Source organism: Nocardia australiensis (assembly GCF_020733705.1).
In the GTDB taxonomy this organism is placed as follows: domain Bacteria; phylum Actinomycetota; class Actinomycetes; order Mycobacteriales; family Mycobacteriaceae; genus Nocardia; species Nocardia australiensis.
Genome location: NZ_JAJFZM010000017.1, coordinates 1 through 230686, shown reverse-complemented (window position 1 = coordinate 230686; position 230686 = coordinate 1). Strand labels below are relative to the sequence as shown.

The 230686-nt window shown below is 65.7% G+C and carries 215 protein-coding genes, 5 tRNA genes and 4 pseudogenes (1 of these 224 cut by a window edge); 146 read left to right on the top strand and 78 right to left on the bottom strand.

All coding sequences use genetic code 11. The features are described 5' to 3' along the window. The 5 genes from mutM to LKE06_RS30310 form a co-directional block, all read left to right on the top strand. Window positions 1-67 carry the end of a bifunctional DNA-formamidopyrimidine glycosylase/DNA-(apurinic or apyrimidinic site) lyase gene (mutM, locus tag LKE06_RS30330; protein WP_228002874.1) on the top strand. Its footprint begins 800 nt before the window's first position, so only the last 67 of its 867 coding nucleotides appear in the window; its start codon lies off the left edge, out of view; the stop codon is at window positions 65-67. Between the two features lie 60 nt (window positions 68-127). Continuing rightward, on the top strand, window positions 128-709 hold the full coding sequence (locus LKE06_RS30325) for a dihydrofolate reductase family protein (RefSeq protein ID WP_228002873.1): 582 nt from the start codon (window positions 128-130) through the stop codon (window positions 707-709). 6 nt (window positions 710-715) lie between these two features. Further along, complete coding sequence (locus LKE06_RS30320) at window positions 716-1786, top strand: PHP domain-containing protein (protein WP_228002872.1); 1071 nt, start codon at window positions 716-718, stop codon at window positions 1784-1786. Window positions 1787-2059: 273 nt separating this feature from the next. Then, window positions 2060-3253: a glycosyltransferase family 4 protein gene (locus LKE06_RS30315; RefSeq protein WP_372477459.1), complete on the top strand. Its 1194-nt coding sequence runs from the start codon at window positions 2060-2062 to the stop codon at window positions 3251-3253. Then, window positions 3250-5406 carry an amylo-alpha-1,6-glucosidase gene (locus LKE06_RS30310; RefSeq protein ID WP_228002871.1) on the top strand — a complete coding sequence of 719 codons (2157 nt, stop codon included), beginning with the start codon at window positions 3250-3252 and terminating at the stop codon, window positions 5404-5406. Before LKE06_RS30315 ends, LKE06_RS30310 begins: the two co-directional genes overlap by 4 nt. A 119-nt stretch (window positions 5407-5525) precedes the next feature. Here LKE06_RS30310 and LKE06_RS30305 read toward each other — a convergent pair whose 3' ends face one another. The 3 genes from LKE06_RS30305 to kdpA are packed head-to-tail and all read right to left on the bottom strand — an operon-like array spanning window position 5526 to window position 10261. Then, window positions 5526-6413: a potassium-transporting ATPase subunit C gene (locus LKE06_RS30305; protein WP_228002870.1), complete on the bottom strand. Its 888-nt coding sequence runs from the start codon at window positions 6411-6413 to the stop codon at window positions 5526-5528. Window positions 6414-6429: 16 nt separating this feature from the next. After that, window positions 6430-8589, bottom strand: a complete 2160-nt coding sequence (gene kdpB, locus LKE06_RS30300) for a potassium-transporting ATPase subunit KdpB (protein WP_372477452.1) — start codon at window positions 8587-8589, stop codon at window positions 6430-6432. Window position 8590: 1 nt separating this feature from the next. Then, a complete protein-coding gene (kdpA, locus tag LKE06_RS30295; protein ID WP_228002869.1) occupies window positions 8591-10261 on the bottom strand; it encodes a potassium-transporting ATPase subunit KdpA in 1671 nt (556 codons plus the stop codon). 485 nt (window positions 10262-10746) lie between these two features. Between kdpA and LKE06_RS30290 the strand changes: the two genes are divergently transcribed. The 9 genes from LKE06_RS30290 to LKE06_RS30250 all read left to right on the top strand — a co-directional run bounded on the left by LKE06_RS30290 (window position 10747) and on the right by LKE06_RS30250 (window position 18090). Continuing rightward, window positions 10747-10920 (top strand): hypothetical protein, encoded by a 174-nt coding sequence (locus LKE06_RS30290; RefSeq protein WP_228002868.1) that lies wholly within the window; start codon window positions 10747-10749, stop codon window positions 10918-10920. After that, entirely contained in the window at window positions 10917-13418 is a 2502-nt protein-coding gene (locus tag LKE06_RS30285) for a sensor histidine kinase (RefSeq protein ID WP_228002867.1), read from the top strand. The genes LKE06_RS30290 and LKE06_RS30285 overlap by 4 nt, the downstream gene beginning before the upstream one ends. Window positions 13419-13482: 64 nt before the next feature. Next, window positions 13483-14163 carry a response regulator gene (locus LKE06_RS30280; RefSeq protein ID WP_228003272.1) on the top strand — a complete coding sequence of 227 codons (681 nt, stop codon included), beginning with the start codon at window positions 13483-13485 and terminating at the stop codon, window positions 14161-14163. A gap of 93 nt (window positions 14164-14256) precedes the next feature. Further along, window positions 14257-14724: an OsmC family protein gene (locus LKE06_RS30275; protein ID WP_228002866.1), complete on the top strand. Its 468-nt coding sequence runs from the start codon at window positions 14257-14259 to the stop codon at window positions 14722-14724. 11 nt (window positions 14725-14735) lie between these two features. Then, the gene (locus LKE06_RS30270) at window positions 14736-15023 is read left to right on the top strand and encodes an acylphosphatase (protein ID WP_228002865.1); all 288 of its coding nucleotides are present in this window, start codon (window positions 14736-14738) and stop codon (window positions 15021-15023) included. A 31-nt stretch (window positions 15024-15054) separates the two neighbouring features. Further along, window positions 15055-15867 carry a hypothetical protein gene (locus LKE06_RS30265; protein WP_228002864.1) on the top strand — a complete coding sequence of 271 codons (813 nt, stop codon included), beginning with the start codon at window positions 15055-15057 and terminating at the stop codon, window positions 15865-15867. Further along, window positions 15867-17030 carry a glutathionylspermidine synthase family protein gene (locus tag LKE06_RS30260; protein WP_228002863.1) on the top strand — a complete coding sequence of 388 codons (1164 nt, stop codon included), beginning with the start codon at window positions 15867-15869 and terminating at the stop codon, window positions 17028-17030. The genes LKE06_RS30265 and LKE06_RS30260 overlap by 1 nt, the downstream gene beginning before the upstream one ends. A 51-nt stretch (window positions 17031-17081) precedes the next feature. Further along, entirely contained in the window at window positions 17082-17531 is a 450-nt protein-coding gene (locus LKE06_RS30255; protein WP_228002862.1) for a DUF350 domain-containing protein, read from the top strand. A 133-nt stretch (window positions 17532-17664) separates the two neighbouring features. Next, window positions 17665-18090 carry a DUF1707 SHOCT-like domain-containing protein gene (locus LKE06_RS30250; RefSeq protein ID WP_228002861.1) on the top strand — a complete coding sequence of 142 codons (426 nt, stop codon included), beginning with the start codon at window positions 17665-17667 and terminating at the stop codon, window positions 18088-18090. An 8-nt stretch (window positions 18091-18098) separates the two neighbouring features. Here LKE06_RS30250 and LKE06_RS30245 read toward each other — a convergent pair whose 3' ends face one another. After that, window positions 18099-18899, bottom strand: coding sequence for a hypothetical protein (locus tag LKE06_RS30245; protein ID WP_228002860.1), 801 nt, complete (start codon window positions 18897-18899; stop codon window positions 18099-18101). Between the two features lie 160 nt (window positions 18900-19059). Here LKE06_RS30245 and smc point away from each other — a divergent pair, with 160 nt between their 5' ends. Next, entirely contained in the window at window positions 19060-22680 is a 3621-nt protein-coding gene (smc, locus tag LKE06_RS30240) for a chromosome segregation protein SMC (RefSeq protein ID WP_228002859.1), read from the top strand. 117 nt (window positions 22681-22797) lie between these two features. Here the strand turns inward: smc and LKE06_RS30235 are convergent, their stop codons facing one another. Continuing rightward, the gene (locus LKE06_RS30235) at window positions 22798-23187 is read right to left on the bottom strand and encodes a DUF2237 family protein (protein WP_228002858.1); all 390 of its coding nucleotides are present in this window, start codon (window positions 23185-23187) and stop codon (window positions 22798-22800) included. A gap of 111 nt (window positions 23188-23298) precedes the next feature. Here LKE06_RS30235 and ftsY point away from each other — a divergent pair, with 111 nt between their 5' ends. The 11 genes from ftsY to trmD all read left to right on the top strand — a co-directional run bounded on the left by ftsY (window position 23299) and on the right by trmD (window position 35535). Next, a complete protein-coding gene (ftsY, locus tag LKE06_RS30230) occupies window positions 23299-24903 on the top strand; it encodes a signal recognition particle-docking protein FtsY (RefSeq protein ID WP_228002857.1) in 1605 nt (534 codons plus the stop codon). Window positions 24904-25150: 247 nt separating this feature from the next. Beyond that, on the top strand, window positions 25151-26530 hold the full coding sequence (locus LKE06_RS30225; RefSeq protein ID WP_228002856.1) for an ammonium transporter: 1380 nt from the start codon (window positions 25151-25153) through the stop codon (window positions 26528-26530). Between the two features lie 5 nt (window positions 26531-26535). Next, a complete protein-coding gene (locus LKE06_RS30220; RefSeq protein ID WP_228003271.1) occupies window positions 26536-26874 on the top strand; it encodes a P-II family nitrogen regulator in 339 nt (112 codons plus the stop codon). A gap of 165 nt (window positions 26875-27039) precedes the next feature. Continuing rightward, complete coding sequence (locus tag LKE06_RS30215; protein ID WP_228003270.1) at window positions 27040-29520, top strand: [protein-PII] uridylyltransferase; 2481 nt, start codon at window positions 27040-27042, stop codon at window positions 29518-29520. 147 nt (window positions 29521-29667) lie between these two features. Further along, the gene (locus LKE06_RS30210; protein WP_228002855.1) at window positions 29668-29952 is read left to right on the top strand and encodes a hypothetical protein; all 285 of its coding nucleotides are present in this window, start codon (window positions 29668-29670) and stop codon (window positions 29950-29952) included. A 109-nt stretch (window positions 29953-30061) separates the two neighbouring features. Beyond that, window positions 30062-31636: a signal recognition particle protein gene (gene ffh / locus LKE06_RS30205; protein WP_228002854.1), complete on the top strand. Its 1575-nt coding sequence runs from the start codon at window positions 30062-30064 to the stop codon at window positions 31634-31636. A gap of 595 nt (window positions 31637-32231) precedes the next feature. Then, entirely contained in the window at window positions 32232-33326 is a 1095-nt protein-coding gene (locus LKE06_RS30200; protein WP_228002853.1) for an amidohydrolase family protein, read from the top strand. A gap of 247 nt (window positions 33327-33573) precedes the next feature. After that, window positions 33574-34014 (top strand): 30S ribosomal protein S16, encoded by a 441-nt coding sequence (gene rpsP / locus LKE06_RS30195; protein ID WP_228002852.1) that lies wholly within the window; start codon window positions 33574-33576, stop codon window positions 34012-34014. 43 nt (window positions 34015-34057) lie between these two features. Beyond that, window positions 34058-34300, top strand: a complete 243-nt coding sequence (locus LKE06_RS30190) for an RNA-binding protein (protein WP_163822793.1) — start codon at window positions 34058-34060, stop codon at window positions 34298-34300. Continuing rightward, complete coding sequence (gene rimM, locus LKE06_RS30185; protein WP_228002851.1) at window positions 34301-34825, top strand: ribosome maturation factor RimM; 525 nt, start codon at window positions 34301-34303, stop codon at window positions 34823-34825. Window positions 34826-34848: 23 nt separating this feature from the next. Further along, complete coding sequence (gene trmD / locus LKE06_RS30180; RefSeq protein WP_228002850.1) at window positions 34849-35535, top strand: tRNA (guanosine(37)-N1)-methyltransferase TrmD; 687 nt, start codon at window positions 34849-34851, stop codon at window positions 35533-35535. 117 nt (window positions 35536-35652) lie between these two features. On the opposite strand, the gene LKE06_RS30175 is transcribed toward trmD, so the two are convergent. Then, on the bottom strand, window positions 35653-36510 hold the full coding sequence (locus tag LKE06_RS30175; protein ID WP_228002849.1) for a helix-turn-helix transcriptional regulator: 858 nt from the start codon (window positions 36508-36510) through the stop codon (window positions 35653-35655). A 93-nt stretch (window positions 36511-36603) separates the two neighbouring features. Here LKE06_RS30175 and LKE06_RS30170 point away from each other — a divergent pair, with 93 nt between their 5' ends. The 10 genes from LKE06_RS30170 to LKE06_RS30125 all read left to right on the top strand — a co-directional run bounded on the left by LKE06_RS30170 (window position 36604) and on the right by LKE06_RS30125 (window position 48008). Next, window positions 36604-38262: an AMP-binding protein gene (locus LKE06_RS30170; RefSeq protein WP_228002848.1), complete on the top strand. Its 1659-nt coding sequence runs from the start codon at window positions 36604-36606 to the stop codon at window positions 38260-38262. Further along, entirely contained in the window at window positions 38262-39893 is a 1632-nt protein-coding gene (locus tag LKE06_RS30165; RefSeq protein ID WP_228002847.1) for an AMP-binding protein, read from the top strand. Before LKE06_RS30170 ends, LKE06_RS30165 begins: the two co-directional genes overlap by 1 nt. A 130-nt stretch (window positions 39894-40023) precedes the next feature. After that, window positions 40024-42411, top strand: a complete 2388-nt coding sequence (locus LKE06_RS30160) for a Tex family protein (RefSeq protein WP_228003269.1) — start codon at window positions 40024-40026, stop codon at window positions 42409-42411. Between the two features lie 31 nt (window positions 42412-42442). After that, the gene (locus LKE06_RS30155) at window positions 42443-43309 is read left to right on the top strand and encodes a hypothetical protein (RefSeq protein WP_228002846.1); all 867 of its coding nucleotides are present in this window, start codon (window positions 42443-42445) and stop codon (window positions 43307-43309) included. 261 nt (window positions 43310-43570) lie between these two features. Beyond that, window positions 43571-43912 carry a 50S ribosomal protein L19 gene (rplS, locus tag LKE06_RS30150; RefSeq protein ID WP_029893064.1) on the top strand — a complete coding sequence of 114 codons (342 nt, stop codon included), beginning with the start codon at window positions 43571-43573 and terminating at the stop codon, window positions 43910-43912. A gap of 109 nt (window positions 43913-44021) precedes the next feature. Beyond that, window positions 44022-44786, top strand: a complete 765-nt coding sequence (gene lepB, locus LKE06_RS30145) for a signal peptidase I (RefSeq protein WP_228002845.1) — start codon at window positions 44022-44024, stop codon at window positions 44784-44786. Between the two features lie 96 nt (window positions 44787-44882). After that, complete coding sequence (locus tag LKE06_RS30140; protein ID WP_372477458.1) at window positions 44883-45638, top strand: ribonuclease HII; 756 nt, start codon at window positions 44883-44885, stop codon at window positions 45636-45638. 43 nt (window positions 45639-45681) lie between these two features. Further along, window positions 45682-45987, top strand: a complete 306-nt coding sequence (locus LKE06_RS30135; protein ID WP_011210678.1) for a DUF2469 domain-containing protein — start codon at window positions 45682-45684, stop codon at window positions 45985-45987. Window positions 45988-46143: 156 nt separating this feature from the next. Beyond that, entirely contained in the window at window positions 46144-46500 is a 357-nt protein-coding gene (locus LKE06_RS30130) for a YraN family protein (protein WP_228002843.1), read from the top strand. Beyond that, window positions 46500-48008, top strand: a complete 1509-nt coding sequence (locus LKE06_RS30125) for a YifB family Mg chelatase-like AAA ATPase (protein WP_228002842.1) — start codon at window positions 46500-46502, stop codon at window positions 48006-48008. Before LKE06_RS30130 ends, LKE06_RS30125 begins: the two co-directional genes overlap by 1 nt. Before the next feature lie 20 nt (window positions 48009-48028). On the opposite strand, the gene LKE06_RS30120 is transcribed toward LKE06_RS30125, so the two are convergent. Further along, entirely contained in the window at window positions 48029-48304 is a 276-nt protein-coding gene (locus LKE06_RS30120; protein WP_228002841.1) for a hypothetical protein, read from the bottom strand. Window positions 48305-48412: 108 nt separating this feature from the next. Between LKE06_RS30120 and dprA the strand changes: the two genes are divergently transcribed. The 6 genes from dprA to LKE06_RS30090 all read left to right on the top strand — a co-directional run bounded on the left by dprA (window position 48413) and on the right by LKE06_RS30090 (window position 52712). Then, window positions 48413-49531: a DNA-processing protein DprA gene (gene dprA / locus LKE06_RS30115; protein ID WP_228003268.1), complete on the top strand. Its 1119-nt coding sequence runs from the start codon at window positions 48413-48415 to the stop codon at window positions 49529-49531. A gap of 305 nt (window positions 49532-49836) precedes the next feature. Further along, window positions 49837-50757: a tyrosine recombinase XerC gene (locus LKE06_RS30110; protein WP_228002840.1), complete on the top strand. Its 921-nt coding sequence runs from the start codon at window positions 49837-49839 to the stop codon at window positions 50755-50757. 48 nt (window positions 50758-50805) lie between these two features. Further along, the gene (locus LKE06_RS30105; RefSeq protein WP_228002839.1) at window positions 50806-51042 is read left to right on the top strand and encodes a hypothetical protein; all 237 of its coding nucleotides are present in this window, start codon (window positions 50806-50808) and stop codon (window positions 51040-51042) included. Between the two features lie 213 nt (window positions 51043-51255). Next, on the top strand, window positions 51256-51621 hold the full coding sequence (locus tag LKE06_RS30100; RefSeq protein WP_228002838.1) for a YidH family protein: 366 nt from the start codon (window positions 51256-51258) through the stop codon (window positions 51619-51621). Further along, window positions 51618-51920 carry a DUF202 domain-containing protein gene (locus LKE06_RS30095; RefSeq protein ID WP_228002837.1) on the top strand — a complete coding sequence of 101 codons (303 nt, stop codon included), beginning with the start codon at window positions 51618-51620 and terminating at the stop codon, window positions 51918-51920. Before LKE06_RS30100 ends, LKE06_RS30095 begins: the two co-directional genes overlap by 4 nt. 426 nt (window positions 51921-52346) lie before the next feature. After that, complete coding sequence (locus LKE06_RS30090) at window positions 52347-52712, top strand: hypothetical protein (RefSeq protein ID WP_228002836.1); 366 nt, start codon at window positions 52347-52349, stop codon at window positions 52710-52712. 115 nt (window positions 52713-52827) lie between these two features. Here the strand turns inward: LKE06_RS30090 and LKE06_RS30085 are convergent, their stop codons facing one another. The 3 genes from LKE06_RS30085 to LKE06_RS30075 all read right to left on the bottom strand — a co-directional run bounded on the left by LKE06_RS30085 (window position 52828) and on the right by LKE06_RS30075 (window position 54379). Continuing rightward, window positions 52828-53346 (bottom strand): DUF1990 domain-containing protein, encoded by a 519-nt coding sequence (locus tag LKE06_RS30085; RefSeq protein WP_228002835.1) that lies wholly within the window; start codon window positions 53344-53346, stop codon window positions 52828-52830. Between the two features lie 88 nt (window positions 53347-53434). Next, on the bottom strand, window positions 53435-53908 hold the full coding sequence (locus LKE06_RS30080; protein WP_228003267.1) for a M23 family metallopeptidase: 474 nt from the start codon (window positions 53906-53908) through the stop codon (window positions 53435-53437). Between the two features lie 87 nt (window positions 53909-53995). Beyond that, window positions 53996-54379 carry a hypothetical protein gene (locus tag LKE06_RS30075; protein ID WP_228002834.1) on the bottom strand — a complete coding sequence of 128 codons (384 nt, stop codon included), beginning with the start codon at window positions 54377-54379 and terminating at the stop codon, window positions 53996-53998. A gap of 395 nt (window positions 54380-54774) precedes the next feature. On the opposite strand from LKE06_RS30075, the gene rpsB reads away from it, so the two are divergent. From rpsB to LKE06_RS30050, 5 genes are all read left to right on the top strand, one after another. Continuing rightward, window positions 54775-55635 carry a 30S ribosomal protein S2 gene (rpsB, locus tag LKE06_RS30070; RefSeq protein ID WP_228002833.1) on the top strand — a complete coding sequence of 287 codons (861 nt, stop codon included), beginning with the start codon at window positions 54775-54777 and terminating at the stop codon, window positions 55633-55635. A gap of 177 nt (window positions 55636-55812) precedes the next feature. Continuing rightward, window positions 55813-56637 (top strand): translation elongation factor Ts, encoded by an 825-nt coding sequence (gene tsf, locus LKE06_RS30065; protein ID WP_228002832.1) that lies wholly within the window; start codon window positions 55813-55815, stop codon window positions 56635-56637. Window positions 56638-56831: 194 nt separating this feature from the next. Continuing rightward, complete coding sequence (gene pyrH, locus LKE06_RS30060; protein WP_228002831.1) at window positions 56832-57560, top strand: UMP kinase; 729 nt, start codon at window positions 56832-56834, stop codon at window positions 57558-57560. 87 nt (window positions 57561-57647) lie between these two features. Beyond that, window positions 57648-58205, top strand: a complete 558-nt coding sequence (gene frr, locus LKE06_RS30055) for a ribosome recycling factor (protein WP_228002830.1) — start codon at window positions 57648-57650, stop codon at window positions 58203-58205. Between the two features lie 89 nt (window positions 58206-58294). Next, window positions 58295-59395: a phosphatidate cytidylyltransferase gene (locus LKE06_RS30050; protein ID WP_372477450.1), complete on the top strand. Its 1101-nt coding sequence runs from the start codon at window positions 58295-58297 to the stop codon at window positions 59393-59395. An 83-nt stretch (window positions 59396-59478) separates the two neighbouring features. Here the strand turns inward: LKE06_RS30050 and LKE06_RS33010 are convergent, their stop codons facing one another. Continuing rightward, complete coding sequence (locus LKE06_RS33010; RefSeq protein WP_228002829.1) at window positions 59479-59718, bottom strand: LapA family protein; 240 nt, start codon at window positions 59716-59718, stop codon at window positions 59479-59481. 287 nt (window positions 59719-60005) lie between these two features. Between LKE06_RS33010 and rlmN the strand changes: the two genes are divergently transcribed. Beyond that, complete coding sequence (gene rlmN / locus LKE06_RS30040) at window positions 60006-61115, top strand: dual-specificity RNA methyltransferase RlmN (RefSeq protein WP_228002828.1); 1110 nt, start codon at window positions 60006-60008, stop codon at window positions 61113-61115. A gap of 133 nt (window positions 61116-61248) precedes the next feature. On the opposite strand, the gene LKE06_RS30035 is transcribed toward rlmN, so the two are convergent. From LKE06_RS30035 to LKE06_RS30000, 8 genes are read right to left on the bottom strand one after another with little or no spacing between them, the layout of a single operon-like run. After that, window positions 61249-62451, bottom strand: a complete 1203-nt coding sequence (locus LKE06_RS30035; RefSeq protein ID WP_228002827.1) for a cytochrome P450 — start codon at window positions 62449-62451, stop codon at window positions 61249-61251. 17 nt (window positions 62452-62468) lie between these two features. Then, the gene (locus LKE06_RS30030; protein ID WP_372477449.1) at window positions 62469-63461 is read right to left on the bottom strand and encodes a PDR/VanB family oxidoreductase; all 993 of its coding nucleotides are present in this window, start codon (window positions 63459-63461) and stop codon (window positions 62469-62471) included. Beyond that, window positions 63458-65452 (bottom strand): flavin-containing monooxygenase, encoded by a 1995-nt coding sequence (locus tag LKE06_RS30025; protein WP_228002826.1) that lies wholly within the window; start codon window positions 65450-65452, stop codon window positions 63458-63460. The genes LKE06_RS30030 and LKE06_RS30025 overlap by 4 nt, the downstream gene beginning before the upstream one ends. Beyond that, window positions 65449-66279: an alpha/beta fold hydrolase gene (locus tag LKE06_RS30020; RefSeq protein WP_228002825.1), complete on the bottom strand. Its 831-nt coding sequence runs from the start codon at window positions 66277-66279 to the stop codon at window positions 65449-65451. Before LKE06_RS30020 ends, LKE06_RS30025 begins: the two co-directional genes overlap by 4 nt. 43 nt (window positions 66280-66322) lie before the next feature. Further along, window positions 66323-67012, bottom strand: coding sequence for an SDR family NAD(P)-dependent oxidoreductase (locus tag LKE06_RS30015; protein WP_228002824.1), 690 nt, complete (start codon window positions 67010-67012; stop codon window positions 66323-66325). An 11-nt stretch (window positions 67013-67023) separates the two neighbouring features. Then, window positions 67024-67797 carry an alpha/beta fold hydrolase gene (locus tag LKE06_RS30010; protein ID WP_228002823.1) on the bottom strand — a complete coding sequence of 258 codons (774 nt, stop codon included), beginning with the start codon at window positions 67795-67797 and terminating at the stop codon, window positions 67024-67026. A gap of 33 nt (window positions 67798-67830) precedes the next feature. After that, window positions 67831-68028, bottom strand: coding sequence for a tautomerase family protein (locus LKE06_RS30005; protein WP_228002822.1), 198 nt, complete (start codon window positions 68026-68028; stop codon window positions 67831-67833). Between the two features lie 50 nt (window positions 68029-68078). Continuing rightward, window positions 68079-69362 carry an MFS transporter gene (locus LKE06_RS30000; protein ID WP_228002821.1) on the bottom strand — a complete coding sequence of 428 codons (1284 nt, stop codon included), beginning with the start codon at window positions 69360-69362 and terminating at the stop codon, window positions 68079-68081. A 208-nt stretch (window positions 69363-69570) separates the two neighbouring features. On the opposite strand from LKE06_RS30000, the gene LKE06_RS29995 reads away from it, so the two are divergent. Both LKE06_RS29995 and LKE06_RS29990 read left to right on the top strand, forming a co-directional pair. Further along, the gene (locus LKE06_RS29995) at window positions 69571-70344 is read left to right on the top strand and encodes an IclR family transcriptional regulator (RefSeq protein WP_228002820.1); all 774 of its coding nucleotides are present in this window, start codon (window positions 69571-69573) and stop codon (window positions 70342-70344) included. A 96-nt stretch (window positions 70345-70440) separates the two neighbouring features. Next, on the top strand, window positions 70441-71313 hold the full coding sequence (locus tag LKE06_RS29990) for an SDR family NAD(P)-dependent oxidoreductase (protein ID WP_228002819.1): 873 nt from the start codon (window positions 70441-70443) through the stop codon (window positions 71311-71313). Between the two features lie 25 nt (window positions 71314-71338). Here the strand turns inward: LKE06_RS29990 and LKE06_RS33410 are convergent. Then, window positions 71339-71470, bottom strand: a pseudogene (locus LKE06_RS33410) (hypothetical protein); the annotation flags it as partial. A 355-nt stretch (window positions 71471-71825) separates the two neighbouring features. Here LKE06_RS33410 and LKE06_RS29980 point away from each other — a divergent pair. Continuing rightward, window positions 71826-73328 (top strand): ATP-binding protein, encoded by a 1503-nt coding sequence (locus LKE06_RS29980; RefSeq protein WP_228002817.1) that lies wholly within the window; start codon window positions 71826-71828, stop codon window positions 73326-73328. Between the two features lie 125 nt (window positions 73329-73453). Here LKE06_RS29980 and LKE06_RS29975 read toward each other — a convergent pair whose 3' ends face one another. After that, window positions 73454-74704 (bottom strand): helix-turn-helix domain-containing protein, encoded by a 1251-nt coding sequence (locus LKE06_RS29975; protein ID WP_228002816.1) that lies wholly within the window; start codon window positions 74702-74704, stop codon window positions 73454-73456. Further along, on the bottom strand, window positions 74688-76046 hold the full coding sequence (locus tag LKE06_RS29970) for an L-serine ammonia-lyase (protein WP_308188458.1): 1359 nt from the start codon (window positions 76044-76046) through the stop codon (window positions 74688-74690). The genes LKE06_RS29975 and LKE06_RS29970 overlap by 17 nt, the downstream gene beginning before the upstream one ends. Before the next feature lie 91 nt (window positions 76047-76137). Here LKE06_RS29970 and LKE06_RS29965 point away from each other — a divergent pair, with 91 nt between their 5' ends. From LKE06_RS29965 to LKE06_RS29950, 4 genes are read left to right on the top strand one after another with little or no spacing between them, the layout of a single operon-like run. After that, window positions 76138-77160 carry an NAD-dependent epimerase/dehydratase family protein gene (locus tag LKE06_RS29965; RefSeq protein WP_228002814.1) on the top strand — a complete coding sequence of 341 codons (1023 nt, stop codon included), beginning with the start codon at window positions 76138-76140 and terminating at the stop codon, window positions 77158-77160. Further along, on the top strand, window positions 77160-78227 hold the full coding sequence (locus tag LKE06_RS29960) for a dihydrodipicolinate synthase family protein (protein WP_228002812.1): 1068 nt from the start codon (window positions 77160-77162) through the stop codon (window positions 78225-78227). The genes LKE06_RS29965 and LKE06_RS29960 overlap by 1 nt, the downstream gene beginning before the upstream one ends. Then, entirely contained in the window at window positions 78224-79552 is a 1329-nt protein-coding gene (locus tag LKE06_RS29955; protein WP_228002810.1) for an MFS transporter, read from the top strand. The genes LKE06_RS29960 and LKE06_RS29955 overlap by 4 nt, the downstream gene beginning before the upstream one ends. A gap of 26 nt (window positions 79553-79578) precedes the next feature. After that, window positions 79579-80490 carry a Gfo/Idh/MocA family oxidoreductase gene (locus LKE06_RS29950; RefSeq protein ID WP_228002809.1) on the top strand — a complete coding sequence of 304 codons (912 nt, stop codon included), beginning with the start codon at window positions 79579-79581 and terminating at the stop codon, window positions 80488-80490. On the opposite strand, the gene LKE06_RS29945 is transcribed toward LKE06_RS29950, so the two are convergent. After that, on the bottom strand, window positions 80466-81377 hold the full coding sequence (locus tag LKE06_RS29945) for a dihydrodipicolinate synthase family protein (protein ID WP_228002808.1): 912 nt from the start codon (window positions 81375-81377) through the stop codon (window positions 80466-80468). The two genes, LKE06_RS29950 and LKE06_RS29945, sit on opposite strands and share 25 nt — an antisense overlap. Before the next feature lie 62 nt (window positions 81378-81439). Here LKE06_RS29945 and LKE06_RS29940 point away from each other — a divergent pair, with 62 nt between their 5' ends. Then, window positions 81440-82648: a M20 metallopeptidase family protein gene (locus LKE06_RS29940; protein WP_228002806.1), complete on the top strand. Its 1209-nt coding sequence runs from the start codon at window positions 81440-81442 to the stop codon at window positions 82646-82648. 145 nt (window positions 82649-82793) lie between these two features. Here the strand turns inward: LKE06_RS29940 and LKE06_RS29935 are convergent, their stop codons facing one another. Continuing rightward, entirely contained in the window at window positions 82794-84227 is a 1434-nt protein-coding gene (locus LKE06_RS29935) for a 3'-5' exonuclease (protein ID WP_228002804.1), read from the bottom strand. Window positions 84228-84584: 357 nt separating this feature from the next. Beyond that, a complete protein-coding gene (locus LKE06_RS29930; RefSeq protein WP_228002803.1) occupies window positions 84585-84998 on the bottom strand; it encodes a DUF5997 family protein in 414 nt (137 codons plus the stop codon). A 98-nt stretch (window positions 84999-85096) separates the two neighbouring features. Here LKE06_RS29930 and LKE06_RS29925 point away from each other — a divergent pair, with 98 nt between their 5' ends. Beyond that, on the top strand, window positions 85097-86020 hold the full coding sequence (locus LKE06_RS29925) for a LysR family transcriptional regulator (protein WP_228002801.1): 924 nt from the start codon (window positions 85097-85099) through the stop codon (window positions 86018-86020). 23 nt (window positions 86021-86043) lie between these two features. Here LKE06_RS29925 and LKE06_RS29920 read toward each other — a convergent pair whose 3' ends face one another. After that, complete coding sequence (locus tag LKE06_RS29920; protein WP_228002800.1) at window positions 86044-86316, bottom strand: DUF2631 domain-containing protein; 273 nt, start codon at window positions 86314-86316, stop codon at window positions 86044-86046. 105 nt (window positions 86317-86421) lie between these two features. Between LKE06_RS29920 and dxr the strand changes: the two genes are divergently transcribed. The 5 genes from dxr (at window position 86422) to LKE06_RS29895 (ending at window position 93147) form a co-directional block, all read left to right on the top strand. Then, entirely contained in the window at window positions 86422-87600 is a 1179-nt protein-coding gene (gene dxr / locus LKE06_RS29915; RefSeq protein WP_372477448.1) for a 1-deoxy-D-xylulose-5-phosphate reductoisomerase, read from the top strand. A 218-nt stretch (window positions 87601-87818) separates the two neighbouring features. After that, window positions 87819-89021, top strand: a complete 1203-nt coding sequence (locus tag LKE06_RS29910; protein ID WP_228002797.1) for a M50 family metallopeptidase — start codon at window positions 87819-87821, stop codon at window positions 89019-89021. Window positions 89022-89183: 162 nt separating this feature from the next. Beyond that, window positions 89184-90335 (top strand): flavodoxin-dependent (E)-4-hydroxy-3-methylbut-2-enyl-diphosphate synthase, encoded by a 1152-nt coding sequence (gene ispG, locus LKE06_RS29905; RefSeq protein ID WP_228002796.1) that lies wholly within the window; start codon window positions 89184-89186, stop codon window positions 90333-90335. Window positions 90336-90419: 84 nt separating this feature from the next. Continuing rightward, window positions 90420-91283: a GNAT family N-acetyltransferase gene (locus LKE06_RS29900; RefSeq protein WP_228002793.1), complete on the top strand. Its 864-nt coding sequence runs from the start codon at window positions 90420-90422 to the stop codon at window positions 91281-91283. Window positions 91284-91359: 76 nt separating this feature from the next. Next, window positions 91360-93147: a penicillin-binding transpeptidase domain-containing protein gene (locus LKE06_RS29895; protein WP_228002791.1), complete on the top strand. Its 1788-nt coding sequence runs from the start codon at window positions 91360-91362 to the stop codon at window positions 93145-93147. Between the two features lie 375 nt (window positions 93148-93522). Here LKE06_RS29895 and LKE06_RS29890 read toward each other — a convergent pair whose 3' ends face one another. Continuing rightward, on the bottom strand, window positions 93523-94020 hold the full coding sequence (locus LKE06_RS29890; RefSeq protein WP_228002790.1) for a peroxynitrite isomerase: 498 nt from the start codon (window positions 94018-94020) through the stop codon (window positions 93523-93525). Window positions 94021-94206: 186 nt separating this feature from the next. Here LKE06_RS29890 and LKE06_RS29885 point away from each other — a divergent pair, with 186 nt between their 5' ends. After that, on the top strand, window positions 94207-95505 hold the full coding sequence (locus tag LKE06_RS29885) for a TIGR03118 family protein (RefSeq protein ID WP_228002788.1): 1299 nt from the start codon (window positions 94207-94209) through the stop codon (window positions 95503-95505). Window positions 95506-95587: 82 nt separating this feature from the next. Here the strand turns inward: LKE06_RS29885 and LKE06_RS29880 are convergent, their stop codons facing one another. After that, entirely contained in the window at window positions 95588-95944 is a 357-nt protein-coding gene (locus LKE06_RS29880; RefSeq protein ID WP_228002786.1) for a winged helix-turn-helix transcriptional regulator, read from the bottom strand. A 61-nt stretch (window positions 95945-96005) separates the two neighbouring features. On the opposite strand from LKE06_RS29880, the gene LKE06_RS29875 reads away from it, so the two are divergent. Beyond that, window positions 96006-96767 (top strand): SDR family oxidoreductase, encoded by a 762-nt coding sequence (locus LKE06_RS29875; RefSeq protein WP_228002784.1) that lies wholly within the window; start codon window positions 96006-96008, stop codon window positions 96765-96767. Between the two features lie 57 nt (window positions 96768-96824). Here LKE06_RS29875 and LKE06_RS29870 read toward each other — a convergent pair whose 3' ends face one another. Then, window positions 96825-97325 carry a hypothetical protein gene (locus LKE06_RS29870; protein ID WP_228002783.1) on the bottom strand — a complete coding sequence of 167 codons (501 nt, stop codon included), beginning with the start codon at window positions 97323-97325 and terminating at the stop codon, window positions 96825-96827. A gap of 112 nt (window positions 97326-97437) precedes the next feature. Between LKE06_RS29870 and LKE06_RS29865 the strand changes: the two genes are divergently transcribed. Further along, window positions 97438-97581, top strand: coding sequence for a hypothetical protein (locus LKE06_RS29865; protein ID WP_372477447.1), 144 nt, complete (start codon window positions 97438-97440; stop codon window positions 97579-97581). 3 nt (window positions 97582-97584) lie between these two features. On the opposite strand, the gene LKE06_RS29860 is transcribed toward LKE06_RS29865, so the two are convergent. Continuing rightward, complete coding sequence (locus LKE06_RS29860) at window positions 97585-98445, bottom strand: helix-turn-helix domain-containing protein (RefSeq protein ID WP_228002782.1); 861 nt, start codon at window positions 98443-98445, stop codon at window positions 97585-97587. 153 nt (window positions 98446-98598) lie between these two features. Between LKE06_RS29860 and LKE06_RS29855 the strand changes: the two are divergent. Together LKE06_RS29855 and LKE06_RS29850 are read left to right on the top strand one after the other, a co-directional pair. Next, a pseudogene (locus LKE06_RS29855) lies at window positions 98599-98876 on the top strand (zinc-binding dehydrogenase); the annotation flags it as partial. Window positions 98877-99239: 363 nt separating this feature from the next. Beyond that, window positions 99240-99599: a DUF4254 domain-containing protein gene (locus tag LKE06_RS29850; RefSeq protein ID WP_228003264.1), complete on the top strand. Its 360-nt coding sequence runs from the start codon at window positions 99240-99242 to the stop codon at window positions 99597-99599. Between the two features lie 23 nt (window positions 99600-99622). Here the strand turns inward: LKE06_RS29850 and LKE06_RS29845 are convergent. Then, window positions 99623-99891, bottom strand: a pseudogene (locus LKE06_RS29845) (ABC transporter permease); the annotation flags it as partial. Between the two features lie 123 nt (window positions 99892-100014). After that, on the bottom strand, window positions 100015-103341 hold the full coding sequence (locus LKE06_RS29840; protein ID WP_228002780.1) for a serine/threonine-protein kinase: 3327 nt from the start codon (window positions 103339-103341) through the stop codon (window positions 100015-100017). Window positions 103342-103883: 542 nt separating this feature from the next. Between LKE06_RS29840 and LKE06_RS29835 the strand changes: the two genes are divergently transcribed. From LKE06_RS29835 to LKE06_RS29815, 5 genes are all read left to right on the top strand, one after another. Beyond that, window positions 103884-104597, top strand: a complete 714-nt coding sequence (locus tag LKE06_RS29835) for a GntR family transcriptional regulator (RefSeq protein WP_228002778.1) — start codon at window positions 103884-103886, stop codon at window positions 104595-104597. A 180-nt stretch (window positions 104598-104777) separates the two neighbouring features. Then, window positions 104778-105641, top strand: a complete 864-nt coding sequence (map, locus tag LKE06_RS29830; RefSeq protein ID WP_228002776.1) for a type I methionyl aminopeptidase — start codon at window positions 104778-104780, stop codon at window positions 105639-105641. 106 nt (window positions 105642-105747) lie between these two features. Further along, entirely contained in the window at window positions 105748-107295 is a 1548-nt protein-coding gene (locus LKE06_RS29825; RefSeq protein ID WP_228002775.1) for a cobyric acid synthase, read from the top strand. A gap of 90 nt (window positions 107296-107385) precedes the next feature. Continuing rightward, on the top strand, window positions 107386-107667 hold the full coding sequence (locus LKE06_RS29820) for a hypothetical protein (protein ID WP_228002772.1): 282 nt from the start codon (window positions 107386-107388) through the stop codon (window positions 107665-107667). A gap of 83 nt (window positions 107668-107750) precedes the next feature. Continuing rightward, window positions 107751-108314, top strand: a complete 564-nt coding sequence (locus LKE06_RS29815; RefSeq protein WP_228002770.1) for an alpha/beta hydrolase — start codon at window positions 107751-107753, stop codon at window positions 108312-108314. Here the strand turns inward: LKE06_RS29815 and LKE06_RS29810 are convergent. After that, window positions 108294-109352, bottom strand: a complete 1059-nt coding sequence (locus tag LKE06_RS29810) for an alpha/beta hydrolase (protein ID WP_228002769.1) — start codon at window positions 109350-109352, stop codon at window positions 108294-108296. The genes LKE06_RS29815 and LKE06_RS29810 overlap by 21 nt on opposite strands. A gap of 260 nt (window positions 109353-109612) precedes the next feature. On the opposite strand from LKE06_RS29810, the gene mqo reads away from it, so the two are divergent. From mqo to LKE06_RS29780, 6 genes are all read left to right on the top strand, one after another. After that, window positions 109613-111136 (top strand): malate dehydrogenase (quinone), encoded by a 1524-nt coding sequence (gene mqo, locus LKE06_RS29805; RefSeq protein WP_228002766.1) that lies wholly within the window; start codon window positions 109613-109615, stop codon window positions 111134-111136. 9 nt (window positions 111137-111145) lie between these two features. Further along, window positions 111146-111595, top strand: a complete 450-nt coding sequence (locus LKE06_RS29800; protein WP_228002764.1) for a GNAT family N-acetyltransferase — start codon at window positions 111146-111148, stop codon at window positions 111593-111595. A gap of 109 nt (window positions 111596-111704) precedes the next feature. Continuing rightward, window positions 111705-113789: a VWA domain-containing protein gene (locus LKE06_RS29795; protein WP_372477446.1), complete on the top strand. Its 2085-nt coding sequence runs from the start codon at window positions 111705-111707 to the stop codon at window positions 113787-113789. Window positions 113790-113961: 172 nt separating this feature from the next. Continuing rightward, window positions 113962-114576 (top strand): cob(I)yrinic acid a,c-diamide adenosyltransferase, encoded by a 615-nt coding sequence (gene cobO / locus LKE06_RS29790; protein ID WP_228002763.1) that lies wholly within the window; start codon window positions 113962-113964, stop codon window positions 114574-114576. A 94-nt stretch (window positions 114577-114670) separates the two neighbouring features. Further along, window positions 114671-116065, top strand: a complete 1395-nt coding sequence (locus LKE06_RS29785; RefSeq protein WP_228002761.1) for a cobyrinic acid a,c-diamide synthase CobB — start codon at window positions 114671-114673, stop codon at window positions 116063-116065. Next, window positions 116052-116423 carry a cobalamin biosynthesis protein gene (locus tag LKE06_RS29780; RefSeq protein WP_228002759.1) on the top strand — a complete coding sequence of 124 codons (372 nt, stop codon included), beginning with the start codon at window positions 116052-116054 and terminating at the stop codon, window positions 116421-116423. Before LKE06_RS29785 ends, LKE06_RS29780 begins: the two co-directional genes overlap by 14 nt. Before the next feature lie 37 nt (window positions 116424-116460). Here LKE06_RS29780 and LKE06_RS29775 read toward each other — a convergent pair whose 3' ends face one another. Continuing rightward, the gene (locus LKE06_RS29775) at window positions 116461-117558 is read right to left on the bottom strand and encodes an Rv3169 family protein (RefSeq protein ID WP_228002757.1); all 1098 of its coding nucleotides are present in this window, start codon (window positions 117556-117558) and stop codon (window positions 116461-116463) included. 8 nt (window positions 117559-117566) lie between these two features. Beyond that, the gene (locus LKE06_RS29770) at window positions 117567-118697 is read right to left on the bottom strand and encodes a phosphotransferase family protein (RefSeq protein ID WP_228002755.1); all 1131 of its coding nucleotides are present in this window, start codon (window positions 118695-118697) and stop codon (window positions 117567-117569) included. Between the two features lie 456 nt (window positions 118698-119153). Between LKE06_RS29770 and LKE06_RS29765 the strand changes: the two genes are divergently transcribed. After that, window positions 119154-120521, top strand: a complete 1368-nt coding sequence (locus LKE06_RS29765) for a DoxX family protein (RefSeq protein WP_228002753.1) — start codon at window positions 119154-119156, stop codon at window positions 120519-120521. A 97-nt stretch (window positions 120522-120618) separates the two neighbouring features. On the opposite strand, the gene LKE06_RS29760 is transcribed toward LKE06_RS29765, so the two are convergent. Then, entirely contained in the window at window positions 120619-121596 is a 978-nt protein-coding gene (locus LKE06_RS29760) for a poly(ethylene terephthalate) hydrolase family protein (protein ID WP_228002751.1), read from the bottom strand. Window positions 121597-121723: 127 nt separating this feature from the next. Between LKE06_RS29760 and cobA the strand changes: the two genes are divergently transcribed. Further along, window positions 121724-122980, top strand: coding sequence for a uroporphyrinogen-III C-methyltransferase (gene cobA, locus LKE06_RS29755; protein ID WP_228002749.1), 1257 nt, complete (start codon window positions 121724-121726; stop codon window positions 122978-122980). A 159-nt stretch (window positions 122981-123139) separates the two neighbouring features. Continuing rightward, entirely contained in the window at window positions 123140-124600 is a 1461-nt protein-coding gene (locus LKE06_RS29750; RefSeq protein ID WP_228003262.1) for an MFS transporter, read from the top strand. 30 nt (window positions 124601-124630) lie between these two features. Here LKE06_RS29750 and LKE06_RS29745 read toward each other — a convergent pair whose 3' ends face one another. Continuing rightward, on the bottom strand, window positions 124631-125998 hold the full coding sequence (locus LKE06_RS29745) for an aspartate aminotransferase family protein (protein WP_228002748.1): 1368 nt from the start codon (window positions 125996-125998) through the stop codon (window positions 124631-124633). Window positions 125999-126027: 29 nt separating this feature from the next. Further along, on the bottom strand, window positions 126028-127518 hold the full coding sequence (locus tag LKE06_RS29740; RefSeq protein WP_228002747.1) for a CoA-acylating methylmalonate-semialdehyde dehydrogenase: 1491 nt from the start codon (window positions 127516-127518) through the stop codon (window positions 126028-126030). 324 nt (window positions 127519-127842) lie between these two features. Between LKE06_RS29740 and LKE06_RS29735 the strand changes: the two genes are divergently transcribed. The 6 genes from LKE06_RS29735 (at window position 127843) to LKE06_RS29710 (ending at window position 133441) form a co-directional block, all read left to right on the top strand. Beyond that, complete coding sequence (locus tag LKE06_RS29735) at window positions 127843-128427, top strand: biotin transporter BioY (protein WP_228002745.1); 585 nt, start codon at window positions 127843-127845, stop codon at window positions 128425-128427. Further along, window positions 128420-129544 carry a class I adenylate-forming enzyme family protein gene (locus LKE06_RS29730; protein ID WP_228002743.1) on the top strand — a complete coding sequence of 375 codons (1125 nt, stop codon included), beginning with the start codon at window positions 128420-128422 and terminating at the stop codon, window positions 129542-129544. Before LKE06_RS29735 ends, LKE06_RS29730 begins: the two co-directional genes overlap by 8 nt. Further along, window positions 129541-130668: a thiolase family protein gene (locus LKE06_RS29725; RefSeq protein WP_228002742.1), complete on the top strand. Its 1128-nt coding sequence runs from the start codon at window positions 129541-129543 to the stop codon at window positions 130666-130668. The genes LKE06_RS29730 and LKE06_RS29725 overlap by 4 nt, the downstream gene beginning before the upstream one ends. Window positions 130669-130744: 76 nt before the next feature. After that, a complete protein-coding gene (locus tag LKE06_RS29720) occupies window positions 130745-131425 on the top strand; it encodes an energy-coupling factor ABC transporter ATP-binding protein (protein WP_228002741.1) in 681 nt (226 codons plus the stop codon). Then, window positions 131422-132024, top strand: a complete 603-nt coding sequence (locus LKE06_RS29715) for an energy-coupling factor transporter transmembrane component T family protein (protein ID WP_228002739.1) — start codon at window positions 131422-131424, stop codon at window positions 132022-132024. The genes LKE06_RS29720 and LKE06_RS29715 overlap by 4 nt, the downstream gene beginning before the upstream one ends. Further along, entirely contained in the window at window positions 132017-133441 is a 1425-nt protein-coding gene (locus LKE06_RS29710) for an AMP-binding protein (protein ID WP_228002737.1), read from the top strand. The genes LKE06_RS29715 and LKE06_RS29710 overlap by 8 nt, the downstream gene beginning before the upstream one ends. Window positions 133442-133838: 397 nt before the next feature. Here the strand turns inward: LKE06_RS29710 and LKE06_RS29705 are convergent, their stop codons facing one another. The 3 genes from LKE06_RS29705 to yaaA form a co-directional block, all read right to left on the bottom strand. After that, window positions 133839-134645 (bottom strand): MerR family transcriptional regulator, encoded by an 807-nt coding sequence (locus tag LKE06_RS29705; protein WP_228002735.1) that lies wholly within the window; start codon window positions 134643-134645, stop codon window positions 133839-133841. Window positions 134646-134674: 29 nt separating this feature from the next. After that, entirely contained in the window at window positions 134675-135502 is an 828-nt protein-coding gene (locus LKE06_RS29700) for an alpha/beta fold hydrolase (protein WP_228002733.1), read from the bottom strand. Window positions 135503-135644: 142 nt separating this feature from the next. Then, window positions 135645-136388 (bottom strand): peroxide stress protein YaaA, encoded by a 744-nt coding sequence (gene yaaA, locus LKE06_RS29695; protein ID WP_228002731.1) that lies wholly within the window; start codon window positions 136386-136388, stop codon window positions 135645-135647. 211 nt (window positions 136389-136599) lie between these two features. Between yaaA and LKE06_RS29690 the strand changes: the two genes are divergently transcribed. Both LKE06_RS29690 and LKE06_RS29685 read left to right on the top strand, forming a co-directional pair. After that, window positions 136600-138363, top strand: a complete 1764-nt coding sequence (locus LKE06_RS29690) for a proline--tRNA ligase (protein WP_228002730.1) — start codon at window positions 136600-136602, stop codon at window positions 138361-138363. Window positions 138364-138544: 181 nt separating this feature from the next. Beyond that, window positions 138545-140296: an acyl-CoA dehydrogenase family protein gene (locus tag LKE06_RS29685; RefSeq protein ID WP_228002727.1), complete on the top strand. Its 1752-nt coding sequence runs from the start codon at window positions 138545-138547 to the stop codon at window positions 140294-140296. 217 nt (window positions 140297-140513) lie between these two features. On the opposite strand, the gene LKE06_RS29680 is transcribed toward LKE06_RS29685, so the two are convergent. After that, a complete protein-coding gene (locus LKE06_RS29680) occupies window positions 140514-140948 on the bottom strand; it encodes a ferritin-like domain-containing protein (RefSeq protein ID WP_228002723.1) in 435 nt (144 codons plus the stop codon). Next, a complete protein-coding gene (locus tag LKE06_RS29675) occupies window positions 140945-141547 on the bottom strand; it encodes a hypothetical protein (protein ID WP_228002721.1) in 603 nt (200 codons plus the stop codon). The genes LKE06_RS29680 and LKE06_RS29675 overlap by 4 nt, the downstream gene beginning before the upstream one ends. A 197-nt stretch (window positions 141548-141744) precedes the next feature. Between LKE06_RS29675 and rimP the strand changes: the two genes are divergently transcribed. The 9 genes from rimP to LKE06_RS29630 all read left to right on the top strand — a co-directional run bounded on the left by rimP (window position 141745) and on the right by LKE06_RS29630 (window position 151284). Further along, a complete protein-coding gene (gene rimP / locus LKE06_RS29670; protein WP_228002719.1) occupies window positions 141745-142479 on the top strand; it encodes a ribosome maturation factor RimP in 735 nt (244 codons plus the stop codon). After that, complete coding sequence (gene nusA, locus LKE06_RS29665) at window positions 142476-143504, top strand: transcription termination factor NusA (RefSeq protein WP_228002718.1); 1029 nt, start codon at window positions 142476-142478, stop codon at window positions 143502-143504. Before rimP ends, nusA begins: the two co-directional genes overlap by 4 nt. A 146-nt stretch (window positions 143505-143650) precedes the next feature. After that, window positions 143651-143983, top strand: a complete 333-nt coding sequence (locus LKE06_RS29660) for a YlxR family protein (RefSeq protein ID WP_228002716.1) — start codon at window positions 143651-143653, stop codon at window positions 143981-143983. 108 nt (window positions 143984-144091) lie between these two features. Further along, window positions 144092-147088, top strand: a complete 2997-nt coding sequence (infB, locus tag LKE06_RS29655; RefSeq protein WP_228002714.1) for a translation initiation factor IF-2 — start codon at window positions 144092-144094, stop codon at window positions 147086-147088. Between the two features lie 108 nt (window positions 147089-147196). Beyond that, window positions 147197-147487: a DUF503 domain-containing protein gene (locus LKE06_RS29650; RefSeq protein ID WP_228002713.1), complete on the top strand. Its 291-nt coding sequence runs from the start codon at window positions 147197-147199 to the stop codon at window positions 147485-147487. A gap of 36 nt (window positions 147488-147523) precedes the next feature. Further along, window positions 147524-147967, top strand: a complete 444-nt coding sequence (rbfA, locus tag LKE06_RS29645; RefSeq protein WP_228002711.1) for a 30S ribosome-binding factor RbfA — start codon at window positions 147524-147526, stop codon at window positions 147965-147967. Window positions 147968-147980: 13 nt separating this feature from the next. Further along, the gene (locus LKE06_RS29640; protein ID WP_228002709.1) at window positions 147981-148997 is read left to right on the top strand and encodes a DHH family phosphoesterase; all 1017 of its coding nucleotides are present in this window, start codon (window positions 147981-147983) and stop codon (window positions 148995-148997) included. 287 nt (window positions 148998-149284) lie between these two features. After that, window positions 149285-151060: an alpha-(1->6)-mannopyranosyltransferase A gene (locus LKE06_RS29635; RefSeq protein ID WP_372477457.1), complete on the top strand. Its 1776-nt coding sequence runs from the start codon at window positions 149285-149287 to the stop codon at window positions 151058-151060. Further along, complete coding sequence (locus LKE06_RS29630; protein ID WP_372477462.1) at window positions 150997-151284, top strand: hypothetical protein; 288 nt, start codon at window positions 150997-150999, stop codon at window positions 151282-151284. The genes LKE06_RS29635 and LKE06_RS29630 overlap by 64 nt, the downstream gene beginning before the upstream one ends. Here the strand turns inward: LKE06_RS29630 and LKE06_RS29625 are convergent. Beyond that, a complete protein-coding gene (locus tag LKE06_RS29625) occupies window positions 151278-151418 on the bottom strand; it encodes a hypothetical protein (RefSeq protein ID WP_228002708.1) in 141 nt (46 codons plus the stop codon). The genes LKE06_RS29630 and LKE06_RS29625 overlap by 7 nt on opposite strands. A 154-nt stretch (window positions 151419-151572) precedes the next feature. Between LKE06_RS29625 and LKE06_RS29620 the strand changes: the two genes are divergently transcribed. From LKE06_RS29620 to truB, 4 genes are all read left to right on the top strand, one after another. Next, window positions 151573-152883 (top strand): MATE family efflux transporter, encoded by a 1311-nt coding sequence (locus LKE06_RS29620; RefSeq protein WP_228003260.1) that lies wholly within the window; start codon window positions 151573-151575, stop codon window positions 152881-152883. Between the two features lie 204 nt (window positions 152884-153087). Continuing rightward, a complete protein-coding gene (locus LKE06_RS29615) occupies window positions 153088-154044 on the top strand; it encodes a metallophosphoesterase family protein (RefSeq protein WP_228002707.1) in 957 nt (318 codons plus the stop codon). A gap of 113 nt (window positions 154045-154157) precedes the next feature. Next, window positions 154158-154841, top strand: coding sequence for a 4'-phosphopantetheinyl transferase Npt (gene npt / locus LKE06_RS29610; RefSeq protein ID WP_228002706.1), 684 nt, complete (start codon window positions 154158-154160; stop codon window positions 154839-154841). Continuing rightward, window positions 154841-155755 carry a tRNA pseudouridine(55) synthase TruB gene (gene truB, locus LKE06_RS29605; RefSeq protein WP_228002704.1) on the top strand — a complete coding sequence of 305 codons (915 nt, stop codon included), beginning with the start codon at window positions 154841-154843 and terminating at the stop codon, window positions 155753-155755. The genes npt and truB overlap by 1 nt, the downstream gene beginning before the upstream one ends. Window positions 155756-156505: 750 nt before the next feature. On the opposite strand, the gene LKE06_RS29600 is transcribed toward truB, so the two are convergent. Further along, window positions 156506-157108, bottom strand: a complete 603-nt coding sequence (locus tag LKE06_RS29600) for a TetR/AcrR family transcriptional regulator (protein ID WP_228002703.1) — start codon at window positions 157106-157108, stop codon at window positions 156506-156508. Between the two features lie 143 nt (window positions 157109-157251). On the opposite strand from LKE06_RS29600, the gene LKE06_RS29595 reads away from it, so the two are divergent. Beyond that, a complete protein-coding gene (locus LKE06_RS29595; RefSeq protein WP_228002698.1) occupies window positions 157252-157671 on the top strand; it encodes a DUF4345 domain-containing protein in 420 nt (139 codons plus the stop codon). 58 nt (window positions 157672-157729) lie between these two features. Here LKE06_RS29595 and LKE06_RS29590 read toward each other — a convergent pair whose 3' ends face one another. From LKE06_RS29590 to LKE06_RS29580, 3 genes are read right to left on the bottom strand one after another with little or no spacing between them, the layout of a single operon-like run. Then, window positions 157730-158398: a GntR family transcriptional regulator gene (locus LKE06_RS29590; protein WP_228002697.1), complete on the bottom strand. Its 669-nt coding sequence runs from the start codon at window positions 158396-158398 to the stop codon at window positions 157730-157732. Next, window positions 158385-159116: a maleate cis-trans isomerase family protein gene (locus tag LKE06_RS29585; RefSeq protein ID WP_228002696.1), complete on the bottom strand. Its 732-nt coding sequence runs from the start codon at window positions 159114-159116 to the stop codon at window positions 158385-158387. Before LKE06_RS29585 ends, LKE06_RS29590 begins: the two co-directional genes overlap by 14 nt. 16 nt (window positions 159117-159132) lie before the next feature. Then, entirely contained in the window at window positions 159133-159873 is a 741-nt protein-coding gene (locus tag LKE06_RS29580) for a maleate cis-trans isomerase family protein (RefSeq protein ID WP_228002695.1), read from the bottom strand. Between the two features lie 86 nt (window positions 159874-159959). Between LKE06_RS29580 and LKE06_RS29575 the strand changes: the two genes are divergently transcribed. Further along, complete coding sequence (locus LKE06_RS29575) at window positions 159960-160925, top strand: D-2-hydroxyacid dehydrogenase (protein WP_228002694.1); 966 nt, start codon at window positions 159960-159962, stop codon at window positions 160923-160925. 30 nt (window positions 160926-160955) lie between these two features. Continuing rightward, a complete protein-coding gene (locus tag LKE06_RS29570) occupies window positions 160956-162338 on the top strand; it encodes an amidase (protein WP_228003259.1) in 1383 nt (460 codons plus the stop codon). Window positions 162339-162361: 23 nt separating this feature from the next. On the opposite strand, the gene LKE06_RS29565 is transcribed toward LKE06_RS29570, so the two are convergent. Then, window positions 162362-162856, bottom strand: coding sequence for a DUF3830 family protein (locus LKE06_RS29565; RefSeq protein ID WP_228002693.1), 495 nt, complete (start codon window positions 162854-162856; stop codon window positions 162362-162364). A gap of 65 nt (window positions 162857-162921) precedes the next feature. Then, window positions 162922-164163 (bottom strand): aspartate aminotransferase family protein, encoded by a 1242-nt coding sequence (locus tag LKE06_RS29560; RefSeq protein WP_228002692.1) that lies wholly within the window; start codon window positions 164161-164163, stop codon window positions 162922-162924. 195 nt (window positions 164164-164358) lie between these two features. Here LKE06_RS29560 and LKE06_RS29555 point away from each other — a divergent pair, with 195 nt between their 5' ends. Together LKE06_RS29555 and LKE06_RS29550 are read left to right on the top strand one after the other, a co-directional pair. Then, the gene (locus LKE06_RS29555) at window positions 164359-165780 is read left to right on the top strand and encodes an NAD-dependent succinate-semialdehyde dehydrogenase (protein WP_372477456.1); all 1422 of its coding nucleotides are present in this window, start codon (window positions 164359-164361) and stop codon (window positions 165778-165780) included. A 9-nt stretch (window positions 165781-165789) separates the two neighbouring features. Then, a complete protein-coding gene (locus LKE06_RS29550; RefSeq protein WP_228002691.1) occupies window positions 165790-166854 on the top strand; it encodes a tartrate dehydrogenase in 1065 nt (354 codons plus the stop codon). Window positions 166855-167144: 290 nt separating this feature from the next. Here LKE06_RS29550 and LKE06_RS29545 read toward each other — a convergent pair whose 3' ends face one another. Continuing rightward, window positions 167145-167825, bottom strand: coding sequence for a metal-dependent transcriptional regulator (locus LKE06_RS29545; RefSeq protein ID WP_228003257.1), 681 nt, complete (start codon window positions 167823-167825; stop codon window positions 167145-167147). A gap of 465 nt (window positions 167826-168290) precedes the next feature. Between LKE06_RS29545 and LKE06_RS29540 the strand changes: the two genes are divergently transcribed. The 5 genes from LKE06_RS29540 to LKE06_RS29520 all read left to right on the top strand — a co-directional run bounded on the left by LKE06_RS29540 (window position 168291) and on the right by LKE06_RS29520 (window position 175286). Further along, entirely contained in the window at window positions 168291-169250 is a 960-nt protein-coding gene (locus LKE06_RS29540) for a bifunctional riboflavin kinase/FAD synthetase (RefSeq protein ID WP_228002689.1), read from the top strand. A gap of 148 nt (window positions 169251-169398) precedes the next feature. Continuing rightward, window positions 169399-169668 carry a 30S ribosomal protein S15 gene (gene rpsO, locus LKE06_RS29535; RefSeq protein WP_014986888.1) on the top strand — a complete coding sequence of 90 codons (270 nt, stop codon included), beginning with the start codon at window positions 169399-169401 and terminating at the stop codon, window positions 169666-169668. 393 nt (window positions 169669-170061) lie between these two features. After that, complete coding sequence (locus LKE06_RS29530; RefSeq protein ID WP_228002688.1) at window positions 170062-172341, top strand: polyribonucleotide nucleotidyltransferase; 2280 nt, start codon at window positions 170062-170064, stop codon at window positions 172339-172341. 95 nt (window positions 172342-172436) lie between these two features. Then, window positions 172437-173732 carry a M16 family metallopeptidase gene (locus LKE06_RS29525; protein WP_228002687.1) on the top strand — a complete coding sequence of 432 codons (1296 nt, stop codon included), beginning with the start codon at window positions 172437-172439 and terminating at the stop codon, window positions 173730-173732. A gap of 51 nt (window positions 173733-173783) precedes the next feature. Beyond that, window positions 173784-175286 carry a tetratricopeptide repeat protein gene (locus LKE06_RS29520; RefSeq protein ID WP_228002686.1) on the top strand — a complete coding sequence of 501 codons (1503 nt, stop codon included), beginning with the start codon at window positions 173784-173786 and terminating at the stop codon, window positions 175284-175286. A gap of 129 nt (window positions 175287-175415) precedes the next feature. Here LKE06_RS29520 and LKE06_RS29515 read toward each other — a convergent pair whose 3' ends face one another. After that, window positions 175416-175739: an ArsR/SmtB family transcription factor gene (locus LKE06_RS29515; RefSeq protein ID WP_228002685.1), complete on the bottom strand. Its 324-nt coding sequence runs from the start codon at window positions 175737-175739 to the stop codon at window positions 175416-175418. 93 nt (window positions 175740-175832) lie between these two features. On the opposite strand from LKE06_RS29515, the gene LKE06_RS29510 reads away from it, so the two are divergent. Beyond that, window positions 175833-177047 carry an MFS transporter gene (locus LKE06_RS29510; protein WP_372477455.1) on the top strand — a complete coding sequence of 405 codons (1215 nt, stop codon included), beginning with the start codon at window positions 175833-175835 and terminating at the stop codon, window positions 177045-177047. Between the two features lie 114 nt (window positions 177048-177161). Then, a tRNA-Gly gene (locus LKE06_RS29505) sits at window positions 177162-177237 on the top strand. Between the two features lie 254 nt (window positions 177238-177491). Here LKE06_RS29505 and LKE06_RS29500 read toward each other — a convergent pair. The 3 genes from LKE06_RS29500 to LKE06_RS29490 all read right to left on the bottom strand — a co-directional run bounded on the left by LKE06_RS29500 (window position 177492) and on the right by LKE06_RS29490 (window position 179523). Then, the gene (locus LKE06_RS29500) at window positions 177492-178223 is read right to left on the bottom strand and encodes an NUDIX hydrolase (RefSeq protein WP_228002684.1); all 732 of its coding nucleotides are present in this window, start codon (window positions 178221-178223) and stop codon (window positions 177492-177494) included. 153 nt (window positions 178224-178376) lie between these two features. After that, window positions 178377-178817 carry a YybH family protein gene (locus LKE06_RS29495; RefSeq protein ID WP_228002683.1) on the bottom strand — a complete coding sequence of 147 codons (441 nt, stop codon included), beginning with the start codon at window positions 178815-178817 and terminating at the stop codon, window positions 178377-178379. 88 nt (window positions 178818-178905) lie between these two features. Further along, a complete protein-coding gene (locus tag LKE06_RS29490; RefSeq protein WP_228002681.1) occupies window positions 178906-179523 on the bottom strand; it encodes a hypothetical protein in 618 nt (205 codons plus the stop codon). Between the two features lie 743 nt (window positions 179524-180266). On the opposite strand from LKE06_RS29490, the gene LKE06_RS29485 reads away from it, so the two are divergent. Then, entirely contained in the window at window positions 180267-180581 is a 315-nt protein-coding gene (locus tag LKE06_RS29485; protein ID WP_228002680.1) for a hypothetical protein, read from the top strand. A gap of 50 nt (window positions 180582-180631) precedes the next feature. Here the strand turns inward: LKE06_RS29485 and LKE06_RS29480 are convergent, their stop codons facing one another. Next, a complete protein-coding gene (locus tag LKE06_RS29480; RefSeq protein ID WP_228002679.1) occupies window positions 180632-181036 on the bottom strand; it encodes a hypothetical protein in 405 nt (134 codons plus the stop codon). A gap of 86 nt (window positions 181037-181122) precedes the next feature. On the opposite strand from LKE06_RS29480, the gene LKE06_RS29475 reads away from it, so the two are divergent. Next, a complete protein-coding gene (locus tag LKE06_RS29475) occupies window positions 181123-181278 on the top strand; it encodes a hypothetical protein (protein ID WP_228002677.1) in 156 nt (51 codons plus the stop codon). 131 nt (window positions 181279-181409) lie between these two features. On the opposite strand, the gene LKE06_RS29470 is transcribed toward LKE06_RS29475, so the two are convergent. Next, window positions 181410-181805, bottom strand: coding sequence for a VOC family protein (locus tag LKE06_RS29470; RefSeq protein WP_228002676.1), 396 nt, complete (start codon window positions 181803-181805; stop codon window positions 181410-181412). Between the two features lie 194 nt (window positions 181806-181999). Here LKE06_RS29470 and LKE06_RS29465 point away from each other — a divergent pair, with 194 nt between their 5' ends. From LKE06_RS29465 to LKE06_RS29435, 7 genes are all read left to right on the top strand, one after another. After that, the gene (locus LKE06_RS29465) at window positions 182000-183106 is read left to right on the top strand and encodes an alcohol dehydrogenase catalytic domain-containing protein (protein ID WP_228002674.1); all 1107 of its coding nucleotides are present in this window, start codon (window positions 182000-182002) and stop codon (window positions 183104-183106) included. A gap of 426 nt (window positions 183107-183532) precedes the next feature. Beyond that, on the top strand, window positions 183533-184279 hold the full coding sequence (dapB, locus tag LKE06_RS29460) for a 4-hydroxy-tetrahydrodipicolinate reductase (protein ID WP_228002673.1): 747 nt from the start codon (window positions 183533-183535) through the stop codon (window positions 184277-184279). Window positions 184280-184466: 187 nt separating this feature from the next. Continuing rightward, window positions 184467-185000, top strand: coding sequence for a hypothetical protein (locus LKE06_RS29455; RefSeq protein ID WP_228002672.1), 534 nt, complete (start codon window positions 184467-184469; stop codon window positions 184998-185000). Between the two features lie 56 nt (window positions 185001-185056). Then, a complete protein-coding gene (locus LKE06_RS29450; protein ID WP_228002670.1) occupies window positions 185057-185458 on the top strand; it encodes a flavodoxin family protein in 402 nt (133 codons plus the stop codon). 180 nt (window positions 185459-185638) lie between these two features. Continuing rightward, on the top strand, window positions 185639-186346 hold the full coding sequence (locus LKE06_RS29445; RefSeq protein ID WP_228002669.1) for a response regulator transcription factor: 708 nt from the start codon (window positions 185639-185641) through the stop codon (window positions 186344-186346). Continuing rightward, on the top strand, window positions 186310-187626 hold the full coding sequence (locus tag LKE06_RS29440) for an ATP-binding protein (protein WP_228002667.1): 1317 nt from the start codon (window positions 186310-186312) through the stop codon (window positions 187624-187626). Before LKE06_RS29445 ends, LKE06_RS29440 begins: the two co-directional genes overlap by 37 nt. Beyond that, window positions 187619-188638: a DUF8320 family protein gene (locus LKE06_RS29435; protein ID WP_228002665.1), complete on the top strand. Its 1020-nt coding sequence runs from the start codon at window positions 187619-187621 to the stop codon at window positions 188636-188638. The genes LKE06_RS29440 and LKE06_RS29435 overlap by 8 nt, the downstream gene beginning before the upstream one ends. 599 nt (window positions 188639-189237) lie before the next feature. Here LKE06_RS29435 and LKE06_RS29430 read toward each other — a convergent pair. From LKE06_RS29430 to LKE06_RS29410, 5 genes are all read right to left on the bottom strand, one after another. After that, on the bottom strand, window positions 189238-190467 hold the full coding sequence (locus LKE06_RS29430) for a dihydrolipoamide acetyltransferase family protein (RefSeq protein ID WP_228002664.1): 1230 nt from the start codon (window positions 190465-190467) through the stop codon (window positions 189238-189240). Window positions 190468-190483: 16 nt separating this feature from the next. Continuing rightward, window positions 190484-191470 carry an alpha-ketoacid dehydrogenase subunit beta gene (locus LKE06_RS29425; protein ID WP_228003255.1) on the bottom strand — a complete coding sequence of 329 codons (987 nt, stop codon included), beginning with the start codon at window positions 191468-191470 and terminating at the stop codon, window positions 190484-190486. A 53-nt stretch (window positions 191471-191523) separates the two neighbouring features. Further along, on the bottom strand, window positions 191524-192567 hold the full coding sequence (gene pdhA, locus LKE06_RS29420) for a pyruvate dehydrogenase (acetyl-transferring) E1 component subunit alpha (protein WP_228002662.1): 1044 nt from the start codon (window positions 192565-192567) through the stop codon (window positions 191524-191526). Between the two features lie 11 nt (window positions 192568-192578). Further along, window positions 192579-194027: a dihydrolipoyl dehydrogenase gene (gene lpdA / locus LKE06_RS29415; protein WP_228002661.1), complete on the bottom strand. Its 1449-nt coding sequence runs from the start codon at window positions 194025-194027 to the stop codon at window positions 192579-192581. A 157-nt stretch (window positions 194028-194184) separates the two neighbouring features. Further along, window positions 194185-195360: a PucR family transcriptional regulator gene (locus LKE06_RS29410; protein WP_228002659.1), complete on the bottom strand. Its 1176-nt coding sequence runs from the start codon at window positions 195358-195360 to the stop codon at window positions 194185-194187. Between the two features lie 134 nt (window positions 195361-195494). Here LKE06_RS29410 and LKE06_RS29405 point away from each other — a divergent pair, with 134 nt between their 5' ends. Beyond that, complete coding sequence (locus LKE06_RS29405; protein ID WP_228002658.1) at window positions 195495-196694, top strand: winged helix-turn-helix domain-containing protein; 1200 nt, start codon at window positions 195495-195497, stop codon at window positions 196692-196694. Here LKE06_RS29405 and LKE06_RS29400 read toward each other — a convergent pair whose 3' ends face one another. Beyond that, entirely contained in the window at window positions 196695-197144 is a 450-nt protein-coding gene (locus LKE06_RS29400) for a hypothetical protein (protein ID WP_228002657.1), read from the bottom strand. It lies immediately after the preceding gene. A 147-nt stretch (window positions 197145-197291) separates the two neighbouring features. Here LKE06_RS29400 and dapA point away from each other — a divergent pair, with 147 nt between their 5' ends. Together dapA and LKE06_RS29390 are read left to right on the top strand one after the other, a co-directional pair. Beyond that, on the top strand, window positions 197292-198197 hold the full coding sequence (gene dapA, locus LKE06_RS29395; protein WP_228002655.1) for a 4-hydroxy-tetrahydrodipicolinate synthase: 906 nt from the start codon (window positions 197292-197294) through the stop codon (window positions 198195-198197). Further along, complete coding sequence (locus tag LKE06_RS29390; RefSeq protein ID WP_228002654.1) at window positions 198197-200275, top strand: ribonuclease J; 2079 nt, start codon at window positions 198197-198199, stop codon at window positions 200273-200275. The genes dapA and LKE06_RS29390 overlap by 1 nt, the downstream gene beginning before the upstream one ends. Window positions 200276-200338: 63 nt before the next feature. On the opposite strand, the gene LKE06_RS29385 is transcribed toward LKE06_RS29390, so the two are convergent. Both LKE06_RS29385 and LKE06_RS29380 read right to left on the bottom strand, forming a co-directional pair. Then, entirely contained in the window at window positions 200339-200887 is a 549-nt protein-coding gene (locus LKE06_RS29385) for a WKL family lipoprotein (RefSeq protein ID WP_228002652.1), read from the bottom strand. 64 nt (window positions 200888-200951) lie between these two features. Next, on the bottom strand, window positions 200952-201320 hold the full coding sequence (locus LKE06_RS29380) for a DUF4189 domain-containing protein (RefSeq protein ID WP_228002650.1): 369 nt from the start codon (window positions 201318-201320) through the stop codon (window positions 200952-200954). Between the two features lie 149 nt (window positions 201321-201469). Between LKE06_RS29380 and LKE06_RS29375 the strand changes: the two genes are divergently transcribed. Next, a complete protein-coding gene (locus LKE06_RS29375; protein WP_228003254.1) occupies window positions 201470-202093 on the top strand; it encodes a TIGR03085 family metal-binding protein in 624 nt (207 codons plus the stop codon). A 197-nt stretch (window positions 202094-202290) separates the two neighbouring features. Continuing rightward, entirely contained in the window at window positions 202291-204879 is a 2589-nt protein-coding gene (locus LKE06_RS29370; RefSeq protein WP_228002649.1) for a DNA translocase FtsK, read from the top strand. 26 nt (window positions 204880-204905) lie between these two features. On the opposite strand, the gene LKE06_RS29365 is transcribed toward LKE06_RS29370, so the two are convergent. The 4 genes from LKE06_RS29365 to LKE06_RS29350 all read right to left on the bottom strand — a co-directional run bounded on the left by LKE06_RS29365 (window position 204906) and on the right by LKE06_RS29350 (window position 205259). Next, window positions 204906-204977 (bottom strand) — tRNA-Arg (locus tag LKE06_RS29365). 24 nt (window positions 204978-205001) lie between these two features. Then, window positions 205002-205078 (bottom strand) — tRNA-Leu (locus LKE06_RS29360). 11 nt (window positions 205079-205089) lie between these two features. After that, window positions 205090-205163: transfer RNA gene (locus LKE06_RS29355), tRNA-Arg, on the bottom strand. A 12-nt stretch (window positions 205164-205175) separates the two neighbouring features. Continuing rightward, a tRNA-Tyr gene (locus LKE06_RS29350) sits at window positions 205176-205259 on the bottom strand. Between the two features lie 519 nt (window positions 205260-205778). On the opposite strand from LKE06_RS29350, the gene LKE06_RS29345 reads away from it, so the two are divergent. Then, window positions 205779-206789, top strand: coding sequence for a TerC family protein (locus LKE06_RS29345; RefSeq protein WP_228002647.1), 1011 nt, complete (start codon window positions 205779-205781; stop codon window positions 206787-206789). 77 nt (window positions 206790-206866) lie between these two features. Here the strand turns inward: LKE06_RS29345 and LKE06_RS29340 are convergent, their stop codons facing one another. Together LKE06_RS29340 and LKE06_RS29335 are read right to left on the bottom strand one after the other, a co-directional pair. Continuing rightward, entirely contained in the window at window positions 206867-207151 is a 285-nt protein-coding gene (locus tag LKE06_RS29340; RefSeq protein WP_228002645.1) for a YciI family protein, read from the bottom strand. Between the two features lie 16 nt (window positions 207152-207167). After that, window positions 207168-207734 (bottom strand): amino-acid N-acetyltransferase, encoded by a 567-nt coding sequence (locus LKE06_RS29335; protein WP_228002643.1) that lies wholly within the window; start codon window positions 207732-207734, stop codon window positions 207168-207170. Between the two features lie 191 nt (window positions 207735-207925). On the opposite strand from LKE06_RS29335, the gene pgsA reads away from it, so the two are divergent. The 13 genes and pseudogenes from pgsA to LKE06_RS29270 form a co-directional block, all read left to right on the top strand. After that, window positions 207926-208585, top strand: coding sequence for a CDP-diacylglycerol--glycerol-3-phosphate 3-phosphatidyltransferase (gene pgsA, locus LKE06_RS29330; RefSeq protein ID WP_228002641.1), 660 nt, complete (start codon window positions 207926-207928; stop codon window positions 208583-208585). A gap of 52 nt (window positions 208586-208637) precedes the next feature. Next, a complete protein-coding gene (locus tag LKE06_RS29325) occupies window positions 208638-209141 on the top strand; it encodes a CinA family protein (protein ID WP_228002639.1) in 504 nt (167 codons plus the stop codon). A 105-nt stretch (window positions 209142-209246) separates the two neighbouring features. Next, on the top strand, window positions 209247-209708 hold the full coding sequence (locus tag LKE06_RS29320) for a helix-turn-helix domain-containing protein (RefSeq protein ID WP_228002636.1): 462 nt from the start codon (window positions 209247-209249) through the stop codon (window positions 209706-209708). Window positions 209709-209904: 196 nt separating this feature from the next. Next, window positions 209905-210735, top strand: a complete 831-nt coding sequence (gene pspA, locus LKE06_RS29315) for a phage shock protein PspA (RefSeq protein WP_228002634.1) — start codon at window positions 209905-209907, stop codon at window positions 210733-210735. 37 nt (window positions 210736-210772) lie between these two features. After that, window positions 210773-211678, top strand: a complete 906-nt coding sequence (pspM, locus tag LKE06_RS29310; protein WP_228002633.1) for a phage shock envelope stress response protein PspM — start codon at window positions 210773-210775, stop codon at window positions 211676-211678. Between the two features lie 109 nt (window positions 211679-211787). Then, window positions 211788-211961, top strand: a complete 174-nt coding sequence (locus LKE06_RS29305) for a hypothetical protein (RefSeq protein WP_228002632.1) — start codon at window positions 211788-211790, stop codon at window positions 211959-211961. Window positions 211962-212126: 165 nt separating this feature from the next. Beyond that, window positions 212127-212837 (top strand): PIG-L deacetylase family protein, encoded by a 711-nt coding sequence (locus LKE06_RS29300; RefSeq protein ID WP_228003253.1) that lies wholly within the window; start codon window positions 212127-212129, stop codon window positions 212835-212837. Window positions 212838-213201: 364 nt separating this feature from the next. After that, on the top strand, window positions 213202-214365 hold the full coding sequence (locus tag LKE06_RS29295) for a glycosyltransferase (RefSeq protein WP_228002630.1): 1164 nt from the start codon (window positions 213202-213204) through the stop codon (window positions 214363-214365). Between the two features lie 50 nt (window positions 214366-214415). Next, window positions 214416-214610: a DUF3046 domain-containing protein gene (locus tag LKE06_RS29290; RefSeq protein ID WP_228002629.1), complete on the top strand. Its 195-nt coding sequence runs from the start codon at window positions 214416-214418 to the stop codon at window positions 214608-214610. Then, on the top strand, window positions 214576-215832 hold the full coding sequence (locus LKE06_RS29285; protein WP_228002627.1) for a phosphotransferase: 1257 nt from the start codon (window positions 214576-214578) through the stop codon (window positions 215830-215832). Before LKE06_RS29290 ends, LKE06_RS29285 begins: the two co-directional genes overlap by 35 nt. A 331-nt stretch (window positions 215833-216163) precedes the next feature. Continuing rightward, entirely contained in the window at window positions 216164-217207 is a 1044-nt protein-coding gene (gene recA, locus LKE06_RS29280; protein WP_228002626.1) for a recombinase RecA, read from the top strand. A gap of 274 nt (window positions 217208-217481) precedes the next feature. Next, window positions 217482-218072 carry a recombination regulator RecX gene (recX, locus tag LKE06_RS29275; protein ID WP_228003252.1) on the top strand — a complete coding sequence of 197 codons (591 nt, stop codon included), beginning with the start codon at window positions 217482-217484 and terminating at the stop codon, window positions 218070-218072. 347 nt (window positions 218073-218419) lie between these two features. Beyond that, window positions 218420-220351: pseudogene (locus LKE06_RS29270) on the top strand (Tn3 family transposase); the annotation flags it as partial. Between the two features lie 12 nt (window positions 220352-220363). Here LKE06_RS29270 and LKE06_RS32745 read toward each other — a convergent pair. Next, window positions 220364-220498 (bottom strand): hypothetical protein, encoded by a 135-nt coding sequence (locus tag LKE06_RS32745; protein WP_255650012.1) that lies wholly within the window; start codon window positions 220496-220498, stop codon window positions 220364-220366. 125 nt (window positions 220499-220623) lie between these two features. On the opposite strand from LKE06_RS32745, the gene LKE06_RS29265 reads away from it, so the two are divergent. Further along, window positions 220624-221100: a hypothetical protein gene (locus LKE06_RS29265; protein ID WP_228002625.1), complete on the top strand. Its 477-nt coding sequence runs from the start codon at window positions 220624-220626 to the stop codon at window positions 221098-221100. A gap of 53 nt (window positions 221101-221153) precedes the next feature. Here the strand turns inward: LKE06_RS29265 and LKE06_RS29260 are convergent, their stop codons facing one another. After that, the gene (locus LKE06_RS29260; protein WP_228002623.1) at window positions 221154-221498 is read right to left on the bottom strand and encodes a recombinase family protein; all 345 of its coding nucleotides are present in this window, start codon (window positions 221496-221498) and stop codon (window positions 221154-221156) included. Between the two features lie 408 nt (window positions 221499-221906). Between LKE06_RS29260 and LKE06_RS29255 the strand changes: the two genes are divergently transcribed. Continuing rightward, complete coding sequence (locus LKE06_RS29255; protein ID WP_228002622.1) at window positions 221907-222428, top strand: GNAT family N-acetyltransferase; 522 nt, start codon at window positions 221907-221909, stop codon at window positions 222426-222428. 626 nt (window positions 222429-223054) lie between these two features. Here LKE06_RS29255 and LKE06_RS29250 read toward each other — a convergent pair. The 4 genes from LKE06_RS29250 to LKE06_RS29235 all read right to left on the bottom strand — a co-directional run bounded on the left by LKE06_RS29250 (window position 223055) and on the right by LKE06_RS29235 (window position 226329). After that, window positions 223055-223948 carry an amino acid ABC transporter permease gene (locus LKE06_RS29250; protein WP_228002620.1) on the bottom strand — a complete coding sequence of 298 codons (894 nt, stop codon included), beginning with the start codon at window positions 223946-223948 and terminating at the stop codon, window positions 223055-223057. Next, window positions 223945-224625 (bottom strand): amino acid ABC transporter permease, encoded by a 681-nt coding sequence (locus LKE06_RS29245; protein WP_228002618.1) that lies wholly within the window; start codon window positions 224623-224625, stop codon window positions 223945-223947. The genes LKE06_RS29250 and LKE06_RS29245 overlap by 4 nt, the downstream gene beginning before the upstream one ends. 91 nt (window positions 224626-224716) lie before the next feature. After that, a complete protein-coding gene (locus LKE06_RS29240; protein ID WP_228002616.1) occupies window positions 224717-225553 on the bottom strand; it encodes a glutamate ABC transporter substrate-binding protein in 837 nt (278 codons plus the stop codon). 47 nt (window positions 225554-225600) lie between these two features. After that, entirely contained in the window at window positions 225601-226329 is a 729-nt protein-coding gene (locus LKE06_RS29235) for an amino acid ABC transporter ATP-binding protein (protein WP_228003250.1), read from the bottom strand. Between the two features lie 259 nt (window positions 226330-226588). Between LKE06_RS29235 and miaB the strand changes: the two genes are divergently transcribed. Continuing rightward, the gene (gene miaB, locus LKE06_RS29230; protein WP_228002615.1) at window positions 226589-228166 is read left to right on the top strand and encodes a tRNA (N6-isopentenyl adenosine(37)-C2)-methylthiotransferase MiaB; all 1578 of its coding nucleotides are present in this window, start codon (window positions 226589-226591) and stop codon (window positions 228164-228166) included. Window positions 228167-228557: 391 nt separating this feature from the next. Continuing rightward, complete coding sequence (locus LKE06_RS29225) at window positions 228558-229148, top strand: Rv2732c family membrane protein (protein WP_443678142.1); 591 nt, start codon at window positions 228558-228560, stop codon at window positions 229146-229148. Window positions 229149-229331: 183 nt separating this feature from the next. Here the strand turns inward: LKE06_RS29225 and LKE06_RS29220 are convergent. Next, a partial coding sequence (locus tag LKE06_RS29220; RefSeq protein WP_228002613.1) for a DUF349 domain-containing protein occupies window positions 229332-230686 on the bottom strand: 1355 nt, incomplete at its 5' end.

The following is a 230686-nucleotide window of genomic DNA, read 5'->3' as shown; positions in this document are numbered from 1 at the left end:
GTTCATGAACCGTTCGTCCTACTCTTGCCCGCGCTGCCAGCCGAAGCCTCGACCCCATCCGCGCTAGCGAGCTACCGTTTCTTCTTAGGCGGTTCGGGCAGTCACTCCGACCGTGGAGGAAGGACATATGCGCAAACTCACCTACTACGTCGCCTCGACCATAGATGGATTCATCGCCACCGAGGACGGCTCGGTCGACTTCTTCCCGGTGGGCGGTGATCATGGTCCGGCGATCACCGCGCAATACCCGGAGACGCTGCCAACCAAGGTGCGCGAGGCGCTCGGTGTCGATAGGCAGAACCGCTATTTCGATTCCGTGCTGATGGGCCGCAAGACCCACGACTTCGGGGTGCGGACCGGGACCTCGAGTCCTTACGCGCACCTTCGGCAGTTCGTGGTGTCGACGACGCTGCCGGAGAGCCCGGATCCGGCGGTCGAGCTGATCGCCACCGACCCACTGCAGAAGGTGCGGGAGCTCAAGCGGGATAACGGGCTCGGGATCTGGCTGTGCGGCGGCGGCGAGCTGGCCCAAGCGTTATTGCCGGAAATCGACCAGATCTTCCTGAAGCTGTATCCGGTGGTGCTCGGTCGGGGTCGACCGCTGTTCGGCGCCGGTATGCGCCAGCCGGATGCGGCGCGATTCCGGGTGATCACCAGCCGGGTTTTCGAGGATGGAGTGGCTTTCATGAAGTACAGCAGGATTCGCTGACCCGCTGTGGCGGAACATGATCCGACCGCTGAGCCGGACTCATCACAGGTGCCGGGTCCGGTGGAGGCGTTGCGTGAGATCGGCTTCTGGCTGGAACGCTCGCGCGCGCAGACACATCGGGTCAAGGCATATCGACGCGCGGCGAATATTGTTGCGGCGCTACCTGATTCGGAGCGGCAAACGCATCGGGCCGCGCGCGGCTGGCGCGATATCGCCGGGATCGGGCCGAAGACCGCGGCGGTGATCGAGCAGGCGTATTCCGGTGCGATACCGGACTATCTTGTCGAGCTGCGCAAGGAAGCGCGGCCGATCGGGGTGCCGGGCATGCCGTTGCGCACGCTGCTGCGCGGCGATCTGCATACTCACTCCGATTGGTCCGATGGTGGCAGCCCGATCGCCGAAATGATGGGTGTCGCCGCGGCGCTCGGGCACGAATACTGCGCACTGACCGATCACTCGCCGCGACTGACGGTGGCCAACGGACTGTCCGCGGACCGGTTGCGGCGTCAGTTGGATGTGGTCGCCGAACTGAACGAGCGGATGGCGCCGTTTCGGATTCTGACCGGTATCGAAGTGGACATTCTCGATGACGGCACCCTGGATCAGGAGGCCGAGCTGCTGGCCGGGCTCGATATCGTGGTCGCCAGCGTGCATTCACATCTGCGCGCCGACAGCGAAACCATGACCAAGCGGATGGTGTACGCGGTGGCGAACCCGCATGTGGATGTCCTCGGCCACTGCACCGGGCGGTTAGTCGAGGGAGAGCGGGGTACCCGCCCCGAATCGAGTTTCGACGCGGAGCTCGTTTTCGAAGCGTGCCGCCATTATGGCACCGCTGTCGAGATCAACAGCCGGCCTGAGCGTCGCGATCCGCCCGCACGCCTATTGCGGCTCGCCGCGGACATGGGCTGTCACTTCAGCGTCGACACCGACGCACATGCACCCGGACAACTGGACTGGCAGGGTTACGGCTGCGAACGAGCCGTCGCGAATGGTGTTGCACCGGAGCGGATTATCAACACTTGGCCACTGGACGACCTGCTCGCCTGGACCGGCTCGGACGAGCATCGCGGGTAACGAGACGCCTCGCCCGCGCAGCGGCGACCACGGCCACTGTCCAACTCCTGGTCAGACCCCGAAAAGGCCAACTGCTTGGTTCGAATTCATCTATTGGAGGTACGTTGTTTGACGGCCCCCCTGATCGCGCTACGGCGTGACCAGGCCAACCAAGCCCGATGGACGGCGGTGCAGGCTCTAGTCTTCACCTCCGCCGCGGCGGCCACCACGTTCGGCGCCCAGCGCACCGAGTGCTGGGTGGATGTGCAAACGGTTGTCCCTGGAAGGATGGTCATGAGCGCAGGGTTATCCGCGCCGATTTCGGCGCCCATCGCCTGTTCGGATTTGCTGTCGATCGATCATGTCGGCGAACGCTTCCGTATTGCCATGGTTGTTCCACCCTATTTCGACGTGCCACCAAAGGCGTACGGGGGTGTCGAAGCTGTAGTCGCCGATTTGGTCGACTCGCTTGTCACACGCGGGCACCACGTGACATTGCTCGGTGCCGGTGAACCAGGTACCAAAGCCACATTCGTCCCGGTCTGGGACCGGGCGCTGCCCGAGCGGCTCGGTGATCCGTTTCCGGAGGTCGTGCACGCGCTGAAGACGCGGCGGGCGATTGAGCGGATTGCTGCCACCTCCGGCCTGGACCTGGTGCACGATCACACCTTCGCCGGCCCCCTCAATGCCCCGTCCTACTGGGGTCTGGGGTTGCCGACGGTGGTGACCGTGCACGGACCGGTCGAGGACGATTCCTACCGGTACTACCACGAGCTGGGGAAAGAGGTGGCACTGGTGGCCATCAGCGACCGCCAGCGTGCATTGGCGCCGGACCTGAACTGGGTCGGGCGCGTACACAATGCGCTCCATGTGGAGCAGTGGCCGTTCCAACCGGAGAAAGGGGATTACGCGCTGTTCCTCGGCCGGTTCAACGAGTGCAAGGCGCCGCACCTGGCGCTGGAGGCCGCGCACGCGGCCGGTATCCCGCTGGTGCTCGCCGGCAAGTGCAGCGAGCCATCGGAGCAGGCGTACTTCGAGAAGAAGGTGCGTCCGTTGCTGACCGAGCGCGACCATGTGTTCGGCCTCGCCGACGCGGCTGCCAAGCGTAAACTCCTTGCAGGCGCGCGCTGTTTGTTGTTCCCGATCCGCTGGGAGGAACCATTCGGCATGGTGATGATCGAGTCGATGGTCTGTGGCACACCGGTGGTCGCGCTGCGCGGCGGCGCGGTCACGGAGGTGATCGTCGATGGGGTGACGGGTCGGATCTGTGATGATCCCGCCGAGCTACCCGCCGCTATCGCCGAAATGCGCGATATGGATCCGGCTGCCTGCCGCGCGCATGTCGAGGCGAATTTCGGTGCGAGCACGCTGGGACAAGGCTACGAACAGGTCTATCAACAGCTATTGCGGTCGAGTACCGCCGCTCGTGCCAGCCGCTGGCTGGGTGATGCGGTCCCGATCCGGGTAGCGGCGAGCGAGCCCGTATGACGTTAGACGACGGCGGTGCGGCGAAACCCGCACCGCCCACCCCAACGCCATTGAACGCCGGTGAGCCGTCGAGGCTCGGCGGTTGCGGCGGTTCCGTGACGTTGGTCGAGGGCGGGACTTTCTGTCTGTCGAACCGGCTCGGCGATGTCGAGCCGGGGCGGCCACACGGGCTGTTCTTCCGGGACGCCCGGGTCCTGTCCCGATGGGAACTGCTGGTGGACGGCAAGCCCGCCGAGTCGCTGTCGGTGCTGAGTCCCGAGGCGTTCGCCGCCAGGTTCGTGCTGCGCAGGCCACCACAGGCGGGGCTTGCCGACAGCACCTTGCTGGTGGTGCGCGAGCGGCTCATCGCCGACGGTATGCACGAAACATTGCGGCTGGAGAACATGGGCCGTGAACCCACCGCGGTCAACCTGGAACTGCACGTCGACGCCGATTTCGTGGATCTGTTCGCGGTGAAAGAGGGCCGCGCCGGGCACGGACGTGCCGAGGTCACAGTCGGTGAGGGCGAGTTGCTGTTGCACGACCGGACCGATCGGACGCGCGGGCTGTCGGTGTCCTCGACTGTCGAACCGGAAGTTATGCACGGCTCGCTGGTGTGGCGAGTCGTCGTGCTGCCCGGCACGAGTTGGAAGACCGAGATCATCGCCCAGCCGAAGGTCGGTAATCAGCGGGTCCAGGCGCCGTTGGCGCCGGGGCAGAGCCCACGTCTCAGCGCACCCAGCCGCAAGATCGCCGCGTGGCGCGATACCGCGACCAATATCGCCGCGACTGATCCGGTACTCGCCCAGGTGCTGCGACGTTCCGAAAGCGATCTCGGTGCTCTGCAGATTCATGACGACTCCAGCTCCGGTCGTCCCTTCGTGGCCGCTGGTGCGCCGTGGTTCATGACGCTGTTCGGCCGCGACAGTCTGCTGACCGCGTGGATGGCGCTCCCGTTGGAGGTCGACCTCGCGCTGGGCACCCTGCAACAATTGGCCGATCTGCAAGGCCAGACCGTCGACCCGCTCACCGAGGAGGAGCCGGGGCGGATCATGCACGAGATGCGCCGTGGTCCGGCCAGCGGGCAGGTGCTCGGCGGCAATACCTATTACGGAACTGTCGACGCGACACCGCTTTTCGTGATGCTGCTGGCGGAATGCTATCGGTGGGGTGCCGATCCGGAGGTGATCAAGGCGCTGCTACCCGCCGCCGACGCCGCGGTCCGCTGGATCATCGACTGCGGCGACCGGGACCACGACGGTTTCGTCGAGTACCGTCGCGCCACCGATCGTGGTCTGATCAATCAGGGCTGGAAGGATAGCTTCGACGGAATCAACGATGCCGCCGGGCACTTCCCGGAGGCGCCGATCGCGCTGTGCGAGGTCCAGGGCTACGTGCACGCCGCTCTGGTAGCCCGTGCGGAACTGGCCGAGGCGTTCGAGGACGTGCGCGTCGCGCGCAAGATGCGTGAGCGCGCGGCGGAATTGCACGGCAAGTTCGCCGAGCAGTTCTGGCTGCCCGACCGCGGCTGGTACGCGGTCGCGTTGGATGGGCACAAGAGGCAGGTCGACGCATTGACAAGCAATGCGGCGCATTGCCTTTGGGCGGGCATCGCCAGCGACCAGCATGCCGCCGAACTGATCGAGCGGCTATCGAGCGCGGAGATGAACACCGGTTTCGGGCTTCGGACGCTCGCCTCATCGATGGGCGCCTACAACCCGATGAGCTACCACTGCGGTTCGGTGTGGCCGCACGACACCGCGATCGCCGTCGCCGGTCTGCTGCGCTACCAGCACGTGCCGGGCGCGGTCGAGCTGGCGACCCAGCTGGCGAGCGGATTGCTGGATGCGGCAGCGTTTTTCGGCGGTCGCCTGCCAGAATTGTTCTGCGGTTTTCCGCGCACCCAGTTCGCGGTTCCGGTGCCGTATCCGACATCCTGCTCGCCGCAAGCGTGGGCGAGCGCGGCGCCGCTGCTGCTGGTGCGCGCGTTCCTCGGGCTGAATCCGAATGTCCCCGCCCGCACGCTGACTGTGCGGCCACAGCTGCCACCGGAGTGGGGCAAGATCACGATCGGTGACCTGCGATTGGGTTCGGTGACCGTCGATCTCGAGGTGCAAGGCAATCAGGTCACCGCGGCGCGGCTGCCCGAGGACTGGCAACTGATCACGCGCTGATCCTGGGGCGTGGGATTGCCGTGTGGGGCGGCTGTGGCCTGCGCGGCGCCGTGCGGCCGACAGTGCGACCGGTCGTCGGTGCCACCCTGAAGGGCCCGCCGTGGTGGCGGGCCCTGTGCTCAGCCGCGCGGGGGGTCGCGGTTGTCCAGGTCGATATTCAGTTCGACCACGTTGACGCGCGGTTCGCCGAGGAAGCCCAGCGTGCGGCCTGCGGTGTGCGCGTCGAGGACCTGACGCACCTGATCCTCGGAAATGTCGCGAGACTTGGCGATTCGAGCCACCTGAATCGCGGCGTAGGCCGGTGAGATATTCGGGTCCAAGCCGCTGCCGCTGGCGGTGACCGCGTCGGCGGGTACGGCCGAATCGGCGGGGGCGTCGCCGCGAATCGGGACGATGCGGCCCACCGAGTAGTCCTCGCCCGGCTTGGCGCATTCGACCCGCACACCGAGGTAGGTGGCGACGAACGGCTGCGCGGGGCATGCCTGGTTGACACTCACCACCCGCACCGGATGACTGACCGCACCGTTGGTGTCACGCGGGCCGATCACCGAAACAACGGCGCCGACACCATCTTCGGTACAGAACGGACGGCTGCCGTCGACCCCCTCACGGTCGCCGATCTCTTTGCTGCGTGCGCACACCGTGGACAGCAGGCTCGGTTTCGCATTGCTCGGATCCGCGTTCAAAGTGTCCACGATGCTCTCTGGGCCGAGGTTGCTCGCCCCGGAGGACAACGGGTCGTAGCCGTCGCCCGCCGCGGACGGACGGCTTTGGAAATACTGCGCGAGTGCTTTGCCGTCGGCATCGGCGAAGGACTGCCCGATGAGGCTGGAGCCGACCACCTCGCCACCGGATTCGATGAGCGACCCATTCGCCCTGTCGTGCAGGCCGGGCACTTGGGCGATCACGAAAACCGCCAGCGGATAGACGATTCCGGTGATGACGGTCAGCACCAGCAGCGCACGTAGTGCGGCCAGGTGCTGGCGGATCCAGGTTGACTTCCGCATTGTGAAGATTGACATATCAGGACATCCCGGGGAGGAGTTGGACGACGAGGTCGATGAGCTTGATGCCGATGAACGGTGCGACGATGCCGCCGAACCCGTAGATCGTCAGATTGCGGCTCAACAGTTTCGACGCATTGGACGGCCGGTAGTTCACCCCGCGTAGCGCTAGCGGTATCAGCGCGACGATGACGATCGCATTGAAGATGACCGCCGAGAGAATCGCCGACTGCGGACTGGCCAGCCGCATGACGTTCAGCAGACCCAGGCCGGGGAAGATCGTCACGAACAGCGCGGGAATGATCGCGAAGTACTTGGCGATGTCGTTGGCGATCGAAAACGTGGTCAGCGCACCGCGAGTGATGAGCAACTGCTTGCCGATCTCCACGATCTCGATGAGCTTGGTCGGATCCGAATCCAGATCGACCATGTTCCCGGCTTCCTTGGCCGCCGAGGTGCCGGTGTTCATCGCGACGCCGACATCGGCCTGCGCCAGCGCGGGGGCGTCATTGGTGCCGTCGCCGGTCATCGCGACCAGCCTGCCGCCGTCCTGCTCCTGTTTGATCAGCGCCAGTTTGTCCTCCGGGGTCGCCTCCGCGAGGAAGTCGTCGACGCCCGCCTCGTCGGCAATCGCCTTGGCGGTCAACGGGTTATCGCCGGTGATCATTACCGTGCGGATGCCCATCCGGCGCATTTCGTCGAAACGCTCCCGCATGCCCTGCTTCACCACGTCTTTCAGGTGAATGACGCCGAGCACCCGGGCGGTGCCGTCGTGGTGTTCGCCGACCACAAGGGGAGTACCGCCGGAGGCGGAGACACCGTCGACGATCACGCCGATCTCGGTGGGCACCGAACCGCCGTGTGTCTGAACCCAATCGGTGACCGCGCTGGCCGCGCCCTTGCGTAGTTGATGTCCGTCGGCGAGATCGACACCCGACATTCTCGTTTGCGCGGTGAATTCCACCCAGGTCGCGCCCGTCAGCTCACCGGGGGTGCGTTCGCGTTTATTGAACGCTTGTTTGGCGTAGACGACGATGGATCGACCCTCGGGGGTCTCGTCGGCGAGGCTGGACAGTTGGGCGGCATCGGCCAGTTCGTCATCCGGAATGCCAGGTACCGGGACGAATTGCGAGGCCTGCCGGTTGCCGAGGGTGATGGTGCCGGTCTTGTCCAACAGCAGCGTATTCACATCGCCCGCGGCCTCGACCGCGCGCCCGGACATGGCCAGCACATTGCGTTGCACCAGCCGGTCCATGCCCGCGATGCCGATAGCCGACAACAGCGCGCCGATGGTGGTCGGGATGAGGCACACCAGTAGCGAAACCATGACGATCCCGGTCACGCCATGCATGTCAAGAGCCGAAGTGTCGGGCACCCCAGGGTTGTTCGACTTGGCGAAGATGGCCATCGGCTGCAGCGTGACTACCGCGAACACGAAGATTATCGTCAGCGCGGCGAGCAGGATGTTCAGCGCGATCTCATTGGGCGTCTTCTGCCTGCTCGCGCCCTCGACGAGAGCGATCATCTTGTCGATGAAACTCGCGCCGGGCTCCTGGGTTATTTTCACGACGATCCGGTCCGAAAGCACGGTGGTACCGCCCGTAACCGCCGAGCGATCTCCACCGGATTCCCGGATGACCGGAGCGGATTCGCCGGTTATGGCCGATTCGTCCACCGACGCAATGCCTTCCACGACATCGCCATCGCCGGGAATGACCTGACCGGCCTCGACGACCACATAGTCGCCGCGCTGCAATGCCGGCGCACCGACCGACTCTTCGACCGACCCCGCCCCCGGTGACCAGCTCAGCAGCCGCCGAGCCATGGTGTCGGTCTTGGCTTTTCGCAGTGTGTCGGCCTGGGCTTTGCCGCGTCCCTCGGCCACCGCTTCCGCGAGGTTCGCGAAGATTACGGTGAGCCACAGCCACACCACGATCGCCCAGGCGAAGAAGCTCGGCTTCGTCAGCGCGAGCACGGTCGACCAGACGGCGCCGATCTCCACGATCAGCATGACCGGGTTGTGCCACATAGTGCGCGGGTCGAGTTTGCGTATCGCGCCGGGTAGGGAGGTCAGCAGCATCTTCGGATCGAGGACGCCGTGCTCCGGGCCGCCGCGGCGTGCACTCTGGTGCGGTATTTCAGGAGCGGGACCAGCGAGTTCGGTTGTCGGAGTAGGCATGTCAGTGGATTCCTTCGGCGAGCGGCCCGAGCGCGAGTGCGGGCAGGAAGGTGAGTGCGACCAAGATCAGGGTGACGCCGACTACCATGCCGACGAACTGCGGCCGATGGGTCGGCAACGTGCCGATCGACTCGGGAGTTGTGCCCTGCCGGGCGAGCGAACCCGCAAGGGCCAGCACGAAAATCATCGGCAGAAATCGGCCGAACACCATGGCCAGACCGAGCGCGGTGTTGTACCACTCGGTATTGCCGGCCAGACCCGCGAACGCGGACCCGTTGTTGTTCGCCGCGGAGGTGAACGCGTACAGCACTTCCGAGAGCCCATGCGGTCCCGAGTTGGCCATGGCGGCGCGCTGGCCGGGCATCGCCATCGCGATTGCCGTGCCTACCAGCACGATCAGCGGACTGATCAGGAAATATGAAGCGGCCAGCTTGATTTCGCGTGGCGTGATCTTCTTGCCCAGGTATTCCGGTGTACGACCGACCATCAGGCCGGCCACGAAGACGGTGATCACCGCGAGGATCAACATGCCGTAGAGGCCCGAACCCGTTCCACCGGGGGCGACCTCACCCAACTGCATGTTGAACATCGTCATCATGCCGCCGAGGCTGGTGTAGGAGTCGTGGAACGAGTCGACGGCTCCGGTCGAGGTCAGCGTGGTCGCGGTGGCGAACGTCGCGGAATCGGCGACGCCGAAGCGCTGCTCGACCCCCTCGAGGGACGCGCCGATGGCGGTCGGCACGGTGCCGTGATGCTGGAGCTGGAAGAGGTTCTGCAACGTCAGGCTCAACAGCGCGATCGTGCCCATCACCGCCACGATCGCGTAGCCCTGTTTCCGGCTGCCGACCATTCGGCCGAAGGTTCGCGGTAGCGAAAAGCTGATCATCAAAATCAGGAAGATCTCGACCCAGTTCGTCCAGGTAGTCGGGTTCTCGAACGGGTGCGCGGCGTTGGCGTTGTAGAAACCGCCGCCATTGGTGCCGAGTTCCTTGATGACCTCCTGGCTGGCCACCGGGCCGCCGGTAATGGTCTGCTGGGAGCCGTTGAGTGTCTGCGCGACTTGGTCGTGCAGCTGGAAGTTCTGGATCGCGCCTCCCGCGACCAGCACAATGGCGAAGACGAACGCCAGCGGCAGCAGAATCCGCAACGTGCCGCGTACCAGATCGACCCAGAAGTTGCCGAGGTCGCCGGTGTGCCTGCGCGCGAAACCGCGCACCAGCGCGACCGCCACGGCGATGCCCACCGCCGCCGAGACGAAGTTTTGCACCGCGAGCCCGGTCATCTGCACCAGGTGCCCCTGAGTCGACTCACCGGCGTAGTTCTGCCAGTTCGTGTTCGTCACGAAGCTGATCGCGGTGTTCCACGCCAGCGCCGGAGTCATTTCGGTGCCAGGATCACTCAGGTGCAGCGGGAGCTTGCCCTGGATCAGTTGCAAGAAGAACAGGAACAGAACGCTGACCGCGGAAAACGCGAGCACGCTACGGGCATATACGGCCCAGCTCTGCTCGACGCCGGGCTGTACACCGATGGCGCGATAGATGACGCGCTCGGCGCGTGAGTGCTTGGTGCCGCTGTAGACCCGGTACATGTAGTCGCCCAGCGGCACATGGATCAGGGCGAGCGCAATGATCAGGGATGCCGCGAACGCGATCCCCGCGGTGGTGGTGTTCACCTAGAACCTCTCGGGGAAAAGCAGCGCCGCGACCATGAAGACCGCGACGAGAATAGCCAGGACCAGACCGATCAGATTCGCGATCACAGCTTTTCCACCCCCCGCTGGATCAGGCCGAGCAGCGCGAAGATCGCCACGGTCAGCACCGTGAACACCACGACAGACATTTACACAACCTCCATTTGCGCCCCCTTCATGGAGCGCCACAGGGCGAGTCAAGCGGTCATTCGGGCTGGTGCCGAGCTTCCTTACGGGTCTTTAGCGCCGTGTCGACGAGCATTGACGCTTCGTTTACGCCGACCGGCGATTGCAGGTGAGCCGACCGGCGATTGCAGGTGAAAGGATGCCGTCAAGGTGGCCGGACAACCCGTCAACACACCGTAAAGATCCAGTTCGTGGCGAAATCGTCGCGGTAGAAAGGGACACCGGCCGTCGCGCGGGCTCCTGCGCAACCGGTGTCGCGTCGGTAATGGAGAGGATCGGTCATGTCGGCTGTCACGGTTGCTGTGATTGTCGGGTTTGTTTGCTGCGCGCTGGTCATCCGCGCGCTGGAATCGCTCGGTCGCGGATATGAACGCCGCCGGTGGGACCCGGGTTTCGGCGGACAATGGGTGCGAATCGACCAAGGCACACCGCGGCGCGCAATGATGAAGGAGTGAAACGCGGGCAACTGCGCATCTACCTCGGCGCGGCACCAGGAGTCGGCAAGACCTTCGCCATGCTCGGCGAGGCGCACCGGCGACTGGAGCGCGGCCGTGACGTGGTTGCGGCGGTCGTCGAGACGCACGGTCGGTCCAAGACCGCCGAGTTGCTCGCGGGTATAGAACGGATTCCGACGAAGATGGTCTCCTATCGAGGTACCGAACTCCCCGAACTCGATGTCGACGCGGTGCTACGGCGGCGGCCCGCGGTGGTGCTCGTCGACGAACTCGCACACACCAACGCACCCGGCAGCGTGCATGAGAAGCGTTGGCAGGATGTCGAGGTGCTGCTCGAAGCGGGCATCGATGTGGTGTCGACGGTCAATGTGCAGCATCTGGAGAGCCTCAACGACGTCGTCGAGCAGATCACCGGCATCGTGCAGCGGGAGACGGTTCCGGATGCGGTGGTACGCAGTGCGGATCAGGTCGAGCTCGTCGATATCACACCGGAAGCGTTGCGCCGCAGGCTTTCCCACGGCAATGTCTATGCCGCCGATAAGGTCGACGCGGCGTTGCGCAATTACTTCCGACCCGGAAACCTGACCGCCCTACGCGAATTGGCACTGCTGTGGCTGGCCGATCAGGTCGACGCCGCACTTGCGAAATATCGAGCCGACCACAAGATCACTGAGTTGTGGGAGGCCCGCGAACGGGTTGTCGTCGCGGTGACCGGCGGTGCGGAATCGGAAACCGTGGTGCGCCGAGCCAGTCGGATCGCCACCAAGTCCAGTGCGGAGCTGGTTGTTGTGCACGTCGTGCGCGGGGACGGGCTGGCAGGCGTCTCGACCGCACGCCTGACCCGGCTGCGTGAACTCGCAGCGAGTCATACCGTCACCGGCGACGATGTGCCCACCGCGCTATTGGAATTCGCGCGTGAGGTGAACGCCACCCAATTGGTGCTCGGTACCTCGCGGCGCTCGCGTTGGGCGCGCATGCTCGATGAGGGTATCGGATCGACGGTGGTGCAACGCTCCGAGAAAATCGACGTGCATATGGTGACCCACGAACAGGCGAACCGCGGTCTGCGCCGCTACTCGTTCAGCCCACGCCAACCGGTGGTCGCCTGGCCCGCGGCTGTCGCGGTTCCGGTGCTGGTGTGTGTGATCGGCTCGACGATCCTGGGCAAGCATCTCGATCTCGGCGGCATCAGCGCGGTCTTCTTCGTCGGCGTTGTCGCGGTAGCGCTGCTGGGCGGCATTGTCCCCGCGGCACTTTCGGCGCTGCTGTCCGGATTACTGCTGAACTGGTTTTTCACCACGCCCCGCTACAGCCTGACCATCTCCGAGCCGAACAACTTCCTCACCGTGGTGGTGCTGCTCATCGTCGCGGTCGCGGTCGCCGCCCTGGTGGACGTGGCGGCGAAACAGACCCGCCAGGCGCGCAAGGCTTCCCGGCAGGCCGAGTTGCTCACCATGTTCGCGGGGGCGGTGCTGCACGGCGCGGATCTGCCCAATCTGCTCGAGCGGATCCGGGAGACCTACGGTCAGCGGGCGGTGAGCCTGCTGTGCGGCGAGCAAATACTCGCCGAGGTCGGCGAGCGCCCGCCGCGCCGGGTGAGCGATGCCGAGACCTCGATCGAGGCGGGAGACGCGTCGAGTTGGTTGCTGTTGGCCGGGCGCCCGCTCGAACCCGGTGATCGGCTGGTGCTCAACGCGGTCGCGAATCAGGCCGCCGGGCTGGTGCGTCAGGCGCGTCTTGCCGAGGAGGCGAGCGCCTCGGCGGCGCTGCTGGAGGCCGATCGACTGCGACGGGCCTTGCTCTCGGCGGTCAGCCACGATCTGCGCACACCGCTGGCCGGCGCCAAGGCGGCCGTATCGAGCCTGCGCAGCGAAGACATCGAGTTCTCACCGGAGGACACCGCTGAATTACTGGAAACGGTCGAGGAATCGGTGGATCAGCTGACCGCGCTGGTGGGCAATCTGCTCGACTCGTCTCGGCTTGCGGTCGGCGTTGTCGCACCGCAAATGCGGCAGGTGTACATGGACGAGGTGGCACACCGCGCGCTGGTGAGCGTCGGGATGGGCGCGCGCGGTTTGCGGCGTGCGGCAATGGATCGGGTCAAGGTGGAGGGTGGTGAGGTCTCGGTGCTGGCGGACGGCGGGCTGCTGGAGCGCGTCTTGGCCAATCTCATCGATAACGCGCTGCGGCACTCGTCCAGGGACACCCCCGTACGAGTGACCGCCGAACGCACCGGCGATCACGTATCAATCGCCGTTATCGACGCCGGTCCCGGCATCCCGCCCGGCGCCGAAGAGCAGTTGTTCGAACCGTTCCAACGCCTGGGCGATCGAGACAACACCACCGGTGTCGGGCTCGGTCTTTCGGTGGTACGCGGATTCGTCGAGGCGATGGGAGGCGAGGTGCACGCTGAACCGACACCGGGCGGTGGGTTGACGATGCTCGTCGATCTGCCGGCAGGCCGTGGGCCGGAAACTGAAGACGCTGAACGTGGTTGATGACGGCGGGGTCGCCCGCATGACACAGGAAGTCGCCATGACCGACAGCAAGCCTGAAGTGCCGGTGACCAAGGTACTGGTGGTCGATGATGAACCGCAGATCGTGCGCGCCCTGCGGATCAACCTCTCGGTGCGCGGATACGAGGTGATCACCGCGGGGACCGGTGCCGCGGCACTGCGAGCCGCGGCGGATAAGCACCCCGACGTGGTGATCCTGGATCTTGGCCTGCCGGATATCGATGGGATCGAGGTGCTGGCCGGGCTGCGCGGTTGGACCCAGACCCCGGTGATCGTGCTGTCGGCGCGCACCGATTCGACCGACAAGGTGGAGGCGCTGGACGCGGGGGCCGACGACTACGTCACCAAACCGTTCGGCATGGACGAATTGCTGGCCCGACTGCGTGCGGCGGTCCGGCGCGGCGCCACCGACACCGACTCGTCCGGTCCGGTGGTGGTGACGTCGTCGTTCACCGTCGATCTGGCAGCGAAGAAGGTAACCAAGAGCGGTGCGACAGTCCATTTGACCCCCACCGAATGGGGCATGCTCGAAATGTTGGTCCGCAACCGCGGCAAACTCGTCGGCCGCAAGGAATTGTTGCGTGAGGTCTGGGGACCGTCCTATGCCACCGAAACCCATTACCTGCGTGTGTATCTCGCGCAGCTGCGGCGAAAGCTGGAGGTCGACCCCGCCAACCCCAAGCATCTGCTGACCGAGGCCGGCATGGGCTACCGCTTCCAGGAATAGGGCCTTTAGGAATATGGCTGGGCCGACGATGGTTGCGTGACGAGACGCCGAGCACGCAGGCACCGTTTCCGACGAAGATGGCAGGATCGAACCATGGCCGACCAGACCGCTGCATCCGTGAACCCGACCACCGCACCGACCCCACCACAGGAAACCACGCTGTGGGTCGAGCGCACTGGGACCAGGGCATACACCGGCCGCAGTTCGCGCGGCGCCGAGGTCTTGATCGGATCGCAGGGTGTGCCCGGTGTGTTCACCCCGGGGGAGTTACTGAAGATCGCGCTCGCGGCGTGCGCGGGTTTGAGCGCGGATTTCCCGCTGTCACGCAAACTGGGGGACAACTTCGACGCGACAATCCGCGTCTCCGGCGACGCCGACCGCGAGAACGAGGTGTATCCGCAGCTCGAGGAGGCCTTCGAACTCGACCTCAGCGAGTTGGATGAGCAGGCTCGCGAGCGGCTGCTGGTGACTGTGCAGCGCGCAATCGACAAGGTGTGCACCGTAGGGCGGACGCTGAAGGCGGGCACCAAGGTCACGCTGTCGTTCGACGTCGACGGGTGACGGACCAAACGGTGCCCAGCGGATCCGAGGTGGTCCGCCTCAGTGCCTGGGTGCACGGGTGGGTGCAGGGTGTCGGATTCCGTTGGTGGACCAGGGCCCGAGCTCTGGAACTCGGTTTGCAGGGGCATGCCACCAATGCCCGTGACGGACGGGTGCACGTGGTCGCGGAGGGACCGCGAAACGCCTGCGAGCGGTTGCTGGGTTTGCTGCGTTCCGGGGACACTCCGGGCCGGGTGGATCTCGTTGTGGAAAGCTGGGACGCCGCGAGGGGTGATTTGACCGGATTCGAGGAGCGGTAGTGGACTTGGCAGCGACCAAGGGGAGTGATCGTTGAGTACGCAGGTCCCCGGCGGGGACCGGGGCCGGCCCGACGAACTCGATCCGGCTACCGCGCCCCCGCAACCACCCACACCGTCACCACCCGCTGGGTCCGGTGAATCCATGTCGGAAGGGGAGAGGCCGACCCTCGCCGAACACCACGTGCCACCCCCACCACCGGAACCGGAAAGCGGCACCGCCGATCCCGGCACTCCCGGGGCGTCCTCCGAGCCCGTGCAGCCGGGTTCTCCTCAGCAGGCACAACCGCCGCAGTTCGCGACGCCGCCCCGGCCGGGCAGTATCCAACGGCAGACCGCGGGTGTCACCCAGCCACGTCCGCCGACAGTCGCCGAGGCGAGGGCGCGCGACAAGGCGCGCAAGCACGCCGAGGAGCAGCAGCGCGCCGCCATTGTCGCGGAGGAGGCCAAGAAGCGAACCCGCAATCGGATCCTCATAGGCGGTGTCGCCATCGTCGGTGTCGCGGGGTTGGTCGGCGGCGGGTACCTGGCCTATCGGGCGCTCACCAAACCTGACAAGGTAACCGCGTACTGCACCCAGATCGATCAGAACGGCCAGGAGGTCGTGGTTGACGACGATCTGTGCGATCGGGCCTCGGTCAGCTCCGGCGGCGGATACAGCGGCGGCAACGGCATTTTCATCTACAACGGCAGCCAGTACCGCTATTACTACGGCGGCACCAACACCATCGGGAGCCCACCGCAAGGTGGCAGTACCGTCCAACCCAAAGGCGCGGATATCAAGACCAAGAGCGGTGCCTCCATCCAGCGCGGCGGCCTCGGCAGCAAGAGCGGCGGCGGTTCGTAATGCGGCGGGTGCGCACCACGCCGCGACCGGGCTGGCAACAGATCGTCGAGGGGCAGGGGCTCGTTTACGGCGCGCCGGGGCGTGACGCCAGCGGTCAGCCCCGGCCGTACTGGGACGAATCGGTGCATTACGAGTTCGAGATGGCGGAGATTCTCGCGCTCGAAGCGGATGTCGAGTTGCTGCACTCGATGTGCCTGAACGCGGTCGAGCATGTCGTGCTCACCGAGCGATACCGGGATTTCGGTCTGCCCGAATGGAGTTGGGGGCCGATCGCCGAGTCCTGGCGGCGCGGCGACCCGTACGTGTACGGCCGCTTCGACCTGCGCTATGACGCGCGGCGTCCGGCGAAACTGCTGGAGTACAACGCCGATACGCCGACCTCGCTGCTGGAGGCAGCGATCGTGCAGTGGCATTGGCTGACTTCGCTGTATCCCGGTGGCGACCAATGGAACTCGCTGCACGAGAAACTCGTCGAGCGCTGGAGCGAACTGCGCGATGCGCTGCCGTTGCCGCAACTGCACTTCACCTGGTCCGGCGCCGATGCCACCGGTGAGGACAACGTCACCGCCGCTTATATGCAGGAGACCGCCGCCGAGGCCGGGTTCGACACCATCGCGCTGCCGATCGAGGAGATCGGCATCGACACCGACCTCGACCGGTTCGTCGACCTGGCCGAGGCGCCCATCGACGCGATCTTCAAGCTTTACCCGTGGGAATGGGTGCTCGACGACGACTTCGGTAAACAGGTCGTCGCGAGCCTGCCGCAGACCATGTGGATCGAGCCGCTGTGGAAGACGCTGCTGAGCAACAAGGCCATCCTCGCGGTGCTGTGGGAGATGTATCCCGGACATCCGAATCTGTTGCCCGCCTACCTTGATGCGCCCAATGAGCTCACCGAATACATTCGCAAGCCGAAGTTGGGCCGCGAGGGTGCCAACATGACGATTGTCGGCGCGGGTATGGAAACGGCCACCGGCGGGATCTACGGCGAAGAGGGGTTCGTCTACCAATTGCTGGACCCGCTACCGGAATTCGATGATATGCGGCCGGTACTGGGTACCTGGGTCGTCGGCGATACCGCCGCCGGACTCGGTATTCGCGAGACCGCGGGTCTGATCACCGATGACGGCTCGGCCTTCGTGCCACACCGCATCGTCGGGTAACCGCCGCGGAATAACCTCGGCCAGTAGGCAACTCACCTCGGAAGGACCATGATGACCACAGTCGCCCTCGAATCGGGGTACTGGAATTCACTCGGCACGGGAGTCGGGGCGATCGTCCTCTACGCCCTGGTCGGCTTGGTGTTGATGCTCATCGGCTTCTTCGCGATCGATCTGACCACCCCGGGCAAGCTGCGCGGTCTCGTCGCGCAGGGCAAGCCCAATGCCATCATCGTCGCCGCCGCGGGCATGGTCAGTATGGCGTTCATCGTGGTGCTCGCGACCTACGCGTCGGCGGGCAAACTCTCCGAGGGGCTGGTCGCGGCCAGCGTCTACGGTTTGGTCGGCATTATCGCCCAGGTCATTTCCGTTCGGCTCATCGAACGTGCCCTCGGTATCGATATCGGTGCCGCGCTGCAATCGGATACCTATACCACCGAAGTCCTGGTGGTGGCCGCCGCGCATTTCGCGCTCGGTCTGGTCGTGGCCTTCGCCATCCTCTGAATCGCGCGATCGGCCGCGCGGCCCGCGCATCGAGGGGCGGCAGATCTCGTAGTCCATTGACATTCCACATTGGAGGATTCATCATTGTTTTACATTCCACTGTGGAGTATGAGATTCGTCGATAGGACCGGATATGGACATCTCGCTTGGTACCCGGGCTTCCGATGCGGAGCGTGACAAGGTGGTGCGGCTGCTCGCCAGGCATATGACGGATGGCCGGATCGATCTCGCCGAATACGACCAGCGGGTCGCCCGCGTGTACGAAACGACTACTCGCGACGACCTGCAACTCGTCCTCGCAGACCTGCCGAAGCTGGCGAAAGAGCCCACCGAACGCGCTGAATCGCGCAAGCGGCTCCCCATCTGGCAGCAGATCGAGGGCAGCGCGTGGCTCGGAGTCAGCGTGCTCGTTGTGCTGATCTGGGGTGCCATCTCGCTCGGCGTCGGCGAGTTCACCTATCCGTGGCCGCTGTGGGTGATCGGTCCGTGGGGCGCGGTGCTGGTTCTCCGCATCCTGACCGGTTTCGAATCCGGCAGGTTCTGCCGCCGGCCGAGCTGACGTTCGGCCTACCGCTGCGATGCCCACCCGTGGCGCCCGCCGGAACGGTTGGGGACTTGGCGGGACGGAGAATCCGGATCGAATTCCGCCGAACGCGGTCCGTCCGCCGGACGGGTACCCGACCGGGCTGGTGGCGGTAAGTCGCGACGTGACGTGGCGCGTGGCTCGCCGTGATCAGGCCGGGAGCTGTGGCGGCGATGAGTTGGCGCGGACCGATCACGCTGTGACGGTGCCCGTCGAGAGGGGACCCACCGTCCGAGCTCGATCACCGGGAGTTCGCGGGTGATCCGATTGGGGTGATCGCCCCTTTCGCGGTAGCGGGCCGGGATGTCGTGTTCGCGCAGCCAGGCTCCCGGGTCGTCGTAGCCGTGTTGATCCAGTTCGGGGATTGTGCGTTCGAGTAAGTCGACCAGGTCGCCCTCGCCGCCGCCGAGCGCGGTTCGGATCGCGGGGAAGGTGGCCGGGCGGAACGTCCACGTCCATTCGTAATCCGGATAAGTGCCCCTGCGGTCGCGTGCGTGCACGACGAGGTTGCCGGACGGGGACATCCGGACCCGCAGTTCGTGGCCGTCGGAGCAATCACGCAATTCGCGATCGGCCGAGGCCTGGGCGCGGGTGATCTGAAACCAGCCCGCGCACAGTCCCGCGATCCCCAACCCTGCCGCGAAGGCGACCTCGACCCACCAACTCGCCGATCCGGTGCCGTCGCCGAACTCACAGGCATAGAGGAACAGCAAGCTGCCCGCCACCAGTGCGGCGATCCGGGCAAGCCGCAATGCCACGATTGTTCCGGCCGACGCGGCTGGCATTTCTTGGCTCCCAAACAAACATTGCGGCATGCGATCAGACAGGATCGTATGCGGCGCTTCCCCGCCCGGCTACCGGGCAATCGGCCCGCGACCGATACCATGACTGATCGCCCCGCAGGGTGGACGAATATCCGGCCACCGCACGGAAAGGTCGTCGAATTTGCATCTGAAGAGCCTGACGTTGAAGGGTTTCAAGTCCTTCGCGTCCGCGACGACGCTGCGGTTCGAACCGGGCATCACCTGTGTGGTCGGTCCCAACGGCTCGGGCAAGTCCAACGTGGTCGACGCTCTCACCTGGGTGATGGGGGAGCAGGGCGCGAAGGCGCTGCGCGGCGGGAAGATGCAGGACGTCATCTTCGCGGGCACCTCCGGCCGCGCGCCGCTCGGTCGAGCCGAGGTCACCCTGACCATCGACAATTCCGATGGCGCACTGCCGATCGACTATGCCGAGGTATCGATCACCCGGCGCATGTTCCGCGACGGCGCGGGTGAGTACGAGATCAATGGCAGCTCGTGCCGACTGATGGACGTGCAGGAACTGCTCAGCGACTCCGGTATCGGCCGCGAAATGCACGTCATCGTCGGCCAGGGCCAGCTCTCGGCGATTCTGGAATCGCGACCCGAGGACCGTCGAGCCTTCATCGAAGAGGCCGCGGGCGTGCTCAAACATCGCAAGCGCAAGGAGAAGGCGGTCCGCAAGCTCGACGCGATGCAGGCCAACCTCGCCAGGCTCACCGACCTCACCACCGAGCTGCGCCGTCAGCTCAAACCGCTGGGCAGGCAGGCCGAGGTCGCGCGGCGTGCACAGACCGTGCAGGCCGACCTGCGTGACGCGAGACTCCGCTTGGCCGCCGACGATCTGGTTACTCGGCGCCGCGAACTGGAAAGCCAGCAGAGCAAAGAGGCGTACGCCCGCGAACAGCACATCACCGTGCAGTCGGAGCTCGACGCCGCCAATGCCGCACTGGCGCAGCAGGAATTCCAGCTTTCGCGGCTCACTCCGAGCGCGGAGGCCGCCGGGCAGATCTGGTTCCAGCTTTCCGCGCTGGCCGAGCGGGTCAACGCCACCATCCGTATCGCGGGCGACCGCGCACGGCATCTGGATACCGAAACCCCGGTCGGCACCGGTCGTGACCCCGAACAGCTCGAGGCCGAGGCGCACCGGGTCGAAGCGGAGGAAGCCGAACTGCGCGAGTCGGTGGAGATCGCGGTCGAGACCCTGGAGACCGCGCGCGATCAGCTCGCCGAACGTGACCAGGCCGCGAAGGCCGCCGAGCAGGCACATCTGGCCGCGGTGCGAGCCATTGCCGATCGGCGTGAGGGTTTGGCTCGGCTGTCCGGGCAGGTCGACACCCTGCGTACCCGCGCGCAGTCGGTGGACACGGAGATCGCCCGACTGTCGGCGGCGATCATCGAAGCCCGGTATCGCGGCGACGCGGCGCAGGATGAATTCGACACGGTGCAAACCGAACTCAGCGAACTGGATGCGGGTGAGGCGGGGCTGGACGCGCAGCACGAGCACGCGGTGCAGGCGCTGGAACTCGCCGATCAACGGGTCACCGAATTGCGGGACCAGGACCGTGACGCGGGTAAGCGGGTCGCTTCGCTGAGCGCGCGTATCGAAGCGCTGGCCATGGGGCTCGCGCGACGCGACGGCGCGGCCTGGCTGGTCGAGAACCGGGCCGAAGGCCTGCTCGGGCCCTTGTCCGGGCTGATCAGGGTGGACGGCGGATTCGAAGCCGCAGTTGCCGCGACACTCGGCCCGCTTGCCGACGCGGTCGCCGCCGACACCGGCGCCAACGCGCATGCGGCGGTACAAGCATTGAAGCAAGCCGACGGTGGTCGCGCCGCGTTGGTCTTCGGCGGCGCCGAGCGGTCGGCCGCGCACGCCGGCGCATTGCCGGGTGCGGCGCGGTGGCTGGCGGATGTGGTGGACGGCCCCGACTCGGTACGCGGCGCGATCCTCGCGCTGACCGCCGGTGTCGCGGTGGTCGACGACCTGGCCGCCGCCGTTGAGTTGGTGGCGGTGCGGCCGGAGTTGCGCGTGGTCACCCGTGATGGTGACCTCACAGGCAGGGGCTGGGTGCTCGGCGGATCCGATCGCGCGCCGAGCCAACTGGAGATCCAGGCCGATATCGACACCGCCAAGGCCGATTTGGTCGCCTCGCAGCGGCGCGCCGAGGAATTGGAGGCGGCGCTCTCGGGTGCGCTCGCCGAGCAGGTCGACCGCAAGGACGCCGTCGACCAGGCGCTGCTCGCATTGCACGAATCCGATCAGGCGCTGGTCGCGATCTATGACCGGCTGGGCAGGCTCGGCCAGATCGCGCGTTCCGCGCAGACCGATGTGGAAAAGCTGACCGGTCAGCGCGCCGACACCGAGGCGAGCCGCGAGGAGTCCCTCGCCTCGCTGGCCGATCTCGAGGACCGCCTGCGCAACGCCGAGCTCGAGCACGCCGATATCGACGCCGACGGGGTCGGCGTGGCGGGTAGCGAGTCCGCAAGTCGCGAGCGAGAGGAAGCCGCCGCCGCACTGGCCGAGGCCAGGTCGATGGAGGTCGAAGCGCGACTGGCCGTGCGCACCGCCGAGGAACGCGCGGAATCGGTTCGCGGCAAAGCGGATTCGCTGCGCCGCGCCGCCCGCGCCGAGCGCGAGGCACGCGAGCGGGCCGAGCGCGCGCACGCCGCACGCCGCAAAGCCGCGGAGGTGGCCGCGGCGGTCGCCGAGTCCGGCGCGCGGGTTGCCGCCGAACTCGAGGCGGTCGTCGCGGAGGCCGCCACCCGGCGCGACGATCTGGTGCGCCGTCGCACCGAATGTGCCGCGCAGGTCGATCAGGTGAAGGAACGCGCCCGCGCCCTCGCCACCCAGCTGGCCCAGCTTACCGATGCAGTGCACCGCGACGAGGTGGCGAAAGCCCAGGCGGCCTTGCGAATCGAACAGCTGGAGGCGACCATCTCCGAGCAGTTCGGTATCGCGCTCAACGACCTCATCGCCGAATACGGACCGGATGTGCCGATGCCGCCATCGGATCTGGAATGGCTGGAATACGAACAGGCCAAGGAGCGCGGCGACCAGGTCATCGCGCCCGCCCCCATGCCCTACGACCGGCAGACCCAGGAACGTCGCGCGAAACGGGCCGAGAAGGATCTGACCACTCTCGGCAAGGTGAATCCTCTTGCGCTGGAAGAGTTCGCGGCCCTGGAAGAGCGCTACAACTTCCTGGCCACTCAGCTAGAGGACGTCAAGAGCGCCCGCAAGGACCTGCTCGATGTGGTCGCCGATGTCGACGCGCGCATCCTGCAGGTCTTCACCGAGGCATGGGAGGATGTCGAGCGTGAATTCGTCGGCGTCTTCGCGAAGCTGTTCCCGGGCGGCGAGGGCAGGCTGCTGCTGACCGATCCGTCAGACATGCTCACCACCGGCATCGAGGTCGAGGCCCGGCCGCCGGGCAAAAAGGTCAAGCGGCTGTCGCTGCTGTCCGGCGGCGAGAAGTCCCTGACGGCTGTCGCCTTGCTGGTGGCCATCTTCCGTGCCCGCCCCTCGCCCTTCTATGTGATGGACGAGGTCGAGGCGGCCCTGGATGACACCAATCTGCGCCGTCTGATCGGGCTCTTCGAGCAGTTGCGCGAAAAGAGCCAGCTGATCGTGATCACCCACCAGAAGCCGACCATGGAGATCGCCGACGCCCTCTACGGCGTCAGTATGCGTGGCGATGGCATCACTCAGGTGATCAGCCAGCGGTTGAGCCGCGAGGATATGGCGACGGTGGGCGCGGCGGACTGAGGCCTGCCCGGGGTCGAAGGTCCCGTCACACGAGAGTTTTCGTCGCTGCTCGCCTGCCTGCCGCCAGAAGGCCCACCGCAGGCGCGTCGCGCTGAGCTCTGCCGGATCGTCGTCCGCTTAGAGCAGGTCGCTGACGTCGTCGGGCACGTCTACGGCGTATTTGCGCAAAATCTCCATCGAGATCACTTCCAGGGCATTCTCATGGGTGGCCGCCAGCACGACGGGTGCGGCGACGCCGTCCTCATGAGCGTGCAACCAGCGCACGGCCACCACGCACCATCGGTCTCCGGGCCGCAGCCCCGGAAAGTTGTTTTCCGGGCGCGGCGTGCTCAGATCGTTGCCGATGGACGCCTGGTGTTCGAGGAACTCGGCCGTGACGACCGTGCACACCGTATGACTGCCGAGATCTTCCGGTCCGGTGCTGCAACAGCCGTCCCGGTAGAACCCGGTGAGAGGATCGGTGCCGCACTCTTCCAGCGGCCCCCCAAGCACGTTTCGATCGGTCACGTCGCCGATCCTATTGTCCCTTCGCGAGAAGTTCCGCAGGACAAGAAATCTCGGGGCTTGTGTCGGTGTGCCGGGACGGCGTGGTATTGCGGGATTTCCGGTTCTGCAAGGATGGTCCGCGTGAGCCCCGAAGCCTGGATCCTGATTGCCGTCGTCGCCGCCCTGCTGGTGGCCGCGTTTGTCGCCGGATTCGTCCTGTACAAACGCCGCCGCATCACGTTGGCGCCGCCCACCTCAGAGAAGGAATTGACCGACCGGTCAGGCGGATATTCGGCGGCGGGCGGGTTCAGCTTCAGTCAGGGGGGCAAGGCCGCCGCGACACGCCCGGAGCCCGCGCCCATAGAGCGCACGGATACCGACGGGCAGCCACATATCGGTGATGATGCCGCGACTCCGCGTGATGCCCCGAAGCGCGGCATCACCAACGTCGTGCTGCCCGATGACGATGTCGGTCTACTCGAGCCCACGCCCGCCGAGGCCGACTCGGCCACCGCCACGCCGGACACCGCCACCGACGAGCCGGGTCCCGCGGCCGTATCGGATGCCGCGCCAGTCGAATCCGGGACGCCGAGCACTGCCGCGCCGACGGAAACCCCGCCCCCGTCCGACGTCGCGGCACCTGCCGATAGCGCACCGTCGACCGAGGCGCCCGCGCAAGCCGACGCCACAGTGAACTCCGACGCCACAGCGGAAGCCGACACGACTGCCCCGTCCGAATCAGCGGCTCCGTCCGTCACCTCGGTGCCCGCCGAAACCGCGGATGATGCCCTTAGAACGCCCGCCCTCGACGAAATCGAACCCACCGCAGGCCGCCTGCTCCGTCTGCGCGGTCGCCTGTCGCGCTCCCAGAACGCCGTCGGCAAAAGCCTGCTCGGCCTGCTCGGCGGCGGTGACCTCGACGACGAATCCTGGGAAGAGGTCGAAGACACCCTGGTGCTGGCCGACCTCGGCACCGCGAGCACCGCCGCGATCGTCGAACGACTACGCGAAGAAATGGCGGCACGCAGCGTACGCACCACCGACCAGGCCCGCGCCGTGCTCCGTGAGGTACTGATCGAGGCGCTGCGCCCCGAACTCGACCGCTCGATTCGCGCACTGCCACACGCGGACCACCCCTCGATCCTTCTCGTCGTCGGCGTCAACGGGACCGGAAAAACCACTACGACCGGCAAACTGGCGCGCGTGCTCGTCGCCGACGGCCGCCGCGTGCTGCTCGGCGCGGCCGACACTTTCCGCGCCGCGGCCGCCGACCAGCTCCAGACCTGGGGCGAGCGAGTAGGTGCCGACACCATCCGGGGCAAGGAGGCCGCGGACCCGGCCGCCGTCGCCTTCGACGCGGTCAGCGCGGGCATCGAACGAGGGGTCGACGTCGTGATGATCGACACCGCCGGTCGACTGCACACCAAGACCGGGCTGATGGACGAGCTCGGGAAGGTCAAGCGGGTCGTGGAGAAAAAGGCCGAAGTCGACGAGGTGCTGCTGGTGCTCGACGCGACCGTTGGTCAGAACGGGCTGATGCAGGCGCGAGTCTTCGCTGAGGTTGTCGATATCAGTGGGGTGGTGCTGACGAAGTTGGACGGGACGGCCAAGGGCGGGATTGTTTTTCAGGTTCAGCACGAGCTGGGGGTGCCGGTGAAGTTGGTCGGGTTGGGGGAAGGGGCCGATGATTTGGCGCCGTTCGAGCCTGGGGCGTTTGTGGACGCCTTGCTGGGGTAACAGGTTGTCCACCAGATCTACTCGTCGGTAACGATGAGGTTCCGTTCTTCGAGATACTTGCGACACGCATCGCGCAACACTCATGAAACGGGTGGTTGGGGTCACGAAACGTGCTAGCAACACAACTGCGCCATGCGTTCACCTAGGTGAAACACGACAGCGTCGCGGATGAAACACCGAATGAGCACCCTTTCGTTCAGGTCCATTTGCCGGAGTCGGCTGGGCCCGAGATGAGGAGGACATTAAGGTGGCATTTCCCCTTACCGGCGCGCCGGACACCGGTGACACCGCATGGCTGCTGGCAAGTTCAGCGCTCGTGCTACTGATGACGCCGGGCCTGGCATTCTTTTACGGCGGCATGGTGCGTTCCAAGAACGTACTGAACATGATCATGATGAGCATCAGCGCGATGGGGCTCGTTGGCGTGTTGTGGTCGCTGTACGGATTCTCGATGGCCTTCGGCGACAACAAGTTCGGCGTCGTCGGCAATCCGACCCAGTTCTTCGGCCTGAAGGGGCTGATCAGTGGCAATTCGGTTGCCGAGGTCAAGGACGCCAGCGGCGCCGTGACGACCGCGGCGGTGAATATTCCACTCGCGGGCACGATTCCGATGAGCGTTTTCGTCGCGTTTCAGCTGATGTTCGCGATCGTCACGGTTGCCCTCATCTCGGGTGCGGTCGCTGATCGACTGAAATTCGGTGCCTGGCTGCTATTCGCCGGCATCTGGATCACGGTCGTGTACTTCCCGGTCGCGCACTGGGTCTTCGACTTCGATGTGAAGGACGCCGCCGGCAACATCGTGCACGAGGGTGGTTGGATCGCCAACCAGCTCCACGCGGTCGACTTCGCCGGTGGCACCGCGGTGCACATCAATGCCGGCACCGCCGGCTTGGCTCTGGTGCTGGTGCTCGGCAATCGCAAGGGCTGGCCGAGCACCCCATTCCGTCCGCACAACCTGCCGTTCGTCATGCTCGGCGCCGGGTTGCTGTGGTTCGGCTGGTTCGGCTTCAACGCCGGTTCCGCGGTCACCTCCGGCGGCCTGGCCGGTTCGACCTTCATCACCACCGTGCTCGCGACCTGTTCGGCCATGCTGGCCTGGCTGCTGGTGGAGAAGTTCCGTGACGGCAAGCCCACCTCGCTGGGCGCTGCCTCGGGCATTGTGGCAGGTCTGGTCGCCATCACCCCGTCCTGCTCGTCGGTCAACGTGCTCGGTGCGCTCATCATCGGTGTGGTCGCGGGTGCGCTGTGTGCGCTTGCGGTGGGTCTGAAGTTCAAGTTCGGCTTCGACGACTCCCTCGACGTGGTCGGCGTCCACCTGGTCGGCGGCATCGTCGGCACCCTGATGATCGGGTTCGTCGCCGCGCCGGAAGCCGGTGCGGGCAAGACCGGATTGTTCTACGGCGGCGGTTTCGATCAGCTGTGGCGTCAGGCCGTCGGCGCGGGCGCCGTGCTGGCCTTCTCCTTCATCGCCTCGCTGGTCATTGCCTATATCGTGAAGTTCACCATTGGGCTGCGCGCTAGCGAGGAAGCCGAGGCGGTGGGCATGGACGAGTCCGAGCACGCTGAAACGGCATACGATTTCGCTGCTGTGGGTGGCACGGCACGTACGGCCGTCAAGGAGGCATGACGACAATGAAACTGATCACCGCAATTGTCAAACCGTTCACTCTCGAGGACGTCAAGACCGGGCTCGAGCAGGCAGGCGTGCTGGGCATGACCGTCAGCGAGGTGCAGGGTTACGGCCGCCAGAAGGGCCACACGGAGGTCTACCGCGGGGCGGAATACTCCGTGGATTTCGTTCCGAAGGTTCGGGTCGAGGTTGTCGTGGATGATGCGTCGGTCGACAAGGTAGTCGAGGTGATCGTCGAGGCCTCCCGTACCGGAAAGATCGGTGACGGCAAGGTTTGGGTGACTCCGGTGGAATCGATCATCCGGGTACGGACGGGCGAACGCGGTATCGACGCGTTGTAGACCGCAGCGCACGCGACGGGCCCGGAGGCGGAAGCGCGACGCGACCACGAAGGGACCCGGGAGCAACGCAAGTCCAACACGAATATCGAATCGAGCGGCGGCCCCGCTCCCACTGGATGATCCGGTCGGGGCGGGGTCGCATGTATTGAATGGGCGGTGGATTTGGTGGCTGGTCAGTACGACCGTGACAGTGACAGACAGGCGACCGGGGACGCCGCCGGCGACAGAGTTTCCAATGGTGCGGCCGATTTGGTCCGAGCTCGAACCCAATTACTCGATGGTGGGCTGCCCCGTAATCCCCGACTCGACGCCGAATCGCTGCGGCTCGCGCTGGTCGACCTGTATGAACTGTGGCTCACCAGCACCGGTGTCGAACTCGGCATCACCCGCGACAGTGGCTTGGCCGTGGTGGCTGTCGGTGGGCTCGGGCGCAAGGAAATGCTGCCGTACTCCGACCTGGACCTGGTTTTGTTACACGACGATGTCGACCCGGCTCGCGTCGCCGAGGTCGCCGATCAACTCTGGTACCCACTGTGGGACGCCCACATCAAACTCGATCACAGCGTGCGCACCGTACCGCAGGCATTGCGCGTCGCGTCGAGCGATCTCATCGCGGCCCTCGGCATGCTCGAAGCCAGGCATATCGTCGGCGACGCGGAACTGAGCAACCTGCTCATCGGTGGCGTGCGCCGCGAGTGGCGAACCGGAATCCGTTCGCGCTTCGATGAATTGATCGACCAAGTCGAGGCGCGGTGGCAGCGCAGCGGCGAAATCGCCCATCGCGCCGAACCCGATCTGAAGAGCGGGCGCGGCGGCCTGCGCGATATCCAACTGCTCGACGCGCTGGCCATCGCCCAACTGACCGACGCCATGCCCGGTCTCGGCCCGGACGTGCCCGGCGGTGGCTTCGAACAGGCGCACCGTCGTCTACTGGATGTTCGTACCGAACTGCACCGGGTGGCGGGCCGTGCCCGTGACCAGCTACGGGCCCAGGATGCCGATGAGATCGGCAGGGCATTGCGCATCGGTGATCGTTTCGATCTGGCCCGTACGCTGAGCGATTCCGCACGGACGGTGAGTTACTCCGTCGATGTCGGCTTGCGGACCGCGGCCAACGCACTGCCACGGCGCGGCCTGGCCAGGTTGCGGCGGATCCCGGTGCGCCGACCACTCGACGAAGGGGTTGTCGAGCACGCGGGGGAGGTGGTGCTAGCCAGGGACGCGCGCCCGCAGCGCGATCCGGGCTTGATCCTGCGGGTGGCCGCGGCCTCGGCGCAGACCGGGCTGCCGATGTCGGCCACCACCCTGAACCAGCTATCCGAAGACGCGCCGGAATTGCGGGAACCATGGCCCAAGGACGCGCTCAACGATCTGCTCGTGCTGCTCGGCGCCGGCCGTGGTGTCATCGACGCGATCGAGGCGCTGGACCGAACGGGGTTGTGGGGCAGGCTACTTCCGGAATGGGGCGCCGTGCGCGACCTGCCACCACGCGACGCCATGCATACCTGGACCGTCGATCGTCATCTGATGGAGACCGTCGCGTACTCAAGCGCGTTGAGCACACGAGTCGCCCGCCCGGATCTGCTCTTGCTCGGCGCGCTGCTGCACGATATCGGCAAGGGCCGCGCGGGCGATCACAGTGTCGTCGGGGCCGAGTTGGCCACCCATATCGGGCGTCGGCTCGGTCTATGGCCATCGGATGTTCGGACCCTCAGCGCCGTAGTGCGCCATCATCTGCTGCTGCCGGAAACCGCGACCCGGCGTGATCTCGCTGACCCGGCCACGGTGCGGTTCATTGTCGATGCGCTCGACGGTGACGTGCAGTTGATCGAGTTGCTGCACACCCTGGCCGAGGCCGATTCGCTGGCCACCGGCCCCGGCGTGTGGGGCGACTGGAAGGCATCGCTGATCGGTGATCTGGTGCGTCGCTGCCGGTTGGTGATGGCCGGTGGTGAGTTGCCGATACCGGAACCAATTGCGCCGGAACTGCTTGCCAAGGCCACCGTGGGCGGGGTGCACGTTGATCTGCGCCCCGGCGAGGGGAAGCACACCTACACCGTGACGGTCATTGCGCCGGACACTCCCGGCCTGCTGTCGGATGCCGCCGGCGTGCTGGCGTTGCACTCGCTGCGGGTGCTGTCTGCCGCGCTCAGCAGCGAAAGCGCCTCGGCCGTCAACACCTTCGTTGTGTCACCCAAATTCGGTGCCCCGCCGGATGCTGGCCTGTTGCGGCAAGAGCTGATTCGGGCCATTTCCGGCAATCTTGATCTGCCCGCGCTGCTGGCCAAACGGGAACGCGAGGCCGCGGGGGCCGGGCCGAGCCCGTACGCGCAGGCGCAACCCCGGCTGATCTGGTCCGGCACCTCGGTGCCCGGCCAGGTGCTTCTGGAGTTGCGCGCCGAAGACCGCATCGGCTTGTTGAGCAGGCTGGCTGCCGCGCTGTCGGGCTGCGGCGCCGAAGTGTGCTGGGCAAAGGTGGTCACCATGGGTTCCGCGGTGGTCGACTCCTTCAGTCTCGACCTCGGCACCGATGACGGTCCCGGACGCCGCGAAGCGATCGAAAAGGCGATTATGGACGTGGTTCCGCGCCCGGCGCCGAAGCCTCCGCAAGATGCGGAACCGCCCGGTTCGGGGTCGGATTCCTGATGTCGGTTGCGGCGCAACAGAACTGTTGCACGCGATTTGCTGGAAATTGCGTGCAGTGGAGTTGCCGAGCCTAATATCAGAGCGTCCGGCTATCGCGAGCATGAGGGGAGCAGGTCGGTGGCAATTGAGGTTGTTTCGGCGTCAACGATGACGAGTGACGAAACCACGCATATGGCGCGGTGTGTCGGCGGTGATCGGTGGGTCGTTTCCTGGCTACCCGGCCGGACCCTCACCGGACAACAGGCCGTGACCGCGATGACGATTGCTTCGACGGTTGCCGCAAACGATGGACCCAACGGCGCCGGCTGGGCACTGCTCGACGATATGGCCCTCGAGCTGGGCCTGACCGCCCGCGAGGCGGTCTACATGGTGGCCATCGAGAACCACGACTACAGCAAGGAGGCCAAACCGCGCCGTCGTTCACTCGAGTAGTCCGGCGAGCTCGGCGACCTCGAAGGACACACCGCCTGCGCGAACACCTGGGCGGTCCCATTACCCTGGGATATCAAAGTGACGTCCCTCGAGATCAGGAGCGCGATCGGTGTTCGAATCCCTGTCCGACCGGCTTACCGGTGCCCTCAAGGATCTTCGCGGTAAGGGGCGTCTGTCACCGGCCGACATCGACGCCACCTGTCGCGAGATCCGCCTTGCTCTGCTCGAGGCTGACGTCGCGCTGCCGGTCGTGCGTGGTTTCATCGCCAAAATCAAGGAGCGGGCCAAGGGCTCCGAGGTTTCCGCGGCGCTCAACCCGGCGCAGCAGGTCGTCAAGATCGTCAACGAGGAGCTCGTCGGCATCCTCGGTGGCGAAACCCGCAGGCTGACCCTCGCCAAGAACCCCCCGACGGTGGTCATGCTCGCCGGTCTACAGGGTGCCGGTAAGACGACCCTCGCGGGCAAGCTCGCGAAATGGCTCAAGGGACAGGGGCATCAGCCCTTGCTGGTGGCCTGTGACCTACAGCGTCCCGGTGCCGTTACCCAGCTTCAGGTGGTCGGTGAGCGTGCGGATGTGCCAGTGTTCGCGCCACACCCGGGCACTACGGTGTCGGGTGTCGGCACCGGCGAGAACGCGCTCGGTATCTCGGCGGCCGACCCGGTCGAGGTCGCCCGCGCCGGTGTCGCCGAGGCGCGCGCCAAGCAATACGACGTGGTCATCGTCGACACCGCGGGTCGCCTCGGTATCGACGAGGAACTGATGCGGCAGGCCGCCGGTATTCGCGACGCGGTGCAGCCGGACGAGACGCTGTTCGTGCTCGACGCCATGATCGGTCAGGACGCGGTCAGCACCGCCGAGGCATTCCGTGACGGCGTCGGCTTCACCGGCGTTGTGCTTACCAAGCTCGATGGCGACGCGCGCGGTGGTGCCGCGCTTTCGGTCCGGAATGTGACCGGTGCGCCGATCATGTTCGCCTCTACCGGTGAAAAGCTGGAGGACTTCGACGTCTTCCATCCGGACCGGATGGCCAGCCGCATCCTGGGCATGGGCGATGTCCTCACCCTGATCGAGCAGGCCGAGCAGGTCTACGACCAGCAGCAGGCCGAGGACGCCGCCCGCAAGATCGGCTCCGGCGAGATGACGCTGGAGGACTTCCTCGATCAGATGCTCGCCATCCGCAAGATGGGCCCGATCGGGAACCTGCTCGGCATGCTGCCCGGCGCGGGACAAATGAAGGATGCCCTCGCCGCGGTCGACGACAAGCAGCTCGACCGAGTGCAGGCGATCATCCGGGGCATGACCCCGGCCGAACGGGACAATCCGAAGATCATCAATGCCTCTCGTCGCCTGCGCATCGCCAATGGCTCCGGAGTTCAGGTCTCCGAGGTCAACCAGCTCGTCGACCGCTTCTTCGAAGCGAAGAAGATGATGGCCGCCATGGGGCGGCAGATGGGCCTGCCCGGTTCGCGGCGCGGCAACACCAAGAAGGGGAAGAAAGGCAAGAAAGGCGGTCGTGGACCGACGCCACCGAAGGTGCGCGGCGGGTTCCCCGGCATGCCGGCCGGGATGCCGGGTATGCCCGCCGGAATGCCGGACCTTTCCGGGATGCCCGCCGGACTCGATCAGCTGCCTCCGGGGCTGGAGGGCATCGACCTCTCCCAGCTGAAATTCCCCAAGAAGTAGCTGTGTTTATTGGCCGCTGGCGCGGCGTGTTCGCGGCCCCTATGGCTCGCGTCCGAGGGGCAAATGCTCGCGACTTCGTCGCAAAATCGCATTTGCCCCTCGGACGCGAGCCGGCCGCGAACTTTTAGGGCTCGGTCTCGCTTCGCTCGGAAACTGTGGTCGTGGCGAGTGGGTGCGTGTGGGGGATGTGCGGCACTTTGGGGTTTGGTGATCGAGTTGGGTGTCGGCCGTGGCTTTTAGTGTTCGGTCTCGGCTTGCTCGGAAGCTGTGGTTGTGGCGAGTGGGTGCGTGTGGGGGATGTGCGGCACTTTGGGGTTTGGTGATCGAGTTGGGTGTCGGCCGTGGCTTTTAGTGTTCGGTCTGGGCTCGCTCGGAACCTGGTGTCGTGGCGAGTGGGTACGTGGGTGAGCTGGTGCGGCACCCGAGGTTCGGTAGTCCAGTCAGGTCCTGCCGCCGCCGAATGAGGTTGCGGCCGCAGGTCATCCGAGGTCGGCGTACATGCGATGTCATGTCCGCCGACCTCGGTGTTCGGGTGGCGGGTGGGGTATCGGCCTGAGGTAGGTTGGGGACAGCCGACGACGCCAAGGAGGTAGCTATGCATCTGCGCGGTGTGGTTCTCCCCGATGATGAGGTCCGCGACCTATGGGTGCGTGACGGCCTGGTGTCCTTCGAACCCGTCGCCGGTGCCGAAACCCTGTGTGGCGCAGGGTGGATCGTGCCCGGCCTGGTCGACGCGCACTGCCATGTCGGGATCAGGTACGGCGGCGGCGACGAGGACCGAGACGGCGCGATCGCGCAGGCCGAGACCGAACGCGAGGCCGGTGCGCTGCTGTTGCGCGACGCTGGATCGCCCATCGACACCCACTTCATCGACGACCGCGCGGACCTACCGAAGATCATTCGCGCGGGACGACACATCGCGCGGCCCCGGCGCTATATCCGTGAACTCGGTATCGAACTCGATGATGAGCGGGATCTGCCCGATATCGTGGCCGAACAGGCGCGTTTCGGCGATGGCTGGGTGAAGATCGTCGGCGACTGGATCGATCGGTCGGTCGGCGACCTGCGTCCGCTGTGGAGCGATGCGATTCTGAAGGAGGCCATCGACGCCGCACACGCCAATGGCGCTCGTGTCACCGCGCATGTATTCGGCGAGGACGCGCTGCCCGGCCTGATCAACGCGGGCATCGACTGTCTCGAACACGGCACCGGCCTCACCGATGACACTATCGAGCTGATGGCCGAACACGGCACCACCCTGGTGCCGACCCTGATCAATATCGACACCTTCCCCGAGATCGCCGACAGCGCAGGCAAATTCCCCACCTATGCCGCCCACATGCGCGATCTGCATCATCGTGTCCGCGACACCGTCGCCAACGCGCACGACGCGGGCGTGCCCATCTTCGCGGGTACCGACGCGGGCGGCTCCATCCGCCACGGCCGCATCGCCGACGAAATCACCGCCCTCGCCGGTGCCGGCCTGTCCGCTCACGACGCCCTCGGCGCCGCCTCCTGGAATGCCCGCACCTGGCTGGGCCGCCCGGGAATCGCCCACGGCGCTCCCGCCGATTTCGTCGTCTACCGCGAAGACCCGCGCACCAACCCGGCGATGCTCACCGACCCCGAGTGTGTCGTGCTGCGCGGGCGTGTCATGAAAACCGCGACCCCCATCACCGGTCACCGCTGAATCGACGACCGGTCGCTGTCGCGCGTTGGGGTCGGATTCGGCGTAGCCGGGCCGCGACCAGGACGCGATTTCGTCGGGGCGGGGCCGTTCTGGCACAATGGACCACCGTCCTTCCTGGACAAGTGTCAGCCCGTCTCCGGTTACGTACCGCGCGGCGGTCACACACTCCAAGCGCAAAACCGGGCTCGCAGACCGTGCGGGTCGCTGAATTGCGCCGTGACCAACCTATTGAAAGGCAGATCAGCATATGGCTGTTCGCATCAAGCTCACCCGCCTCGGCAAGATCCGCAACCCGCAGTACCGCGTGGTCATCGCAGACGCCCGCACCCGTCGTGACGGCCGGGCCATCGAGTCGGTCGGCAAGTACCACCCGAAGGAAGAGCCGTCGCTGATCGAGATCAACTCCGATCGCGTGCAGTACTGGCTCGGTGTCGGCGCGCAGCCGACCGAGGCCGTGCAGCGTCTGCTGGAGATCACCGGTGACTGGCAGAAGTTCAAGGGTCTGCCGGGCGCCGAGGGCACCCTGAAGGTGAAGGCACCCAAGACCTCCAAGCTGGACCTGTTCAACGCCGCCCTGGCCGCCGCCGACAACGAGCCCGTCGCCGAGGCTGTCACCCCGAAGAAGAAGGCCGCCAAGAAGGACTCCGCGGACGCCGCCGAGTCCACCGAGACCGAGGCTGCTGAGTAACTGTGAGCGAGCGCAGCGAACCGAGCGCCGGCGAGGCGCGGTCATGAGCGCAGTCGTCGCCGATGCCGTCGAACATTTGGTTCGCGGCATAGTCGCCAATCCCGATGACGTCCGTGTCGAGCTGATCACCGGTCGACGCGGGCGCACCGTCGAGGTACATGTCCATCCCGAGGATCTGGGCAAGGTCATCGGGCGCGGCGGTCGCACCGCGACCGCGCTGCGCACCCTCGTTGCCGGGATCGGTGGCCGGGGCATCCGGGTCGACGTGGTCGACACCGACGCCTAGATGGAACTCGTTGTAGGCCGGGTCGCCAAGTCGCACGGCGTGCGCGGTGAACTGGTCGTCGAGGTACGCACCGACGAGCCCGAGGCGCGCTTCGCGCCCGGTGCACGGCTGCGCGGGCGATCGGCACGTTCCAAGGAAGTCCGTGACTTCACCGTGGAGTCGGCCCGAGCGCATTCGGGCCGACTCCTCGTGCAAGTCGCGGGGGTCAGCGACCGCGCCGCCGCTGACGCGCTGCGTGGCACGTTGTTCGTCATAGATAGCGAGGATCTGCCGCCGTCGGAGGATCCGGAAGAGTACTACGACCATGAGCTCGAGGGCCTGACCGTCCAGCTCACCGACGGTACGGCCGTCGGCACGGTCACCGAGGTACTGCATTCCGCGGCGGGAGAACTGCTTTCGGTGCGTGGTGCGGTCGACGGCAGGGAGATCCTGATCCCGTTCGTCAATGCCATCGTGCCGACCGTCTCGCTCGCCGACGGACTCGTCGTCATCGACCCGCCCGAAGGTCTCCTCGATCCGGAATGAAAATGAAGGCGGGATGAGACGCAATGAAACTTGATGTCGTCACAATCTTCCCGGAATATCTGGAGCCGTTGCGAACGGCGTTGCTCGGCAAGGCCATCGATAAGGGCCTGATCGACCTCGATGTGCACGACCTGCGCGGCTGGACCCATGATGTCCACAAATCCGTCGACGATTCACCATATGGCGGTGGCCCCGGCATGGTTATGAAACCGACCGTCTGGGGGGACGCACTCGACGAGGTCTGTCCCGATGATGCTCTGCTCGTCGTGCCGACCCCGGCGGGTGTGCCGTTCACTCAGGCCACCGCACACCGCTGGGCGACCGAAGCGCACCTCGTATTCGCCTGCGGCCGTTACGAAGGCATCGACCAACGCGTCTTCGACGACGCCGCCCGCCGGGTCCGCGTCGAAGAGGTCAGCATTGGTGACTATGTCCTCATAGGCGGTGAGGCCGCGGTCCTCGTCATGGCCGAGGCGGTCGTACGTCTGCTGCCGGGCGTTCTCGGTAATCAGCAATCGCACCAAGAGGATTCGTTCTCCGACGGGCTCCTCGAAGGCCCCAGCTACACCCGTCCCGTCAGTTGGCGTGGCCTGGAGGTCCCGCCGATTCTGCTGTCGGGCGATCATGCCAAGGTTGCCGCGTGGCGTCGCGAACAATCGCTCGATCGCACCCGCCGACGGCGCCCTGATCTGCTACCGGACGAGCGCTGAGCAACCGCGACTGATCCGGAGGCGTCACCGTGCAGCGGGCCGACGCATGATCGCGTCTCGCCCACCGGTGCGTGCTGGGAACCGAACGGGCCGAACCAGGATGACCGCACCGCCGCGCTACGGCAGTAGGCCGTGGCGTCTGGCGAGGACGACCGCCTCGTGCCTGGAGTGCGCGTCGAGTTTGATCATGGCGTTGCGAAGGTAGCTTTTGACCGTCTCGGGACGGAGTGAAAGTCGTTGTGCAGCTTCTTGATTGGTGCAACCAAGGGCAATCTGAGATAGCACGTCCAGCTCGCGACGCGACAGTACCGGGGCGTCCTGGCCTGGGGCGCCGACCATCGCGCGGGTGAGGCGCTCGCAGACCACGTGCAGTCGACCGCGAAGCTTCTCACCCTCGGCGCAGCGTGCCATTCCGCGCAGTTCAGCGTGGATGTCGCGGAGTTCTTCGGAGATGGCGGGCGCGGTGCCGGCGGACGGGGTCGTCATCTCCAGCATTCGCAAACGCCGGTCGACCTCGTCGCGAATGGCGATCTCGGTGGCCAGCCGCCGACCCGCTTCGGCAACCAGATCGACCGTGCGATCACCGAGTGAGCTGCCGCCTCGATTGGCGGCGTAGAGGACCGCCCGGGAGTTGTTGTCGACGACCACCGGGACCGCGAGCACCGAGCGGATCCGTTCCCCGTTGACGGGACCGTCGTAGTGATGGGTGATCGATGACGCGCTGCGGTAGTCCGCGACCGACGCGGGGCGACGCATATCCATGGCACGCCCGCCGAGTCCCGAGGTGCGCAGCACCGAGAGACCGCGCAACCCATTGGTCATGGTGCCGACGAATTCCGTCAGCAACAGCGCGTCGTTGTGCACTTCACCGCCGAACACCACGGGTACTCCCGCCTTGGTCGCTACCCAACGGATCTCGGCGCGCAACGCGTCGCTGTCACGGGGACGCAACAGTGCGGAAGTGGTGGGAGTCAAAACTCAGCCCTTTTCGGGGGTAGTGGCGAACACGATGTGAGCTACATCCTATTCGACACGGGGTGAGGTGGCCCACGGATGAGGAGAGGCGAGATGAGCACGGACCTGAACGAGCGGGTGCGCGACCTGTTGGAGCGCTATGACGGGCCGGACGTGTGTGCGGCGCAACTGCTGTGCGACGGGCATCCCGCGGATCGGGTCGCGTTCACCATCATCGATCCCGACCTGTCCTCGATCGACCTCACCTACGGAGAACTGCGTGAGCGCTCGGCACGGTTCGCCGCGGCACTGGCCGAACTCGGCATCGGGCCCGGCGATCGGGTTGCCACCCTGATGGGCAAATCAGCCGATCTGGTGGTCGCGTTGCTCGGTATCTGGCGGCGCGGCGCGGTGCATGTTCCGCTGTTCACCGCGTTCGCGCCGCCGGCCATCGCGTTGCGGCTGCTGGCGAGTCACGCGATGCTGGTGATCGCGGACGCCGATCAAGCGGGCAAGCTCGCACCGGGTGCGGACCTTCCCGCCGACGCGCCGTGGCAGGTCATCGTCGCGGGCGACACGAAGACCGCCGATCGTGATGCCGGCGCGCATGTGGCCGCACCGCGCTTCGGGGATCTGATGGCCGCGCAGTCCGCCGATGACCCTCGGGCCGCGGCGGTGTCGGTCGGTGGTGACGCACTGCTCGTCCAGTTATTCACCAGTGGCACCACCGGGACTCCGAAGGGCGTGCCCATCCCGGTTCGCGCGCTGGCGTCATTCCACGCGTATCACGAATTCGCCCTGGATGTGCGTCCCGACGATGTGTTCTGGAATGCGGCGGATCCGGGCTGGGCCTACGGGTTGTACTTCGCGATCCTGGGCCCGCTTGCCGCCGGAGCGCGCAGCCTGCTGCTGCACGCCGGATTCTCACCGGCGCTCACCTGGCAGGTGCTGGAGCGCTTCGGTGTCACGAACTTCGCCGCCGCGCCGACGGTGTATCGGGCATTGCGGGCCGACAGCGCGCCGGTGCCGGAGGGGATATCGCTGCGGCGGGCGTCCTCGGCCGGTGAGCCTTTGACGCCGGAGGTGGTTGCCTGGTCGGCCCAGAACCTCGGGGTGGCGGTACGCGATCACTACGGCCAGACCGAACACGGCATGTTCATCTGCAATGCGTGGCACGACGAGTTGCGCGCCGCCTTACCACTCGGCTCGATGGGTAGGCAGTTGCCCGGCTGGACGTGTGCGGTGCTTGCCGCCGACGCCGATACCGAGGCGCCAACCGGTGAAATGGGCCGGGTCGCCATCGACACCGAGCGCAGCCCGTTGCTGTGGTTCGTCGGCTATCTCGACGCTCCCGAACGCACCGCGCAGCGCTACACCGAGAACGGCCGCTGGTATCTGACCGGTGATGCCGGTTCCAGGGACGCCGACGGGTTCTTCCGTTTCTCCTCCCGCGACGACGACGTCATCATCATGGCCGGATACCGCATCGGCCCGTTCGAGGTGGAAAGCGTGCTCGCGCTGCACGATCAGGTCGCCGAGGCGGCGGTGGTCGGCATGCCGGACGAGCTACGCGGCGAAGTGCTCGAGGCATTCGTGGTGTTACGCAACGGCTTTACCGGTAGCCCCGAACTCGTCGCCGAACTACAGACATTGGTCAAGGAGAAGTTCGCCGCGCACGCCTATCCGCGTCGCGTGCATTTCGTGGACTCGCTGCCAAAAACTCCCAGCGGCAAGGTGCAGCGATTCGAATTGCGTCAGCAGAGGAGCAAGTGATGACCGCGTTACCCAGTTACGCATCCGGTGGTTCCGAAACGCCGCTGCTCGGCGACACCATCGGCGGCAACTTCGACCGGACGGTGGCCGCCTATCCAGACCGGGAAGCACTGGTGGACTTCCATTCCGGACAACGCTGGACCTACCGTCTGCTTGCCGACGCGATAGACACTCTGGCCACCGCGTTCTCCATGCGCGGGATCGGCAAGGGTGACCGGGTGGGTATCTGGGCGCCCAACTGCCCGGAATGGTTCATGGTGCAGTACGCGACGGCGAAACTCGGCGCGATTCTGGTCAATATCAACCCGGCCTACCGCACCAGCGAACTGGAATATGTACTGCGCCAAGCCGGTGTCCGAATGCTGATCGCCGCGCCCGCGTTCAAGTCGTCGAACTACGTCGCGATGATCGATGAGGTCCGGCCGAACTGCCCCGACCTGGGGCAGGTGCTGGTGCTCGGCACCACTGAATGGGAAGCGCTGACCCGCGGCGCTATCGATGCGGACCGGCTGCGCGAGATCGCGGCAACGCTGTCCACCGACGACCCAATCAATATCCAGTACACCTCCGGCACAACGGGTTTCCCGAAGGGGGCCACGCTCAGCCACCACAACATCCTCAATAACGGATACTTCGTCGGCGAACTCTGCGGCTACACCGAGCAGGACCGGATCTGCGTTCCAGTCCCGTTCTATCACTGCTTCGGTATGGTCATGGGAAACCTTGCCAGTACGAGTCATGGTGCGGCAGTAGTGATTCCGGCGCCGTCGTTCGATCCGGCGGCGACGCTGGAGGCGGTCGCGGCCGAGCAATGCACGTCCCTGTATGGGGTGCCGACGATGTTCATCGACATGCTGACCGTACTGGAGGCGGGCGCGACGCCGGACCTGTCGACCCTGCGCACCGGAATCATGGCCGGATCGCCATGCCCGGTCGAGGTCATGAAGCGGGTGATCGACCGGATGGGTATGGGCGAGGTGTGCATCTGTTATGGCATGACCGAAACCTCGCCCGTGTCCACCCAGACCCGTCGCGACGACAGCATTGAGCGGCGTACCGCCACGGTGGGGCGCGTCGGCCCGCACCTCGAGGTCAAGATCGTCGATCCCGTAACGGGTTTGACGGTGCCACGCGGTGAGCCCGGCGAATTGTGCACCCGCGGGTACTCGGTCATGGTCGGCTACTGGGAGCAAGCGGAGAAGACCGCCGAGACGATCGATACCGCCCACTGGATGCACACCGGCGATATCGGGGTGATGGACGCCGACGGATATGTCGCGATCACCGGACGGATCAAGGACATGGTGATCCGCGGCGGCGAGAACATCTACCCGAGGGAAATCGAGGAATTCCTCTACGCCCACCCTGACATCCTCGACGCCCAGGTGATCGGCGTCCCCGATCCGAAATACGGTGAGGAACTCATGGTGTGGATCCGAATGCGGGATGGCGCACTGCCTTTGGATACCGAGGCGGTGCGTGAATTCTGCACCGGCCGGTTGGCGCATTTCAAGATTCCGCGCTATGTGCATGTTGCCGACGAGTTCCCGATGACAGTAACCGGGAAGGTCCGCAAAGCGCAGATGCGCGAGCTGGCCACCGACTTGCTGCGGGGGTCGAGGCAGCCATGAATCGCCCGCGCGGCCGACACAGACGCGGCAGTTCACCCGGGCGCGAGCGCCTTGTCAGCGGGCGACGGTAGTGTCTGCGGACGTGACGACAGCGCCCGAGACCGCCAGTTCCGAAACGATCAGTTCCGACATCGCGAGCCAAGCCAGCGTCAATCGTCGTATCGCCGACGAGTTGGAGGTGCGCGAGAGTCAGGTCCGCGCGGCCGTGGAGCTGATCGATGCGGGTTCGACCGTGCCCTTCATCGCGCGCTACCGCAAGGAGGTGACCGGAGGTCTGGACGACGCGCAGCTGCGCCAGCTCGACGAGCGCCTGCACTACTTGCGTGAGCTCGACGAGCGCCGGGCCGCGATCGTCGAATCCATCCGCACCCAGGGCAAACTCGAGCCCGCATTGCATCAGCAAATCATGCTCGCCGAAACCAAGGCTCGGCTCGAGGACATCTACCTGCCCTACAAGCCGAAGCGGCGCACCAAGGCGCAGATCGCGCGCGAGGCAGGCCACGAGCCCGTCGCCGACGCACTGATCACCGATCCGGCCACCGATCCCGCGCAGTACACCACCGAGCAACTCGACGGCGCGCGCGCAATTCTGGTGGAACGCTTCGCCGAGGATGCTGATCTGGTCGGCGAACTGCGCGAGCTGATGTGGAACCGCGGTCAGGTCACCTCGACCGTGCGCGCGGGCAAGGAAGAGGCGGGCGCCAAGTTCGCCGACTACTTCGAGTTCAGCGAGCCGTTCACCAAGCTGCCCTCGCACCGGATTCTCGCGCTGTTGCGCGGGGAGAAGGAGGACGTGCTCTCGGTGCAGCTCGAGCCGGACACCGAGGAATCCGAACCCGGCGAGCGCAGCATCTACGAAGGCCGCATCGCCCTGAAATTCGATATCGCCGACCGTGGTCGCGCCGCCGACACCTGGTTGCTCGATACGGTGCGCTGGGCCTGGCGCACGAAACTTCAAGTGAGCCTTGGCATCGACACCAGGATGCGACTGCGTCAGGCCGCTGAGAAGGACGCCGTCGACGTGTTCGCGACGAACCTGCGTGACCTGTTGCTCGCCGCGCCCGCGGGCACCAGGACCACCATGGGCCTCGACCCGGGCTACCGCACCGGCGTGAAGGTCGCCGTGGTTGACGCCACCGGCAAGGCCGTCGCCACCGAGGTCATCTACCCGCACAAGCCGCAGGGCCAGACCGAGAAATCTCTCGCCGTGCTCGGCGCACTCGTCGCCCGGTTCGGTGTCGAACTCATCGCCATCGGCAACGGAACCGCCTCGCGCGAAACCGATACCCTTGCCACCGAACTGATTTCGCGTATCCCGGAGAACAAACCGACCAAGATCGTGGTGTCGGAGGCGGGCGCCTCGGTGTACTCGGCATCGGCGTACGCCACCCAGGAATTGCCCGAGATGGATGTATCGCTGCGCGGGGCCGTCTCGATCGCGCGCCGCCTGCAGGACCCCCTTGCGGAGCTGGTGAAGATCGACCCGAAGTCCATCGGCGTCGGCCAGTACCAGCACGACGTATCCGAGACCCTGCTGGCCCGCTCGCTCGGCGCGGTGGTCGAGGACGCGGTGAACGCGGTCGGTGTCGACGTCAATACCGCGTCGGTGCCACTGTTGTCGCGGGTATCAGGTGTCGCCGGATCTGTCGCGGAAAGCATTGTGGCGCATCGTGATCAGAACGGGCCATTCCGCAGTCGCACCGCATTGCTCGAGGTGCCGCGGCTGGGCCCGAAGGCTTTCGAACAGTGCGCGGGCTTCTTGCGGATCCGCAACGGTGACGACCCGCTCGATACCTCCGCGGTGCACCCCGAGGCCTACCCGGTGGTGCGCCGCATCCTGGAATCGACCGGCCAGGGCGTCACCGAACTGATCGGCAATACCGGTGTGCTGCGGGCATTGCGGCCGGACGAGTTCACCGATGAGAAGTTCGGTGTACCTACCGTCACCGATATCATCACCGAGCTCGAGAAGCCGGGTCGTGACCCGCGCCCGGAGTTCAAGACCGCCGAATTCGCGGCGGGCGTGGAAAAGGTCGCCGACCTGCAACCCGGTATGGTACTCGAGGGTGTGGTGACCAATGTGGCCGCGTTCGGCGCGTTCGTCGATGTCGGCGTGCATCAGGACGGCCTCGTTCACGTCTCGGCCATGTCGCACAACTTCGTCAAGGATCCGCGCGAGGTGGTCAAGTCCGGCGACGTGGTCAAGGTGAAGGTCATGGAGGTCGATGTCGCCCGGCAGCGGATCGGGCTGTCGCTGCGCCTGGACGACGAGCCGGGCAATACCGGCAAGGGCGGCGACGGGCGCGGCCGTGGTCAGGTCGAGCGCGGCCGAGGCGGAGCCGACGGTGGCCGGCCACGCAACGGCGGTCAGGGCGGCGGTCAGGGCCAAGGGCGTAATCAAGCCCAGGGCCGCAATCAGGGCCAGGGACGTGGTCAAGGTGGAAACCAGCGTCGCAATGCTCCCGCGCCGACCGGCTCGATGGCGGATGCCTTGCGGCGGGCCGGTTTCGGACAGTAGGACGACGGCGGGCGGAGGTACGTAGGCGCTCATGCGACGGTGGCTCGACGATGTGATCGCACAGGGCAGGCTTCCGCTGCTGTGCTTTCTGCTCGGGTTCATCGTCGGCTTCCTGCTGATCCGGCTGAGCGTTCGGCTCATCCGCAAACAGGTGCGCTGGTGGCCTGGCAACCTGCGGTCCGGCGGCGTGCACATCCACCACATGGTGTTCGGGGTCGTCCTGGTGCTGCTGTCGGGCATCGGGATGGTCACCCTGTACCAGCGCACCGACACCGCCACAGCGAGTGCGCTCGCGGCGGTGTTCGGTGTCGGTGCGGCCCTGGTGCTCGACGAATTCGCGCTGATCTTCTATCTGCGCGACGTGTATTGGGAGGAACAGGGCCGCACCTCGGTGGACGCGGTATTCGTCGCGCTGGCGGTGACCGGCCTGCTCCTGCTCGGTTTCCACCCGCTGTGGATGCTGGATATCAACGACTTCCGTCGTGATCCCAGCGTCGAGGTGCGGATCTTTGTCGTCGCTTTCTCGGTGGTGAACCTGGCGCTCGCGGCCATTGTCATCGCGAAGGGCAAAATCTGGACCGGACTGTTCGGCATGTTCTTCCTGCCGCTGCTTTTCGTCGGAGCGCTTCGGCTGAGCAGGCCCGGCGCGCCGTGGGCGCGGTGGCGATACGGGGATCGTAGACGACTGATGAACCGCGCCATCGTCCGTGAGCGGCGCTACCGTCGCCCGGTGATCCGGGCCAAGATCTTCGTCCAGGATCTGGTGGCAGGCAAACCGGATGCCGAGCATGTTCGTGCCGCCGCCGAGGCCGAACTGACCAGGACGGTGGTACCCGCACCGTCCGCGCCGCCGCACCTGTTTCACATGTCGTGGCTGTCGGAGGACACCGATAACTGATCGGGGCCGCAGCTACGTCGGCACTAACGGCCGTTGCCGGGATGGCATGGAATCGGTTCTTGATCACGGCAGCGCCGAGCGGGCCGTAGCCTGGCGTCGGCGGGGTCGATTTTCTCAGCCACGCGCCGATCTGGCACAATGCTCAGGTTGCCCTGGGAGATTGTCGACCCGGCGCACCCCCCTTTATTCGGAGCATGAACCGGTCGAGCACCTACCGTGCCGCCAGGGTCCTCTGTTCGCGCAAACATCAGAAGGATGAAAATGAACACCCTTGACTTCGTCGACGAAAAGTCGCTGCGCAGCGACGTCCCCGACTTCCGGCCGGGCGATACGCTGAATGTGCACGTGAAGGTCATCGAAGGCTCGAAGGAGCGCATCCAGGTCTTCAAGGGCGTCGTGATCCGGCGTCAGGGTGGTGGCATCCGCGAGACCTTCACGGTCCGCAAGGTATCGTTCGGCGTCGGCGTGGAGCGCACCTTCCCGGTGCACACCCCGAACATCGACCACATCGAGGTCGTGACCCGCGGTGACGTCCGTCGCGCCAAGCTGTACTACCTGCGCGATCTGCGCGGTAAGGCCGCCAAGATCAAGGAAAAGCGCTGAATCCTTCCGCCTGACGGCGGACGCGGTCGAACACTCGGATAGCCCGGCACTACGCAGATCATTGTGGTGCCGGGCTAATCTGTTCGGCGTGGCAGACGAAAGTGGGTCGATGACCGTGTCCGAGTCGGATGACGAGGGATCGAGCCGCCGTCGCGGCAGGCGACGGGCCAAGCAGAAGCAGCGCCCGTTCTGGCAGGAGTTGCCGGTACTCATCGTGATCGCGGCGGTCATTGCGGCGCTGACGGTCAGCTTCATCGGGCGCCCGTATGTGATTCCGTCCGAGTCGATGGAACCCACCCTGCACGGCTGCTCCGGCTGCACCGGCGACCGCATCTATGTGCAGAAGCTCAGCTATTACTGGGGCGATCCGAAGCCCGGTGACGTCGTGGTGTTCGTCGGTCCGCCGTCCTGGAACACCCGCTACCAGTCGATCCGGTCGAGCAACACCGCCGTACGCGGCGTGCAGAACTTCTTCTCCTTCTTCGGTTTGGTGCCTCCGGACGAGAACGACCTCGTGAAGCGCGTGATCGCCGTCGGCGGTCAGACCGTGCAGTGCTGCGACGACCAGGGCCGAATCCTGGTGGACGGCAAGCCATTGGACGAGCCGTACGTCAAGAGTGACTTCGCCTGGAACCCTGGCAAGCAGAACGCGACCTATCCCGCCGGGCGGGTGTTCGGTCCGGTGCAGGTGCCGGAGGGCAATCTGTGGGTGATGGGCGACAACCGCAACCACTCCGCCGACTCGCGCGCCCACGTCGCCGACGACCTGCAGGGCACTGTGCCGGTGGACAACGTCCGCGGCAAAGCCGTGTTCAAGATTTGGCCACCGGGGCGAATCGGGCCGGTCGGGGCCCAGGATCCCCAAACGAATTGATCGGTGCGGCCGCAGGATAATTGAACGGTGGTACAAGATCGAGTGGCACAGGCTAGCGGCGGGACGCCGAGTAAGGGTTGGCCGCCGCGCGTCATCATGCGCCGGGCCGGCGGATTGCGCACGCTGGAAGCGGCGCTCATCCGCAGCGGCCTCGGTCCCGTCGCCGGTGTCGACGAGGCGGGGCGGGGTCCGTGCGCGGGACCGCTGGTGGTGGCTGCGTGCCTGCTCGCCCCCAAGGCATACGACAAGCTGGCCGGTCTCGACGATTCCAAGAAACTCACCGAGGCGGTGCGCGAGGAGCTATATCCGGTGATCACTCGGCTGGCTCTGGCCTGGAAAGTTGTTGTCGTCCCGGCCTGGGAGATCGACTCGATCGGCATCCACGTCGCCAATATCGAGGGGATGCGGCGCGCGGTCGCCGGACTCGGGCAGCGCCCCGGATACGTGCTCACCGATGGTTTCCGGGTACCGGGCATTCCGGTGCCGTCACTGCCGGTTATCGGCGGTGACGGGGCCGCCGCGTGCATCGCGGCGGCAAGCATTCTGGCCAAGGTGACCAGGGACCGGATGATGGTCGAGCTGGACGAGCGGTTGCCGGGGTATGGGTTCGCGGGCCATAAGGGCTACAACACGCCCGAGCACACGGCGGCATTGAACCGGCTGGGCCCGAGCAGCGAGCATCGGCGGTCTTGGCGCAATGTGCGTGAAGCGGCAGGTCTGCGGCCCGAGAACGGCGCACTCGACGCGGCCGATGCGCTACTCGCTACTGGCACCGATGACATGATTTCCGAAGGTGCCGAGGCCGTTGTTGGGGATAGCCGAGTGGCTACCGATGCTGCCCATGCGCGATGATGGCAGCACACGCAATGCGGCGAGAAGGAGGACGTCCCACCCGATGAGTGCTGAGGACCTCGAGAAGTACGAAACCGAGATGGAGCTCTCGCTATATCGCGAGTACAAAGACATCGTCGGGCAGTTCTCGTACGTGGTGGAGACCGAGCGCCGTTTCTACCTTGCCAATTCCGTTGAGCTGCGGCCACAGAATGCTGACGGCGAGGTGTATTTCGAGGTGCGTATGAGCGATGCGTGGGTTTGGGATATGTACCGGCCCGCCCGCTTCGTCAAGCACGTTCGGGTGATCACCTTCAAGGACGTCAATATCGAAGAGCTGGAGAAGCCGGACCTGCGCTTGCCCGAATAGGTAGGCGCACGGGCTTTACCACACTGCGCCGACAGGTCGACCGCGGTCGATGGGTGTCCAGCGGCGGTTGTCCACAGCTGAAGCGCTATCAACAGGTAAGTTGTTCGCGCAGGTCGGCGGATCGGAGTCGATGCGCGGTGGGCGCAGTCTGGCCGAGTGACACACAAACAGGCGCTCGGCGCACACGGGGAAGAGCTGGCGGCACGGTACCTACAGGCCGCCGGGATGGAGATCGTCGGCAGGAACTGGCGGTGTAGGTACGGCGAACTGGATCTGATCGCCCGCAACGCCTGTGTCACCGCTTTCGTGGAGGTGAAGACCCGTTCCGGCCTGAACTTCGGGACTCCCGCCGAGGCCGTCACCTTCATCAAACAGCAGCGAATCCGGCGGCTGGCCCTGTTGTGGTTGGCCGAGCAGGATGGGCCGTGGCAGCACATCCGCTTCGACGTGATCTCGGTGTTGGTGCCCCGGGGGCAACAGCCGGTCATCGACCATCTGAAGGCGGTTTTCTGATGGCACTCGGCCGGGCGCATTCCGTCGCGGTGACCGGGGTGACCGGTCAACTGGTCGAGATCGAGGCCGATATCGGGCAGGGCCTGCCCTCGGTCCATCTCGTCGGGCTACCGGATACGGCATTGCAGGAATCGCGCGATCGGGTGCGGTCCGCGGTGGTCAACTCTGGCGAGAAGTGGCCGGACGGTAGGGTCGTGCTCGCGCTGTCGCCCGCCACCCTGCCCAAGCTCGGCAGCGTCTACGACACCGCCTTGGCCGCAGCGGTTTTGGATGCCGCTGGAGTAATACCTTCGGAACGGTTGGCAGGGACCGTATTGCTCGGTGAACTCGCGCTCGATGGACGGGTTCGGCGCGTTCGCGGTATCTTGCCCGCCGTGATCGCCGCGCGTAATGCGGGTATGACGTCGGTTGTGGTGCCCGAATCCGCCATGCCCGAGGCCGGTTTGGTGGATGGGATTGCGGTCTATGGAGTGTCGAGCCTGCGCACCCTGGTCGCCTGGCTCCGTGGCGAAGGCACGCTGGCCGAGCCGGATCGCGCCCGTCCCGACGTGGTGCGCACTGAAGGCGATCTCAGTGAGGTGGCCGGTCAGGAAGAAGCCAGGTGGGCGCTGGAGGTGGCCGCGGCCGGTGGGCATCATCTGCTGTTGACAGGCCCGCCTGGGATCGGGAAAACGATGCTCGCGCAACGTCTTCCCGGCCTGCTGCCACCGCTGTCGGAAGCCGAGGCGCTGGAGGTCACCGCCGTACATTCGGTCGCCGGCGCGTTGTCCGATGAGCAACCCCTGATCACCGCGCCGCCCTTCGTCGCACCACACCATTCCACCTCCGCGGCCGCCATGGTGGGCGGCGGATCGGGGATGGCCCGGCCGGGCGCGGTCAGCCGGGCCCATCGTGGGGTCCTGTTCCTGGACGAATGTGCCGAGATCGGAACGAAGGTCCTCGAGGCGATGCGAACTCCGCTGGAGGAGGGCGAAGTTCGCATCGCCCGTCGTGACGGTGTGGCGCGCTTCCCGGCACGCTTTCAACTGGTACTTGCCGCCAATCCGTGCCCGTGCGCACCGGCGCGCGATATCGACTGCATCTGTGCGCCGCTCGCGCGTCGCCGCTACCTCGGCAAATTATCGGGACCGCTGATGGATCGCATTGATATCTGGGTGCGGATGCACGGTCACGTCGGCGCCGGGTTCGGCGCCGAGGCCGCCGAAAGCAGTGCGGTGGTGCGTGAACGGGTGGGGGCCGCACGGAAGATCGCTGCTGGACGCTGGCACGAATTCGGCTGGTCCACCAACGCCGAGGTGCCCGGACATGCGCTACGGCAACGGTTTCGGCTGCCCCGAGAGTCCCTCGCTCCGGTGGAGACCGCCCTGCGGCTCGGCAGGTTGTCGGCTCGTGGCGCCGATCGCGCTATCCGAGTCGCGTGGACGGTCTGCGATTTGCGTGCTGGCGGTATGCCCAGCGCACAGGACGTCATGTCGGCGTTGAACTTTCGACAGCGAGGTGCGCAATGACCAGGGCCGTGAACACGCCATCAGCCGCAGCAGGTGTGGAGCGCGCGGCACCGGTCCCGGCTGTTGGAGGGCCGCTGGAATGTGCCGAAATACCCACGGGTGTGGATGCCGATGCCGCTGCGTCCTTCGGGCCGGGTAGCGGGGGAGGTGTGGTGTCCGAACCCGGCGTAGCCGCGGGGTGGTCGCGGGTGGGCGATTGCGGTGTGACGGATTCCGCCGTGGTCGCGATCCGGAATGGTGGGCGTGTGATGCCTGTCGGCGGGGTAGATGCCGGGCAGTTCGCTACTGGTGGTCATGGTGGCGTAGCACCGTCGGAGTGCGTGCTAGTCGGTACAGCGGGGATCGCGGGTTCTGCCCCAGGGGTGGCGGTCGCGGGTGATGCGAGCGAGGCCGATCAGCGGCGCTTGGCGTGGGCCTACCTGTCGAGGGTTGTCGAAGGTCCTTGTGCAGCACTGTCGTTGTTGATCGATTCGGTCGGGGTTCTGGAAGCCGCGCACGCGGTACGGGCGCGTGCATTGCCGGAATCGCTGCGCGGGCCAACCGAGAAGCGTCGCGGAATCGACACTGCGGCGCGAGACTTGGAATTCATCGAGCGGATCGGCGGGCGACTGATTACGCCGGACGATCCCGAGTGGCCCGCGTGGCGGATGCTCGGACTGAGTCAACTCGAACCCGGTCGCGACCGGGATGGCGCGGTGCCGTTGGCCTTGTGGGTGCGCGGTCCGCGTTCGCTACTCGAATCGAGCCAGCGGGCTCTCGCAGTGGTCGGTGCGCGATGTAGCAGCGGTTATGGAGACCGGGTAACCGGCGAGATCGCAGGCGATCTGGCCGTTCAGGGCTGGACGATTGTCTCCGGTGCCGCGTTCGGTATCGACGGCATGGCACATCGCGCGGCACTGGCAGTCGATGGTCCGACCATCGCGGTTCTGGCCTGCGGCGTCGATCGGCCATATCCGGCGCAGCACGCCCGGCTGCTTTCCGAGATCGCGGAGTGCGGACTGGTCGTCAGCGAATATCCGCCCGGCACTGTCGCCCACAAACATCAATTCCTGGCCCGAAATCGCCTCATAGCCGCCCTGGCCGACGGCGTCCTGGTGGTGGAGGCCGGTTTGCGCAGCGGTTCCCGCAACACCGCTAAATGGGCTCGCAGGCTCGGCCGCCCGGCATTGGCTGTCCCGGGACCTATCACCTCGGCATCCTCGGTCGGTTGTCATCGCATGATCAGGGAGGGGGAGGCGGTCCTCGTTACCCGCGCCGAGGACGTGATCGACGAAGCGGGACCATTGCGGCTGTCACTACCTGCCGACCTGAAGCCGGATCCCGGCGATCGACTGTCAGGCGACGAAGCTGCCGTCTTCGCCGCGCTACCGAAAATCGGCGCCCGCCTGCCCCGAGACCTCGCCGACCAGTCCGGTGTGGCGCTCTCGACGGTGCGTGGCGTGCTCCCGGCTTTGGAGCTTGCGGGACTGGTCGGGGTGGACGAGTACGGTTGGTATCGGGTCGACCAGCCGCCCGGCCCATGAGGGCAGGCTGTCAGGTTCGGAGCTCGGCTTTCCCGCTGATCGGCCTGATGACGCCGATCGGTCGCCGACCCCGAATGCGCGTTCGCTGGCCACATTTCGACGACGACAAGCGGTTGATCGCAGGCATCCGCGCGCCTGCCAGTCGATATCGGGTGCTGGGGCGATGTTGCCAGGCCCCCCGGAGCGGGCCGGCGCGGCTATCGAGTTGGCCTGCGGGTGGAAACGGCCGGTGCGACAACGGATTACCGAGGTAATCTACGGCGCGCTGGCTTGCCAACCGCTTGTCGGCGGGTGACGGTGAAGCAATGGAGTTGCCGGAGGATCTCGAGGCGTTACTGGAGGAGTTCGGGCGGCACCTGCGCCTCGGCCGCAACCGGTCGGCGCATACGGTGCGGGCCTATCTTGGTGACGCCCGCGCGCTGTTGACCCATTTGTATGCCCGATCATCCGATTCGGCTATCCGGGAACTGGATCTGGCATTGCTGCGATCTTGGCTCGCGCAGCAGGCGGCGTCGGGGGTCGCCCGCACGACGATGTCGCGGCGGGCATCGTCGGCTCGCACGTTCACCGCATGGCTGACCGCGACCGGCCGGCTGGAAATTGATCCAGGACTGCGGCTCGGGTCACCGAGGGCGCATCGGGTGCTGCCCGCGGTGCTCGGCACCCAGCAGGCGGTAGCCGCCATGGATGCGGCGGAATCGGGTGCCGTGCAACGTGATCCGATGGCACTGCGTGATCGGTTGATCGTGGAGCTGTTGTACTCGACGGGAATTCGGGTCAGCGAGCTGTGTGGACTCGATATCGACGACCTCGACCGGGAACGGCATCTGGTTCGAGTGCTCGGCAAGGGCAACAAGGAGCGGTCCGTGCCGTTCGGCGTGCCCGCGGATACGGCGATCGCGGATTGGTTGCAGTACGGTCGTCCCGCCTTTGCCTGCGCCGACTCCGGGCGGGCGCTCCTACTGGGAAGGCGTGGCAAGCGCCTCGATCAGCGTCAGGCCAGAAATGTTGTGCACGAGGTGGTTTCGGCGATACCGGGAGCGCCTGACATGGGCCCGCACGGCCTGAGGCATTCCGCGGCGACACATCTGCTGGAGGGTGGCGCCGACCTGCGTGTGGTCCAGGAACTGCTCGGTCACGCCAGCATGGCAACCACCCAGCTGTACACGCATGTCTCCATCGAACGTTTGAAGAAGGTGCACGATCAGGCCCACCCCCGAGCCTGATCCCGGCCGTCCGGTCTTCGTGAACCCAGTTTTGGAGGATTGGTGGACGTGAGCAACCACGCCGTTCTCGGCAAGGAAATACGGATGCCGGTGCGGATCCGGTTCGCGCGCGCCTTCATGGCGAGCTACGTGGTGCCCACCGTCGCGGCGCAACGGCTCATCGACTACCTCGGTGACCATGCGATCGCCACAGAATTGGCATCGCTCGGATTGCCCAAAAGCGCGCTCATGGTTTCCGTAGTAGATCGACTCGCGATGACGTACCCGGATGCGATTACGGTCTGAGGCGAGCGGGCTCTCCGGCTTCGCTGTCGCGCAGTGGGGCTCGTGGACGGCCGTTCCGGCCACGGCTACGCTGCCCTTGCGGATGTTTGCTCAGGCAACGCACGTCAATCGACCAGAGATGGAGGAGGCGCCCGTGAACCCCAGCGATCGGCACCGAATTCCGCAGCGATGGTGTGAGCTCGCGGTATGCCGCATTGTGGTTGCCGAGGCGGCGTGAACCTCCCCAGTCCCGCCGAAGAGTCCGACGAGGGTGAAGAAGAGGTCGATTACCGCTTCACGCTCGCTAACGAGCGCACCTTTCTGGCATGGATGCGTACCTCTCTCGGTCTACTCGCGGGCGGTGTGGCCGTGCAAACCCTGGTGCAGCCGTTCGGGATGTCGGGCGTCCGGCGGGCGCTCGCGTTGAGTTGCATTCTGCTGGCGGTGACTATCGCGGTCGGCGCCTACGGACGTTGGCGGCGCATCGGCGCGGTTATGCGTCGCGGCGGGCCGTTGCCCGAAACAATCATGGTGCCGATACTGTCGGCGGGGATCGCGCTGGTGTCGGTGCTGGCATGCATCGCGGTACTGCTGCGATGAGCCCGGCGGGCCTGGCCGCGGAACGGACCGCATTGGCGTGGCGGCGTACGGCGATCGGAGTGATGGTCGTCGCCGCGTTGTTTCTCAATTACGCTGCGATGAATGGCTGGCAGGCGGCGACGATCGCGCCGGTCGGGGCCGCCGCAGCGCTGACAGCTCTTGCCGGGGTGTGTTATCGGCGTAATCGCAGTTTGCGGGATGGGCGTTTCGAACACGGCTCGCGTGCTGTCACCGCGACGGTGCTGGTGATTGTCGCCGTCGCTTGCGCATGGACCGCAGCCGGGTTGATCGAACTATGAATGTATCCCATTCTGGCCCAGGCGATTTCGATACCGTTGCGGCGGCTGCTGGATGCGCGACGCGGTCCGGTAGAGCTCGTGTGTGCAACGGTGTCCTCCGCGTCGGTCGCGTTGGTTCAGGTGCTCTGGCTGCTCCGGGATAAAGGCCGTCGAGTAGATAGTTGGAGGGCCGCGATCCGCCGCCGACCGGGTGCATCCCCCGGACCTGAATAGTCTTGCCCCTGTTCGGGTGTGACCTACCGATCCGGCCGGATCGGATGTTGCGGGAACTGCGGCGCCATTGGCGATTGCATCGTCGCGGGGCCGACACGGCGCGACCGCGACGGCTTTGTGCGGGTGATCGTCGTTCCGAGGCCGGAAACATGCCCCGAGTGTCTCGAGGAAAACGGTCGATCGTCGACCCCATCGCGCGTACGGTCGGCCAGCATGTCCACCGAAGCGATCGACCAGTCCGGTACGCTCCGTGCGCGTTTGCGCGCCGCCCTCCCCGCCGCCATTAAGGCACGTGACCGCAACGCCATCGCGGCGCTACGGTCGGCGCTGGGAGCTATCGACAACGCGGAAGCCATAGACGCGGACGAAGTGCGGGCCGGTGCGATCGAGACCAGCGCGGTCGGTCCCGGCGCGGCTGAAGCGCGCCGCCGCGACCTCACCGATGCGGACATCGAACGGGTCGTGCGCGCCGAAATCGCCGACCGTACAACCGCCGCCGCCGAATACGACAGCCTCGGAGCTGTCGAGCGTCGTGACAAGTTGCGCGCCGAGGCGGCCACGCTGGAGGCGCTGCTGTAAGGCGTTGGCGCCGTTGGCCCGTGATGACACCACGGGCTATCGGCGCCAGCGGGTTCGCGATGATGTGTCCGTACCCCGTTGCCGCCTCGGTCTCGCTGTTTACTGGCCCGTATGTCTAGTCGCCGGTCGGGAGCGCACTGATGTACCGGCTCGCAATAAAACGCTGTAGGAGGCGAACCACCGGCCCACCCAGCCGCGCGTACCAGGCTCCACCGCGGGAGAACGCGGTCACCAGTCCGTACACGGTCTCGTCGGCCGAGTCGTACTCGACCGCGAACAACTCCTCGCCGATTTCTGGATGTCCCGGCAGCGTGCCGTAGGCGAATCCACGCCGATCCGGTTCATCGAGTAGGTACACCACTCGGCATGGCGCCGTAATTGCCAACGGCCCCATGCCGAGTCGTATCGTCAGCCGGGTCCCCGGCGCGGCCGTCGGTGTGCTTGCTTCGTGAAAAATGCCGGTGCCCTTCTGCATTCGATACGCCAGAATCTCGGCACCGGCCAACTCGAACAGCGCCCGCCCATGCCCGATCGGGCGCCGCAGCCGAAACCGGTGATACCCGTCGGGTAGTCGCCCCTTGGTCGCGCCCACCTCGGTATAGGTGAACGGTGGATCACCGAGTGCATTGTTCATAGGTCGATCCTGGCCGTAGGAACGACTGTTCGGTAGAGCCCGCGACAAAACTCACCAGCTCCTGATGAGGAGTCCGATGTGTTCGGCCTCAGCCCTGACGGAGCACCGGTTTCAGGCGCAGGGGAGTGGAATGCACCAGACCGAGCGGATCCACATACTCCCGGCGACTGTGCCTATCGCCCTCCCGTCGAGCACCCCAATGCAGGCATGCCGCGGCAGTGCAACCCTCGTGACCGGGCTCCAACGTCCCGATCCGAGTCCCACGCGCCACCCGAGCGCCCACCGAAATCGTCGCCTCGACCGGCTCGTAGGTGGTCCGCAATCCGCCGGGATGATCGATCGACACCACCGGCTTGCCTGCCACGGTTCCGGCGAACACCACGATCCCGTCACCGGCTGCCAGTACCGCCTGACCAGCCGTCCCGGCCAGATCGACTCCTCGGTGCCCCGGTAACCAGTCACTCTCTGGTTTGTCGAACAGCCGCTCGACCGCGGGCCGCGGTTGCAAAGGCCACGCGAATTGCCCGGCCGGAGCAGCCACCACCGGCGGCGGCCCCGGCATGCACAGCAGGAAGACCGCTCCGGCGAGGCCTGTCACGACCCGACTCACGTCGCGCGGTCGCGGTGCACCGACGCGATTCATCCGGTGTCAGCGCGGGATGGGAAGCGGGACCTGCCGGACCAGTTCCAGCAACCGCAACACGGCGCTCACGATTCGCGGCACGGTGTCCGCCGAACCCGTGCCATCGCCGCGCGTGGCTTCCGTGACGGCGAGACACAACAGGCCGGGTACCGATGCGAGCTCAGGGTTCGATTCCAGCAATGTCCGCGCTGAACCCGTGCCTGCGGTGAGCAACATCGCCAGGGCACCCGGAGTGGAGCCTTGCGCGGGCAATGACGCGTGGACCTCCATCGACGTGGCGGCAGGCCCGGTCGTTTCTGGTGACCCCGCCGTCGCGCCGGGCGCCGTGACCAGCCAGCCTGTGAACATGAGCGGAACGAGCGTCGTCATGGAAATGCTGATGCGATTCATTCCTCCACCCTCACTCGCCCATGCCTGCCGCAGCACCCCAAGTCGCCGATTGTGGACAAACCACACGATTGTGGATATCACGTATTTCTCCTGACCAGCGGCCCTGCGCAGCTGATGCCGCCGAGGTCGATTTAGACGGTGGGGCCCCCACCCCGTAGAATGATCGAGCGGTCTGTGCACGAATGGACCGACTTCGCGCGCCACCCGTGCTTGTTCGCAATGGCGCTGCTCGAATCGAACTCATATCGGAGAGATCGTTCGTGGCAGCGCGTGTGCGAAGCAGGGAACCATCGGCTGGTCCCGACCAACGGTCGGGTCCGATGATTCGGAGGCGCCAGGGCAGCAGGTCGCCGATCTGCTGCGTCAACCGGCAATGAAAGAGAGATACGAGAGCTATGGCTGTCGTAACAATGAAGCAGCTGCTCGACAGCGGCGCACACTTCGGACACCAGACTCGACGGTGGAACCCGAAGATGAAGCGGTTCATCTTCACCGACCGCAACGGCATCTACATCATCGACCTGCAGCAGACGCTGACCTACATCGACAAGGCCTACGAGTTCGTCAAGGAGACCGTCGCCCACGGTGGCACTGTTCTCTTCGTCGGCACCAAGAAGCAGGCGCAGGAGTCGATCGCGGCCGAGGCAACTCGCGTCGGGATGCCGTATGTCAACCAGCGCTGGCTGGGTGGCATGCTCACCAACTTCTCCACCGTGCACAAGCGCCTGCAGCGCCTCAAGGAGCTCGAGGCCATGGAGCAGACCGGTGGCTTCGAAGGTCGCACCAAGAAGGAAATCCTCATGCTCACGCGTGAGATGAACAAGCTGGAGCGCACCCTCGGTGGTATCCGCGACATGGCCAAGGTGCCCTCGGCCATCTGGGTCGTAGACACCAACAAGGAGCACATCGCCGTCGGCGAGGCGCGCAAGCTGAACATCCCGGTCATCGCGATTCTGGACACCAACTGCGATCCTGACCTGGTCGACTACCCGATCCCGGGTAACGACGACGCGATCCGTTCCGCAGCGCTGCTCACCAAGGTTGTCGCCTCCGCGGTGGCCGAGGGTGTGCAGGCGCGGGCCGGTGCCTCCTCCGGTGACGACAAGCCGGAAGCCGGCGCGGGCGAGCCTCTCGCCGAGTGGGAGCAGGAGCTGCTCGCGCAGGCCGCACCCGCCGCGACCGAGCCCGAGGTGCAGACCGCGGCGGACGCCGAGGTTGCCGAGGTCCCGCCGGCCACCACCCCGGCCGACTTCTGAGCTACGCAGTGTTGGATGGCGGCGGCAGCGGAGCCCTTGTGGTTGCGCGAGCCGCCGCTTCCGGCGCTGTCGCTGCCACCGCGACGGCTTTTGTTCACCTTGCCGGCTTCTCCTGTGCGGGAGAGGTCGGCAAGGTGCTCTTACCACCCATGACAACACACAGGAGGATCGCCACCGATGGCGAACTACACCGCCGCTGACGTGAAGCGGCTGCGGGAGCTCACCGGCTCCGGGATGATGGACTGCAAGAACGCACTGGTCGAGACCGAGGGTGATTTCGACAAGGCCGTCGAGGTGCTGCGCATCAAGGGCGCCAAGGATGTCGGCAAGCGCGCCGAGCGCACCACGGCCGAGGGCCTGGTCGCCGCCAAGGGTGGCGTGATGGTCGAGATCAACTCCGAGACCGACTTCGTCGCCAAGAACGCCGAGTTCCAGGCGCTGGCCGACCGGATCGTCACCGCCGCCGCGGACGCCAAGCCCGCCGACCTGGACGCCCTGAAGGCGCTGCCGCTCGAGGGCTCCACCGTCGACGACACCGTCCAGGCCATGGCCGCCAAGATCGGTGAGAAGCTCGAGTTGCGTCGTGTCGTCGCGTTCGACGGCCAGGTCGCCACCTACCTGCATAAGCGTGCCTCGGACCTGCCGCCCGCCGTCGGTGTCCTGGTCGAGTACACCGGTGCGGGCGACACCGCTGCCGACACCGCGCGTGCGGTGGGCATGCAGGTCGCCGCGCTCAAGGCCAAGTACCTGACCCGCGACGACGTGCCCGCCGACATCGTGGAGAACGAGCGTCGCATCGCCGAGCAGACCGCGCGCGAAGAGGGCAAGCCGGACGCCGCGCTGCCGAAGATCACCGAGGGCCGCGTCAACGGCTTCTTCAAGGACGTCGTGCTGCTCGAGCAGTCGTCGGTCACCGACTCGAAGAAGACCGTCAAGGCCCTGCTGGACGAGGCCGGTGTCACCGTGACCCGCTTCGCCCGTTTCGAGGTCGGTCAGGCCTGATAGCACCCACGAAACCCCTCGCACGTCCCATCGGCGTGCGAGGGGTTTCGGCTGTCCGGGCGCGAGCCCGGTACTTCGGAGGGGGTCTTCTATTCCCACGCAATCCGAATAGGGCAGGATAGGGGCGCTCTACAATGCGTCCGGCCGACCTGCTTGCCGAGAATCGAATTTACCGCCGAAGGAGAAGCACACCTATGACGGACCCGGGTATCGACCGTCCAGGATATCGCCGGGTACTCCTCAAATTGGGTGGGGAGATGTTCGGCGGCGGCGCAGTCGGACTCGACCCCGATGTCGTGCAGACCGTCGCCGAGCAGATCGCCGAGGTGGTCGCCAGCGGCGTGCAGGTCGCAGTGGTGATCGGCGGCGGCAATTTTTTCCGTGGCGCCGAACTCGAGGAGCGCGGCATGGAACGCGCCCGCTCGGACTACATGGGTATGCTCGGCACCGTGATGAACAGCCTTGCGCTGCAAGACTTTTTGCAGCAACGGGGCGTGGATACCAGAGTGCAGACCGCGATCACCATGGGACAGGTCGCCGAGCCTTACCTGCCGCTGCGCGCCAAGCGGCATCTGGAAAAGGGGCGCGTGGTCATCTTCGGTGCGGGAATGGGCATGCCCTATTTCTCCACCGACACCACCGCCGCCCAGCGTGCGCTGGAAATCGGCGCCGAGGTGGTGTTGATGGCGAAAGCAGTCGATGGTGTGTTCACCGCGGATCCGCGAGTGGACCCGAGCGCCACCATGTACACCGAGATCACTCACAAAGAGGTCATCGAACGAGACCTCAAGGTCGCGGACGCGACGGCTTTCAGCTTGTGTATGGACAACGAGATGCCGATGCTGGTGTTCAATTTGTTGACGAAGGGCAATATTGCCCGGGCGGTCGCCGGTGAGAAGATCGGCACATTGGTTCAGTCCTGACTCCTGCGGGGCACCGGCCCCGCACACCCCGAGGGACACTTGAGGTAAGTCGGACGATGGACATACGACGCTGTGGAGGAAACGGTCGTGATTGATGAAGCGCTCTTCGATGCCGAGGAGAAGATGGAGAAGGCTGTCTCGGTCGCGAAGGACGATCTCGGATCTATCCGGACCGGTCGCGCGAACCCGGGCATGTTCTCGAGGATCGTCGTCGACTACTACGGTTCGCTGACCCCGATCACTCAGATGTCGAGCATTACCGTGCCGGAGCCGCGGATGGTGGTGATCAAGCCCTACGAGCAGGCGCAGATGGGACCGATCGAAACCGCGATCCGTAACTCCGATCTCGGCGTGAATCCGACCAACAACGGTGACATCATCCGCATCTCCGTCCCGCAGCTCACCGAGGAGCGCCGCCGGGAACTGGTGAAGCAGGCCAAGAGCAAGGGGGAGGACGCCAAGGTCTCGATTCGCAACGTCCGGCGCAAGGCCATGGACGAGTTGTCTCGCATCCAGAAAGAAGGCGAGGCGGGTGAGGACGAGGTCGGGCGCGCCGAAAAGGAGCTCGACAAGACCACCGCCAAGTACGTCAGCCAGATCGACGAACTGGTAAAGCATAAGGAATCTGAACTGCTCGAGGTCTGACGACAGAGCGCGGCGTGGGCCATTGGCCCCGAAGGCGAACCCGCGATCAGACACCGAGGCCCGCCCGGGCGGGGGAAACGGAACGACGAGTGAGCGACGGGACAATCGTGGCCGAGAAAGCTGCCGCGACCGGTGCGGCGCAGGAGCCGTTGCCGGGTAATGGCACACCTGAAGCGTCGGACGGGCGCGCGAGCGACGCCGTGACCGTGGGTGATCCCGCGGTTGCCGACGATAGCGGCGATGCCACGGCAGTCCCTGGATCGGAAGAACCGGTGGAGCCCGCCGCTGCTGAGGCTGTGCCGGTCACCCATGCAGAACAAGTAGATCCCGACGCCCCATCCGAGCCCGTGGGCGCGGCGCCCGCGGCTTCCGGATCACGTGCCGGGCGCAATCTGCCCGCCGCGCTTGCTGTCGGTTTCGGCCTCGGGTTGTCGTTGATCGCGATCCTGCTGTTCGTACCGAAGGTGTTCATCGGGGTGGCCGCGGTCGGGGTCGGCATCGCGACCTGGGAGGTTGCCAAGCGGCTGCGCGAGGCCGACGTGCGTGTGCCCCGGATTCCGCTCATCGTGGGTGGGCAGGCGGTGTTCTGGCTCGGCTGGCCGTGGGGCGCCAGCGGTGTCGCGGGTGCGTTCGCGGCCACCGCGCTGATATGCATGGTGTGGCGCCTGTTCGATCACGGTCTGCATACCGCGCCCCGAAACTTCTTGCGCGACACGGCCATTGCGATATTCACTCTGGCGTGGATTCCGCTGCTCGCCTCCTTCGCCACCCTGTTGTTGCTCGAGCCGGACGGCAACCTGCGGGTGCTGACCTTCATGATCCTGGTGGTCTGCTCGGATGTCGGCGGATATGTGGCCGGTGTCCTGTTCGGCCGCCACCCGATGGTGCCCTCGATCAGCCCGAAGAAATCGTGGGAAGGCTTCGGTGGCTCGCTGGTCTTCAGTGTCATCGGCGGCCTGCTGACGGTGACGTTGCTGCTGGATGCCAATTCGATGATCGGCGTGGTGCTCGGCATCGGCCTGGTTCTGGTGGCAACCGTCGGTGACCTCATCGAATCCCAGATCAAACGCGAACTCGGCATCAAGGACATGGGTACGCTGCTGCCGGGCCACGGCGGCATCATGGACCGCCTCGACTCGATGCTGCCCTCGGCGTTCGTTTCCTGGTTGGTGCTCTCTGCCCTCATCTAACGGCCCTCATCTAACGGCTGAGAACGCCACCTCCCGAGCGAAGTGCCGGTCGTTCACTGTCGTCCCGTCCCCATAGAGAGGCGCTAACGCTTTGCGGCGTGGCGGAGTTGGATGATCCGGACGCCACCGACCAGCGCCATCACCAACGCGCCCGCGATCACCGAGAGCAGCACCAGGATCCCCACTGGCAGCGAGAAGCTCCAGAAGAGCATTTCGACCTGCTGATTTTCGAGGTTCTGCAGGATAAAGATCAGCAGCACGACGCCAATCAGTGCGGCGGCGATCAGCCCGATCCAGGTCGAGCCGACTCGGGACTTCGTCACGGTCTTGGAGATCCTCCGCGATTTGGGCGCGGTCGGAGGCCCGGGTGCGGCCGGTGGTGGAGTGACCGGGGCATCACGATCTGGCGGCTCGGCGCGGTGGGTCATCATTCGATCATTACCGATCGCTATGGCTGGTACGCGCATTTCAGTGCCGATGAACCGAATGTCGTGATGTCGGGTCAAGGTAGGGTCTCGGCCTCGGTCCGACGTGACTTTCGTCGCGTCGGGCGTAGTGATGGTCACCTTCGGCGGGCGGCGGCGACCTGGGATGGGACACTGGAGAAACTATGACCGTCTCCCTGCCGCTCGTATTCGATGCTCCGCGCCGTGGTATGCCGCCGCGGCATCTCGCCGACCTCGACGCCGACGGGCGCCGCGCGGCGGTCGAGGAACTGGGGCTACCTAAGTTTCGCGCGGACCAGATCGCCCGGCAGTACTACGGACGACTGCAGGCCGACCCAGAGCAGATGACCGATCTGCCCGCGCTGGTGCGCGAGAAGATCGGCGAGGCACTCTTCCCGCCGCTGATGTCGGTGGTCAAGCATGTCGCGTGCGACGATGGCGAGACCCGAAAGACCCTGTGGCGCGCGGGCGACGGCACTCTGCTCGAGAGCGTGCTCATGCGCTACCCGGACCGTGCCACGCTGTGTATCTCCAGCCAGGCAGGCTGCGGCATGGCCTGCCCCTTTTGCGCCACCGGCCAGGGCGGCCTCAACCGCAACCTGTCCACCGCCGAAATCGTCGACCAGGTGCGCGCCGCCGCGGCGGCCATGCGCGACGGCGATGTCGCCGGTGGGCCGGGCCGCCTATCCAACATTGTCTTCATGGGTATGGGCGAGCCGCTGGCCAATTACAAACGCGTTGTCGCCGCAGTTCGTCGAATCACCTCGCCCGCGCCGGACGGTTTCGGTATTTCCCAGCGCAACGTGGTGGTGTCAACAGTCGGTTTGGCACCCGCCATCCGAAAACTCGCTGATGAGGACATGTCGGTCACCCTCGCGGTCTCACTACACACCCCCGACGACGAGCTTCGCGACACCTTGGTCCCGGTGAACAACCGCTGGCCGATCTCCGAGGTCCTCGACGCCGCCCGCTACTACGCCGACAAGAGCGGCCGCCGTGTCTCGATCGAATACGCCCTCATCCGCGACATCAACGACCAGCCCTGGCGCGCCGACATGCTCGGCAAGAAGCTGCACAAGGCATTGGGATCTCGCGTTCACGTCAACGTGATCCCGCTGAACCCGACCCCGGGCAGCAAATGGGATGCGAGCCCGAAACCTGTTGAGGCCGAATTCGTTCGGCGCGTCAATGCCCAGGGTGTGCCGTGCACGGTGCGTGACACCCGTGGTCAGGAAATCGCGGCCGCCTGCGGGCAATTGGCCGCCGAAGGCTGAGGCGTTTCGGCACTCGGTTCCGGTCCACGAACTCCTCCACAAGTGCGGACTTGCCGATCCTGTCGTCCGCGCAGGATCAAGCAACGTCCCGGCCTTGCTGTTCCGATTTCCGCCCGCACCCCGGCCAACGGAATCAGCTCGAAAGTCGCACCGGGAGCGTCTTCCACGTTTGCAGCGTGTTGTTCACGCCTCTCTCGGGGATACCAGCCAGTTCGATCTTCTCGACCTTGTCGACCAGGACGGTCAAGAGTGCTTCCGCTTCGAGTCGTGCGACATGCTGGCCAACACATTGGTGAAGACCCATCCCGAAGCCGACGTGGCCGGACGGGTCGCGCGTGAGCGTGAAACGGTCTCCATCCTCCCATCGCTGCGGGTCCCGGTTGCCGGCGCCGATCACGAGCATGATCTTGCTGTGCTTTCCGAGCTGGACGCCTTCGAGTTCGACAGCCTCCGACGTTGTGTGGAAGACGAACTGGAGAGGTGATGCCCAGCGGACGGCTTCGTCGAAAGCCCGACGAACCAGCTGGGGTTCGCTGCGGAGTCGCTGCCATTCGTTTGGATGTGTGGCGAAGGCGTGCAGGATCGCGGCGACACCGTGGACCGTGGTGTCGATGCCGGCCGACAGGAGGGAGCGAACGACGAGTGGGGCCTGGTCGGCTGTCAGCTCTCCACGGTCGGATGCCTCCCATATCTTGGCACCGAACCCGTCGGGGCTCAGGCTCTGGCGCTCGCAGAGAGTGGTGACCCACTGGGAGAGCTCGGACAGCCGAGCTGCCCCGCGGTGGAAATGCTCGTTCTGGGGGCCGAAGGCATTGAAGACCAGATCGCCGTATGCGAGGAGGTTGTCCCGGTTCTCGGGGGGAAGACCCACGGCGTCGGGGAAGACCTTCAAGGGAAAGGCGGAGGCCAAGTCCGTCATGGCGTCGATCTCCGGGCCGCGGGCGAGTACCCGGTCGACGACCTCTTCGGCCTCCTCGATCCAGTGCTCCCGCAGCCGCCGCAGTGCTCTCATACCAAGGACGTCGGTGAGCACCCGTCTGGGAGCGTCGTGCTCGGGAGGGTCGGTCTCTGTCGGATTTGCCTTTGGACGCCACGGCGTTTCGGTATGAAAGTTGGCGAGGCCCACTCCGGCACCCACTTGATAGTGGGGCCAGTCGGCGAACACCTCTCGGATCGTGTCGTAGCGTCCGGTGGCGTAGACGCCGTAGGCATTGAGGTAGACGACCGGCGCTGTCTTCCGGATTTCCTGCTGTACCCGTGATCGGTCGAGGAGGTTCTCGAGCGCGTAGGGGTCGATATCCAGTTCTGTAACAGGTGCACGCTGTGCTGGCATCATGGTCCGATCTTCTGTGTTTACAAGTCGAGGACGAGGCGTTCGGTCTGTGCTCGCGAGACGCACGAAATCATGCAGTCGCCCGCCTGTCGGTCGACTTCACTGAGCACGCTGTCACGGTGATCGGGCACCCCGTCGACCACGGTGACCTCGCAGGTTCCGCACGTCCCCTGACGGCAGGACGAGAGGATTCCGATTCCCGCATTGGCGAGTGCGTCGAGAGCGCTCACCCCTGGAGGGACACCGATGTCGGTGCCCGATCGAAGGAGGCTGAGTGTGAACGGACGATCCTGTGACGATTCTGCTGCCGATGCTGTGAAACGCTCTGTGTGCAATGCGTACGGCGGTAGGTGCCGGCAGGCAGCTTCGACTGCCTCCAGCAATCCGGCCGGCCCACAGCAGTACACCTTGGTTCCGGGCTCCACATCGGCCAGGGCCGCGTCGAGATCGAGTAGGCCGACCTCGTCCTGGGGCGCAAAGTGCACGCGCTCCCCGTGTCTTTCGAGATCGTCGAGGAATGCCATCGACTGCCGGTTGCGGCCTCCGTACACCAGGCGCCACGGTGTCTCGGTCCGCACCGCTTGCTCGATCATCGGGATTATCGGCGTTATGCCGATGCCGCCGGCAATGAACAGGTAGCGGTCAGCGGGAACCAAGGGGAAGTGGTTCCTCGGCCCGCCGTAGCCGAGCACTTCGCCTTCGCGGAGGTTCTCGTGAATCCACCGCGATCCACCGCGTCCGTCCGGTTCGTTCAGGACAGCGACCCGGTAACGGTATGTATCCCAACGGTTTCCGCAGAGAGAGTACTGGCGTGACATCCCGTTGGGCAGGATCAGATCGATGTGCGATCCAGGTGTCCACGGTGGGAGACGCTGTCCGAGGGGATCGGCCAGCGTCAGCGACACGACATCGGCGGACACCTGCTCGCGGGATTCCACGCGCAACGCAGTCGGCATCGGACCGGTCAGCAGGGACGCTGCCTTGCCGGCACTGGTCACATTCGGCGTGCTCATTCGAAGTCGCCCGTGAGGTCGAACGCCGACAGATCCGGGGTCCTCGTCAGCTGGTAAAACTCGAGTAGCGAGAACGGCCAGACCTGTGTGGCACGGCCGAATCGGTTCCGGTACCAGGTGTGCACGTTGGCAACCCCCCAAGTGCGGAGACGATTTCCCGCGTCGACCCGATCGCAGAATTCGTCCATCGCCTCGACATGCGGCTCGATGGTCTTCTTACGGGCACGGAGGAGTTCGCCGATGCACTCGACGGTGTACTCGGCGGCACACTCCGCCATATACAGGGAGCTGCCGTTGACGACGACACCGGTGTTCGGACCCATGAGCATGAAGAGGTTCGGGAAGGACGGGATCGTGACGCCCATGTATGCCCGCGCGTCCCCGGCCCATGACTCGTGGAGGTTCTTTCCGTCGCGCCCGGTGATGGTGATTGGTTCGAGGTAGTCGGAAGCCCGAAATCCGGTCGCGAAGACGATGACGTCGACCTCGTGCAGGACGCCGTCTACCGTGCGGATCCCGGCCCGGGTAATGGCCTCGATGCCGTCGGTGACGAGATCGACATGCGACTGCATGAGGGTCGAGCTCCACACTCCGTTGTCGCGGAGCATGCGCTTGGCACCCGGTGGGTAGGTGGGAGTCATCTTCTCCAGGAGGTCGGGATGATCCTCGAGCTGCCGGCCGAGATGAGCCAGCAGCTGGCGTCGTAGCTCCGCATTCTTCGCCGAGGTACTGTCCTCTTCCGCCCAGTCAGGATCGGCCTCCACGAACGGCAGACGCCCTTCGGCGGCAATCCAGAACTGCCAGAAGCGATACCACCGGCCGTAGTGCGGGACATGACGCAGCAGCCACGCCATACCGGCAGGAATATCTGCAAGGTAGTTGGGTGTAGGGAGCATCCACGGGGCGTTTCGCTGGAAGACACTCAGGTGCTGCACCGTGCCCGCGATCGAGGGAACGATCTGGTACGCGCTCGCGCCGGTACCGACCACTGCCACCCTCAGCCCGCTCAGGTCCGCCGATGTGTCCCACTGCGACGAGTGGAACCAGCGGCCGGCGAAGGAGTCGAGCCCGGGGAGCTCCGGAATGTTCGGTCGATTGAGCTGTCCGACAGCAGTTATGACGGCGTTCACCCGGCGGGTTCGGCGGACACCGTCCTCAGTCTCCGTCGTAACGATCCATGACTGGCTGTCGTCGTCGAACGACAGGGAAGCTACCTCGGTCCCGAACTCGATGTTGGGTCGCAGGTCGAACGTGGTTGCCACGTCTTGCAGATAATTCTCGATCTCGTTCCGTGTCGAGAACTGCTGTGGCCAGTCGGCCTTCTGCGCAAACGAGTAGCTGTAGGCGAAGTTCGGGGTGTCGAGCCGACAACCGGGGTAGACGTTCTCCCACCAGGTGCCGCCGACCTCGGTGTTCTTCTCGAACACCACGTAGTCGATCCCGGCCTGCTGCAGTCGGTGTGCGGCGGCCATGCCGGAGATTCCTGCGCCGATGATCGCCACGCTGAAATCGATGTCTGGAGCGATCTCCGACTTCTTCCACGCCGGTGCGCCGTAGTCGTTCGGAATGCCCAGTTCGTGCCTCAGCAGGGGCAGGTAATCGTCGCTCGCGTCCTTGGTCAGGAAGCGCATGATGTGTGCGAGGAATTCCTCGGACGGCGGCGCCGTAGCAGCGGAGCCTCGATCGCGAAATGCCTTGAGGGCGTTCACAGCAACCTTGCGGGCCAGCTGCTGGGCGTCGGCGGACATCCCCCCTTGAGGAGCGATCACCGAGTCCATCGGTGGCAGCGGCGGCCGCAGCTCGTCGGCTAGCAACGACGGATCGGCATTCGCGAGTGCCAGGGCGGCAAGCAGAGCCGGCAGGTCCGCATCCTGCACCGCGCGCTCGAGGAAATCGTCGTCCTCGACGATCGGCAGGCAGGCATCGTAGTGACCGGGCTGCGCGACGTCGCACGGGTCCACTTCGTTTGTGGTGAGTGCGGTCGGGGTCATTCAAGACCTCCGGTGAGGAAGTCGACGATCAGGCCGGCGGTCTCGGCGGGCGCGTCGATGTTCGGTTCGTGCGCGTAGTCGATCTCAGCTGTGCGCGCCTTCGGGGTGAGGTCGGCGAGCTTCTTCGACCACCCCGACTCGAGGAGTTCGTCGCGAGTACCCTCGACGAGAAGCACCGGGACCTGTGTCTTTGCCCAGAGTTCGAGGAACGGGTCGGCGTTCGGGCTTCGCTCGGCTGCCGGGTTGCTCAGCCGAGGCGCGGTCATCGCTTCCCAGTGCCCGGGGATGAGGCTGTTTTCGAACCGCTGTCGGATGTGCTCGTCCATTCCGTCGAGACTCCGCACCAGGTAGCCGGTCATCCTGGCGGCATCCTCGAGGCTCGGGGTGTAGTCGGCCAGGGCTGCGATGCCTTCGGGCAGCCGGTAGGGGCCGCCTGTTCCGGAGATGCTCACCGCGCGGTCGACCGGCCACGGGTTCGTAGGGTCGGAGATTGCCCGCATGACCATCGAGCCACCAAAGGAGGCTCCGACGAAGTGTGCCCGGTCGACACGGAGTTCCTGGCAGAAGGCCGCGATGTGCTTGACACGGGGTGCGTATGGCGGCTGGTCGAGGAAGACCGCTTTGTCGGTTCCACCCCATCCGAGAAGGTCAGGGGCGAGAACATGGAAATGATCGGTCAGGTGCGGGATCATCTCGGACCAACACAGTTCGGCGGTGGACCCGAAACCGCCGTCGTGGACCAGGACGATCGTGTCCTTGTCGGGGTTGCCGGCCTCGATGTAGGTGGTGTGGAACCCGTCGGCGATGAGTGACTTCTTCTCGTACAAGGTTGGTTTCCGTTCTCTGACGAAGATGGAGATGATGCGGGGGTTAGTTCTTGACCGAGCCGCCGTCGACGCAGATCGTCTGGCCGGTGACGAAGGCCGCGCCGGGGCCGAGCAGGAATTTCACCGGCCCGACGATGTCCTCCGGGTAGGCGCGTCGTTTGATCGAGCGGCTGGCGATGTTGTTCTCTTCGGTGTGGGCCATGTCCGTGATCATGGGTGTAGCGGTGATGCCCGGACTGACGACGTTGACCGTAATTTCGTCGTCACCGAGTTCATCTGCCAGACAGCGGGCGAAGCCGATGACCCCGGCCTTCGACGCGACATACGCGAAGAGGTTCCTGGCGCCCTTGAATACGGTGCCGGAGGCGAAGAGCACGATCCTCGAACCCCGCGGCATCAGCGGTACTACTGCCTGGGTGATGGCGATAGTTCCCTCGAGGTTGGTGCGCAGGATTCGCTCCCAGGCCTCTCGTGGGGTGTCGCGGAACGACGACCACTGTCCCATTGCGGCGCAATGAACGAGGTTGTCTATCTCCTGTCCGGCAAGAGATTCGAGGACTGTGGAGATGCCCTCCGGTGTGCTCAGGTCTGCCCTGATGTAGAGGTCGGTGAACCCGTCGGCCGGGGGCTCTGCGAGATCGATGACGATCGTGCGGTGCCCGTCATCGCGCAGTTCGTCGACGACAGCTCGGCCGATGCCGCTGGCGCCTCCGGTGATAATCGTTGTGGTCATGCGCATGCTTTCTAGTCGATGGCGGCGCGGTCGTCGACGCGCGCGAGGAACGACGCGATCACGGCATTGAAGTGGGCGGGGTTCTCGATGCACGACAGGTGGCCGGCGCGAGGAACGATCTCGTGCTGTGCGTGGTCGATGCCGCCGAGGATCTCGGCCGTGCGTTCGCTCGGAATCTTGGCGTCGAGTTCGCCCGTGACGACGAGCGCGGGACAGGCGATCGAGTCGAGCAGGGGAACAACGTCGGCACGGAACGTCGCCGTTGCGGACTCGAGGTATGCCTCGGGGCTCATCGTGGAAATCGCATCGTAGAGGGCAGCGTAGTCCGCGGTGTCGAGTGGTCGAGTGAGTGTTTGGTCGAGATAGTCCTTTGCGAATCCGGCCATGCCGTTTCGAGTGATCGACTCCGCAGAGCTGTCGATGCGGGCATCAGCGACATCGATCGGGAGCCGCGCGAACGAGTTGGCGATGGTGACGCTGCGGACCAGTTCGGGGTGCTTCGCGGCGACGGCGATCGCTTGCAGCCCACCCATGGACAACCCGATCAGGTGCACCGGACCGAGATCCTCGATGACCCCGTAGAGGTCGTCGGTCCAGGCGTCGATGCCGACTGCGCCGGCCTGCGGGGACTTGCCGTGCCCCCGACTGTCTGGTGTCGACAGATCGTAATGGGCGGTCAGGGAGCCGATCTGATGACGCCAGAGTCGGTGATCGGTCCCGAGGCTGTGCAGCAGAACAACGGTCGGTCGATCGGCGTGGCTGTCGAGAGTTTCCGCGAGTTCCATTCTGTCCTTTCCTGATACGGCAGAGCGGGCTCGTCAAGACTTTGCGTTGCGCCTGGACAGGCTTTCACCCCCGACGGCCCAGCGTTCCGTGGGCACCTGCTGGACCAGTACGTGGACGGCTGCGGGATTGGAGTTGGTGACCGAGGTGTAGACGTCGGTCAAGCCGGCCATCAGGGCCTCGATCTGCTCCGCCGTCAGTGGGCTGGCGTGATTGACGTTGATAATGGGCATGTCGTGCTCCTGTACTTCGAAGGTGACGGTTGGTGTTGAATCGGCCGGTGTCAGGCTCCGTCGGCCACGACCACGGCGGCTTCCGGAGGCTGGACGTTATCGCGCTCGCCGAGGCCGAGATGGCGGGTCTCACGCACGCTCAGGGCCGCCAGGAGGAAGACAACCGCGGCGACTGCAATGGCGATGGTCAGCCGGACCGGGATGTCGCTGACGCTCGGGCTGACGGCCGTCACGATCGCGGGTATGACTCCACCGATCGCGAAGCCGATGTTCCAGCTCAGGCCGGTACCCGTCGCGCGAATCTCGGTGGGGAAACGCTCGTTGAGGAAGATCAGTACCGGTGCGGAGCCTGCCATGACGATCACGGCAATCGCTGTCGAGATGACGGTGACCAGGGCGATCGAGTCCGAGTTCAGGGATGCGAGCCAGAGGTAGAGCAAGGGCAGCAGCACGACGTTGGGCACGCCGAAGCAGAGGAAGACGGCCCGTCGGCCAATTCGATCACTGAGGTGCCCACCCAGGACTCCTCCCACCATGACTCCCACGTTGGCGATGATCAGGATCATTGCCGAGGTCGTCTTGCTGATACCCAGGTTCGCGCCGAAGAAGGTCGGGAAGAATCCAACCGTAAGGTAATACGCGGTTGCGCTGCCTGCCGAGAGGGCGATGTTGAGCAGCGTCGTCTTGCGGTAGCGAGGCCCGAAGATGTCTCGAAGAGGCGATTTTCGGACTGTCGGTCCCGACGTCTTCCCGTGCCACAGCGGCGATTCCTCGGTGCGCCGGTAGATGTAGAAGCTGAAGGCCGCAGTCAGAAGGCCGGTGCAGAACATCACGCGCCATCCGTACGAGCCGAAGTCTTCGCTTGGGACAACGGCCGAAACGACGAAATACACCAGCGAGGCGACCACGGCACCGGCACCGGCGCCGCCGCCGGCGACCAGTCCCGACATCAGTCCACGATGTTCCGGTGCGACAGTTTCGGTTCCGAGTGTGTGCGTCGATGCGACGACGCCGCCGACGAACACCCCCTGCACGACGCGCAAGACGAGGAAGAGAATCGGGGCAGCGAATCCGATGGTCGCGTAAGTCGGTACCGCTCCCATGAATGCCGTTGAGAGCCCGACACCCAGAATCGCGATCATCATCGCTTGCTTGCGACCGTTGCGATCGGCGTAGGCGCCGAACAGCGCAGAACCGAGCGGGCGGAACAGGAGTGTCACCGCGAAGGATGCGTAGACGAACGTCAGCTGGAGCGTGGCGTTGTGCGCAGGGAACAGCAGCGGCCCGATAGTAGGGGCGAGGTAGAGGATGATCGTCAGATCGTAGAGATCCATCGCCCATCCGGTGATCGAAGCAATCCCCGCAGAGCGAACTTGCTTTCTGCGGGCACTGTCCTGGGCTTTCTCCAAAGCGGCCTCCTGACCGAGTGGTCGTCACGACTGTGACGTGATCTGCACCATAGACATGAGATTCCTTAATGCTCAACGCATGTTCCTCATAGCGAAACGAAACTTCCGGGGCTGGTTCCGTTATGGTGATTCCATGGTCGAATCGCGCGCATCGGACACGCTCGGCTCCGTCAATAGGGCGCTCTCGCTCCTGGAGCTCCTGGCGGAGAACAACGGACTCACCGTCACCCAGCTGGCGGATCGCCTCGGCGTCGGCAAGACGACGGCATTTCGTCTGACGAAGACGCTTGTCGAGCGCGGATGGGTGGAGAAGGACGACGAGCTTCGATATCGACTGGGACCAGGATTGCTCAGCCTCGCGCCGGGTCTGCAAGCTGGACAGGACATCCGGAGTCGGCTGCGGCCCATCATGGACGAACTCCATGACGAGACGCAGGAGACCATTCACCTCACAGTGCTTCAGGGGAGGTACGTCATCTATGTCGAGCAGCTCGTCTCGCCGAAGCCGGTCCACTCGGTGAGCACACTCGGCAGCAGGTCCCCCGCGCACTGCGTGTCGCCAGGGCTTTCGCAGCTCGCAGCACTTCCCGACGACGCAGTCGACTGGGTCCTCGCAGGTCCGCTGCGCCGATACACCGAACGGTCGCTGACCGACCCGGCAGCTGTGCGCAAGGAACTGCAACATGTCAGGTCAACGGGATATGCAGTGAACCGGGGGGGCTTTCGCGCCGAGGTCGGCGGTGTGGGGGTGGCTGTGCTGAATGATCGAGGGAAGCCGATTGCGGCCCTCTCGGTTTGTATGCCCATCTATCGTATGCAAACCACCGACCTGGAAGCAGTTGGCGCGCAGCTCATGTCAGCCGCATCCGATGCCCATCGCGCGCTCAAGGTTACTCAATTGTCTTAGATGTCAAAATAATTGAGGTCTGACATTCCGCATATCGGAATCTCATTTTCCTTCGACCCGTGTACTCGAAGTTACATCCTTGCTAGCCTTCGGGGCATGTCAGATAATCACGAAAATTGCAGTGCTGCAAGTGAACAATGGCGAAACCGCCCGTCCGTGGGCCGCATCGAGCGGGAGCCCTCGGGGTGGCGGCACGGTCGGAATACCGTCGCTGGTCGCAAATTTCTGGTCACGGGGGCTGCATCCGGGATCGGTCGCGAGACTGCAACCCTATTGGGTGGCCAAGGCGCAAGTGTTGTTGTCGTCGATCGTAACTTCGAGAAAGTCTCCGCCGTCTCCGAAGCCATCAATGCCGCAGGTGGAGAAGCTGTCTCACTCGCTGCAGACATAACCAAAGAAGCGGAGGTCGAATGCATGACCGTCGACGCAATGTCTGCGTTCGACGGGCTTGATGGAGTCTTCAATAACGCGGGAATTGCAGCAGCGGGAAACTATTCGTTCGGTACTGCACTCACCGATACAAATCTCGCAGACTTCCGCGAACTCGTCGAAGTGAATCTGGTGGGCATGTTTCTCTGCCTGAAATATGAGCTGCAGCACTTGCGGAGCGGAGCATCGATCGTGAACAACGCCTCGGCGGCCGGTTTGATCGGCGTCCCTAAGGGGGCCGCGTACGTTGCCTCCAAGCATGGCGCCGTCGGACTGACAAAGGCCGCAGCGCTGGAAGGTTCAAGTAAGGGTATTCGCGTGAACGCTATATGCCCGGGGTTCATCCAAACGCCGATGCTACTCGAGAACGCAACGGATGAAGGCAAACAAGCGCGACGAGTCATGACCCCGATGGGGCGTCTAGGTGAAGCGTTGGAGATCGCCCAACTCGTCGCGTGGTTACTTTCGTCTGAATCCTCGTTCATCGCCGGGGCATGCATCCCGGCAGATGGCGGCCTCAGCATTGGCGGCAACCGGTAGTGGCGACGCTGGAACCGGCGGCGCATCAACGCCCCAATCGCGAGTTCCGCAGCGAATGCCTGGGCGCAGAGTAGCCGGACAGCCACTTGTACGTGACGGACAATCTGCCCCCGTTGAGCCATGCCACCTCGACACACTGCCCGCTGTCTTCGCTGTAGCTGCTCTTGAATCAGTTCACCCCGGATAGGTCAGCGTTCATCACGCTCCTGCTCCTTCGCTACCTGCCGCAAGAGGTTTCGGTTTTCCATCGCACCCAGACATGCATCCCGGATGAGCGAGCATCGCACCGAGGTGGACGGCTGGCAGGCGATCTGGCGGCACGATCACCATTGCATTCGAATAATTCTGGTATGCAACATATTCGAATCGAAACCGCTGGTGAGTCTTCGTAGCCGTCTGTGCTGTGGACGGGCCTCTCGGCAGTGGGTAGGGCCGCCAACCAACGGTTACTGATCCATTAGGAGTACAGTCCTTAGGGGTATGATCCTAACGTTAAACGGGGGGTATTTCGGATGACGACGAAGCCGGAGCGCTTGTTCGACCGCGTTGCGGAGTGGGACGGCCTGGTGGCTTTCGCGTCGGGGAAGACGCAGACGGCGCGGCTGGGAATTGTCAGTGGTCGGCGGCGAATGGGGAAGACCTATCTGCTGCGGGCGTTGGTTGAGCGGGTCGGGGGTTTCTACTTCGGCGCGACGACGGCAACGGCCGGGGAGTCGTTGCGGCAGTTCGGGGCGGCATTGGCCGAGTTCGCCGGGGCGGAGGTGCCGATTGTGTTCGATAGCTGGGACCATGCGGTTACCTACCTGTTCGGTCTAGCCGCGCGTGAGCACGCCGACAAACCGTTGCTGGTGGTGATCGATGAGTTTCCGTACCTGGTGAAGGCGGTTCCCGAGCTTCCGTCTTTGGTGCAGCGGGAGATTGATCGGTATCAGGTCGAGCCGAGTGGTACTCGGCTGCTGCTGTGCGGGTCGGCGATGTCGGTGATGGGTGGGCTGCTGGCCAGCAATGCGCCGCTGCGAGGGCGCGCTCAGATGGAGATGGTGGTCCGCCCATTCGGCTATCGCGACGCCGCGGCGTTCTGGGGGGTAGAGAAGGATCCTGCGTTAGCGGTGCGACTGCATGCCGTGCTGGGTGGAACTCCTGCGTACAGACGGCAATTTTTGGCCGATGACGTCCCTATCTCGCTGACCGACTTCGACCCGTGGTTGTCTCGGACAGTGCTGTCGCCGTTGAGTCCGCTGTTCCGGGAGGCGCGTTATCTATTGGCCGAGGAGGCCGAGATTCGCGACACCGCGCTATACCATTCGGTACTGGCCGCGGTCGCGCAGGGCAGCAACACTCGTGGCGGTATTGCTAGCTACATCGGCCGAAAGGCGGTGGATATCTCGCACCCACTCACCGTGCTGGAGGACTGTCACCTGTTGGTGCGCGAGCAAGACGTGTTCCGGGCGGGGAAGTCCGTGTACCGAATCACCGAACCGCTGATCAACTTCTACGAAGCTGTCATGCGTCCATCGTGGGCGCGGCTGGAAAGTGGCCAGGCGCAACAGGTGTGGGCGCGGTCGAAGGAGCGGTTCACAGCGCAGGTCGCTGGGCCGCACTTCGAGGCAATGTGCCGGGAATTCATGCTCGGCGACGGCATTGAAATGCTTGACTCGGATGCTGGATTCGGTGAGATCGGCTGCGGGATCGTCACCGATTCGGCTGCTCGCAAGCAGATTCAGATCGACGTAGCGGTTATGCAGTCGGGCGATGGTGGGCATAAGGCCGCAGTGTCGATGATCGGTGAGGCGAAGTGGGGTGCGACCATGGGCCTCAACCATCTGGATCGACTTGTCCGCGCACGAGAGTTGTTGGCCGGTAACGGGTTGGATGCATCGAATTGTCGCCTGGTGTGTTTCAGCGGCGCCGGATTCAGTGACGCGCTTCGTGATCGCGCTGACCAGGACGCGAACGTGGTGCTCGTCGGACTCGCTCAGCTGTACGGCCGACATGAGGTAGGCGATCGGGGCTGACGAAATGGCATAATACGCGAAAACCGAATAGATCGGATCGACACGCGGCGAGAGCTTCGTCGTCAGCATTACCGGGGTGGGGGTTCGAGGCGGGGCGTGGGCGTCGGTCACGGTGCCGTCGTCCGCTAGGTCTCGAGTCGTAGCGAGTACCGCACGGCCGGTCGGCCCGCACCGCTGGCGACGGTGCCGACCGGTTGGGCGAGCCCCGCGCGCTCTAGTTGCTTCAAAGTCCTACGGGCGGAACGGGGTTCGATACCCAGCGAGGTAGCTATCGCGGCGGCGGTCACCTCGTTGTCCGGGTGAGCGGCCGCGGCTGCCTCGAGTCGCACGAGGGTCGCGTGGGACAGGCCGGCTCGCCTGGCGGCGACATGCAGGCTCACCCGCTCGTCCTTGCCGCGCTCACCGCCCGCCGTCTCGGTGATAACGAAGTCACGGCCCTGTCCCACCGAGACGACCGCCGCGAACGGCCCTGCGGTGCGGCAACGGTCGACGGCGCGACGGGCGAGGGCCTCCGCGTCCGCGGCCGAGCGCCCGACCCCGAGCCCGATGCGTACCTGGGTGTGGCGTTCGGACAGCTGCTCGAGCAGGGGCATCACCGTCCAGTCGCAGGTGTGCTGAGCCAACACGCCGCGGGTGCTCACCAGTACGTAGCTCGACGGCCCGGTGGGAAAGACGCTGCCCGCGATCGAGCGAACGTCATCGGCGAGGGCGTCGTCCGGTTCCGGCAGCTCGATCATCCCGAGAACCACCTGCGCGTCGGACGAAATGCGCCCGGCCAGCTCCATTGTGACCGTCTCGAGCGTGGTGCGGACCGAGGCGATCGCCGGGGCGAGGCGAATCGTGTCGACGTCCTCGCGGATCAGCTCGTACACCGATCGGACACACGTGATCGCCACCGCGCCGGGGTGCGTACGCGCGTATTCGCGATGGAATTCGGCTAGGCGCTGCGCGTCGATTCCATTGCGGTACTCCATCGTTGCGATGTCGCCGGTCGCGATGCCGACGTGGGTGAGGCTCTCGACGACGAGGGATCGTGCGAGGGTGTCTATCGAGATGTGAGCGGGGTCGTAGCCGGCGGACATCAACTCCACAAGCGCGCCGTACAGGGTCGCCCCGGTGTAGTCGATGTATGCGGCCGGCTTGGAGATCACGCCCGCGGACTGAGCCAGCGTGTAGGGAATGACGCCGGTGAAAAGCAGTGCGTCGACATCGGGGTTCGCGGCGATGACCTCGACGGCCTGTGCTTCGTTGCGGTAGGCCAGCGCGACGATGAGATGGTCGGCGAACGTGACGGCCGCGACGCGTTTGACCAACGACACCAGGTCCGACGGCCCGACCACGCCGATCCGATACGTGTGTTCAGCATTCGACGACATTGACTGCCAGTCCCCCCAACGATGTTTCCTTGTACTTCGACTGCATGTCCGCTCCGGTGTCGCGCATGGTCTTGATAACAGTGTCCAGGCTGACGCGATGGTTCCCATCACCGGCCAGGGCGATTCGCGCCGCGTTGATGGCTTTTACCGCGCCGACCGCATTGCGCTCGATACAGGGGATTTGCACGAATCCGCCGACCGGGTCGCAGGTCAATCCGAGATTGTGCTCCATAGCGATTTCGGCGGCGTTCGCCACCTGAGCGGGTGTGCCGCCGAGAAGTTCGCAGAGGGCACCGGCGGCCATCGAGCATGCGGACCCGACCTCGCCCTGGCAGCCGACCTCGGCGCCCGAGATGGACGCGTTGCCCTTGTACAGCGCCCCGATCGCCGCCGCGGTGAGCAGGAAGCGCCGGACCCCTGCGGCGTCCGCGCCGGGAACGAAACGGTCGTAGTAGTGGAGTACAGCCGGAATGATGCCGGCGGCGCCGTTTGTCGGAGCGGTGACGACGCGACCGCCCGCGGCGTTCTCTTCGTTGACAGCCATGGCGAAGGCATTGACCCAGTCCAGCTGATGCAGTGGATCCGGTTGTCGGCCAATGGCTTCGAGCCGCCGCCGAAGGTTCGGGGCGCGGCGCCGCACGGCCAGTGTTCCGGGCAGCTGGCCGTCGGTGTGCAGCCCCGCGTGCACGCTTTCCCGCATAGCCGCCCAGATTCGGTCGAGACCGGCACCGACATCTGTCCCCGGTCGCAGAGTCTGCTCGTTCGCGAGTACGAGGTCGCTGACGGCGAGACCGGTTTCGGCGGTGCGAGCGAATAACTCGTCGCCGGAACGGAATGGATGGGGGACCGCGACGATGTCGGCGTGACCGGGTGAATCACAGTCCTGGGTGACGAACCCGCCGCCGATCGAGTAGTAGGTCCGTTCCCACCGAGACCCGTCCTCTAGGTCTGCCGATAGCACCATGGCGTTGGGATGTCCGGGCAGTCGGGTGGCCCCGTCCAGCACGAGGTCGGTGTCTTCGAACGGAATTCGGTGCCGCCCAGCGAGATTGATCGACATAGTGTCGGCGACCGAACGCTGCCATCGCGCCAATGATCGCGGGTCGACGGTTTCGGGATCGGCGCCGAGTAGCCCGGCGATCACGGCACGATCCGACCCGTGTCCGCGCCCGGTCGCGCCGAGCGAGCCGCAGAGTAGGGCTCGCACCCGCGTCACGTGCGCGAGTGTGCCGGTTTCGTCGAGCTCGGCGGTGAACATGCGCGCGGCGCGCATCGGGCCGACGGTATGCGAGCTAGACGGGCCGATGCCGACCGAGAACAGGTCGAACACGCTGACGGTCACGGCTTCGGGTCCTTTCCTATTGTGCTTGACACCACACCAAAGCATTATTACGGTCCAGACCGAAATAGTCCAACAGGAGAAGGGCCGGTTGATGTTCACGAATGAGAAGGAGCTCGAGCGAGAGCTCAGTCGGCCGAGTGCGGGCCTTGTCGCCGATGCGGCGTCGTGGCAAAACGACGTGATTGTGCTGGGTGCGGGCGGAAAAATCGGATCGGGTGTGGCAACGATGGCCCGGCGCGCGCTCGATGAGGCCGATCGCGACGACGTGCGAGTGCTGGCCGTCTCGCGCTGGTCGGACGTCGAGGCCCGCGCCAGGTTGGATGCCACCGGGGTAGAAACGGTCATAGCCGATTTATCAGATCCGACGGCGGTGGACCAGCTGCCCGACGCCGGGAACGTGGTGTTTCTGGTCGGTGCCAAGTTCGGCACGGCGACCAATACCGACGAGGCATGGATGACCAACACCGTCCTGCCCGCCTACGTCGCGCGGCGATATGCGACCGCGCGGATCTCGGCGCTGTCGACCGGCAATGTCTACCCGCTGTCCGAGCCGGTGACCGGCGGACCTGTCGAGACGGACGAGACCGGCCCGATCGGTGAATACGCCATCACGTGCCGGGGTCGCGAACAGGTCTTCACCCACGGTGCGCGGACTCGGGGGACTCAGGTGGCGTTGATCCGGCTGAACTATGCCTGCGAGCCCCGCTACGGTGTCGTCGCGGATATCGCGCGTCGCGTCCACGACGGCGAACCGGTCGACCTGTCGATCGGCGCGGTCAACGTGGTGTGGCAGCGCTACACCAATGAGGTCGTCCTGCGCTCGCTCGGACATGCGGACACCGCGCCCTTCCTGCTCAATCTCACCGGGCCGGAGACCGCGTCGGTTCGAACCATCGCCAGCCAATTGGGGCAGCGGCTCGGGGTCGAACCGAACTTCACCGGCGCCGCGGGGGCCACGAGCCTGCTCAACAACGCTTCGAAATGTCACGCGCTGTTCGGCTACCCGGATCGCACAATCGGGCAACTGATCGACATGCAGGCCGAGTGGATCCGCGCGGGCGGCATGTTGTGGAACAAGCCGACCAAGTTCGAGCGCCGGGACGGAAAATTCTGATGACACAGGGACTTTCGGCGGCGAAGGCCGCGCTGCTGCGTGATGGCACAGTGATTCCCGCGCATCCGCTCGCACTCGATGCGGATCGTCGATTCGACGAAAGACGGCAGCGAGCGCTAACGCGGTATTACATCGACGCGGGTGTCGGCGGTGTGGCAGTCGGCGTGCACACAACTCAATTCGAGATCCGCAGGCCCGAAATCGGCCTGCTGCGGCCGGTGCTCGAACTGGCCGCCCAGGAGTTCGACGCTCGCGTCGGGGATCGTCCGTTCCTGCGTATAGCGGGTGTGGCCGGACCGGCCGCGCAGGCGGTCGCCGAGGCGGAGCTGGCCCGTGACCTGGGCTATGACGCGGTGCTCGTCTCCCCGGGCGGACTCTCCGAGCACGACCTCGACTATTTGCTCGATAGGTCAGCTGCCGTCGGCGAGGTGCTTCCCGTGATCGGGTTCTACTTGCAGGAGGCCGTCGGTGGCCGGTACCTCCCGAGTGATTACTGGCGTCGGCTCGCGGACCAGGACTCCACGGTCGCGGTCAAGGCCGCCCCGTTCGACCGTTACCGGACACTCGAGCTGGTGCAAGGCATCGTCGACTCCGACCGGGGCGAGCAGGTCGCGCTATACACCGGAAACGACGACAACATCGTCACCGACCTGCTCACCCCATTCGTGCTGCGCGGCCGATCTGGGCCGGTGACCAGGAGGTTCGTCGGTGGCCTGCTCGGACATTGGGCGGTGTGGACGCGGTGCGCGGTTCACCTGCACGAACTTGTCCGGAAGGCATGGGCGGGGGACGAGGCCGCGCGGGTCGCGGCCTTGTCGATGACCGCGGGCGTCACCGATGCCAACGCCGCGGTCTTCGATGTCCGCAATGATTTCGCCGGCGTGATCGCGGGCGTGCACGAGGTACTTCGCCGCCAGGGCCTGCTCGAAGGGACCTGGTGTATCGACCCCGCCGAGGGCCTCTCGGTTGGCCAGGCGGACGAACTCACCAGAATGGTCCACGCGTACGAGTGGCTGCGCGAGGAGGACGGTTTCATCGCCGCAAGGCTCGAAGGATGGTTGTCATGAGCTCAACAGCGGTCACCACGACCGACGGCCCGGTGGACGGGGCGAAGGCGAAGCGCGCCAGAAAAGCGGTGTTCGGCGCGTGGTTGGGGTTCTATGTCGACCTGTTCGACATCTATCTGCCGGTTATCGTGCTCGCGCCCGCGTCGGTGTACTTCCAGGCCACCGGGGCGTCCACGGGGACAATCGCCCTGATCAATGGTTCGGTGTTCGCCGCGACGCTGGTGGGACGACCGCTTGGGGCGATGCTCTTCGGCCACCTTGCCGATAAATTCGGCAGGCGCCGGGTCACGGTGATATCGGTGTCCGGATTCGGTGTGACGACCATGGCCATCGGTCTGCTGCCCGGCTACCAGCAGATCGGCATCTTGGCCGTGATCCTCCTGATCGTGCTGCGATTCGTCGACGGCGTGTTCCTCGGCGGCGAGTACACCTCGGCCACTCCGACGGCACTCGAGCAGAGCGCGAAGGGGCGTCGCGGTCTGAACGGCGCGATCATATCGACGGGGTTCCCCCTCGCGTATTGCTCGATCGCGTTGATCACGCTCGGTCTGTTGCAGATCATGCCCGCACAGGGCATCGACTCGGCATACGTCCAATGGGGTTGGCGCATACCATTTTTCATCGGAGCTGTGTTGTCGGTGGGCTTCGCCATCTGGTATTCGCGCAATGTCGAGGACAGCAGCGAATGGCAGCATTCGGAGAAGGTGAAGACGCCGCTGCTCGAGCTGTTCAAGGGCCGCTCCGGCCGCGACTTCCTACAGGTGTTCGTGCTCACCACCGGGCTGTGGTTCACCAGCTACATGTTGACCACGGTGCTGCCCGGTCTGATGAAGAGCGAGGCGAAACTCAGCCCGAACTCCACCACGCTCGCTCTGGTGATCGCGAACGCGATTGTGGTGGCCGTCTATATGGGCAGCGGACTGCTCTCACAGAAGGTCGGGCGTCGACCGATGCTGATGGTGGGCGGGCTGCTGTGCGTGTTCGTCGCGCCGATCCCGTACACCCTCATCGCGTCGGGCAACGTGCGGACGTTCGGAGCCGTACTCGCCCTGCTCATTTCGGTGACGGTGCTGATCAGTGTCCCGTGGGGCTGCCTGACGACCTACCTCACCGAGCGCTTCACACTCGGCGTCCGGGCCTCGGGTTACGGTCTGGGCTACTCGCTCGGCATGGTCATCCCGGCGTTCTACGCCTACATCCAGAGCGGATTGTCGACGTTCATGCCGCTGCCGTACACCGCGGTTGTGTTGCTGTGCTTCGGTGGACTGCTCACGGTGCTCGGCGCGGTACTCAGTCCCGAGACGCGCGACGTCGATATGAACTGACCCGATACGACCCGAAGGAGCCTCGCATGCGGATCGGTTTCGCCGGAGTGGCCCATTCTCACCCGTTCAGCGACGCACGCAATGCGCGAGCACTCGGCGTCGAAGAGCTGGCGGTCTGGGATCCCGATGACCGCCTCCGGCGCGGCCGGTTCGTCCACGAGTGGTGCGCGGTCGAGCACGATTCCCTGGCGGGCCTGCTGGACTGGCGACCCGACGTGGTGATCGTGACACCGCGCCCGCATCGCGTCGCAACGGTGGTGGCCTCGGTACTCGACCACGGTGGTGTGTGCTTTCTCAACAAGGTTCCGGCGGCGAACCCGGCCGGGCTCGCCGACCTCGACTCGGCGATCGGCGACCGTACCGAACGATTTCTCACCGCGTCGGTGCTGCGGTTCGCCCCGGCTGTGCGCGCGTTGGCGGCGGACCTCGATGGCCTCGAGCCGATCGCGGCTCACGTGTCGGTAAGGCACGGCATCGACGCATTCACCACCCCCGAGCGGCGATGGCAGGACGACCCGAATGACGGTGGGGGGACAGCGATTTCGATGGGATTGCATGCCTGGGAGATGCTGGACGCAATCCTCGACCGCGCGATGACTCCGCTCGGCGGGGTGACCGCTCGGCTACCGGATTCCCGCACGATCTCGGAGAACACCGCCGCCTTCCACGCGGTCACCGCCGATGGGGTGCCCGTCACCGTCGACGTTGTCGGGGCGGGCAGCGGCGAGAGCTATGAGGTGACCGTGCACACCGAGTCGGACGTGCACCGCATGACATTGGACGGGGCCGATCACTATCGGACTCTCGGATACCTGGACTGCCTGCGCGCGGTGCTGGCGATGGCCGACGGCGCGCCGGCCCCGGTGACGTGGCCGCGCAGCCGCGCCATAATCGAGACCACCCTGTCGGCCGCTCAACTCGCGCGCGTGGGCAACTGAGCGATCGATAGCCGATGCAGCATGTCCAGAACACGGTCTCGTTCATCCGATGGAAGCGGCGGCGCGTACGGATCGGTCAGCATGTCCTCGGGCAACAGACCCTGCTCGCCCGCGACCCAGGTCATCCGCTGCACGTACCCGTCGAAAGGGGCCCGGAAGGTCGCCGCGGCGAACTCGTCGAGCCTGCGGGTGGCGTCGAGGAACGCGGGCAGGTTGTCACCGGCGAACGCATCGAGCACCGCGCGCGTCAATGGGACCGCGGCGGCACCGATGCCAACCAATGCCGCCTCGGCGCCCCAGGTCAGGGAGGCGCCGAACATGCGATCCTCGCCGGTTATGGCGAGTTTGCCGCGCTCGCGAACCAATGCGATCCGGTCCTGGCAGGCGATTGCGTCCGACAGCCGGGCGAGCTTCACAGCTGCCACCGCAGGGTGGTCCACCATGGTGGCGAACGTCGCGTCCGAGTACGGCGCGGTATACAAATCGAAGCCGATCAGTGGGAGTCCGCCGCTGTCCCACAGCCGGTCGAGGTGTCGCATAACGGCATTCGTGTCGCCGGGCGCGGGAAACACCAGCACGGCGTCGGCGCCCGCCGCGGCGGCGAGCCTGACCTCGTCAGGGCTGTTGACCCCGACGACCACCGACGGGCACACCTGCCGTGCGATCCGGATCAGTTCGGTGCGCACAGCGGCAGGCAGGTGCGGGCCGCGGCCGGTATGCACGGCAATCGCCAACCCGTCCGCACCTGTGGCGGTGAGAGCAGCGAAGTAGCCCAGCGCGAACTCCGGGCGCGCGGTTCCGGATGCGTCGAACGGAGTGGCCGGAGCCGCGTAAAGGCGACCACCCGCGGCGCGTGCCCACTCTTCTGCCGCCGCATACCACTGCATGCCGCCACCCTATCCACCCCGAACGGTCGCCGCAGACCGTCCCCCGAACCCGAGGAGTTTCAATGACCGACTCGACCAACGACCTGATCCGGCTGCGGCGGGAGTTGCACCGCCGACCGGAGGTTGGGCTGCGGCTGCCGTGGACGCAGTCCCGGATACTGCGCGCGCTCGACGGGCTCGGCCTCGAGATCTCGCTCGGGCACTCGACAACCTCGATCACCGCGGTACTGCGCGGCGGGGCGGTTCGCGGCGCCGACCGGCCGACCGTGCTGATCCGGTCCGACATGGACGCACTACCCGTCGTCGAGGACAGCGGGCTCGACTTCGCGGCAACGAACGGCGCCATGCACGCCTGCGGCCACGACCTGCACATGGCAATTCTCGTCGGTGCCGCCCACCGCCTCGCTGCCCGGCGTGATGACCTGCCCGGCGACGTGGTCTTCGTCTTCCAACCCGGCGAAGAGAACTGGGGTGGCGCGCTCGCGATGCTGGCCGAGGGCGTGCTCGACGCGTCCGGTCGCAGGGCGGACGCCGCGCTGGGACTGCACGTGTTCTCCTACGACCTGCCATCCGGCGTATTCGGTATGCGTCGCGGGCCGATCATGTCCGCCTCGAACACCTTCACCGTCCGTTTCGACGGCAAGGGCGGTCACGGTTCCGCGCCACAGACCGCCCGGGACCCGATAGTCGCCGCCGCCGAATTCGTCACCGCACTGCAGGTCGCGGTGACACGGACCTTCAGCATGTTCGAATCGGTCGTGGTGACCGTCGGTCACATCGAAGGCGGCCACAGTGGCAACGTCATTCCCGACACCGCGCACGTCAGCGGCACCGCACGGGCCTTCACCACGCAGAACTCGGCGCGACTACGCCGCCTCGTCCAGCGCGTCGCCGACGGTATTGCCGCGACCCATGATGTCACCGCCGCGGTGGAACTGGAGGAGGTCGCGATTCCCACCGTCAGCACGGATACCGAAGCGGACTTCGCAATGTGCACGGCCCGCGACCTTTTCGGTCCCGAAGCGGTTCGACTCATGGACCAACCCTTCACCGCATCCGAAGACTTCTCCTGGTTCCTCGACAAAGTCCCCGGCGCCTTCGTGCTACTCGGGGCCTGCACTCCGGGTCAGGATCCGGCCGCGGCCCCGTCCAACCATTCACCGTGTGCCACCTTCGACGACGGGGTCCTCGAGATGGGTGTGGAATTCGAAACGCAGTGGGCGCTAGGTCGATTGCAAGCCCTCGCGATCACCGAGCCACGTTCGGCGTAATGATGATTTCTTCGATCGGGTCATTGCGGTGGATGCTGGTGCGGAGGTAGACACCGGGGTCGGAATCAGTGCCTCGGCCCGTAGATCGGTTGGTGCTCGGGGATTGTGGTTGCGTCCACGCGTAATTCGATCCGGAATCGATGGATCAGGCGCGAATCACCTCTTCCCACAGAGATTCCTCACTCGGCATCAGTCGAGTCAGGGTGTCGCTGTAGGTCATGACCAGTCTCGAACGAGCTCGCGACGCGCTGACGTACAGTAACCGTGCTTCCCGTGCACACGCCTCATCATGGCCGAACGAGGCCAGCGCGGATGGTAACGGGATTCGATCGTCGTTGAGGAACGGCAGCACGACGACGTCGAATTCCAACCCTTTGCCGGAATGATAAGGGCCGGAGTAGATTCCGGGCTCCTGGTGCCAGCTATCCATTCCAGTCTTCAATTCGGTGTACCGGAGACCGGCAACAGCCCGGGTAGCCTCACCCCACGTTCGGCACAACACCGCTACCGATTGATCGCGCGCGAGATCGGCGACAAGCCGCCGCACCGTTTTCGCCTCATGGGTGAGGTCCTGACAACGGATGAGGGTCGGTGAGACGCCTTCGAGGACCGCCTGGCCGGGAACGACGAGGTCCTCGTCATCGGAGGCCATGTATTTCGACTGCGCTATTGCAGTCATGAGCCGTGCGATCGGAATGGTGTTGCGATAGTTGTCGACGAAGCGTTCCACCGGCCGTCCGTCGAGGCGAAGTCCGGCCGCACGCCATGACAGTCCCTGCCCATAGATGGCCTGGTGGTAGTCGCCGAAGAAAGTGACCGACCCGCCCGGCCGAGCCGCCGCGGCCACTGTGCGGATCATTTCCGGTGTCAGGTCTTGGCCTTCGTCGATCAAGATATGCCGATACTGGCGGGTGGTGGTATCGGATTTCTGCGTCTCGCGGACGGCCGAAGCGATGTCGATCCAGTCGAACCGCCGCCCACGGTGGCGACGAATGTTTCGATACAGCTCCAGAACTCGCCAGACCTGGCTACGCGGAATGCCGGTCCGCAGTTGTGTCTGCCGCCCCCGTCTTCGGATCGTTTGATAGCTGTGTTCGTCCGGTAGTCCCATCCCGGCGATCCACTGCAATTCATCGACGAACCAGCCGATATCGCGTCGTAGCGTCGGTGACAGCGGATCCTCGCGACGAAGCCGGCCGACCGCCTGATCGACATACAGTCGGCAGTCTTTGCCGTTGGCGATATCGTCGCTCGGCTCGAGCACGCGGCGGCTCAGAAGATAGTTTCGAGCGAACGCGGAGTAGGTCTCGATCGTCAGATTGGGGATGTTCGAGCCGGGTGACACGTCCCGAACATGCCTGCTGACAAGGTATTTCAGGTAGGTGATCAGTGCGTTGTTATAGGTGAGTAGCAGCGTCGGACCGCTATTCGCGGTGTCCGGGTCGGCGAGATGGACCGCGCGTGCAACGGCCATTGTGCTTTTCCCGGTACCGGCTGTGCCGAGGACGACGTTGTCGCGATCGGAGGCCAAGTGGATCGCACGGGTTTGCTTGCCGACCAGTTCACGTAATGGACTCAACTCAACCCCTGCTTTGAACCGATGATCACCGAACAGCTACCGAAAGAGGCCGGACTCGACGTGAAAAGTTCGGCTGTGACTGTGGTTTCGATAGCGGGTGCGTCATCGGTGGCGAGCACTCCGTCGCCCCCACTCATTGCCAATATCCGCCATCGGCAGTTCCCCCCGGTGTTCAGCACGACACATGCCGCTGAATCAACGGTAGCGGACACCGAGGGACTATGTAAGACGAAATTCAAACCAGGACAGCATATTTGGATGTCGGGGTCCCGATGCGACGATCGGCGTGCTGCGAGGTTGCCGGTATGCCCGCAAGGCGATGAGGCCGACGGCCGCGCGAATGTGGCCGGGTGCGACCTAGGTGCGGTTTTTCGCGGGCCGGTTCGATGCCGCGCGGCGCTCGGCTTGCTGCGCCCTGATGCGTTCGTTCTCCTTCAGCACCGCGGCGTAGCTTTCGCGTTCGCGAATCAGCCACTCCGGGGGGTCGGCGAGCAGGTCGGCGATTTCATGGGTGGTGAGGAAATCGGAGACCTCGGCGCGGGCCAGGCCGGTGTTGGAGACGCCGAGCTTGCGGGCGACGACGTCGCGCGGGAACGGGCCGGTGCGGCGGAGTTCGATCAGCCATTCCGGGGGATTGGTGCGCAGATCTTCGAGATCGGCGCGTGAGATCGGCGAGTTCCGGAATTCCTCGGGGGCTGCCGGAAGGTAGATGCCGAGCTTGTTCGCCGCGGTCAGCGGCTTCATGGTCTGCGGTTTCTTGTCCGGGCTCACCGATACAGACTATCTGGCCCGACTGGGGTTCCTGACCACCCCGTCGAGCGTCGGCACCCGTGCGCACGCCGACACCGCCGGGCAATACGCTTTCTGGAATGAACCCCGAGTCCATCGACGTGACGCGGCTGCGCTGGTTTGTCGCGGTAGCCGAGGAACTGCATTTCGCGCGCGCGGCGAAATCGCTGCATATTTCGCGCCAGAAGCTGAGCCACACGGTCATCGATCTGGAGAACGAGCTCGGGACCAAACTCTTTGTGCCGGGCGCCCAGCCGACCCAATTGACCGACGACGGCGTGGAACTGCTGCGCGCGGCCCGCGAACTGATCGCTCGCGCGGACGCCGCGAGCGACCCGGTGCCCATAGGGGAGATCACACTGCGGGTCGGTTTCGTGCCGGGCGTCACCGTGTCCAAATGGACGAGGATCTGGGGCGAGCGGTTCCCCGAGACCCCGCTCGAAGTCGTCCCCATCCCGATGGTCGAACAGCTCGCGGCGCTGCGGGGTGGACTCGTCGACGCCTGTTTCGTCCGGCTGCCGATCGATCGGGACGGCCTGAGCATGATCCCGCTCTACCGTGAGCTGCCGGTGGTCGTGGTGCCGAAAGATCACCCGATCGCGGCGTTCGAGCAGGTCAGCACCGCGGAGCTGGCGGATGAGCGGATACAGGATTCCTCCGACATCGATGCCATCGCGGGAGCTATAGAACTGGTCGCCGCGGGGGTCGGGGTCACCATCGTGCCGCATTCGATCGCTCGTCTACATGCCCGACGTGATCTGGTCTATCGCACGGTCACCGATGTCCCCGACACCGAGATCGCATTGGCCTGGCCGACTGACCTGACCACCACCCTGGTCGAAGAATTCGTCGGTGTCGTACGCGGCCGCTCGGAACGCAGCTCACGATCACCGGCGGCCCGGACCCCATCCGTCCAGCAGCAGTCGAAGAAGGTCCAGGCCAAACGGGCCGGCGGCGGCCGACCCGGCCCAGGAAAGAAGCAGGCAAAGCGGCGGGGACGCTGAATCCCGCCGCGATCGTTACGTGACTAGCGCGGCTTGCGACGCTGGATCGAGTCGCGAATGAGGATGCCCGCGATGGCAAGCGCGAAGCCGATCAGGAAAATGTCCTCGACCTTGCCCTTGTGGTTGCCGATCGTCATGGCCACGAGGATGACCGCGACGACCCAGCCCGCGATTTGGAAGGTCCGGCGGGACTCCCCGCTCCAACCCCAAGCTGCGGACGGAACCTCAGCGGCGGTGTCCACCGGGATGAGGACGCCCCTGTCACTGTCGGTGGTTTCGAGTTCCGTGGCGGCCACGATCGCTCCTCAGCTGGTGGGTCGATTACTTATCGATATCGTGGCATACGACCGGTTGTCGTAGCCAGCAGGGCCGCATTTGAATCGGTTGCGCGGGGCTACCGCATGGGGGCGCGTCGCTCGACTCGCTGCCACAATGGGGCCGTGTCCGACATTGTGAGAGTCCTACTGCTCGGCAGCACCGGTTCCATCGGGACCCAAGCGCTCGAGGTGATCGCGGCCAACCCGGACAAGTTCGAGGTGGTCGGGTTGGCGGCCCGAGGCGGTAATACCGAACTGCTCGCCGCGCAGATCGCCGCGACCGGAACGCGCAATGTCGCCGTCGCCGATCCCGCCGCGGCCGAGCAGCTCGGCCTCGGCCTCGGCGGCCCCGGCGCGGTAACCGAGCTCGTGCGACACACCGAGGCCGATGTCGTGCTCAACGCGTTGGTCGGTTCGCTTGGTTTGGAGCCGACGCTGGCCACGCTGCAGTCTGGCACTCGACTGGCGCTGGCCAACAAGGAATCGCTCGTCGCGGGCGGTTCGCTGGTGACGAGGGCGGCGGCGCCCGGCCAGATCGTGCCGGTCGATTCGGAGCATTCGGCGCTGGCGCAATGCCTACGCGGTGGGCGGGCGGAAGAGGTCGATCGCCTGGTATTGACCGCCTCTGGCGGACCATTCCGTGGCTGGAGCGCCGACATGCTGGAATCGGTGAATCCCGCTGAGGCGAAAGCACATCCGACGTGGTCGATGGGGCTGATGAACACCCTGAATTCGGCGTCTCTGGTGAACAAGGGCCTGGAATTGATCGAAACGCACCTGCTGTTCGGCATTCCCTACGACCGCATCGACGTCACCGTGCACCCGCAATCGATCGTGCATTCCATGGTCACCTTCACCGACGGCTCAACTCTCGCGCAGGCCAGCCCGCCCGATATGAAGCTACCCATCGCGCTGGCCCTCGGCTGGCCGGACCGGGTACCGGGCGCCGCGGCGGCCTGCGATTTCGGCACCGCCTCGACCTGGGAGTTCGAACCGCTCGACAGTTCGGTGTTCCCGGCCGTGGAGCTGGCCAGGCAGGCAGGTCAGGCCGGCGGCTGTGTCACCGCGGTCTACAACGCCGCCAATGAGATTGCCGTGCAAGCGTTCCTGGACGGCGCCATTCGATTTCCGCAGATCGTGCGCACCGTCGCCCGCACGGTCGAGGCCGCCGACCGGTGGCGCGCCGAACCGGAGACCCTCGACGAGGTGCTGACCGCCGACAGCTGGGCGCGCGAATATGCCCGCGGCCTAGTCGTCGGATGAGGGCGGCCGCGACGCGGACGACGGTCGTCATCGGCGCACCTTCGACGGGATCGGGCGCGCCGTGTGAGGGCGGCCTGGCAGACTGAGCCGCGAGCACCGGACCACGTCCGGTTACTGTGGTCGGGGTGCTCGCGGCCAAGACGGCTGCGTGTGTGCGGCGGCCACTGGTCGCATATGTATCGAGGCGAGCTGCGCAATGCAGGAGGGCTGTCAAGCTAATGGTGTTCGCGTTGGGGTTCGTGCTGTTCGCCCTGTGCATCACGATCTCGGTCGCGCTGCACGAATGCGGGCACATGTGGGCTGCTCAGGCAACCGGCATGAAGGTGCGCCGCTACTTCGTCGGCTTCGGCCCCAAGGTGTTTTCTTTTCAGCGCGGTGAGACCGAATACGGACTCAAGGCGCTGCCGCTGGGCGGCTTCTGCGATATCGCGGGCATGACGGCGCTTGATGAGATCGAGCCGGAGGACCTCGACCGGGCGATGTACCGGCAGGCCACGTGGAAGCGCCTGGTCGTCATGGTCGGCGGGATCGCGATGAACTTCCTACTCGGCTTCATTCTCGTTGTCATTCTCGCGATCGGCTGGGGCCTGCCGCGCTTCGATCAGCCGCCGGCGACGGCGCTGGGCAAGATGAGCTGCGTCGCGCAGCAGAATGAGGACGGCACGCTACAGCCGTGCACCGGCATCGGTCCGGCGCAACAGGCCGGTCTGCGATCCGGCGATGTGGTGACGGCGGTCAACGGTACGAAGGTGGAGACCTGGGCGGAGTTCCAGTCCGCGACCCAGAAGCAGACCGGGGCCTTCGAGTACACGATCGACCGGGACGGGCAGACCCTCACCATTCCGGTGACCCCGCAGCGCGTCACGCGTTACCCATCCGATGGCGGGCCGGGCCGTGAGGTCAGTGCCGTCGGCGTCGGCTCCGAGTACTACGAGCCGGTGAAGTACAACGTGCTGGCGGCCATCCCGGCGTCGGGCGCGTTCACCGGCGACATGTTCGTGCGCACCATGCAGTCGCTCGCGCAGATGCCGCAGAAGGTGTCCGCACTGTGGACGGCCGTGACGGGCGGCGAGCGCGACCCCGAAACCCCGGTCAGCGTCTACGGAGCCAGTAAGATCGGCGGCGAAACCGCCGAGCGCGGCCTCTGGGGCGTGTTCATCCTGGTGCTGGCCAGCCTGAACTTCTTCCTCGGCGCCTTCAATATCCTGCCGCTGTTACCGCTGGACGGCGGTCATATCGCGGTCGTAATCTACGAGAAGATCCGCAACACCATCCGTGGTTGGAAGGGGCTCGCGCCCGGTGCGCCGGTTGACTATCTGAAATTGTTACCCGTGACCTATCTGGCGGTGGTGATCGGCGGCGCGTACATGGTCCTCACGCTGGCCGCTGACATCATCAACCCCATCAAGTTGTTCCCCTGACCTAGATCCGCCGGTATCTTTCCGCGGCTGCCTCGACGCGGTACCCTGTCGCGGGCATTGGGGATCCACCATGTCATGGTCGTCACAGGGTGAGTGGCTACCGCGCGACTAAACTCGGTAAGCGAACGGCTCACCAAAACGCAGGAAAGTAGGCAGCCGGAAGTGACCAGCACAATCGGATTGGGGATGCCGACCGCGCCCGCGGCCGTCCTCGCGCCACGCCGAACGACCCGCCAGCTGATGGTCGGCGGCGTGGGTGTCGGCAGCGATCATCCGATCTCGGTGCAGTCGATGACCACCACCAAGACTCACGACATCAACGCCACCCTGCAGCAGATCGCGGAACTGACTGCCTCGGGCTGCGACATCGTGCGGGTGGCGTGCCCACGTCAAGAGGATGCGGACGCGTTGGGCACGATCGCGCGTAAGAGCCAGATTCCGGTCATCGCCGATATCCACTTCCAGCCGCGCTACATTTTTGCCGCCATCGACGCGGGCTGTGCTGCGGTGCGGGTGAACCCGGGCAATATCAAGGAATTCGACGGCCGGGTCGGCGAGGTCGCGAAAGCCGCTGGCGCGGCGGGCATTCCGATTCGCATCGGGGTGAACGCGGGTTCGCTGGATAAGCGGATGCTGGAAAAGTACGGCAAGGCCACCCCGGAGGCGCTGGTCGAGTCGGCGCTGTGGGAGGCGAGCCTGTTCGAGGAGCACGGCTTCGGCGATATCAAGATCTCGGTCAAACACAACGATCCGGTGATCATGGTCGAGGCGTACCGGCAGTTGGCCGCGCGGTCGGACTACCCGCTACACCTTGGCGTGACCGAGGCGGGGCCGGCATTTCAGGGCACCGTCAAGTCGGCGGTGGCGTTCGGTGCGCTGCTGTCGGAAGGCATCGGTGACACGATCCGGGTGTCCCTGTCCGCGCCGCCCGCGGAAGAGGTCAAGGTGGGCGGGCAGATCCTGCAATCGTTGAACTTGCGGCCACGCAAGCTGGAGATCGTATCGTGCCCGTCGTGCGGGCGCGCCCAGGTCGACGTCTACACGCTGGCCAACGAGGTGAGCGCCGGGTTGGAAGGCATGGAGGTGCCGCTGCGGGTGGCTGTGATGGGCTGCGTCGTCAACGGTCCCGGTGAGGCTCGCGAGGCCGATCTCGGTGTTGCCTCCGGCAACGGCAAGGGACAGATCTTCGTCAAGGGCGAGGTCATCAAGACGGTGCCTGAGGCGCAGATCGTGGAAACCTTGATCGAGGAAGCTATGCGTTTGGCCGAGCAGATGGACATGGGCGCGGGGGATCCGGTAGTCACCGTCGGCTAGGTGTACGGCGCTCGTATGCGCCGGGTCGTGATTGCTATTCGGCATCGGCGTGCCACGCGGGCCGATTCGTGGCAGGCTGTCAGCGTGCGGAGTCTGCTGGAGCCGACGCGACGGGCGAAGTACGCCCCCGCGCGTCAGCTCACGAACCGGGACCTGGCACAGGTCCTGCGAGTACTGGATGCCGATCCGGTTGCTTCGTGCATGATCGCGGCACGACTACAGGAATTCGGTTTGGACACCGGCGCCGGGTACGGCGAGTTGTGGAGCCGTGGCGGGCCGTCGGACTCGCTGTGTTTCTCGGGTGCCAACATGATGCCGTTGCGCGGTGACCGGGACGCGTTGCGCGCGTTCGCGGATCGAGCGGTGCGGTGGCCGCGGGTGTGTTCCTCGGTGGTCGGACGCCAGGAGTTGGCGCTACCGCTGTGGGAAATGCTCGCCACACATTGGGGTCCGGAGCGCGAGGTGCGCGCTGAGCAACCATTGCTCGCGCTCGGACAGCCCGCGCTCGCCACCGTGGACGCGAAGGTCCGCCGGGTCCGGCCAGATGAGGTGGATCGCTACCTGACCGCCGCGATCGCGATGTTCATCGAGGAGGTCGGTGTGGACCCGCGGGCCGGTGACGGTGGCCGCGGCTATCGCAGGCGGATTACCAGCCTGATCCAATCCGGCCGTGCCTGGGCACGTTTCGACGACGATGCGGTGGTCTTCAAGGCCGAGGTGGGATCGCTGTCGCGGCGCACCGGCCAGATCCAGGGCGTATGGGTGCACCCGGAGCACCGTGGTGCTGGGCTCGGCACCGGTGGCACTGCCGCGGTGGCCAATGCCGTGATTGCCTCCGGGCGCACCGCCAGTCTGTACGTGAATGACTTCAATGTGATTGCCCGCCGCGCCTACTGTAGGGTCGGATTTCAGCAGATCGCTACTTTCGCCACGGTGCTGCTCGACTGAAGAATCGTTGTCTGTTCGGCCGAACTACGGTGCGCCACAGGCGTTTGCTCGTCGATGGCTACTACCATCGGTGCCGATGTCGAGACGCATGCTGATCACGCTGGCCGTCGCGGTGCTCGCGGCTGCGGGTACCGCCTGTTCGGCGAGCTCACAAGGACCGGTTCCGGCGGCGGACGCCTTCCTCTCCGCCTTCGCCGATCGTGATCTCGACGCTGCGGCCGAGTTCACCAGCCAGCCCGAGAAAGCCACTGCGGCAATGGGTTCCGCATGGGAGCACCTGCAGGCCGAAAAACTGTCGGCGCATTCGGGCGCGGCCAGGGTGACCGGCGATACCGCGACCGTCGACTACACCTACGAATGGCGGCTGCCCAAGGACCGGACCTGGCGCTACACCGGCCAACTACAGATGGGCCGCAGCGACGGACGCTGGATGGTGCGTTGGACATCTTCGGACATCCATCCCAATCTCGGTGACACCCAGACCATGGCATTGCGCGCCAATCCCGCGCCGCGTGCCAGGGTGAACGAGCAGTCCGGCAGCGACGTGCTGGTGCCGGGCAAGGTTACTCGGGTCACTTTCACCGTCACCGATGCACCCGATCCGAACTTCGTTGCGAACTCCCTGGCCGCGGCGCTGCACCGATTCGATGAACGGCTGACCCCAGAGGCCATCCTGCGCTCGGCGCGGTCGGCGAAGGACGCCTATACCGTCGAGTTGTTGAGCGAGAAAGAATTCAACGAGGTGAGTGCCGATCTCATCGGTTTGCCGGGGGTGACGCTTACCCAGCAGTGGGACATGGTCGCCACCGACCGGAACTTCGCGCCGGATCTGCTCGCGCAGGTGCGTAAAACGGTGATCGCCGAGGTAGACGGCAAGGCGGGTTGGAGTGTGGTCACCATGAACTCCAATGGTGCCGATACCGATGTGCTCACCGAGGTGGCTTCGCAGCCCGCGCCGTCGTTCTCGCTCAGCGTGGACCGTTTTGTACAGAACGCCGCGCAGCGCGCCGTCGACGCTCGCACCGAGCAGACCATGATAGTGGCGCTGCGCCCATCCAGCGGTGCGATCCTGGCGGTCGCGCAGAATCCGGCCGCCGATCGGGATGGTCCGGTGGCGACCATCGGACAGTATCCGCCTGGTTCGGTCTTCAAGACGGTCACCGCGACCGCGGCGATGTCGGCTGGAACGGTCAACCCAGACACAATGGTGCCGTGCCCGAGCCAGATCGTGATCGGCGAGCGGACAATTCCCAATTACGACATGTTCGCACTCGGCTCGGTGTCGATGGCCAGGGCGTACGAACGTTCTTGCAACACCTCGTTCGCGAAACTCGCCAGCGAGTTGCCGGGTGACGCGCTGCATACGGCTGCGGCGAAGTTGGGAGTGGGACCGGGCTACACGATCGTGGGCCTACCGGCGACGTCGGGTTCGGTGCCGTCATCCGATGACCTGATCCAGCGCACCGAGGACGGCATCGGCCAGGGCAAAGTTGTGGTGAGTCCATTCGGTATGGCGATGATGGCGGCGACGATCGCGCACGGATCGGCGCCGGTGCCGTATCTGATTGCCGGTCGCACCACCGAGATCGACGGCGAGCGGTCGGCCATCGCACCGGAGGTGGTCGATGGGTTGCGTTCGATGATGCGTCTGGTGGTTACCGGTGGTACCGCAGAGCGGATCGCTGACCAGGGCGAGGTCTACGGCAAGACCGGAGAGGCCGAGGTCGACGGCGGATCGCACTCATGGTTCGTCGGCTACCGAGGGGATATCGCGTTTGCCACGTTGCTCGTGAAGGGCGGTAGTTCGGACAACGCCGTCGCGGTCACCCGCGATATGTTCGCGGCGTTGCCCGCCGGATACTGAATGCATTTGATATCGGAGACCGTCAACTCGATCCGGCCATGGGGTTCTACGACCGGTGTTGCGGTCCCGGCGTCTCCGCCGTCGAGCACTTGAATGGCGGCAGCGCCGCCCAGAATCAGACCTGCGGTTGCGAGGATGGTGGTTGACCTTTTCATTGTTCGGCTCCCTCGGGTCAGGGTATCGACGTGAAAGGGTTTCGAGCTCTCCCCAGCAGGGTGGTCCACGAAGTAAACGCGTGCGATAAGCGTCGAAGTGGCCGGTCACATATCGTGACACACGCTATGTCGCGGATCACATTTTTCCTCGAATTTTATCGGACCTGTGATCAGCTATCTCGCGCTGCGGTGTGCTAGCGCCGACGGAAATCGGGCCGGTTCAGGCTCGGTGCAAGGTGGCGGCGAGGTGGTGTTGCAGCGGCTCGCCGACTGCGGCCATGCGCAGGGTGTAGTCAATGGTGTCGCCCGAGAGCCGGATCGAACGGCCAAGGGCGGTCACCAGTTTCGCGGTACTGCTGCGTCCGATGGTGGTCGAGTCGAGCTCGATGTGGACCCGGCCGTCGGTGATCGCAAGTGAGCCTTCGCAGATCTCGGTGATGCCGGTGGGGTGGGCGAGGATCAGCTCCACCCGGTCCGGTCGCGGGCACCGCAGATAGCCGGTTTCGGCGTGCATCGCCCTGCTGCCGTCGGCGGCGCGGGTGCGTTGCCGGTAGGTGAGGAACGGTCGACCGAGATGGCCGAAGTGGATCTCCTCGACATAGTCGAACGGGTCGATGGTCGGGTACTCGCCGTGCCCGGTGCCGCGCCAGGTGCCCAGCAGTGGTGCCAGGAGTGCGATATCGGGATGGGGGGCGACGGACGGTTGGGGTTCGACCACGGCGGACAGCTTAAACCTGCCGTTTGCGGGGTGTTCCGATACTCCCGATATTCCGTCACGTTAAGGTTAGCGTCGCCTAATTGCCAAGAGGGTTGGTATGCGGCTGAAAGGACAAAGAAGTTGAACGGACGCTGGAGTGAGTCGCACCGAACCGGTGCGTGGCGGTCGCGGACCCGACACGGTCTGATGCGCGTATCAGTGCTGGGTGCCGCACTGATCGTCGCGGCCGCCTGCTCGGATTCGGAATCGTCGAACGACGTGCCCGCCCTCGATGGCAATCACTATGAACAGACCAACCTCGCCGCCAACAACGCCGAGTACAAGGCCCAATTCACCGATCCCGACCTGGTGAACGCGTGGGGCCTGGCCAATCGCCCGAAGGGTGCGGGCGGACACTTCTGGGTCGGCGCGGGCGGCAAGTCGTTCCAATTCGTCGGCGATGTCACGGCCTCACCGGATCCCGTGGTGCAGAAGCTGTTCCAGGATCCGCTGAAGATCGTCACCATTCCCGGAGCCGATGCCGACACCTCGGACAAGAGTCAGGGCAAGACCACCGGTGTCGTTTTCAACGGCGCGCCGATCACCTCGGACGTCTTTGTCGTGCGTGACCAGCCGGTCGATGTGGACGGCGCACCGCAGCTGCTCACCGGTTCCGCACGCTTCATCTTCGCCACCGACTCCGGCAAGATCGTGGGCTGGACCGAACAGGGCTTCGAGGGGCAGATCGTCCGGCACGACGGCCCTGCCAACTTGATGTTCGACGGACAACCGCAGGGCATGCAGTTCTTGGGCATCGCACTCGCGCCGTCGGGCGACAAGCTGCTCGCCGCCGACTTCGGCGCCGACCCGCAGATTCGCACGTTCGACCAGAACTGGCAGCCGATCCCGACCGCGGGCTTCCTCAACCCGTTCGCCACCGGCGATCCGATCGACTCGGCCGCCGCCGACAAGGGCAGAAAGGTCAAGCCAGGTGATGCGGCGCCGTTCAATGTCAGCACTATCGGCAAGCGGGTGTTCGTTTCATACGCGGTGACCAAACCCGATGAGGACGACGCGACCAAGATCGATGCGGGCGAAGAGGATTCGCTCGACAAGGATCAGGACAAGGCCGCCGACGGCAAGCCTGCCAAGGGGAAGGTCGCGGAGTTCGACGAGACCGGCAAGCTTATTCGCATCCTCGATGACGGCAACCGCCTCAACGCGCCGTGGGCGGTCACCGTCGCACCGGATAACTTCGGTCCGCTCAGTGGCAAGCTGCTCGTCGGCAACTTCGGCGGCCTCGGCCAAGTCCTTGCCTATGACGACACCACCGGAAAGTTCGTCGACTATCTGCGCGATGCCGACGGCAAGCCGGTCGAGATCGAAGGGCTGTGGGCCCTGATGTTCGGCAATGGCGAAAGCCTCGGCGACAGCGACTCGCTGTATTTCACGGCGGGTCCGGACGATGAGAAGGACGGCCTGTTCGGCAAGCTGCGGCTGAAATAGCTTCGCGAATGCGGGAAGGCGGCTCCCTGGTTGGTTTGGGAGCCGCCTTCGTCGTGTGCGGGTGCGGATCGGCGGTGTGGCGTTACTCGGCGTCGTGCTCCGGCGTTGTCACGGTTTCGGACCACCGTCTAGACCACTCCCACACCGACTGCATGGCCGCGCCGAGTTCGGTTCCCGCGGCTGTCAGCTCGTAGGTCTTATCGGGGTTCTTCGTGATCAGCCCGGCGATCTGCAGGTGCTGCAGGCGGGTCGAGAGCATGCTCGACGAGCAGTTGCCCATTCGGCGGCGCAGTTCCAGGAAGCCCAGACAGCCGGGCTCCAGCTCCCACAAGACACGCAGCATCCAGCGCTGGCCGATGAGTTCCATGGTCGCCAGCATCGGCTCGTGCGCCGGATCGGCCCGGCCGCGTGACGGCTTTGCTCCACTTGCGCTTCTCATTTCGAACCACGATAGTAGTTCTAAATCAGAAGCATGGCCGCGGGTAGTCGAGAGGAAAATGGTGGGCGAAACAGGAAACTCGGGCGAGCAGCGGATTGTCCTGATCACCGGGGCCTCGCGTGGCATCGGTGCCGAAACCGCCCGACTCGCGGCCGCCCGCGGCGATCATGTGATCATCAACTATCGCGAAAAGCGCGCCCGCGCCGAGCGTTTGGCCGCCGATATCATCGCTGCGGGCGGCAGTGCCTCGACGGCGGGCGCCGATATTACCGACCTCGAGTCCGTGCGCGCGCTCATCGAGGGGGTCGTCGAACGCTTCGGCCGCTTGGATGTGCTGGTGCTCAATGCCTCCGGTGGACTGGAACGGCAGGCGAGCCCCGACTACGCCATGGCCATCAACCGCGACGCCCAACTCGGGCTGGTGCGAACGGCGTTGCCACACATGCATTCCGGCGCACGCATCGTTTTCGTCACCAGCCACCAGGCCCACTTCCACGGTCGCAAACCGGTGCCGGCCGACTACGAGCCCATCGCGGCCAGTAAACGCGCAGGTGAAGACGGATTACGTGCGATGATCCCCGAACTCACCGCCAACGGCGTCGGCCTGAATGTCGTATCCGGCGACATGATCGACGGAACCATGATCGTGCGGCTGCTGGAACGCCGGAACCCCGACGCGGTCTCGGCGCGTCGCGACCATGGTCCGCTGCCCACCATCGAAGACTTCGCCGCCGCGGTGGTCGCGGCGACCACTGCCGAAGCCGCCCCCGGCCACACCACATATATCGGCGGCACCGACTACATGCTCGCGAACAGGACATAGCCGAGCGGGCTCGGCGAGGAGTGCCGCGGGGAATGTCAGGTTCGGCGGCAGGTGGGATCAGCGGCGGCGGCCGAAGAGGCGGAACGATCGGTCGCGGCGGCGGGGGAGAGTCGCGTAGACCATGGTCATATCGGCGAAGACTTCCGCTTCTTGTTCGCGTTCGGCGCCGAAGTCGTTGCGGCCGAGGATATGCCGGATCGACGACGGCGAGATCGAGGGCAGCAGCGTGGCCAGGGTGGGGCCGGGCGCGCGGTCGAGGTCGGTGTCCTCGCTGTCGTGTCCAAGCAGCATGTGGCCCACTTCGTGCAGGATGATGTGCTCGGCATTGCGCTCAGTGACGCCGGAGTCGTAAATGATGATGTCGTCATGTTTGCGCGCGACCCACAGTCCGCTGCCCCGGCAGCCGGCCTCCGCGAGTGCGGGCGCGGGAACCTGGTGCAGCGAGATCGACCTGCCGCGGTGCGCGGCAACGCCCGCCAAATAGGCAGACAAGTTCCACGGGCTGGGCAGTGGCACGGTCCGGGCAGCATCCCGGAAACGAGCTTCCATGCTGGTCATCGAGGCACACACTACCCACCCGCACGTCCGGCGTCACCTCCGCGATTCCGGCATATCCACCATGATCGGTCCGGTGCCAGGCAATTCGGTGGCTCGTTGATAGCTGAGTCACATGCGGGCCGCCGCGGCCCCGGGATTGTCGCTGGGCGGCCCGGTGCGCGAGCCGCTGCGGGCGAGCATGGCCTGGTCGATCGGCGCGATCCTGGCTTTCGCGATTCCGGCTACTGTCGGCTACCGGCGTGCCAGCCGGGGATAGGTGTCAATGCATGCTTTCGGCGGCCTTGTTGATCAGGTTCATCGAATCGCGTGGGCTCATTGCCATGGCGCGCAGCTGGTCGAAAATGACGCCGAAGCGCCGGATTTCGATGTGTCCCTCGATCAGCTCGTCACCGGCGATGCCCTCCACGTAGACCAGTTCCGGGTCGGCCGGATTGGGGAAGTCGAGCAGGGTGAAGGATCCGGCCATGCCGGGATGGGCCCCTGCCTCGAACGGCAGGATCTGCAGGATAACGTTCTTCTTCTCGGTTTCCTCCAGCAGGCGCGTCAGCTGCCCGTACATGATCTCGGGCCCGCCGACCATCCGGCGAATCGCGGCCTCGTCCAACACGACCCATAGTTCGAGTGGGTCGGTTTTGGTCAACACCGCGGCGCGATCGAGCCGCGCCCGCGCCCGGCGTTCCAACGCCGATGCTTCGAGTTTCGGCATCGACGTGTCGATGACCGCGATTGCGTATTGTTCGGTCTGCAAAAGCCCTGGGATGAACGAAGTTTGGTAGTGCCGGGCCGAGAGTGCCTCGGACTCGAAGTTGATGTACGCGGCGTACACGTCGGTCAGGCTGGCCTCGTATGGCCGCGACATTCCTGGCTTGAGCGCGTCCGACAGCAATTCCAGGGCGTCCGCGCGTTGCTGGTCGGTTACGCCGTACAGGTCGAGCATCGCCCCCAGGGTGCGGCGTTGGGGTCTGGCCTGCGCGGTCTCGATCCGGTACAGCGTGGTGATATTGATTCCGGTCTTGCCACTGACCTCCTCCTTGGTCAGTCCGGCGTGTTCGCGCATGTCGGACAGCAGCACCGAGAGTCGGCGCAATCCCGCGGTGAGGACCGTCCGCTTGCCTGCCATGACAACAACCCTTTCGCCGGTGCCTCAGAGAGAACGCGCTGCCACGTTGCCTACCCCTACCGTGGTCATTGCGTCAGAGACTACCTCTCGAGCAGGCTGTGGTCTGGGTGCTCGCAACCGTGCTACGGATTCCGGCCAAGCGCGCGGCACGCCATCCAGTGTTTGCGCCATCTTTGCCCGCCCGCGTCATCGTGCTCGATGTCAACGATGAGAAGCTCGAGTTCGCGAAATCCGTTGGCGCACATGAAGCAGTGCTCTCCGACGCGTCGGCGGCCGAGAACGTGCGAAAGATGGCCGGTGCGGCGGGCGCGATCCGGGTGCTCGACTTCGTCGGTTTTCAGCCGACCGTTGCCCCCCATGGCGGTAGTCCCGATGCCTATCGCAGGCTCGCGGCCGGTACCCTGTGCGGACGGGCGGTAATTGTGTCATGAGCTGGTCTTATATGAATATCTCGACGTCTGTGCTTCGTACTCGGACACGGGCGTCGTCACGCTGGAGCGGGCCTCGAAGTCGCTGCCGAGGCGCGGTCGCGGACGTCTGTAGATCGCCGGAACGCTCGGCTACAGCATTGAGAACGCACTATTGCGTTCTTGCGGATGTAAGAGCATGATCCTGCTAGAACAACCGATCCGATGACCGGGATAACCGAATCGAGAGCCAATTATGTTGGTACAAGGCGTGTTGGTGACGGGTGCAATTCGGGTGTGGCGATGAGCGCGCCGACGGTAGGGGTGCTGCCGACCGCTCCGCAGATATTGTGTGCTTTCCAGGGGCGTCGCTTTCAAGACCGTGAACTGTTGCGATCCGCGCACGCGCTCGCCGAGCTGCATGCCCGGCGTGGACAGGTGGTCGACGCGCACCTGGTGTTTGAAATCGATTGCCGTCGTGGCGAACTCGTCGAAGACATCAATGATTGGATCGCGCAGGAGATTCCGCAGCACCGCAACGGTGCCTCACTGCATACCGAGAGTCTCGGCGCGGTGGTTGACCGGATGGCCCGCAGCTGGGTGGAGGCGAATCAGGCCATCGATGTGGATGGCGCACGCAGCGACAGCACCCACAAGTATTGGTACCACCTGGCCGAATTGGTCGACGGCTACACCGATCTCGTCACCGACGTGGCCGGTGGTCGCCGCCGTTTACCGGAACAGTGAACCGAGCGAACCGCCACCTCGGTTCACCTCGGTGCGGCGTGGCCTTTCAGGCTGCCGAGGACAACCGGGGCGACAAGCGTTACCGATAACAACAGGTAGGTGCTCGCCGCCGCGTTGAAGACCTCACTGCGGTCGGTGAGGCCGAAGGTAGTGGCGGGCAAGGTTTTCCATGTTGCGGGGCACACCATGACGGTGGCGCCGGGTTCGCCTATGGATAGCGCGATAGCCAGTCCCAGGGCGGCACCGAGAGCGTCAGTAGCAGCGGCAACGTCACTCGTCGCAGCATTCGGATGAGTTCTGAATGGATCATCGAGATGTGCTGAGACGCAATGGAATTTGCCGATTCGTTGTGACCGATGCGCTCTGAGTGGTTCGGATGCCGTGCGCCGTCGTGACGGCGCACGGCATCTGGTTTTCAGTAGGTCGATGGGCCGAGCGTGCCCGCCGCCGCGTCGAGGGGGAGGCGGGTCAGGCCGAGTTGTGTGCATCGCTGTGTCAAGGGGGTAAGCGTCCGGTCCGCCTCGTCCGGGCGGTCGGCCAGCCGGAACGCGACGCCGAGGAGCAATCGCGCCCGCAGCGCGGCCAATGGCCTTCGAGCGGCGTCGATTTCCGAGACGAGGGTGTGCGCCCGTTCGACCGCCTCGTCGCGACGGTCGGGGTCGGCGAGCAACAGCCGTATGGCGGAGTCCTCGTCGAGTTCATCTATCAGTGTCACGATCCCGTCGTCGTGCCGTACTACCCGCCGCCGCAGGATCTCCTCGACTCGCCGCTCGCCGAGCTCGAACCCGAGCCGGATCCGCTCGTTGCGCACGCGCGCGGCCAGGCGCGGGAGGTCCAGGTGTCCGGCGTGGGTCATGCCCTCGTCCAACAGTTCTCGTGCCGCGTCGCGGTCGCCGTGCAGCGCGTTGACCCGCGCGCCCGTCGCGTAGGTGCCGATCATGAAGTCGACGCCGCCTCCCCCCTCGGCGGCCAATTCCCGGCTCTCCATGAGCAGCTCCGAAGCGGAGTCGAGATCGCCTGTCTCGTAACATAATTCACCGAGCACGGCGGACGTGAGGCGGGCGGCGTGCGAGGTGGCCCCCATGGTGTCGCGTGCGGTGTTGAGCGCATCGCGCAGCAACTCCGCTGCGGCCGGTATGTCGAGTTGTTCTCGCGCCGCGATTCCTGCGAAGCAGCGCCCGTAGACGGTGAGGAACGGGCCGGTCACCTCGTGATACGGGGCGGCCCACTGTTGCCATCGGCGGGCGGCGGCGAAATCGAAGCGGTGGATCGCGGCGTAGGCGGCGATATTGGCCGCCACCCCCGGCACCCGTGGAGAGAACGCGTTCGGGCGCGCGAGAGCGTCCCTGGTCAGCCGCGCGATGTCGGATACTCGGTCGGCGAACATCTCACCGACGCTGGTCAGGACGTCTGCCTCGGTTCGCAGGTCCACGCGTTCGGGTTCCGCGGGCGCAGCCTCAGCGAGTGCGGCCTCGAACCGGGTGAGGGCGGCCGCGGTGGGTCCCGGGCGGCGCAGGACGAGGTTCGCCCAGGCGGCGAGCAGCTGGACCCTGGGTCGAGCGCGGGTGGCACGTGCGGGCAGCTTGGCGAGGATGCCGAGCACCAACACCATCTCCGATCGCTCCAACAGATATCCACCGTCCCGTTCGACCAGGTCGGCGGCCAGATCCGGATCGTCGGCAGCGAGCGCGTGCTCAACCGCGTCATTGAGCAGATGGTGGCGCGCGAACCAGGACGACGCACGCAGATGCAGCTCGGCGATCTCCCCGGGATGATCCTGGGTCAGTCGTCGTCGCAGATATCCGGCGAACAACTGGTGGTAGCGAAACCATTTCCGATCCGGAGCGACTCGTTGCACGAACAGCCCATGCTCCTCCAGGTCCTCGAGTAGCTTGCTCGCGTGCTCCTTACCGGTGAGCACGGATGCCAGATCGCCGCAGACGCGCTCGCAGATCGAGGTGGCCATAAGGAATTCGAGGGTGCTCGGATCCAATATGTCGAGCACATTCTCGGCCAGGAACTCACCGATGTCGGGGTGCCCGGACAAACTGTCGAGCAGCCGCGCGGGATCCTCGCCCGCGCGCAGCGACAGCACCGCCAACTGGAGCGCGGCGATCCAGCCGTCGGTGGCGCGCGTGAGCGCGTCCACATCGGCGCGTGTCAACCGCAATTCCCCCGCCTCCTCCAGGAAGGCGCGCACCTCGTCGGCGTCGAAACGCAATGACGCCGCGTCGATTTCGACGAGTTCGCCTTGGATTCGCAATCGGCTCAGCGGCAGCTCGGACCTGGCGGAGTTCGTTATGACGATCGGCAGATGGTGGCAGCCGTGCTCGAGAAGGAAGCCAACCGCGGCCACCGTCGCGGCGGCGGTGACCCGCTGCCAGTCATCGAGCACGACGGTGACCTGGTCGCGGCGAGCGTGCAGGCCGTCGACGAGCGCGGTGAGCACTGGGCGTGTGGGGTCGTCGGGATTGGCCTCGAGGACCCGGTCGAGCTCGTCGGCGAGAGGTGGGTAGCCCGAGCGGATCGCTTCTACGAGGTGCGCGAGGAACCAGGCGGCGTTGTTGTCGTCCTCGTCGACGGTCAGCCACGCGACTGCCGTCCCCGTGTGTAGGAGTTCGTCGCGCCACTGCGCGGCCAGTGTCGTCTTGCCGAATCCGCTCGGCGCGTGGATCGAGGTCAGTCGGGAGTGCTCGGCCGACCGTAGTTGGTCGAGCAGCCGCTTTCGTACGATGAGTGTGCGTGCTGGGGTCGGCGGGCGGTACTTGGTCGCGGGAGTCGGTGGGGCGGTGGGGCTTTCGTGCAGTGGTTTCGTGGGCGAGGCGGGCACGGCCGGGGACCGGTGCGTGGCAGGCACCACCAGGTTGTCGACCGGCACGTCGGTATGTCCCTGCGCTCTGCGTAGTTCCGCACCGAGGGCGGCCGCGCTGTCGGGCCGGTCGGCAGGCTCGGTGGCCATAGCATGCTCGATGACAGCGCAGACCTCTTCCGGTACATCACGTTCGGCGAGATCGGGGACGGGCTGGGTGGATACTCGGAGAAACTGCGCCAGCACCTGCTCACCCTCGCGGCGTTCGTAGGCCACGTGACCGGTGAGCGCGCAGAACAACGTCGCCCCGAGGCTGTACACATCCGAGACGACCGTCGACGGCGCACCGCGCAGCACCTCCGGAGCGACGAATGCCGGTGAGCCGGTGATGATTCCGCTTGTCGTCCGGAATCCGGTCTGAGTCCGCGCGATGCCGAAGTCGGTCAGTTCCGGCTCGTCGTATTCGGTCAGCAAGATGTTGGCCGGCTTCACGTCACGATGGAGGATGCCCGCTCGATGCGCGGTTTCCAGCGCACCCGCCATTTTGACCCCGAGTCGCAGGGTCTGGGCCCAGTCGAGCGGGCCGGTGGTGCGAATGCGCTGCTCGAGCGAGCCGCGCGCGTGGTAGGGCATGACGAGGTAGGAGTGTCCGCCGCGCGTGGTGCCCGCCTGGAAGACGGCCACGATGTTGGGGTGTCCCGATAATCGGCCCGTCGCCTGTTGCTCGCGAATGAAACGCTGTAGTCCATCGGGATCGAGTTCCCCGGTCAGCACCTTCACTGCGACGACCCGGTCCAGGTCGGGTTGTAGGCACCGGTACACCACGCCGAAGCCGCCGCGCCCTATCTCCTTGGCGTCGTCGAAGCCCTCGGCGCTCAACTCGGCAACGATTCCTGCGGTGTCGCTGCGCTGTGTCGGCAGGATATCGGCCATCTTCGGCCTCGATTCGGGATGAACTCACGGACGGTTCAGCGGTGGAATCGTCCTGATCGAGAATAACTCGATTTACCACGGCGACGGCGTTACGCGGGGGGCTCAGGTCCGATGCTGCTCGTCAACGGGAACGAGACGTCCGAGGCAAATCACTTCAGGTGTGACGCCGTCACCCCGCCGTGTCCTCCCGGCCCCCGTTCGTCCCGAAAGCTTGCAGGTCAACGGCGTGCCGGGCGTTGGCCAGCCCGGTGACGGTCGCGGTGCCGATGATGCCGCGCGTTCGAAGACGACGGCGGTGCCGACGGAGATAACGCCCTGCTCGAATCGGTTGGTGGCGGCCGAACCCAGTTCCATTGTCAATGGCATGCGCCAGGGTCACGTCCGGGGCCACGGCGCCGATCACTACCCGCCGTCGTGATGATCGGCGCCGCCTCCAATTCGACGCACAGGCCCCGACATTCGTTGTGGAATGCCGATAGTTCGGTTCGCGAAACATGAGGCATAATGTACGAATATGTCAAATGGAAGGGGGCCGACTCCGGATGGAATCGACTACGCAGGGACTACCGCGCGCCGCGAACTCCCGGCGGCAGCAGCTTTCCGAGGATGTCGCGAGCTACGTCCGGGAACTGATCATCTCGGGTCGGGTGCGGTCCGGAGAGTTTCTTCGGACCGAGCCCATCGCCGAGGCAGTCGGCGTCAGTAACACACCGGTGCGCGAGGGGCTATTGCTGCTCAGCGGTGAGGGTTTCGTCGAGCTCGTCCCGCGGCGAGGTTTCATGGTCTCGGCCTTCAGCAGACAGGACGTGCGCGATCTTTTCTGGGCGCAGTCGACCCTGGCCGGTGAATTGACGGCACGCGCGGCGAAAACCCTTTCACCCCATCAGCTGGCGCACCTGGCCGATATCATCGCCGAGCAGGAGCGAGCGGTCGCCGATGGTGCCGGTTCGGAGCGGGCCGTGGCCCTCGGCCACGAGTTCCATCGGACGATCAACCTCGCGTCGGATTCCCGCAGACTCGCAATGCTGTTGGGGGCGATCGTCAAGCAACTGCCCAATCGGTTCTATGGCGAAATCGAGGGCCGCGTCGACGAGACACGGCATTTTCACCCCGCGATCCTGGAGGCGCTGCAGAAGCGCCGTGCGAAGGCGGCCAGCAGTTTGATGCACGATCACATCATGTCGGGCGCCGATGGACTCATCGCAATGCTCGAGAAGCAGGGTATGTGGGCCGCCGAGGAGAAATCGAGCGCTTGATCTGCAACGTCATGACCCCACTCCTTCGGGCATGAAATATCGCATATTATGCTTTTTAGTGCCGGAAGGGTCGTTGTGAGCAGCGGTGTTCCGCCTTCGATCGGCGGTCCGGAGAGAGCGGCACGTCAGCCGGTAGGAGTCGCGGGATGGTCGGCCGAGGGTACGGATAGTCTGGTACGCATGTCAGTGCGTACCCGTCAGCCGCTTGTTCCCGGGATCCAGTCGCCGACTCGGGAAGTTCCACGCTCCATCGAACGACCGGAGTACGCGTGGAAGAAGACCGTCAATGAGGGCAGTGAACCCTGGGTACAGACGGCCGAGACGATCGACAAGATGCGGATCGCGAGCAAGATCGCGGCGCGCGCGCTCGAAGAAGCGGGCAAGGCGGTCGCACCTGGCGTCACAACCGACGAATTGGATCGGATCGCACACGAGTACATGTGTGATCACGGGGCATATCCGTCGACGTTGGGCTACAAGGGTTTTCCCAAATCGTGCTGCACGTCGCTCAATGAGGTGATTTGCCACGGGATTCCGGACTCGACCGTGATCGAGGACGGCGACATCGTGAACATCGACGTCACCGCCTACATCGACGGGGTGCACGGCGACACCAACAGGACCTTCCTCGCCGGTGATGTGGACGAGGAGGTCCGGCTGCTGGTCGAGCGGACCGAGGAGGCCACCGCGCGGGCCATCAAGGCGGTTCGGCCCGGTCGCGCGCTCAATGTGATCGGGCGCGTCATCGAGTCCTACGCCAATCGCTTCGGCTACGGCGTGGTGCGCGATTTCACCGGCCACGGTGTCGGTCCCACCTTCCACAGCGGCCTGGTCATCCTGCATTACGACCAGCCGACCGTCGAGACGATCATCGAACCCGGCATGACCTTCACCATCGAGCCGATGATCAATCTCGGCGGCATCGATTACGAGATCTGGGACGACAACTGGACCGTGGTTACCAAGGACCGCAAGTGGACCGCGCAATTCGAACACACGTTGGTTGTGACCGAAACCGGTGCGGAAGTCCTGACCCTGCCGTGAGTGCTGGACCACGCGGTTCGAAGCTCATGCTGCTGAGTGGTCACCGAAACGGGCGCATAGGTCCCTACCCTGCCGTGCGCGGTAGCCGCCCCGCGGGCGCGGCCTCATGAAGGGCGCTCTGCTCGTCGCGGGTACCACGTCGGACGCGGGGAAAAGCGTTGTGGTGGCCGGGCTTTGCCGGATGCTGGCGCGACGCGGGGTGCGGGTCGCGCCGTTCAAAGCGCAGAATATGTCCAATAACTCCGTTGTGACGCTGGACGGGGGCGAAATCGGTCGGGCCCAAGCCCTGCAAGCGACCGCGTGCGGACTGGAGCCGAGCGTGCGATTCAACCCGGTGCTACTCAAGCCGGGCAGTGATCGGCGCTCGCAGTTGGTGGTGCGCGGCCGCGCGGTCGGCACGGTCGGAGCGCGCGACTACTTCCAGCATCGGCGGGAGTTGCGGACGGTCGCCGCCGCCGAACTCACCGCGCTGCGTGCGGAATTCGATGTGGTGATCTGTGAGGGCGCGGGATCACCCGCCGAAATCAATTTGCGGGCAACCGATCTGGCGAATATGGGGCTCGCGCGCGCGGCGCGGCTACCGGTGCTCGTGGTCGGCGATATCGACCGCGGTGGTGTGCTCGCCCATCTGTTCGGTACCGTTGCCGTGCTAGAACCCGAAGACCAGCAACTGATTTCGGGGTTCGTCGTCAACAAGTTCCGCGGTGATGTCGAATTGTTGCGTCCAGGGCTGGACCGGCTCGCCGAACTCACCGGTCGCCCGACTCTTGGTGTCATCCCGTACGCCGAGGACCTGTGGATCGACGCGGAGGATTCGCTCGGCACCGTCGCGGACGCGCCGGTCGGTCGCCCGCGCCCGCCCGTCGGCACCGAATGGCTGACCGTTGCCGCGATCCGGCTGCCACGTATCTCCAATTCCACCGATATCGAGGCACTGGCCTGTGAGCCGGGTGTCTCGGTGCGCTGGGTGAGCGATCCGTCTCGGCTGGCGGGGGCGGACCTGGTAGTGGTGCCGGGCAGCAAGGCCACCGTCACCGATCTGGAGTGGTTGCGGCGCAACGGCATTGCCGACGCACTGCGCCGGCGAGCAGCTGCGGGCGAGCCGATCCTCGGCATCTGCGGTGGTTATCAGATGTTGGGTGAACGCATCGACGACCGGGTCGAATCCGCGGCGGGCGCGGTCGCTGGACTCGGGCTGCTCGATATGCGGATCGAATTCGCGGAGCAGAAGGTGCTCTCGCGGGCAACGGGGCGCAGCGTCGAAGGCGGTATCCCCGTACACGGCTACGAGATTCACCATGGCCGCGTCGTGTGCAGCGGTGATTCGCCCTGGCTCGAACTGGACGGTGCGCCCGAGGGGAGTGTTCGCGGCGCGGTGTGGGGCACCCACCTGCACGGCCTGCTGGAATCCGACGAATTCCGGCGGCACTGGTTACGGACGGTCGCCACACAGGCCGGTCGTACGGGTTTTGTAGTCGCGCAAGATGTTTCGGTCGCTGATGTTCGCTCGGCCCAGCTCGATCTGCTCGCCGATCTGATCGAAGAGTACCTCGACGTCGCCGCGATCGAGTGTCTGATCGCCGCCGGAGCACCCGTTGACCTGCCCGCTATTGCCTCCGATCTGATCTCCGGAGCTGCCGCGTCGAGGCAGTAGCCGCTCCTCGGCACCGGCCCACGGGAGTCGGCGAGATTCGCTGTGCCGAAACGAGTTGGGAGGCGGCTATGGCGGCCACGCGATACGAGGATGCTACGCAACTGGCACGCACGAGGGTCGCCCGCTACGCGGGTTCTCGATGTGCGCGAGCCCGGTGAATCGGAGACCGTGCTGAGCTGGGTGCATGTGGTGGTCGTCGTCGGCTCGGCGGCCGAGGATCTGCCCGCGCCGGCGCGGTACTACCTGGACGAGGGCGTCGTGCTCATTTCTCTGGGTGGATCGCCCCTTTGGACGCCGACGGCCGACCCGTGGAAGCGGCGTTCGTCGCCGCCGACGCCGCCGATGTCTTCGGTATCGCAAAAGCCCAGGTAGCGCTGTAGCAACGCCTGCCTTGTTGACGCGCGGGAAATCGGACACGCGGTCTCGTTCAACCGGGGCGTGTACCGTCTTCCGTCATGAAATCTCGGCGGATCACGGTCGGTGACCGGGCATGGACCGTGCGGGTCGACGGGCCCGAATCCCGGCACAGCGTGCTGCTGTTGCCCGACACGGGTGATCCGGTCGACGTGTACGACCAGGTATGCGCTCGATTGCACACTTCGGACCTGCGCACGATCGCGGTGGAATCGATAGCGGACCTCGACCCGGCGGGTGTGTACGCCATCCTCGACGAGCTCGGGGTGCCCTGGGTGAATGTCGCAGGCCGCGGGGCCGGGGCCGAACTGGGCTGGCAGCTGTGCGCGGGCGGTTTCGGCCGCTTCATCAGCCTCGTGGTCGCCGACCGCGGTCACCCCGCCACACCGGGTGCGGACGGCACGGTGGCCGACGCCGGTTGCCGACCGGTGGAGCTGTCGGCGACGCTGCTGGTCACCAAGAACCTGCCACGCGCGGTCGCGGAAGCCTCGGGCCGCTACGTCTACGGCGAATTCCGCATGGTGGAGATCGACGTCGACAATGTCGCGACCGAGGCCGACCACGAACTGGCCACCCAGATCGTGTTACGCACCAGCCTCTGGTGACGCGGACTTGCGCAGGTAGACGGCCAGCCAATCCAGCCAGCTGTCGAGTTCATCGAACGCCCGCGCCAGCGGTTGCGCCGACGACAGGAATACATCGTGGCGTGCGCCATCGATGGGGACGATATTGGTGCGCTCGCCGAGACAACCCGACCAGCGCTGGATCTGTTTGACGTCGAGCACCGCGTCCGCCACATCGACGGCGGGGCCGTATTCGCGGGCGAACCTGGTGATCTTGGACCGCAGAATCAGTGCGGGTACACCGACATCGAGGCCCTCATGCAGCCGGGCGTGGCCATTGCGGATCGCCCGCAACCAGCCGAAGCGGATCGGGAAGCCGCTCAGCGGTTTCCAATCGAGGTTGTAGTCCCACTCGCCGGCCACGCTGTGGTGCAAGCTGTCACCGTAAGAGCTGGACGCCGGGGCGGGCAGCTCGATCATCGACCGGAATCGGCCGAGCGCGTTGATCACCGGAGTCCCGACAGTGCGGTAGTAGGAGGGGCCCTGCAGGTCGAACCACGGGCTGTTGAGCACTAGGCCGTTGATGCCCGCCGCGACAGTGCCGGTGGCGCGATTGCGCCGGTCCAGCCATAGCGGCACGATCAGCCCGCCGGTGGAATGCGCGACCAGCAGCACTTCGCCGCCGGTCTCCTCTCGCACGATCCGCAGCGACTCGTTGAGCTCGTCGTCGTAGAGCGCGAGATCGGTCACGAAATGCGGGGTCTGCCCGGCCCGCAGCGACCGTCCGCACTTGCGCAGATCCAGGGCGTAGAAGCGGTGGCCACGATCGGCGAAGTGCTCGGCGAGGTGCTGCTGAAAGAAGTAGTCGGTGAAGCCGTGCACATAGAGCACCGCGGGCTCGGTAGCCGCGGCACCGGAATCCGCCGTGTGGCGAACGAGTGTGGCCACGGCATCGCCCTCACCGTCGGGATCAGGTCCCAGCGGCAGTGTTCGCTGCTCGTATCCCACGCCGAGAACGTCTGGTTGCCACTGCTCGCCGGCCGTGATATCCGACACGCCCCGCGGGGTTTCGTTCGTCACGACAACCAATCTAAGCGACGTCAGCGCCGGATCGGCCATCGAACCCCGAAGGAATCTATGTCACATTCGGCAGGTTCGCTGTCGGTGACGGGAGCGGTGAGGTGCACAATTGGACCTAGGTGAACGGCGGGTAACCTACATCCCGCCGAGTCACACCAGGCTCGAAAAAGTTCATAGCGCCCGTGCCCAGGCGGGCCACCCGTGCCGGTGGACCGTCGCAGAAGGACAAGGAAGTCGATCTACCCGTGCCGAACGCTGCCATGACTGAAAAGACCGATGTGGTACTCATCGGTGCCGGCATCATGAGTGCCACCCTGGGCGCGCTGCTTCGGCAGCTGCAGCCGGATTGGTCGGTCTCGCTCTTCGAGCGCCTCGACGCCGCCGCCGCGGAGAGCAGCGACCCGTGGAACAACGCGGGCACCGGTCACTCGGCGCTGTGCGAGCTGAACTACAGCCCGCAGAACCCTGACGGGTCCGTCGATGTCAGCAAGGCCATCGACATCAACGAGCGCTTCCAGGTGTCGCGCCAGTTCTGGTCCTACGGTGTGGAAAACGGCCTGCTCGGTGATCCGTCGGCCTTTATCAACCCCATCCCACACGTCAGCTTCGTGCACGGCGCGGACAACGTCGACTACCTGCGCAAGCGGTACGAGGCGCTGTCGCGGCACCCGTTGTTCGAAGGCATGGAGTACATCGATTCGCCCGACGAATTCGCCCGGCGACTGCCGCTGATGTCCAAGGGCCGCGACTTCTCCGAGCCGGTCGCGTTGAACTGGACCGACGCGGGCACCGATATCGACTTCGGTTCGCTCACCGCCGAACTGCTCGCCTACCTCGGCGCTTCCGGCGCGGATCTGGCCTTCGGTCACGAGGTCACCGACCTCACCAAGCAGTCCGACGGATCCTGGCTGGTCAAGGTGCGCAACCTGCGCACGCGCCGAACCCGCACGCTCATCAGCAAATTCGTCTTCGTCGGCGCCGGTGGCGGCGCGCTGCCGCTGCTGCAGAAGTCGGGGATCAAGGAGGCCAAGGGCTTCGGCGGGTTCCCGGTCAGCGGCCAGTTCTTCCGCTGCACCAACCCCGCGCTCATTCAGCGGCACGAGGCCAAGGTGTACGGAAAGGCCGCCGTCGGCGCGCCGCCGATGTCGGTGCCGCACTTGGACACTCGCGTCATCAAGGGTCGGCCCGGACTGCTGTTCGGCCCGTACGCCGGATGGACACCGAAGTTTCTCAAGGACGGCTCGAACGTAGACCTTTTCAAATCGGTGAAGCCCAACAACATCTTCTCGCTGCTCGGCGTCGGCGCGACCGAGTTCGGGCTGACCAAGTACCTGATCACCGAGCTGTTGAAGTCCGAGGCGGGCAAGGTGGACACCATGAAGGAGTTCGTCCCCCGCGCCGAAGGCCGCGACTGGGAGCTGATCACCGCGGGCCAGCGTGTCCAGGTGATCCGGCGCAAGGGCGCGGGCGGTGTACTCGAATTCGGTACCGCCGTGATCACCGCTGGGGACGGCACCATCGCGGGTTTGCTCGGCGCGTCGCCCGGCGCGTCCACCGGCGTCAGCGCCATGATCGATGTCCTGCGACGCTGCTTCCCGAGCGAGTACGAAAACTGGACGCCGAAGCTGAAGGAAATGGTCCCCTCGCTGGGCGTCAAGCTCTCCGAGAACCAGGCCCTCTACCGCGAGGTGTCGGACTGGTCGTCGAAGACGCTGCACCTGACCCGCGTGTCGGACAACACCGCGAACCGCGACGCGGTCGCGCCGACCGCGAAGGTGTGGTAACAAAACGCGATGATGTCAACGGTTGCACTCAAACGGTCATGGGCGCAGGATCTCGACACCGCCACCCTTTATCAGCTGTTGAAATTGCGCGTGGAAGTCTTTGTGGTCGAACAGAAGTGCGCGTATCCGGAGTTGGACGGGCTCGACCTGCTGCCGGAGACCCGGCACTTCTGGCTCGATGACGAGGGTGAGGCGATCTGCACCCTGCGCCTGCTGGAGGAGCACGACGATGGCGTGAAGTCCTTCCGGATCGGACGCCTGTGCACCGCGGTTCCGGCGCGCGGCCACGGGTACACCACCAGGTTGTTGCAGGCTGCGCTCGCCGAGGTCGGTTCGGCCACCGTGCGCTTGAACGCACAGACCTATCTGATGGACATGTACGCCAAGCACGGTTTCAAACCGGACGGCGACGAGTTCGACGACGACGGCATCATGCACCTCCCGATGCGTCGGGGATAGAACTCGTTCGCAACCGGCGCCCGCCTCGAGATTTTGCGGCGGGCACCGGTTTTCGGGGTCTGGGTGGGGCGCTCGCGGGTCGGCGGGGCCGCGCGAATAGAGTCGGAGCGTGTCTTCGTCCCATGCTGAAACCACATCATCAGACGCTTCGTCGACCGGGGCGCGTGCGCGGGCGGACGGTGAGGTGGGATTCCCGTTTTCGGCGGTGGTGGGGCAGGAGCGGTTACAGCTCGCGCTGATTCTGTGCGCGGTGCACCCGGGTATCGGCGGTGTCCTGGTGCGTGGAGAGAAGGGGACCGCCAAGTCGACCGTGGTGCGGGCGTTGGCGCAATTGCTGCCGCCGGTGGCGGGCGAGACCGGGGCGCGCCCGGCGCGGCTGGTGGAATTGCCGGTCGGAGCGACCGAGGACCGCGTGGTCGGTTCATTGGATCTGGAACGGGTGCTGCGCGACGGTGAACAGGCATTCCGGCCAGGGCTGCTGGCCGCAGCCCATCACGGTGTGCTGTACGTCGACGAGGTGAATCTGCTGCACGACCATCTCGTGGACGTGCTGCTCGACGCGGCGGCGATGGGGCGGGTGCATATCGAACGCGACGGCGTTTCCCATTCGCATCCGGCGCGATTCGTGCTCGTTGGCACCATGAACCCGGAGGAAGGCGAGCTGCGCCCGCAACTGCTCGACCGGTTCGGGCTCACCGTCGATGTCGCCGCCTCGCGTGAGGTGGGTGTGCGGATGGCGGTGGTGCGCCGCCGATTGGATTACGAGGCCGACCCGGCCGGGTTCGCCGGCCGCTACCTCGCGGCCGATCGTGCGATTGCCGAGCGCATACTGACCGCCCGCGACCGGGTCGCCGCCGTCACACTCGATAATGTGGAGCTCCGCCGAATCGCGGCGTTATGTGCGTCTTTCGATGTGGACGGGATGCGCGCGGACCTGGTGGTCGCGCGGGCGGCGACCGCGCATGCGGCGTGGCGGGGCGCTGAGACTGTCGGCGAAGAGGATGTGCGGGTCGCCGTGGAGTTGGCACTGCCGCATCGCCGTCGGCGCGATCCGTTCGACGAGCCTGGCATCAGCGAAGACCAGCTCGACGACGCGATGCGCGATGCCGAGGAAGAAGTGGCGCGGGCGGCCGATCAGCAATCGGGCGGCGAGAACTCCACGGACCGTGCGGAATCCGAACCGGACTACAACGAGCGGTCCGCCCCCGGTACGGATGAATCCGATTCGGGCGACCGGATCGACGATCCGGAATCGGGCTCCACCGGCGACACTTCCGATTCCCCGAACGATGATGGACCCGAGGACGACGGCCCCGACGGTGGACCGGGTGGCGGACAGTCGCCTTCCGCTCGCGAAGGCCGAACCGCTACTCCCGCTTCATCTTCGGTGTCCCCGCCCCGATGGGAGGTCCCGGGCGTCGGCGAGGGTGCCGCAGGCCGCCGTTCACGCGCGCAGACCAAGCAGGGGCGCACGGTGCGTTCCACCACCGACGCGTCCACCGGTCTGCACCTGCTCGGCACCGTTTTCGCCGCGGCACCGCATCAGCGCACACGTGGCCGTGCCGATGGACCGCTGAAGCTGGTCTCGGATGATCTGCGCGGCGCGTATCGCGAAGGGCGCGAAGGTAATCTGGTCATCTTCGTGGTCGACGCGTCCGGATCCATGGCATCCAGGGACCGGCTCTCCGCCGTCACCGGTGCCGTGGTCGCGCTGCTGCGCGACGCATACCAGCGCCGCGACAAGGTCGCCGTGATCACCGTGCGGGGTCAGGAAGCCGAACTCGTGCTGCCGCCTACCTCCTCGGTCGACATCGCGGTGCGCCGCCTGTCCGGCATGCGCACCGGAGGCAAGACTCCGCTCGCCGCAGGGCTTTTGAAGGCTCGGGAGGTGATCGGCCGCGAGCGGGTTCGCGACCCGCACCGTCGGCCGATGCTGGTGCTGCTCACCGACGGTCGCGCCACCGGTGGTGCCGACCCGGTGCCGCGTGCCCGCGCCGCCGCCGGATTGCTTGCCCATGACGCCGTGACATCGATCGTCGTCGATTGCGAACGCGGCATCGTCCGCCTCGGTCTCGCCGCCGAGTTGGCTCGTGACCTGCGGGCCGGATATCTGCGGCTGGCCGAACTGTCCGGCGAATCGGTGGCCGATGTCGTGCGGGCCGGATCTGGACGTGCCGGAATGCGCGCCGCGTGATTCGGGCAGTCATCGGTCCGCGCGTATTTTCGGTCGGCTATTTCCGTAGCGTTCGATCAAATAGTGTCCGAACAGAATTCGCCGACGCGGACCGGTGAGCTCAGCGCGGGCCGCAGCGCCGGGTACCCGGCGTATTCGACCGGGCGGCCGAAATATCAGGAAGGAATAGCACATGCCCAAGGGTGTTCCGGAGACCGTTCCCGATGACGGGCTGACGACACGGCAGCGCCGCAATCAGCCGGTACTCGCGGTCCATACAGGGCCGGGCAAGGGGAAATCGACCGCGGCGTTCGGGATGGCATTGCGCGCCTGGAACCAGGGGTTCGATGTGGCGGTCTTCCAGTTCGTGAAGAGCGCCAAATGGAAGGTCGGCGAGGAAGCCGCCTTTCGCACCCTCGGCACCCTGCATGAGGAGAGCGGAGTCGGCGGCGCGGTCGAATGGCACAAAATGGGTGAAGGATGGTCGTGGTCGCGCAAACCCGGCAGCGATGAGGACCATGCCGCCGCCGCGCTCGCGGGTTGGCAGGAAATCGCCCGCCGGCTGCGAGCCGAACAGCACCGATTCTATGTCCTGGACGAATTCACCTATCCGCTGAAGTGGGGTTGGGTCGACATCGACGAGGTGGTCGATACGCTGCGCAACCGTCCCGGCAACCAGCACGTCGTCATCACCGGCCGCGACGCTCCCCAGCCCCTCCTCGACGCCGCCGACCTGGTCACCGAAATGACCAAGATCAAACATCCCATGGACGCAGGCCGAAAAGGCCAGCGCGGCATCGAATGGTGACCGGCGTCGTGACGAGTGGTCCAGGGCTGCGGCGAACTTCGGGAGGGTCCCGCGGTCAGGTACCACTCGCCGATCGTGAGGCCGCGCGGTCATGATGAGTGTTCCGGCGGTCGTGGTGGCCGCGCCCGCGTCGGGGAGTGGGAAAACGACCCTGGCGACCGGGTTGATCGGCGCGTTGCGGCGGGCCGGACATCGGGTGGCGCCGTTCAAGGTGGGGCCGGACTACATCGATCCGGGATATCACGGGCTCGCGGCGGGGCGGCCGGGACGCAACCTCGATCCGGTGCTTGTCGGCACCGAACGTGTTGTGCCGCTGTACCAGCACGGTGCCCGGGGCTGCGATGTAGCGGTTGTCGAGGGCGTGATGGGGTTGTTCGACGGGCGCATCGACGCGAACCAATCCGCGCCCGTCGCCGAAGGATCCACCGCGCAAGTCGCCGGATTACTCGGCGCGCCAGTGATTTTGGTGGTCGACGCGCGTGGGCACAGTCAGAGCCTGGCTGCGCTGCTGCACGGATTCGCCACCTTCGACAGCTCGATCCGTCTCGGCGGCGTGATCCTCAACCGCGTCGGCAGTGAACGCCACGACCAGGTCCTGCGCGAGGCCTGTGATCGCGTCGGCCTGCCCGTCCTCGGATCGCTCCCGCGCATGGCCGAACTGGAAGTCCCCTCCCGCCACCTCGGCCTCATCCCCGCCGTCGAACACGGCACCGCCGCCGTCGCCGCGGTAGACGCCATGACGGACCTGGTCGCCGCACACGTCGACCTGCCCGCGATCGCCGCACTGGCCCGCTCAACCGTATCGGGACCGGCGTGGGATCCCGGTCTTGCTGCCGTGGTTGACGGGACAGGCTCTGCTGCAGTGGGTTTCGCTCCGGTGATTGCTATTGCCGGGGGGCCGGCCTTTACCTTCGGGTATGCCGAGCATCGCGAGCTGTTGGCGGCTGCGGGGGCGGAGGTTGCGGTCTTCGATCCGATGCACGACGAACTACCGGTCGGGACGGCGGGTCTGGTGCTTCCAGGCGGGTTCCCGGAGGAGCACGCCGCTGAGCTCGCGGCCAATACTCGGTTGCTCGCGCAGATCGGCGAGCAGTCACGCCGTGGTCTGCCCGTACATGCCGAATGTGCGGGACTGTTGTATCTGACCAGGTCATTGGATGGACATCCGATGGCGGGGGTGGTCGAGGCGGACGCGGAATTCGGGCCACGGCTGACCCTCGGTTACCGAGATGCGGTGGCGCTGACCGATTCCGTGCTGTGGCGGGCGGGACAGCAGGTGCGCGGACATGAGTTCCACCGCACCAGGTTGGTCGTCTCCGGTGCCGACACCGCCGCGTGGGGATGGCGCGTCGGCGCGGATAGGGTTCACGAGGGTGCGCTGGTCCATCGCGTGCACGCGTCCTACCTGCACACTCACCCGGCCGGAAACCCGGAAGCCGTCGTGCGCTTCGTCGCCGCGGCCACCGACTGCGCGCATGAAGCCCGCTGAACTCGCCGTCGGCCTCGGCCTGCGGCCCGGTACCCCCGCCGACCGTATTCTGTCCGCTATCGGAGAAGTGCTGGGCGACAACCCAATAGGTTGCCTGGCGACTCTCGACCGCCGCGCCGCCGAACCCGGCCTTCGAGCAGCGGCCGAGCAACTGACCGCCCCGATCCTCGCGTACACGGCCGAGGAACTCGCGCAAGTCGACGTCCCCACCCCATCATCACGCACCCACTCCGCACTCGGCACCGCCTCGGTCGCCGAAGCCGCAGCGCTACTTGCCGGCGCCGGTCGGCTCGTCGTTACCAAACGCACCGTCGACGCCATCGTCATCGCCGCGGCACATTTCGCTGGACACCGTTAATACCCGTCCGCGCAGGCGCCAACCGGTACGAGCGCGGCTATGGCGCAACGGAGGTCCAGTCCGCGAAGCCGGTGGGGGCGTGGCGGCCGAGGCTGGCGTGTTCGAATAGGCCCCAGCCTTCGGCGTCGCCGCAGCGGGCCCGGCCTACATGATCGATGACGCCGTAGGGGACGCGGGCGGCGATGGCCGGGTCGGTGAGGTCATAGATGGTGCTGTCTGACCAGTCGCGACCCATCCAGCGGCCGTGCAGCCAGTCGGGGTCGCCGCCATAGCCGCAGCCGACGTGCAGCGCGACATTGGTTCCGGGCCGGATCTCCACTTCGATCGGTTTACCGTCGGGTGCCGTCATTGATAGTCGCGCGAACACGGGATGCCTTGTACCGGAACAGTATTCGATGTGGATGCGGGGCCAGCCCAGCTGCTCGACGCGTCCGTCGGGCCAGATGCGGGTCGCGTCATTGAGGGTGCGCTTGCCGTCGGGTTCTTCCTGGACGATCACCACGATGGCGAAATCGTCGAAGCGAATCGGCACATACAGCCACCAGAACCCGCCCGAGGGTTCGGCAGCGGCGCGGCCGGCGGGCTCGGGCTCACCCACCGGACGGATGCCCCACGACCGATCTCGGGTCCCCGTCCACACGGCTGGATCGACCGTGAGATCGGAGCCGTCGACGTGCAGCGTCCCCTCCCACGATCCGACCTGCGCGAAGCGGGTCGCCTGGATGATCGGGCGGTTGCCATTGAGGATCAGGTGCGGCTGTTCTTCGACGGCCGGGAACGCGCCGTTCCAGGTGAGGTCGAAGCCGAGGTCATCGTGTTCGCAGATCACTCGGATCCGCTGGAGCGGCTCCAGAACCTCGACGCGGTAGCCGCCGACACGCTGGTCGAGGCTGCGATCACCGAGCGCGTCGGAGAAGCGAACCGCGCGCTGGGTGTCACCCCGCCGGAACGTGGCATACGCGTCGATGACTCCGAGGTTCGGATAGACACCGAGGCCAGTGACGAAGAAGTTGCCGCCATCGCGGTCGTGGCCGTTGAAATAGCTTCTGTCGTAGAAGTTCCGGTCACTGCTGGCCACCCTCGCCAACGAGAGATGAGTCTGATGGATCGGGTATTCATCAAGGGGTGCAGGCATGTTCGGTCTCAATCCCACTCGTAGGTTCCGTCGATCAAGGCTTCGAGGCTCGCTCGGTGCATGACGTAGTCGTCGCGATCGGGAGTATCGGTGTCTTCGCCGAAGTGGATCATTCGGCGCTTCACCCTGGCCATTACGATCGCATGCCGCAGCGCGGCATAGACGATATAGAAGTCGAGGTCGGACACGGTATATCCGGAGAGCTCTTCGTACTTCGCCACGACGTCGTCGCGACGCAGGAAGTCCGCGAGGCCGGGCTGATCGAATTGGGTGGCGAGGTCCTGGAAGAACCGGTGGATGAAGATGAGCCACGCGATATCCAGTTCGCGCGGACCGAGCCCGGCCATTTCCCAATCCAGCACTCCGATCGGGTCGAACTTGTCGAAGATGATGTTGCCCGGTCGTGAGTCGCCCCAGCTGAGCACGTCGGGTCCTGGGTCGGCGGGCCAGTGCGCGTCGAGCCAGTCGAAGGCGCGCTCGATAAGCGGGATCCCGAACCCGTCGTCGGCCAACGCCCAGCGATACCACTTGCGATGCCATTCGACATGCCTGCGCAACGCCTGGCCCGGGCCATCCAGCATGGGGAATCGAGCAGCCGCATCGGATATCGCGTGCACCTTCGCGATCACCTCGATGGTGCCAGCGGTGAGGCGGGCGCGTTCTTCGGTGCTCGCGTCGAACAGCCAACCGATGAATACATAGGGCGGATTGTCGGTCGGCACTCGGCCGTCGATCCGCTTCATCACGAAAAACTTTGTGCCGAGCGGCTTCTCATCTGTTTCCAGCCAGCACAGTTCGGGCACCGGTACGTCGGAGTTGGCGGCGACGCCGGACATGACCTTGTATTGCGTTTCCAGATCGTAGTTTTCGAAGACCGGGAACGACTCGGCCTCCGGTGTCATCCGCACGACGAACGATCCTCCGTCGGGCCTGCCGTCGACGCTCCATTCGGCGTCGAACAGCACAGTTGGACTCGACATCCCGGCGCCCTGCGGCCTCGACACCGCCGAGATCGCAGGCGGGTGGTCGGCGGAGACCTTCGAACCGAGCCACCGGGACAGCTCGCCGGCAAGGGCGTCGAGATCGCGGTCGCTGACGGTGAGCTCCCGTCGCGCGGTGAGATCGGGATCGTCGGCCATGCTTCTCCTCTTCACGATCGAGTTGGGCAAAATGTAACGCGTTCTAGTTCGCTGGGCAGGGGAACGGCGCGAAAATGTGTGCACAACTCAGTGAGTGATATCGGGGGTTGACAACGCCGGGAGTCATCCTTTTGGTTCAGCCGCGTACGCCGGAAGTAGGGGATGAACATCAGGGTCTCGCAGGATGTGCGCGAGGGGTTGTTCGGATATCTTCGGGTCTGTGTTTTTGGCCGCTGGCGCGGCGTGTTCGCGGCCCCTATGGCTCGCGTCCGAGGGGCAAATGCTCGCGACTTCGTCGCAAAATCGCATTTGCCCCTCGGACGCGAGCCGGCCGCGAACTTTAGTGCTCGATCTCGCTACGCTCGGAACCTGTTGTCGTGGCGAGTGGGTGCGTTATGAGGGGACGTGCGACACCCGGGGGTTTGGTGATTCATTAGGTGCGGAGGTGCTCGAAAAGTGCGGAGTTACTCGAAAGGTGCGGAGGTACTCGAACCGGACGGTGACACGTCCGTCGATGTGGATCGGCCGCGATGGAATCCCCTGACGCGCCTCGCCTTTCGGTTCGGCTTCGTCTACTTCGGGCTGTTCTGCCTAATCTTCCCGCAGATCCTGTTCGTATTCACCGGCTACTTCACCACATTGGTGCCGGACTCCTGGATCGTCGGGTTGTGGCGACCTCTCGGTCCGATCATCGAGTGGGCCGGGCGGCGGATCTTCGGCACCGACGTCGCGCTGAATCTCATGTCGGGCAGTGGCGACCAGAAGTTCATCTGGGCATTCGTGGTCTGTCTGCTGATCGTCGCGGTGGTGGCGACCGTCGCGTGGACCGCGCTGGATCGGCACCGCCCGAACTATCAGCGGCTGAACGCCTGGTTCCTGATCTTCATTCGGCTGTGCCTGGGCGGGCAGATGCTCTGGTATGGGCTGGCCAAGGCGATTCCGACGCAGATGCCCGAGCCGTCGCTCACGGCGCTGCTGCAACCCTATGGCGAGTTCAGTCCCACCTCGGTGCTGTGGAACCAGGTCGGCTCGTCACCGGTGTACCAAATCTTGCTCGGCTGTGCGGAGGTGCTGGGTGGGCTGTTGCTGTTCCTGCCACGTACCGCCACGATCGGTGCGATGCTGAGCCTGGTCAGCATGGCCCAGGTCTTCGTGCTGAACATGACCTTCGATGTTCCGGTCAAGATCCTCTCGCTGCACCTCGTGCTACTGAGCATGGTGGTGCTCGCGCCGCAGGCGCGACGGCTGGCCGACATGCTGGTGCTACAGCGGCCCTCCGAACCGGCGACGCAGCCCGATCCGTTCCGCAGCCGCCGGGTCAGGGCGATCGCGGTCGCGGTGCAGGCGGTGCTCGGGATCTGGATATTCACTGGCGGGGTGCATATGGGTATGAAGTACTGGGACCAGGGTGGGGGTGGTACTCCGGAGCCGCCGCTGTACGGGATCTGGACGGTGTCGGAGTTCACCATGGACGGCTATCCGGTCCCGCCTTTGACCACCGACGAAAATCGTTGGCAGCGGCTTGTTTTCGATATTTCAGGCACTACCTATCAGCGAATGGACGGTACCCTGGTGCCGACCCTCACGAATGTGGACACCGCCGCGCACACGATCGTCGTCTCGGGGCCGCCGGCAACGCCGGACGCGCAGCCCGCCCCGATCGCGAACTTCACCTTCGATCAGCCGACTTCGGATCTGTTGCGACTGACCGGACAACTCAACGGCAAACCGGTGACGATCACACTGGAACAGGTCGACCTGGACCGATATCCGGTGCACCGCGGCGGCTTCCATTGGGTGCAGGAATATCCGAACTTCCGCTGACGAGCCCGGCAAGCACTATCCGATTGTGATGGCATCCAGTCGAGTCGACGGACATTGCCGTCGACGATCGATCGATCGGCCTGCGCGGCTGCACTGCTCAGCGCATGACGGTGCTCACCTGGTTGCTCCAGTTCGCCGACGGCGCGAGCAGTTCACCGGTGCCGGTGCGGAAGGCCTCGATTGCCGCGACGTCGCCGCGCAATTGCGCCATCATCCACGCCGTTGAATATCCGAGGTAGCCGTAAACGCCGCTGGTACAGGGATTCGACGCCTGCGCGCAATCCGGCTGGCCTTGCACATCATTGTGGTCAGGACCGTTGAGGGTTGCCCACGCCTTCGCCACATTGGCCGGGGTCGCCTCGTAGTACGCCTGATTCGACTGCAAACCCGCCAGCTGCCACGGCAACGCCTGCGTGGAGGGCGAGATGAATCCGTCGGCCGAACCGTTGACGAAGAACACCGATCCCGACGTGAGCTTGCGGGTGTCGGTGCATTTGATCGCCTCCGAACACAGGGCCTGCTTGGGTATTTCGATCGGTACCGCGGTCTTGATCGCACCATCCGACGCCAGCATCGCGTTCACGACGCCGGTGGCGCCCTGCGAGTGCCCGATCGCGCCGGCCGCCGCCGTATCGAGCTTCCCGTAGAAAACACTAGCGGGGGTTGTGGCCTGTTCTTTCAAGAAGTTCAGTGAGCCGAGAATGTCGGTGCCGGAACCGGTTTGCTGGTTCTCGGTGCCGATCACCACGAAGCCCCATGACGCGAGGTGCCGAAGCAGGTAGGTGTATTGACTGGGCACGGCTTTCGTCCCGTCGCCCCACAACACGATCGGATGTTTCGCCCCGCCCAGATCCGTCGGGTACCAGACGTCGAATTTCGCGCCGGTGGAATCGCAGCAGCCGAACCCGAGCTTCTCGGTCACCGCCCACGGCCCCGGCTGGAGATAGGTCGACTCGATGCCGGGATTCGGGGCATATTGGTCCGGATCCGCTTGTGCGGCACCGGCGTTTGCCGGTATTCCTATCAACGCGATCATGGCCACCGCTGCCCGCACCATTCGAGTCCATCGGTTCATAGGCCGAGTATAGGAAGGAAGCGCGGCCGCAGCGATTCCACGACTTGCTGCGGCCGCCTGTCCATTCGATGAGGGCCGCGCCGGGTGATTGCTGCGATGGCGACGCCAGGGCTTAGGCTCCCACACTGTGCCGAACACGTCTTTCTCCACCGATGACCAGCCAGCGGGCGACCCGAACTATCTGGTCGGGCTCGATCTCGTTGGGCGCCGCGTCGTTGTGGTCGGCGGCGGGACGGTGGCGCAGCGGCGTCTCGGCCTGCTGATCGCCTCCGGTGCGGATGTGCACGTGATCAGCCGTGAGGTCACTCCGGCGGTCGAGGGGATGGCGACATCCGGTCAGCTCGCCGTCACCCTGCGTGCGTATGCCGATGGTGATCTGGAGGACGCCTGGTACGCGATCGCGTGCACCGACGAACCCGAGACCAACGCGGCCGTGGTCGCAGAGGCCACCAGGCGCAGGATCTTTTGTGTACGCGCCGACGTCGCCCGGCTCGGCACCGCCGTCACGCCCGCGACGGCTCGCTATGACGGATTGACGCTGGGTGTGCTCTCCAGCGGACAGCATCGACGCTCGGCGGCGATGCGAAACGCGCTGCTCGAGGCATTGCAATCCGGTGTGGTGACCGATGATTCGACGCCGATCGCGCCGGGAGTCGCACTGGTCGGCGGCGGCCCCGGCGATCCGGATCTGATTACCGTGCGCGGGCGCAGGCTGCTGGGGCGTGCGGATCTGGTTGTCGCCGACCGGCTCGCGCCGCCGGAGCTGCTCGCCGAACTCGGACCCGATGTCGAGGTCATCGACGCGGCGAAGATCCCCTATGGGCGCGCCATGGCGCAGGAAGCGATCAATTCCGCGCTGATCGATGGCGCCAAAGCGGGGAAATTCGTGGTGCGGCTCAAGGGCGGCGATCCGTACGTCTTCGGCCGCGGGTTCGAAGAAGTCGAGGCATGCGTGGCGGCAGGCGTCCCGGTCACGGTGGTCCCCGGTATCACCAGCCCTATCTCCGTCCCGGCGGCAGCGGGCATCCCGGTGACCCATCGCGGCGTCACCCACGAATTCGTGGTGGTGAGCGGGCACGTCGCGCCGGACCATCCGGACTCGCTTGTCGACTGGCCCGCGCTGGCCCGGCTGCGCGGAACGATTGTGCTGATGATGGCGGTCGAGCGCATCGAACAATTCGCGACCGCGCTGATCGAGGGCGGCCGGGCCGTCGATACTCCGGCGACCGTCATTCAGGAGGGCACGCTGCGCACTCAGCGGGTGCTGCGCGCGGATCTCGGCACAGTCGCCGCGCGGGTTCGTGATGAGGGGATCCGCCCACCCGCCATCGTGGTGATCGGCCCGACGGCGAAATTCACCACGGACGCCGCTCCCGCCGATTAGGCCCGACATGCGAATTCCGGCAGGGTCGGCGCGTGCGCCGTCCGTCATCCTCCGAGCCGGATTCGCGGGCGACCGGGCGAACCGGGCTCGCGTCGGCCCCCGGTGCTACCTACGGGTCAACTACAGTGGCTCATCGTGCTCGATAATCCCGCTGCGACGATGCAGTATCCGGTGAAGCAGCGGGCCTTCGGGCTCGCGATCCTCGTGTTGAGCGGGCTGCAGCTCATGGTTGTGCTCGACGGCACGGTGGTGATCTTTGCCCTGCCACGATTGCAGCAGGAGATGGGCATGTCCAGCGCGGGTGGTGCGTGGACGGTGACCTCCTACGGTCTCACCTTCGCGGGACTGATGCTGCTCGGCGGCAGGCTCGGCGACGCGTTCGGGCGCAAACGGATGTTGATAGTCGGCGTGGGACTGTTCACCTTCGCCTCGCTGCTGTGTGGGCTCGCGCAGAACGAGGCCATGCTGCTCGCGGCGCGTGCGGTGCAGGGTGCGGGCGCGGCGGTCGCGGCGCCGACGGCATTCGCCTTGGTGGCAACCACTTTCGCGCCAGGTAAGGCGCGCAATCAGGCGATCGCGATCGTCGGCTCGATGGTCGGTATCGGGTCGGTCGGCGGTCTGGTGGTCGGCGGGGCGCTCACCGAGCTGTCCTGGCGGTGGATCTTCCTGATCAATGTGCCGATCGGCGCCCTGATCATCCTGGGTGCGTGGTACCGACTGAGCGATACCGAGCATCACCGTTCCTCGCTCGATGTGCGCGGTGCCCTGCTCGGCACGGTGGCCTGTGCCTCCATCGTTTTCGGTGCGACCGAAGGTCCGCAGCTGGGATGGACCAGCCCGGCCATTATCGGCGCCCTGGTGGCGGGGGTCGTGCTGCTTGTCGTTTTCGTTGTCGTCGAACGGAGGGTCGAGGATCCACTATTGCCGTGGTCGCTGTTCGACAGCCGCGATCGCGTCGCGACCTTCCTGTTGATCTTCCTGGCCGGTGGCGTGCTCGGCGCGATGACCTTCTTCGTCGCCCAGTTCCTGCAGAACGTGCTCGGCTACAGCCCGCTGGTGGCGGGTGTGGGTTCGATTCCGTTCACCGTCGGCATCGGCGTCGGCAGCGCGCTCGCCTCCAAGGCCGCGCTGATGGTCGCGCCGCGCTGGTTGCTCGCCGGTGCTGCGGTGGTCTTGGCTGCTGGGCTGCTTTTCGGTTCGACGCTGGATCGTGACGTGCAATATGCGCCGACGTTGCTACCACTGCTGATCGTGATCGGCCTCGGGGTCGGCATGGCAATGGTGCTCGCGCCGTTGTGTGTTCTGGTCGGCGTACCGCAGTCCAATATCGGTCCGCTGTCCGCGGTGGGACAGATGTTCATGAACCTGGCGACACCGGTGTTCATCGGGCTGCTCACCCCGATCGCGGCCTCGCGCACATTGTCGCTCGGCGGTCGAACCGGTAAGGCGGCCGATATGAACTCGGCCGAGATCGACGCATTGGGCAGCGGTTACACACTGGCGCTGTTCGTCTGCGCCATTATCGCGCTGGTGGCGGGCGTGATCGCGCTGACCCTGCGCTTCACGCCGCCGCAGCTCGCCCAGGCGCAGCACGCGCAAGAAGCGGCCCAGCAGGGCTGAGCCTGCCGGGCCGGGGGATGTGCAGTGCCGTCATACGGTGTGCCGGTCGGCCAGCGTGAGGGCGTCGTCGAGAATCGACAGTCCTTCCTTGACCTCGGCGTCGGTAACGACGCACGGTGGAACCACATGCAGCCTATTGAAATTGACGAACATCAACAGCCCGGCCGCGCGGCAGGCGGCGACGACTTCGGTCATTGCCGGGCCGGTGCCGCCGTAGGGTGCGAGCGGTTCGCGAGTTGTCTTGTCGCGCACCAGTTCCAGCGCCCAGAACACACCCGCACCGCGTACCTCGCCGACGCTGGGGTGGCGCTGCCCGAGTTTTCGCAGGCCGGGGCCGAGTACTCGGGCGCCGACGTCGGCGGCGTTCTCGACGATCCTCTCATCGCGCATGGCGTTGATCGTGGCTACCGCCGCCGCGGTTGCCAGCGGATGTCCCGAATACGTCAGGCCACCCGGATAGGGCCGATCGTCGAAACTCGCCGCGATCTCGGGGCTGATCGCGACGCCGCCGAGCGGTACGTACCCGGAGTTCACACCCTTGGCGAAGGTGAGCAGGTCCGGTACCACGCCCTCGAAATGCTCTATCGCGAACCATTTTCCGGTTCGTCCGAAGCCCGACATCACTTCATCGGCGATGAAGACGATGCCGTGTTCGTCGCAAAGCGCCCGCACTCCGGCTAGGTAACCGGGTGGCGGGACCATGATTCCGGCGGTTCCCGGGACGGATTCGAGAATGATCGCGGCGATGGTGTCGGGCCCCTCGAACAGAATGGTCTGCTCGAGGTGGACCAGCGCGCGTTCGGTCTCCTCGGCTTCGGTGCTCGAATGGAATTGCGAGCGATAGAGGAACGGGCCGAAGAAGTGGACGACGCCGCTGTTACCGTGATCGTTCGGCCAGCGTCTCGGGTCGCCGGTGAGGTTGATCGCGGTCTCGGTGCCGCCGTGGTACGACCGGTAGCGCGAGAGCACCTTGTAGCGGCCCGTGTGCAACCGAGCCATCCGGACGGCGTGCTCGACCGCGTCGGCGCCGCCATTGGTGAAGAAGATCTTGTTCAACGCACCCGGTGTGCGCTGCGCGATCAACCGCGCGGCTTCCGACCGCGCGTCGTTGACGTACTGCGGTGCGACGGTGCACAGCCTGCCCGCCTGCTCCTGCACCGCCGCAACGACTTTCGGATGCTGATGGCCGATATTGGTATTGACCATCTGGGAGGAGAAGTCGAGCAGGCGGTTGCCGTCACCGTCCCACACATAGCAGCCCTGCGCGGCAGTGATCGTCATCGGCGTAATGTGCGCCTGGGCCGCCCAGGAGTGGAACACGTGTTCGCGATCGAGTTCGTAGGCGCGGGCCGCGGCCGTGCGGACGTCGTCCGGTGTGATGCCGTCGGACAAAATCATCGGCAATTCTCCTGCGTCGCTGGTGGGTTCTAGGTGTTCTGCGGGAAACCGAGTTCCAGCCCGCCGTGGCTTGGATCGAGCCAGCGGCTGGTGACCGCCTTGCCACGGGTGAAGAACTGCACACCCTCGGTGCCGTGCGCGTGCGCGTCGCCGAACAGCGAGTTCTTCCAGCCGCCGAAGCTGAAGTACGCCATCGGAACCGGGATCGGCACATTGATGCCTACCATGCCGACCTCCACCTCGTTGTGGAACCGCCGTGCCGCGCCGCCGTCGTTGGTGAAGATCGCGGTGCCGTTGCCATACGGATTGGAGTTGATCAGCGCGAGCCCGGCCTCGTAGCTCTCGACCCGGACGATCGAAAGGACAGGGCCGAAGATTTCGTCGGTGTACACACTCATCTCGGGGCCGACATGGTCGAGAATGGTTGGCCCCAACCAGAATCCGTCCGATTCGCTATCGGCCGTCACGTCTCGCCCGTCGAGCACGACGGTGGCTCCCGCGGCCGCGCCCGCGTCGATGTAAGTGGCGACCCGATCGCGATGTTCGCGCGTTACCAGCGGTCCCATGTCGGTGTCGCGGGTGCCGTCGCCGGTCTTGATGGTCCGGGCGCGCTCGGAGATTTTGGCGACCAGTTCGTCGCCCGCCGTGCCGACCGCGAGCACCACGCTGATCGCCATGCACCGCTCGCCCGCGGAGCCGAAACCGGCGTTGACCGCGGCATCAGCGGCCAGCTCGAGGTCCGCGTCCGGCAGCACCAGCATGTGGTTCTTGGCGCCGCCCAGCGCCTGCGCGCGCTTGCCGTTGGCCGTGGCGCGCTGGTAGACGTACTTCGCGATGGGTGTCGAGCCGACGAACGAAACGGCCTTGATGCCCGGGTTGTCCAGCAATTCGTCGACCGCGACCTTATCGCCCTGCACCACGTTGAAAACCCCGGCGGGCAAACCCGCTTCGCGCCACAGTTCGGCCATCCAGAGTGACGCGGACGGATCCTTCTCGCTCGGTTTGAGCACCACCGTGTTCCCGGCCGCGATCGCCAGGGGGAAGAACCACATCGGCACCATCGCGGGGAAATTGAACGGCGAAATGATCGCCACCGGGCCGAGTGCCTGACGGATCGAGAAGATGTCGACCTTCGTCGACGCGTTCTCGGTGTAGTCACCCTTGATCAAATGTGGGATACCGCAGGCGAATTCGACGATCTCCAGGCCGCGCGCCACCTCGCCGAGCGCATCCGAGCCCACCTTGCCGTGTTCGGCGGTGATCAACCGGGCGAGCTCCTGCCTGCGCTCGTTGAGTAATTCGCGGAAACGGAACAGGACTTGTGTCCGTCGCGCCAGCGAGGCGTCGCGCCATCCAGGGAAGGCCGCCGCCGCCGCATCGATTGCGGCCCGCACGTCCGCCACGTTCGCCAGCGCCACCTCTCCGGTCACCACGCCGGTAGCCGGATTCGTCACCGGCGCGCTCGACTCGCCGGCTCCGGTGAAGCTCTTGCCGTCGACCCAGTGCGCGATTGTCTGCATACTTCCTCGATTCGGTCGGTGAGCATCGGTATTCGCACCTACCGGCGAAACCCCGCCAGCCGTGGCGTCCGGATTCAGGATGCGCGGGCGGCGGTGTCGCTATCGGCGCTTTGCTGGATTCGGTCACTCATTCGGACCGGTGTGCCGTAGTCCGGCTCGCATCGAACGCGTACTCGATGTTGATCTCGAGGACGGTGAATCTCGCACCTTGCTGCATACCGCGCTGCCTATTCGGGGCCTCACCGCTGACCCGGGCATGCGGTGAGCCCGTGACAACGCCGCCTGTTATCTTGAACGTCGTTCAAGTTTGTAATGGAGGACGTCGTGGATGGTGTCGAGAACCCTCAGAAATCGAGGGTGGCTCTTTCCTCGCGGGATATGGCGCAGATCGCCGTATTCGCGGCGCTGATCGCGGCATTGGGCTTGCCCGGCGCCATCACAGTCGGATTCAGCGGCGTGCCGATCACGGTACAGACCCTCGGTGTCATCCTGGCCGGCGCGGTTCTCGGGGCGCGCAAGGGCACGGCGGCGGTTCTGGTTTTCCTCGCGCTGACCTTGATTGGGCTGCCGTTGCTCTCCGGTGGCCGGACCGGGCTGACGGCGCTGGCCGGCCCCAGCGCCGGTTATCTCATCGGCTGGATTCCCGCGACGCTGATCATCGGTCTGCTGACCGCCCGGATTCTGCCGAAGTACCCGATCGTTCTCGGTCTGCTGATCAACGCATTCGGCGGGCTCGTGATCATTTACCTGTTCGGCACCATCGGAGTGCTGCTGCGCACCGATCTCGGCGTTGGTCACGCCATCACCACCAATTTCGCGTTCATTCCCGGCGACCTGGTCAAGGTGGTCGTCGCGACAGTCGTCGCCAAGGGCGTGCACCGCGCCTACCCTGGCCTGATTCGTGCCTAGTCGCGAACTCGGCGGTGCCGCGGATCGACCTGCCATCGAGCTCGAGGGGCGCGCGTACACCTACGGCGAACTGGACCATGCGATCGAGCAGTGGAATCGGCAACAAACTCCGGACGTACTCGTCTACGACGCGTCGAGGCTGGAGGTCGCGGACGCGTTGATCTGTGTGTGCGCCGCCGCCCGGCGCGGAGTCCCGGTGGTTGTCGAGAACCCTGATGCGCGCACCACCCGCACGAGCCTCCCGTCTTCGGCGTTTCTGCTGGTGACAACGTCGGGTTCGACCGGGCGTCCGCGCCCGCTCGTCCGCACGGCGGCGTCCTGGTACGACAGCTTCCCGATGTTCACCACGATCACCGGCATCGATCCGGCCGACCGGGTGCTGATCACCGGCCCCTTGCACGCGACGATGCATCTGTTCGGCGCGTTGCACGCGCTGTGGCGCGGTGCGTGCGTGACCGACGATCCGTCGCGGGCCACCGTGGTGCACGCGGTACCCGCGGTGCTTCGCGAAGTGGTTGGCAAGGCGCCGAAACTGCGGACGGCGGTCGTGGCGGGCATCGCCCTGGATGACGGAGCACGCGTGGCGGCGGACGGCGTCGAGATCATCGAGTACTACGGATCGGCGGAAGTCTCGCTGGTCGCGGCGCGGCGGGTTCCCGAACCACTGCGTTTGGTGCGCGATGTCGATGCCGAGGTCCGCGACGGGCTGCTCTACGTCCGAACCCCCTACGCCGTGATCGGCGCTCCGGAATGGTTCGGTGTCGGCGATATCGCCGAACTCGGTGAGGATCGCGAACTCACCGTTCGCGGCAGGGGCGAATTCGCGATCAATGTCGGTGGCACCACGGTCGTCGCCGAGGATGTCGAACGAATCCTCGAGACATGCCACGGCGTCGCCGCGGTGGCCGTTATCGGGACGCCGCACGCGGTGTTCGGCGAAACGGTCACCGCCGCAGTGCAACTCGATGGTGCCGTCGATATCGACGTGGTCCGCGCGCAGGCGCGCCGGGTGCTGACTAAGGAGGCCATGCCCCGTCGCTGGGTTCCGTTCCCGGTGCTGCCTCGCACCAACAGCGGCAAGGTGGCCCGTGGCCGCCTGAAAGACTTGCTGACATGAACCGGATCCCCGTGCTGGTAGCGACGCGTCGAACACCGATCGGCAATGCCGGGCACGGGTTCGCCGACCTGACGACCACCGATCTGGCCGCTCCGGTACTGCGTGAGGTGCTGTCGTCGCTACGCGCGGTGGGCATGGACGCCGAGGTGGACGATGTCGTCCTCGGCAACTGCCTCGGACCAGGCGGTGATCCGGCGCGGATCGCCGCGCTGCGGGCCGGTCTCGGTGTCCAGGTTCCCGGCGTCACCGTTGATCGCCAGTGCGGGTCCGGCCTCGACGCGATTATGCAGGCGGCGTTACGCGTGCAATCCGGCGCCGATGAACTCATTCTGGCCGGCGGCGTCGAATCGGCCAGCACCGCGCCGTGGCGGTTCTGGCCGCCGGTCGCGGATGCCGAACCAGTGCGATACACCCGCGCTCCCTTTGCGCCGCAAGGCTTTCCCGATCCTGACATGGGTGTGGCCGCCGATGATCTCGCGCGCGTACGTGGCATCAGCCGCGAACGACAGGATGCGTACGCCGCGCGCTCGCACACTCTCGCCGCGGCCGCCGACTTCGCGCCGGAGATCGTGCCGATCGGTGATGTACACCGGGATGAACGCATCCGCGCGGGCATGACACAGGCTCGGCTGGCGCGATTGCGTCCCAGTTTCGGCGTCGACGGGACGGCAACGGCGGGCAATTCGTGCGGTATCTCCGATGGCGCCGCGGCGGTGGCGGTCACCAGCGAGTCCGCGGCCGCAGGGCTGCCCGCGCTGCGGATACTCGGGTCGGCGGTAGCCGGGTCGGATCCGGCGTACCCCGGTCTCGGGCCGGTGCCCGCGATCCGCAAACTGTTGCGGCGCACTGGAATCGACCCGACAGACCTCGGCATTGTCGAGATCACCGAGGCGTTCGCTTCGGTCGTGCTCGCGGTGTCGGACGAACTGGGGCTGGACGAAGCCAAGCTCTGCCCACAGGGTGGTGCCATCGCCATGGGGCATCCGTGGGGTGCGTCGGGCGCTATCTTGTTGGTGCGGTTGGCAAGTCAGATGCTGCGGCCGGACGGCCCCGCGCTGGGGCTCGCGGCCTGCGCCATCGGCGGCGGGCAGGGCATCGCCATGCTCGTGGAGCGGGTGTCATGAGTGAGCGTAGCGAGCGAACAATAGGCACAGCTGAGCACTCGCTCGTGATGGAGGCGAGCGCTAGCGAGGTGGAGTCATGAGTGAGATTGTCTTCGATTCGGTGAGCCACCGCTTCGGCGAGCGGAAAGTGTTGCACGGCATCGACCTTCGCATCACTGAGCGTCGCGTCGGCATCATCGGATCCAATGGGTCCGGCAAATCGACACTGGCGCGCATGATCAATGGGTTGCTTGCGCCGACATCCGGCACCGTCACGGTCGACGGGGTGGACGCGGCGAAGAAGGGGGCGCGGGTCCGCCGCAAGGTCGGGTTCGTCTTCACCGATCCCGATACCCAGATCGTCATGCCGACCGTCTCGGAGGATCTCGCGTTCTCGCTGCGCCGGACTGGGCTCAGCAAGGGGGAGGTCGCCGCGCGCGTCGAGGAGACGCTGGTTCGATTCGGGCTGCACGAGCATGGCGAGCATCCCTCGCATCTGCTCTCAGGCGGACAGAAACAGTTGCTCGCCATCGGCGCGGTCCTCATACGCAGGCCCGAGGTGATCATTGCCGATGAACCGACCACGCTGCTGGATCTGCGCAATGCCAGGGTGGTCGCCGAAGCCCTGGACGCCATGGACCAGCAGGTGATCGTCGTAACGCATCAGTTGGCGCTGCTGGAGAGTTTCGAGCGTGTGATCGTCATCGACGACGGTGCCGTCGCGTTCGACGGCGCACCCGATGCTGCCGTACCCGCTTACCGGGAATCGGTCGGATGATCGGCCTGTACCGGCCCGGGGATTCGCCACTGCACCGGATGCCCGCCGGGGCGAAACTATTGCTGTTGATCGTGTCGATCGTGACGGCGACGGTATTCGTGCACAATCCACTGGAGGTCGGCGTAGCCGGCGTGGTAGCGGCGGGATTGTTCGCGTTGGCGCGTATCCCGTTCACCGTCGCGGTGGCGCAGCTGCGTCCGGTGGTGTGGATGTTGCTGATCATCGCGGTATTCCAAATGCTGATCACCTCGCCCGCGCGTGCGGTCGTGGTGTGTGGGGTACTGCTGATCTCCGTGGCGCTCGCGGCGCTGGTCACGCTCACCACCCGGGTGACCGACATGCTCGACACCGTGACGCGTGCGCTCGGCCCGCTGCGGAAGGTCGGGGTCGATCCGGATCGGGTCGGGCTGATGCTGGCGTTGGCCATCCGCTGTGTCCCGTTGCTGACCGAAATCGTGCACGACGTTGCCCAGGCACGGCGGGCACGCGGGTTGCAATGGTCGATGACGGCATTGGCGACGCCGGTACTGGTACGGGCGCTGCGCACCGCTGATGCGATGGGCGACGCCCTCGCCGCACGGGGGGTCGACGATGACTGAGTTGCTGGCCGAGCGCATCGCCGGGCAAACCGCTGAATTCCCGGAGTCGACGGCCGTCGTATCCGCCCGTGAGAGTGTCGGCTACCGCGAGTTCTGGTCGCGGGTCACCCGCACTGCGGCCGGGCTCGATGGTATGAACCGCGTCGCCGTGCTGCCCACATCCGATGTCGAATCGCTGGTCGCCGTCACCGCGGCCGCGTACGCCGGTATCAGCGTCGTGCTACTACACCGGCACCTGCTGCCGAGCCAGCTGAACAGGGTGCTCGAGCTTTCGAAACCCGGTGCGGTCGTTGCCGCTTCGCACCAGCACCGCCGACTACGAAGACTCGGATTCGACGGTGCGATCCAGACGGCCGCCGCGTTGGAATCCGACGGCGTTTCGGGCCGGGCCCGTCCCGGCACCGAACTGCTGGTCGGCGTCACCTCTGGCACCACGGGGGAGCCGAAGTTGTTCCTGCGCAATCAGAGTTCGTGGGCAACGACCCTCGACCGCTCCGATGCGACATTCGATATCGGCCGCCGCGATCGTGTCGCGGTGCCCGGTGTCCTCGATCACACCCATTTCCTCTATGGCGCGCTACATGCTCTCACCCGGGGCGCGATGGTGGACCTGCGACCGGTCGTGCAGTCGCTGAATGACGGTGCGACACATCTGTATTCGGTGCCCACCATCGCTTGGGACGTGGTGCGGTCAGGGGAGGGGCCGTTCCGGCGTGTTCGCGAGGTGCTGTCCTCGGCGGCGCGCTGGCCGCGCACGGGACGGCAAGCGCTGCAACAGATCTTGCCGGATGCGTCGCTCGTGCACTTCTATGGCGCGTCGGAATTGAGTTTCGTATCTTTCGATCGGGAACTCGGGTCCACCGACGAGAATTCGGCCGGGGAACTGTTCGATGGCGTGGAGGCGGAAATCCGCGCCGGCCGAGTGTTCGTGCGCAGCGACATGCTGTTCGATGGTTACCTCACCGAGGACGGCGTGGTCGATGGGCCGGTCGACGGCTGGATGTCTGTGGGCGACAGGGGAGAGGTGCTCGGTAACCGGCTGCGCTTGTTCGGTCGTGTCGGCGACACCCTGATCCGCGGCGGTCTCAATGTGGAACCCGCCGATGTCGAGGCGGCTCTCACCGCGATACCGGGTATCGCAGAGGCCGCCTGCGTCGGAGTCCCCGACGCGCGCATGGGCGAGGTGCCCGCCGCGGCGATCGTGGTCGATGACGACGTCCCGAGCGCCGCGGAGATATGGCGGCATTTGCGAGCCACATTGCCGAGTCCGAGCATGCCGGTGCGGGTCCGCACGGTCGAGCGCCTGCCACGCACACCGCGCGGAAAGCTCGATCGTCACGCTCTTGCGCTTGTGCTTGCCGAGGGCGATCGAGGCGGGCGGTCAACCGACGCCGGGGACGAGTCCGCCGGTCGATAGCATCGGCATCGATCCGTGCCCCAGACCGCGGCCGCCGTTGATTGTGCTTGTGTCGCAAGCGGTTTGGCGGGGACGACTATCAAAGTGCCGGATCGCCCGGCCGGCGATCGTGAGCCGAGGTCACGAGTCGAACAGTTTGGTCACAGGACGACAACGTTGATGCTGTTTCGTTATCTAATCATGCCGTCGGTCGACGATTTCCCCAGAACGCATAGCGTGTGACCGGCCGTACAGCTGCACGTGCGATGGGTCTTGCAAACGGGATTTCTACGACGTGCCGATTCCGGCCGGGTGTGACAGGCTCTCTTTCCGAGGCCGGGGCGCAGAGGATATTGCTCGCGCAACGGTCGGTGTGACACAAGAGACCCCAGCTTCGGCTGGGGTCTCTGTGCGTTGGTCACCTCCCTTCCAGTGCTGTTCCGGCCACACCCCGTGTTGGCTCCACGCGCTCGAGCTTGGTCCAGCCGGTCCAGCCTCGCTTCTTCAGCAGCTCGACCAGCCGACGGGCCGGCGGCGCGGTGTCGAACGCCAGTGCGTCCAGCAGCTTGGCGAACGGTGGCTCGATGTCTACATCGCCGACGTAGTCCTCGCCGTGCTCGTCGGCCAACTGCGTGATGTAGGCGGCTAGCTCGTCGGCCAGCTCGGCCAGCCGTGGGTCGTTGTCGGTCCGGTCGAAAGCGTGGCCCAGGGTGAGATAGATGTCGATGAGCTGCGGGTCGGCGATCTGCTCCCGTTTGCGTGCCATCCACCCCGAGACTCGCTCGGGTGAGTGCGCGGCCAGCGGGATCCATCCGTCGCGTTCGACCTGGACGATCCGCTCGTCGACCCCGAGCTCCCGCAGTCGGTCGAGAAACTCGACCACCTCCGGGGGCAGTGCCAGGCTGTCCCCGGAGGCCAGGCGGGCGATCCGCTCGCGGTGCCGCTGCCGCTCCCGGATCTCCGCCCGAAGCCGCCTATCGATGTCTGCGACCGCCACGGCGAACTCTTCCTCGTCGGCCTGTAGCAGCTCCCGCACTCGCGCCAGCGGGACCCCGGCCTCGGCGAGGGTCCGGATCTTGATCAGCTCGACCACGGCGCCGCCGTTGTACCTCCGATAGCCTGAGTGGTCCCGCTCCGGCTCCGGCAGCAGCCCCTTGGCGTGATAGTGCCGCACCGCCCGCACCGTCACTCCGGCGTACGACGCCAGCTCGCCGATGGTCAGCATCAGACCAGTCTCCTAGACCTAGGAGCTGTTCACGAGGCCGCCTGGCCGGCTGGGCCTTGTGTACTCCGGATGATCTGGGCGATTTCCGGGGCGTGGGTGAAGACCAGCCGGTGATCGGCGTCGAGCCAGGAGGTGCAGATGTGCGGCTGCTCCCGGACGAGCCGCTCGATGCCGGCACGCCAGTTCTGATTGCGCCACGGTGCACGCCCTTCGCCGCTGTCGCCAGCCATCGAGGTCGACATGATCATGCTGATCGGACAGTCGATCTTCCGGTACCGGTCGAGGATTGTGGACCGCACCACATCGATTTCGAGATTCAGATCGAGGATGTCCTGCGCGGTGAGCAACACCTGACGCGGGGTGCCCTTGGCCCGCTCGAGCTCGCGCCGCGTCGCCGGGTCCTCGAACATCGCGCGGAACTCCGGCAGGTCGGCCTCGATGATGAACGGTTCGGGCACCGGGTTCGCTCCGTCGATGAGCACAAGCTCGGCGACGGCGTCAGGACACTCGGAGGCATAGTGCACGGCCAGGTCCGCGCCCAGTGAGTAGCCCACGAGCACCGGCGGCGAGGGCAGGGCGAGGCGTCCCAGCTCCGCCATCACGGCACCGAGATCGCCGAGGAACGCCTCGAAGGAGTACCGGTCGACGGCCGAGGCGAGGCCATGGCCCCTCAGGTCGAAGGTCATCACGTCGTGGTCGCACCGCAGCAGCTCGGTCAGCTCGTGCAGGTCAGCCTGTGTCGAGCTCAGCCCAGGGCACAGGACCAGCGGTCGTCCCCGGCCGCCGCGAGACACCGGGATCGTGACACCGTCATGGTGGACCGTGAAGTGCCGCATCGCATTGGTTTTCGTAGTCATGCCAACCATGCTGAGAGGTTGACCCTGCGTCAGGGGCAACCGTCGGGGCGACATGGCCTCCCGCACACGCGCGGCCCGCCGCGATCACCGACATGGGGTGCGAACCTGAGATCCCCACCCTTCAGGTTGGGGAGACAGTTGGTCAGGTGAGGATGAGAAGTTCAGTGGGGGAGGCGATTTCGGTCCGCAACCCGGACTTGGTGGCGATGCGGGCGACCGCTCGAATGTCGGTGGGGTCGGCCCTGGTGAGCGTCAGGGCGCGGGCGAGCAGGCCCTTGTGGTGTTTGTTGAAGTGGCTCACCACGGTTCGGGTGCCATCGGGATGCTCGGTGAGCACGTTGGCGGTGATGGCACCGGGAACCCGGCCCAACTGCTGGTAGATCCCGGAGCGGAGGTCGATGACCAGCTCGCCCGCGGCTTCGGTGTGCAGCGCGTCGGGCAGGACCTCGCGCCAGAGGGCCGAAAGTGTAGGCAGGCCAGGCAGTTTCGATCCGCCCGACAGGCGGTAGGCAGGAATCGTGTCGGTGGCGCGGACGGCGCCGAACAGGGCCGAGCCGATGGCGAGGCGGGCATCGGCTTTGGCGCGCTGGGCCTTCGTGAACGAGCGGGTGTCGAGTGCGTCGTAGAGGACGCCGGTGTAGCGCTCCAGCGCGGGGCGGGTGTGGGACGTGCGCAGGGTCGCATTGCGAGCGATCTCGATATCGGCCCCCTTGCCGAGGCCGAGCACGGCGCGAGCGGTGGCCGGGTCGGCGGCCAGTTCGGCCACTTCGTCGAGCAGACGGTCGCGCACCGGCGTGAGTTGCGGCATCGCCAATGACGACAGCTCCAGCGGCACGTCGCAACCACCGTCGGACTTGGTTTCGGAGGGAGGCAGCAGCACCAGCACGAGCGGATACGGTACCGGCGTCAGCCGTCAGGGCTCGGAGCCGGTCGCGCACGTGACCACGGAGAGCCAGCGCTGACGCCGAATTGGATACCGCCGTGAGCGGCTGGAGCTCGGATGCGGTGGCCTGACATAACCAGGTGGAGCCCCCGTCTCGTGTCGAAATGGATAATGCGTTGCAGGTATCACGAGGGCAGCGACTACCCTTCCTTGCGTGATCACCCGCCTCTCCCGACTTTTCCTGCGTACCCTGCGTGACGATCCCGCCGACGCCGAGGTGCCGAGCCATAAACTGCTAGTCCGCGCCGGCTATGTACGCCGCGTCGCTCCGGGCGTGTACTCATGGCTGCCGCTGGGGCTGCGGGTGCTGCGTGCGGTGGAGCGGGTTGTCCGGGAAGAAATGGATGCCATCGGCGCCCAGGAGATCTCATTGCCCGCGTTGCTGCCGCGCGAGCCCTACGAGACCACCAACCGGTGGACCGAATACGGCGACACCTTGTTCCGGCTGCGGGACCGCAAGGGCGGGGACTACCTACTCGGCCCCACCCACGAGGAGCTCTTCGCGCTCACCGTGAAGGGCGAATACAGCTCCTACAAGGATCTTCCGGTCACGCTATACCAGATCCAGACCAAGTACCGCGACGAGGCGCGTCCGCGCGCAGGCATTCTGCGCGGCCGCGAGTTCACCATGAAGGACTCCTACTCCTTCGACCTGGACGACGACGGCCTGAAGGCGAGTTACGACGCGCACCGCGAGGCATACCAGCGGATCTTCGCGCGGCTCGGCGTCAAGTACGTCATCGTCGCGGCGACCGCCGGCGCCATGGGTGGCAGCGCGTCCGAGGAGTTCCTGGCCGAGAGTCCGATCGGTGAGGACACCTACGTCTGCTGCGTCGAGTCCGGCTATGCGGCGAATGTCGAAGCGGTGATCACGCCCGCGCCCGCGCCGTTGCCGATCGAGGGACAACCCGCCGCGGTCATCCATGACACCGCCGACACTCCGACCATCGCGACCCTGGTGGACTGGGCGAACGCCGCCGGTATCGCCGAGCAGTTCGGCCGACCGGTGACCGCCGCGGACACGCTCAAGAATGTCATCGTCAAGCTGCGCCACCCCGGCGGCAAGCACGAGATCCTCGGCATCGGCCTCCCCGGCGACCGCGAGGTCGACACCAAGCGTCTCGGCGCATCGGTCGAACCCGCCGAGGTCGAGTTGCTCACCGAGGCCGACTTCGCCGAGAACCCCTTCCTGGTGAAGGGTTACATCGGCCCGAAGGCGTTGCTGGCCAACGGGGTTCGGTATCTCGTCGACCCGCGCGTGGTGACCGGCACATCCTGGATCACCGGCGCCGACGAGCCGGGCAAGCACGTCGTGGGTCTGGTGGCCGGGCGTGACTTCACCCCCGACGGCACCATCGAGGCCGCCGAGGTCCGCGACGGCGACCCCTCGCCCGACGGTCGCGGCCCGCTGGTCTCCGCGCGCGGAATCGAGATCGGGCACATCTTCCAACTCGGCAACAAGTACACCAACGCGTTCGATGTCGATGTGCTCGGTGAGAACGGCAAGCCGGTCCGGCTGACCATGGGTTCCTACGGCGTCGGCGTCTCCCGCATGGTCGCGGTGATCGCCGAGCAGCAGCACGACGAGAAGGGCCTGCGCTGGCCGGCTGAGGTCGCTCCGTTCGATGTGCACGTCGTCATCGCGAACAAGGACGACTCCGCGCGAGAGGGCGGCGAACAGGTTGCCGCGCAATTGGATACGGCCGGTCTCGAGGTCGTCCTCGACGACCGCAAGGCCTCGCCCGGCGTGAAGTTCAAGGATTCCGAGCTGATCGGCGTTCCGTTGATCGTGGTCGTCGGCCGCGGCTGGGCCGAGGGCAAGGTCGAGATCCGCGATCGGTTCACCGGCGAATCCACCGAGGTGCCTGCCGAATCGGTGGTGGAATCGGTGCTAGCGCGGGTGCGCGGCGGACGATAGGCCGACCGGGCAGATGTTCCGGCAAGTGCGGTCGCTGCCGATGGCAGCGACCCATTCGGCTGGCAATCTCCGATGTTGCCTCGGCCTGTCGGCGCAACCTACGGTCGCGTAGGCAAAACGCTGGCACAGGCAATCGCGGACCCACTCCGACCGGCTGTTACCCGCTGGTAAGTTAGCGCGTATGACGAGCACCGACGCGCTGTTGTTCAACCCCGCCACCTACGATCCGCAGCAATTCGACGCCGAGACGCGACGGCTGCTGAAGGCCACCATCGAGTGGTTCGAATCGCGGGGCAAGCGGCAACTGCTCGCCGACGACGCGGACGCGGTATGGGTGTCGGACTTCCTGGAGTTCGCGAAGAAGGAAAAGTTGTTCGCGACCTTCCTGACACCCGCCGCCTACGCCGACGGTGACGAGAACCGCCGCTGGGACGCGGCCCGCAACGCGGCGCTCTCGGAGATCTTCGGCTTCTACGGTCTCGCGTACTGGTACGCCGAACAGGTCACCATTCTGGGCCTCGGCCCGATCTGGCAGAGCGACAACGAGCCGGCGAAGAAGCGTGCCGCCGCCGACCTCGTCGACGGTCAGGTGATGGCGTTCGGCCTGTCCGAGCGCGATCACGGCGCCGATATCTACAACACGGACCTGATTCTCACGCCGACCGAGCCCGGTAGCCCCGACGACGAGGCGGGAATTCTGTTCCGCGCCAACGGCACCAAGTACTACATCGGCAACGGCAATGTCGCCAGCATGGTGTCGGTGTTCTCCCGGCGCGCCGATATCGAGGGCGCCGATGGCTATGTGTGGTTCGCCGCCGACAGTCGTCACGACGACTACGAACTCATCGACAATGTGATCCACGGGCAGTTGTATGTCAGCACCTTCGCGCTGCACGACTACCCGGTGACCGCCGCCGACATCCTCTCGACCGGCCCGGACGCCTTCTCGGCGGCACTGAATACCGTCAACGTCGGCAAGTTCAATCTCTGCCACGGCAGCATCGGCATGGTCGAGCACTCCTTCTACGAGGCCATCACGCACTCGAACAACCGCATCCTCTACGGCCACTCGGTTACCGAATTCCCGCATGTGCGAACGAATTTCGTCGACGCATACGCGCGCATCACGGCGATGAAGCTGTTCAGCGATCGGGCCGTGGACTACTTCCGCACCGCGAGCCTCGAGGACCGGCGCTACCTGCTGTTCAACCCGATGACCAAGTCCAAGGTGACCTCCGAGGGCGAGACCGTCATGACGCTGCTGCTGGATGTGCTGGCCGCGAAGGGTTTCGAGAAGAACACCTATTTCGCCCAGGTCGCCCGCTATATCGGCACCCTGCCTCGGCTCGAGGGCACCGTGCACGTCAATGTCGGCCAGATCCTCAAGTTCATGCCGAACTACCTGTTCAACCCGAAGGACTACCCGGAGGTCGGCACCCGCCTCGACGCGGCCGACGATGCGTTCTTCTGGCGGCAGGGCCCGGCCCGTGGTGCGGGCAAGGTGCAGTTCGCCGATTGGACCCCGGTGTATGAAAAGCGCACCGATATCGCGAATGTGGCCCGCTTCTATGAGCAGGCCCAGGCATTGCGCACGCTGCTGACCACCGCGGCCCCCGATGCCGGCCAGCAGCGGGATCTGGACTTCATGCTGACCATCGGCCACCTGTTCTCCCTGGTGGTCTACGGCCAGCTCATCCTGGAGCAGGCCGCGATCACCGGTCTGGACCGTGACGTGCTGGATCAGATCTTCGACTTCCAGATCCGCGACTTCAACGGCTACGCCACCACCCTGTACGGCAAGCCGTCCGCCACTGCGGCACAACAGGAATGGGCGATCGGCGCGCTGCGCAGTCCGGCGGGCGACCGCGAGCGTTTCAACCGGGTATGGAACCAGGTCGCGTCCTGCGACGGCGTCTACGCGATGCGCCCGTAGCGCGCGGTCGATCGATCTACGGTGCGGCGGCCGATTCTGGGTCCGGGTTCGACACCCATCCAGATCGGCCGCCGCATGCCGTGTGGCCGCTGCGTCGGTTCATTAATCGCGGTTGCCGACGCGTGTTGCGACCGGATGTGTGGATCTCCGCCGACGGAGCCGTGTCGCGTAGGCGAGCGCACGGGAAAGGCACGATGTTGTATGCCCTGACGCGTGGTCAAACCTTGCCGGGGAAGGCGACCGTCGGCGGGTTCGTGCCCAGGATCGACTGCCAAGTGGCAAGGCGCACAGCGGATTCGGTGAGGGCGTCGATGCCGGTCCGGCGGACGGGTTCGGACTCGGCGCGTTCCACAACAGAGCGCCAGGCGGCCGCGCAATCGGATTCTACGGTGACCGCCAAATGTGCCGCCGGGATCGGATCGTCCACCGGGAACGGCGTCGTATAGGCGGCGTCGGAGGGGGGTACTGCGGCACCCGCCGCCGCGAGTGCGTCGACGGTGCTGTCGCGGCGGGACCGGTGGGCGGCGCTGTATTGGCTGATGATGCGGTCGCGCTCGTGGGAGGCGTAGGCGCCGATCACACCGTAGGCGTATACCGCCGCGTATTCGGCGTTCAGTGCGTCGAGCAGGGCTCGGCGTTCGGCGTCGGTCATGTCAGCAATACCCCCGCTTCGGTCGCGCAGGCCGCACTGATGGAGGCCAGCAGACCGGCGCGATAACCCGATTGGCCGCGCGCGAGCTCGGCGGCCGACTGCTGGGACGTGACGAGACGATCGCGCAGCTCCTCGATGGTGGGCGGTGCCACCGGCGGTACCGCCGCCCCCGAGGTGGCCGGGGCGGAGGCCCCGGCGGGCGCGTCGACCGCGCGGGTGCGGTGAGCCGGGGTCGTGCCGTCGCCGTAGACGCCGATCACCCGGTTGATCTCGGCGAGCAGCGCGTCGGCATGTGCGGTGCGTTCGGTCGCGACTGTGGTCAACGCGCTGTGCCGCTGCGGCGTCAGCGCGATCGCCGCGGTTGCGGCCGCGGCGTCGGCGCGGGCCATAAACTCTTGCGCGGCAAGTGGATCCGGCTCGTAGACGGTGTCGTCGGCGCAACCTGCCGCAGCGCCGACGGCGAGCGCTCCCATTGTCGTACCGCCCGCCAGTCGCAACGCGGTGCGACGATCGACCGACGATGGACGGGGATCGTGCCGGTCAAGGAGGATGCCGGAGGTGCACCCGGCGTGCGGCAGGGCGGGAAGGCGGATGGGCACGCGCACCATCGTGCCAGACTTGCTCGCCCACTAAGAATCACGCCTCGAGCGTGCGGATCCTTGGCGGGCAGACTGCTGTGGGCACGGCGAACTTGTCTGAGGGCGCTGGTCCCTTACACTCTCGTGGCGCGTTACGCTAGACCTTCGGTAGAAAATTTGCCCCGCCGCGTCACAACTGAACCAGGAGCCGCCCCACCATGCCGATGCCGACCGAGGAAAGGCTGAGCCAGCTGGTTGCTGGACTCGTCGAACGCCGAGGATTCGACCTCGAGGGCGTCGAGATTTCGACGGCCGGCAAGCACACGCAAGCGCGGGCCGAGGAGCAGAGCCAGCGGAGCGATCCATCGGTTCGGGTGCAGGTTGTCCTCGACAGCGACGATGCCGCCGATCTCGACACCATCGCCGAGATCAGCACGGGTCTCTCGGACCTGTTCGACGAGGCAGGCGATTTCGGTGAGACGCCGTATCTGCTGGAGGTCACCACGCCGGGCATCGATCGCCCGCTCACCGTCGCACGACACTGGCGGCGAGCGCGCGGGCGCAAGGTTCGTATCTCATTGCGTCAGGGGGCACCCGCGCCCGAAACCGGCGGTTCGGACAGGTTCGAGGCCAGGGTAGGCGAGCTGAGCGACGACTCCGTGGCGCTGGTGCTCGGTGGCAAACGTAACCCGCGCCGGGTGAACATCCCGCTCGCCGATATCGCCCACGCGGTCGTGCAGGTCGAGTTCAACCCGCCCGGTGCGCGCGAGCTGGAACTCGCGGGTGGAGTAATCCCCGGCCGTCCAGTGCCGGGACAGGAAGACAACGAAGGCGGATTCGCGGACGGCGTTCGAGCGCCGCACCCCGATGTCGCGGACGTTCGAGGAAATATCGAAGCACTGCCGCAATCAGCAACAGCGTCCGATTCGCAGACCGAAGGGATCGTGGAATGAACATCGAAATCGAAGCCCTGCGCGCGATTGTCGCCGACAAGGGGATCTCGATCGAGGCCGTGATCTCCGCCATCGAGTCGGCATTGCTCACCGCCTACCGGCACACCGAAGGGCACCAGCCGAACGCCCGCATCGACATCAACCAGAAGACCGGTGTGGTGCGGGTGATGGCGATGGAGGTCGACGCCGACGGCAACACCATCTCCGAATGGGACGACACCCCAGAGGGATTCGGCCGGATCGCGGCGACCACCGCGCGTCAGGTGGTGTTGCAGCGACTGCGTGACGCGGAGAACGAAAAGTCCTTCGGCGAGTTCGCCACCCATGAGGGCGACATCGTGGGTGGCGTGGTGCAGCGTGACGCGCGTGCCAATGCCCGTGGCACCATCGTGGTGCGCATCGGCAGCGAGTTACACGGCGCGGAGGGGCTGATTCCGCCCGCCGAGCAGGTGCCCGGCGAGACCTACGAGCACGGCGACCGGATCAAGTGCTACGTCGTCGGTGTCTCGCGCGGCCCGCGCGGCCCGCAGATCACTCTGTCGCGGACGCACCCGAATTTGGTGCGCAGGCTGTTCGCGCTGGAGGTTCCGGAGATCGCGGACGGATCGGTCGAGATCGTCGCCGTCGCGCGCGAGGCCGGGCACCGTTCCAAGATCGCGGTGCGCACCACCGTGTCCGGTGTGAACGCCAAGGGCGCCTGCATCGGCCCGATGGGGCAGCGGGTGCGCAACGTCATGAGCGAGCTGGCCGGCGAGAAGATCGACATCATCGATTACGCGGACGACCCGGCGACCTTCGTCGGCAATGCGCTCTCACCGTCGAAGGTGGTTTCGGTCACCGTCGTCGATGCCGAGGCGCGCGCCGCTCGCGTAGTGGTGCCGGACTTCCAGCTCTCGCTCGCCATCGGCAAGGAGGGGCAGAACGCGCGGCTGGCCGCCCGCCTGACCGGCTGGCGGATCGATATCCGCAGCGACGCGGCCCCGGACACGGGTGGCGGTGTGCGGACGGAGGCGCAGCGAAGTTGACCGATACCGCGTCCGGCGAGCCGCCAACCAGCCTGACGGCGGGGCCTGCGGATGACAGGTTGATAACTTCCACGGGGGCGGGGTTCGGTGTTCGGGCCGGGGCAGCGGTAGAGTGGTCTGAGGTTCAGCGCGAGCCTTCGGCTTCGATGTCCGAACGCACCACCCAGCAGCCTGCGGCGCCCCGGCGTCCGGCAGCCCCGGTGCGAACGTGCATCGGATGTCGGAAGCGAGAGTTGGCCGCCGATTTGTTACGGATCGTGGTGCGGGAATCCGAAGCCGGTGACGGTTGCGAGGTTGCTGTGGTTGTTCCCGATCCGCAGCGCAGACTTCCCGGACGGGGTGCCTGGATGCACCCCGTTTCGGTTTGTTTGAGCGCGGCGCAGCGGCGTCGAGCATTCGGCAGAGCACTACGAGTGTCCGGACATCTGGATATCTCAGCCCTGGAGAAGTACCTCGAGAACAGGCACGAGCACTCATGAGCACACCGTGAAGCACCAACGATGAACGTCCATCGGAGATAACCCGAGGTCGTGCGGGCCCGCCTTCCCTAGGCGGAGGCACTGCTCGACCTCTCAGTGAGGAGAGCAGTGGCAGGCAAGGCCCGCGTGCACGAGTTGGCCAAAGAACTCGGAGTCACAAGTAAGGAACTACTCGCGAAGCTCAAGGAGCAGGGCGAGTTCGTGAAGTCGGCATCCTCGACGGTGGAAGCACCCGTCGCGCGTCGGCTGCGCGAGTCGGTCGCGGCGAAGTCCGCACCGACCAACGGAGCATCCAGGACCGAGGCGCGTCCCGGAGCTACCTCGGCGGCCCGTCCGGCCGCCAAGCCGACACCAGGCGGCCCTCGTCCGGGCCCGCGTACCCCGGCTCCGGCCGTCCCCCCCGGGGCGCCCGCCGCGAAGGAGACCGTCGTGCCCGCCGCTCGGCCCGCCGATGCGGTGCGCCCAGGCCCGGCGGCGAAGCCGGCACCGGCCGCGCCCGTCGCACGTGAGTCCGCGCCAGTATCGGACGCCGCGCCGTCGGCGCCCGTCGCCAAGGCGGCGCCGACCGGTCCGCGACCGACCCCTGGTGGTCCGCGTCCCGGTCAGCAGCAGCGTCCGGGTGCTCCGGCACCGGCCTCCGGCCCGCGTCCCGGTGGCGCCTCTGGTGGCCCGAAGCCCGGCCCCAAGACCCCTCGGGTCGGCAACAATCCCTATTCCTCGGCTCCCGAGCGTGAGCGTCCGGCGCCGCGTCCGGCCCCGAGCCAGGGTGGACCTCGCCCGGGCCCCGGGCACGGCCCGCGTCCCGGCCCCGCACAGGGTGGCGCGCGTCCGGCTCCCGGCCAGGGCGGTGCCCGTCCGGCCGCGGGGCAGGGTGGCGCGCGTCCCGGTGGCCCGCGTCCGAGCCCCGGCTCGATGCCGCCGCGTCCGAATCCCGGTGCCATGCCCGCTCGTTCGGCCCGTCCGGGTCCGGGTGGCGGCGCCGGTGGCGGTCGTCCCGGTGGTCCCGGCGGTCGTCCGGGTGGTCCCGGCGGTCGTCCGGGTGGTGGCGGTGGCGGTGGCTACCGCGGCGGTCCCGGTGGCGGTGGCGGCACGGGTGCGCCCGGTGCCGGTGCGCCCGCGGCCGGTGGTTTCCGTGGTCGTCCCGGTGGCGGCGGTGGTCGTCCCGGTGGCCCGGGTGGACGTGGCGGTGCTGCCGGTGCGTTCGGTCGTCCCGGTGGCGCGGTCCGTCGTGGCCGCAAGTCGAAGCGGGCGAAGCGCGCCGAGTACGAAAACATGCAGGCGCCCGCCGTCGGCGGCGTGCGGCTGCCACGCGGCAACGGCGAGATCATCCGTCTCGCCCGCGGTGCGTCGCTGTCGGACTTCGCGGAGAAGATCGACGCCAACCCGGCCTCACTGGTCCAGGCGCTGTTCAATCTTGGCGAAATGGTCACCGCGACCCAGTCGGTGAACGACGAGACCCTCGAGCTGCTCGGCAGCGAGATGAACTACGTCGTGCACGTCGTCAGCCCCGAGGACGAGGACCGCGAGCTGCTGGAAAGCTTCGACCTCACCTACGGCGAGGACGAGGGTGGCGAGGAAGACCTGCAGATCAGGCCGCCGGTGGTGACCGTCATGGGTCACGTCGACCACGGTAAGACCCGACTGCTGGACACCATCCGTAAGGCCAACGTCCGCGAGGGCGAGGCCGGTGGCATCACCCAGCACATCGGTGCCTACCAGGTGCTGACGCACGTCAACGACGAAGATCGACTGATCACCTTCATCGACACCCCGGGTCACGAGGCGTTCACCGCCATGCGTGCCCGTGGTGCGAAGGCCACCGATATCGCGATCCTCGTGGTCGCGGCCGATGACGGCGTCATGCCGCAGACGGTGGAAGCGATCAACCACGCGCAGGCCGCCGATGTGCCGATCGTGGTGGCGGTCAACAAGATCGATAAGGAAGGCGCGAACCCGGACAAGGTCCGCCAGCAGCTGACCGAATACGGTCTGGTGGCCGAGGAGTACGGCGGCGACACCATGTTCGTCAACATCTCCGCCAGGCAGGGCACCAATATCGAGGCGCTGCTGGAAGCGGTCGTGCTGACTGCGGACGCATCGCTCGATCTGCGTGCCAACCCGGACATGGATGCTCAGGGTGTCGCCATCGAGGCGCATCTCGACCGCGGCCGTGGCCCGGTGGCGACCGTGCTCATCCAGCGCGGCACGCTGCGGGTCGGCGACTCGATCGTGGCTGGCGACGCCTATGGTCGTGTCCGTCGCATGGTCGACGAGCACGGCGAGGACGTCCTCGCGGCGTTGCCGTCGCGGCCGGTCCAAGTCATCGGCTTCACGTCGGTGCCGGGCGCTGGTGACAACCTCCTGGTTGTCGACGAGGACCGCATCGCACGCCAGATCGCCGACCGCCGCAATGCGCGCAAGCGCAACGCGCTGGCCGCGCGTAGCCGCAAGCGGATCAGCCTGGAAGATCTGGATGCCGCACTGAAGGAGACTTCGGAGCTGAACCTGATCCTCAAGGGCGACAACTCCGGTACCGTCGAGGCCCTCGAAGAGGCGCTACTCGGTATCCAGGTGGACGACGAGGTGCGGCTGCGGGTCATCGACCGCGGTGTCGGTGGTGTCACCGAGACCAACGTCAACCTGGCGTCGGCGTCGAACGCGATCATCATCGGGTTCAACGTCCGTGCCGAGGGCAAGGCGACCGAGCTGGCCAACCGCGAAGGTGTGGACATCCGGTACTACTCGGTGATCTACCAGGCCATCGATGAGATCGAGAAGGCCCTCAAGGGCATGCTCAAGCCGATCTACGAAGAGGTCGAGCTCGGTCGCGCCGAGATCCGCGCGATCTTCCGGTCCTCCAAGATCGGCAATATCGCGGGCTGCATGGTCACCTCGGGTTCGGTCAAGCGCAATGCGAAGGCCAGGTTGCTGCGTGACAACCTGGTGATCGCCGAGACGATGACGATTTCCTCCTTGAAGCGTGAGAAGGACGACGCCGTAGAGGTCCGTGAGGGCTTCGAATGCGGTATGACCGTCACCTACTCCGACATCAAGGAAGGCGACATCATCGAGGCATACGAGTTGCGCGAGAAGCCGCGCGACTGATAGCCGCATAGCGTCGCGCCTGCCCGTGACCCGGTGTGAAACCGGGGCTCGGGCGGGCGCGGTCTACCGGTTCCATTGTTTCGATATCGCAGAACTGAAGAGGTGTGCGTGTACCTCGGTGCACTGGAGTTCGACATCCTGCTCGGCGATGTTCATTCGCTGAAGCAGAAGCGCTCGGTGATCCGGCCGGTTTTGGCTGAATTGCAGCGCTTCGGCGTGAGCGCCACTGAGGGCGGGGAGCACGATCGGCATCGCCGCTCGCTGCTGGGAGTCGCCATGGTCAGTGCCGGAATGGATCACCTTACCGAGGTACTCGACAAGTGTGAGCGGCACGTTGCCGCCCGTCCGGAGCTAGAGTTGCTGGCAGTGCGCCGCAGGATCTTCGGGCCCGAAGACTGACAAGCTGAACAAGTTAGTAGTGAGGAGGGTTCAGCCATGGTGGATCAAGCCAGGGCACGCCGACTCGCCAAGCGGATTTCCGCGATCGTGGCGACCGCGATCGAACACGAGGTGAAGGATCCGCGGCTCAATTTCGTGACGATCACCGACGCCAAGGTCTCCGGCGATCTGCGCGAGGCGACGGTGTATTACACGGTGCTGGGTGAAACCCTGGACACCGAACCGGATTACGCGGGTGCCGCCGCGGGCCTGGAGAAGGCGAAGGGCGTGCTGCGTTCGAAGGTGGGCGCCGGAACCGGCGTGAAGTTCACCCCGACGCTGGCCTTCGTGCTCGACAAGGTTCCCGATGTCGCGCGGGATATGGAAGAGCTACTGGCCAAGGCCAGAGCCGCCGACGAGGCGGTGGCGAAGGTGGCGGCGAATGCCACTCATGCCGGTGATTCCGACCCCTACAAGGTCGAACGCGACACCGACGAGTGACTTGCGGTATCTGATGACGACGATGCCCGAAGCGGTCGATGCCGGGACGTTGGATCTCGGCGCCGCGGTCGCAGCGCTGACGGCGGCGCGGTCGGTGACGATTGTTTGTCATGTCCAGCCCGATGCCGACACCATCGGCAGCGGGCTGGCATTGGCGCTGGTGCTGCATCGTCGTGGCGTCCCGGTGTGGGTGTCGTTCGCGGAACCGGCCGAGCTGCCATTGTCCATGCGTTCGCTGCCGGGCGTGCACCATTTGGTCGCGCCTGAGCAGGTGCCCCACGAGGTGGATCTGCTCGTCGCGGTGGATTGCGGCAGCGTCGGCAGGCTCGGTGCGCTGGCCGATCGATTGCCTGGTGCCGCAACGATATTGGTACTCGATCATCACCGCTCCAACACCAGATTCGGGAAGATCAACATCATCGACCCCAGCGCGGAGTCGACGACCAGCATCGTCATGCGTGTCCTCGACGAATGGCCGGTGCCGATCGATCCTGAACTTGCCCACTGTTTGTTCGCCGGGCTGGTTACCGACACCGGTTCGTTCCGGTGGGTTCGTCCCGGAACCCATCTGCTGGCCGAGCGGCTGTTGTCCACCGGCATCGATGGCGCGGAGATCTCCCGCACGCTGATGGATACGCATACGTTCCATTGGCTTCCGATGCTCTCGCGCGTGCTCGGCACCGCCGAGTTGGTGCCCGAGGCACGCGGCGGCATCGGGCTGGTGTACGTGTTCGTACGCCGCGATGAGGTGGCCGACGTGCGTTCGGAAGAGGTGGAGAGTGTCGTGGATATCGTCCGCACCACGGCAGAGGCGGGGGTGGCGGCGGTCTTCAAACAGTCGCGCACCGTCTCCGACCGCTGGATCGTGTCGTTGCGCTCGCGTGACAGCGCACCCGGCGCGCACGATGGTGTCGATGTTGCGGAGATAGCGACCGCGCTCGGTGGCGGCGGCCACCGTTTCGCCGCCGGATACACCACCGATGGCACCCCGGAAACCATTGTCGCCGCGCTGCTGGCTGCCCTCGGGTGAACGACCTGACCCGCGTGCACAGGGCGGATTCAACCACGCCGGTTGCGGCACCACTCCGGACATTGTGCTGCCCACCACAATGCTGTCCGGGAAACCGGCGGCAAACCGCGTGCTCGGTGCCCCCGGGCACGCTAGAGTCGATGCCGCGAGCACCGGCGGGATAGGGTGCGGCAGTAAAGCCGTAAACGAGGCACCGACCTTCCGCTCGCGGTTGCGACCGCCAACCATTCCGGGGGGACCGACAACACATGGCATACCCCGAAACCCGCGCTGTTGCCGCACCCAAGATGAATGGTTCGATAACCACAGCACCCCATAGTGCGGCCGACCGCAGCTCCGACCCCGTTGTTGACGCTGCGCCACGGTCCGGGTTCCGCTACTGGATGCGCACTTCCGCCGACTTCGCCCGCAGCGCCGAGGGGCATGCGGCGTTATGGGGTTTCCTCGGCGCGATCATGATCACCTTCGGCGGCTTCGGCGCAGGAGCCACCCGCATACACGACCCGCTGCTGGAAGCCCTACACCTGTCCTGGATGCGCTTCGGCCACGGCTACGCGCTGTCCACGATCCTCATCTGGATCGGCGTGCTGCTGATGATCATCTCCTGGGTGCGGCTCGGCCGCACCACTATCGGGGCTGGTGACCGCCCCGGTGCCGAGGTGACGCTGAACGAACTACGGGCCATTGTGGGCATTTGGACCTTCCCACTGCTCTTCGCGGCTCCCATGTTCAGCCGCGACGCCTACTCCTACCTGGCCCAGGGCGCACTGCTGCGCGACGGCTTCGACCCATATGCGGTCGGCCCGGTCGCCAATCCCGGTGTGCTGCTGGACAATGTGAGCTCCGTCTGGACCACCACCACGGCGCCGTACGGCCCGATCTTCCTGCTGATCGGCCGCGCCATCACCGCCGTCACCGGCGACAGCGTGGTGGCCGGGACGATCGCGCTGCGGCTGGTGATGCTGCCCGGCCTGGTGCTGATGACGTGGGCGGTCCCCTATCTGACCAAGCATCTGGGCGGTAAGCCGACGGTTGCGCTGTGGCTGGCAGTACTGAACCCGCTGGTGCTGATCCATCTGATCGGCGGCGTGCACAACGAGCTGCTGATGGTCGGGCTGATGTGCGCGGCGATCGCGTTGGTGCTGGAACGTCATCATGTCGCGGGCATCGTGGTGCTCGCGATCGCGGTGGCGATCAAAGCCACAGCCGGTATAGCGCTGCCCTTCCTGGTGTGGATCTGGATGGTGCACGAACGGGAGCGCCGCGCCGCGCTGCCTGCCGAAAGCGCCGCAGACGATGACGCCGGCGGTGAGGTGCTGCCGCACCCGCTCGCGATGTTCGCCCGGATCGCCGGGCTCGGCCTGACCGTATTCACCGTGGTGTTCGTGGCGGCCTCGGCAGTTGCGGGCGTGGGGATCGGCTGGCTGACCGCACTATCCGGATCGAAGAAGATATTCAACTGGCTGTCGTTGCCGACCCTCCTAGCCCATATGGTCACCTGGGTGACCCCGCTGACGCGAGATCAGGTCATCGACCCGATCCGGGCGATCTGCATGCTCGTCCTCGCCGCGACCCTGGCCTGGACTTGGTGGCGGTTCAAACACAGTGAGCGCGAGGCCGTGCTAGGCATCATGATCGCGTTTGTCTGCATCGTCATCCTGTCTCCCGCCGCGCTGCCCTGGTACTACTCGTGGCCGCTGGCGTTGGCCGCCGGATTCGCCCTGTCCACCACCACCTTGATGGTGCTGGTCGGCCTGTGTACCTGGTTGATGTTGATCTTCAACCCGGACGGGAACCACGGCCTGTACAACTTCTGGCACGTGGCCGCGGCCACCTTCGCCGCGGTGGTCGCGGCGCTCTCGCTGCGCACCGTCGACCCGCTGCGCCTGCGATCGACACCGGCCGCCGCCCTCGATGCGGTGACCACATCGTCCACCGCGATCCCGGTAACGACGATCCCGGCGCCCACCACCACGCTGGGAGTGGAGGGAAGGACGGCGTGCGTGCAGGGGACAAACTCAACAGCGACTTCACCGCCGATGCACCGAATCTGGTATGGGTAGCCGATTTCACCTACGTGTCGACCTGGACCGGATGGACCGTATCGGCCACGAAGATGGTCACGCTGGTGTCCAATGCCCTGAACATGGCTGTGTGGCGGCGCGGCCATCCCGGGCACTCGATCGAGCCCGGACTCATTCACCACTCGGACGCCGGCAGCCAGGCAGCATTTTCCCGTCGATGTGATGTCGACCGGTTGCGGCACCTGCTCGGGCCGGCTCAGTGACCATCGGAATCGGTCGCGATCAGGGTATTCGAGGCGCGGTCCGCGCGACCGGGATGGTGGGTCGGGCACGGGACCTCTGGATGGCGGCCTTCGGTGTCGTACAGCGCTCGGCGCTGCCCGTCGAGTTCCGGCACAGGATGGTTGTCGTGCCGCAGCGGTATATCTTGTGCGACGGTGACAGTCGGTGATGGGGAGGTATTCGTGAGTATCGAGGACCCGAGCAGCCCAGTCGTCGACGGGAACGAATACGGGCACTCCGATCCGGCGGCCGCGGCCGGACCTCGACGCATTCTCGGGCTCGCGGTGCCGACGCTCGGGGTTCTGGTCGCCGAGCCGATCTACTTGCTGTTCGATCTCGCGGTGGTCGGGCGGCTCGGAGCCTTGGCGCTGGCGGGCCTGGCGGTTGGTGGATTGATTCTGGCGCAGGTGAGTTCGCAGCTGACCTTCCTGTCCTACGGCACCACGGCGCGTGCCGCGCGTAGGCACGGGGCGGGGGATGAGCGCGGCGCCGTGGCCGAAGGTGTGCAGGCGACGTGGATCGCGGTGGCACTCGGCACGCTGATTCTTGCTGTGGTGCAAATCTTCGCGGTGCCATTGACCAGCGCCATCGCGGGCGGCGGGGATATTGCAGAACAGGCGCTGCGATGGGTGCGGATCGCATTGTTCGGTGTTCCGTTGATCCTGGTCGCGATGGCGGGCAACGGTTGGCTGCGCGGGGTACAGCAGACACGACGGCCGCTGGCGTTCGTGGTTGCCGGGCTATCGGTTTCGGGCGTGCTGTGTCCGATCCTGGTGCACGGTCTGCTCGGCGCACCACGGCTGGAACTACCCGGCTCCGCGGTAGCGAATGTCGCCGGTCAGTCTGTGACGGCGATGCTGTTCCTGATGGCGATCGTGCGTGCGCGCGTTTCGCTGGTGCCGCACTGGACGGTGATGTGCGCGCAATTGGTGCTCGGCCGTGACTTGATCATGCGCAGTCTCGCCTTCCAAGCCTGTTTCGTTTCCGCGGCGGCGGTCGCGTCGCGCTTCGGCGCCGCCTCGGTGGCCGCGCACCAGTTGGTCCTTCAGCTCTGGAATTTCCTTGCGCTGACCCTGGATTCGCTCGCGATCGCCGCGCAGACTCTGGTCGGGGCGGCGCTCGGCGCCGGTGACGCGCGCGGCGCACGCCGACTGGCGCGCCGCGTCACCTGGTGGTCGGAGATCTTCGCATTGATGCTGGCCGCATGTTTCGCCGCGGGCGCGGTGCTGATCCCGAAACTGTTCACCGACGACCCCGCCGTGCTCGATCGCACCCATATCGCCTGGTGGTTCTTCGTGGCCATCATCCCCGTCGCGGGCATCGTCTTCGCCCTCGACGGTGTCCTGCTCGGTGCCGGCGACGCCGCTTACCTGCGGACCACGACTCTTGGTGCGGCGGTGCTCGGCTTCCTGCCCGCGATCTGGCTGTCGCTGGTATTCGACTGGGGCCTCGCCGGAATATGGTCGGGTCTGGTGGCTTTCATGGTGTTGCGGCTGATGGCGGTGGTGTGGCGAGCCGAATCAGGTCGCTGGGCTCAGGTGGGAACCGAGGTGCCGGGTAAGGCTCCCAGCGCGGCCTGATCACGGCCACGGTGCTGGCTGCCTTACCCGGGCTTCAGGGCTCGACGTATCTGCGCACCACGACTGTCGCCGGGCGAACCGAGCGATCGGAAACCGTCAGTCCCGGCTGGACAATACTGTCGACGGTGCGGTCGGCCGTCGGGGCGGCGGTGTTCGTGCGAGCCGGACAGCGGCAGTCGCGGCATCTGTGCCAAGGTAGGTGTGGTGATACCCAAGTTGATGGCGGTGAGCGACGTTCATGTCGGCCACCAGGGGAATCGTCCGGTGGTCGAACAGATTCGGGCGGATTCGCCGGAGGACTGGCTGATCGTGGCCGGGGACGTGGGGGAGAAATCCGACGACATCCGGTGGGCGCTGGAGTTGTTGCGCAGCCGATTCGCGAAGGTGATCTGGGTACCGGGCAACCACGAACTGTGGACCACGGTGAAGGATCCCGTACAGATGCACGGTGCCGCGCGGTACGACTATCTGGTGTCGATATGCCGGGATCTGGATGTGCTGACACCCGAGGATCCATTCCCGGTATGGGCGGGGGCCGGGGCGGAGGAATACGGCGGGTCGGTGACCCTGGCGCCGATGTTCTTGCTCTATGACTATTCGTGGCTGCCGCAGGGCACCACCACCAAGGCGGAGGGACTGGCCGTCGCCCGGGACCGCAATGTCGTGGCGACCGACGAGTTCCTGCTCTCGTCGGACCCGTACGCGACGCGCGACGCGTGGTGTCACGCCCGTGTCCAGGTCACCCAGCGGAAACTCGATGCGCTCGCGCCGGGAACACCGGTGGTGTTGATCAACCATTTTCCTTTGGTGCGCCAGCCCACCGACGTGCTCTTCTACCCGGAGTTCGCGCTGTGGTGCGGCACCGACCGCACCGCCGACTGGCACACCCGCTACAACGTGGTCTGCTCGGTGTACGGCCATCTGCACATCCCGCGTACCACCTATTACGACGGTGTCCGCTTCGAAGAGGTTTCCCTCGGCTATCCCCGCGAATGGCAGCGTCGTGGTCTGCCCGATCAGCTGCTGCGTCAAATCCTGCCCACCCCGGTATATCCGCCGGGAGCGCTGAACTCATGGGGTGGCCATTTCAAGGTGACTCCCGAAATGGAGGCCGCGGCGGACGAGATGCGAAACAAGGCACAGCAGCGGCGCGGTTTGTAGCGCCGGGCCGTTCGGTCCGGGCCGCTGAGTAGACCGCGCGCTGTGGCCGATTCGGCGAGTGTGATCGCGGCACTGGAATCCTGACCGGGTGCGCTCGACTACGCTCGTCGCTGATGATCGAGAACATTGTGCCCACGGGTGTGGCCACCGCTGAGCTACTGGAGTACCCGAAGGATCTGAAGCCGCATCCCGCGGAGGAGCATCTCATCGCGAAATCGGTGGAGAAGCGACGCCGCGACTTCATCGGTGCTCGGCATTGCGCTCGCCTGGCCCTGGCCCAGTTGGGGGAGTCACAGGTGGCGATCGGCAAGGGCGAGCGGGGTGCGCCGGTGTGGCCGCGCGGGATCGTCGGAAGCTTGACCCATACCGAGGGATACCAGGCGGCGGCGCTGGCGCACCAGATGCGGTTCCGGTCGGTCGGCATCGATGCGGAGCCGCACGGACCGCTGCCCGAGGGCGTGCTGGAATCGGTCAGCCTGGCACCGGAGCGAGATTGGTTGCGCGACGTCCTCGCCGACAGTTCCATCGCCGACCTGCACTTCGACCGACTACTGTTCTGTGCCAAGGAGGCCACGTACAAGGCGTGGTGGCCGCTGACCGCACGCTGGCTCGGCTTCGAGGACGCGCACATTACCTTCACCATCGACGACAGCTCCGACGCCGACGCCACCGGAACCTTTCACAGCGATCTGCTGGTGCCAGGACAGACCTCCGACGGCGGTGTCGCACTGACATCGTTCGACGGCCGCTGGATGATCGGCGACGGCCGCATCCTGACCGCGATCGTGCACGGCTGATGGCGGGCACCGATGGTCTCGGTGGTCTGCTGATCGTCGACAAGGACGGCGGCTGGACCAGCCACGACGTCGTGGCAAAGTGTCGGAAACTGTTGCACACCAAGAAGGTCGGGCATGCGGGCACACTCGACCCGATGGCGACCGGAGTGCTGGTGCTCGGCGTGGAGCGCGCCACCAAGCTACTCGGCTTGCTCACCCTCACCACCAAGGCATACACGGCGACCATCAGGCTCGGCCGGGCGACAAGCACCGACGACGCCGAGGGGGAGGAGCTGACGACCACCTCGGCTATCCACCTGACCGATGCCGAAATCGCCGCGCACACAGCCGAACTCACCGGCGACATCGAACAGGTCCCGGCTACCGTCAGCGCCATAAAGGTCGACGGCGAGCGGGCCTATGCCCGGCATCGCGCCGGCGAAGAAGTGCGCCTCGCGGCGCGACCGGTCACGGTGTCACGCTTCGCCATCCTTGCCCGCCACGATATTTCGGACGGCGCATTCGTCGATCTCGACGTGGAAGTCGAATGTTCGTCGGGCACCTATGTGCGCGCCCTCGCCCGCGACCTCGGCGCTGCCCTTGGAGTCGGTGGACATCTGACCGCATTGCGTCGCACCAGGGTCGGCCCGTTCACGCTCGAGCATGCCCGCACACTGGAGGAGTTGGCGGTCGCGGCCGAATCGGGCGATTCGCTGCTGAGCCTCGGCATGGACGACGCCATTCGAACCGCCTTCCCGCACCGCGATATCGACGACACACAGGCGAACGACCTCCGTAACGGCCGCTGGCTCGAGCCCGTCGGAATCGCCGGTGTGTACGCTGCCATCGATCCGCAGGGGCGCGCGATCGCATTGGTTCAGGAGAGTGGCAAGCGCGCCGCGTCTGTGATGGTTGTGCGTCCATCGAATCTGTAGTGCTGTGTTTTTTGGCCGCTGGCGCGGCGTGTTCGCGGCTGTGTTGTTTGGCAGCGCCTGCGGCGCTGCGTGTTCGCGGCCCCCTCTGGCTCGCGTCCGAGGGGCAAATACTTGCTCCTGCGTCGCATCGTATTTGCCCCTCGGACGCGAGCCGGCCGCGAACTTTAGGGCTCGGTCTCGCTTCGCTCGGAAGCTGTTGTTGTGGCGAGTGGGTGCGTATGGGGGGTTGGTGCGGCACCGACTGTTTCTGTATACAGGTAGGTCTCGTGCTTCGGCAGCCGAGAGACTCGCTTTCGCTACGCTGAAAACTGTTGTCGTGCCTAGTGGGCACGTAAGTGGGCTCGTGCGGCACTGATCGTTTCTGTGCCCAATTAGGTGGCCGTGCTTTAGCAGTTGGGTGGCTCGGTCTCGCTGCACTCGAAATGGGTCATGGCGAGTGGGCGCGTGTGGGGGCTCGTGCGGCGCTTGGGGGTTGGCGATCCGTTTGGATCGGAGGCTTTTGTTGTGGCGAGTGGGTGCGTAATGGGGGGACGTGCGGGACCCCGGGGTTTGGCGGTCGGGACTGCCCCCGGTTAGCTGCCTTGCCTCCGAAGTGTGTGCCCGAAGCTGTGTTTGATCGGCATGGTCGCGGCATCGTGTTGTTGCTGCCAGAGCCCGAAAGGGCGACGTGTTTGTGATGGTCGAGCGTCCTTCGAACCTCGATCAGCTCTAGTGTCGTTGTGTCCGAGCACTATCGGCGAAGGTCTTCCATTATTCGTCCGGCGCGGCCGGGGTGTGCTCGAGGATGGGTTCCAGTGCGCCGACCAGTGCGCCGACGCAGACCCTGCGGAGTTCGGTGCGGGAGACGGTGTGGTTTTCCAGCCAGTCGATGGATAGCACTCGCACGAAGGTCAGCCAACCCATGAGGACCGTCGAGGTCTTGTCTCGGAGGGGGCCCTCGACGCCGATCACGTCTAGCAGGCGGCGTCGGAGTTCGCCGAGTTCACCGGTGATGATGGCCTGGATGGTTGGATCGGCGGCCAGCACTTTATTGGCGGTGATCACGGCCTGGGCGTTGGCCTCGAAGTAGTCGAAGTGGATATCGAGCCCGGCGGCGAGCTGATCGGGCAGCGGGGTTTCGGTATCGAGCTTTGTCGTCACGAGCAATTGGTTCGCCGCCAGTTGATAGACAGCCGCGAAGAGGTCTCTTTTCGTCGGGAAATGCCGGTAGAGCAGGGCCCGGGAGATGCCTGCCGCCGTCGCGACATCTTCCATCAGCACCGCGTCGTAGGTGCGTTCCGCGAACAGTTTCGCGCCCGCGTCGAGCAGCAGGCGGCGGCGTTCGTCAGGTGCGAGGCGTCGGCGAGCGGTCATCTTCGATAGCTTAGTTGACGTGCGTCTACAAAGCGTCGTAGTCTACTTATTAGTAGACGGACGTCTACTAGATGGCGGTGTTGCCTGAGATTCGAAATCCGCGGCGCACCAGCCGAATACGTCCGCGCTAACGGAGGAATCTCATGACTGCGGCGCTCAAATGGCTCACCGTGACGATGGGCGTCGCCTGCGTGGCGATCGGCCTCTTTCACATGGCACTCGGCATCGACGGGGTTCCCGATATGGGTTCCTCGGGCGTGACCGCCGACAGTCAATCCCGCTTCTTCGGCGCGATTTTCGTCGGCTACGGCGCGCTGTGGATTTGGGCCGCCCGTCAGGCGCCGATCTCACTGGCCGCGATCCGGTGGCTCGCCGGTGTATTCCTGCTCGGCGCGGTCGGCAGGCTGATCTCGCTGGCGGTGTACGGGTGGCCGCACTGGTTCCAGATTGTGCTGACCGTCATTGAAATCGTGCTGCCGCCGGTGTTCTTCTGGCTCGCCACCGCCACCGAAAAGCGCACCGCGACAACGATGCCCGCGCCAACAGCGCCTGCCGTCGGGTGATCCGAGCCACCCGCTGATCGCTCCGATATGCGCGCTCGTGCCGTGCCGAGCGCGCGGGTCAGCCCGGGCTGTGTTGGCCGCACAGCCGATGCACTGCGTCATCCATATGCTCGACGAGCAGCGCGCGGGCGTGCCGCACCGGGCCGGAGCCGATCGCCTCGCGCAGTCGTACGTGCTCGTCGGCCTGTTCGCACAGGTCTGGATACGTTGTCTGCAAGGCGCCAAGGCACATTCGGGTCTCGATCAGCAGGGTTCGCGCCGCGCGCACCAGCCGCGGGCTCGCTGCGGCCTCGACGAGCGCCTCGTGGAAAGCCTGATCCGCGTCGGATACGCCAACGGCGTCGCCGCCCTCGGCCTGGGCGCACATATCGGCGACGCTGGGCTCGAGTGCCGCATACGCGATGTCCCGGCGGCCGTCGAGAATCAGTGCGAGCGCCCCGCTTTCGATCGCGGTCCTCGCGCGGTATATATCGACGACATCGTCGACGGTGAGATCTATGACGAAGATGCCTCGATTGCGGATACTGTGCAGCAGCCCCTCGGATACCAAGCGCTGCATCGCTTCTCGAACCGGACCGCGCGATACCGCGAATTGAGCCGCCAGGTCGGCCTCGCCGAGCTGGGTGCCTGGTTCCAGGCTGCCGCGCATGATCGCCTCGCGCAGGCGATCAGCGATCATCTCCGCGGTCGACTGCTGGTTGACCGGCTCGAAATCAAGGACCGACATGGGTCCGCCTTTCCGAGAATAGGGTACCGAGGGTCGTGGCCGTCGGGTCTGTGTCGGCCAACCGCAGCCCCTCCCAGATGGTGACCTGATTGGCGGTGAGTACCGGTTTGCCCAGTGCTGTTTCCAATTCGGGGAGCACCGCAAGGGTGTGCATGGCGGTGTCGGGGATCAGCAGGGCCGCCGCGTCGGGGTGGTCGTTGGTGCGTGCCAGCCGCAGCACCGCGTCCGAGTCCAGCGTGCCGACCTCGGCGGCGGTGTCGATGCCCGCGCTCGACATGGAGACCACCTCGATCCCGGCGTCGGCGAGGAACTCTACGAATAATCGCGCGACCGCGTCGGGATAGCTGGCCGCGATGGCGACGGTCCTCACATCGAGCGCCCGTGCGGCCTCGACGAAGGCAAGGCTGGTGCTCGACGCAGGCACACCCGCAACCTCGGCCAGTGCGCGAACCTGCTCGCGGGCACCGCGGGGTCCGTAAACGAAACTGCCTGAGGTGCAAGCCCATACCACCGCTGCGGGCCGGTGCGGCGCGAGCAATTCGGCGCCGTGACGCAGTTTGTCCGGGCTGCCCAGATCGAGCAGTTCGGGAACGGCGTGCAGGTCGGTGCCGTAGATGTGAGCGACCGGCAGCGCTACGCCGAGTGCCGCCGCGGCGTGCGGGTAATCATCCTCGGCCGCGTGGTCGGGGTAGATGAAACCGACGGTGGGTGCCTGCATGCGATGTACTTCCATTTCAGAAAACGTTGAGTAGCCACTTTCCCGGACCCATCATGGGCAGCTTCATCCGGCCGAGACACGCCCACATGGTGAGCTGGTTGGCGGTGAGCACGGGCTTGCCGAGGGCCTTTTCCAGCGGCTCGATGACGTCATAGGTGGGCAGGTTGGTACAGCTGACGAAGATGGCCTGGGCCTCGGGATCATCGGCGCCGATGATGCGTTCGGCAATGGTGCGATAGTTGACCTTCCAGATACCACCACCCAAACCGAGATGATCGGAACGGATCACCTCGCATCCGGCCTCACCGAGGAAGTCGTGCAGCTTGTGGGTGAGTATCTCGTCGTAGGGCGTGATGACAGATATTTTGGTGAGGTCGAGGTGCCGGATCACCTCCACCAGTGCGCCTGAGGTGGTGACCGCGTCCGGTGCTCCGGCCAGGCAGATCGTTTCCCGCAGCGATTTCTCATAGGCCAGCCCTTTGATGAAACTGCCCGAGGTGCACAGGTAGGCAACCACTTCCGGCTCCACGTGCAATACATCGCGGGTCGCGGCGGTCAGATGCGCGGGGTTGGACACCAACTCGGCCATCGCCAACGACACCGGGACCGGTTCGTAGGGCGTCCGGGCCAGGTGCAGACTCACTTCCAGGGGCGCCCAGCGCCATAGCTCGCGTTCGAGCGCTAGGTCGAATGGTGCGATGATCCCGATGCCGCGTTGTGCGACGGGGCCCTCGATGTCGGGGAAGCTGAGTTCCACTTCGGCCCCTCTCGCGCTCAGCCAGGTAGACCTCCGAACACGATCGGATTGTTGACAATCATACGATGTGATTTTAGTGTGTCAACGTGGAACAGGGTCCAGTTGTCACCGTCCTGCACAGTGACAGCATGCCCGCCCCGGACCTCATGGCCCCGGTCGCGAGCCGAGCTGTCGTGCGCTACGCCGAGGCATCGGAGCTCGCGCGAGCACTGCGTGGCGCCGATGTCCTATTTGTCTACGACTTCCTGACGCGGGCGCTGCCCGGTGCTTGGCATGCCGCCGATCGACTGCGCTGGCTGCATATGGGTGCGACCGGGGTCGACCCGGTGATGTTTCCCGAGCTACAGGCCAGCGACGTGTTGGTCACCAACACCCGTGGTGTCTTCGACGGGGCCATCGCCGAATACGTGCTCGGCCAGATTCTCGGCTTCGCCAAAGACCTGCCCGGTTCGCTGCGTCTGCAGCAACGTCATGAATGGCGCCATCGCGAATCCGAGCGGGTAGCGGGCGCCACCGCGCTGATCGTCGGCACCGGATCGATCGGACGTACCATCGCGCGGCTGCTGCACGCCGTGGGGATGAGTGTCCGCGCGGTAGGCAGGCAGGCGCGCGCAACGGACCCGGATTTCGGCACGGTCGGCGATGACCTCTACGCCGAACTGCCCGCCGCAGACTACGTCATCGCGATCGCCCCGCTGACACCGCAGACCCGGAATATGTTCGATGCCAGGGCTTTCGCCGCGATGAAGCCGCACGCGAGGTTTGTCAACGTCGGCCGCGGGGAACTCGTAGTTACCGACGATCTCGTCGCCGCGCTGAGTAATGGAGCGATCTCAGGAGCGGCCCTGGACGTGGTGAATCCGGAACCGCTGCCGGCGAATCACCCGCTGTGGGATCTGCCGAATGTGCATATCACCCCGCACAATTCCGGAGATTTCATCGGCTGGCGCCGCGAGATCGTCACCGTGTTCACCGAGAATTTCGACAAATGGTTGGCCAGCCGTCCACTGGCCAACGTGGTCGACAAGAAGCTGGGGTATGTACCCGGCTGAAGGAGCAGCGCAGCTATGAGCTACCCCGACATCAACATCCCCACCGAACCGGCCGCGATGACGGCGGTCGAGCTGGCGTCGGCCTATGCGGCCGGCATACTTTCGCCGGTCGAGGCGACAGAGACGATCCTCGAGGCCATCGCTGCGCGAGACGGTGATTTGAATGCCTACTGCCTGGTGGATTCCGATCGCGCCCTGGTCCAAGCCAAGGACTCCGAGGCGCGGTGGCATTCGGGACATGCCCGCGGTCTGCTCGACGGAGTCCCGATCTCGATCAAGGACATCTTCCTCACCGAGGGGTGGCCGACGCGGCGCGGCTCCACCTCGATCGACCCGGCCGGGCCGTGGCTGGTGGACAGCCCCGTGGCCGCCCGGCTGCGTGAGGACGGAATGGTCTTCCTCGGCAAGACGACAACACCTGAGATCGCGTGGAAGGCGGTCACCGACAGCCCGCTGACCGGCATCACCCGTAATCCGGCCGATCCGGCGACGACGGCGGGCGGGTCATCGGGTGGCAGCGCCGCCGCCGTCGCGGGCGGGATGGGACCGGTCTCGGTCGGCACCGATGGCGGCGGCAGCATTCGCATTCCGGCCGCGTTCTGCGGCATCGTGGGTTTCAAACCGACGCACGGGCGGATTCCGTTGTATCCGGCGAGCCCGTTCGGTCCGCTCGCGCACGCCGGGCCGATGACCCGCACGGTCGAGGACACGGCGTTGCTCATGGACATTCTCTCGCTGCCGGATCCGCGCGACCCGACCGCCCTCGCACCCACCGTGACCACCTTCCGTAGCCAGATGCAACGCGACGTACGCGGTCTCACCGTCGGCTACTCGCCCACTCTCGGCTACGCGACCGTCGATGCCGAGGTTGCCGCGATCGTCGACGCTGCGGTGCGTCTGTTGGAGGAGGCGGGCCTGCGGGTCATCGCCGCCGATCCCGGTTTCGGTGACCCGCGCGAGGCGTTCGAACTGCTGTGGGCCGCTGGCGCCGCCACGATGCTGTCGAGGTTCCCCGACGGCACCCGCGATCGGGTGGACCCGGGCCTGCGGACGGTCTGGGAACATGGTGAAACCGTCAGCGCCGTCGAATATCTCGACGCCCGCAACGTGGCTGCCGAGGTTGGCATCACCATGGGCGCCTTCCACACCGCCCACGACGTCCTGATCACTCCGACTATGCCGATTACGGCGTTCGAGGCCGGTCACGATGTCCCACCCGGCAGTGATATGCACGGCTGGCCGGAGTGGACGCCGTTCACCTATCCGTTCAATCTCACCCAGCAGCCCGCGGTCAGCATCCCCGCCGGGACCACTCGGGCGGGAATGCCGGTCGGACTGCAGATCATCGGACCGCGTCACTCAGACGACCTGGTCCTTGCCGTCGCGCGCTACGCCGAGGGTGTACTGGTGTAGGCGCGACGGGGGCGGATGCCGGGTCAGGCTCGCGCGAAAGCGAGAGTCTCGCCCTGCACGCCGTGCAGCCACAGCGCGTTGCACGCCGCGGCGATATCGGCGAGACCATCCTCGATAGTGGCGAATACATTGCCGGGCACCCAGCCCATATCGCCGTTGATCAGCAGGTTGTTGCGGCCATAGAACAGGGCAAGATCGGTTGCGCCCTGATTGTGGTGCGCGGTCGATCCGGTCTCATAGCCGTAGGCCGGGTTGCCGATCTCCCAGGGCTCGAAATCGAACAGGCACACATCGCCCGGAATGGGGGTGACGGTCGGATTCTCCCGGTGCGGTGCCGCGCCGATGCGTGGCACCAGCGCGTATACCTCGTTGCGGGCGTACTTGGCGTGGAAGGCATCACCCTCCTGCGGCAAGGCGTTCCACACGGCCGCGCAGGTGCCCGGCGCCTCGGTGTCGAGTAGCCGGGCGCGGCAGCTCACCCCGGCCTTGGTCAGCGTGATGGTCATGTATCGGGCCATGGATCCTGCTTCCTGTCGCCGCTCGTCGGACGAGCGTGGGCGGGGTTGGTTGCCGAACGACCTGCCTACAGCTCGGCGACTACCTCGGACCAGATCGCCAGTGCGTCGTCGATCTGGGTTTCGGTCACGATCAGCGGGGGAATCATGCGGACCACATTCATGTGTGCGCCGCAGGTGAGCAGCAGCAGACCCTTGTCCACCGCGAGCCGCTGTGCGGCCGAGGCGGTTTCGGTGTCGGGTTCTCCTGTCGCAGTGGTGAATTCGGATCCGACGAGCAGGCCGAGACCACGAACATCGCCGATCGCCTTACTCGCGCCCGCGCGGACACCGGCGATCAGTTGCGCGCCGCGCGCGGCGGCGTTGCCCACCAGATCCTCGGATTCGATGACGTCGAGGGTAGCCACCGCCGCCGCGCACGCGACGGCATTGCCACCGTAGGTCCCGCCCTGGGATCCGGGCCACGCCTTTGCCATCAGCTCCCGCGACGCCGCGATACCCGACAGCGGGAATCCGCTGGCCAGTCCCTTCGCGATGGTGATGACGTCCGGTCGCACGCCGAAGTGCTGGTGCCCGAAGAATTTTCCGGTCCGTCCGAACCCAGTCTGGATCTCGTCGAACACGAGCAGGATCCCGTGCCGGTCGGCACGTTCGCGCAGCCCGTGGAAGAAGGCGCTGTTGCCGGGGATGTATCCGCCCTCGCCCAGCACCGGTTCGACTACGAACGCGGCGGTCTCGGCGGGCGAGGTGAGGGTGGCGAGAATGTAGTCGAGTTCGCGCAGCGCGAAATCGGTGGCTTCCTCCTCGGTCCAGCCGTAGCGGAACGCGGTGGGGAACGGCGCGACATGTACGCCGGACATGAGCGGGCTGAAGCCGGCGGAGAATCGCGTGCCCGAGGTTGTCATGGTGGCAGCGGCGACGGTGCGGCCGTGGAAGCCGCCGTGGAAGACGATGACGTTCGGTCGTCCGGTCGCCTGCCTGGCCAGACGCAACGCCGCCTCGACCGCCTCACTGCCGGAGTTCGCGAAGAACAGCGCGTCCAGACCGTCGGGTAGAACCGCGCCGAGCCGTTCGGTCAGTTCCAGCAGCGGCCGATGCATGACGGTCGTGTACTGACCGTGGATCAGGCTCGCGACCTGGGCCTGAGCGGCGGCCACGACGTGCGGGTGGCAGTGCCCGGTACTGGTGACGCCGATGCCCGCCGTGAAGTCGAGGTAACGACGTCCGTCGATGTCATATAGGTAGCAGCCCGCGCCGTGGTCGACGGTCACAGGGGTGGCCTGCTTCAGGACGGGGGATAGCTCGGTCATGGTGATCCACCTCCGGTGAACGCGTGGGTTCGAGCGAACATCCGAAAATTGCATATTGTCGGATTGTCGACAATATGCATAACATGAGCGCAGGGGTCGCAGCAATGGTGAAAGCTGCGCCGGGGATGAAAGGAGCCATCGGTGACGCTCACCGAAACCACCCTGACCGCGGCGCAGCGGGCCGCGATCGATACCGTGCCGACGGATCTGTTCATCGGCGGGCAGTGGCGGGATACGTCCGCGCGGCTGCCGGTCATCGACCCCGCGACCGGGCAGACGCTGTGCACCGTCGCCGACGCGGCACCCGCCGACGGACTCGATGCCCTGGCAGCCGCGGCCGGAGCGCAGGCCGAGTGGGCGGCCACCTCGGCCCGCGCTCGCAGCGAAATCCTGATGCGCGCGCACCGGTTGTTGCTCGAGGACACCGAGCGTCTCGCGCTGATCATGACGCTGGAAATGGGCAAGCCGCTGGGCGAGGCGCGCGGCGAAATCGCTTATGCCGCAGAGTTCTTCCGTTGGTTCGCGGAGGAGGCCGTCCGGCTCGATGGTGGCTATATGCCCGCCCCGGCGGGTGGATCACGCTTCCTGGTAGCCAAGCAGCCGGTCGGTCCAAGCCTGCTCATTACGCCGTGGAATTTCCCCATGGCCATGGGGACACGCAAGATCGGTCCCGCGCTGGCCGCCGGATGCACCTGTGTGGTCAAACCGGCCGAGCAGACGCCGCTGTCGATGCTGGCCCTTGCCGAAATCCTGCACCGGGCCGGCGTACCGGCCGGAGTGGTCAACGTGGTCACCACCACCGATCCGCGCGCACTGATGACACCGATGATCGACGATCCGCGCTCACGCAAACTGTCGTTCACCGGCTCGACGGCCGTCGGGAAGCTGTTGCTGGAGCAGTGCGCACGCACGGTCATGCGCACCTCGATGGAGCTCGGTGGCAACGCGCCGTTCATCGTGTTCGACGACGCCGACCTCGACGAGGCGATCGAGGGAGCCATCGCGGCGAAGATGCGCAACATCGGCCAGGCGTGTACCGCGGCGAACCGGATCTTCGTGCAACGCGCTACCGCACCGGAATTCGGCCGCAGGCTCGCCGAGCGGCTCGCCGCCATGCCAATGGGACCCGGTACGGAGCCGGGGGTCGTGGTCGGTCCGCTCATCGACGCGGACGCGGTCGCCAAGGTGCACCGGCTGGTCGCCGACGCGTGCGCGCGTGGCGCGACCGTGCTCACCGGAGGTTCCGAAATTCCCGGCCCCGGCACTTTCTATCCCGCGACGGTGCTGACCGGTGTGCCCGATGATGCCCAGATGTGCCACACCGAGATCTTCGGTCCGGTCGCCGCCATCACGGAATTCGACACCGAAGCCGAGGTCATCGCCCGAGCCAACGACACCCCATACGGCCTGGTGGGTTACGTGTTCACCGAGAACCTGCGCCGCGGGCTGCGTGTGTGTGAGGCTCTGGAGACCGGAATGGTTGGACTGAACCAGGGAGTCGTGTCGAATCCGGCCGCACCGTTCGGCGGAGTCAAGGAATCCGGTTTGGGCCGCGAAGGTGGTCTCACCGGTATCGACGAATTCCTCGAGACCAAGTACATCGGAGTGAAGCTGTGAGGAGCCCGGGTGAGTAGATACCGCGTCGCGACCATTCCAGGTGACGGCATCGGCGTCGATGTGACCGCCGAGGCCATCCGCGTGCTCGACGCGGCCCTGCCCGGCATCGAATGGACCGAATTCGATTGGTCCTGTGAGAATTACCTGCGCACCGGCGCGATGATGCCCGCCGACGGACCGGACCGGCTCACCGAATTCGACGCGATCCTATTGGGCGCGGTCGGCTTCCCGGGGGTTCCCGACCATATCTCGCTGTGGGGTCTGCTGATTCCACTGCGTCGTGCCTTCGGTCAGTACGTCAACCTGCGCCCGGTGCGACTACTGCCCGGCACCGAATCGGCGTTGCGCGATCGAACCGCCGCCGACCTGGACATTCTTATCGTGCGAGAGAACTCCGAAGGAGAATATTCCGAAATCGGCGGCACACATAACCCCGGTCGCCCCGACGAATTCGTACTGCAGGAATCGGTGTTCACCCGCGTCGGCTGTGAACGGATCATCCGCTATGCATTCGAACGCGCCGCCCAACGCGGCGGAAGGTTGTGCTCGGCCACCAAATCGAATGGGCTCATCCACTCGATGCCGTACTGGGATAGCGTCTTCGAGCGGATCGCCACCGAGTATCCCGGGGTCGAGACCAGGCAAATGCACGTCGACGCACTCGCCGCCGAAATTGTGCTGCACCCCGACCGTCTGGACGTGATCGTCGGCTCGAACCTGTTCGGCGACATCCTGTCCGATCTGGCCGCCGCCGTTACCGGCGGACTCGGTATGGCACCCTCCGGCAATATCAACCCCTCCGGCGACGCCCCCTCGATGTTCGAGGCCGTACACGGCAGTGCCCCCGACATCGCAGGTCAGGGCATCGCCAATCCGGTAGCCCAGATCCTCGCCGCCGCCATGATGCTCGAGCAACTGGGTGAACACGACGCGGCTGCCGCGATCGACCGCGCCGTCTGCGATGTCCTCGACAAAGGCGACATCCGCACAGCGGACCTCGGCGGCACCGCCACCACAACCGATCTCGGAACCGCAATCGCGCAGCGCGTCGCCGAGCTTGTGGTGCACGGCTGACAGTGGTGCGGCGGTGTGACCGATACGGGTGCGTGTGATCTCGCTGGTTCACCCTGCCCGATTCCGGTGCGCCGCAATCGGATGACCGCACAGTGCGCAGGTGCCGATCAGCGGCATTACCGGGAGCCCACTGCGATCAGGTGTGGCCGCTCGCCGAGGCCCTTGCAGGGGGCGACGGTTCCCTGGCACCGCGCGCACTGTTGTCCACCAAACGTTGTTCGCCTCGGCAACTGCGGTCGGCGTCGACTCCACTGGGCTCTACCTCAGCGGCCTCGACGGCTGACGTGCGGTCAGTCGGCGGAGGTGAGCCAGATGGCCTCGGCGGCGGGGCGGCCGAGGTCGGTGGGGCTGGTGCTGGTGCCGGTGCCGATGCGGATGGCGATGGTGCCCGCGAAGTCGCGGCGTTCGACGACGGTGATCGGTGTGTCCAGTGCGATCCCCACTGAATCGAAGTAGCGCAGCATGTCCGGGTCGGCGTCGGAAATTCTTGCGACGCGGCCGGATTCGCCATCGTTGAAGTCGCTGAGCTGGCGGGCGGGTGGGGTCGGGACCGCGCCGTCGTCGGATGGGATGGGATCGCCGTGCGGATCGCGATCGGGGAAGCCGAGTTTGGCGTCGATGCGCGCCATCAATAGTTCCGACACCGCGTGTTCGAGCACTTCAGCCTCGTCGTGCACCTCGTCCCAGCCGTAACCGAGCTCGCTGACGAGGAACGTCTCGATAAGCCGGTGCCTACGCACCATGGCAATCGCGGCGAGCCGCCCGTTCTCGGTGAGCGTGATCGACCCGTAGCGGGCGTGCTCGACCAAACCCTGGTCGGCGAGTTTGCGGACCGCCTCGGAAACGGTGGACGCCGAGACGCCGATCCGCTCGGCGAGCAATTTCGTCGAAACCTTCTCCTGCGACCACTCCTGGGCGGTCCAGATCACCTTCAGATAGTCCTGGGCCACCGAGGAGAGCGCCGGTGCCATCGTCGTGGTGCCGCCCGACCCGGCCGCATCGGCCACCGGTGCGGACGGTCTGACCGCCTGCGCGGAATTGCCGGTCACCTGCGCCGATGTGTCGGCCAGCTCGCGTCGGGTGGCGATATCTCGTTTACCGGGCACATACCCGAGCTTATGCATATGCCTGCGAATTCACACACCCCGCGCGGCCGAACCCCGGTATTCACCGCCTGCATATGTGACCGGAAGCGTTGTGTGACATCAGCTCGCCCGAATGCTGTTCGCTACCGGATTCGCGTCCGCGGATCGTCGGCTTCGTTGCGGCGCGTCGTTTACATCGGGCACCGCACGATAGGCAGCTGCCTCGGGCTCGGCTGCGGTGCGGCGGACTTCGGTCGCATTACGTCCGGCATCATTCGATCGGCGGCTTGCTCCAGCCCGGCGCGGACTTCGGTCGGACTGCGTCCGGCAGCGCACGATAGGCTGCGGACTGTGCAGAGATGGCGAAGTCTCGACGAGGTCCCCGCAGACTGGGGGCGATGCGTGGTCACGATCGGCGTATTCGACGGAGTGCACCGCGGCCACGCGCAGCTGATCAGCAAAGCCGTGAAGTCCGCTGCCGCGCGCGGTATTCCGGCGGTGCTGATGACCTTCGACCCGCACCCGATGGAGGTCGTGCGCCCCGGTTCACATCCGGCGCAACTGACCACGCTGGCCCGGCGTGCCGAATTGGCCGAGGAACTCGGTGTCGACGTGTTCTGCGTGATGCCGTTCACCCAGGATTTCATGAAACTGACACCTGGCCGCTACGTGCACGATCTACTGGTCGAGCGACTGCATGTGGTCGAGGTCGTCGTCGGCGACAACTTCACCTTCGGCAAGAAGGCCGCAGGCACCGTCGATACCATGCGTGAGCTGGGGGAGCGCTTCGGTTTCGAGGTCGATGGTGTGAAGCTGATCGGCGAGCACGCGGTCACCTTCTCCTCCACCTACATTCGTGCCTGTGTCGACGCGGGCGATATGGCCGCGGCCGCCGAAGCCCTAGGCCGCCCGCATCGGGTCGAAGGCGTGGTGGTGCACGGCGACGGCCGCGGCCGGGAACTCGGATTTCCCACCGCGAATGTCGCGCCACCGATGCACGCCGCAATCCCCGCCGATGGCGTATTCGCGGGTTGGTTCACCGTGCTCGGCCCCGGCCCGACCATCGGCACCGTGACACCGGGCGAACGCGTGATGGCCGCGATCTCGGTCGGCACCAACCCGACCTTCTCCGGGCGAGCCCGCACCGTCGAGGCCCATGTCCTCGATGGCGAAGCTGACCTGTACGGCCAGCACGTCGCGGTGGACTTCGTCGAACACCTGCGCGGCATGCGCAAGTTCGCGTCGATCGAGGATCTTCTCGAAGCGATGGGCCGCGACGTCGAGAACACTCGCAAAGTGCTGGGTGCCTGATGCCTGGCGACGCAGGTGACCGCGATTCGGTCTGCCGGTAGTCGTCCGGTAGGGTGAGTCCTCGGGTTTGCTGCGGTCCGCGGTGGCGCCCGACCCGGGAAACCGGAGTCTCCGAGCGCGGCACTGAAAAATTAGGAGTGGATGCCCCATGGCATTGACCACCGAGCAGAAGTCGGCAATCCTCAAGGAATACGGCCTGCACGAGAAGGACACCGGTTCGCCGGAGGCCCAGATCGCGCTGCTGTCCAAGCGGATCTCCGACCTCACCGAGCACCTGAAGGTGCACAAGCACGACCACCACACCCGCCACGGCCTGCTTGCCCTGATCGGTCGCCGTCGTCGGCTCTCGAAGTACCTGGCGGCCAACGACATCCAGCGTTACCGTTCGCTGATCGAGCGCCTCGGCCTGCGGAGGTAACAGCGCTGACTCGCTGCTTTGGCAGGTAGTTGGTGAGACGGCCGACGGGGAGACGTACACTCTTCCCGTTGGCCTTTTGTGTATTCGGGGTGGGTGCCGGTAGCGACTGCTCGAGAGTTGCTCGAGGCAGCACCGCCCCAACTGCACGACAACATTGCACAGCCGTATGCACCCGTCACGTGGCGTCGGTCTTCGGTAGTGGCCTCCCGGCAGGTGTCGGCGGGCTTCGATCGATGACCGCCTCCGCGTCGCCGAATCCAAGGGGATCTGGCGGGGTGCGCGCGTTGCAGCCAGGAGGGTTGCCGCGCGCCCGGAACCGGTATGGCTGACGACAGCCGAATCGCGCCCATGACGCGCACGACTCGGCGAAAGACGAGAGGTTGAGAGAAGAAAATGACCGAAACAACTGAACGCACGACCTCGGCCGTAGAGGTCGAACCCGGTGTGTTCGAGTCCGTCGCGCTGATCGATAACGGCAGCTACGGCACCCGCACCGTCCGCTTCGAGACCGGCCGTCTGGCCCGTCAGGCCGCCGGCTCGGTCGTCGCCTACCTGGACAACGAGACCATGCTGCTTTCGGCCACCTCGGCGGGCAAGCATCCCAAGGACCAGTTCGACTTCTTCCCGTTGACGGTCGATGTCGAGGAGCGGATGTACGCCGCCGGTCGCATTCCGGGCTCATTCTTCCGCCGTGAGGGCCGCCCGTCCACCGACGCGATCCTGACCTGCCGCCTGATCGACCGGCCGCTGCGCCCGTCGTTCGTCGACGGTCTGCGTAACGAGATCCAGGTCGTCGTCACCGTGATGAGCCTGGACCCCAATGATCTCTACGACGTCGTCGCCATCAACGCCGCGTCCGCGTCCACCCAGATCGCGGGACTGCCGTTCTCCGGTCCGGTCGGCGGTGTGCGTGTCGCGCTGATCGAAGGCCAGTGGGTCGCGTTCCCGACCGTCGAGCAGCTCGAAGGCGCCGTGTTCGACATGGTCGTCGCCGGGCGCGTGGTCGAGTCCGGTGACGTCGCGATCATGATGGTCGAGGCCGAGGCCACCGACAAGGTCATCGCGCTGGTCGAGGGTGGCGCGCAGGCGCCCACCGAGGCCGTTGTCGCCGAGGGCCTGGAGGCCGCGAAGCCGTTTATCGCCCGCCTGTGCAAGGCCCAGCAGGACCTGGCATCGCTGGCGGCCAAGCCGACCGGTGAGTTCCCGCTGTTCCCGCCGTACGAGGCCGATGTCTACGAGGCCGTCGAGGGCACCGCCAAGCGTGAGCTCGGCGCGGCGCTGTCGATCGCCGACAAGCAGGAGCGCGAGGCGAAGATCGATGAGATCAAGCTCGACGTGCTTTCGCGGCTGGGTGAGGACTTCGTCGGTCGCGAGAAGGAGCTGGGCGCGGCGTTCCGCTCGGTTACCAAGAAGCTTGTGCGCCAGCGCATTCTGACCGATGGCTTCCGCATCGACGGCCGTGGCCTGGCCGATATCCGGGCGCTGTCCGCGGAGGTCGCAGTCGTGCCCCGCGCGCACGGTTCGGCGCTGTTCGAGCGCGGCGAGACCCAGATCCTCGGTGTCACCACGCTGGACATGGTGAAGATGGCGCAGCAGGTCGACTCACTCGGCCCGGAGACCAGCAAGCGCTACATGCACCACTACAACTTCCCGCCGTACTCCACCGGTGAGACCGGTCGCGTCGGTTCGCCGAAGCGTCGCGAAATCGGCCACGGCGCACTCGCCGAGCGCGCCCTGATGCCGGTGCTGCCGAGCCAGGAAGAGTTCCCCTACGCCATCCGTCAGGTGTCGGAAGCGTTGTCCTCCAACGGTTCCACCTCGATGGGTTCGGTGTGCGCCTCGACCCTGTCGCTGCTCAATGCCGGTGTGCCGCTGAAGGCGCCGGTCGCGGGTATCGCAATGGGTCTGGTATCGGACACCATCACCAACGACAAGGGTGAGGACGAGGTCCGCTACGTCGCACTGACCGACATCCTCGGCGCCGAGGATGCCTTCGGCGACATGGACTTCAAGGTCGCGGGCACCAGCGAGTTCGTCACCGCCCTGCAGCTGGACACCAAGCTCGACGGCATCCCCTCGCAGGTGCTCGCCGGTGCGTTGGCCCAGGCGCACGACGCCCGCACCACCATCCTGGAAGTGATGGCCGAGGCCATCGCCAGCCCGGACGAGATGAGCCCCTACGCTCCGCGCGTCACCGCGATCAAGATCCCGGTCGACAAGATCGGTGAGGTCATCGGCCCGAAGGGCAAGGTGATCAACCAGATCACCGAGGAGACCGGCGCCAACATCTCGATCGAAGATGACGGCACTGTCTACGTCGGTGCGACCAACGGCCCGGCGGCGCAGGCGGCGATCGACCAGATCAACGCCATCGCGAACCCGCAGTTGCCGAAGGTCGGCGAGCGCTTCCTCGGCACGGTCGTCAAGACCACCGCCTTCGGCGCGTTCGTCTCGCTGCTGCCGGGCCGCGACGGCCTGGTGCACATCTCCAAGCTGGGCAACGGCAAGCGTGTCGCGAAGGTCGAGGACGTGGTGAACGTCGGCGACAAACTGCGCGTGGAGATCGCCGATATCGACAACCGCGGAAAGATTTCGCTGGTGCCGGTCGACGAGTCTGCCGACGAGCCCGCCGCCGACGAGACCGTTGATGCGGGCACGGCGGAGACCGAGTAGTACTTGTCTGCGTGACGAAGAAGAAAACGGGAACCCCTCTGCTCCTCGGCGAGCAGGGGGGTTCGTCACCAGAGCTCCGGATGGGCGAAATTCCGATGACCGATACCGGGGTGCGGCGCACCGTCCTGCCAGGCGGATTACGTGTGGTAACCGAGCATGTGCCCGGCGTCCGATCGGCATCGGTCGGCGTCTGGGTCGGGGTAGGTTCGCGCGATGAGGGACCAACTGTCGCGGGCGCGGCGCACTTCCTGGAGCACCTGCTGTTCAAGGCGACTCCGACACGGTCGGCGTTGGATATCGCGCAGGCGATGGACGCGGTCGGCGGCGAGCTCAATGCGTTCACCGCAAAGGAGCAGACCTGCTACTACGCGCACGTGATCGACGATGATCTGCCGTTGGCCGTCGAGTTGGTGTCCGATGTGGTGCTCAACGGGTTGTGCCGGGCCTCGGATGTGGACGTGGAACGGCAGGTGGTGCTCGAGGAGATCGCCATGCGCGATGACGATCCGGAGGACCTGGTCGGCGACGCGTTCCTGAGTGCGCTGTTCGGGGACCACCCGATCGGCCGACCGGTAATCGGCTCGACCGACTCCATCGAGGCGATGCGGGCAACGCAATTGCGCGGATTCCATCTGCGGCGCTACCGGCCGGACCGGATGGTTGTCGCGGTCGCGGGCAACGTGGAGCACGACCATACCGTCGAACTGGTGCACCGCGCGTTCGCCGATCGGCTCGATCCGGCGGCCGCGCCCATGCCGCGCCGTGAAGGCCGGTTCCGGCCGCATAGCGCTCCGGACCTGCAGTGGATCAACCGCGACAGTGAGCAGGCGCACCTGGCCTTCGGCGTGCGTGCCTTCGGCAGGCACGAAGGCGAGCAGCGCTGGCCGCTGTCGGTACTGAACACCGTGGTCGGTGGCGGGTTGAGTTCGCGGCTGTTCCAACGGGTTCGGGAGGAACGTGGCCTGGCGTACTCGGTGTATTCGAGCGTCGACACCTTCGCCGATACCGGGGCGTTCTCGGTGTACATCGGCTGCCAGCCGGAGAACCTCGGCGAGGTAGCGTCGTTGACCCGTGGTGTGCTGGAAGAGGTTGCCGCGGACGGGATTACCGATGCCGAATGCGCGCGAGCCAAGGGGGCATTGCGCGGCGGGTTGGTACTGGGACTGGAGGATTCCGCGTCCAGGATGAACCGGATCGGCCGCAGCGAACTGAGTTACGGCAATCATCGCAGCGTGTCGGAAACGTTGGCGCGCATCGATGCCGTGACCACTCAGGAAGTGTCGGCGATCGCCGCGACGCTGCTGGCTCGGCCGTTCGCCGCCTCGGTCGCCGGGCCCTACCGCCGGGCCCGGGAGCTGCCTGCTCCGGTCCGTCGATTGGTCGATAGCTGACAGATCGGGTGGCCAACCGAAAGCGTTGGCGCCGAATGTGATCGGGGGAATATGGCAACGACGGAGTCAGCGCTCGCGCGGGCGGAGGCGGCAGTACAGCTGGGGCGGCTCGAGCACGCGCGTCAGATCATCGGCGAGGCGCTCGTCGCCGCGCCGCACGATCCCGCACTGCTGGAGCGGATGGCCGATCTGGCCTACCGGCTCGGTCGGACCGACGAGGCATTGCGGATGGCGGGCTCGGCGCTGGCCACCGACCCCGACCGCTACGACGCACATCTAACTGCCGCACTGTCTTTCGAAACCTTCGGTAAGCACGAGCAGGCGCTGTCGCACGCGCGCAGCGCGGTCGCGCTGGATCCAGCGCAGGTGCCCGGCCTGTTGACATTGGCTGCCGTGCTCTCCGGCATGCCGGGCAAGTCCGTCGCCACCCGAGCGGAGGCCCGGCAAGCGCTCGAGCAGGCCATACGGCTCGCGCCCGGACATGCGGGGACACACGCGTACGTCGCGGGCGTATATCGGCGGCTCGGCGATCGGGAAGCGGCCGGAAAGCACGTCGACGCGGGCCTTGTCGCCGACCCGACCAACACCGACCTTCTCGCCCAGAAAGCGAAACTAGAGATATCGCGGCGCGCAGCCGTGCGAATCCTGCGCGGTTTGCTCGGCTCGCGGCCCGAGCATACCGAGGCCCGTAAACTACTTGCCGCCATCACCTGGCGCGCCCTCTTGCGTCTGGTGGTGTGGCTGTGGTTTTTTGCGATCAGCTTCGTGATCGCCTCGATGTGGCTCGGCCCCGGCGTACTGCGGGTGCTGAGCCTCGCATTGTTCGTGATCATCCCGGTGGCCTGGACCGGAGTGTTCCGGGGGTTACGAAAGCAATTGCCGCCGGGCTATTTACGTCAGCGCCTGCTGCGCAGGGCCGGGCCGATGCTCGCGCTGATCGGGCTGGTGTTCGCGACATTGATCGCCGATCTCGGCACCATCGTGGTGCGGCTGGACTGGACGGCGGATTCGGTGCGCGGCGGGTACATCCTGTTGGTGGCGGGCGTGGTCGGGGCGGCGCTGGCGCATATGTTGTTCTTCGGTGCCTGGTTGCGCGGAAAGGGCGGCGAGAACGATCGAGAGGCCAGTTTCGACTATGCCGCCGGTGGGGTGATCGTTCTGAGCTTTGCCGCACCGGCCGTGCTGGGATTGCTTGCCGTGCTGCGGCATTGGTCCCGTCAGCCCGCAGCGTTCTGGGCTGCAGTCGCGATCGCCTCGATTATCGCTGTTACCTTGCTGATCGAGATGCTGACCGCGGTCTTACTGGACCGGAGACCGTTCCGAGTCGGCTGGGTCGCACTGGCGGCGGTGCCGATTCTGGTCTTGGCGATATGCGGAATTTGGTGGGGCGCAAACCGAATCGTGACGCAAACCTTCCACAGCGAGGAGCGCCTGAAGGTGCCGACCTTTCCGGAAATGCCGCCGCTGCCGCCCGTACCGACCTTCCACTTCACGCCGCCGGTGCTGAGTCCGCCGCCACTCCCACCCGAAATGCCAGAAGGAGATGGGGGATAGGGACGTCCGCTGCCGCGTGGTGGGTGCGTATACAGCGCGGTGCGTACGAATACTGTTGCGAGCGTGGCGGCCCCGATTGCCGCATAACTGGACCGAGACTGCGTGGGCGTTGCGCGTGCGTACCGCCGGTCAGTCGGTCTGGGCGCGGTTGGCGGCGTCGACGATGGGCGCCAGGACACCGGGCAATGCGCTGTCGAGGTCCTCGGTGCGTAGTCGCTGACACGTCTGGCCGTCGATAACCAGTCGCTCGATCACCCCTGCTTCGCGCAGAATCTTGAAGTGATGCGTCGCGGTCGACTTATTGATCACGTCGTAAAGCGCGCCGCAGCGCACGGCGTCGCCGGCATTGCTCAAGCGGCGCACCATCTCCAGCCGCACCGGGTCCTGTAGCGCACCGAGCACCGTGGCCAACGGCGCGACCGTTCCCGGCGCCAGCTCCTTAGCTTCGGTCATGATCTACCTCACTTGGGTTTGAAGTTCATCATACCGAATGTATGGTGAGTGAGTAAGTTCGATGAGTGTCAAACCTACCTGATGGGAGCTGCGATGGCAGCGGCGGTGATGGCGGCCGAAGAACGGACGTCACAACGGTGGGCCTACGCACTGGTGCTGGCCGCCAGCGGTGTGGCGCTCGGAGTATCCGGTGTGCCGGCGCCGCTGTACGGCATCTATGAGCGAGAGTGGGATCTCTCGCCGCTCACCACCACCATTGTTTTCGCGGTGTACGCCGTTGCCGCGCTCGGTGCGGTACTGGTGTCCGGTCGGATCTCCGATGTAGTCGGGCGCAAGCCGGTTCTGCTGGGTGCCATTGCCACCATGATCGCCGGGCTGGTGGTTTTCAGCCTGGCGGATTCCGTGCCGATGCTGCTGCTGGCTCGCGCGTTGCACGGTATTGCCGTCGGCTCGACGGTCGTGGTCGGCGCGGCGGCACTGCTGGATATGCGACCGCACCGCGGCGGGCGGTCCGGGCAGCTCAGTGGTGTTGCCTTCAATGTCGGTATGGCCGTGGCGATTCTGGGATCGGCCTTGCTGGCGCAATACGCGCCCAATCCATTACGCACGCCTTACGTTGTCAGCACCGTGGTCTGCTTGATCATCGGTATCGGTGTGCTCGCGTTGCGTGAACCGCACCATGCGCGGGTCGCAGGTCGGATCCGCATCGCCAAACCGGCTGTGCCGCACGAGATCCGTGGCGACTTCTGGTTCTCGGCGATCGGTGTGATGGCGGCCTGGTCGGTGCTCGGTGTGCTGCTGTCGCTGTATCCGTCACTGGCAACACAGAAAACCGGCATCCACAACCTGGTGTTCGGCGGCGCCGTCGTCGCCTCCACCGCGTTATCCGCCGCAACCACACAGCTTTTCGCCACCGGCGTACCCGCGCAGCGCGCGGCGATAATCGGCGACACCGGCATGGCGATCGCCCTATTACTTACCGTGCCCGCTCTCGGCACCCACAACTGGGTCGTGGTGCTCGCCGCCGGCGTCGTGCTCGGCGCGACCTTCGGTCTCGGCTTCGGCGGTTCGCTGCGTCACCTGTCGGGGGTTGTGCCGCAACATAAGCGGGGCGAAACGATGTCGGCGTACTACCTGCTCGCCTACTCCGCCATGGCATTACCCACCATCCTTGCCGGCTGGGCAGCCACGACCTGGGGCCTCACCACCGTCTTCCCCTGGTTCATCGGCGTCGTCGCGCTGGCCTGCCTCGTCGCCGCCGGTCTGGGATTACGACGCAACCGCGAAGCACTGCAACAGGCAGCGTGACCGGCCTGGGCCGACTCGTAAAGTTGGCCCCACCATACGATTTCCAGTTATAGCCCCCGTCGGCTAATGTTCATTCTCGCGCCACGGTGGCAGAAACCCCCCCGAAACGCGAATGCGGATGTAGCGCAGCTGGTAGCGCATCACCTTGCCAAGGTGAGGGTCGCGGGTTCGAATCCCGTCATCCGCTCCACGAAAACGTTCAGGCCAGGAGCGGTGAGCTAGCCTGGGCGGGTAGGTGTGTCACCACAGATTACTGCCCGACATGCCGGGGGCGCTCCGCCGAAGAACGGACCATCGACAGCAAGAGACGAAGGCGCGGCGGATTCTTAATAGCGACGAATCGAGCAACACCTCGCGCCCAGCGCGACCCCACAAACGGGTGTCGGAGGGTGTCAGAATTTCGGCACTGCCTCACCTTCTTTCCGAAAGTCGGACAGAGCCGGATTATCGACAGACCTTGTTCAAGCTGGATTGGGTAGTTGTGCGCAGTATCGCGGGATGCAGGATAGTTGCTGTGCCGCAGCGGTAAAGCGCAGCTGGGCGGCCACCGTGGCGGTTGGTCTGCTCCCCGGTGGGGATCAGCACACCCTCCGCGCCGGTAATCTTGCGGTGAAAATTCCGCTGGTCAAGGGCATCGCCCCAGACGATCTCGTACACCTTGCGTAACTCGGCGACGGTGAATTCCGGTGGGCAGAACCGGGTAGCGAGCGTGGTGTACTCGAGTTTGCTTCTGGCTCGCTCGACCGCGTCGGCGACGATTCGTACGTGGTCGAAGGCCAGTTCGGTGTGTGCATTCAGCACAGATTCGACGGGTTTCCACGCTGCGGTTCGCGCATCGCCACCCGCTTCGGGTGCTGGAAGGTCGGGAACGAACGCTAGGTAGCAGACGGTCACCACGCGCCTGCGTGGATCGCGGTTCGGTGAGCCATAGGTGCGTAGCTGCTCCAGATGTGCGCAGCCGAGGTCCAGGCCGGTCTCCTCGGTCAGTTCGCGTTCTGCCGCCGCGTCCAGGTCCTCGCGGTTGTCGTCGAGGAATCCGCCGGGTATGGCCAGGAACCCCTGCCACGGCGGGATCCCGCGTTCCACCAGAAGGATTTGCAGGGACTCGTCCCGCACGGTGAGCACCGCGAGGTCTACCGCGATGGCGACTACGGTCTGCTGCCGCAGTCCGATCACGTGTTGCACGGCAGCGCGCCCAGGATCTGGGACCAGTTCCGTGACCTGGTGCGGGAGACATCCCGTCATCCGCTCTCATAAATTCCCAGGTCAGTGGCATCGAGCTACTCCACGAGCGCCACTGCGGTCATAACAGCGTCCTTGTGTGAATCGTCAGGGCTCGAGGTCGGCCACTCCTTTGCCGCTCGAAATATCGAACGGCACAGAAGCCTGGTCGTGCGCGATCAACCACTTGCCATCGATCTTCTGGAAGCAGAAAGTTCCCCGGACCCACATACCGCTCGTCGCCGTTCCGTTCTTCAGCGTGCCGCTGAGCCGACCGAAGCCGTGCCCGAACGCCACATCATCGCCCACAGTGACTGTCAGGTCGCGAACCTCATAAGTCACATCCCGGAAGAACGTGAGCACTTTCGCCCAGTTCTTCAATTTCGCCTCTATCCCTACATGCTGCAGCGGCGGCTCGACGTCGAAGGAAACGACGTCCGTTGCGTACAGCTGCTTCAGGCCCTCGAGATCCTTGGCTTGGATTCCTTCGACTATCTTGTCGACTTGCTGCCTGATCTTGGTTTCGTCTACCTCGCGTTGTGTAGGCATCTCTACCCATCCCTTCCATTCGGTGTGGCAACCCACTGGGCGACCTGCGGACCGTGGCGAGGTGAGGGATGCGTTCTGTCTCCACCCCTTATGTCGATCCGCCGTTCTCGTCGAGCGGTGAGCCGTCGAGGGTTGTTTCGGTTAGTTTCATATTCAGTTGAGCGATTATTCCTGGGCCATCTATGACCCGGGGCCATCTACGAAATTCGAACAGGATTAATCCGGTGCGTTTCTGGCCACGCACCCCATGGTGCGGTGGACGGGTGTCGGCCCCTGCGAATAGCCATTCGTATAAGGGCTGCAGATCGTCCTCGCGCCAGCCCGTGAGGTTCGCGGCGTGCGCTCCGAGGGCGAGTGTCTCGGCCAGGTAGCCGGGATCGAGTACGGTGCAGCGGATGTCGATGTCCAGGGACTCGAATTCGTGTCGCTGCCCGAACCGCCAGTGACCGTGCACGTGGGTTATGGCCTGTGAGACCGACTCGCCTACGAGTAGCCACCCGTAGTCGGTGATGTACGGCGCGTGGTGCTGTAGCCAGCTCCGCTCTTCGCCCGGTAGAACCGACCATGGCTGCGGAACATCCGGAAAAGCTGGCCACACGACTTCGCGACAGTCCCAGTCGGTCATCCAGGACCTGACCTTCTCCCTGTTCGCGATGAACTCGGACCTGAGTTCGTCCGCTTCTTGCCGCTTCGATCGTCGGATCATCCAGATCTCCTCGGTGCCTCGGCCGCTGCCCTTTGGCAGTAGATCCTGATCTCCTTCTGTGTTCCTGTCGACCGTCACATGATCCCCACTGATTGCCGTTCGGTGGGAGCTATCCGGCTGTTAGTTGATAACCTTCAGATAAATCATTGCGCGACAAGCGTATTGCCGTACCAGCGCGCGGCTCGGACCGATCGATCGCGGGAACGTCCTGTCGGCCATGGCATCCAGCCGCTCGGCCGGGGCGGCGATGCGCTGGCTCGGCTCACCCGGTCTCTCGACGTTCGTGACAACTGGCCGATGTGCGGTGGTGGGGTCGCGATCCCGGAGCTCGACAGGCCGCCATTCAGCTGGTCAGATCGATTGTCGTGCACTGCAATCAAGCGTGACGCAATAGTGACATCGCACGCTGTTGACAGCGTGTGATGTCAATATTTAGTCTCGTGGAATCCACACTCTCTGGAACTAGCTCGACGAAGCGATGCGGCGGCTCGGTCCGCGGGCGACCGGTCGCGACGAGGAGGTGCCTGCGATCAACGCACGCAACATCCGAGTCGACTTCGGCCAGGCAGGCGTGGATGCTCACCGCGTTCGAACATACCCTTGTGCTACATCAAATTTGATGCTCGCTCTCGGCAACGCTTCACCGGCGCCGAGAGTCGGCACGGCCGGATCGATGCCGTCAAGAACTATCGCCCGCGGCCGCTCGGCCGATCCACCCGACCATCACCAGAACAGGAACGCTGATGAGGGCGAAGCCCACCGCGCTGGGATATCTCCGCAAAGACATTTCGGGGGTCTCCCTCGAATGGGATGAAATACAAATACGGAGCATCGCGAAACGGCTCGGCTACGAGCTGCCCAAGACGGTGGTGTTCAGTGCTGTCACCGATCACCCGGCGGATCGGCTGATGAATGTCGTCCGGCACACCGACGCGGACGCCGTCATCACGCCGAGCCTGGCGCATTTCGGCGCCGCCGTACCGGATGCGCTGGTGCGGATGTGCGATTTGATCACGGTCGATCCGGAGAGCACCTTCGCACGGAAGGCCAGGTTCTGACCGCCGGATAGCATCGCGTTTGCTTGTGTACAGCGTCCGCCACTGATGTTTCAGGTCGAGATTTCGGTCTCGTGCACAGTGCGCCAGCGGAATCCGGGATCATCGGCCACCAATACCGCGGTGACACGTCGGCAGCTTTCCGTTCCGGCGACACGGTGGGATTCAACGAAGCGGACGACGACGGTATTGCCCTCGCGGGCAAGCTCTTCCACGGCGGATACGTTGATCGTCAACCCTGGCTGGAGATTTCGGGCGGCACGTAGTCCCGAGAGCAAATCCGGCCGGTCGAGTACCTCGCCAGTTGTGGTCACCATGGAGAATTGCTCGTGCTGCGCGGCGGCGAATCGGTCGAAGACATCCGCGGACGCCTCCGAACCCAGCCAGGTGGCCAAGTCGGCGTGCAGCGCCTCGACCGAGGCAACCAGATCATGCGAAGCGGAGACGTCACCAAACATTCGCGAATCATAGGGCGGGGTCCGTCTCACGCTTCGGCGGCGCGCGGCATGCGAAAAGGTTTGCTGCACAGCGGTAGCCGATTCACTTGGATCTCACCAAGATCGCGCTGTCGGTGGCGGCGGGTGTGGGTGGCTCGGTTGCCCTGGCCGCCGGCCCCGGCGCAACCCGCACCGTAGGCAGCACTGACGATCACGGCGCGAGTTTCGCTGACGGTTCATGCAGTGACGCCGAACACCGATGAACGTCGACCATGAATTCGGGTTCCATTGCGGTGCTGCGGATTTGCGTGATCTTTCGGTATCGCCTTCCGCTGCATCGGTAGGCGCTGGAGCGAAGCAGGGCGGCGTCCGCGAATGGCCGCCGCCCTGTGGTCTACTTCGGCCAGCCGCCGTAAGGGACGGTGATCAATTCCATGAAGTGACCGGCGGGGTCGAGGAAGTAGACGCCTCGGCCACCGTCGTTGTGATTTATCTCGTTGACACCGTGTTGTTGCGGGTCGGCCCAATGGTCCAGTTTGTAGCGCTGGATTTTGGCGTAGGCCGCGTCGAACTCGGCTTCGGAGATCAGGAATGCGTAGTGCTGGGGCTGGATTTCGGTGATGTGTGGGGGCACGTTCGCTAAGTCGAAGGTGACTCCATTACCCGTGAGAATAGGGATGAACGGACCCCATTGGGTTCCGATTTCCAGACCGAGGATGTCCGCCCAGAATTCGGCGGATACTCGATTGTCATGGCAACCGACGATGGTGTGATTGAACTGTACTGACAAGAGGATTTCTCCTTGTGTCGTGACGGTCCCGACCCCGGGCTCGGTACAAGGCGGCCAACGGGAGCACCGTCACGGCCGAAAACAGTAACACCAACGGTATCGAATTCGTCAACCCGCTGGAGCGATCGCGTGCCGGGCGGCGCAATACCGGGCATCGCTGGGCGCCGGAGTCCACGGGCGGTAGCGTCGGCGGAATGAAGATTCGTGGAGCTGTCCTGGAGCGGATCGCGGCGCCGGTGCCGTTCGCCGAATCGGCGCCGATCACCGTATGCGATCTGGAGCTGGGCGAACCGGGCCCGGGAGAGCTGCTGGTGCGGATCGAGGCGGCGGGTTTGTGCCATTCGGACCTGTCGGTGGTCGACGGGAACCGCGTGCGGCCGGTGCCGATGTTGCTCGGGCACGAGGCGGCGGGCCGGGTGGAGGCGGTCGGTCCAGGGGATTGCGATATCGCGGTCGGTCAGCGTGTGGTGATGACGTTCCTGCCGCGCTGTGGGGAGTGCGCGGGATGCGCGAGTGCGGGGCGGACACCGTGCGTGCCGGGCAGTGCCGCGAACAACGCGGGTGAATTGCTCGGCGGCGGGCGGCGGCTGCGTCGCGACGGTGAAGAGGTACACCACCATCTCGGTGTGTCGGCGTTCGCGACCTACGCCGTGGTGGATCGCCGTTCGGTGGTACCCGTCGATGACGATGTGCCGCCGGCGGTGGCCGCCGTGCTCGGTTGTGCGGTGCTGACCGGTGGCGGGGCGCTGCTCAACTCCTCGAAACCAGGTCCCGGCGACCGGATCATGGTCGTCGGATTGGGTGGGGTCGGCATGGCGGCGCTGCTGGTGGCGGTGTCGTTGGGCGGCGCCGAGGTGATCGCCGTCGACACCGTCGCGGAAAAGCTCGCTCTGGCAAAGGAACTCGGCGCCACATCGGCCTACACACCGGCCGAAGTCGCCGAACAGGGCGTGGTGGCCGAGGTGGTGGTGGAGGCCGCAGGCAATATCCGCGCCTTCGAAACCGCGGTCGCCGCAACGGCACCTGGTGGTAATACGGTGACGGTCGGGCTGCCCGCCCCCGACGCGCGCGCGAGTATTTCACCACTCGCGCTGGTCGCGCAGGGCCGTTCGATCGTCGGCAGCTATCTCGGCTCGGCTGTGCCGTCGCGCGATATCCCCGAATATGTGCGGATGTGGCGGGCCGGTCGGCTTCCGGTGGAGCGGCTTGTGTCCGCGCACGTCGGTCTCGATGAGATCAACCAGGCGATGGACGAACTCGCCGCCGGGAATGCGCTGCGTCAGGTGATCGTTTTCGACTGAGCTCCGCGGCTGTCAGCTCCGGATTCCGACGCGGGAGTGCGTCGACGAATCTACCCAGGAGGCGGGCGAATGCAGTACCGCGAGACGGTTCGCATCCTCGAAAAGATGGCGGCAAACCTGGCTGGTGGCGAGGCTGATGGAATGGTTGCACGCGATTGATGAGGATCGACTGTTCCTCAGTGTGCTGACGATCGGGGAAATTCGTCGCGGTGTCACTCGCAACGGTGAGGACTTTCGGGCATCTGGAGTGCCGGTGATCTGTCCATGGAGCCGGTAACGGTCTCGCACAACTAAGGGAACCACTGCGGCTATTGGCCGATTGAATTCCAGGCGTGCGAGCGCCGGGCCGCACGGGTGGTGTCGACGGAGGTCCGACCACGCGCTCTCGATAGGCTTGCCGGGACTGGAGCGGAATGAGGAGGTGCGGTGACCATTCGGGTCGGAGTGCTCGGTGCACGCGGGAAAGTCGGACAGGCAATCTGTGCGGCGGTGGAGGCAACGGCCGATCTGGAGTTGGTCGCGGCGGTCGACAAGGATGATTCGCTCGACGCGTTCACCGAGTCGAATACCCAGGTCGTTGTCGACTTCACCCACCCCGACGTGGTGATGGGGAATCTGAAGTTCCTGGTGGAACACGGGATTCACGCGGTGGTCGGCACCACCGGTTTCGACGCCGCCCGCCTCGATGAGGTGCGCGGTTGGCTGGCTCAACGGCCGCAGACGGGCGTGCTGATCGCGCCGAACTTCGCCATCGGAGCGGTGCTGTCGATGCGTTTCGCCGAACAGGCGGCCCGATTCTTCGATTCGGTCGAGGTCATCGAGCTGCACCATCCGAACAAAGCCGACGCGCCATCGGGCACCGCCTATCGCACCGCCGGATTGATCGCGGCGGCCCGCGAACGCGCCGGCGTCGGCCCGAGCCCCGATGCCACGACCACCGAACTCGACGGTGCACGCGGCGCCGATGTCGATGGGGTTCGGGTGCACTCGGTACGACTGGCTGGGCTGGTCGCGCACCAAGAGGTGCTGTTCGGTACGCAAGGTGAGACCCTGACCATCCGGCACGATTCGATCGACCGGAACTCCTTCGCCCCCGGCGTCCTGCTCGGCGTCCGCGAGATCGCCAACCGCCCCGGCCTGACCGTCGGACTCGACCCCCTGCTGGATCTATGAGCGAGCTGGCCGAACGAGTCGGCGCCCGGCCCAGTGCGACTGTGGCGCGTGCCCGCCGTGCTGGGCGGCGACGCCCTGGCGCACATCGTCGGCGAGGTGCGTTCATGAGCGAGCGAAATTCGGGCACAGTCGAGCATTCGCTCGTGCTCGTGCTCGTGCTGGTGCCTGGTGTGGGTGAGGTGCAGGCATGAGCGAACAGGATTCGGTCGACCCGGCGGACTCCGGGCGTGGTACCGAGGTTCGCAAGGTTGTCGCGCTGCTCGCGGTGCTCGTGCTCGTCCTCGGCTTCTACTTTCTGCTGCTCGGCCGAATCTCGTTCAGCCTCATCGGGTCCGGCGATGTCGCGGCGATGATCATCGGCATCGGAGTTCTGATCCTGCCGTTCATCGGTGTGTGGATCGTCTACGCGACGGTGCGCGCGGCATTGTCGCACCAGTATCTGGCCCGTCGCATCCACGACGAGGGCCTGGAACTTGATACCTCCGAGCTACCCAGGCGCCCGTCCGGCCGCATCGAACGTGAGTCCGCCGACGCACTGTTCAACCAGGTCAAGCAGGAGTGGGAGGCCGACCCCGACAACTGGCGTGTTTCCTATCGGCTGGCCCGCGCCTACGATTACGCGGGCGACCGCAGCCGAGCGCGCGAAACCATGCGTCGCGCGGTGGCGTTGGAGAAGCTCGAACGTGACCAGCGGCTCGACCAGGAAAACGGTGGGGGATAGCCATCGTCGCCAAATTACTGATCATTCATCACACGCCATCGCCCCACACGCAGGCGATGTTCGAAGCGGTGTTGTCCGGTGCGACCGATCCCGAGATCGAAGGTGTCGAAGTGCACCGGCGCGCCGCATTGTCCGTCACCGCCACGGACGTGCTCACCGCCGACGGCTACCTGCTCGGGACACCGGCGAATCTGGGCTATATGAGCGGCGCCCTCAAGCACGCGTTCGACACGTTCTACTACCCGTGCCTGGATTCCACCCGTGGCCGTCCGTATGGCCTGTACCTGCACGGCAATGAAGGTACCGAGGGCGCTCAACGGGGCGTGGAGAGCATCACAAAGGGGCTCGGCTGGGAAAAAGCCGCCGCGCCGGTGATCGTGTCCGGCCCGCCGAGCAAGGATGATATCCAGCAGTGCTGGGAACTGGGCGCCACCATCGCGGCCCAGTTGATGTCCTGATGCCGGTGATGTCCTCATCCGGCCCGAGGGCCGGTAGAGAGTCCGGTGACGATGTGCCACGGTTGAGATCCGAGGTGTCCCCCGATTTTTGGTGGCTGACCTCAGCGAGGACCGGCCGGGCATACTCGGTGTGACGTTGTTTCGGTGCTGTGAACGAGTTGCTCGGGATAGGAGTTCGTGGTGACCTGGGTCGAAGGGGACGAGCGCACATCGCGCCGGATTGGGCTGGTCGAAGACCATGAATCGGTCGCGATCGGGCTCGCGGCCATGCTCGCACCGGAACCGGATCTCGACCTGGTGCTGACGGCGGGGACCGTGCCGGAACTATTGACCGCCGCCGCGCAACGGCCGGATACCGTACCGGGGCGGCCGGCCTTGGATTTGGCCGTATTGGATCTGCGGCTGGCCGACGGATCCTCGCCCGAGGACAACGTGCGCGCCCTGCGTGATCGTGGCATCGAGGTGCTGGTCTTCACCGGCGCGGACAATGCTTTCTTGGTCCGTGCCGCGGCGAAGGCCGGTGTGCTCGGTGTGGTGCGCAAGTCCGAGGATGTGCCGACCGTGGTCGCGGCCGTACGTCGTGCGGCATCCGGTGAACAGGTCGTGACCACCGACTGGGCCGCGGCCATCGATGGTGACCCGCAGCTGTCCAATGTTGGCCTGAGCCCGCGACAGGAAGAGGTGCTCACCCTGTACGCATCGGGTGAGAAGGCCTCGCGGGTGGCGCGGCTGACCGGTCTGTCCGAGCAGACAGTCAATGACTACCTAGGCCGGATTCGGCAGAAGTACTCCGATGCCGGTCGCCCGGCGCCCACCAAAACCGATCTCTACAAGCGGGCGGTGGAAGACGGATGGCTGCCGGTTCCCGAGCGGCGTCCACACGCATGATCGCGTCCAGCGCGCTGGACACTCCGACACCCGTGGCCGCACCGATACCTGATCAGGTCAGGGTGGGTCGGTGGCGGCGTGGTTTGGCGGCGATGTCGCGCGACAGCGATGCCGAGCCCGCGTCCGATCGGATCCTGCGTAAGCTCGGCCTGACCGTCGGTATCGCCGGAGTGATCGTCGCCGTGGTGGAGTTCCCGGACATCGCCGAGCAGAGCCGATCCGTCGCGGGCGGCTGGACGGTCCTGGTGGTCGGTTCAGCGCTGGGGTGGTTCCCGATACTCGCGCTGGTGTCGCTCATGCGCGGCAGGCGCGCTATCCGTGCGGTGGCGGGCGTAGCGGCGGTGAGTTTTCTCGCGGCGATGGCAATGATCCCCTTCGTCTATAACGTGCCCGACGCCTCCTCGGTGTGGGTGTATCGAGTGCTCGCGCTCGGCGTGCTCGCCGCCGCGCTGGCGTGGCGTCCACCCCTGTCGATCATCTACCTGCTGGTGGCGGTCGCGGAGGCGGTGCTGGCGAATCGTGCGGTGGTACCGGGCGCGACCACCTGGTCGCTGATCGGTGACTTCGCCAGGGCCGCCGGACTGTGCGCAATGTTCTTGTGGTGCATCACCTATGCGCTCGCGGCGGCGGCACGGGTGGATCGCGAGTCGGTAATGGCGAGCAGGCGTGCGGCCGCGGTGGCGGGTGCGGCGGCGCGGGACCGTGAACGCGCCCGATTCGCCGCGCTCATTCATGACGGGGTGCTGTCGACGCTACTGGACGCGTCTCGGGCCGGTACCGAGTCGCCGGTGCTGCGCCGTCAGGCCGAACGGACACTCGAGCAACTCGATGAATGCCGCAGCGACAACACCGAACCCGATCGGTTGGACGCGCAGTCCGCGGTCGGATTCCTCCGATCGGCGGTGCATGAGGTTAACCCGGGAATCCAATTCACCGCGCGCCGCTGGGCCGGGCTCGACGATCTGCGGCTGCCGGTCGACGCCGCGGGCACGATCGCCGCCGCCCTCGCCGAGGCGGCACGCAACAGCTTGCGCCACGCCACCGTGCCTGGTCGCGCGGTGCAGCGGATGGTCACCGTCACGATCAGTGCGGGCGGTATCCGGGTGGTGTTCCGAGACGATGGCGCCGGATTCGAGCTGGACCGGGTTCCCGCCGATCGGCTCGGTGTGTCGGTGAGCATTCTCGGCCGGATGCGGCAACTCGTGGGAGGCGCGGGATTCGTGGAATCCCAACCGGGGCAGGGAACCACAGTCACCCTCGTGTGGGGTGGCGATGGCTGACCGTGATACCGAGTTCGGCCTGCGTGACCTGCTCGGTCTGCGCGATCGTTGGGCGTGGCTTTTCCTGATCATCTTCGAAGTGACCATCGTGCTCTACATGCTGCACACCTTCACCCAATCACCGCTGATACCAGCGGTTTCCGCACTGCTGATCATGGTCGCCGCCGGTGTGGTCGTGCTGGTGATTCCGGTCGATCCACTGCCGTGGTCTGCCACGGTGTTCGTCGCGGTTGCCGGACCGGTGGCAACGGCACTGACGACGATCGACATCGCGAACGGCCTGACCGAAACGGTGTGGACCGCGTTCGCCTCGTCCTATGTACTCGCGGTGTTGGTGCTGCGGGGCCGCCTGGGGGCGGCGTGGCTGGGAGTTGTCGGGATCGCGGCGGTGATCACTGTCGTCGCCTCGGTCTCCGGAGTTCAGACGGGCGTGGTGGTCGGATCGATCGTGCCGGTCGCGACCGTCGCGGGAATTTCGGTGTGCGCGGCGATCATGCGACCGACGCAGCGATCGCTGCGCCTACTGCGCGAAGAGGCCACGATGCGGGCGGCCGCCGAGGCGACGATGGCCGCCGAGAACGGCGAGCGAGACCGGCAGTTGGCTCGGCTCGACAAGGTTGCCCGGCCGATTCTCGAACGCATCGCGGGCGGCGCCGACCTGACCGCCGCCGAGCGCGAGCAGTGCAGGTTGCTGGAAGCCGAACTGCGCGACGGACTTCGGGCACCACAACTGGTTACCGACGAGTTGAGCAGCGCGGCACGCGGCGCCCGCTCGCGCGGTGTCGAGGTGGTCCTGCTCGACGACGGCGGGTTCGCCGGGGTGCCACGCTGGGTCCGTCAGCAGGTCATCGAATCGGCGACAAGGGAATTGGACGCCGCCAACGCGGGCTCGGTCACCGTGCGAGTGCTACCGATGGGCCGCCGGATCTTGGCGACGGTCCTCGCGAACGCACCCGATCGCGACCGGCGCACCGAGATCGACACCGCCGGTGAGGTGTCACTGTCCACCTGATAGGAGCTGCCGGCGCAGTCGGTTTGTTGGCCGTACCGGGAGCGGCGGAGGCGGGCAGTCACCAAATGGGAATTGATCGGTGAGCCTACGTCTGGGCGTGAACAGTCAGGGTGAGGCTGATTAACCGAGTCGCCGGTCGGTGAGTTTCGTGAAGCGCTGATGGGGGCGTGCCATCGACACTGATCCCTTAAGGTCGCCGCCGAGTTACCTTGGGCTCCAACAGGGTTCATTCGCTTATTGGCTGCCGAGCCGGGCGCCCCACCAGCCTGCTTACATGCCCACTCCCCACGACAACAGGGAGCTGAGCCCGAACATCACACCTCACCCACCGGCCGCCCAGCAACAGAAACAGTCAGTGCCGCACCACCCCACTTACGTGCCCACTCGCTATGACACCAGTTTTCGAGCGTAGCGAGATCGAGCACTAGAGTTCGCGGCCGGCTCGCGTCCGAGGGGCAAATACGAAGCGACGCAGGAGCAAGTATTTGCCCCTCGGACGCGAGCCATAGGGGGCCGCGAACACGCAGCGCCGAAGGCGCTGCCAAACAACACAGCGCGAACACGCCGCACCAGCGGCCAAAAACCCAGCCCAACACCTCTCAGGTCACGATGCGCAGTGGGTGTTCCAGCAGTTGCCGCAATTGCTGGAGGAACTGTGCGGCTGTCGCTCCGTCGACGGCGCGATGGTCGGCGGACAGGGTGACCCGCAGTACTTTGCGCACTACGACCTGTCCGTCTTCGAGGTGCAGCCCGTCGGTGACGGCGCCGACTGCGAGAATGGCGGCTTCGGGTGGGTTGATGACCGCGGTGAACTGTTCGATGCCGAACATGCCGAGGTTGGAGATGGTGAAAGTGCCGCCGCTCATTTCGTTCGCGCGCAGTTTGCGTTCGCGCGCTCGTTCGGCCTTGTCACGGCTTTCGGCGGCAATCGCGGAAACGGACTTGCGGTCGGCGTCTCGAATGACCGGAACCACCAGTCCCGCGGCGATCGCGACTGCGACGCCGAGGTGAATACCGTTGTGGCGCAACAGTTTGTCGCCCGCGAAGGAGACGTTCAGTGATGGGTCGGCGCGCAGGGTGACGGCGACTGCCTTGACGATCAGGTCGTTGATGCTCACTTTGCCCGCACCCGCGGCCTGCAGGCTCGCATTGATCTCGGCACGGAAGGCCAGCAGTTCGGTGACATCGATCGCGCTGGTCAGATAGATGTGGGGGGCCTGCTGCATACTCTCGGTCAGGCGTTTGGCGCTAACCTGCTGGACGGTGCTCAGCGCCACCTCCTCGAAGTCGCCGGCGGCGGTGGCCGGTGCGGCGGCTACGGGAGCGTTGATCGCGGGTTCGGTGGGAGGCTGAGCGGATTCCACGTCCTGGCGGGTGATCCGGCCGCCGGGACCGGTGCCGGTCACGCCGTCGATATCGATGCCCAGCTCGCGGGCGATCTTACGGGCCAGTGGTGAGGACTTCCGGCGCTCGACAGGCGCATCGGGTGAGGTAATGCCCTGTGCGCGAACGGTTTCGGTGACTGCGGTCGGCGCCGGGGCGGTCGATGCGGCCGGAAGAGGCGCCGGCGCGGCGGATTTCGACGATATTCCGCTGCCGTCGCCGAGGATCGCGATCGGACTGCCGATCGGCACCCGCGTGCCGGCCTCGGCGAAGATTTGTTCGAGCACGCCGTCGTCGAAGGCTTCCAGCTCCATGAGCGCCTTGTCGGTCTCGATTTCAGCGAGAATATCGCCGCGCGCGACCTTGTCGCCGACCTGTTTGAGCCAGGACACGACGACACCCTCTTCCATCGTGTCGGAGAGCCGGGGCATAGTGATTTCAGTCATTGGTGTCCTCGGGTTCTCAGCGGCGTCGGCCCACGGCCGCAAGGGTTTCCAATGCGGCGGTATGCAGGGACTCGGCGGAGGGCAGGGCGATCTGTTCGAGGGTCTTGGCATAGGGCAGCGGCACTTCCGCCGCGGCGACCCGGCGGACGGGCGCGTCCAGATAGTCGAAGGCGCCATCGGAAATTGTGGCCGCGACCTCCGCGCCGATGCCGTAGGTCAGCCAGTCGTCCTCGGCCACCACCGCGCATCCGGTCTTGCGCACCGAGGCCACAATGGCGTCTCGATCAAGGGGGCGCAGGCTGCGCAGATCGATGACCTCCGCCGAGATGCCGGATTCGGCGTGCAGCTGTTCCGCGACCTGGGTGGCGATGGTCGCCATCCGTGAGTAGCCGATGAGGGTGATGTCGGTGCCCACTCGGGTGACGGCTGCCTTGCCGATTTCGGCGGGCGGAAGATCGTCGGGCACTTCACCTTTGGTGTTGTAGAGGGCGAGGTTCTCCAGGAACAGCACCGGATCGTCGTCCTCGATCGCGGCGCGCAGCAGTGCGCGAGCATCGGCTGGGGTGCTCGGCGCGACCACCTTGAGTCCGGGCACGAACGCGTAGTAGAGCTCGATATTCTGCGAATGCGTGGCGCCGAGTTGCTGACCCCCACCGCCTGGGGTTCGGATGACCATGGGCACGCTGGTCTGGCCGCCGAACATTCCGTAGATCTTGGCGGCGTGGTTGACGATCTGATCCAGCGCGAGCAGCGAGAAGTTGATCGTCATGAGCTCGACGACCGGTCGCAGCCCGAGCATGGCGGCGCCGACGGCGGCGCCGACGAAACCTTCTTCGGCAATCGGAGTGTCACGCACGCGCTTTTCGCCGAATTCGGCCAGTAAGCCCGCGGTGATCTTGTAGGAGCCCTCGAAGACGCCGATCTCTTCCCCGATCAGGAAGACATCGTCGTCACGCCGCATTTCCGCGCGCAGGGTTTCGCGCAGCGCTTCGCGATAGGTGATGACAGGCACGGTTGTCCTTATTGATATCAATGGCAGCGGTCGGATGAACTGGCTCAGAAGAGCGGATCGGCGGGCAGCCTGCGGGATTCGCCCGCGACCGGGGTGGCGTAGGTGTAGTCGAAAAGGCTCGACGGGTCCGGGTGCGGGCTGGCGTCGGCGAAGGCCACCGCGGCGTCGACCTCCGCTTCGACGGACTGCTCGATCGCCGTGACATCGGTGTCATCCAGCACACCGGCCTCGATCAGATCCGCGCGCAACCGTGCGATCGGATCGGATTCCCGTGCGGTGGAGGCATCTTCGCTACTGCGGTACTTCGCGGGGTCGACCACGGAATGCCCCTTGAGGCGATGGCTGACCGTTTCCAACAGCGCCGGTTTGCCTTCCCGCCGCGCCGTCTCCACCAGATCGCGGGCGATATCGCGCACCGCGAGCACGTCGGTTCCGTCGACCTGTTCACCGCGCATCCGGTAGCCGGCCGCGCGTTTGTACAGGTCGGGCTCGGCGGAGGCGTTCTCGACGGTAGTGCCCATGCCGAGCTGATTGTTGATCACGACGAAAACCACCGGCAGTCGCCACAGCGCGGCAATGTTGAGCGACTCGTGGAAGGCGCCGATATTCGTTGTGCCATCGCCCATTTGACATACCACCACGTCGTCACCGCCGCGGTAGTCGATGGCAAGTGCGGCGCCGACGGCGAGCGGTAGTTGACCGCCGACGATGCCGTAGCCGCCGAGCAGTCGAGTAGCGGTATCGAACATATGCATCGAGCCACCCCAGCCCTTCGAGGTACCGGTGGTGCGGCCGTAGAGCTCGGCCATGACCCGGCCGGGTTCGATGCCCTTCGCGATGGCGTAGCCGTGTTCGCGATAGTTGGTGAACAGGTAGTCGGTTGGGCGCATAGCTGCCGCCAGTCCGACTACGGTGGCTTCCTCACCGAGATTGAGGTGGCAGTAGCCGCCGATCTTTGCCTGCGCGTAGCCCTGGGCGGCGCGTTCCTCGAACCGCCGCACGAACATCATGTCGCGCAGATAGCCGCGCAGTGTCTCGGCGTCCTCGGCGGCAAAAGTTATGGGGGCGTGGTCGATTGTGTCGGTCACGGTGCTCCTCGTCAGCGCTTACGCGGCGCGACGTGCACGGGCAGGCCGAGCGCGGTCAGCGCTGCCTCCATGCCGATCTCGCCGAGGGTGGGGTGGGCGTGGATGGTGTCGGCGAGTTCGTCCAGAGTTGCCTCGAGGGTGATCGCCAGGGCGCCCTCGGTGATCAGGTCACTGGCCGACGGGCCGATGATGTGCACGCCGAGCACCTCGCCGTGCTGTTGTCCCGCAACGATTTTCACGAAACCTTCGGTGTCGCCGAAGGTCTTGGCTCGACCGAGCGCCGCGAACGGGAATCGGGCGGCGACGACCTCGTGCCCGGCCGCCCGCGCGGCTGCCTCGCTCAGGCCGACGCTCGCGATCTCCGGATGGGTGAACGTCGCCGCGGGGATCGCGGTGTAGTCGATCCGGTTGTCGTGTCCGGCAATGACATCGGCGGCGGTGAGACCCTGATGGGAGGCGACGTGCGCCAGCAGCGCCCGCCCGGTCACGTCACCGATCGCGTAGACGTGCTCGACATCGGTGCGTAACCGGTCGTCGACCGGGATGAAACCGCGCTCGTCGGTGGGGATTGCGGCGATATCAAGCCCCAGGTCTGCGGTGTTGGGGCGGCGGCCGACACCGACTAGGACCACATCGGCATCGAGTTCGCGAGCGTGCGGGCCCTCGATGGTGACACGCAAGGCGTCAGCCTGAGCGATCGAGGCGACGGTCGATCCGGTCAGCACGTTGATGCCGCGTGCGGCGAAGGAGCGTGCGAGGGCCGAGCCGATATCGCGGTCCTCGGCGGGCACCACGCGGTCCTGCATCTCGACGACGGTGACGTCGCTGCCGAACGTCGCGAACAGGCTTGCCCATTCGGCGCCCACCGCACTGCCTCCGACGATCACCAGCCGGTCGGGGACTGTGGTCAGGCCGAACGCGCCGTCGGAAGTGATGACGCCGGGCAAGTCGGCGCCGGGGATCGGCAGACGGGCGGGCACCGACCCGGTCGCGATGATCACATCGTGCGCGCTGACCTGTCGGACGGGTGTGGTCGGCGCGGCCGCGTAGCGCGGGCCGTCGGGCCCGATCGGAGACGGACCCACCTCATGCACCTCGACGGTGGTGGGGCCGGTGAAGCGGGCATGGCCCTCGATGACGGTGACGCCATTGGCCGCGAGCAATCCGGAGACGCCGTCGGTGAGCTCCTTGACGACCCCATCCTTACGCTGGCGAATCGCCGCGAAGTCGAACCGCACATTGTCGGCGTACACACCGAAATCGGCTGCGGCACTGACGGTATGGAATACCTCCGCCGAACGCAGCATCGCCTTCGTCGGGATACAACCCCAGTTCAGGCAGACCCCGCCCGGTCGCTCCTTCTCCACCAGACCTACCGAGAGCCCACGCTGGGCCGCGCGAATGGCCGCGACGTAGCCGCCGGGGCCACCCCCGATGACCAAGAGATCGAATTCCGGCACTCGTGGTGCTCCTCAGTCTCGAACGAATACGGCCACGCCGAGATTGGGCGTGGGCATAGTCTTCAAGTCTCGTCGGCGTGAAATGCACAAACAATGTCCCGAAAGCCCAGGAATGCGGGAACGAAAATGGGCGTTGTGCCCAATCCGGATGGGCCGATCAGGCTGTGTGGCCGGGGAGTTCGAGCGCCGTGAGCGCGAGGGACAGCTCGAGGTGGGATCGCTGCCCATCGAGCGGGCGGTTGATCAGTCCGGAGATGCGTTGTAGCCGGTTGAGTACGGTATTGCGGTGACAATGCAGGCGCGCCGCTGCATTGGCGGCCGAACAGTTCTCCGCCAGCCAGCCGGCCAGGGTCTGCAGCAGGACGGTGCGATCCTTCGCGGGTAGTTCCAGAATCGGACCGAGCGTGCGGTCGAGCAACAGTCGCACCAGGTCCGGAGAGCGGACCAGGAGGGCCTCAGGGTAGCGCTCATCCAGCGATACCAGGCCGGTGGCATCTCTTGGCAAGGTATCCAGGGCGAGCAGGGCGAGGGCATGGCCGGTGCCCAACTCGGCGAGCCCGGCGACCGTGGCCGAGGACGCCGCCCGACCACGGGCCAGCGGCCGCAGGTGGTGCAATACCGCGGCCCCAGCGCGGCGCTCGAGTGACACCAGCCCGATCGTGGTGTCCACGCGGGCGTGCCAAACCGACCGGATCTGTAATGCCGCCAGCACGGTCTCGGGTCCGGCCAGCGCCGATCGTCCATCAGGGAGGGTATCGGCGACGATCACCAGGTACGGCCCGAACGCGGGCATATTCAGCTCGCGTGCCGCCCGCACGGCGAACGTCGCGTCGCCCGCGCGCCCCGACAGCAGGTCCTCGATGAGCGCGTGTCTGCGCCGCTCGTCTCGGCGTACCTGTTCGAGCTCGGTATTGCGATAGGACGTGCACAGTGTCGATGACAATCCGTCGATCACCGCCCACATCGCCGTGCCAGCCGCGCGAATTTCGTGCGGTTCGATTTCGACGGCTTCGACGTTGTCCAGCAACGCTTCCCACACAATGGCGCCGCCGAGCCGGAACGTGCGCAGCATCGCCTCGAGTGGCACGCCCTGTTCGGCCCGCCACCGGCCGATTACGGCGGCGACGTCGTCATGTTCTGGATCGGTCGCTTCACCACACAACAGGTCCAGGACACGGGTGAGATATTGCCTGCACCCGTCGCGCAGTTCCGCGCGCGGCACCGAGGTGTAGTCCGTCCATTCCGGGTTGTCGGTGAAAATCGCCGTCATCAGGCGTTTGGTGAGTACCGCGACATCCGTGCGACAGGGCTCGGCCAGCTTCTGTGTGCCCACAGTGGAAAAAGGTCGCGACGCTCGCATGCACGTCGACGCTACGCCTCCCGAGATTTCGTCCTCGGCGCAAGTAGCGGGAGGACCTTGCGACCTGTGGGCCGAGGTTGTCACACGGCCATGGCAGAGTTCCGGTCATGCGGAAGATGAGTGCGGCGGCAGCCCGCCGGACGGCGCTGGCCGCGCAGGGCTTCGGGCGGCGTAAACCGGCCGCGACCAACCGCCGTGCGGTGCTCGATGTGCTGGCCAGAACCCAACTACTGCAATTGGATTCGGTATCCGCAGTGGTGCGGGCGCACTATGCGCCGGTGTTCAGCCGGATCGGCGGTTACGACCGGACCGTGCTGGACGAGGCCGCATGGAGCAATGGTTCGCGCCGACCACGGCGGCTGGTCGAGTACTGGGCGCACGAGGCCGCGTTGATACCGGTGGAGGACTGGCCGTTGATGCGGTGGCGGATGGCGAAGTACGCCAACGGTCGCTGGGCGGGCATGCGCCGGGTGGTGGAACGCAATCCCACCCTCGGCAAAGACATCCTCGACGTGATCACCGATGTCGGTGCCGTAACCGCCGGTGAGGTGGAACGCCACCTGGAACTCGATAAGCCCAAGCCCAAGGGCTCCTGGTGGAACCTCAGCGACACCAAAATGATCTGCGAGCAACTCTTCGCCGCCGGTGAGTTGTCGGTCGGCAAGCGGATCGGCTTCACCAGGCACTACGACCTGGTAGAGCGAGTGATCGCACCAGACATATTGGCGCGAGACGTCTCCGAGGCAGACGCGATGCGGGAACTGACCCGGCGCGCGGCCACCGCGCTCGGGATCGCGACCGAGGCGGACCTGCGTGACTACTACCGGACCCATCGCACCCAGACCGAACCGGCGATCGCCGACCTCGTCGATGCCGGAGAACTGGAACCGGTCGAGGTCGCCGGCTGGAACAAACCTGCCTATCTGCGGAGCGGTGCCGCGACACCGCGCCGGATCGAGGGCGCGGCGCTGCTGTGCCCGTTCGATCCGCTGATCTTCTTCCGGGCTCGCACCGAGCGCGTGTTCGACTTCCATTACCGGATCGAGATCTACACCCCGGAACCCAAACGGGTGCACGGCTATTACGTGTTCCCGTTCCTGTACAACGGCGAACTCGTCGGCCGCGTCGACCTTCGTGCCGAACGTGCCTCGGGGCGGCTGCTGGTTCCGGGCGCCTTCGCCGAACCGGGCCATTGCACCCCGGCCACCGCCGCCGCGCTCACCGGCGCACTGCGTGACATGGCGGATTGGCTCGAACTCGACGAGGTTGTGATCGGCACGAACGGCGACCTGGCGCCGCTGGTGTGATCAGGCGTCGCGCTTGGTTCCGTATCCGCGCATCTGATCGCGCAGCGCACCGGAAACAGCCCCCGACAACCACGAATTGAGCGACATCCCGCTCTGCGCGGCCGCTTCCTCGGCGCGAGACTTCATCTGCTCGACCAATCGCAGGGTGACGCGGCTGATATCACCGGTCATTTCTTCGAAGCTCGGGTGATCCTCGGCGGTGGTCGCCGAGTTCTTGCGCACATCGACGGTGGCGTCGGTGCCGTCGACCGACACGTGGACGGTGCGGTCGCCCAGTGCGGTGCTGACCTCCGCGGCCATGTCTGACAGCGCCGCGAGCAGCGCCAGCCGGGTGGCGCTTTCCGCCGCTGCCGCTAGTGCCGCCGCCGTGGCCTGGGTTTTTTCGTCGCCGAGTGCGGCGGCGGCGATCAGGTCGTCGCGCAGTCGCGTGGTGTATTTGTCGAGATTCATGACACCATAATGACGCCATAGGTGGCGTCACACAAGCGGCAATTTGATGTCATCGATGTGTCATGCGATGTGAATCACCGGCATGGGCAGGCCGAACGGCGGTCAGGGTGTCGAGGGCGTTTCATGGAGCGGGTAGCCTTTCTGACCATGACGAACGGTGAATCGACGCCAACGGAGCTGCGCGCGTCCGGCACGGTAGGTGTCGCGATGGTGACCCCCTTCAGTGCCGAGGGCAAGCTCGACGTCGATGCCGGTGTCGCGCTGGCGAACCGTTTGGTCGAGCGCGGCGTCGATCTGCTCGCGATCTCCGGTACCACCGGTGAGTCGCCCACCACCACCGAATCCGAGAAGGCCGATCTGCTGCGCGCCGTCGTCGACGCCGTCGGCGATCGCGCCACGGTGATCGCGGGCGCGGGCACTTACGACACGATGCATTCCATCGAACTCGCCCGCAATGCGCAGCGGGCCGGTGCTCATGGGCTACTCGTGGTGACACCGTATTACTCCCGGCCCACCCAGGAAGGTCTGATCGCGCACTTCACCGCGGTGGCCGACGCGACCGACCTCCCGGTGACTCTCTATGACATTCCGCCGCGCTCGGTGGTGCCGATCGCACCGGAAACCATTCGACGGCTCGCCGAACATCCGCGAATCGTCGCGGTCAAGGACGCCAAGGGCGATCTCGGTTCCGGGGCTGCCCTCATCGCCGGAACCGGCCTGACCTTCTATTCCGGTGACGATGTGTTGAACCTGCCATGGCTGTCGGTCGGTGCCGCCGGATTCATCAGCGTGATCGGACACCTGGTGCCGGAGCGGCTACGGGAAATGCTGGACGCCTATTCGGCGGGCGAAGTGGTGCGCGCCCAGGAGATCAATGTGCGTCTACTGCCGCTGTATCGGGCGATGGCCAGGCTCGGTGGTGTCGCGATGACCAAGGCCAGTTTGCATTTGCTGGGTGTAGAGGTAGGGGAACCGCGCTTGCCGCAATTGATGCCGTCGCTCGAACAACTCGATGAGCTGTCCGCCGATCTACGTATGGCAGGGGTTCTCTGATGAGCGACACGCCAGCACGCCGTCCCCGCCGTACCGCCTCACGCGCCGCGGGCGCGCCCGCGCTCGCACCAGTGCCGGTGCCGGTGCCGGCAGCGCAACCGGCACCGCAGGACAGTCCCACACAGCTCGACAGCATGGTGCTGTCCGCCGAAGCGGCACAGGTCGAAGCCGCTGGACAGGCCGCTAGTACCGTGCAGTCCGCGACACAACCCAAGCGCGCGAAACAGTCCGCGACCGCTGCGGCTCAGGCCCCAGCCAAGAAGGCACCAGCCAAGAAGCCCGCGGCCAAAAAGACGGCACCCGAGTCGTCTGCGCCGGCCAAGCGGCCCGGCCGTGGTCGTCAGCAGTCCGGTCGCGGCCGGGCCGAGCAGGCTCCGGCTCGTCCGACCGATCGACCACTGGCGGATCGGCTCGGCAGCCCGCCGAAGCTGCCGAAGAACGGTCTACGCGTTTTCGCCCTGGGCGGAATCGGCGAAATCGGCCGCAACATGACCGTTTTCGAATACAACGGCAAGCTTCTCATCGTCGACTGCGGTGTGCTGTTCCCCGAGGACCAGCAGCCCGGCGTCGATTTGATCCTGCCCGACTTCCGGCCCATCGAGGACCGGATGGATGACATCGTCGCCATCGTCCTCACCCACGGCCACGAGGACCACATCGGCGCGGTGCCGTTCCTGCTGCGGTTGCGTTCCGACATCCCGGTCGTGGGTTCGAAGTTCACCCTCGCGCTGGTGGCCGCCAAATGCCGTGAGCACCGGCTGCGCCCGAAGCTGGTCGAGGTGGTCGAGGGGCAGCACACCACGCACGGCCCATTCGGCTGCGAATACTTCGCGGTCAACCACTCCATTCCGGACGCGATCGCCGTCGCTATCCGCACGTCCGCAGGCGTGGTGCTGCACACCGGCGATATCAAGCTCGATCAGCTGCCGCTGGACGGTCGGCTCACCGACCTGGCCGGGTTCTCCCGATTGGGTGACGAGGGCGTAGACCTATTCCTGGTCGACTCCACCAACGCCGAGGTGCCCGGCTTCGTCACGCCCGAACGCGAGATCGGTGGCGTGCTCGACACGGTGATCGGAAAGGCACGCAATCGTGTCATCGTGGCGTCCTTCGCCAGCCATGTGCATCGCATCCAGCAGGTCGTCGACGTGGCACAGAAATACGGACGGCGGGTGTGCTTCGTCGGACGTTCCATGGTCCGCAATATGGAAATCGCCCAGGATCTCGGCTATTTGACGGTGCCGGACTCGGTGGTCGTCGATCTTGATGTCGCGGCCACACTGCCCGGCGACAAGCTGGTGCTGATCTCCACGGGCTCGCAGGGCGAGCCGCTCTCGGCGCTGTCGCGGATGGCGCGCGGCGAACACCGTCAGATCAATATCCGCCAGGACGATTTGGTTGTCCTGGCCTCCTCGCTCATCCCGGGCAATGAGAACTCGGTATTCGCGGTGGTCAACGGGCTGGCCAGGCTCGGTGCCACGGTGATTACCCAGCAGAACGCGAAGGTGCACGTCTCCGGGCACGCTTCCGCGGGCGAACTGCTCTATCTCTACAACGCGGTCCGGCCGACGAATGCCATGCCGGTGCACGGTGAATGGCGGCATCTGCGCGCCAATGCCGCCCTTGCCGTGGCCACCGGTGTGCCCGAGGACCGGGTGGTGCTCGCCGAGGACGGCGTGGTGGTTGACCTGGTCGACGGGATCGCCTCGATTGTCGGGCGGGTTCCGGTCGGACATGTTTATGTCGACGGACTTTCCGTCGGCGATGTCGGGGAATCGACCCTGTCGGATCGGCTGGTGCTCGGCGAGGGCGGATTCATTTCGATCACCGTCGCCGTCGACTCCTCGACCGGTAAGGCGGTCAGCCCGCCGGAGGTGAGCGGGCGCGGTTTCTCCGACGATCCGACCGCGCTGGCCGATGCCGCAGAACTCGTGGACGCCGAACTGCTGCGGCTGGCGGGGGAGGGCGTCACCGACACCCACCGTATCGCCCAGAGCGTGCGCCGTGTCGTCGGTCGCTGGGTCGCCGATGTCTATCGGCGCCGCCCGATGATCGTGCCGACCGTCATCGGAGTCTGAGACCCGCACAACAAGAAACCGCCGGATGATTGGTCATCCGGCGGTTTCTTTACTGTCTGGAACTCACTTCGCTTGGCAGGCAGCCGAATCCAGCTTCGCGGACTTCACGATATTGCACGTGAACTGGTGCGAGACCTGCCACTGGTCACCGACGGCGACGAACTCGACGAACGCGTTCTCCACCGGCGAACCGTCGATGGTGACCTTGGCGTCGGCCTTCAGCTTGCCGTCCTTCGGCTCCTGTACGCCGGTGATCTCCACCTTGACGTTCTGTGCCTTGGCCGCGTCGACAAGCTTGTTCACCAGCTCGGGATCGCGCTCGGCGTCCTGCACCCAGCTGATCTTTTCCTCGTTGCCGACATTCGGATCGAAGGCTTTGGTGATCCGGTCGTTGAGCAGCTGGGTGGACGGCTTCGCCAGGTTCGGCGGCGGCGTACTCGGCTTGGCCGAACCGTCGACCGGGTCGGAGTTCTTGCCCTCTTCGAACTTGCCGGCGGCCTGCGTCGTGCTCGTGCCGGAGTCGGAGTCCTTGTCGGAGCTGCATGCGGCGAGGCCGAATGCCGCAGTGGCGAGCGCTACCGCGACCGCCGCTCGAATTGATCGGTTTTTCACTACTTTTCCCCTGAATTGAATGTCGCGGACCTGGACGGTCGTCGCGACGGTGATGGCCTCGGAGTTACAGCGAGTAACCGCTGGTGCAGCGCCAGTCCACGACGTACCCGCCGTTGAGGCGACTCAACGCGGCCGAGCGGGCCGCGGAGTAGCTCGCGCGAGCCGCACCGCTCCACTGGCTCGACGAACTGGCGAGCACACCGCAGCCGTTGGTCCACGAGATCAGCACCTCGCAGCCGAGGCCGCAGCCCGCCACAGCGTTGCTCTCTGCTTCGGCGTAGCTGCTGTAGTTGTTCGAGATTGCGTAATCTCCGTTGTGCGCCACAGCGATTGCGCCGTAGTAGCCGTATTGGGCTTGCGCGGGCGCTGCGGTGGCCAGCACAGATCCAACCGTCGCCGCCACGATGGCGGCACCGGTGACGAACTTCTTCACAAAGAATCCCCTTCTTGCCTCATGGTCCATGACCCGATGGACCGAGAACAAGCTACAGAGCCGAAGCCTTCGGCGCCACCCTGGAATTCGCGGCCGATCGAATCTGTCTGGCAACGGCCATACTCGAGAAACCGACTATGTTCGAGCATGTGAACATGGCGCAGCGGGAACGTCGGGCACTGGTCGCGATGATGTCCACCATGGGACCGGACGCGCCGACCCTTTGCGGGGGATGGACCGTGCGAGATTTGGCCGCGCACTTGGTGGTTCGGGAACGACGCCCCGATGCGGCGCCGGGGATCCTGCTGAAGCCGTTCGCCGGATATCTCGAACGGGTGCGGCAGCAGGCCGCACGCAGGCCGTTTCCCGAATTGCTCGAGCAGGTTCGCACCGGCCCGCCGTGGTGGTCGCCACTGCGACCGGTCGACGCGGTGGCCAACCTGTCGGAAATGTTCGTCCACCACGAGGATGTGCGTCGCGGCTCGCCCGGTTGGGAGCCACGCGAACTGCCCGACGACGACGAGGCGAGGTTGTGGGCGCTGCTACGCAAGACCGGCCGGATGTCGTATCGGAAGGCGCCGGTCACCGTTGTTCTCGCAACGCCGGACGGTGAGCGCGTGGTCGTGCGTACGAGCGCCACTGGCGAGGTGACGTTGACGGGGAAGCCGTCGGAATTGCTGCTACACGCCTTCGGCCGGGACGAAGTGCGTATCGAGACCGCCGGTGAGCCCGAATCGGTGCGTGCTGTGCTGAGCCTGGATCGCTCGGTCTAGACGCCGGTCGTCGTCGAACACGGGAAAAGGCACCGGGATCGGTGCTTCCGGCCCGATCCTTGGCGCGGCGTGGTGGGAAAATGTGTCCGTACGGCGGCGTGCGCCACCTGGGATTCCGTCCAATTCTGCACGGTTGAGACGAGCGATACCAGTGTTGCTGATGGTCTGGATGGTGCGATTGCGGCTAGCCTGAGTCCATGGCAGGAAAGTCCCGCAGCTCCACGACCACTCGTGCGCGGGCGGGATCGGCGCGGGGGAGGACCACCACTGCTCGGTCTCGTTCGGCCACTCCGCGTGGCGCCGCGCCTCGTCGCGGTGCCGCCGCGCCGCGTGGTCGCGCCACTCCGGTACGCCGTCCGGCGCGCGGGAAGTCGAATACCGCTCCGCTGATGGTGATCAGCCGCGGCATCAGCAGTGGCTGGAACATGCTCGCTCGCGGCCTCGGCGCCACCACGCGCGCGATCAGCAGGGCCGGAGAGATCGAGCACGGGCATCGCCGCGACGGCGTCGCTCTCGCCCTCATCGCGCTCAGCGCCGTTATCGCCGCGGCCGTCTGGCTCTCGGCGGGCGGGCCGATCGGGCACTGGGTGGAGGCCGTTATTCGCGCGATCGCGGGTTCGGCGTCAGCCGGGCTGCCGTTTGTCGCCACCGCGATCGCGATCGTCTTGATGCGTACCGAGGCGCACCCGGAAATTCGCCCGCGATTGGTTCTCGGCGGACTGCTGGTCGGACTGCCGATCATGGGGTTGTGGCATATCGCGGCCGGTGCGCCGACCGACGGGCACGGGCGTTCGCACGCAGCGGGTTTCGTCGGTTTCGTGGTGGGCGGGCCGCTCACGAACGGACTGACGGCCTGGCTCTCGGTGCCGATTCTGCTGCTCGCCATCGTGTTCGGGCTATTGCTCCTGACCGGCACCACCGTACGCGAGGTGCCACATCGGTTGAGCCAATACTTCGGCACCGGCAGCGGTGGTGACGAATACGGTGACTACGACGGCGAATACGACCCCGCCAACTACGACGCCGACGGATTCCCGCTGCACCGCTCCGCCGGGTCGAAGCGGCGCGGACGCACCCCCGCCGAGAACTACCCGCCCGATGAGTTCGGCGATCCCGACGCCGTAACAGAGGCACTCGGCGAGCCGCCGCTTCGTGATGCCAAACCCGTTGCGGCCGAAGCGCCCGAGGAGAAGCCTAAGCCGAAGAAGCGGCCGGTCAAGGTGACCGACCAGACACCGCCGCCCCCGCCCAAGCAGATGGAATTGATCCCCGATCGAGAGATCGAGGGCGACTACGCGCTGCCACCGCTGACGCTGCTCACTGAAGGTGATCCGCCCAAGAAGCGCAGTGCCGCCAACGAATCGATGATCGAGGCGATCACCGAGGTGCTGGTGCAATTCAAGATCGACGCGGCGGTCACCGGATTCGTGCGCGGCCCGACGGTCACCCGGTACGAGGTCGAACTCGGGCCCGGCGTGAAGGTCGAGAAGATCACCGCGCTGACCCGCAATATCGCGTATGCCGTTGCGACGGAAAATGTTCGGTTGCTCGCCCCCATCCCCGGTAAATCCGCGGTCGGTATCGAAGTACCCAACGCCGATCGCGAACTCGTGCGCCTGGCCGATGTGCTCAAGGCGCCCTCCACCCGAAACGATCACCACCCGTTGGTGATCGGACTAGGCAAGAACATCGAGGGCGAATTCGTTTCCGCCAACCTGGCCAAGATGCCGCACCTGCTGGTCGCGGGTTCCACCGGATCGGGTAAGTCGAGTTTCGTGAACTCGATGCTGGTTTCGCTGCTGGGGCGGGCCACACCGGACGAGGTCCGGATGATCCTTATCGACCCGAAAATGGTGGAACTGACCCCCTACGAGGGTATTCCGCACCTGATCACCCCCATCATCACCCAGCCGAAGAAGGCCGCCGCCGCGCTGGCCTGGCTCGTGGAGGAGATGGAGCAGCGGTATCAGGACATGCAGGCCAACAAGGTTCGCCACATCGACGACTTCAACAAGAAGGTCAAGTCCGGCGCGATCACCGCGCCACTGGGTAGCGAACGGGTATACCGGCCCTACCCGTATATCTTGGCCATCGTCGACGAACTCGCCGACCTGATGATGACCGCCCCCCGCGATGTCGAGGAAGCCATCGTCCGCATTACCCAAAAGGCCCGTGCCGCAGGCATTCACCTGGTCCTGGCCACCCAGCGCCCCTCGGTGGACGTGGTCACCGGTCTGATCAAGACCAATGTGCCCTCCCGCCTGGCCTTCGCCACCTCCTCGTTGACCGACTCCCGAGTCATCCTCGACCAGCCCGGCGCGGAAAAACTGATCGGTATGGGTGACGGCCTGTTCTTGCCCATGGGCGCGGGCAAGCCAACCCGTCTACAGGGTGCGTTCATCAGCGACGAGGAAATCCATGCCGTCGTCGATTTCGCCAAGAACCAGGCCGAACCCGACTATCAGGAGGGCGTGACCGCCGCCAAGGCCGGCGAGAAGAAGGACGTCGATCCCGATATCGGCGGCGACCTTGATGTGCTGTTGCAGGCCGTGGAATTGGTTGTCACTTCACAATTCGGCTCGACCTCTATGCTGCAGCGCAAATTGCGTGTCGGCTTCGCCAAGGCGGGCCGCCTGATGGACCTGATGGAAACCCGCGGCGTCGTCGGCCCGAGCGAGGGCTCGAAGGCACGCGATGTGCTCATCAAGCCCGACGAACTCGAGGGTCTGCTGTGGTCGATCCGTGGCGGCGACCCGGAAGGGGCCGAGGGCTCGAACGAAGAGTAAGTGCCGACTACACCACACTCCATCGGTGCGCTCGCGAGGACTTGCCCCCAACCACCGGATTCGTATTCCGGTGCTCTGTCCAATTGAGCTACGAACGCATGCGTCCGCGTCGCGGCGCGGACTGGTTCCCTCGGCGAGATTCGAACTCGCACTGGCCGACTTCTAGGGACGGTGCCTCTTCCGATTGGGCTACGAGGGATGAGTTTTCGGTGCCCGTGGGTGGGATCGAACCACCGGCCCGCGCCGTCGGAGGACGCCGCTCTATTCCGCTGAGCTACGCGGGCCCGAAAACTTCGTGGCAGTAGGAGGATTCGAACCTCCGATGGCGTGAACGCACCTGATTTACAGTCAGGTCTCCTCGGCCGCGCGGGCATACTGCCAATCGTCGCTGTGAAATTGTGGTGGCACGAAAAAGGGGGCATCCCTTGGCCTGTGCCGCGGAATGACCCCTTGCAGGTCTGCTCGAAATCGAGACCTCAGGGGCCGCTCCGGACGCGCATCGACCGGCGCTCGGTCCGGATCGATAGTCGGGCACAGGCGCGGCGCGCACCATCGAGCAAGTCCCGCTGTCGGATCTGCATGATCATCTGCCTACGCCTTTCTGTGTGTCCCTGTTACGTCGTCGTCGACGCTAGCATCCGGACGCGACGTGGGAAACCTTTTTGCCCGGTGGCCGACCGGTGCGGCGCCGGTCGGATGGTTACGAGGCCGGTGGCGACGAGTCTTGTTGTAGCAGTTGAGATCAGTTCTTGCCGCGTCGGTCACGCCGGCCACTGTCGCGCGCGTATTGCGGTGGCCGCATGTGAAATTATCGACAGCAACTGCTCCGCAAGCCGACAAAAATGGGGCAAATCGGGCATGCTGGTTGTCATGACATTCCCCGTCGATCGGCCCGCCGCATGGATGTAACCGCACTCGAATGGGTGATCACGATTGTCGTGATCCTCGGGCTGTTCGTCTTCGACTTCTTCGCACACGTCCGCACACCGCACGATCCGAGCTTCAAGGAATCCGGAAGCTGGTCGGCGGTGTACATCGGGATCGCGCTGCTCTTCGGTGGGTTCGTTGCCTGGCGATGGGGTTCGACTTTCGCGGGCGAGTATTACGCGGGCTTCGTCACCGAGAAAGCGCTCTCGGTGGACAACCTGTTCATCTTCGTAATAATCATGTCGACCTTCGCGGTGCCGCGGATATACCAGCAGAAGGTCCTGTTGATCGGCATCGTGCTCGCCCTGGTGATGCGTGGCATCTTCATCGCGGTCGGTGCCGCGGCGATCAGCGCGTTCAGCTGGGTGTTCTATCTGTTCGGCCTATTTCTCGTGTACACGGCCTTCGGTCTGCTGCGCGAGAGCGGTCACGAGGTCGAGCACGAAGAGAAACGCGACAGCCGGATCGTCGCGCTGGCCAAGCGGGTGCTGCCGACCACCGACAGTTTCGACGGCGACAAGTTGATCACCAGCGTCGATGGGCGAAAGGTGGTCACGCCGCTGTTGCTGGCGCTGCTGGCGATCGGTTTCGCCGACCTGCTGTTCGCCCTGGATTCGATTCCGGCCATCTACGGTCTCACCAGCGAGCCCTACCTCGTTTTCACCGCGAACGCGTTCGCGCTCATGGGATTACGCCAGCTGTTCTTCTTGATCGGTGGTTTGCTGGAGCGTCTGGTCTATCTGTCCTACGGATTGTCGGCGATTCTCGCGTTCATCGGCGTCAAACTGGTCCTGCACGCGTTGCACGAGAACACGCTGCCGTTCATCAATGGTGGCGAGCATGTGAGTGTCCCGGAGATTTCCACGCCGACATCGCTCGGTGTCATCCTCGGAATTCTGATCGTCGCGACGGTGGCGAGTCTCGTCAAAACCCGAGGCACGGCGGGTAGTCAGGTCGACAGCCATCCCGGTGGCGGCCAATAGTCCAACGAACCGCGACCGTTGACATCGCCATACAGGACGACGCCAACGGTCGCGGCCGAGCAGATCAGGCCGGTCGATCAGGACGTGAACGTGCCCATCACCGGGAGCCATTCGACGGCACGGACGGCATCGATCAGTTTCTCGCGCGCGAAGGGATCCTCGGCCAGCGTGTTCACGAGCGCGGCCGCGTCGGGAGCCTGGAACAGCAGCAATGCGCCCGAACCATCCGGGTACGGCCCGCTGCTGAGTAGATTGCCTGCCTCGAGGTGGCCCGACAGCCAGGCCCGATGCTCGGGGCGACAGGTGTCGCGGCCGGGGACCGTGGCCTCGGAGTAGGTGTAGTGAACGGCGAAGATCGGCACGGTGGATCGCTTCCTGTCAGAGATTCAGCAGCATTCGAGTGTTGCCGAGGGTGTTGGGTTTCACGAAGCTGAGGTCGAGGAATTCGGCGACACCGGTGTCATAGGACCGGCACATCTCGGCATATACCTCGGCGGTCACCGGTGTGCCATCGATCTCCACGAAGCCGTGCCTGGAAAAGAAGTCGACCTCGAAGGTCAGCACGAATACCCGGCTCAGTTCCAGTTCCCTGGCCACCGTGATCAGCCGTTGCACGATGAGCTTTCCTATGCCGTGTCCCTTCACGTCGGGATGCACCGCCACCGTGCGTACCTCGCCGAGATCCGCCCACAGGACATGTAGCGCGCCGCAGCCGATCACCCGGCCGTCGAGTTCGGCGACCCAGAATTCCTGTACCGCCTCGTACAACGTGACCAGGTTCTTTTCCAGCAGGATCCGGCCGGCGTAAGCATCGACGAGAAGTTTGATATCGGGCACATCGGAGGTTCGAGCACGACGCACAGTGGGTAGGGAATTATGTGCGGCAGGTGCCGCGCCCGGATGCGCGTCGCTGGTCGAACCACCTAGTGGTCCCCGAGAGGTCATGGGGTGCACAGTAGTCGGCCCGGTTACCGATAGGCTGGGGGTGTGCCGCACATCCGATCGCTCCGCTCACCGCTTCGCGCGGAGCGGCGTGACCGAGCGTGGACGCGGCCCATGAGCGAGCGGATCTTGTCACCGCTCGAGCCTCGTGCGCGAGCCATGTTCTCGTGCGCTGCCCCCGGTGGGGCAGGGGTATGAGCGTGCAACCCGACGAAATAGATCGCCGTTGGACCGAGCCGAGTCCGGCGCACTCCGGGTTCGTACCCGCGCCGGTTGAGCCGGTGGTTCCGCTGATGAATATCGCGAACGTGCTGACGATGATGCGGATCGCGCTCGTGCCGTTGTTCGTGCTCGCATTGTTCGCAGACGGCGGTCACCAGACCGGTTGGCGGATCACTGCGGCCGCACTGTTCGGTATCGCCGCAATCACCGATCGCTTCGACGGGCAATTAGCTCGCAAATACGGACTGGTCACCGATTTCGGCAAGCTCGCCGATCCCATCGCGGACAAGGCGCTGATCGGTTCGGCGGTGATCGGGCTCTCGGTACTCGGTGACCTGGCGTGGTGGATAACGATCGTAATCTGTGGTCGCGAGATCGGGGTCACCCTGTTGCGGCTCGCGGTGGTGCGCCGTGGCGTCATCCCGGCCGGGCATGGTGGCAAGTTGAAGACGCTGGTGCAGTCCGTCGCCATCGCGGTGCTGCTGTTGCCGCTGGCCGGTGGATTCGCTACTGCGGGAATGGTTTTGATGTATGTGGCTGTCGCGCTGACGGTACTCACCGGGCTCGACTACGTGGGGCAGGCGGCCAGGGTCTGGTTCGCTGGCTCGTCCGGTCGCGCACGCGGGGCATGAACGAGTACGTCGGCGCGGTCCTCGATCATGCCGGAGTCTTATGGGCGTGGTCATGACCGATCCGCTGATCGCTGGCGCGCCCGCCGCCGAGTTGGTGCGGGCGCTCGCCGCCGCCGGGCAGACCGTCGCGACGGCGGAATCCCTCACTGCGGGTCTGCTCGCCGCGGCCATCGCCGGAGTGCCGGGCGCCAGCGTGGTGCTGCGCGGCGGTTTGGTGGTGTACGCCACCGATCTCAAACACACCCTGGCCGGTGTCAGTGACGAATTGCTCGCGGCCCACGGTCCCGTCGCGGCAGGCACGGCCGAGCAGTTGGCCGTAGGTGCGCGGATCAGATGCTGCGCGGACTGGGGTGTCGGGCTGACCGGCGTCGCCGGGCCGGACGAACAGGACGGCCATCCCGTCGGCACCGTCTTTCTCGGGCTGGCCGGTCCCGGGCACACAGAGGTGGTCCGTTTGAAACTCCACGGTGACCGGTGGAGTATCAGAATCGGTGCGACGCACACGGCTATCCGGGAGTTACTGCGGGATCTGCGGGGTAATCGAAGTTCGCTGTGACGGGAACCAACCGGCAGGCGTTCGACGTTGTGTCAGAAAGGACGGCATGCGCAGTGCTCGACCGCGCCGCGTATGGCCCGCTGCCATGGAGCGAAGGAGAACGAGATGACGCTGCTGCGAGAGGCGATCGGGGACAGTCTGCGGCGTGCTCGTCTCGCCCAGAATCGGACTTTGCGTGAGGTCTCCACCTCGGCGCGGGTGAGTCTCGGCTATCTGTCGGAGGTCGAACGCGGTCGCAAGGAGGCATCCAGCGAACTGCTGGCCGCCATCTGCGCCGCCCTGGATGTGCCGCTGTCGAGGGTGCTCTGGGATGTGAGCACGATCATGGCGGGCGCTAACGGGGTGCCCGCTCGCGAGTCCGCCCACGCCGCCGCTACGCCGGAGACCGAGCAGACCGCCGCGGTCGAGCCCGACGAGCCCGCGCTGGCACCGGCGTCCGCGTCGGCACCCGCGACCGCCGCCATGTCGGTGGCCGGAGCCGGTTCGCCGCCGCACATCGCGCAGGACACGCGGATCGTCATTCCGGCGCCGAAATCCGACATGCTGGTTCTGGTGAAGGGCATGTGACGCACGAGCAGTGGTGGCAGCCGCCGGCAACGCTGCGGACCGGTGCCGAGAACGGATAGATTCTCCCTAGGCGTCGGAAGGCCGGGTCCGCCCGGCTGGGTGCCACATGGTGGAGGATAGGCACATATCGGGTGCGTGACGGTCGCGCACTACAGTCGTGGCAACGCGGCACATCAGATGGAGGCGGGATCAATCGATGGCTAATCCGTTCGTGAAGGGCTGGAAGTACCTGATGGCCCTCTTCGATTCGAAGATCGAGGAGCATGCGGATCCGAAGATCCAGATTCAGCAGGCTATCGAGGAAGCTCAGCGCCAGCATCAGGCCCTGTCGCAGCAGGCCGCATCGGTCATCGGCAATCAGCGTCAGCTGGAGATGAAGCTCAACCGTCAGCTCGACGAGGTCGAGAAGCTCAATGCCAACGCGCGCCAGGCGGTGACCCTCGCCGACCAGGCCGCCACCGCGAACGACACCGAAAAGGCGATCCAGTACACCAACGCGGCCGAGGCGTTCGCCGCCCAACTGGTCACCGCCGAACAGTCCGTCGAGGATCTGAAGGTCCTGCACGACCAGTCCCTGCAGGCGGCCGCGCAGGCCAAGAAGGCGGTCGAGCAGAACGCGATGCTGTTGCAGCAGAAGGTTGCCGAGCGCACGAAACTGCTCAGCCAGCTCGAGCAGGCAAAGATGCAGGAGCAGGTTTCGGCCTCGCTGCAGCAGATGGACTCGACGCTGTCGGCCCCCGGTTCCACGCCGAGCCTCGACGCCGTGCGTGACAAGATCGAGCGCCGCTACGCCAATGCGCTCGGCTCCGCCGAACTCGCCCAGAACTCGGTGCAGGGACGGATGCTCGAGGTGCAGCAGGCCAGCATCCAGATGGCCGGGCACAGCAAGCTCGAACAGATCCGTGCGTCGATGCGCGGCGACGCGCTGCCCGCGGGCGGCACCGGCGCACCGGCGGTCAATCCGGCCCAGGCACAGGTGAATCCCGCACAGCCGCAGATCAACAAGGGGCAGACCGCGCAGCAGTAGCCGCGAGGGTGAGAACGGGTTCGGTGGGAGAGCAGCCGTGAGTCGAAAGCAACTCCACGAGCGGCAGCTTCGTGCAAAACCGGCCGCCGAGCGGTTGGGCCGTCGAGTTGTCGTACGCGCCCAGTCCGCGATCGTGCCGCCCGGTAGTCTTCCGGACAATCTGCGCGAGGCCGGTGAACATGCGTTGTCGGCGGTGCGACGCTGGGCAGACCCGAGAGAACGCGAGTTACGCAAGCGCCGCCGGGCGCGCCGACGTAGCTTCCAACTCGGCACCGCGTCCGGAATTACGACGGCGGGAACCGTCGGACTCGCCATTATCGCCGCCCCCGCCTGGGCGGTCATCGTGGTCGGAGGGGGCGCCGTCGCCCTCGTCACGGGAACCGCGCTGAGCGCCCGCCGCTATTTGAGATTGCGGAGTTCGCCATTGCCACACGCGAGCTTCGTGCCGAGTAGACAACCCCCGCTGTGGTCGCGCGCCCGGGCATCGATCGGCAGGCTGATCCACGCGGAGCGGGCCATGCACGGATTGACCGCACAGATCGCCCGATCGAAGCGGCTTCCCGACGACGAATTGGCCGACATGATGGAAACCGCGGAATCGGGTGCCGCCGCCCTGCACGCGCTGGCCGCCGACATCACCGCGATGGAGCACGCGCTCGGGATGATGGGCGCAACGACCTCCGACGCGACGGCAGGAATTTCCGGCAATGTCGGGTTGGCCCTCACTCGCCTCGATTCGGGGGTCGTCGAATACGAGCAGGTAGTCGCGGCCGCCGGGCGAATCCTCGCAGTACCCGAAACCATTGTGCTGCGACACGATTTCGACATGATCGTATCGGACCTGCGCCACGCCGCGGATCGACTCGACGGCTGGGCGCAGGCGCTCACCGAGGTCGCCGACCATCAGGTGACCGGTGCTCGAGCGCCTCGGGGTCTACCCTGATCTTTCCCCGATATTGGTGGTGACCTGGTGATTTTCGCCTTTTGTGCTGCCACGATGGAGAAGTCGGATCGTCGAGTGGCGGTTCGCCCTAGACCCTCTGGAGGCTGGCATGTTGTGGAAGATTATCGGTGTCGTAGCGGTCGTCTGGATCGCGCTCGCCATCATCGGCGCACTCATCAAGGGGCTGTTCCCCATTCTTCTGATCAGCGCCGTGGTGTTCGGTCTGTACCTGCTGTACAAGGCGGTGTCGGGCTCGGACAAGTCCTCCGTCACCAAGTTGTAGCCCCGCCTGTTCGCGGGTGCCCACGATGTCGGTGGACAAGCGGTAAGTACCAGGAACGGCAATCACGGGGGCGTGAACAGGGCGCGCAACCAGGTTCGGTGCGCGCCCATGTGGTTTCGGCAGACATAGGTCGTCGCGATCGCGCAGAGTGTTTGAATGGCTCTTGTGGAGCAGCTACCTGAGGACTGGCAGCGCGGGCTGGTGATCGCCGCACACCCAGACGACATCGAATACGGCGCTGCCGCGGCCGTCGCGCGGTGGACCGATCAGGGGAAGGACGTTCGCTACGTTCTGGTCACCAGCGGTGAGGCTGGGATTGCCGGGATACCGCCCGTGACAGCGGGGCCATTGCGTGAGGCCGAAGAAATCGCGTCTGCCAAGATCGTCGGCGTACATCAGGTGGAGTTCCTCGGCCACCCGGATGGTCGAATAGAGGGGAACCTGGCATTGCGCCGTGATCTTGCCGCCGCGATCCGGCGTCATCGGCCGGAGTTGGTGGTGCTGTTCAACTTCGGCGATACCTGGGCACCCGGCTACGTCAACAGCGCCGACCATCGCGCGGTCGGGCGAGCCGGTCTCGACGCCATCTCCGATGCGGGCAACGAGTGGATCTTCCCCGAACTCACCGATCTCCCACCGTGGTCGGTGCGCTGGGCAGCTGTGGTCGGCCCAACCGTGACACACGCCGTCGACGTCACGGGCACCGTCGACCGGGCCGCGGCATCCCTGGCCGAACACCGCCGTTACCTGGAGGTTCTCCGTTCCGAACCGGTTGCCGACCAGGTGCGCGCCATCGTCGAGCAGGCCACTGGCCCGCAAGACGGATTCCCCGCCGCACATGCCGTCGGCTTCGAGCTCTATACCTTCGCGGGCTGACGGCCGCGCGGGGGCCGATCCGTGGCCTCGGATCCTTACATCGGCGATGTATGCGATGACAACGCGGGGATTCCGGGCGAGTGGGCGCGATTCAGTTCGCGGCAGCGACGCGCTCTATGACAGCCCGCCGCCGCGACCGGGCTGATCCCAGATGTCGGCGCAATCGCTCAGCAGGCTCATCAATTCATCCACAGTGCGGATGGGCACTGTCATCCTCGAGCTACGGTCTCAATGGTCTAGACCATCGTGGCATCTCGCGTTGTGCGCTGCGGGGCCATTGCACATCGCCTGGGGAAACATCCTGCGGGCGGGCAAGACGTGATGGCTTCGCCCGGCGCGATTGTCAGTGTGGCAGTCTGGTCGAATGCGTGTTGCCGTAGTAGCTGGGCCGGATCCAGGGCATGCGTTTCCCGCGTTGGCGCTGTGCGAACGGTTCCTGGCCGTCGGCGATGAGCCCGTGCTGTTCACCGGACCGCGGTGGTTCGATGCCGCCCGGGATGCCGGTATCCCGGTGCGCAGGCTCAAGGGCCTCGCGCCGCGCGCGGTCGACGACGACAGTGACGCGGGCCGGCGCATTCATGAACGGGCCGCACATATTTCGACGGAAATCCTGCCGGACCTGAGCGCGATGCTGCCGGAGCTGGTGGTGTCGGATGTGCTCACCGCGGGTGGCGGCATGGCCGCCGAACGACTCGGCGTGCCGTGGGTGGAGCTGTCCCCGCATCCGCTGTACCTACCGTCGAAGGCGTTGCCGCCCATCGGGAGCGGACTCGCGCCGGGGGAGGGTGTGCGCGGCAAACTGCGCGACAACGTATTGCGCACCATGACCGCCAGGGCCATCCGCAACGGTCTGCGTCAGCGTGAACATGCTCGCGAGAGCGTCGGGCTGCCCGCCACCGACCCCGGGCCCGCCGCCCGGCTGATCGCCACCCTGCCCGCCCTCGAGATGCCGCGTCCGGACTGGCCGGACAACACGCATTTGGTCGGCCCGCTGCTGTGGGAGCCGACGAGCGAGCTTCTTTCGCCGCCGCTCGGAGACGAACCGCTGGTGATGGTGGCACCGTCGACCGCGCACACCGGCGTCGTGGGCATGGTCGATACCGTCCTGGAGGCATTGGACGGAGCCGGTGTGCGTGTGGCGATTTCGATGCTGGACACCCCGCCGGCCGGCCTGCCCGATTGGGCGAGCGCCGGACTCGGCCGCCAAGACGAATTGCTCACGCACGCTTCGGTTGTCGTGGGTGGCGGTGGCCATGGGTTGCTGGCCAAATCGTTACTCGCGGGGGTCCCGATCGTTACTGTTCCCGGTGGCGGAGACCAGTGGGAACTCGCCAATCGTGCCGTCCGGCAAGGCAGTTCGATCCTGATCCGTCCACTCACCGCCGAATCCGTGCGTACCGCCGTGCTCGATCTGCTCGATGACCCCGGCTATACCGCCGCCGCCGAGGCCGCGGCAGCGGGAGTCGCCGCGGTATCGGATCCGATCCGGCTGTGTCATGAGGTGCTCGACAATGTGAGTGCCCGGTAGGAGCCTGGGCCAGCCGCGCCGACCGCGCGGGCACGAGTATCTTGAACCCGGTGCGGTTGACCGAGTTCCAGGAACTGTTGCACACCGAGTTCGGGGTGGCCCGCGGTGATGCACTGCTGACCGATCATGTGATCCCGGCGATGGGCGGACGTACCGGCGCCGCCGCCATCGAGGCGGGCGTCGATCCACGGGATGTATGGCGCGCATTGTGTGCGGACTTCGATGTGCCCCGCGGCCGCTGGTAAGAATTTCCGCCTCGACGAGCGGCTGCGCATGGTTGCCGCCGATCGGGAGCGGCTGACCGCTCGGGTCGCGGCGGCCCGGCCCGCCGACTACGCCGACTTCCGCCATCTCGGCACCGACCTACTGCTGCTCGGTCGCTACGAGGAGGCCCTCGACCAACTCGATCGCGCGCTGGAGCTCGCCGATACCGAGCGGCGGCGGGCCGCGGTACTGATCAATCTGGGCGACGTGTACCGCTACCGGGGTGATGTGCCGACCGCCGAATCGCTCTATCGGCATGCGCTGGCACTCGCGCGCGGCGACGTGCCGGAGGTGCAGTCGTTTGCCCTGCAGCACCTGGGCACGGCACTGGCCGAGCAGGGCAGGCTTATCGAGGCACGGACGCTTTTGGGTGAGGCGCTGGCACTGCGTAGCGCGGAGTCGGATACAGAGCTGATCGAGTCGACGCGCGCGACGCTCAACGCGTTGGATCGGCTGCCGATCGAATGGCCCGAGGCCGTATCCGCGCTATTCGGCGATGCGCCGAGGTATTCGGATGAACATGAGGGACTCAGCGGCGGTGTCACGTTCGTCAACGGCACCTACTGGGTAAAGCGTGGTCCCGGGGCGGTCGCGGAGCACGCGCGGATGAACTGGCTGCGTAACCGCGGGATTCGACTGCCTGGCCTCGTCCTGTTCGACGAGGACGTCCTGGTGCTGGCCGACGCCGCAGTGCCGAGTCTGGCGGCTCGGGCAGACAATGGGACGCGGGTCACCGATACCGCGTGCGCGACAGTCGGCGCGATCATGGGTGCGTTGCTGCGGAGACTGCACAGCATTCCGATTGCCGAGTGCCCGTTCGACGGGGGACTGGATGTCATGCTGGCGCAGGCCCGTAGACGTGTGATCGAGGGTTTGGTCGATCCGGCCGATTTCGATGACGACCACCGTGGCCTCGACCCCGGGCAGGTGCTTGCCAGGCTGCTTTCCGAGCGCCAGGATGAGGCGGACCTTGTTGTCGCACATGGCGATTTCACGCCCGCCAACATGCTGGAGGGCGGCATTCTGATCGACGTCGGCGGTCTCGGTGTGGCGGACCGATATCGCGACCTCGCGCTCGCCGCGCGCGATCTGTCGGACGACTTCGGCGCCGATGAGGTGCGCACCTTCTTCACGGCGTATGGACTCGACAAGCCCGATCAGCGTCGGCTGGACTACTACCGGCTGCTCGACGAACTCTTCTGAGACTTCGGCGGCGCTCAGGGTTTCTTCGCGTAGTGCCCAGCCGCCTTGGTGCGGTTGCCGCAGGTTGCCTCGATCCGCCGGGTGTTCATCAGGCGCAGACGCTGTTGGACAGTGATCGGATTTCGCTGGTGCGATGATCTATTTCGCTGGTGCGATGATCGATAGCTAACTGTTGTCCCAGGCCGGAGAAGTCGCTTCCGGAGTTGCCGGGCACGTCGCTTGACTCGAACACCTGTTCGTCTAGGCTGGTCGTCAGAACTTGTCGGTGCCGCCCTCTAATGTGGGCGCCAACCAAAAAACGAGACTCACCCGTCGAAAAGGGGATCAAGACATGGCACCACAGGCCTACGACCGCGACAAGGCGCTCGAGCTTGCGCTGGCTCAGGTGGAGAAGAGTTTCGGCAAGGGCGCGGTCATGCGACTCGGTGAGGAGGCCCGCCAGCCCATCTCGGTGATCCCGACCGGTTCCATCGCGCTGGATGTCGCCCTCGGCATCGGAGGGCTGCCGCGTGGTCGTGTTGTGGAGATCTACGGTCCGGAGTCCTCGGGTAAGACGACCGTCGCACTGCACGCGGTGGCCAATGCGCAGGCAGCGGGCGGTGTCGCGGCCTTCATCGACGCCGAGCACGCGCTCGATCCCGAGTACGCCCGCAAGCTCGGGGTCGATACCGACGCCCTGCTCGTCTCGCAGCCGGATACCGGTGAGCAGGCGCTGGAAATCGCCGACATGCTGATCCGTTCCGGCGCGCTGGACATCATCGTCATCGACTCGGTGGCCGCGCTGGTGCCGCGCGCCGAGATCGAAGGCGAGATGGGTGATAGCCACGTGGGTCTGCAGGCCCGCTTGATGAGCCAGGCGCTGCGCAAGATGACCGGTGCGATGAATAACTCGGGCACCACCGCGATCTTCATCAACCAGTTGCGCGAGAAGATCGGTGTGATGTTCGGTTCTCCCGAAACCACCACGGGCGGTAAAGCGCTGAAGTTCTACGCCTCCGTCCGCCTGGACGTGCGCCGCATCGAGACGCTCAAGGACGGTACCGACGCGGTCGGTAACCGTACCCGGGTGAAGGTCGTGAAGAACAAGGTCAGCCCGCCGTTCAAGCAGGCCGAGTTCGACATCCTCTACGGCCACGGCATTTCCAAGGAGGGGTCGCTCATCGATATGGGTGTCGAGCACGGCTTCGTCCGCAAGTCAGGCTCTTGGTACACCTACGAGGGCGACCAGCTGGGGCAGGGCAAGGAGAACGCCCGCAAGTTCCTGCTGGAGAACACCGATATCCGCGACGAGATCGAGAAGAAGATCAAGGAAAAGCTCGGTATCGGCGCCGATGTGACCGCGGGTGACGCGGCCGAGGTGCCCGCCGATTTCTGATCCGATGAACGACCGACGTATGCCGCAACGTTCCGGTCGGCTCGCTCCCGAGGAGCGGGCCGACCCGGTGAACGATGCGCGGCGCCGGTTGCATGAACTCCTGTCCGCTGCCGGCCGATCCGCCGATCCGGTCGCCTCGGACATGGGAGGAACCTGGTCGGGCGCGCTCGAACCGCAGCGGGCGCGCTCGACCGGGGCCGTATCGCGGCGTAGGGGATCGCAGACCGGCCCATCGGACGATTCTGGTTCGGGAAGCCGATGGGAGGCGGATTCGGTGGCGGCCGGATCCGAGTGGGGTCCATCGGGACCGAAACAGGCCGGCACCCGCCGGTCCTCATCGGAACCAGCCCCGCAGGGCGGGACGGTTGAGCAGGCAAAGGATGCGTGTCTACGCCTGCTCGCCGTCCGTGCTCGAAGTCGCGCCGAGCTCGCACAACGCTTGGCGGCCAAGGGATTTACCGCCGAGGTGTCCGAGAGTGCCCTCGCCCGTCTCACCGACGTCGGCCTTATAGATGACGCCGCCTTCGCCGAAGAATGGGTGCACGCCCGTCATACCTTCTCCGGTAAGGGGAAACAGGCACTGGCCCAGGAACTGCGTCGTAAGGGTGTCGCCCAATCCGACGCCGCTCCCGCGCTCGCGGCTATCACCGCCGATGACGAGGAATCTCGCGCCATCGACCTCGTCCGCCGGAAACTGCGGACCATGCCTGCAAACCTGGATCGCGACAAGGCAATTCGCCGCCTGGTCGGCATGCTCGCCCGTCGCGGCTACAACCAGTCCACCGCTTATCGGGTGGTGAAAGCGGAACTGGCAGCCCATGGCTCGGCCGCTGACGCCGAAAATCTTCCCGATTCGCTCGATTAGCGCGAGCAACGCGACAATCGGCCATTCCACCGGCCTGCGTGCCGTGGTCCGATACACCATCGGCCCATCGGCAGCGTCCACCGGCTCGGAGTTGTCGCCGCGAACAGGGGTTCCGGTAGTAACCGCGCAAAAACCAACGAAGTTCGGGTAGCCGCTGGTCGGGCGGTTTCGTGGTTCTGGCTGCGGCGCTGAGTGTTTGGTGCTTGGCTTGTCTGCCGATGAGGTTGTTCGGCGCGGGTGGAGGGTGTGGTTCGTGGCGACGCGGGTGTTCGCGGACGAGGAGTTGGAGCGTCTGCGGGGGTTCCCGGAGATCAGCCGCGAGGAGCTGTTCCGGTATTTCACGCTGACGCCTGCGTGCCGCGCTCGCACAGGCCAAACCGCGCCTTCCCCGTGATCACGGACATCTGGCCGCCCTGGATTCCTCCTACAACTATCCGCGCCAGTTCACCCCCGCGGTGCTGGAATCGGTTCGTTTCGCTGGTGGCACCGCGGCGAGCGAGCTGCTGATCGCGGTCGCGATGCTGCGCGAACTGAACGCCACCGGGCGCCGCAAGGTCTTCGACGAAGCACCGGCGGGGTTCGTCCCGGCGAAGTGGCGTGGTTACCTCGACCAAGCCCGAAAGACCGGCAGCTCGACCGCGTATCGGCACTACTGGGAGTTGTGCGTGCTGCTCGGGTTGCGGGACGGGTTGCGCAGCGGGGACGTGTTCGTGCCCGGCTCACGCCGCTACGCCGACCCGGCCGCTTACTTGCTCACCGCCGAGCAGTGGGGCCCGCAGCGCGTCGAGTTCTGCCGCTTGGTCGGCAAACCCGCCGATCCGGGGCGGGCGCTGGCCGAGGTGGTCGACGAGCTGCACGCCGCGGTCGCCGAACTCGAGGCAGTGCTCGATGACGGGGACGGCCCGGTCCGGGTGGACGAGGCCGGGGAGCTGGTGATCTCACCGTTGACCGCTGAGGACGTTCCCGACGAAGCGAAGGCGCTCAAGGCGGAGCTGACCGAGATGCTGCCGTTCGCGCCGATCGTGTCGCTGCTGATCGAGCTGGACAAACGCACCGGGTGTTTGGACTGTTTCACCCACGCCGGTGGAAAGCAGTCCCGTACACCGGAGTTGAAACGCAACCTGATCGCGGTGCTGCTGGCTTACTCGACGAATCTGGGGTTGACCCGGATGGCCGAGGCCTGCGGCATCTCCTATGACATCCTGGCCTGGACTTCGGAATGGTATGTGCGCGAGGAGACCCTGCGCGCGGCGAACCTGGCCCTGATCGACTACCACCAACGGTTACCGCTGACCTCGGTGTTCGGTGCCGGGACGCTCTCGTCGAGCGACGGGCAGCGGTTCCCCACGCGCGGCAAGTCGATCACCGCGCGGGCGTTGAGCCGTTATTTCGCCAACGAAGGGCTCAGTACCTATACCCACGTCACCGATCAGCATGCCACCTGCGGCACGAAGATCATTGTCGCCACCAAACGTGAAGCGCACTATGTGCTCGATGAAATCCTCGGTAACGCAACGGATCTGCCGATCACCGAGCACGCCACCGATACCCACGGTGTCACTTTGGTGAACTTCGGGTTGTTCGACCTGCTGGGGATGCAGCTCTCGCCCCGGATCCGGGACCTGGGCCGAATCACCCTGTATCGGCCCGGCGCTCGCGCCGAGACCGAGGCCCGTTTCCCTCATACCGGGTCGTTGATGACGCGCAAGGCGAACCTGGATCTGATCGATGAGCACTGGGACGACCTGCTGCGGTTGGCCGGGTCGTTGAAGTTCGGGCACGCCACCGCCTCGCTGCTGGTTGGCAAGCTCTCGGCGTCCGGGCGGCAGAACACCCTGGCCGCGGCGCTCAAGGAGTACGGGGCGCTGCGGCGCACCATCTACGCCGCGAAATATCTCGCCGATCCGGACTATCGGCGCAAGATTGCTCGCCAGCTCAACAAGGGCGAATCGCTGCACGCGCTGCGCCGGGACCTGCTCTACGCGCACGAGGGCATGATCCGCGCCCGCCAGCTCGAGGATCAGACCGAGCAAGCGTGGTGTTTGACCCTGGCTACGAACGCGGTGATCGCTTGGACCACAGAGTATTACGGTCTCGCGGTCGAGCAGATGCGCCGTGCTGGACGGCGCATCGATGACGAGGTTTTGGCCCATATCAGTCCGGCGCACGGCGAGAACATCAATTTCTTCGGCGCGATCGAGGTCGATATCGACGCCGAGCTCGCGGCGCTCGGACCGACCGGCTATCGGCCGCTGCGGGTGCGCGACACCCTGTTCTGACCGGATGCCGCGCTATCGGGTGCCGAGCAGTGCCGAGACCGTGGCCCGCTCGGTGGCGAGGTCGATCGGTGCGCCGGCGAGGGTGTCGAGCAGCTGCCGCAGCGGCCACTGGTGCAGGGCCCCGTAGCGGGCGGAGTAGAGCGCCACGGTGTGGAGGCCGAACGCGTCGATGGTGTCGAACAGGACGTAACCGATGACCTGGTAGATGTCGGCCAGTGAGAGTGAGTCCGAGCGCTGGCCGGATTTTGCGGTTGAGGCTGCCCAATCGCGTCTTGAGTTCGATCAGCACGCCGTCGACGATGAGATCGGCGTCCGCGCCGCAGTGCAGCGACGCCGCAGTTCCAGAAGTCGGTGTTCGACACCACCGCGTTCAGCAAGGCTCATCGCGATCTCGCCGAGGCGTTCAAGGAGACCGGGAAGAAGCGCACCTGGCGCAGGTTCGTGAAGCGGCCGGAGACGACCTTTCGGCGTGGATCGCCCGCGCTTGCCTGGCCCGGTTACTCTCGGCGGCAGCGCGGACGAGCCGCGAATGGGAGTTGGCCCACCCGGAGCAGGCCGCCGCCGCTCGTGCACAAGACGCGGTCCGGGCGCTGGAAGCAGAAGCCGAACGCGAAATCACCGACCACGCCCACGCCCTCGCGGACAGCCGTGGCCACAACACCGCCCCCACCACCGCGGACTACCTCGCCGCCCACCGCCACGTCCGCGAACTGCTCGACCGTGCCGAGGAACAACTGCGCCGAGGCTGAGAACACACCACCGGACGGGCGAGATCGGTCCCGCACCAACAACTCCCGAGCACTCACCGTTCGAGGTTGCGGTAGACGGTCTTGCGGGACACCGCGAACGTCTCGGCGATCTGGGCGACGGTGTAGCGGCGGCGTCCGCGCTCGTCGCACTCGGCATACATCTCGCGTGCCTTGAGCACCTGTAACTCACTCATGCTCGGCGGGCGCCCGCCGGCGCGGCCGCGGGCCCGCGCGGACTCCAGACCCTCGAGGGTGCCCTCGCTGATCAGGTCGGCCAGCATCTCGTCCATCGCGGCGATGACATGGAACAGGAACCGCCCGGCCGCGGTGAGCGCGTCGATCTGGGAATCGTCTTTCTGCCCGCGGGTCGAGACCCGCGCGTACCCGAACCGAGCCATACCCCGGACTGTCCCACAAAGGGCTGACATCTGCGGTTTCGTCCCATAGAAACCGCACACGAGTTGTGACCCGAATTGTCTTGGCGGCGAGCTGGGCTGATGCATCGGACTCGACGACGTGCCGCCGTGGGACAAAAACGATCATTTCTGTCACACATCGGTAGCGCGGTGAACGCGCGCAGCGGTGACGGCGCACCCGGTCGCAGCCCACGCAGGCCGTCCCAGTCGATGAGATCGAACTCGGCTTAACGTGCCTGATAACATCGGTTGTCGCGAGATTCGCGCATGTATGCGTTCGGAGGTTGATGAATATGGCTGCCGCGAGCTGTATTCAGCATGTCTTCTTCCGGTCCGCCCGAGAGTGAAACGCGTGGGCCGGGTCAGGCTTCACAGGACAAGGACCCCAACGTGTCTCGCATTCTCACTAACGATCCCGCAATTCTGACCACTGCGCGTCTCCTGCTGCGTTCATGGACCGGCACCGAAGCCGCCGCCGTGCTCGACGACGACCGGCAGGCCGATTGGGCGGAAGATTTTCCCTCCGAAGGTGACAGGGTGATCGCCTCGCTCTTCGCTGAGCATCCGGCATGGCTGCAACCCCACGGGCAACGACTGATCATCGAACGCGCCACCGGATTGGTGGTCGGCGCGATCGGACTGTTCTGGCCGCCCCATGGCGGACAACTCGAGATCGGCTACGGTGTCGTGGCCTCGCGGCGGGGCCAGGGCTATGCCGCGGAAGCGACTCGGGCCTTGACCGAATTCGCGTTGGCAGTGCCGGATGTGGATACCGTCTTTGCCGATGTCGAGTTGGCGAATCCCGCATCGGCGCGAGTGTTGGAAAAGGCCGGATTCCACCGAGTGGGCGAGAGCCGTGGCCCCAAGGGCGAGCACCTGGCCCGCTACCATACGGTGGCTGGCCAGCTGTAGTCGATAACGGTGCCGACGCTGGTCTATGCGGCGTCGGCATCATCTGCTTCTCAGATCCCGGCCCTGGAATTCTGAAGCTGGCCCATCGTTGTCGTTCCGCTGTTCGTAAAACGGCGGTGAGGGTATCGCAGCGGACGGAATCCGACGGTGCACGCTGCGTCGGTCTACCCAGGTGATGAATGACCGTCATCGATCAGCCACAGTCTCTCAACACCTGGGGTTGTCCGAAACAGGGTGCACCGGAAGGATTTCCGTCCCCTGCATACCCGTCACCGCCGAAACGGCGACAGTCGCTTGTCGTACGTAACGCCGTTGTTCCGAGGCACACCGACCGTCGAGCGCACCTTGCGACCGGGAAGAAAACGCAGGCGCCCGGCGAATCCCTCACCTACGTCCCGATGCAATCCATGATCCCACCGCGACGAGCTGCACACCACCAAACTTCAGGAAATAAGGCCACGACCAGCAGCTACCCGAACTTCGTTGGTTTTTGCGCGGTTACTACCGGAACCCCGAACACCCATATAGCGTTCGACGCGAGGTTCGCTCGCGTCGAACGCTATACGGCTTCAGCGACCGGCACGGCTCCCACCAGGTTTCGCCGAATGCCACCGTGCCGATCTCGGCTACTTCGCCGTGAGATCGACGCCGGGTACTGAATCGGTGAGGATTGAATCGGCCGCCACCACGGTGCCGCCCTTACGTTTGCGCCCACGCAACCGCTTCTCCACCCTGGTCGCGACCAGGGTCAGTGCACTGTTGAGCGCGATCATGATGACCGCGATGACCATCAGCGACGGAATCGTGTTCTGCTCGGAGGCACCGAGTTGCTGGCCCGACCGCACGATTTCGACGTAGGTGATCTGATAACCCAGCGCCGAATCCTTCAACGCGACAACCATTTGCGAGATCAGCGCGGGCAGCATGGCCGTGATCGCCTGTGGCAGCAGGATCAGCCGCATGAGCTGTCCTTTACGCAGACCGAGCGCGACCGCGGCCTCGGTCTGGCCCTTCGGCAATGAATTGATGCCGGCCCGCACAATCTCCGCGATCACCGAACCGTTGTAGATGGTCAACGCGGTGACTACGGCGGCCAGCGCCAGATCGTCCACCTTGAACAGCTTGTAATCGGAGAAGATCGCGAACAGGAAGATCATCAGAATCAGCACCGGGATGGCCCGGGCCAGTTCGACGATGGCGCCGGCGATCCAGCGCACCACCCGATGCTCCGACAGTCGCAGGATGCCGAAGATCATGCCGAGCGCCATCGCGAAAACGATCGACAGCAGCGCCGCGACTACCGTGCCCTTGAGGCCGGGCAGCAGATAGGTGGTCCAGATTTCCTTCTCCAGGAAGGGCTTCCACTTATCGGCGGTGAACTGGCCCTTGTCGGCGAAGCCGCTGTAGAGGTACCAGAGCGCGCCGACGGCGACGACCACCACCAGCACCGAGTAGACGTTGTAGCGGATGCGCGCACGGGTGCCGGGCGCATCGAACAGGACGGATGCGCCTGCGCTCATCGGGCAACCTCGTATCGTTTTGCGAGCCAGCCGAACAGCAGACCCAGCGGCAGGGTAAGGATTACGAAGCCGAGCGCGAAGATTGCGCCGATGGCCAGCAACGCGGCCTCGGAGTCGATCATGCCCGCCATCAGGTGTGCGGCCTCGGCGACACCGATCGCCGAGGCGATCGTGGAATTCTTGGTCAGCGCGATGAGCACGCTGCCGAGCGGCGCGATGACCGAGCGGAACGCCTGCGGCAAGACGACGAGGCGCAGATTCTGACCGAAACTGAAGCCGAGCGACCTGCCCGCCTCCGATTGGCCCATCGGCACCGTGTTGATGCCTGAGCGTAGCGATTCGCAGACGAAGGCCGCCGTGTAGATGCTGAGCCCGACGATCGCGAACCGGAAGTTGTTCTGCGCCACCGATTCAGGGCCCTCCGGCGCGAGCCGCCAGCCCATTGTCGTATAGAGACCCAGCGAGCAGAACACGATGATCAGCGTCAGCGGGGTGTTGCGGAAGAGGGTGACGTAGGCGGTGCCGACCGCGCGGGCGACCGGAACCGGGGACACGCGCAGCGCCGCGACGATGGTGCCGAGCACCAGTGCCGCTATACCCGACAGTACGGTCAGCTGGATGGTCACCCAGAAAGCTTCGAGGATTTGATCGTCGTACCTCGAGATCAGGTCGAACACGGCGGACGCGTCCCTCCGATCGGTGTGGATTTACAAGGGGGCAGCGGCGAGTGGTCCGGCCCGGCAGGTCCGGACCACTCGCACACGGGACTCAGTACCGGACGACCGTCGGCGGCGTCGGAGCCTGGTACCCGGAGGCGCCGACCGTGTCGTCGAATGCCTTCTTCCAGGAACCGTCGGCGATCATGGTTTCGATCGCGTCATTGACCTTGTCGCGCAGTTCCTGATCGCCCTTTTGCAGGCCGATCCCGTAGTTCTCCGTCGTGAACGGCTTGCCAACGACCTTGAACGAACCCGCACTCTGCGCGGCGTAGCCGGCCAGGATGATGTCATCGGTGGTCACCGCGTCCCATGATCCACCCTTGAGCCCCTCGAGGCACAGTGAGTAGGTGTCGTTGGTCTGCAGCTGGGTGTCGGGGTAGTTCTTCTCGATATTGCTCGCAGGAGTCGAGCCCTTGACCGAGCAGACCTTCTTGCCCTTGAGATCGTCCGGGCCGTTGATGCTGGTGTTATCGGCGCGCACAAGCAGCGACTGGCCCGCGATGTAATAGGGACCGGCGAAGTCGACCTTCTCTTTGCGCTTGTCGCTGATCGAATAGGTGGCGACGATGTAGTCGACCTGACCATTCTCGATAAGCGTCTCGCGCTGGGCGGACGGGGCCTCCTTGAAGGTGATGTCCTCGGTCTTGACGCCGAGCTTGCCCGCCACATATTTGGCGACTTCGACATCGAAGCCGCTGTAGGAACCGTCCTTGTTGCGCAGGCCGAGGCCCGGCTGGTCGAACTTGATTCCGATGGTGAGTTTGCCCTCCTTGGCGTTATCCAAGGCGGATTTGCTGTCGCCTCCGCCGCAAGCGGCTGCGGTGGCGGCGGTCAGTGCCAGGGCGATCGCCCCGACACTGACTCGAAGCGCACGGTTGATCCTCATCGCGTTCCTTCCCTCATCATGGTTTCGATGGTCTTATCGGCAAATGGTCAGTGGCTCAATATCTTTCCGAGGAAGTCCTTCGCGCGCTCGGATTTCGGCGCGGTGAAGAAGGATTCCGGTTCGGCGTCCTCGACCACCTGTCCGTCGGCCATGAACAACACTCGGTTTCCGGCACGGCGAGCGAAGCCCATCTCGTGGGTGACCACCAGCATGGTCATCCCTTCCTTGGCCAGCGACACCATCACTTCGAGCACCTCTTGAACCATTTCGGGGTCCAGTGCGGAGGTGGGCTCGTCGAACAGCATGACTTTCGGGTTCATCGCCAGGGCTCGGGCAATGGCTACGCGCTGCTGCTGGCCACCCGACAGCTGCGCGGGGTACTTGTCGGCCTGGTTGGCGATACCGACGCGTTCGAGCAATTCCATCGCTCGTTTGCGTGCGTCGTTCTTGGCGACCTTGCGCACCTTCAGCGGCGCGAGCATGACGTTTTCGAGAATTGTTTTATGTGCGAACAGGTTGAACGATTGGAACACCATTCCGACATCGGCGCGCAGAGCGGCCAGCGCGCGGCCCTCGGCGGGCAGCGGCACGCCGTCGATGGCGATATCGCCGGAGTCGATCGGCTCCAGTCGATTGATGGTGCGGCACAGTGTCGACTTTCCGGATCCGGACGGACCCAGAACGATGACGACCTGTCCCTGGGGAACTTCGAGGTTGATCTCACGCAGCACGTGCAACTCACCGAAGTGTTTCTCCACATTGCGCATCGAGATCATCGGCGCACCGGTTTTGGTGCCCTCATCCCCGGTCGTGGCGGCCCCGGTCATATCGGGCGCGGCAGCGGCGTCGGTCATGATCCAAGACCTTAAGCCGAAATCGCGGATTTGCCCGAGTTTCGGCGACACACCGCATCGCCGCGCCGAATAGACACGTGGATGTAACATTTTGGCGCGGGCCGCGTGGCCCCGCCGATGCGGCCCGAGCCTGCGCCGATGCGCTCGAAAATGCTGTGGTGGGTCCCCGTACCCTGGACGGGTGGATTCGATCGGACAGGCAGTGTTGTCGCCCACCCAGCTCCCGGCCGAGGGCGGGGGGCGCAGTTACGAGGTCCGCACCTTCGGTTGTCAGATGAATGTGCACGATTCCGAACGCTTGTCGGGCCTGCTGGAGGACGCGGGATACGTGAAGGCCGCGCCGGGGGCGACTGCCGACCTGGTTGTCCTCAATACCTGCGCGGTCCGCGAGAACGCGGACAACAAGCTCTACGGCACGCTCGGGCATCTGGCGCCGATCAAAGCCGACCGGCCCGGTATGCAAATCGCCGTCGGCGGCTGCCTGGCGCAGAAGGACCGCGACGTCGTCGTGCGCAAGGCGCCGTGGGTGGATGCGGTGTTCGGTACACACAACATCGGTTCGCTGCCGGTGCTGCTGGAGCGTGCCCGCCACAATACCGAGGCGCAGGTGGAAATCCTGGACTCGCTAGAGGCGTTCCCGTCCACGCTGCCCGCCAAGCGGGAGTCCGCGTACGCGGGCTGGGTGTCCATCTCGGTGGGTTGCAACAACACCTGCACCTTCTGCATCGTGCCGTCGCTGCGCGGCAAGGAGGTCGATCGCCGCCCCGGCGATGTGCTCGCCGAGGTGCAGGCGTTGGTCGACCAGGGCGTACTCGAAGTGACCCTGCTCGGGCAGAATGTGAACTCCTATGGCGCCTCCTTCGCCGATCCGGACGAGGCTCGCGACCGTGGCGCGTTCGCCAAGCTGTTGCGCGCTTGCGGCACTATCGACGGGCTGGAGCGAGTGCGGTTCACCTCGCCGCATCCGGCCGAGTTCACTGATGACGTGATCGAGGCGATGGCAAACACCCCGAACATCTGCCCGCAACTGCATATGCCACTGCAGTCCGGCTCGGACCGGGTGCTCAAGGCAATGCGCCGCTCCTACCGCAAGGCGCGTTACCTCGGCATCATCGAAAAGGTCCGTACGGCAATGCCACACGCGGTGATCACCACCGACATCATCGTCGGCTTCCCCGGGGAAACCGAGGAGGATTTCCAGGAGACCCTCGACGTGGTCCGGCAGGCGCGTTTCACCAGCGCCTACACCTTCCAGTATTCCAAACGCCCTGGTACCCCCGCCGCCGATATGCCTGACCAGGTGCCCAAAGCCGTTGTCCAAGAACGCTATGACCGGCTGATCGCGCTGCAGGAGGAGATCTGCCTCGGGGCGAACCGTGAGCTGATCGGCACCGAGGTCGAATTGCTCGTCGCCGAGGGAGCGGGCAAGAAGAACGCCGCCACCGCGCGCATGAGCGGCCGCGCCCGCGACGGACGGCTCGTGCATTTCCGCCCGCCGGTGGCGGTCGCGGAATCGGGTGGCCCCGGCACGATCCGGCCCGGCGACGTCATCACCGTCGATATCACCGGCGCCGCCCCGCACTACCTGATCGCCGACGGCGCCGTCCGTGGCCACCGCCGCACCCGCGCCGGCGATGCGCATGAGCGCGGCATCACCCCCAAGACGGAACCGATCGGTGTCGGCCTCGGTCTGCCGCGCATCGGCGCACCGGCCCCGGAACCGGCCGCCGCGGGCTGCTCCAATGGCTGCGGTACATGAGCGAGCGGCGCGCACTCAACATCAGCGAGGTGTCGATATGAGCGGATCGCTGGGCGTGGACGGTGACCCCACGCATGGCCGAGGTGATGCGGAGCGCGCCTCCAACGGCGACGATTCGCGCGCTGAGGATATGAATCAGCCTGTGCCCGAAGAGGATTCGGACCAGCCCCAGGGCCTCGGCCACGTTGATCGGACGTCCGGCGGCGATGCCGAGGCCGATGCGGCCGGAGGAGATCTCGCCGCCGACAACGTCGCGCCGAAGTTGGACGCCACCGACCCGACGGCAAATACTACTTCGCGTAGTGGGCCGGTCGCGAAGGGAGGGGCCGACGATGGCACAGTAGAGCCCGGCACAGCCCACCATCACGACGCCGAACGAAACGAGGGCCAAGTGAACTCGGTCGAAAGCAGCAACAACTTCGAACAGTTCCGCGACGATCTCGACATGGTCGAGCGCCGCATGGCCGGCGAAATAGATCCAGGGGTCCGCGCCATGGTGGTCGCGGGCACGGTGTTCGTGCTGCTGGTGTCGCTGATCCTGCCGCATGCCGGGACCGCGCGCGGCTTCGACATCCTGCTCGGCACCGACGCCGCCCACGCTGAGCACATCGGACTGCCCTCGCGAATCTTCGTCTGGTTCGTCGTCATCTTCGGCATCGGCTTCTCGCTACTCGCGCTGATGACTCGTCGCTGGGTGCTGGCCTGGATCGCCGTCGCCGGATCCGCCATGGCCAGCGTCTTCGGCGTCTTGTCCATCTGGCACCGGCAAACCCCTGCGGTCGGCGGCCCCGGTGGCGCCAACTACTTCGGCGCGGGCCCAGGCATCGGCCTGATCCTCGGCACAATCGCTATCATCGTGCTCACATTCCACTGGGTGCGCGTCGTCTGGAGCCGGACCGCCGTGCAACTGGCCGCCGAAGAACAACGCCGTATCGCCGCCGCCGCCGAAGAGGAAGAACGCCGCAATCGCGGTCTCGGTTGATTTGCAGCGCCTGCGGCGCTGTGTGTTCGCGAGCGGTCGCTCGTAAAGCTCGCTCCGTGGTGGGTGTGTCAGGCGGGGTGTGACGGACTGTGCCCCGCTGCGTCGGTGGTGTCGTGCTGATGGCCCCGGACATCAGCTGGCCGCGAAAGATCAGCTCGGTGGCGGGGCTGGGGCCGCGATGGCTCACAGATTGCTGACGGCGCCCTCAGCGGCGTCGGCCCATTCGCGCCATTGCTTGGCCTGTTCCAGTGCCTTCTCGGCGTCGCGCTTATTACCCGCGGCGGTCGCTTTGGCGGCCTGTTCCTCGAATTGCGCTACGCGTTCGCGGAACTGGGCGGCTCTGGCCATTGCCTCAGGGTCGGTGCGTCGCCACTGCGCGTCTACCGCGTCGCGGACCCGCTTTTCGATGGCGCGCAGCTTGCCTTCCAGGTCCTGGATGCGTTCGCGCGGCACTTTGCCGAGCGCGTCCCACTTGTCCTGCAATTCGCGCAGCGCGGCGCGGGCCGCGTCCAGGCCATTGGCCGGATCGATGTGTTCGAAGGCCCGCAGCAGCTCCTCCTTCGCGGCGGCGTTGTGCTCGAATTCGGCGTCGCGTTCGGAGGCGGAAGCGTTGCGGGCGGCGAAGAATACATCCTGAGCGCTCTTGAAGCGCCGCCACAGCGCCTCATCGGCCTCGCGCGGTGCCCGACCCGCGGCCTTCCACTCGACGAGCAGATCGCGGAAGATGCCCGCGGTACCGACCCAGTCGGTGGACCCGGACAACTCCTCGGCGCGGACGCAGAGTTCTTCCTTACGGGTCTTCGCGGCCGAGCGTTCGCGATCGAGTTCGGCGAAATGGGCGCCACGGCGACGGTTGAACGCCTCACGTGCCTTCGAGTACCGCTTCCACAGCGCATCGTCGACCTTGCGATCCACGCCGCGAATGGACTTCCATTCGTCGAGGATTTCGCGCAGCCGATCACCCGCGGCTTTCCATTGGGTGGATTCGGTGGCGATCTTCTCGGCCTCAGCGCACAGCGATTCTTTGCGTTCGGTGTGCTCGTGCCTGGCGCGGTCCTTTTCCTCCTTGGCGTGCGCCGCCGCTTCCTCGGAATGTTCGGCGATCGCGGCGAGTCGACGCGACAACCCGTCGATATCGCCGATGACGGCGGCGGTCGGCAGCGACTCGGCGAGAGTGACGGCCGCGGCCTTGGTTTTGCGTGCGTCCGCGCCGGCCGCCAGGCGTGCCTCGAGCAGCGCCACCTCGGTGGCGAGATCGTCGAACCGGCGACCGAAATGCGCCAAGCCCTCGGCGGCGTCACCGGCCTGCCAGGAGCCGACTATCCGTTCACCGTCGGCGGTCTTCACCCATGCGGTGCCGTCGTCATCGACGCGGCCCCAGACGTTGGGGTCGCTGGCCGTGGGGACACTGACCGGGTGCGGGTGCTGTTGGGCAGGGCCGGGAGCCGGCTTGACCGCATGCGGTTTGGGGTGGGCCTGCGGGGCACCCGGTTTAGGGGCACCGGGCTTCGGGACATCCGAGGGGCGCGGTGTCGTGC

What these genes read in the sequence shown, in the direction of transcription:
- LKE06_RS29335 (WP_228002643.1), bottom strand. Translation starts at nt 207,734, where the DNA reads ATGACCTCTCGGGGACCACTAGGTGGTTCGACCAGCGACGCGCATCCG.
- LKE06_RS30110 (WP_228002840.1), top strand. Translation starts at nt 49,837, where the DNA reads ATGGAGTTGCCGGAGGATCTCGAGGCGTTACTGGAGGAGTTCGGGCGG.
- rpsP (WP_228002852.1), top strand. Translation starts at nt 33,574, where the DNA reads ATGGCTGTTCGCATCAAGCTCACCCGCCTCGGCAAGATCCGCAACCCG.
- LKE06_RS30220 (WP_228003271.1), top strand. Translation starts at nt 26,536, where the DNA reads ATGAAACTGATCACCGCAATTGTCAAACCGTTCACTCTCGAGGACGTC.
- LKE06_RS30255 (WP_228002862.1), top strand. Translation starts at nt 17,082, where the DNA reads ATGACCACAGTCGCCCTCGAATCGGGGTACTGGAATTCACTCGGCACG.
- LKE06_RS29510 (WP_372477455.1), top strand. Translation starts at nt 175,833, where the DNA reads ATGGCAGCGGCGGTGATGGCGGCCGAAGAACGGACGTCACAACGGTGG.
- LKE06_RS30245 (WP_228002860.1), bottom strand. Translation starts at nt 18,899, where the DNA reads ATGCCAGCCGCGTCGGCCGGAACAATCGTGGCATTGCGGCTTGCCCGG.
- LKE06_RS29455 (WP_228002672.1), top strand. Translation starts at nt 184,467, where the DNA reads ATGAGCGAACAGGATTCGGTCGACCCGGCGGACTCCGGGCGTGGTACC.
- LKE06_RS29490 (WP_228002681.1), bottom strand. Translation starts at nt 179,523, where the DNA reads ATGATCCGACGATCGAAGCGGCAAGAAGCGGACGAACTCAGGTCCGAG.
- LKE06_RS29925 (WP_228002801.1), top strand. Translation starts at nt 85,097, where the DNA reads ATGAACCCCGAGTCCATCGACGTGACGCGGCTGCGCTGGTTTGTCGCG.
- LKE06_RS29990 (WP_228002819.1), top strand. Translation starts at nt 70,441, where the DNA reads ATGTCAGATAATCACGAAAATTGCAGTGCTGCAAGTGAACAATGGCGA.
- LKE06_RS30260 (WP_228002863.1), top strand. Translation starts at nt 15,867, where the DNA reads ATGCGGCGGGTGCGCACCACGCCGCGACCGGGCTGGCAACAGATCGTC.
- rlmN (WP_228002828.1), top strand. Translation starts at nt 60,006, where the DNA reads ATGACCGTCTCCCTGCCGCTCGTATTCGATGCTCCGCGCCGTGGTATG.
- LKE06_RS30090 (WP_228002836.1), top strand. Translation starts at nt 52,347, where the DNA reads ATGTCCACCGAAGCGATCGACCAGTCCGGTACGCTCCGTGCGCGTTTG.
- LKE06_RS29980 (WP_228002817.1), top strand. Translation starts at nt 71,826, where the DNA reads ATGACGACGAAGCCGGAGCGCTTGTTCGACCGCGTTGCGGAGTGGGAC.
- LKE06_RS30120 (WP_228002841.1), bottom strand. Translation starts at nt 48,304, where the DNA reads ATGACCACCAGTAGCGAACTGCCCGGCATCTACCCCGCCGACAGGCAT.
- map (WP_228002776.1), top strand. Translation starts at nt 104,778, where the DNA reads ATGTCAGTGCGTACCCGTCAGCCGCTTGTTCCCGGGATCCAGTCGCCG.
- LKE06_RS29260 (WP_228002623.1), bottom strand. Translation starts at nt 221,498, where the DNA reads ATGGCTCGGTTCGGGTACGCGCGGGTCTCGACCCGCGGGCAGAAAGAC.
- LKE06_RS30170 (WP_228002848.1), top strand. Translation starts at nt 36,604, where the DNA reads ATGAGCACGGACCTGAACGAGCGGGTGCGCGACCTGTTGGAGCGCTAT.
- LKE06_RS30155 (WP_228002846.1), top strand. Translation starts at nt 42,443, where the DNA reads ATGCGACGGTGGCTCGACGATGTGATCGCACAGGGCAGGCTTCCGCTG.
- LKE06_RS29960 (WP_228002812.1), top strand. Translation starts at nt 77,160, where the DNA reads ATGACACAGGGACTTTCGGCGGCGAAGGCCGCGCTGCTGCGTGATGGC.
- LKE06_RS30010 (WP_228002823.1), bottom strand. Translation starts at nt 67,797, where the DNA reads ATGGAACTCGCGGAAACTCTCGACAGCCACGCCGATCGACCGACCGTT.
- LKE06_RS29870 (WP_228002783.1), bottom strand. Translation starts at nt 97,325, where the DNA reads ATGACCAGCATGGAAGCTCGTTTCCGGGATGCTGCCCGGACCGTGCCA.
- recA (WP_228002626.1), top strand. Translation starts at nt 216,164, where the DNA reads ATGGCACCACAGGCCTACGACCGCGACAAGGCGCTCGAGCTTGCGCTG.
- LKE06_RS30290 (WP_228002868.1), top strand. Translation starts at nt 10,747, where the DNA reads ATGTCGGCTGTCACGGTTGCTGTGATTGTCGGGTTTGTTTGCTGCGCG.
- LKE06_RS29530 (WP_228002688.1), top strand. Translation starts at nt 170,062, where the DNA reads ATGACCGAAACAACTGAACGCACGACCTCGGCCGTAGAGGTCGAACCC.
- LKE06_RS29720 (WP_228002741.1), top strand. Translation starts at nt 130,745, where the DNA reads ATGAGTGAGATTGTCTTCGATTCGGTGAGCCACCGCTTCGGCGAGCGG.
- LKE06_RS30305 (WP_228002870.1), bottom strand. Translation starts at nt 6,413, where the DNA reads ATGCGGAAGTCAACCTGGATCCGCCAGCACCTGGCCGCACTACGTGCG.
- LKE06_RS29750 (WP_228003262.1), top strand. Translation starts at nt 123,140, where the DNA reads ATGCAGTATCCGGTGAAGCAGCGGGCCTTCGGGCTCGCGATCCTCGTG.
- LKE06_RS29600 (WP_228002703.1), bottom strand. Translation starts at nt 157,108, where the DNA reads ATGACCGCTCGCCGACGCCTCGCACCTGACGAACGCCGCCGCCTGCTG.
- LKE06_RS30085 (WP_228002835.1), bottom strand. Translation starts at nt 53,346, where the DNA reads ATGAACAATGCACTCGGTGATCCACCGTTCACCTATACCGAGGTGGGC.
- LKE06_RS29820 (WP_228002772.1), top strand. Translation starts at nt 107,386, where the DNA reads ATGCTACGCAACTGGCACGCACGAGGGTCGCCCGCTACGCGGGTTCTC.
- LKE06_RS29775 (WP_228002757.1), bottom strand. Translation starts at nt 117,558, where the DNA reads ATGCCTGCACCCCTTGATGAATACCCGATCCATCAGACTCATCTCTCG.
- LKE06_RS30015 (WP_228002824.1), bottom strand. Translation starts at nt 67,012, where the DNA reads ATGACCACAACGATTATCACCGGAGGCGCCAGCGGCATCGGCCGAGCT.
- rimP (WP_228002719.1), top strand. Translation starts at nt 141,745, where the DNA reads ATGCCGATGCCGACCGAGGAAAGGCTGAGCCAGCTGGTTGCTGGACTC.
- LKE06_RS30325 (WP_228002873.1), top strand. Translation starts at nt 128, where the DNA reads ATGCGCAAACTCACCTACTACGTCGCCTCGACCATAGATGGATTCATC.
- LKE06_RS29560 (WP_228002692.1), bottom strand. Translation starts at nt 164,163, where the DNA reads ATGACCGAGCTATCCCCCGTCCTGAAGCAGGCCACCCCTGTGACCGTC.
- LKE06_RS29680 (WP_228002723.1), bottom strand. Translation starts at nt 140,948, where the DNA reads ATGACCGACGCCGAACGCCGAGCCCTGCTCGACGCACTGAACGCCGAA.
- nusA (WP_228002718.1), top strand. Translation starts at nt 142,476, where the DNA reads ATGAACATCGAAATCGAAGCCCTGCGCGCGATTGTCGCCGACAAGGGG.
- pspA (WP_228002634.1), top strand. Translation starts at nt 209,905, where the DNA reads ATGGCTAATCCGTTCGTGAAGGGCTGGAAGTACCTGATGGCCCTCTTC.
- LKE06_RS29975 (WP_228002816.1), bottom strand. Translation starts at nt 74,704, where the DNA reads ATGTCGTCGAATGCTGAACACACGTATCGGATCGGCGTGGTCGGGCCG.
- ftsY (WP_228002857.1), top strand. Translation starts at nt 23,299, where the DNA reads ATGGTCCGCGTGAGCCCCGAAGCCTGGATCCTGATTGCCGTCGTCGCC.
- LKE06_RS29910 (WP_228002797.1), top strand. Translation starts at nt 87,819, where the DNA reads ATGGTGTTCGCGTTGGGGTTCGTGCTGTTCGCCCTGTGCATCACGATC.
- LKE06_RS29955 (WP_228002810.1), top strand. Translation starts at nt 78,224, where the DNA reads ATGAGCTCAACAGCGGTCACCACGACCGACGGCCCGGTGGACGGGGCG.
- LKE06_RS29320 (WP_228002636.1), top strand. Translation starts at nt 209,247, where the DNA reads ATGACGCTGCTGCGAGAGGCGATCGGGGACAGTCTGCGGCGTGCTCGT.
- LKE06_RS29840 (WP_228002780.1), bottom strand. Translation starts at nt 103,341, where the DNA reads ATGGCCGATATCCTGCCGACACAGCGCAGCGACACCGCAGGAATCGTT.
- LKE06_RS30140 (WP_372477458.1), top strand. Translation starts at nt 44,883, where the DNA reads ATGCGCCGGGCCGGCGGATTGCGCACGCTGGAAGCGGCGCTCATCCGC.
- LKE06_RS30125 (WP_228002842.1), top strand. Translation starts at nt 46,500, where the DNA reads ATGGCACTCGGCCGGGCGCATTCCGTCGCGGTGACCGGGGTGACCGGT.
- LKE06_RS30000 (WP_228002821.1), bottom strand. Translation starts at nt 69,362, where the DNA reads ATGGATCTCTACGATCTGACGATCATCCTCTACCTCGCCCCTACTATC.
- LKE06_RS29250 (WP_228002620.1), bottom strand. Translation starts at nt 223,948, where the DNA reads ATGAGCGCAGGCGCATCCGTCCTGTTCGATGCGCCCGGCACCCGTGCG.
- pgsA (WP_228002641.1), top strand. Translation starts at nt 207,926, where the DNA reads ATGAGCGTGCAACCCGACGAAATAGATCGCCGTTGGACCGAGCCGAGT.
- LKE06_RS29705 (WP_228002735.1), bottom strand. Translation starts at nt 134,645, where the DNA reads ATGCTGACCATCGGCGAGCTGGCGTCGTACGCCGGAGTGACGGTGCGG.
- LKE06_RS29520 (WP_228002686.1), top strand. Translation starts at nt 173,784, where the DNA reads ATGGCAACGACGGAGTCAGCGCTCGCGCGGGCGGAGGCGGCAGTACAG.
- LKE06_RS29235 (WP_228003250.1), bottom strand. Translation starts at nt 226,329, where the DNA reads ATGATCTCGATGCGCAATGTGGAGAAACACTTCGGTGAGTTGCACGTG.
- LKE06_RS29585 (WP_228002696.1), bottom strand. Translation starts at nt 159,116, where the DNA reads ATGCAGGCACCCACCGTCGGTTTCATCTACCCCGACCACGCGGCCGAG.
- LKE06_RS30275 (WP_228002866.1), top strand. Translation starts at nt 14,257, where the DNA reads ATGGCCGACCAGACCGCTGCATCCGTGAACCCGACCACCGCACCGACC.
- LKE06_RS29635 (WP_372477457.1), top strand. Translation starts at nt 149,285, where the DNA reads ATGAATGGTTCGATAACCACAGCACCCCATAGTGCGGCCGACCGCAGC.
- LKE06_RS29865 (WP_372477447.1), top strand. Translation starts at nt 97,438, where the DNA reads ATGCGGGCCGCCGCGGCCCCGGGATTGTCGCTGGGCGGCCCGGTGCGC.
- rbfA (WP_228002711.1), top strand. Translation starts at nt 147,524, where the DNA reads ATGGTGGATCAAGCCAGGGCACGCCGACTCGCCAAGCGGATTTCCGCG.
- LKE06_RS29450 (WP_228002670.1), top strand. Translation starts at nt 185,057, where the DNA reads ATGTTCGAAGCGGTGTTGTCCGGTGCGACCGATCCCGAGATCGAAGGT.
- LKE06_RS29835 (WP_228002778.1), top strand. Translation starts at nt 103,884, where the DNA reads ATGGAATCGACTACGCAGGGACTACCGCGCGCCGCGAACTCCCGGCGG.
- LKE06_RS29295 (WP_228002630.1), top strand. Translation starts at nt 213,202, where the DNA reads ATGCGTGTTGCCGTAGTAGCTGGGCCGGATCCAGGGCATGCGTTTCCC.
- kdpB (WP_372477452.1), bottom strand. Translation starts at nt 8,589, where the DNA reads ATGCCTACTCCGACAACCGAACTCGCTGGTCCCGCTCCTGAAATACCG.
- LKE06_RS29785 (WP_228002761.1), top strand. Translation starts at nt 114,671, where the DNA reads ATGAGTGTTCCGGCGGTCGTGGTGGCCGCGCCCGCGTCGGGGAGTGGG.
- LKE06_RS29595 (WP_228002698.1), top strand. Translation starts at nt 157,252, where the DNA reads ATGACTGCGGCGCTCAAATGGCTCACCGTGACGATGGGCGTCGCCTGC.
- LKE06_RS29525 (WP_228002687.1), top strand. Translation starts at nt 172,437, where the DNA reads ATGACCGATACCGGGGTGCGGCGCACCGTCCTGCCAGGCGGATTACGT.
- dapA (WP_228002655.1), top strand. Translation starts at nt 197,292, where the DNA reads ATGACGAACGGTGAATCGACGCCAACGGAGCTGCGCGCGTCCGGCACG.
- LKE06_RS30095 (WP_228002837.1), top strand. Translation starts at nt 51,618, where the DNA reads ATGAGCCCGGCGGGCCTGGCCGCGGAACGGACCGCATTGGCGTGGCGG.
- rimM (WP_228002851.1), top strand. Translation starts at nt 34,301, where the DNA reads ATGGAACTCGTTGTAGGCCGGGTCGCCAAGTCGCACGGCGTGCGCGGT.
- LKE06_RS29305 (WP_228002632.1), top strand. Translation starts at nt 211,788, where the DNA reads ATGTTGTGGAAGATTATCGGTGTCGTAGCGGTCGTCTGGATCGCGCTC.
- tsf (WP_228002832.1), top strand. Translation starts at nt 55,813, where the DNA reads ATGGCGAACTACACCGCCGCTGACGTGAAGCGGCTGCGGGAGCTCACC.
- npt (WP_228002706.1), top strand. Translation starts at nt 154,158, where the DNA reads ATGATCGAGAACATTGTGCCCACGGGTGTGGCCACCGCTGAGCTACTG.
- LKE06_RS29745 (WP_228002748.1), bottom strand. Translation starts at nt 125,998, where the DNA reads ATGATTTTGTCCGACGGCATCACACCGGACGACGTCCGCACGGCCGCG.
- LKE06_RS29640 (WP_228002709.1), top strand. Translation starts at nt 147,981, where the DNA reads ATGACGACGATGCCCGAAGCGGTCGATGCCGGGACGTTGGATCTCGGC.
- LKE06_RS29565 (WP_228002693.1), bottom strand. Translation starts at nt 162,856, where the DNA reads ATGGCCCGATACATGACCATCACGCTGACCAAGGCCGGGGTGAGCTGC.
- LKE06_RS29685 (WP_228002727.1), top strand. Translation starts at nt 138,545, where the DNA reads ATGACGAGCACCGACGCGCTGTTGTTCAACCCCGCCACCTACGATCCG.
- LKE06_RS30315 (WP_372477459.1), top strand. Translation starts at nt 2,060, where the DNA reads ATGAGCGCAGGGTTATCCGCGCCGATTTCGGCGCCCATCGCCTGTTCG.
- LKE06_RS29945 (WP_228002808.1), bottom strand. Translation starts at nt 81,377, where the DNA reads ATGCAGTGGTATGCGGCGGCAGAAGAGTGGGCACGCGCCGCGGGTGGT.
- LKE06_RS29345 (WP_228002647.1), top strand. Translation starts at nt 205,779, where the DNA reads ATGGATGTAACCGCACTCGAATGGGTGATCACGATTGTCGTGATCCTC.
- LKE06_RS29480 (WP_228002679.1), bottom strand. Translation starts at nt 181,036, where the DNA reads ATGTTTGGTGACGTCTCCGCTTCGCATGATCTGGTTGCCTCGGTCGAG.
- LKE06_RS29800 (WP_228002764.1), top strand. Translation starts at nt 111,146, where the DNA reads ATGATGTCAACGGTTGCACTCAAACGGTCATGGGCGCAGGATCTCGAC.
- LKE06_RS29440 (WP_228002667.1), top strand. Translation starts at nt 186,310, where the DNA reads ATGGCTGCCGGTTCCCGAGCGGCGTCCACACGCATGATCGCGTCCAGC.
- LKE06_RS29880 (WP_228002786.1), bottom strand. Translation starts at nt 95,944, where the DNA reads ATGAGAAGCGCAAGTGGAGCAAAGCCGTCACGCGGCCGGGCCGATCCG.
- pyrH (WP_228002831.1), top strand. Translation starts at nt 56,832, where the DNA reads ATGACGGACCCGGGTATCGACCGTCCAGGATATCGCCGGGTACTCCTC.
- LKE06_RS30200 (WP_228002853.1), top strand. Translation starts at nt 32,232, where the DNA reads ATGCATCTGCGCGGTGTGGTTCTCCCCGATGATGAGGTCCGCGACCTA.
- LKE06_RS30135 (WP_011210678.1), top strand. Translation starts at nt 45,682, where the DNA reads ATGAGTGCTGAGGACCTCGAGAAGTACGAAACCGAGATGGAGCTCTCG.
- LKE06_RS30165 (WP_228002847.1), top strand. Translation starts at nt 38,262, where the DNA reads ATGACCGCGTTACCCAGTTACGCATCCGGTGGTTCCGAAACGCCGCTG.
- LKE06_RS29495 (WP_228002683.1), bottom strand. Translation starts at nt 178,817, where the DNA reads ATGCCTACACAACGCGAGGTAGACGAAACCAAGATCAGGCAGCAAGTC.
- LKE06_RS30210 (WP_228002855.1), top strand. Translation starts at nt 29,668, where the DNA reads ATGACGAGTGACGAAACCACGCATATGGCGCGGTGTGTCGGCGGTGAT.
- LKE06_RS29885 (WP_228002788.1), top strand. Translation starts at nt 94,207, where the DNA reads ATGCGCGTATCAGTGCTGGGTGCCGCACTGATCGTCGCGGCCGCCTGC.
- LKE06_RS30005 (WP_228002822.1), bottom strand. Translation starts at nt 68,028, where the DNA reads ATGCCCATTATCAACGTCAATCACGCCAGCCCACTGACGGCGGAGCAG.
- rpsO (WP_014986888.1), top strand. Translation starts at nt 169,399, where the DNA reads ATGGCATTGACCACCGAGCAGAAGTCGGCAATCCTCAAGGAATACGGC.
- LKE06_RS30310 (WP_228002871.1), top strand. Translation starts at nt 3,250, where the DNA reads ATGACGTTAGACGACGGCGGTGCGGCGAAACCCGCACCGCCCACCCCA.
- LKE06_RS30080 (WP_228003267.1), bottom strand. Translation starts at nt 53,908, where the DNA reads ATGCCGGGGCCGCCGCCGGTGGTGGCTGCTCCGGCCGGGCAATTCGCG.
- LKE06_RS29860 (WP_228002782.1), bottom strand. Translation starts at nt 98,445, where the DNA reads ATGGCAGGCAAGCGGACGGTCCTCACCGCGGGATTGCGCCGACTCTCG.
- LKE06_RS29370 (WP_228002649.1), top strand. Translation starts at nt 202,291, where the DNA reads ATGGCAGGAAAGTCCCGCAGCTCCACGACCACTCGTGCGCGGGCGGGA.
- LKE06_RS30025 (WP_228002826.1), bottom strand. Translation starts at nt 65,452, where the DNA reads ATGACCCCGACCGCACTCACCACAAACGAAGTGGACCCGTGCGACGTC.
- LKE06_RS29390 (WP_228002654.1), top strand. Translation starts at nt 198,197, where the DNA reads ATGAGCGACACGCCAGCACGCCGTCCCCGCCGTACCGCCTCACGCGCC.
- LKE06_RS29770 (WP_228002755.1), bottom strand. Translation starts at nt 118,697, where the DNA reads ATGGCCGACGATCCCGATCTCACCGCGCGACGGGAGCTCACCGTCAGC.
- mqo (WP_228002766.1), top strand. Translation starts at nt 109,613, where the DNA reads ATGACTGAAAAGACCGATGTGGTACTCATCGGTGCCGGCATCATGAGT.
- LKE06_RS29515 (WP_228002685.1), bottom strand. Translation starts at nt 175,739, where the DNA reads ATGACCGAAGCTAAGGAGCTGGCGCCGGGAACGGTCGCGCCGTTGGCC.
- LKE06_RS30250 (WP_228002861.1), top strand. Translation starts at nt 17,665, where the DNA reads ATGGACATCTCGCTTGGTACCCGGGCTTCCGATGCGGAGCGTGACAAG.
- LKE06_RS29400 (WP_228002657.1), bottom strand. Translation starts at nt 197,144, where the DNA reads ATGAATCTCGACAAATACACCACGCGACTGCGCGACGACCTGATCGCC.
- LKE06_RS29405 (WP_228002658.1), top strand. Translation starts at nt 195,495, where the DNA reads ATGCGGAAGATGAGTGCGGCGGCAGCCCGCCGGACGGCGCTGGCCGCG.
- LKE06_RS29325 (WP_228002639.1), top strand. Translation starts at nt 208,638, where the DNA reads ATGACCGATCCGCTGATCGCTGGCGCGCCCGCCGCCGAGTTGGTGCGG.
- truB (WP_228002704.1), top strand. Translation starts at nt 154,841, where the DNA reads ATGGCGGGCACCGATGGTCTCGGTGGTCTGCTGATCGTCGACAAGGAC.
- LKE06_RS29435 (WP_228002665.1), top strand. Translation starts at nt 187,619, where the DNA reads ATGGCTGACCGTGATACCGAGTTCGGCCTGCGTGACCTGCTCGGTCTG.
- LKE06_RS29815 (WP_228002770.1), top strand. Translation starts at nt 107,751, where the DNA reads ATGAAATCTCGGCGGATCACGGTCGGTGACCGGGCATGGACCGTGCGG.
- cobO (WP_228002763.1), top strand. Translation starts at nt 113,962, where the DNA reads ATGCCCAAGGGTGTTCCGGAGACCGTTCCCGATGACGGGCTGACGACA.
- LKE06_RS29545 (WP_228003257.1), bottom strand. Translation starts at nt 167,825, where the DNA reads ATGGCACCGGCGCTCTCCTCGGTGGCCCAGGACTATCTGAAGGTGATC.
- LKE06_RS29725 (WP_228002742.1), top strand. Translation starts at nt 129,541, where the DNA reads ATGAACCGGATCCCCGTGCTGGTAGCGACGCGTCGAACACCGATCGGC.
- LKE06_RS29965 (WP_228002814.1), top strand. Translation starts at nt 76,138, where the DNA reads ATGTTCACGAATGAGAAGGAGCTCGAGCGAGAGCTCAGTCGGCCGAGT.
- LKE06_RS30035 (WP_228002827.1), bottom strand. Translation starts at nt 62,451, where the DNA reads ATGATGCCAGCACAGCGTGCACCTGTTACAGAACTGGATATCGACCCC.
- rpsB (WP_228002833.1), top strand. Translation starts at nt 54,775, where the DNA reads ATGGCTGTCGTAACAATGAAGCAGCTGCTCGACAGCGGCGCACACTTC.
- LKE06_RS29740 (WP_228002747.1), bottom strand. Translation starts at nt 127,518, where the DNA reads ATGCAGACAATCGCGCACTGGGTCGACGGCAAGAGCTTCACCGGAGCC.
- LKE06_RS29940 (WP_228002806.1), top strand. Translation starts at nt 81,440, where the DNA reads ATGACCGACTCGACCAACGACCTGATCCGGCTGCGGCGGGAGTTGCAC.
- LKE06_RS30190 (WP_163822793.1), top strand. Translation starts at nt 34,058, where the DNA reads ATGAGCGCAGTCGTCGCCGATGCCGTCGAACATTTGGTTCGCGGCATA.
- rplS (WP_029893064.1), top strand. Translation starts at nt 43,571, where the DNA reads ATGAACACCCTTGACTTCGTCGACGAAAAGTCGCTGCGCAGCGACGTC.
- LKE06_RS29485 (WP_228002680.1), top strand. Translation starts at nt 180,267, where the DNA reads ATGAGGGCGAAGCCCACCGCGCTGGGATATCTCCGCAAAGACATTTCG.
- LKE06_RS29590 (WP_228002697.1), bottom strand. Translation starts at nt 158,398, where the DNA reads ATGTCGGTCCTTGATTTCGAGCCGGTCAACCAGCAGTCGACCGCGGAG.
- LKE06_RS29660 (WP_228002716.1), top strand. Translation starts at nt 143,651, where the DNA reads ATGTCCGAACGCACCACCCAGCAGCCTGCGGCGCCCCGGCGTCCGGCA.
- LKE06_RS29950 (WP_228002809.1), top strand. Translation starts at nt 79,579, where the DNA reads ATGCGGATCGGTTTCGCCGGAGTGGCCCATTCTCACCCGTTCAGCGAC.
- LKE06_RS29430 (WP_228002664.1), bottom strand. Translation starts at nt 190,467, where the DNA reads ATGACTGAAATCACTATGCCCCGGCTCTCCGACACGATGGAAGAGGGT.
- trmD (WP_228002850.1), top strand. Translation starts at nt 34,849, where the DNA reads ATGAAACTTGATGTCGTCACAATCTTCCCGGAATATCTGGAGCCGTTG.
- LKE06_RS29895 (WP_228002791.1), top strand. Translation starts at nt 91,360, where the DNA reads ATGTCGAGACGCATGCTGATCACGCTGGCCGTCGCGGTGCTCGCGGCT.
- LKE06_RS29240 (WP_228002616.1), bottom strand. Translation starts at nt 225,553, where the DNA reads ATGAGGATCAACCGTGCGCTTCGAGTCAGTGTCGGGGCGATCGCCCTG.
- lepB (WP_228002845.1), top strand. Translation starts at nt 44,022, where the DNA reads ATGACCGTGTCCGAGTCGGATGACGAGGGATCGAGCCGCCGTCGCGGC.
- LKE06_RS29825 (WP_228002775.1), top strand. Translation starts at nt 105,748, where the DNA reads ATGAAGGGCGCTCTGCTCGTCGCGGGTACCACGTCGGACGCGGGGAAA.
- LKE06_RS30030 (WP_372477449.1), bottom strand. Translation starts at nt 63,461, where the DNA reads ATGAGCACGCCGAATGTGACCAGTGCCGGCAAGGCAGCGTCCCTGCTG.
- LKE06_RS29780 (WP_228002759.1), top strand. Translation starts at nt 116,052, where the DNA reads ATGAAGCCCGCTGAACTCGCCGTCGGCCTCGGCCTGCGGCCCGGTACC.
- LKE06_RS29760 (WP_228002751.1), bottom strand. Translation starts at nt 121,596, where the DNA reads ATGAACCGATGGACTCGAATGGTGCGGGCAGCGGTGGCCATGATCGCG.
- LKE06_RS29700 (WP_228002733.1), bottom strand. Translation starts at nt 135,502, where the DNA reads ATGACTACGAAAACCAATGCGATGCGGCACTTCACGGTCCACCATGAC.
- dxr (WP_372477448.1), top strand. Translation starts at nt 86,422, where the DNA reads ATGGGGGCGCGTCGCTCGACTCGCTGCCACAATGGGGCCGTGTCCGAC.
- LKE06_RS29995 (WP_228002820.1), top strand. Translation starts at nt 69,571, where the DNA reads ATGGTCGAATCGCGCGCATCGGACACGCTCGGCTCCGTCAATAGGGCG.
- LKE06_RS29715 (WP_228002739.1), top strand. Translation starts at nt 131,422, where the DNA reads ATGATCGGCCTGTACCGGCCCGGGGATTCGCCACTGCACCGGATGCCC.
- LKE06_RS29465 (WP_228002674.1), top strand. Translation starts at nt 182,000, where the DNA reads ATGAAGATTCGTGGAGCTGTCCTGGAGCGGATCGCGGCGCCGGTGCCG.
- LKE06_RS29710 (WP_228002737.1), top strand. Translation starts at nt 132,017, where the DNA reads ATGACTGAGTTGCTGGCCGAGCGCATCGCCGGGCAAACCGCTGAATTC.
- LKE06_RS30075 (WP_228002834.1), bottom strand. Translation starts at nt 54,379, where the DNA reads ATGAATCGCATCAGCATTTCCATGACGACGCTCGTTCCGCTCATGTTC.